Annotated in this window: 198 protein-coding genes and 4 tRNA genes (2 of these 202 cut by a window edge); 104 read left to right on the top strand and 98 right to left on the bottom strand. The window is 55.0% G+C overall.

What is annotated here, in order from left to right; translation table 11 throughout:
- The 5 genes in view from EDB95_RS04280 to EDB95_RS04260 are tightly spaced (at most 48 nt apart) and all read left to right on the top strand, a layout consistent with a single transcriptional unit that may run on beyond the window.
- Window positions 1–241, top strand: the 3' portion of a protein-coding gene (locus EDB95_RS04280) for a response regulator transcription factor (protein ID WP_133990917.1). The gene continues 467 nt to the left of window position 1, outside the view; 241 of the gene's 708 nt are visible here — the last part of the coding sequence; its start codon lies beyond the left edge, outside the window; it ends in the stop codon at window positions 239–241.
- Between the two features lie 48 nt (window positions 242–289).
- The gene (locus EDB95_RS04275; RefSeq protein ID WP_211352043.1) at window positions 290–1,381 is read left to right on the top strand and encodes an efflux RND transporter periplasmic adaptor subunit; all 1,092 of its coding nucleotides are present in this window, start codon (window positions 290–292) and stop codon (window positions 1,379–1,381) included.
- Window positions 1,382–1,387: 6 nt separating this feature from the next.
- Window positions 1,388–4,570: an efflux RND transporter permease subunit gene (locus EDB95_RS04270; protein ID WP_133990913.1), complete on the top strand. Its 3,183-nt coding sequence runs from the start codon at window positions 1,388–1,390 to the stop codon at window positions 4,568–4,570.
- A 6-nt stretch (window positions 4,571–4,576) separates the two neighbouring features.
- Window positions 4,577–5,566: a DUF4421 family protein gene (locus EDB95_RS04265; protein WP_133990911.1), complete on the top strand. Its 990-nt coding sequence runs from the start codon at window positions 4,577–4,579 to the stop codon at window positions 5,564–5,566.
- A gap of 6 nt (window positions 5,567–5,572) precedes the next feature.
- The gene (locus EDB95_RS04260) at window positions 5,573–6,349 is read left to right on the top strand and encodes a DUF1003 domain-containing protein (RefSeq protein WP_133990909.1); all 777 of its coding nucleotides are present in this window, start codon (window positions 5,573–5,575) and stop codon (window positions 6,347–6,349) included.
- On the opposite strand, the gene lysS is transcribed toward EDB95_RS04260, so the two are convergent.
- A complete protein-coding gene (gene lysS, locus EDB95_RS04255; protein WP_133990907.1) occupies window positions 6,249–7,799 on the bottom strand; it encodes a lysine--tRNA ligase in 1,551 nt (516 codons plus the stop codon). The two genes, EDB95_RS04260 and lysS, sit on opposite strands and share 101 nt — an antisense overlap.
- A 40-nt stretch (window positions 7,800–7,839) precedes the next feature.
- On the opposite strand from lysS, the gene EDB95_RS04250 reads away from it, so the two are divergent.
- Window positions 7,840–8,754 (top strand): diacylglycerol/lipid kinase family protein, encoded by a 915-nt coding sequence (locus EDB95_RS04250; RefSeq protein WP_133990905.1) that lies wholly within the window; start codon window positions 7,840–7,842, stop codon window positions 8,752–8,754.
- Here EDB95_RS04250 and EDB95_RS04245 read toward each other — a convergent pair.
- Window positions 8,740–10,974 (bottom strand): hypothetical protein, encoded by a 2,235-nt coding sequence (locus EDB95_RS04245; RefSeq protein ID WP_133990903.1) that lies wholly within the window; start codon window positions 10,972–10,974, stop codon window positions 8,740–8,742. The two genes, EDB95_RS04250 and EDB95_RS04245, sit on opposite strands and share 15 nt — an antisense overlap.
- 14 nt (window positions 10,975–10,988) lie before the next feature.
- A complete protein-coding gene (locus tag EDB95_RS04240; RefSeq protein WP_133990901.1) occupies window positions 10,989–12,062 on the bottom strand; it encodes a COX15/CtaA family protein in 1,074 nt (357 codons plus the stop codon).
- 41 nt (window positions 12,063–12,103) lie between these two features.
- On the opposite strand from EDB95_RS04240, the gene EDB95_RS04235 reads away from it, so the two are divergent.
- Together EDB95_RS04235 and typA are read left to right on the top strand one after the other, a co-directional pair.
- A complete protein-coding gene (locus EDB95_RS04235) occupies window positions 12,104–12,751 on the top strand; it encodes a ribonuclease HII (protein ID WP_133990899.1) in 648 nt (215 codons plus the stop codon).
- A 54-nt stretch (window positions 12,752–12,805) separates the two neighbouring features.
- Complete coding sequence (gene typA / locus EDB95_RS04230) at window positions 12,806–14,617, top strand: translational GTPase TypA (protein ID WP_133990897.1); 1,812 nt, start codon at window positions 12,806–12,808, stop codon at window positions 14,615–14,617.
- 36 nt (window positions 14,618–14,653) lie between these two features.
- On the opposite strand, the gene EDB95_RS04225 is transcribed toward typA, so the two are convergent.
- The 4 genes from EDB95_RS04225 to EDB95_RS04210 are packed head-to-tail and all read right to left on the bottom strand — an operon-like array spanning window position 14,654 to window position 21,061.
- A complete protein-coding gene (locus tag EDB95_RS04225) occupies window positions 14,654–16,252 on the bottom strand; it encodes a hybrid sensor histidine kinase/response regulator (RefSeq protein WP_133990895.1) in 1,599 nt (532 codons plus the stop codon).
- Window positions 16,249–16,827, bottom strand: coding sequence for a chemotaxis protein CheB (locus EDB95_RS04220; protein WP_133990893.1), 579 nt, complete (start codon window positions 16,825–16,827; stop codon window positions 16,249–16,251). Before EDB95_RS04220 ends, EDB95_RS04225 begins: the two co-directional genes overlap by 4 nt.
- An 18-nt stretch (window positions 16,828–16,845) precedes the next feature.
- A complete protein-coding gene (locus tag EDB95_RS04215; RefSeq protein WP_133990891.1) occupies window positions 16,846–17,673 on the bottom strand; it encodes a CheR family methyltransferase in 828 nt (275 codons plus the stop codon).
- A 1-nt stretch (window position 17,674) separates the two neighbouring features.
- Window positions 17,675–21,061: a response regulator gene (locus EDB95_RS04210; RefSeq protein ID WP_162852476.1), complete on the bottom strand. Its 3,387-nt coding sequence runs from the start codon at window positions 21,059–21,061 to the stop codon at window positions 17,675–17,677.
- Window positions 21,062–21,138: 77 nt separating this feature from the next.
- Between EDB95_RS04210 and EDB95_RS04205 the strand changes: the two genes are divergently transcribed.
- Both EDB95_RS04205 and EDB95_RS04200 read left to right on the top strand, forming a co-directional pair.
- Window positions 21,139–21,360 carry a preprotein translocase subunit SecE gene (locus tag EDB95_RS04205; protein WP_133990887.1) on the top strand — a complete coding sequence of 74 codons (222 nt, stop codon included), beginning with the start codon at window positions 21,139–21,141 and terminating at the stop codon, window positions 21,358–21,360.
- Window positions 21,347–22,252 (top strand): glycosyltransferase family 2 protein, encoded by a 906-nt coding sequence (locus tag EDB95_RS04200; protein WP_133990885.1) that lies wholly within the window; start codon window positions 21,347–21,349, stop codon window positions 22,250–22,252. The genes EDB95_RS04205 and EDB95_RS04200 overlap by 14 nt, the downstream gene beginning before the upstream one ends.
- On the opposite strand, the gene EDB95_RS04195 is transcribed toward EDB95_RS04200, so the two are convergent.
- Window positions 22,239–23,009, bottom strand: coding sequence for a glycosyltransferase family 2 protein (locus EDB95_RS04195; protein ID WP_133990883.1), 771 nt, complete (start codon window positions 23,007–23,009; stop codon window positions 22,239–22,241). The two genes, EDB95_RS04200 and EDB95_RS04195, sit on opposite strands and share 14 nt — an antisense overlap.
- A gap of 48 nt (window positions 23,010–23,057) precedes the next feature.
- Here EDB95_RS04195 and EDB95_RS04190 point away from each other — a divergent pair, with 48 nt between their 5' ends.
- Genes EDB95_RS04190 through lptC form a run of 3 tightly spaced genes read left to right on the top strand, consistent with a single transcriptional unit; the run spans window position 23,058 to window position 24,988 of the window.
- Window positions 23,058–23,693 (top strand): LON peptidase substrate-binding domain-containing protein, encoded by a 636-nt coding sequence (locus EDB95_RS04190; RefSeq protein WP_133990881.1) that lies wholly within the window; start codon window positions 23,058–23,060, stop codon window positions 23,691–23,693.
- A 4-nt stretch (window positions 23,694–23,697) separates the two neighbouring features.
- Window positions 23,698–24,426, top strand: coding sequence for a type III pantothenate kinase (locus EDB95_RS04185; protein WP_133990879.1), 729 nt, complete (start codon window positions 23,698–23,700; stop codon window positions 24,424–24,426).
- A 10-nt stretch (window positions 24,427–24,436) separates the two neighbouring features.
- Window positions 24,437–24,988, top strand: coding sequence for an LPS export ABC transporter periplasmic protein LptC (gene lptC, locus EDB95_RS04180; RefSeq protein ID WP_133990877.1), 552 nt, complete (start codon window positions 24,437–24,439; stop codon window positions 24,986–24,988).
- Here lptC and EDB95_RS04175 read toward each other — a convergent pair.
- The gene (locus tag EDB95_RS04175; RefSeq protein WP_133990875.1) at window positions 24,924–25,589 is read right to left on the bottom strand and encodes a sterol desaturase family protein; all 666 of its coding nucleotides are present in this window, start codon (window positions 25,587–25,589) and stop codon (window positions 24,924–24,926) included. The genes lptC and EDB95_RS04175 overlap by 65 nt on opposite strands.
- A 76-nt stretch (window positions 25,590–25,665) precedes the next feature.
- On the opposite strand from EDB95_RS04175, the gene EDB95_RS04170 reads away from it, so the two are divergent.
- Entirely contained in the window at window positions 25,666–26,670 is a 1,005-nt protein-coding gene (locus EDB95_RS04170; RefSeq protein ID WP_133990873.1) for a fumarylacetoacetate hydrolase family protein, read from the top strand.
- A 1-nt stretch (window position 26,671) separates the two neighbouring features.
- Entirely contained in the window at window positions 26,672–27,553 is an 882-nt protein-coding gene (locus EDB95_RS04165) for a flavin reductase family protein (RefSeq protein ID WP_133990871.1), read from the top strand.
- 200 nt (window positions 27,554–27,753) lie between these two features.
- Here the strand turns inward: EDB95_RS04165 and EDB95_RS04160 are convergent, their stop codons facing one another.
- Window positions 27,754–29,109, bottom strand: a complete 1,356-nt coding sequence (locus EDB95_RS04160) for a sensor histidine kinase (protein WP_133990869.1) — start codon at window positions 29,107–29,109, stop codon at window positions 27,754–27,756.
- Window positions 29,110–29,298: 189 nt separating this feature from the next.
- Here EDB95_RS04160 and EDB95_RS04155 point away from each other — a divergent pair, with 189 nt between their 5' ends.
- Window positions 29,299–30,501, top strand: coding sequence for a BamA/TamA family outer membrane protein (locus EDB95_RS04155; protein WP_133990867.1), 1,203 nt, complete (start codon window positions 29,299–29,301; stop codon window positions 30,499–30,501).
- A gap of 87 nt (window positions 30,502–30,588) precedes the next feature.
- Here the strand turns inward: EDB95_RS04155 and EDB95_RS04150 are convergent, their stop codons facing one another.
- Entirely contained in the window at window positions 30,589–31,299 is a 711-nt protein-coding gene (locus EDB95_RS04150; RefSeq protein WP_133990865.1) for a glycosyltransferase family 2 protein, read from the bottom strand.
- A 128-nt stretch (window positions 31,300–31,427) separates the two neighbouring features.
- Here EDB95_RS04150 and EDB95_RS04145 point away from each other — a divergent pair, with 128 nt between their 5' ends.
- Together EDB95_RS04145 and EDB95_RS04140 are read left to right on the top strand one after the other, a co-directional pair.
- A complete protein-coding gene (locus EDB95_RS04145) occupies window positions 31,428–31,811 on the top strand; it encodes a VOC family protein (RefSeq protein ID WP_133990863.1) in 384 nt (127 codons plus the stop codon).
- A 13-nt stretch (window positions 31,812–31,824) separates the two neighbouring features.
- Window positions 31,825–32,448 (top strand): P-loop NTPase family protein, encoded by a 624-nt coding sequence (locus EDB95_RS04140; protein ID WP_133990861.1) that lies wholly within the window; start codon window positions 31,825–31,827, stop codon window positions 32,446–32,448.
- Window positions 32,449–32,531: 83 nt separating this feature from the next.
- Here EDB95_RS04140 and EDB95_RS04135 read toward each other — a convergent pair whose 3' ends face one another.
- From EDB95_RS04135 to recQ (EDB95_RS04120), 4 genes are all read right to left on the bottom strand, one after another.
- Entirely contained in the window at window positions 32,532–33,332 is an 801-nt protein-coding gene (locus EDB95_RS04135; RefSeq protein ID WP_133990859.1) for a DUF2306 domain-containing protein, read from the bottom strand.
- Entirely contained in the window at window positions 33,329–34,597 is a 1,269-nt protein-coding gene (locus EDB95_RS04130) for an ankyrin repeat domain-containing protein (protein ID WP_133990857.1), read from the bottom strand. The genes EDB95_RS04135 and EDB95_RS04130 overlap by 4 nt, the downstream gene beginning before the upstream one ends.
- A gap of 184 nt (window positions 34,598–34,781) precedes the next feature.
- Window positions 34,782–34,854, bottom strand: a tRNA-Phe gene (locus EDB95_RS04125).
- A gap of 30 nt (window positions 34,855–34,884) precedes the next feature.
- Complete coding sequence (gene recQ, locus EDB95_RS04120) at window positions 34,885–37,203, bottom strand: DNA helicase RecQ (RefSeq protein ID WP_133990855.1); 2,319 nt, start codon at window positions 37,201–37,203, stop codon at window positions 34,885–34,887.
- Between the two features lie 193 nt (window positions 37,204–37,396).
- Here recQ (EDB95_RS04120) and EDB95_RS04115 point away from each other — a divergent pair, with 193 nt between their 5' ends.
- Complete coding sequence (locus EDB95_RS04115; protein ID WP_133990854.1) at window positions 37,397–38,365, top strand: KpsF/GutQ family sugar-phosphate isomerase; 969 nt, start codon at window positions 37,397–37,399, stop codon at window positions 38,363–38,365.
- Window positions 38,362–39,459 carry a mannose-1-phosphate guanylyltransferase gene (locus EDB95_RS04110; protein ID WP_246073497.1) on the top strand — a complete coding sequence of 366 codons (1,098 nt, stop codon included), beginning with the start codon at window positions 38,362–38,364 and terminating at the stop codon, window positions 39,457–39,459. The genes EDB95_RS04115 and EDB95_RS04110 overlap by 4 nt, the downstream gene beginning before the upstream one ends.
- On the opposite strand, the gene EDB95_RS04105 is transcribed toward EDB95_RS04110, so the two are convergent.
- Entirely contained in the window at window positions 39,456–39,704 is a 249-nt protein-coding gene (locus EDB95_RS04105; RefSeq protein ID WP_133990852.1) for a hypothetical protein, read from the bottom strand. The two genes, EDB95_RS04110 and EDB95_RS04105, sit on opposite strands and share 4 nt — an antisense overlap.
- Window positions 39,705–39,911: 207 nt before the next feature.
- On the opposite strand from EDB95_RS04105, the gene EDB95_RS04100 reads away from it, so the two are divergent.
- From EDB95_RS04100 to EDB95_RS04090, 3 genes are all read left to right on the top strand, one after another.
- Complete coding sequence (locus tag EDB95_RS04100) at window positions 39,912–40,985, top strand: glycosyltransferase (protein WP_133990850.1); 1,074 nt, start codon at window positions 39,912–39,914, stop codon at window positions 40,983–40,985.
- A 75-nt stretch (window positions 40,986–41,060) separates the two neighbouring features.
- A complete protein-coding gene (locus EDB95_RS04095; RefSeq protein WP_133990848.1) occupies window positions 41,061–44,090 on the top strand; it encodes an amidohydrolase family protein in 3,030 nt (1,009 codons plus the stop codon).
- A 20-nt stretch (window positions 44,091–44,110) separates the two neighbouring features.
- On the top strand, window positions 44,111–45,430 hold the full coding sequence (locus EDB95_RS04090) for an amidohydrolase family protein (RefSeq protein ID WP_133990846.1): 1,320 nt from the start codon (window positions 44,111–44,113) through the stop codon (window positions 45,428–45,430).
- Between the two features lie 236 nt (window positions 45,431–45,666).
- Here the strand turns inward: EDB95_RS04090 and EDB95_RS04085 are convergent, their stop codons facing one another.
- Together EDB95_RS04085 and EDB95_RS04080 are read right to left on the bottom strand one after the other, a co-directional pair.
- On the bottom strand, window positions 45,667–46,158 hold the full coding sequence (locus tag EDB95_RS04085) for a SixA phosphatase family protein (RefSeq protein ID WP_133990844.1): 492 nt from the start codon (window positions 46,156–46,158) through the stop codon (window positions 45,667–45,669).
- Between the two features lie 14 nt (window positions 46,159–46,172).
- Entirely contained in the window at window positions 46,173–48,020 is a 1,848-nt protein-coding gene (locus EDB95_RS04080; RefSeq protein ID WP_133990842.1) for an amidophosphoribosyltransferase, read from the bottom strand.
- Window positions 48,021–48,120: 100 nt separating this feature from the next.
- On the opposite strand from EDB95_RS04080, the gene EDB95_RS04075 reads away from it, so the two are divergent.
- A tRNA-Lys gene (locus tag EDB95_RS04075) sits at window positions 48,121–48,193 on the top strand.
- Window positions 48,194–48,623: 430 nt separating this feature from the next.
- Complete coding sequence (locus EDB95_RS04070) at window positions 48,624–49,091, top strand: MauE/DoxX family redox-associated membrane protein (RefSeq protein ID WP_133990840.1); 468 nt, start codon at window positions 48,624–48,626, stop codon at window positions 49,089–49,091.
- 350 nt (window positions 49,092–49,441) lie between these two features.
- On the opposite strand, the gene EDB95_RS04065 is transcribed toward EDB95_RS04070, so the two are convergent.
- The 4 genes from EDB95_RS04065 to EDB95_RS04050 form a co-directional block, all read right to left on the bottom strand.
- Window positions 49,442–50,812 carry a RagB/SusD family nutrient uptake outer membrane protein gene (locus EDB95_RS04065; RefSeq protein ID WP_133990838.1) on the bottom strand — a complete coding sequence of 457 codons (1,371 nt, stop codon included), beginning with the start codon at window positions 50,810–50,812 and terminating at the stop codon, window positions 49,442–49,444.
- A gap of 17 nt (window positions 50,813–50,829) precedes the next feature.
- Complete coding sequence (locus EDB95_RS04060) at window positions 50,830–54,306, bottom strand: SusC/RagA family TonB-linked outer membrane protein (protein ID WP_133990836.1); 3,477 nt, start codon at window positions 54,304–54,306, stop codon at window positions 50,830–50,832.
- Window positions 54,307–54,339: 33 nt separating this feature from the next.
- Window positions 54,340–55,251: a FecR family protein gene (locus EDB95_RS04055; protein ID WP_133990834.1), complete on the bottom strand. Its 912-nt coding sequence runs from the start codon at window positions 55,249–55,251 to the stop codon at window positions 54,340–54,342.
- Between the two features lie 109 nt (window positions 55,252–55,360).
- On the bottom strand, window positions 55,361–56,455 hold the full coding sequence (locus EDB95_RS04050; RefSeq protein ID WP_133990832.1) for a Gfo/Idh/MocA family protein: 1,095 nt from the start codon (window positions 56,453–56,455) through the stop codon (window positions 55,361–55,363).
- Window positions 56,456–56,589: 134 nt separating this feature from the next.
- Between EDB95_RS04050 and EDB95_RS04045 the strand changes: the two genes are divergently transcribed.
- Window positions 56,590–57,015: a hypothetical protein gene (locus tag EDB95_RS04045; protein ID WP_133990831.1), complete on the top strand. Its 426-nt coding sequence runs from the start codon at window positions 56,590–56,592 to the stop codon at window positions 57,013–57,015.
- Between the two features lie 89 nt (window positions 57,016–57,104).
- Here EDB95_RS04045 and EDB95_RS04040 read toward each other — a convergent pair whose 3' ends face one another.
- The 6 genes from EDB95_RS04040 to EDB95_RS04015 form a co-directional block, all read right to left on the bottom strand.
- Window positions 57,105–58,295, bottom strand: a complete 1,191-nt coding sequence (locus EDB95_RS04040) for an FAD-dependent oxidoreductase (protein ID WP_133990829.1) — start codon at window positions 58,293–58,295, stop codon at window positions 57,105–57,107.
- Window positions 58,296–58,349: 54 nt separating this feature from the next.
- Window positions 58,350–58,736 carry a DUF4260 domain-containing protein gene (locus EDB95_RS04035; RefSeq protein ID WP_133990827.1) on the bottom strand — a complete coding sequence of 129 codons (387 nt, stop codon included), beginning with the start codon at window positions 58,734–58,736 and terminating at the stop codon, window positions 58,350–58,352.
- 18 nt (window positions 58,737–58,754) lie between these two features.
- The gene (locus tag EDB95_RS04030) at window positions 58,755–59,558 is read right to left on the bottom strand and encodes an alpha/beta fold hydrolase (protein ID WP_133990825.1); all 804 of its coding nucleotides are present in this window, start codon (window positions 59,556–59,558) and stop codon (window positions 58,755–58,757) included.
- Between the two features lie 78 nt (window positions 59,559–59,636).
- Entirely contained in the window at window positions 59,637–59,921 is a 285-nt protein-coding gene (locus EDB95_RS04025; RefSeq protein ID WP_133990823.1) for a hypothetical protein, read from the bottom strand.
- Window positions 59,922–59,934: 13 nt separating this feature from the next.
- Window positions 59,935–62,154 carry a TonB-dependent receptor gene (locus EDB95_RS04020; protein ID WP_162852475.1) on the bottom strand — a complete coding sequence of 740 codons (2,220 nt, stop codon included), beginning with the start codon at window positions 62,152–62,154 and terminating at the stop codon, window positions 59,935–59,937.
- Window positions 62,155–62,231: 77 nt separating this feature from the next.
- Window positions 62,232–62,603 carry a hypothetical protein gene (locus EDB95_RS04015; RefSeq protein ID WP_133990819.1) on the bottom strand — a complete coding sequence of 124 codons (372 nt, stop codon included), beginning with the start codon at window positions 62,601–62,603 and terminating at the stop codon, window positions 62,232–62,234.
- 52 nt (window positions 62,604–62,655) lie between these two features.
- Between EDB95_RS04015 and EDB95_RS04010 the strand changes: the two genes are divergently transcribed.
- Window positions 62,656–64,332 carry a M28 family metallopeptidase gene (locus EDB95_RS04010; RefSeq protein ID WP_133990817.1) on the top strand — a complete coding sequence of 559 codons (1,677 nt, stop codon included), beginning with the start codon at window positions 62,656–62,658 and terminating at the stop codon, window positions 64,330–64,332.
- A 210-nt stretch (window positions 64,333–64,542) separates the two neighbouring features.
- Here the strand turns inward: EDB95_RS04010 and EDB95_RS04005 are convergent, their stop codons facing one another.
- The 5 genes from EDB95_RS04005 to EDB95_RS03985 are packed head-to-tail and all read right to left on the bottom strand — an operon-like array spanning window position 64,543 to window position 70,492.
- Entirely contained in the window at window positions 64,543–66,474 is a 1,932-nt protein-coding gene (locus tag EDB95_RS04005) for a M1 family metallopeptidase (RefSeq protein WP_133990815.1), read from the bottom strand.
- Window positions 66,475–66,498: 24 nt separating this feature from the next.
- Complete coding sequence (locus EDB95_RS04000; protein ID WP_133990813.1) at window positions 66,499–67,440, bottom strand: transglutaminase family protein; 942 nt, start codon at window positions 67,438–67,440, stop codon at window positions 66,499–66,501.
- A 7-nt stretch (window positions 67,441–67,447) separates the two neighbouring features.
- On the bottom strand, window positions 67,448–68,389 hold the full coding sequence (locus EDB95_RS03995; protein WP_133990811.1) for an alpha-E domain-containing protein: 942 nt from the start codon (window positions 68,387–68,389) through the stop codon (window positions 67,448–67,450).
- The gene (locus EDB95_RS03990) at window positions 68,382–69,845 is read right to left on the bottom strand and encodes a circularly permuted type 2 ATP-grasp protein (protein ID WP_133990809.1); all 1,464 of its coding nucleotides are present in this window, start codon (window positions 69,843–69,845) and stop codon (window positions 68,382–68,384) included. The genes EDB95_RS03995 and EDB95_RS03990 overlap by 8 nt, the downstream gene beginning before the upstream one ends.
- Window positions 69,846–69,895: 50 nt before the next feature.
- The gene (locus tag EDB95_RS03985) at window positions 69,896–70,492 is read right to left on the bottom strand and encodes a GNAT family N-acetyltransferase (RefSeq protein WP_133990808.1); all 597 of its coding nucleotides are present in this window, start codon (window positions 70,490–70,492) and stop codon (window positions 69,896–69,898) included.
- Between the two features lie 38 nt (window positions 70,493–70,530).
- Between EDB95_RS03985 and EDB95_RS03980 the strand changes: the two genes are divergently transcribed.
- Complete coding sequence (locus EDB95_RS03980) at window positions 70,531–71,430, top strand: SMP-30/gluconolactonase/LRE family protein (RefSeq protein ID WP_133990806.1); 900 nt, start codon at window positions 70,531–70,533, stop codon at window positions 71,428–71,430.
- A gap of 2 nt (window positions 71,431–71,432) precedes the next feature.
- Here the strand turns inward: EDB95_RS03980 and EDB95_RS03975 are convergent, their stop codons facing one another.
- From EDB95_RS03975 to EDB95_RS03960, 4 genes are all read right to left on the bottom strand, one after another.
- Complete coding sequence (locus EDB95_RS03975) at window positions 71,433–72,830, bottom strand: peptidylprolyl isomerase (protein ID WP_133990804.1); 1,398 nt, start codon at window positions 72,828–72,830, stop codon at window positions 71,433–71,435.
- Window positions 72,831–72,939: 109 nt separating this feature from the next.
- Entirely contained in the window at window positions 72,940–76,119 is a 3,180-nt protein-coding gene (infB, locus tag EDB95_RS03970; protein ID WP_133990802.1) for a translation initiation factor IF-2, read from the bottom strand.
- A 92-nt stretch (window positions 76,120–76,211) separates the two neighbouring features.
- Entirely contained in the window at window positions 76,212–77,459 is a 1,248-nt protein-coding gene (nusA, locus tag EDB95_RS03965; RefSeq protein ID WP_133990800.1) for a transcription termination factor NusA, read from the bottom strand.
- 10 nt (window positions 77,460–77,469) lie between these two features.
- A complete protein-coding gene (locus EDB95_RS03960) occupies window positions 77,470–77,940 on the bottom strand; it encodes a ribosome maturation factor RimP (RefSeq protein WP_133990799.1) in 471 nt (156 codons plus the stop codon).
- A 223-nt stretch (window positions 77,941–78,163) separates the two neighbouring features.
- On the opposite strand from EDB95_RS03960, the gene EDB95_RS03955 reads away from it, so the two are divergent.
- The gene (locus tag EDB95_RS03955) at window positions 78,164–78,415 is read left to right on the top strand and encodes a hypothetical protein (protein WP_133990797.1); all 252 of its coding nucleotides are present in this window, start codon (window positions 78,164–78,166) and stop codon (window positions 78,413–78,415) included.
- Window positions 78,416–78,437: 22 nt separating this feature from the next.
- Here EDB95_RS03955 and EDB95_RS03950 read toward each other — a convergent pair whose 3' ends face one another.
- The gene (locus EDB95_RS03950) at window positions 78,438–79,049 is read right to left on the bottom strand and encodes an HAD family hydrolase (RefSeq protein WP_133990795.1); all 612 of its coding nucleotides are present in this window, start codon (window positions 79,047–79,049) and stop codon (window positions 78,438–78,440) included.
- A 74-nt stretch (window positions 79,050–79,123) separates the two neighbouring features.
- Here EDB95_RS03950 and EDB95_RS03945 point away from each other — a divergent pair.
- Together EDB95_RS03945 and EDB95_RS03940 are read left to right on the top strand one after the other, a co-directional pair.
- Window positions 79,124–79,197, top strand: a tRNA-Ile gene (locus tag EDB95_RS03945).
- Window positions 79,198–79,274: 77 nt separating this feature from the next.
- Window positions 79,275–79,715, top strand: a complete 441-nt coding sequence (locus tag EDB95_RS03940) for a hypothetical protein (protein WP_133990793.1) — start codon at window positions 79,275–79,277, stop codon at window positions 79,713–79,715.
- Here the strand turns inward: EDB95_RS03940 and EDB95_RS03935 are convergent.
- The gene (locus tag EDB95_RS03935; RefSeq protein ID WP_133990791.1) at window positions 79,712–81,115 is read right to left on the bottom strand and encodes an RtcB family protein; all 1,404 of its coding nucleotides are present in this window, start codon (window positions 81,113–81,115) and stop codon (window positions 79,712–79,714) included. The genes EDB95_RS03940 and EDB95_RS03935 overlap by 4 nt on opposite strands.
- Window positions 81,116–81,119: 4 nt before the next feature.
- On the opposite strand from EDB95_RS03935, the gene EDB95_RS03930 reads away from it, so the two are divergent.
- Window positions 81,120–81,344 (top strand): hypothetical protein, encoded by a 225-nt coding sequence (locus EDB95_RS03930; protein WP_133990789.1) that lies wholly within the window; start codon window positions 81,120–81,122, stop codon window positions 81,342–81,344.
- Window positions 81,345–81,373: 29 nt separating this feature from the next.
- Here EDB95_RS03930 and EDB95_RS03925 read toward each other — a convergent pair whose 3' ends face one another.
- Window positions 81,374–82,879: a TROVE domain-containing protein gene (locus EDB95_RS03925; RefSeq protein ID WP_133990787.1), complete on the bottom strand. Its 1,506-nt coding sequence runs from the start codon at window positions 82,877–82,879 to the stop codon at window positions 81,374–81,376.
- A 79-nt stretch (window positions 82,880–82,958) separates the two neighbouring features.
- Between EDB95_RS03925 and EDB95_RS03920 the strand changes: the two genes are divergently transcribed.
- Window positions 82,959–84,026 (top strand): helix-turn-helix transcriptional regulator, encoded by a 1,068-nt coding sequence (locus EDB95_RS03920; protein WP_246073496.1) that lies wholly within the window; start codon window positions 82,959–82,961, stop codon window positions 84,024–84,026.
- On the opposite strand, the gene EDB95_RS03915 is transcribed toward EDB95_RS03920, so the two are convergent.
- The 6 genes from EDB95_RS03915 to EDB95_RS03890 all read right to left on the bottom strand — a co-directional run bounded on the left by EDB95_RS03915 (window position 83,977) and on the right by EDB95_RS03890 (window position 87,696).
- Window positions 83,977–84,342, bottom strand: coding sequence for a hypothetical protein (locus tag EDB95_RS03915; RefSeq protein WP_133990785.1), 366 nt, complete (start codon window positions 84,340–84,342; stop codon window positions 83,977–83,979). The two genes, EDB95_RS03920 and EDB95_RS03915, sit on opposite strands and share 50 nt — an antisense overlap.
- A gap of 18 nt (window positions 84,343–84,360) precedes the next feature.
- Window positions 84,361–85,092, bottom strand: a complete 732-nt coding sequence (locus EDB95_RS03910) for an SGNH/GDSL hydrolase family protein (RefSeq protein ID WP_133990784.1) — start codon at window positions 85,090–85,092, stop codon at window positions 84,361–84,363.
- A 300-nt stretch (window positions 85,093–85,392) separates the two neighbouring features.
- The gene (locus EDB95_RS03905; protein ID WP_162852474.1) at window positions 85,393–86,124 is read right to left on the bottom strand and encodes a nucleotidyl transferase AbiEii/AbiGii toxin family protein; all 732 of its coding nucleotides are present in this window, start codon (window positions 86,122–86,124) and stop codon (window positions 85,393–85,395) included.
- Window positions 86,121–86,468 (bottom strand): DUF6922 domain-containing protein, encoded by a 348-nt coding sequence (locus EDB95_RS03900; protein ID WP_211352042.1) that lies wholly within the window; start codon window positions 86,466–86,468, stop codon window positions 86,121–86,123. The genes EDB95_RS03905 and EDB95_RS03900 overlap by 4 nt, the downstream gene beginning before the upstream one ends.
- Before the next feature lie 115 nt (window positions 86,469–86,583).
- Window positions 86,584–87,078 (bottom strand): SRPBCC family protein, encoded by a 495-nt coding sequence (locus EDB95_RS03895; RefSeq protein ID WP_133990780.1) that lies wholly within the window; start codon window positions 87,076–87,078, stop codon window positions 86,584–86,586.
- Window positions 87,079–87,081: 3 nt separating this feature from the next.
- Window positions 87,082–87,696 (bottom strand): L-threonylcarbamoyladenylate synthase, encoded by a 615-nt coding sequence (locus EDB95_RS03890; RefSeq protein ID WP_133990778.1) that lies wholly within the window; start codon window positions 87,694–87,696, stop codon window positions 87,082–87,084.
- A gap of 73 nt (window positions 87,697–87,769) precedes the next feature.
- On the opposite strand from EDB95_RS03890, the gene EDB95_RS03885 reads away from it, so the two are divergent.
- Entirely contained in the window at window positions 87,770–88,645 is an 876-nt protein-coding gene (locus tag EDB95_RS03885) for a cupin-like domain-containing protein (RefSeq protein ID WP_133990776.1), read from the top strand.
- Between the two features lie 242 nt (window positions 88,646–88,887).
- On the opposite strand, the gene EDB95_RS03880 is transcribed toward EDB95_RS03885, so the two are convergent.
- Window positions 88,888–89,931, bottom strand: a complete 1,044-nt coding sequence (locus tag EDB95_RS03880) for a 2-oxoacid:ferredoxin oxidoreductase subunit beta (RefSeq protein WP_133990774.1) — start codon at window positions 89,929–89,931, stop codon at window positions 88,888–88,890.
- A 62-nt stretch (window positions 89,932–89,993) separates the two neighbouring features.
- Between EDB95_RS03880 and gndA the strand changes: the two genes are divergently transcribed.
- From gndA to pgl, 3 genes are read left to right on the top strand one after another with little or no spacing between them, the layout of a single operon-like run.
- Complete coding sequence (gene gndA, locus EDB95_RS03875; protein WP_133990772.1) at window positions 89,994–91,409, top strand: NADP-dependent phosphogluconate dehydrogenase; 1,416 nt, start codon at window positions 89,994–89,996, stop codon at window positions 91,407–91,409.
- Between the two features lie 12 nt (window positions 91,410–91,421).
- Window positions 91,422–92,933 (top strand): glucose-6-phosphate dehydrogenase, encoded by a 1,512-nt coding sequence (zwf, locus tag EDB95_RS03870; protein ID WP_133990770.1) that lies wholly within the window; start codon window positions 91,422–91,424, stop codon window positions 92,931–92,933.
- 49 nt (window positions 92,934–92,982) lie between these two features.
- Complete coding sequence (gene pgl / locus EDB95_RS03865) at window positions 92,983–93,702, top strand: 6-phosphogluconolactonase (protein WP_133990768.1); 720 nt, start codon at window positions 92,983–92,985, stop codon at window positions 93,700–93,702.
- A 312-nt stretch (window positions 93,703–94,014) separates the two neighbouring features.
- On the opposite strand, the gene EDB95_RS03860 is transcribed toward pgl, so the two are convergent.
- Together EDB95_RS03860 and EDB95_RS03855 are read right to left on the bottom strand one after the other, a co-directional pair.
- Window positions 94,015–95,811, bottom strand: coding sequence for an acyl-CoA dehydrogenase family protein (locus EDB95_RS03860; protein ID WP_133990766.1), 1,797 nt, complete (start codon window positions 95,809–95,811; stop codon window positions 94,015–94,017).
- A gap of 9 nt (window positions 95,812–95,820) precedes the next feature.
- Window positions 95,821–96,261 (bottom strand): MarR family winged helix-turn-helix transcriptional regulator, encoded by a 441-nt coding sequence (locus EDB95_RS03855; RefSeq protein WP_133990764.1) that lies wholly within the window; start codon window positions 96,259–96,261, stop codon window positions 95,821–95,823.
- Window positions 96,262–96,326: 65 nt separating this feature from the next.
- On the opposite strand from EDB95_RS03855, the gene EDB95_RS03850 reads away from it, so the two are divergent.
- The 7 genes from EDB95_RS03850 to EDB95_RS03820 all read left to right on the top strand — a co-directional run bounded on the left by EDB95_RS03850 (window position 96,327) and on the right by EDB95_RS03820 (window position 103,675).
- Window positions 96,327–97,352, top strand: a complete 1,026-nt coding sequence (locus EDB95_RS03850; RefSeq protein WP_133990762.1) for a radical SAM/SPASM domain-containing protein — start codon at window positions 96,327–96,329, stop codon at window positions 97,350–97,352.
- Window positions 97,349–97,804 carry a DinB family protein gene (locus EDB95_RS03845; protein ID WP_133990760.1) on the top strand — a complete coding sequence of 152 codons (456 nt, stop codon included), beginning with the start codon at window positions 97,349–97,351 and terminating at the stop codon, window positions 97,802–97,804. Before EDB95_RS03850 ends, EDB95_RS03845 begins: the two co-directional genes overlap by 4 nt.
- Window positions 97,801–98,250, top strand: a complete 450-nt coding sequence (locus tag EDB95_RS03840) for a MarR family winged helix-turn-helix transcriptional regulator (protein WP_133990758.1) — start codon at window positions 97,801–97,803, stop codon at window positions 98,248–98,250. The genes EDB95_RS03845 and EDB95_RS03840 overlap by 4 nt, the downstream gene beginning before the upstream one ends.
- A 1-nt stretch (window position 98,251) precedes the next feature.
- Window positions 98,252–99,808, top strand: coding sequence for a glycoside hydrolase family 10 protein (locus EDB95_RS03835; RefSeq protein WP_133990756.1), 1,557 nt, complete (start codon window positions 98,252–98,254; stop codon window positions 99,806–99,808).
- A 76-nt stretch (window positions 99,809–99,884) separates the two neighbouring features.
- Window positions 99,885–101,105: a DegT/DnrJ/EryC1/StrS family aminotransferase gene (locus EDB95_RS03830; protein ID WP_133990754.1), complete on the top strand. Its 1,221-nt coding sequence runs from the start codon at window positions 99,885–99,887 to the stop codon at window positions 101,103–101,105.
- 468 nt (window positions 101,106–101,573) lie between these two features.
- The gene (rpoN, locus tag EDB95_RS03825; protein WP_133990752.1) at window positions 101,574–103,061 is read left to right on the top strand and encodes an RNA polymerase factor sigma-54; all 1,488 of its coding nucleotides are present in this window, start codon (window positions 101,574–101,576) and stop codon (window positions 103,059–103,061) included.
- Window positions 103,058–103,675 carry a hypothetical protein gene (locus tag EDB95_RS03820; RefSeq protein WP_133990750.1) on the top strand — a complete coding sequence of 206 codons (618 nt, stop codon included), beginning with the start codon at window positions 103,058–103,060 and terminating at the stop codon, window positions 103,673–103,675. Before rpoN ends, EDB95_RS03820 begins: the two co-directional genes overlap by 4 nt.
- 241 nt (window positions 103,676–103,916) lie before the next feature.
- On the opposite strand, the gene EDB95_RS03815 is transcribed toward EDB95_RS03820, so the two are convergent.
- From EDB95_RS03815 to EDB95_RS03805, 3 genes are all read right to left on the bottom strand, one after another.
- Complete coding sequence (locus EDB95_RS03815) at window positions 103,917–104,672, bottom strand: murein L,D-transpeptidase catalytic domain family protein (protein WP_133990748.1); 756 nt, start codon at window positions 104,670–104,672, stop codon at window positions 103,917–103,919.
- A 158-nt stretch (window positions 104,673–104,830) separates the two neighbouring features.
- The gene (locus EDB95_RS03810) at window positions 104,831–105,568 is read right to left on the bottom strand and encodes a murein L,D-transpeptidase catalytic domain family protein (RefSeq protein WP_133990746.1); all 738 of its coding nucleotides are present in this window, start codon (window positions 105,566–105,568) and stop codon (window positions 104,831–104,833) included.
- A 309-nt stretch (window positions 105,569–105,877) separates the two neighbouring features.
- Window positions 105,878–108,643: a TonB-dependent receptor gene (locus EDB95_RS03805; protein ID WP_133990744.1), complete on the bottom strand. Its 2,766-nt coding sequence runs from the start codon at window positions 108,641–108,643 to the stop codon at window positions 105,878–105,880.
- Window positions 108,644–108,787: 144 nt separating this feature from the next.
- Between EDB95_RS03805 and EDB95_RS03800 the strand changes: the two genes are divergently transcribed.
- Entirely contained in the window at window positions 108,788–109,825 is a 1,038-nt protein-coding gene (locus EDB95_RS03800) for a serine hydrolase domain-containing protein (protein ID WP_133990742.1), read from the top strand.
- Here EDB95_RS03800 and EDB95_RS03795 read toward each other — a convergent pair.
- From EDB95_RS03795 to EDB95_RS03785, 3 genes are all read right to left on the bottom strand, one after another.
- A complete protein-coding gene (locus EDB95_RS03795) occupies window positions 109,803–110,576 on the bottom strand; it encodes a PI-PLC domain-containing protein (RefSeq protein ID WP_133990740.1) in 774 nt (257 codons plus the stop codon). The genes EDB95_RS03800 and EDB95_RS03795 overlap by 23 nt on opposite strands.
- Before the next feature lie 21 nt (window positions 110,577–110,597).
- Window positions 110,598–112,004, bottom strand: a complete 1,407-nt coding sequence (locus tag EDB95_RS03790) for a hypothetical protein (protein ID WP_317129032.1) — start codon at window positions 112,002–112,004, stop codon at window positions 110,598–110,600.
- Between the two features lie 461 nt (window positions 112,005–112,465).
- The gene (locus EDB95_RS03785) at window positions 112,466–113,320 is read right to left on the bottom strand and encodes an AraC family transcriptional regulator (RefSeq protein ID WP_133990736.1); all 855 of its coding nucleotides are present in this window, start codon (window positions 113,318–113,320) and stop codon (window positions 112,466–112,468) included.
- Between the two features lie 136 nt (window positions 113,321–113,456).
- On the opposite strand from EDB95_RS03785, the gene EDB95_RS03780 reads away from it, so the two are divergent.
- Genes EDB95_RS03780 through EDB95_RS03740 form a run of 9 tightly spaced genes read left to right on the top strand, consistent with a single transcriptional unit; the run spans window position 113,457 to window position 126,754 of the window.
- Window positions 113,457–114,740, top strand: a complete 1,284-nt coding sequence (locus EDB95_RS03780) for an MFS transporter (RefSeq protein ID WP_133990733.1) — start codon at window positions 113,457–113,459, stop codon at window positions 114,738–114,740.
- A 13-nt stretch (window positions 114,741–114,753) separates the two neighbouring features.
- Entirely contained in the window at window positions 114,754–116,202 is a 1,449-nt protein-coding gene (locus EDB95_RS03775; RefSeq protein WP_133990731.1) for a trehalase family glycosidase, read from the top strand.
- A 10-nt stretch (window positions 116,203–116,212) separates the two neighbouring features.
- A complete protein-coding gene (locus EDB95_RS03770) occupies window positions 116,213–119,290 on the top strand; it encodes a SusC/RagA family TonB-linked outer membrane protein (protein WP_162852473.1) in 3,078 nt (1,025 codons plus the stop codon).
- 7 nt (window positions 119,291–119,297) lie between these two features.
- The gene (locus EDB95_RS03765) at window positions 119,298–120,926 is read left to right on the top strand and encodes a RagB/SusD family nutrient uptake outer membrane protein (protein WP_162852472.1); all 1,629 of its coding nucleotides are present in this window, start codon (window positions 119,298–119,300) and stop codon (window positions 120,924–120,926) included.
- Window positions 120,926–123,031 carry a glycoside hydrolase family 65 protein gene (locus EDB95_RS03760; protein ID WP_133990724.1) on the top strand — a complete coding sequence of 702 codons (2,106 nt, stop codon included), beginning with the start codon at window positions 120,926–120,928 and terminating at the stop codon, window positions 123,029–123,031. Before EDB95_RS03765 ends, EDB95_RS03760 begins: the two co-directional genes overlap by 1 nt.
- A gap of 60 nt (window positions 123,032–123,091) precedes the next feature.
- On the top strand, window positions 123,092–123,421 hold the full coding sequence (locus tag EDB95_RS03755) for a PadR family transcriptional regulator (protein WP_133990722.1): 330 nt from the start codon (window positions 123,092–123,094) through the stop codon (window positions 123,419–123,421).
- Window positions 123,418–124,101 (top strand): hypothetical protein, encoded by a 684-nt coding sequence (locus tag EDB95_RS03750; protein ID WP_133990720.1) that lies wholly within the window; start codon window positions 123,418–123,420, stop codon window positions 124,099–124,101. The genes EDB95_RS03755 and EDB95_RS03750 overlap by 4 nt, the downstream gene beginning before the upstream one ends.
- Before the next feature lie 39 nt (window positions 124,102–124,140).
- Window positions 124,141–125,919 (top strand): VOC family protein, encoded by a 1,779-nt coding sequence (locus tag EDB95_RS03745; RefSeq protein ID WP_133990718.1) that lies wholly within the window; start codon window positions 124,141–124,143, stop codon window positions 125,917–125,919.
- Window positions 125,920–125,923: 4 nt separating this feature from the next.
- On the top strand, window positions 125,924–126,754 hold the full coding sequence (locus EDB95_RS03740; RefSeq protein WP_133990716.1) for a DNA adenine methylase: 831 nt from the start codon (window positions 125,924–125,926) through the stop codon (window positions 126,752–126,754).
- Here the strand turns inward: EDB95_RS03740 and EDB95_RS03735 are convergent.
- Window positions 126,744–127,973 carry an erythromycin esterase family protein gene (locus EDB95_RS03735; RefSeq protein ID WP_133990714.1) on the bottom strand — a complete coding sequence of 410 codons (1,230 nt, stop codon included), beginning with the start codon at window positions 127,971–127,973 and terminating at the stop codon, window positions 126,744–126,746. The genes EDB95_RS03740 and EDB95_RS03735 overlap by 11 nt on opposite strands.
- A gap of 17 nt (window positions 127,974–127,990) precedes the next feature.
- On the opposite strand from EDB95_RS03735, the gene EDB95_RS03730 reads away from it, so the two are divergent.
- The 3 genes from EDB95_RS03730 to EDB95_RS03720 are packed head-to-tail and all read left to right on the top strand — an operon-like array spanning window position 127,991 to window position 130,437.
- Window positions 127,991–128,527: an RNA 2'-phosphotransferase gene (locus EDB95_RS03730; protein ID WP_133990712.1), complete on the top strand. Its 537-nt coding sequence runs from the start codon at window positions 127,991–127,993 to the stop codon at window positions 128,525–128,527.
- Window positions 128,528–128,538: 11 nt separating this feature from the next.
- Window positions 128,539–129,243: a phytanoyl-CoA dioxygenase family protein gene (locus tag EDB95_RS03725; protein WP_133990710.1), complete on the top strand. Its 705-nt coding sequence runs from the start codon at window positions 128,539–128,541 to the stop codon at window positions 129,241–129,243.
- Window positions 129,244–129,261: 18 nt separating this feature from the next.
- A complete protein-coding gene (locus tag EDB95_RS03720) occupies window positions 129,262–130,437 on the top strand; it encodes a DUF418 domain-containing protein (protein WP_133990708.1) in 1,176 nt (391 codons plus the stop codon).
- Between the two features lie 9 nt (window positions 130,438–130,446).
- Here EDB95_RS03720 and EDB95_RS03715 read toward each other — a convergent pair whose 3' ends face one another.
- The 4 genes from EDB95_RS03715 to EDB95_RS03700 all read right to left on the bottom strand — a co-directional run bounded on the left by EDB95_RS03715 (window position 130,447) and on the right by EDB95_RS03700 (window position 131,972).
- A complete protein-coding gene (locus tag EDB95_RS03715; RefSeq protein WP_133990706.1) occupies window positions 130,447–130,647 on the bottom strand; it encodes a hypothetical protein in 201 nt (66 codons plus the stop codon).
- Between the two features lie 74 nt (window positions 130,648–130,721).
- Window positions 130,722–130,949, bottom strand: a complete 228-nt coding sequence (gene yidD / locus EDB95_RS27970; RefSeq protein ID WP_133990704.1) for a membrane protein insertion efficiency factor YidD — start codon at window positions 130,947–130,949, stop codon at window positions 130,722–130,724.
- Window positions 130,950–131,363 carry a hypothetical protein gene (locus tag EDB95_RS03705; RefSeq protein ID WP_133990702.1) on the bottom strand — a complete coding sequence of 138 codons (414 nt, stop codon included), beginning with the start codon at window positions 131,361–131,363 and terminating at the stop codon, window positions 130,950–130,952.
- 306 nt (window positions 131,364–131,669) lie between these two features.
- The gene (locus EDB95_RS03700; RefSeq protein WP_133990700.1) at window positions 131,670–131,972 is read right to left on the bottom strand and encodes a nucleotidyltransferase family protein; all 303 of its coding nucleotides are present in this window, start codon (window positions 131,970–131,972) and stop codon (window positions 131,670–131,672) included.
- 214 nt (window positions 131,973–132,186) lie between these two features.
- Between EDB95_RS03700 and EDB95_RS03695 the strand changes: the two genes are divergently transcribed.
- The 4 genes from EDB95_RS03695 (at window position 132,187) to EDB95_RS03680 (ending at window position 134,942) form a co-directional block, all read left to right on the top strand.
- Complete coding sequence (locus tag EDB95_RS03695) at window positions 132,187–132,396, top strand: 2-oxoisovalerate dehydrogenase (protein ID WP_133990698.1); 210 nt, start codon at window positions 132,187–132,189, stop codon at window positions 132,394–132,396.
- Complete coding sequence (locus EDB95_RS03690; RefSeq protein WP_133990696.1) at window positions 132,393–132,623, top strand: type II toxin-antitoxin system HicA family toxin; 231 nt, start codon at window positions 132,393–132,395, stop codon at window positions 132,621–132,623. The genes EDB95_RS03695 and EDB95_RS03690 overlap by 4 nt, the downstream gene beginning before the upstream one ends.
- Before the next feature lie 129 nt (window positions 132,624–132,752).
- Window positions 132,753–133,589, top strand: coding sequence for a hypothetical protein (locus EDB95_RS03685; protein WP_133990694.1), 837 nt, complete (start codon window positions 132,753–132,755; stop codon window positions 133,587–133,589).
- 3 nt (window positions 133,590–133,592) lie between these two features.
- The gene (locus EDB95_RS03680; RefSeq protein ID WP_133990692.1) at window positions 133,593–134,942 is read left to right on the top strand and encodes a CpXC domain-containing protein; all 1,350 of its coding nucleotides are present in this window, start codon (window positions 133,593–133,595) and stop codon (window positions 134,940–134,942) included.
- 933 nt (window positions 134,943–135,875) lie between these two features.
- Here EDB95_RS03680 and EDB95_RS03675 read toward each other — a convergent pair.
- The 6 genes from EDB95_RS03675 to EDB95_RS03650 all read right to left on the bottom strand — a co-directional run bounded on the left by EDB95_RS03675 (window position 135,876) and on the right by EDB95_RS03650 (window position 138,967).
- Window positions 135,876–136,187, bottom strand: a complete 312-nt coding sequence (locus tag EDB95_RS03675) for a hypothetical protein (protein WP_133990690.1) — start codon at window positions 136,185–136,187, stop codon at window positions 135,876–135,878.
- Between the two features lie 165 nt (window positions 136,188–136,352).
- The gene (locus tag EDB95_RS03670) at window positions 136,353–137,207 is read right to left on the bottom strand and encodes a hypothetical protein (protein WP_133990688.1); all 855 of its coding nucleotides are present in this window, start codon (window positions 137,205–137,207) and stop codon (window positions 136,353–136,355) included.
- 100 nt (window positions 137,208–137,307) lie between these two features.
- The gene (locus EDB95_RS03665) at window positions 137,308–137,688 is read right to left on the bottom strand and encodes a hypothetical protein (protein WP_133990686.1); all 381 of its coding nucleotides are present in this window, start codon (window positions 137,686–137,688) and stop codon (window positions 137,308–137,310) included.
- A gap of 129 nt (window positions 137,689–137,817) precedes the next feature.
- A complete protein-coding gene (locus tag EDB95_RS03660) occupies window positions 137,818–138,075 on the bottom strand; it encodes a hypothetical protein (protein WP_133990684.1) in 258 nt (85 codons plus the stop codon).
- A 13-nt stretch (window positions 138,076–138,088) separates the two neighbouring features.
- Window positions 138,089–138,358, bottom strand: a complete 270-nt coding sequence (locus EDB95_RS03655) for a hypothetical protein (protein ID WP_133990682.1) — start codon at window positions 138,356–138,358, stop codon at window positions 138,089–138,091.
- Between the two features lie 342 nt (window positions 138,359–138,700).
- A complete protein-coding gene (locus EDB95_RS03650; protein ID WP_133990680.1) occupies window positions 138,701–138,967 on the bottom strand; it encodes a hypothetical protein in 267 nt (88 codons plus the stop codon).
- A gap of 414 nt (window positions 138,968–139,381) precedes the next feature.
- On the opposite strand from EDB95_RS03650, the gene EDB95_RS03645 reads away from it, so the two are divergent.
- The 3 genes from EDB95_RS03645 (at window position 139,382) to EDB95_RS03635 (ending at window position 142,477) form a co-directional block, all read left to right on the top strand.
- Window positions 139,382–139,627 carry a helix-turn-helix domain-containing protein gene (locus EDB95_RS03645; protein ID WP_133990679.1) on the top strand — a complete coding sequence of 82 codons (246 nt, stop codon included), beginning with the start codon at window positions 139,382–139,384 and terminating at the stop codon, window positions 139,625–139,627.
- Between the two features lie 195 nt (window positions 139,628–139,822).
- Window positions 139,823–140,674 carry a MerR family transcriptional regulator gene (locus EDB95_RS03640; RefSeq protein ID WP_133990677.1) on the top strand — a complete coding sequence of 284 codons (852 nt, stop codon included), beginning with the start codon at window positions 139,823–139,825 and terminating at the stop codon, window positions 140,672–140,674.
- A gap of 240 nt (window positions 140,675–140,914) precedes the next feature.
- Window positions 140,915–142,477 carry a recombinase family protein gene (locus EDB95_RS03635; RefSeq protein ID WP_133990675.1) on the top strand — a complete coding sequence of 521 codons (1,563 nt, stop codon included), beginning with the start codon at window positions 140,915–140,917 and terminating at the stop codon, window positions 142,475–142,477.
- Here the strand turns inward: EDB95_RS03635 and EDB95_RS03630 are convergent.
- Window positions 142,443–142,516: transfer RNA gene (locus EDB95_RS03630), tRNA-Asn, on the bottom strand. The two genes, EDB95_RS03635 and EDB95_RS03630, sit on opposite strands and share 35 nt — an antisense overlap.
- 138 nt (window positions 142,517–142,654) lie before the next feature.
- On the opposite strand from EDB95_RS03630, the gene EDB95_RS03625 reads away from it, so the two are divergent.
- The gene (locus EDB95_RS03625) at window positions 142,655–142,999 is read left to right on the top strand and encodes an Hpt domain-containing protein (RefSeq protein ID WP_133990673.1); all 345 of its coding nucleotides are present in this window, start codon (window positions 142,655–142,657) and stop codon (window positions 142,997–142,999) included.
- A 22-nt stretch (window positions 143,000–143,021) separates the two neighbouring features.
- Here the strand turns inward: EDB95_RS03625 and EDB95_RS03620 are convergent, their stop codons facing one another.
- The 3 genes from EDB95_RS03620 to EDB95_RS03610 all read right to left on the bottom strand — a co-directional run bounded on the left by EDB95_RS03620 (window position 143,022) and on the right by EDB95_RS03610 (window position 145,357).
- Window positions 143,022–143,366, bottom strand: coding sequence for a Rieske (2Fe-2S) protein (locus EDB95_RS03620; RefSeq protein ID WP_133990671.1), 345 nt, complete (start codon window positions 143,364–143,366; stop codon window positions 143,022–143,024).
- A complete protein-coding gene (hflX, locus tag EDB95_RS03615) occupies window positions 143,366–144,556 on the bottom strand; it encodes a GTPase HflX (protein ID WP_133990669.1) in 1,191 nt (396 codons plus the stop codon). Before hflX ends, EDB95_RS03620 begins: the two co-directional genes overlap by 1 nt.
- A 66-nt stretch (window positions 144,557–144,622) precedes the next feature.
- Window positions 144,623–145,357: an outer membrane beta-barrel protein gene (locus tag EDB95_RS03610; RefSeq protein WP_162852471.1), complete on the bottom strand. Its 735-nt coding sequence runs from the start codon at window positions 145,355–145,357 to the stop codon at window positions 144,623–144,625.
- Between the two features lie 213 nt (window positions 145,358–145,570).
- Between EDB95_RS03610 and EDB95_RS03605 the strand changes: the two genes are divergently transcribed.
- Complete coding sequence (locus EDB95_RS03605) at window positions 145,571–146,572, top strand: alpha/beta hydrolase (protein ID WP_133990665.1); 1,002 nt, start codon at window positions 145,571–145,573, stop codon at window positions 146,570–146,572.
- Window positions 146,573–146,581: 9 nt separating this feature from the next.
- On the top strand, window positions 146,582–147,649 hold the full coding sequence (locus tag EDB95_RS03600; protein WP_133990663.1) for an NADH:flavin oxidoreductase/NADH oxidase: 1,068 nt from the start codon (window positions 146,582–146,584) through the stop codon (window positions 147,647–147,649).
- 1 nt (window position 147,650) lies between these two features.
- On the opposite strand, the gene EDB95_RS03595 is transcribed toward EDB95_RS03600, so the two are convergent.
- Genes EDB95_RS03595 through EDB95_RS03550 form a run of 10 tightly spaced genes read right to left on the bottom strand, consistent with a single transcriptional unit; the run spans window position 147,651 to window position 168,233 of the window.
- The gene (locus EDB95_RS03595) at window positions 147,651–148,319 is read right to left on the bottom strand and encodes an ABC transporter ATP-binding protein (RefSeq protein WP_133990661.1); all 669 of its coding nucleotides are present in this window, start codon (window positions 148,317–148,319) and stop codon (window positions 147,651–147,653) included.
- A 40-nt stretch (window positions 148,320–148,359) separates the two neighbouring features.
- The gene (locus EDB95_RS03590) at window positions 148,360–150,747 is read right to left on the bottom strand and encodes an ABC transporter permease (protein WP_133990660.1); all 2,388 of its coding nucleotides are present in this window, start codon (window positions 150,745–150,747) and stop codon (window positions 148,360–148,362) included.
- 2 nt (window positions 150,748–150,749) lie between these two features.
- The gene (locus EDB95_RS03585) at window positions 150,750–153,149 is read right to left on the bottom strand and encodes an ABC transporter permease (protein WP_133990659.1); all 2,400 of its coding nucleotides are present in this window, start codon (window positions 153,147–153,149) and stop codon (window positions 150,750–150,752) included.
- 10 nt (window positions 153,150–153,159) lie between these two features.
- Window positions 153,160–155,544: an ABC transporter permease gene (locus EDB95_RS03580; protein WP_133990657.1), complete on the bottom strand. Its 2,385-nt coding sequence runs from the start codon at window positions 155,542–155,544 to the stop codon at window positions 153,160–153,162.
- 2 nt (window positions 155,545–155,546) lie between these two features.
- Window positions 155,547–157,910, bottom strand: a complete 2,364-nt coding sequence (locus tag EDB95_RS03575; protein WP_133990655.1) for an ABC transporter permease — start codon at window positions 157,908–157,910, stop codon at window positions 155,547–155,549.
- 2 nt (window positions 157,911–157,912) lie between these two features.
- The gene (locus EDB95_RS03570; protein WP_133990653.1) at window positions 157,913–160,339 is read right to left on the bottom strand and encodes an ABC transporter permease; all 2,427 of its coding nucleotides are present in this window, start codon (window positions 160,337–160,339) and stop codon (window positions 157,913–157,915) included.
- 2 nt (window positions 160,340–160,341) lie between these two features.
- Window positions 160,342–162,783, bottom strand: a complete 2,442-nt coding sequence (locus tag EDB95_RS03565) for an ABC transporter permease (RefSeq protein WP_133990651.1) — start codon at window positions 162,781–162,783, stop codon at window positions 160,342–160,344.
- Between the two features lie 2 nt (window positions 162,784–162,785).
- Window positions 162,786–165,206: an ABC transporter permease gene (locus EDB95_RS03560; protein ID WP_133990649.1), complete on the bottom strand. Its 2,421-nt coding sequence runs from the start codon at window positions 165,204–165,206 to the stop codon at window positions 162,786–162,788.
- Window positions 165,199–167,553 carry an ABC transporter permease gene (locus EDB95_RS03555; protein ID WP_133990647.1) on the bottom strand — a complete coding sequence of 785 codons (2,355 nt, stop codon included), beginning with the start codon at window positions 167,551–167,553 and terminating at the stop codon, window positions 165,199–165,201. Before EDB95_RS03555 ends, EDB95_RS03560 begins: the two co-directional genes overlap by 8 nt.
- Before the next feature lie 5 nt (window positions 167,554–167,558).
- Window positions 167,559–168,233, bottom strand: coding sequence for an ABC transporter ATP-binding protein (locus EDB95_RS03550; RefSeq protein WP_133995062.1), 675 nt, complete (start codon window positions 168,231–168,233; stop codon window positions 167,559–167,561).
- 137 nt (window positions 168,234–168,370) lie between these two features.
- On the opposite strand from EDB95_RS03550, the gene EDB95_RS03545 reads away from it, so the two are divergent.
- Window positions 168,371–169,753: a sigma-54-dependent transcriptional regulator gene (locus EDB95_RS03545; RefSeq protein ID WP_133990645.1), complete on the top strand. Its 1,383-nt coding sequence runs from the start codon at window positions 168,371–168,373 to the stop codon at window positions 169,751–169,753.
- 4 nt (window positions 169,754–169,757) lie between these two features.
- Complete coding sequence (gene recQ / locus EDB95_RS03540; protein WP_133990643.1) at window positions 169,758–171,680, top strand: DNA helicase RecQ; 1,923 nt, start codon at window positions 169,758–169,760, stop codon at window positions 171,678–171,680.
- Here recQ (EDB95_RS03540) and EDB95_RS03535 read toward each other — a convergent pair.
- On the bottom strand, window positions 171,667–172,581 hold the full coding sequence (locus EDB95_RS03535) for a DUF72 domain-containing protein (protein WP_133990641.1): 915 nt from the start codon (window positions 172,579–172,581) through the stop codon (window positions 171,667–171,669). The genes recQ (EDB95_RS03540) and EDB95_RS03535 overlap by 14 nt on opposite strands.
- Before the next feature lie 5 nt (window positions 172,582–172,586).
- Window positions 172,587–173,372: a hypothetical protein gene (locus EDB95_RS03530; RefSeq protein WP_133990639.1), complete on the bottom strand. Its 786-nt coding sequence runs from the start codon at window positions 173,370–173,372 to the stop codon at window positions 172,587–172,589.
- Window positions 173,373–173,475: 103 nt separating this feature from the next.
- Here EDB95_RS03530 and EDB95_RS03525 point away from each other — a divergent pair, with 103 nt between their 5' ends.
- Window positions 173,476–173,958: an RDD family protein gene (locus EDB95_RS03525; RefSeq protein ID WP_133990637.1), complete on the top strand. Its 483-nt coding sequence runs from the start codon at window positions 173,476–173,478 to the stop codon at window positions 173,956–173,958.
- Window positions 173,959–173,960: 2 nt separating this feature from the next.
- Here the strand turns inward: EDB95_RS03525 and mnmG are convergent, their stop codons facing one another.
- On the bottom strand, window positions 173,961–175,829 hold the full coding sequence (mnmG, locus tag EDB95_RS03520) for a tRNA uridine-5-carboxymethylaminomethyl(34) synthesis enzyme MnmG (RefSeq protein WP_133990635.1): 1,869 nt from the start codon (window positions 175,827–175,829) through the stop codon (window positions 173,961–173,963).
- A gap of 122 nt (window positions 175,830–175,951) precedes the next feature.
- Here mnmG and EDB95_RS03515 point away from each other — a divergent pair, with 122 nt between their 5' ends.
- Window positions 175,952–176,599, top strand: a complete 648-nt coding sequence (locus EDB95_RS03515) for a hypothetical protein (RefSeq protein ID WP_133990633.1) — start codon at window positions 175,952–175,954, stop codon at window positions 176,597–176,599.
- Here the strand turns inward: EDB95_RS03515 and ybeY are convergent.
- Window positions 176,594–177,031, bottom strand: a complete 438-nt coding sequence (gene ybeY / locus EDB95_RS03510; RefSeq protein ID WP_133990631.1) for an rRNA maturation RNase YbeY — start codon at window positions 177,029–177,031, stop codon at window positions 176,594–176,596. The genes EDB95_RS03515 and ybeY overlap by 6 nt on opposite strands.
- Before the next feature lie 78 nt (window positions 177,032–177,109).
- Here ybeY and EDB95_RS03505 point away from each other — a divergent pair, with 78 nt between their 5' ends.
- Together EDB95_RS03505 and nadD are read left to right on the top strand one after the other, a co-directional pair.
- Window positions 177,110–177,361 carry a FeoA family protein gene (locus tag EDB95_RS03505; protein ID WP_133990629.1) on the top strand — a complete coding sequence of 84 codons (252 nt, stop codon included), beginning with the start codon at window positions 177,110–177,112 and terminating at the stop codon, window positions 177,359–177,361.
- The gene (nadD, locus tag EDB95_RS03500; RefSeq protein ID WP_133990627.1) at window positions 177,358–177,927 is read left to right on the top strand and encodes a nicotinate (nicotinamide) nucleotide adenylyltransferase; all 570 of its coding nucleotides are present in this window, start codon (window positions 177,358–177,360) and stop codon (window positions 177,925–177,927) included. The genes EDB95_RS03505 and nadD overlap by 4 nt, the downstream gene beginning before the upstream one ends.
- A gap of 33 nt (window positions 177,928–177,960) precedes the next feature.
- On the opposite strand, the gene chrA is transcribed toward nadD, so the two are convergent.
- Genes chrA through asnS form a run of 3 tightly spaced genes read right to left on the bottom strand, consistent with a single transcriptional unit; the run spans window position 177,961 to window position 181,591 of the window.
- Window positions 177,961–179,181 (bottom strand): chromate efflux transporter, encoded by a 1,221-nt coding sequence (gene chrA / locus EDB95_RS03495; protein WP_133990625.1) that lies wholly within the window; start codon window positions 179,179–179,181, stop codon window positions 177,961–177,963.
- A gap of 19 nt (window positions 179,182–179,200) precedes the next feature.
- Entirely contained in the window at window positions 179,201–180,145 is a 945-nt protein-coding gene (locus EDB95_RS03490; RefSeq protein ID WP_133990623.1) for an isopenicillin N synthase family dioxygenase, read from the bottom strand.
- 9 nt (window positions 180,146–180,154) lie between these two features.
- Window positions 180,155–181,591 carry an asparagine--tRNA ligase gene (gene asnS, locus EDB95_RS03485; RefSeq protein ID WP_133990621.1) on the bottom strand — a complete coding sequence of 479 codons (1,437 nt, stop codon included), beginning with the start codon at window positions 181,589–181,591 and terminating at the stop codon, window positions 180,155–180,157.
- A 240-nt stretch (window positions 181,592–181,831) separates the two neighbouring features.
- Between asnS and rho the strand changes: the two genes are divergently transcribed.
- Window positions 181,832–183,787 (top strand): transcription termination factor Rho, encoded by a 1,956-nt coding sequence (gene rho, locus EDB95_RS03480; protein WP_133990619.1) that lies wholly within the window; start codon window positions 181,832–181,834, stop codon window positions 183,785–183,787.
- Window positions 183,788–184,050: 263 nt separating this feature from the next.
- On the opposite strand, the gene EDB95_RS03475 is transcribed toward rho, so the two are convergent.
- Genes EDB95_RS03475 through EDB95_RS03460 form a run of 4 tightly spaced genes read right to left on the bottom strand, consistent with a single transcriptional unit; the run spans window position 184,051 to window position 188,374 of the window.
- Window positions 184,051–186,444: a S9 family peptidase gene (locus EDB95_RS03475; RefSeq protein ID WP_133990617.1), complete on the bottom strand. Its 2,394-nt coding sequence runs from the start codon at window positions 186,442–186,444 to the stop codon at window positions 184,051–184,053.
- Window positions 186,445–186,495: 51 nt separating this feature from the next.
- A complete protein-coding gene (locus tag EDB95_RS03470; protein ID WP_246073495.1) occupies window positions 186,496–186,744 on the bottom strand; it encodes a 4a-hydroxytetrahydrobiopterin dehydratase in 249 nt (82 codons plus the stop codon).
- 2 nt (window positions 186,745–186,746) lie between these two features.
- A complete protein-coding gene (locus tag EDB95_RS03465) occupies window positions 186,747–187,181 on the bottom strand; it encodes an IPExxxVDY family protein (RefSeq protein ID WP_133990613.1) in 435 nt (144 codons plus the stop codon).
- The gene (locus EDB95_RS03460) at window positions 187,178–188,374 is read right to left on the bottom strand and encodes a hypothetical protein (protein WP_133990611.1); all 1,197 of its coding nucleotides are present in this window, start codon (window positions 188,372–188,374) and stop codon (window positions 187,178–187,180) included. The genes EDB95_RS03465 and EDB95_RS03460 overlap by 4 nt, the downstream gene beginning before the upstream one ends.
- Window positions 188,375–188,472: 98 nt before the next feature.
- Between EDB95_RS03460 and feoB the strand changes: the two genes are divergently transcribed.
- Window positions 188,473–190,584, top strand: coding sequence for a ferrous iron transport protein B (gene feoB / locus EDB95_RS03455; RefSeq protein ID WP_246073494.1), 2,112 nt, complete (start codon window positions 188,473–188,475; stop codon window positions 190,582–190,584).
- A gap of 1 nt (window position 190,585) precedes the next feature.
- Here feoB and nadA read toward each other — a convergent pair whose 3' ends face one another.
- The gene (nadA, locus tag EDB95_RS03450; protein ID WP_133990607.1) at window positions 190,586–191,605 is read right to left on the bottom strand and encodes a quinolinate synthase NadA; all 1,020 of its coding nucleotides are present in this window, start codon (window positions 191,603–191,605) and stop codon (window positions 190,586–190,588) included.
- Window positions 191,606–192,189: 584 nt separating this feature from the next.
- Here nadA and EDB95_RS03445 point away from each other — a divergent pair.
- Both EDB95_RS03445 and EDB95_RS03440 read left to right on the top strand, forming a co-directional pair.
- Complete coding sequence (locus tag EDB95_RS03445; protein WP_133990605.1) at window positions 192,190–194,319, top strand: peptidylprolyl isomerase; 2,130 nt, start codon at window positions 192,190–192,192, stop codon at window positions 194,317–194,319.
- A 116-nt stretch (window positions 194,320–194,435) separates the two neighbouring features.
- Window positions 194,436–194,945 (top strand): DUF2480 family protein, encoded by a 510-nt coding sequence (locus EDB95_RS03440; protein ID WP_133990603.1) that lies wholly within the window; start codon window positions 194,436–194,438, stop codon window positions 194,943–194,945.
- Here EDB95_RS03440 and EDB95_RS03435 read toward each other — a convergent pair.
- Both EDB95_RS03435 and EDB95_RS03430 read right to left on the bottom strand, forming a co-directional pair.
- Window positions 194,932–196,023 carry a methionine aminotransferase gene (locus EDB95_RS03435; RefSeq protein WP_246073493.1) on the bottom strand — a complete coding sequence of 364 codons (1,092 nt, stop codon included), beginning with the start codon at window positions 196,021–196,023 and terminating at the stop codon, window positions 194,932–194,934. The genes EDB95_RS03440 and EDB95_RS03435 overlap by 14 nt on opposite strands.
- 50 nt (window positions 196,024–196,073) lie before the next feature.
- Window positions 196,074–197,330, bottom strand: a complete 1,257-nt coding sequence (locus EDB95_RS03430) for a pyridoxal phosphate-dependent aminotransferase (protein ID WP_133990599.1) — start codon at window positions 197,328–197,330, stop codon at window positions 196,074–196,076.
- Window positions 197,331–197,460: 130 nt separating this feature from the next.
- Between EDB95_RS03430 and dnaN the strand changes: the two genes are divergently transcribed.
- From dnaN to EDB95_RS03395, 7 genes are read left to right on the top strand one after another with little or no spacing between them, the layout of a single operon-like run.
- On the top strand, window positions 197,461–198,576 hold the full coding sequence (dnaN, locus tag EDB95_RS03425; protein ID WP_133990597.1) for a DNA polymerase III subunit beta: 1,116 nt from the start codon (window positions 197,461–197,463) through the stop codon (window positions 198,574–198,576).
- Between the two features lie 6 nt (window positions 198,577–198,582).
- Window positions 198,583–198,816, top strand: coding sequence for a putative signal transducing protein (locus tag EDB95_RS03420; RefSeq protein WP_133990595.1), 234 nt, complete (start codon window positions 198,583–198,585; stop codon window positions 198,814–198,816).
- A gap of 26 nt (window positions 198,817–198,842) precedes the next feature.
- A complete protein-coding gene (locus EDB95_RS03415) occupies window positions 198,843–199,658 on the top strand; it encodes a sterol desaturase family protein (RefSeq protein WP_133990593.1) in 816 nt (271 codons plus the stop codon).
- A gap of 46 nt (window positions 199,659–199,704) precedes the next feature.
- Entirely contained in the window at window positions 199,705–200,433 is a 729-nt protein-coding gene (locus EDB95_RS03410; protein ID WP_133990591.1) for a 3-deoxy-manno-octulosonate cytidylyltransferase, read from the top strand.
- A gap of 35 nt (window positions 200,434–200,468) precedes the next feature.
- Window positions 200,469–201,416, top strand: coding sequence for an ROK family protein (locus EDB95_RS03405; RefSeq protein ID WP_133990589.1), 948 nt, complete (start codon window positions 200,469–200,471; stop codon window positions 201,414–201,416).
- A gap of 27 nt (window positions 201,417–201,443) precedes the next feature.
- Entirely contained in the window at window positions 201,444–202,517 is a 1,074-nt protein-coding gene (locus EDB95_RS03400; protein ID WP_133990587.1) for an iron-containing alcohol dehydrogenase family protein, read from the top strand.
- 34 nt (window positions 202,518–202,551) lie between these two features.
- Complete coding sequence (locus tag EDB95_RS03395) at window positions 202,552–202,986, top strand: hypothetical protein (RefSeq protein WP_133990585.1); 435 nt, start codon at window positions 202,552–202,554, stop codon at window positions 202,984–202,986.
- 19 nt (window positions 202,987–203,005) lie between these two features.
- Here the strand turns inward: EDB95_RS03395 and dgt are convergent, their stop codons facing one another.
- A complete protein-coding gene (gene dgt / locus EDB95_RS03390; protein ID WP_133990583.1) occupies window positions 203,006–204,481 on the bottom strand; it encodes a dGTP triphosphohydrolase in 1,476 nt (491 codons plus the stop codon).
- A 268-nt stretch (window positions 204,482–204,749) separates the two neighbouring features.
- Here dgt and EDB95_RS03385 point away from each other — a divergent pair, with 268 nt between their 5' ends.
- The 17 genes from EDB95_RS03385 to EDB95_RS03305 all read left to right on the top strand — a co-directional run bounded on the left by EDB95_RS03385 (window position 204,750) and on the right by EDB95_RS03305 (window position 225,506).
- Window positions 204,750–205,175: a hypothetical protein gene (locus tag EDB95_RS03385; protein ID WP_133990581.1), complete on the top strand. Its 426-nt coding sequence runs from the start codon at window positions 204,750–204,752 to the stop codon at window positions 205,173–205,175.
- A gap of 622 nt (window positions 205,176–205,797) precedes the next feature.
- On the top strand, window positions 205,798–206,148 hold the full coding sequence (locus EDB95_RS03380) for a PadR family transcriptional regulator (protein ID WP_133990579.1): 351 nt from the start codon (window positions 205,798–205,800) through the stop codon (window positions 206,146–206,148).
- 16 nt (window positions 206,149–206,164) lie between these two features.
- Entirely contained in the window at window positions 206,165–208,453 is a 2,289-nt protein-coding gene (locus tag EDB95_RS03375) for a PspC domain-containing protein (RefSeq protein WP_133990577.1), read from the top strand.
- Between the two features lie 33 nt (window positions 208,454–208,486).
- Entirely contained in the window at window positions 208,487–209,560 is a 1,074-nt protein-coding gene (gcvT, locus tag EDB95_RS03370; protein WP_133990575.1) for a glycine cleavage system aminomethyltransferase GcvT, read from the top strand.
- A gap of 39 nt (window positions 209,561–209,599) precedes the next feature.
- The gene (locus EDB95_RS03365; protein ID WP_133990573.1) at window positions 209,600–210,082 is read left to right on the top strand and encodes an SRPBCC family protein; all 483 of its coding nucleotides are present in this window, start codon (window positions 209,600–209,602) and stop codon (window positions 210,080–210,082) included.
- Between the two features lies 1 nt (window position 210,083).
- Window positions 210,084–210,818, top strand: a complete 735-nt coding sequence (locus EDB95_RS03360) for a 2-phosphosulfolactate phosphatase (RefSeq protein ID WP_133990571.1) — start codon at window positions 210,084–210,086, stop codon at window positions 210,816–210,818.
- A 71-nt stretch (window positions 210,819–210,889) separates the two neighbouring features.
- On the top strand, window positions 210,890–214,645 hold the full coding sequence (locus tag EDB95_RS03355) for a DEAD/DEAH box helicase (protein WP_133990569.1): 3,756 nt from the start codon (window positions 210,890–210,892) through the stop codon (window positions 214,643–214,645).
- Window positions 214,646–215,258: 613 nt separating this feature from the next.
- Complete coding sequence (locus EDB95_RS27650; RefSeq protein ID WP_246073488.1) at window positions 215,259–216,119, top strand: GNAT family N-acetyltransferase; 861 nt, start codon at window positions 215,259–215,261, stop codon at window positions 216,117–216,119.
- Between the two features lie 12 nt (window positions 216,120–216,131).
- Entirely contained in the window at window positions 216,132–217,391 is a 1,260-nt protein-coding gene (locus EDB95_RS03345) for an argininosuccinate synthase (RefSeq protein WP_133990567.1), read from the top strand.
- Window positions 217,384–218,403, top strand: coding sequence for an N-acetyl-gamma-glutamyl-phosphate reductase (argC, locus tag EDB95_RS03340; protein ID WP_133990565.1), 1,020 nt, complete (start codon window positions 217,384–217,386; stop codon window positions 218,401–218,403). Before EDB95_RS03345 ends, argC begins: the two co-directional genes overlap by 8 nt.
- Window positions 218,404–218,413: 10 nt before the next feature.
- A complete protein-coding gene (locus EDB95_RS03335) occupies window positions 218,414–219,550 on the top strand; it encodes an aspartate aminotransferase family protein (RefSeq protein ID WP_133990563.1) in 1,137 nt (378 codons plus the stop codon).
- A gap of 1 nt (window position 219,551) precedes the next feature.
- Window positions 219,552–220,505, top strand: a complete 954-nt coding sequence (locus EDB95_RS03330; protein WP_133990561.1) for an N-acetylornithine carbamoyltransferase — start codon at window positions 219,552–219,554, stop codon at window positions 220,503–220,505.
- Complete coding sequence (gene argB / locus EDB95_RS03325; protein ID WP_133990559.1) at window positions 220,502–221,293, top strand: acetylglutamate kinase; 792 nt, start codon at window positions 220,502–220,504, stop codon at window positions 221,291–221,293. The genes EDB95_RS03330 and argB overlap by 4 nt, the downstream gene beginning before the upstream one ends.
- Before the next feature lie 42 nt (window positions 221,294–221,335).
- A complete protein-coding gene (locus tag EDB95_RS03320; RefSeq protein WP_133990557.1) occupies window positions 221,336–222,403 on the top strand; it encodes a M20 family metallo-hydrolase in 1,068 nt (355 codons plus the stop codon).
- A gap of 2 nt (window positions 222,404–222,405) precedes the next feature.
- Window positions 222,406–223,752: an argininosuccinate lyase gene (gene argH / locus EDB95_RS03315; protein ID WP_133990555.1), complete on the top strand. Its 1,347-nt coding sequence runs from the start codon at window positions 222,406–222,408 to the stop codon at window positions 223,750–223,752.
- Window positions 223,753–224,181: 429 nt separating this feature from the next.
- Window positions 224,182–224,697, top strand: a complete 516-nt coding sequence (locus EDB95_RS03310) for an RNA polymerase sigma factor (RefSeq protein ID WP_133990553.1) — start codon at window positions 224,182–224,184, stop codon at window positions 224,695–224,697.
- Between the two features lie 8 nt (window positions 224,698–224,705).
- The gene (locus tag EDB95_RS03305; RefSeq protein ID WP_162852470.1) at window positions 224,706–225,506 is read left to right on the top strand and encodes an anti-sigma factor; all 801 of its coding nucleotides are present in this window, start codon (window positions 224,706–224,708) and stop codon (window positions 225,504–225,506) included.
- Between the two features lie 16 nt (window positions 225,507–225,522).
- Here EDB95_RS03305 and EDB95_RS03300 read toward each other — a convergent pair whose 3' ends face one another.
- On the bottom strand, window positions 225,523–226,005 hold the full coding sequence (locus EDB95_RS03300; protein WP_133990549.1) for a hypothetical protein: 483 nt from the start codon (window positions 226,003–226,005) through the stop codon (window positions 225,523–225,525).
- A gap of 86 nt (window positions 226,006–226,091) precedes the next feature.
- Here EDB95_RS03300 and EDB95_RS03295 point away from each other — a divergent pair, with 86 nt between their 5' ends.
- A complete protein-coding gene (locus EDB95_RS03295) occupies window positions 226,092–227,453 on the top strand; it encodes a GH1 family beta-glucosidase (RefSeq protein ID WP_133990547.1) in 1,362 nt (453 codons plus the stop codon).
- On the opposite strand, the gene EDB95_RS03290 is transcribed toward EDB95_RS03295, so the two are convergent.
- Window positions 227,450–228,169 carry a YqjF family protein gene (locus EDB95_RS03290; protein ID WP_133990545.1) on the bottom strand — a complete coding sequence of 240 codons (720 nt, stop codon included), beginning with the start codon at window positions 228,167–228,169 and terminating at the stop codon, window positions 227,450–227,452. The two genes, EDB95_RS03295 and EDB95_RS03290, sit on opposite strands and share 4 nt — an antisense overlap.
- A 1-nt stretch (window position 228,170) precedes the next feature.
- Complete coding sequence (gene mqnC / locus EDB95_RS03285; protein WP_133990543.1) at window positions 228,171–229,295, bottom strand: cyclic dehypoxanthinyl futalosine synthase; 1,125 nt, start codon at window positions 229,293–229,295, stop codon at window positions 228,171–228,173.
- 111 nt (window positions 229,296–229,406) lie between these two features.
- On the opposite strand from mqnC, the gene EDB95_RS03280 reads away from it, so the two are divergent.
- Together EDB95_RS03280 and EDB95_RS03275 are read left to right on the top strand one after the other, a co-directional pair.
- Window positions 229,407–230,615: an aspartyl protease family protein gene (locus EDB95_RS03280; RefSeq protein ID WP_133990540.1), complete on the top strand. Its 1,209-nt coding sequence runs from the start codon at window positions 229,407–229,409 to the stop codon at window positions 230,613–230,615.
- Window positions 230,616–230,635: 20 nt separating this feature from the next.
- A protein-coding gene (locus EDB95_RS03275; protein WP_133990538.1) for a M16 family metallopeptidase crosses the window boundary here: on the top strand, window positions 230,636–230,686 show its start. It continues 1,185 nt past the right edge of the window; 51 of the gene's 1,236 nt are visible here — the first part of the coding sequence; it begins with the start codon at window positions 230,636–230,638; its stop codon lies off the right edge, out of view.

Raw genomic sequence — 230,686 nt, 5'->3', positions numbered from 1 at the left:
CAACCTGACCCAGAAGGAGGCCGACCTCCTTTTGTTCCTTTGCAAACACCCCAACAAGATCCTCAAACGCGAGGAGGTCCTCCTCAATGTCTGGGGGAAGGACGACTATTTCCTGGGCCGGAGCATGGACGTTTTTATTACAAAACTCCGCAAACACTTTAAAGCGGACCCCCACATCATCCTGGAGACGATCCATGGGATCGGTTTCCGGTTCAACGTTCCGGAAGTCGTACAGGTTTAATACATTAAAAAGGGTTAATTTCGTCCGCCACCCAACATGGCTAAACAGATGAATAAACCATTGGCCCTTTTGTGCGTGATTGCAGTCTTTTTCTCCACCGCCTGCCATCATGAAGATGACAAACCCACCCCTGCCAGCGATTATTATACGCTACCGGACTCCCTCGCCAAAACATTGGATGTAGCGCCGGTCCGTTCCTGCCCCATGGTCAATGCCATTACCCTTACCGGGAAGATTTCGTTTAACAACGACAATGTCGTGAAGATCTATCCCATGGTCAGCGGGAACATGTCCGGGGTGAATGTCGCCCTGGGGGATTATGTACACGCCGGGGAAGACCTGGGGGTCATTCGCAGTTCCGAAATGGCCGGCTACACCCGGGACCTGGTGAATGCCCAGACCAATATCCAGATCACCAAAAGAAACCTGGACGCCGAACAAGACCTCTTCAAGGGCGGACTGGCTTCTCAATCCGATGTGATCGCCGCCGATGCCGCGTACAAACAAGCCCAATCCGAACTCGCCCGCGCCCAACAGGTGCTGGCCATCAACGGAGGCGGCGCCACCCAGGGGCTGATGACCGTCAAGTCGCCGATAGACGGGTTTGTCGTCGAAAAATTCGTGACCAATAACCAGGCCATCCGGGCGGACAACGGGACCAACCTGTTTACCATCTCCGACCTCAATAATGTCTGGATCCTGGCCAACGTCTACGAGTCGAACATACAGAATGTGCACCTCGGGGACAGCGCCACGATCACGACCCTGTCCTATCCCGGAAAGGTTTTCAAGGGGAAGGTGGACAAGATATCGAACGTGCTCGATCCCACCAACAAGGTCATGAGCGTACGCGTGGTCCTGTCCAATCCGGGTTATCTGCTAAAGCCCGAGATGTTTGCCAGCGTGACCATCAGCAATAAGACAAATCAACAATCCCTTTGCGTCCCGTCCAGTGCCCTCATTTTCGACAACAGCCAGTATTTCGTGCTGGTCGTCGGGGATAAGCACCAGGTGCAGATGCATAAAGTAACGGTCATCAACAGCGTGGGCGACCAGACCTATATTTCCTCCGGGGTCAACGAAGGAGACAAGGTCCTGGCTTCCCAGGCATTGCTGATTTATGCTCAGTTGAATAGTTAAGCAACGATGAACAAATTCCTTCGTAAGGTCCTCGCCTTCTCGCTAAAGAATAAGTACTTCATCTTTTTCGCCACGGGCGTCCTGGTGACGTTTGGGATGGTGTGTTTCGTGAACATGCCGATCGAGGCGTTCCCGGACGTGACCAATACGGAAATCAGCGTCATCACCCAATGGCCCGGCCGGAGCGCGGAAGAAGTCGAGAAATTCGTCACCATACCCATAGAGATCGCGCTCAACCCCGTACAGAAAAAGTCCAGCCTTCGGTCTACGTCCATCTTCGGGCTTTCGTATGTCAAGCTGATTTTTGACGACGGGGTGGAAGACTTTTATGCCCGCCAGCAGGTGAATAACCTGCTCCCCAACGCGGACTTACCCGACGGGGTAAACCCCCAGGTCCAGCCGCCCACCGGCCCCACCGGGGAAATCTTCCGGTATACGCTGGAAAGCGACCTCAGGGACGCCCGGGAACTCAAAACCATCCAGGACTGGGTGGTTGACCGTCAGCTCCGGTCGGTGCCGGGGATCGCCGATCTCACCAGCTTCGGGGGGATGGTCAAGGTCTACGAGATCCAGGTCAACCCGGAAAAGCTCAATTCACTGGGCATTACCCCCCTGGACGTGTCCAACGCCGTCAGCCGCAGCAACATCAACATCGGCGGGGACGTCATCGTCCGCAACAACCAGGCCTTTGTGGTCCGGGGCATCGGCCTGATCAACGACATCAAGGAGATCAAGAATATCGTCATCCAGAACAACAACGGCATCCCTGTCCTTGTCAAGGACGTCGCGGACGTACAGATCAGCAACGTTCCCCGCCTGGGCCACGTCGGCCGTTCCGACCGGCTGGACAGCGGGGGTGTCCGGGACGTGGAAGACGCCGTGGAGTGTATCGTACTGATGCGGAAAGGGGAAAACCCCTCCATTGTGATCAACGCCCTAAAGGCCAAGATCCAGAAGCTCAACGACAAAGTGCTCCCGCCCGACGTCAAGATCGTCCCGTACTATAATCGCGAGGACCTCATCCATTTTGCGACGCACACGGTGATGCATAACCTTATAGAAGGTATTCTCCTGGTCACCTTGCTGGTCTCCATCTTTATGTTCAACTGGAGGACCACCCTCATCGTTTCCATCATCATACCCCTTGCCCTTTTGTTCGCTTTTATTTGTTTGAACATGATGGGTATGTCGGCGAACCTGCTGTCGCTGGGCGCCGTCGACTTCGGGATCATCATCGACGGGGCGGTGGTCATGGTGGAAGGCCTTTTTGTGGCCCTGGACCATAAGGCGATGGAGATGGGGATGGAGCGTTTCAACAAGGTCGTCAAACTCGGGTTGATCAAAAACAAAGGCGCGGAACTGGCCAAGGCCATCTTTTTCTCCAAGGTGATCATCATCACCGGCCTGCTGCCCATCTTCTCCTTCCAGAAGGTAGAGGGCAAAATGTTCTCGCCCCTGGCCTATACCCTGGGTTTTGCCCTGCTGGGCGCATTGATCCTGACCCTGACGCTGGTCCCGGTGTTGATCAACCTGCTGCTGCGCAAAAACGTCCGTGAAAAACACAACCCCTTTGTCCACTTCCTGACCCGGATCATGCTCGGGATTTTCACCTGGAACTATAAGCGTTTCCGGAGACCCACGATGCTGATCTCGCTGGCCGTGATCGTTGTCGGGATCTATTCCTTCAAATTCCTGGGGTCCGAATTCCTTCCCGAACTGGACGAAGGCGCCATCTGGCTCCGGGTCCAGATGCCGTACAGTATTTCCCTGGATAGATCGGTACAGGTAGCGGACCAGGTCCGCCACATCCTGATGACCTTCCCGCAGGTGAAGAATGCGGTCAGCCAGACCGGGCGGCCCGACGACGGCACCGACGTAACGGGTTTTTACAACAATGAATTCGACGTTATCCTGTACCCGGAAGGCGATTGGAAACCCCACCTCAGCAAGGAAGAACTCATCGATACCATGACCAAAGCCTTGTCGGTCATCCCGGGAGCCGACCTCAACTTCTCCCAGCCCATCAGCGACAACGTGGAAGAAGCGGTCTCCGGTGTAAAGGGATCGATCTGCGTAAAGATCTTCGGGGATTCCCTGGATTATATGGAGAAAAAGGCCTTTGCCGTCAATGACCAGCTCCGCCAGGTCCGGGGGATTACGGACCTTGGGGTGATCCGGAACATCGGGCAGCCGGAACTGGAGATCAACCTCGACCAGCATAAGATGGCCCTGTATGGCGTCGCCACGGCCGATGCCAACGCGGTCATCGAAATGGCCATCGGGGGTAAAGCCGTATCGCAACTATACGAAGGCATAGAAAAATTCGACATCCGCGTCCGTTTCCCCCAGGAATTCCGGGGTTCCATAGACGACATTGCCAACACCCTCGTCCCCACCCTGAGCGGGTCGAAGGTACCTATCCGGGAAATCGCCGACATCTCGATGAAGGATGGCCCCTGCCTGATCTTCCGGGACGACAACGAGCGCTATGCCGCCGTGAAGTTCTCGGTCCGTGGCCGGGACATGGGGTCTACCATCGCCGAGGCCCAGAAAAAGGTCGACGCCGCCGTCCAGCTCCAAAAGGGCTATACGATGGTCTGGCAGGGTGACTTTGAAAACCAGCAACGGGCCACCAAACGGCTGGAGGAGGTCGTACCGATCAGCCTCTTACTCATCTTTTTGCTGCTCTTTATCATGTTTGGCAATTTCAAGGACGCCGGTCTGGTGTTCCTCAACGTCCCCTTTGCCATCGTGGGTGGCTTGGTGTCCCTGCACCTGACAGGGACCAATTTCAGTATTTCCGCGGGGATAGGGTTTATCGCCTTGTTTGGTATTTGCATACAGGACGGCGTGCTCCTCATCACGGTCTTCAAGCAAAACCTGGAAAAGATCAAAGGACAAAGCAATTCCCTATATACGTCGATCAAACTGGGGGTAAACTCCAGGATAAGACCCGTCATGATGACCGCCCTGATGGCGGCGATCGGCTTGTTCCCGGCCGCCATTTCCACGGGTATCGGGTCTGAGAGCTCCCGGCCGCTGGCCCGGGTCGTGATCGGGGGTATACTATGCGCGATGGTCTTTTCGTTATTGGTCTTCCCGTTGTTTTTCGCCTGGGCCTATCGCAAGGTCGATACCAAGCACAAGGGAGAAATGCGCGAGCCGGGGGCGGACCTGCACCGGCACTAAGGATACATGCGGTGGCTTAGGTTCTATATGATCCTGGCGGCGCTCTTGCCGGGCGCCGCGCTTATGGCCCAGGAGAAGGCCCAGGTACCCCGTTTCCATGATTTTGCCGACAGCAATAACGTCCGTTCGTATATCGGGTTTTACCACACCCGTTTCACCTCCGGCACCGCCAAGGGCGGTCATCAGCCCCGGCTCCAGGCCAATACCAGCGCCTATTTCGGGGCCGCGCTCAACTACAAATGGTTTTCCATTTATTATGCCCTCAACATACCCGAGACCTCGGTCCTGGGCGGGAACAATAAAGAAGTGAAAGCCAGCCAGCTGATCATCAGCCACTGGTGGAACCGCTGGGGACTGGAAGGTTCCTACCAGCACGACCGGGGGCTGGTCGACCAGGACAATCCCGGTCTCCACCTGGTCAATACTGTCTGGCAGTGGCCGGACTACAAATACGTGGGCATCAATGCCGTCTATCTGTTCAACCCTTCCCGGTTCTCCTACCGCGCCGCCGCCAACTTCGCCCGGTTACAGGCCAAAAGCGGCGGCAGTTGGTTTGTCATGCTGACGCCTTCCTATCAGAACTTCTCCCTACGCAAAAACGCCCTTGATACCGCGGTTAAGGACACCACCTTATACAACCTCATCGAGAAGGATGCCAACCACGTCGTCCTCCTGGCCCGGGTGGGTTATTCTTATGCCTTCTCCTGGGGAGAAGGCCGCTGGACCTGCACGCCCTTTTTCTGTATCGGTCCGGGGGCCGGTGTTTATATGGACGAATTCCATACCCGCCAGCAGTTTTTTCCCGACTTAGGTTACCAGGGCCGGCTGACCGCGGGGTATAACGGGGACAAATGGTACGTCTACCTAAACGGTTTTTACGACATGGTCCAGGAGCCCCAAAAAAACCTCGGTTTAAAAACCATCAACGAAAGCGCATCCTTAAGCGTAGGATATCGTTTCCATTCGCTTCGCCGTCGTATATTACACGTACTATAGTAATATATGAATCGTTGTTTTATCACCAATAAACTCTGTTCCCCCGACGAATCCGTCAGCGGCGGCCAGATCCGGAAAACGATCTACGACTTTATCAAAAGCCGTTATCCCGACTTCAATGAGAAAAGCCACCTGTCCACGGAGGCCTTCAATGATATGCGGGCCGACTATGTGGCCGGCCTGATCCAAAACGAGATCGGCGAACTCACCGACATGGAAAAGGAGGTCGTCCAGGCCATCGGCAAAAACCAGATCCTAAGTGAAAACGTGGAAGAAGAAGAGGATCGGGAAGCAACCTTTGGGGAGCGGGTGGCCGACAGGGTAGCCTCCTTCGGGGGCAGCTGGACCTTTTTGATCTCCTTCTTCGTCGTACTGCTGGCCTGGATCGCGCTCAATATCTGGTTCCTCCAGGACAAGGGTTTCGACCCCTATCCCTTTATCCTTTTGAACCTCATCCTGAGTTGTCTGGCCGCCGTACAGGCACCCGTCATCATGATGAGCCAGAACCGCCAGGCCGACAAGGACCGGGCCCGTTCGGAACACGACTACAAGGTCAATCTAAAGGCGGAAGTAGAGATCCGTCTCTTACATGAAAAGGTGGACCACCTGTTGATCCACGAACAGCGGAAATTGCTGGAGATTCAGCAGGTCCAGATCGAACTGATGCAGGGCATCCAAAAGTCTATTGTTGCTGCGGCTCCGGCTCAGCGTCTTGATGGCTCGCCTGCCGCTCCGGCCGCATCTGCGGAAACAAAAGCACATCCTGGATCGACGGCTGGTTGAGCAACAACATGCAAAGACGGTCGATCCCGATACCGATACCGGCGGTGGGGGGCATGCCGTATTCCAGCGCCCGCAGGAAGTCATAATCGATATACATCGCTTCGTCGTCCCCGCGTTCCATCAGCCGCACCTGCTCTTCAAAACGGGCGCGCTGGTCAATAGGGTCGTTGAGCTCGCTGTACGCATTGGCAATCTCCTTACCGTTGATCATCAGCTCGAAACGCTCTACCAGCCCCGTCTTGCTGCGATGGCTTTTGGTCAGCGGGCTCATTTCAACCGGGTAGTCGATGATAAACGTGGGCTGGATATAGTGGTGCTCACACTTTTCCCCGAAAATAGTGTCGATCAGTTTGCCCTTCCCCATGGACGCGTCCGCCTCCAGGTGCAGGCTTTTACAGACCTCCAGGAGGGCCGCTTCGTCCATGTGGCGGATATCAATTCCTGTATGGGTCTGGATGGCGTCGTAAATCGGCACCCGCGCGAAGGGTGCCTTAAAGCTAATGGCACGGTCGCCGACGGTCACGTCGGTCGTGCCGTGCAACTGCTGTGCGCATTCCTCTAGCAACGCCTCCGTCTGGTTCATCATCCAGAAATAGTCCTTGTAAGCGGTATAGAATTCCAGGATGGTAAACTCCGGGTTGTGGGTCCGGTCCATCCCCTCGTTGCGGAAGTCCCGGCTAAACTCATACACCCAGTCAAAACCACCCACGATCAGGCGTTTGAGATACAATTCGTTGGCGATACGCAGATACAACGGTATGTCCAGCGCGTTGTGGTGCGTAATAAAGGGACGCGCGATGGCCCCGCCCGGGATGCTCTGGAGCACGGGGGTATCCACCTCCAGCGCGCCCTGGCGGTCCAGGAAATGGCGGATGGTGCTGATCAACCTGGTGCGTTGCTGGAAGACCTTCCGGACCTCCGGGTTGATCGTCAGGTCCACATACCGCTGGCGGTACCGGAATTCGGGATCGGTGACCGCGTCAAAGGTTTCCCCGTCCTTTTCCCTCACCACCGGAAGCGGTTTAAGGGACTTAGAGAGCAGCGTAAGTTCGCGTACGTGTACGGAGATTTCCCCCGTCCGCGTGATAAACCCGTATCCCTTTACGCCGATGATGTCGCCTATATCCAACAGTTTTTTCCAGACTGTATCATACAGCGTTTTGTCTTCCCCGGGGCATATATCGTCCCGTTTGATGTACAGCTGTATCCTGCCTGTATGGTCCTGGAGCACGGCAAACGAAGCCTTCCCCATGTCCCTTACGCCCATGATCCTACCGGCCAGGGATACTTCGGCATATTGCGCTTTATTTTCTTCCGTATAATGTTCCTTGATGTCGCCCGCCGTATGGGTCACGATAAACTCCGGCGCGGGGTAAGGTTCTATCCCAAGCTCCTTCAATTCGGCCAGTTTCTGCCGGCGGATGATCTCCTGTTCAGATAAATTCGACATGGCGCAAAGGTATTGGATTTTTTCGCGACCTTGCAATGCCATGCGGCATATCGTCTACCTGGTCAATCCCATTTCAGGCACGGGGGGGAAAAAGTCGCTCAAAGCACTCATATCCCGCTTAACGGAGGAACAAAGGATCCACTACAGCATCGTGGATACGCATCCGACGGGGGACTATCATTTTCTCAGGGAAAAGATCAAACACGAGTTCGTCACCGACGTCGTCGTGGCTGCCGGGGACGGAACGGTCCGCCAGGTCGCCAAGGCCATACAGGACATCCCCGTCCCCGTCAGCCTGGGGATCATCCCCCGGGGTTCCGGGAATGGCCTCGCTTTTGCCGCGGGGATTCCCAAAGACCCCCGCCGGGCGCTGGAGGTCATCTTTGCCAACCGGTACGCGCCCGTTGATGCGTTCTATATGAACGAACAATTCTGTTGTATGCTGAGCGGGTTGGGTTTTGACGCTCAGGTCGCCCACGATTTCGCCGCCGCGGGCACCCGCGGGTTCTGGACCTATGTAAAGACGTCTGTCCGTAATTTTTTCCAGGCCAAAACGTACCCCTTCGAGGTCTATGTCGACGGGCAGCAGTTCAACACCGACGCGTACTTTATCAGCATCGCCAACAGCAACCAGTTTGGCAACAACTTTACGATCGCGCCACAGGCCGATTTAGGCGACGGCATGCTCGACATCGTCATCGTGCAAGACATGAGCAAACGCAAACTGGTGGGCTCCATCCTCCGCCAGGTCCGCAGTGGAAAGGTCCAAAAACACTATGGGATCAGCGAAAAGGCGGAGGATATCCTTTATTTCCAGACCCGGTCCCTGGTCATCCGCAACCCAAAGCTGGCGCCCCTCCACATCGACGGGGACCCCTGGCCGGGTAACGACACCTTTACCATACAGGTGATCCCCAAGGCCTTCCGGCTGCTCCGGCCCTTACCGCTTCAGTAACCCTTCCAAACCTCTCAGGGAAGCCTGTACCTCCGGGCTTTGCAGGGAGGAAATGACGCTGAGTTTTTCCCGGGCCGTCAGGTGAAAATTGAGCGGTGCATACGAACTCCCGTTGGCGGGCACGTACGTAAAGGTGATCTTTTTAAAGGGGAAGTGGAAGGCCTCCGCCCCGGCGCTCACCAGCTCTTCCTGCGAATAGTCCTGCAGCTTCGGCCAGTTGTATTGAAGGGTCATGAAAGGCCGGGTAAAGAATTCGGTAAAGTCCGGTGTCGAAGAAAAGTCATCGATCCAGTCGTTCCCCCTCCGGTCTTTGATCTGGACATAGACCACCCCCGACGTATTGTCCCTGATCCACGAATCGAACACCTGCAGAAACCGCATCGTCGTCTCCTGGCCATAGTTGTCCCTCAAACCGGCGTCCATCAGGTCAATCACCGGGGAAGAGGGCAGCCAGACATTGGGCAGTACATACGGGAAGGTGGCGCCCACCCGGAGGGCGCTCAGGATGCGTATATTGTCAGGGTGCTGCCGTTTAAAAAAGGTTGCAAAGTCGACGGCGTCCGGATCGGAGAAGATGCCTTTGTTGTTGTCCCGCGGGGACTCCATCAAAAAGCTCAGGGGCTGGGTGCTCATCATCATCCGCCGGCCGTCCCTGGAAATCGTTCCATTGTAGATGATCAGCGGCAGCATAGCGGCAGACTCTTCCCGGCGGTAGTCCCCGAGACGCTGGTTAAGAACATAGCCCGTGTTGCGGTCCAGTTGCTCCTCAAAGGCATACCCCCTGTCCTTTACATACGTATAGGGATTTACGCGGAACGACTGGGCCGGCGCCAGGATGTCCCGGGTGACAAAGGATGAAAACAGCGGGTTGAGCAGGTCCTTGGAGATATTATCCACATACACGCTGTCCCCCAGTTGAATGGGCAACCCGCTTTGCCGGATCCGGTACAGCTCCCGGAAATACGTCGCCCCCAGCATGCCCCCCGAGGCGCCGGTCATCAGGAAAGTCCGGCGCATCAACTGTCCCCCCGAAAGACTGTCGAGCTTTTGGAGGACGCACATCGTAAAGGTCGCCGACCGGGTCCCGCCCCCACTCACATTGATCAGGAAAAGGGTAGGCCGCGGACTCGCCTGCCGCGCCTTCCAGCGTTCCAGCACGTCGATCATATTCGCCTCGTCCGCCATCATCCGGTCAGGGGTGCACAAGGCACGTATGCTGTCGCGGCTATACACCGGGGCCGGCTGGTCGTGCGTATAGTCGAGGCCGTAGAGTTTATTCCGGGTGTCCAGGATGTTGTAGGTGAACAACAGGTTCAGCCCCACCAGCAACAACCCCGCGACGGGGATGGACCATCCCCCCAGCCAGTAGACAAAGGCCGCCGAGGCCGCGATCAGGAGCGCAAAAAAGATCAGGATACTCGCCGCCGCCGGGATCTGCAGGTAAGGATTGTCCATAAAATAACCCACCGTCATCAGCAAAAGGAAGGCCAGCAGGATCGACAGGATCGCCGCGAAGTGGTGCCGTTTGAACACCCGGTCCAAAAAAGACTCGCTGTAGTGGCTCACGTCCCGTGGCGCTTTTATTTTGATCAGGTTGGTAAAATACCAGTCCACCCGCGTCAGCTCGTGAGAGGGTCTGCCGGAAGGCTGTTTCCACGCCCGGTACTGCTTCCGGAGCCGGTCCGCGTCCGCTTCCGGCGGCCCCAGTTCCCGGAAAATGGTCCGGTTCGCCCCGAAAAAATAGCCAAAGCTAAACACCATCAGGGTGATGAGCCCGATCAGGTACCCCGCCATCATCATCCCGATCTCGAAATGGCTCATCAACTCGCGGTAGCGTTCGAACCGGTAGACCTTTATGAAATAAAAGACCAAAAACCCCAAGGGGATCACCGCGTTGTTCAAACAGTATTTGAGAAAGGGATGGGAGGTCGTCGCCAGAAACTTGAAATACCGGCTGAAAAGGATAAAGGTCGTGATGTACCAGCTCATGATAAAGATCCCGAGCCCCATCCCCACAAAAAGAGCGCTCAGAAAATTGACCTGCCCCCGGTACTCGGGCGCCAGGAACAGGGTGTCCGCTCCGAAGCCGGACATAAACTGCCCCGCCACCGCACTCCCCACAATCCACCAGAAGATGAGCAACACCTGGTACTTGCGGATGTGGAGCAACACCAATTGCACCGGAAAGGACCGGTAGAATCCCAACCAAATTGATCGCATACCGGGATCAAATATCAGGATTTTCTGCTCACGAGATAAAAGACGTATAATACCGACAAAGCCAAAAACATCCCGACCAGTTGGTGGGTCTCCGCCACCCAGTCAAAAAGGCCCCAATGGCCGACCTGGATACCCGGGCTGAAAAGGACGGCGCCGATGCCCAGGAGGACCTGGGTGAGGGTCAGCGCCAGGGGAAGATAGGCGGCACGCGCCGTTTTGGCGCTCGCCGCAGCCCCGGCCGCACGCGTCGCTCTGACGGCGCGCCACGTAAACAGGCACACCGCGATAAGGACGATGTATGCAAGCCCTCTGTGGATAAAGTGGATAGTAATTTTATTGGCGGCCAGGTTCCCCGCCCCCAGCGCGCTGTTCCAAATGCCCGACGGCCAAAACTCGCCGTTGATGGTCGGCCAGGTAGGCGCTGCGGTGGCGGCTTTATTCCCGGCCATGAGCGACCCAAAGGTCAGCTGGACGATGATCAGGGCCAGCAAGGCCAAAGCGCCCCGGGCCAGCCCGCGGTCCTTACACCGCTCTGTTGAAGGGACCAGCAACATAAGCCCGAACCAGAAGGCATACCCGATCAGGACCATGGCAAACATAAAGTGCATCGCCAGCTTGACCGGGTTGACATAGACCGCGTCCCCCGTCAAACCGCTGGCCACCATGATCCAGCCCACCATCCCCTGCAGGGCACCCAACAGGAAAAGGATGACCATCGGGATGACCATGTCCTGCCGGAAACGTTTTTGTAGGAGGAAAATAATAAAAGGGATGAGGAACACCACCCCGATCGACCGGGCCCACAACCGGTGGAACCATTCCCAGAAAAAGATAAACTGGAAATCCTTTAGCGTAAAGTCCGAATTCAGCAGCCGGTATTGCGGGGTAAGCTGGTACTTGTGAAACTCCGCCATCCACTGATCGTGTCCCAGGGGGGGCAACACACCCGTGACGACATCCCATTGGGTGATGGAAAGACCCGAACCGGTCAGACGGGTGATTCCACCCAGCAATACCTGCACCATCAGCATGCCGACCCCCACCATGATCCAGATGGCGACGGGTCTTGAAGAACGTGGACTGTTCATAAACGGTGCAAAGGTAGTCCCAAACCCTTAATTTTGGGGTAGTGCTCCGCGCATACTTTCACAACAAAAAGATCGAGGCCGGTCTGGACGAGGCAGGCAGGGGTTGTCTGGCCGGTCCGGTCTATGCCGCCGCCGTCATCCTCCCCAAGAACTTCGCCCACCCCCTCCTCAACGATTCCAAGCAATTGTCCGAGGCCGTCCGCCTGGAGCTCCGGCCCATCATCGAGGCAGAGGCCCTGGCTTTTGCCGTGGCCCGCGTGGACCATGACGAGATCGACCGGATCAACATCCTGAAGGCGTCCTTCAAAGCCATGCACCTGGCGCTGGATCAATTGTTATTGCGCCCCGAGGCCCTGCTGGTCGACGGCAACCGCTTTACGCCCTACCAGGACATTCCCCACCAATGTATCGTGGAGGGCGACGGCATCTTTGCTTCCATCGCCGCGGCCTCTATCCTGGCCAAGACGTACCGGGACGATTATATGCAGGAGCTTCATAAGGTCCACCCTGAGTATGGCTGGGACCGGAACAAGGCCTATGGTACGGTCGCCCACCGGACGGCCATTGCCCGGTATGGGCTGACGCCCTACCATCGGCGGAGTTTTTCGGCCGCGCCGCCGCCGGGGGTGCTTTTCGGTGAGACGCCGCCTGGCGGCGACACCTGTGAACAGGATGTGAAGATTCCATAAAGTTTGCCCCCCTTCCTTGCCGCCCCGCAGATTTAACGTACCTTTGCGGCCTATATGCAAATTAGGAACATCGCCATCATCGCGCACGTTGACCACGGCAAGACGACCCTGGTGGACAAGATATTACACGCAACCCACGTATTCCGCTCCAACCAGGAAACCGGGGAATTGATCATGGACTCCAACGACCTGGAACGGGAACGGGGGATCACGATCTTCAGTAAAAACGCCTCCGTAACTTATAAAGACGTTAAAATCAACGTCATAGACACCCCGGGCCACGCCGACTTCGGGGGTGAGGTCGAACGCGTCCTGAAAATGGCTGACGGGGTCATCCTGCTGGTCGACGCCTTTGAAGGGCCCATGCCCCAGACCCGGTTCGTTCTTCAGAAAGCCTTGCAGCTCAACCTGAAACCCATCGTCGTCATCAACAAGGTCGACAAACCCAACTGCCGCCCCGACGAAGTCCACGACGCGGTGTTTGAACTCTTCTTCAACCTCGACGCCTCGGAAGAACAGCTCAACTTCCCGACCTTTTACGGTTCGGGTAAGAACGGCTGGTTTAACAGCTCGCTGACGCCCTGCGAGGACATCACCCCGCTGCTCGACGGCATCCTTCAATACGTCCCGGAACCCAAGATTTCCGAAGGCACCCTCCAGATGCAAATCACTTCCCTGGACTACTCGTCCTTCCTCGGCCGTATCGCCGTGGGCAAGGTCACCCGGGGCTCCATAAAGGAAAACGAACCTATTTCCCTCGTCATGGCCGACGGCACCGTCAAGAAGTCCCGCGTCCGTGAATTGTATGTCTTCGAAGGCATGGGCAAAAAGAAGGTCACCGAGGTCCTCTCCGGCGATATTTGCGCCGTAGTCGGTCTGGAAGACTTTAACATCGGCGATACCATCGCCGATTTCGAAAACCCCGAGGCCCTGCCCGTCATCAAGGTGGATGAACCCACCATGAACATGACGTTCGGCATCAACAACTCCCCCTTCTTTGGCAAGGACGGCAAGTTTGTCACCAGCCGCCACCTGAGGGACCGCCTCATCAAAGAAACCGAAAAGAACCTGGCGCTCCGCGTAGAAGATACCGAGAGCGGGGACACTTTCATGGTATACGGCCGGGGCATCCTCCACCTGGGCATCCTTATCGAAACCATGCGCCGGGAAGGTTTCGAGCTTACCGTGGGTCAGCCGCGCGTCATTGTTAAGCTGATCGACGGCAAAAAGGCAGAACCATACGAAAACCTGGTGGTCGACGTTCCCCAGGAATTCGCCTCCAAGGTGATCGACCTGGTCACCCGCCGCAAGGGTGAAATGCACGTGATGGAAACGAAAGGAGACATTCAGCACCTGGAATTCGAGATTCCCTCCCGCGGTCTCATCGGCCTCCGCACGCAAATGCTGACCAACACCCAGGGCGAAGCCGTCATGGCCCACCGCTTCACCGAATACAAAGCCTGGAAGGGCGCTATCCCCGGACGCAACAACGGGGTGTTGCTCGCCAAAGACAACGGCACCACCACGGGTTATTCCCTTGATAAGCTCCAGGATCGCGGGTTCTTTTTTGTCGACCCCGGGGAAGAAGTCTACAAAGGCATGATTATCGGCGAAAACAACAAACCCGGTGACCTTGTAGTCAACTCCAACGAAGGCAAAAAGCTCACCAATATGCGCGCCAGCGGCACCGACGCGGCAACCAACATCGCGCCCAAAACGGTGCTGACCCTCGAAGAGTGTATGGAGTACATCCAGCAAGACGAGTGTATCGAGGTCACCCCGCACTTTATCCGCATGCGTAAATCGATCCTCGATGAAGACGAACGCAAACGCGTTCAGAAGTCGATGAAGGCCGAAGAGGTTTAAAATATCAGGAGGCGCCCTAGCGGCGCCTCCGGCATTTTATGCCCCCAGGGTCTTGAGCAACTCCGCCACCATCACGGGCTTCCTGATGCAAAGGTTCATGCCCGCGCGTATGCACTCGTCGATCTCCTCTTCGGCGCGGGAAGCAGTCAACCCCACGACGGGAACGTTTTGTTTCGCCAGGTCGGGGAGCTTCCGGATGCGGCGCGTGGCCTCGATCCCGCTGATACCAGGGAGGTGCACATCCATAAAGATCATCCCCACGTCGGTTTTCTGGAGCAGATCGATGGCTTCCTCGGCACTATCCGTCACGAGCGCTTTATACCCAAGCCGGCTCAACACTTTTTTGACGACAAGCTGGGCGACCTTGTCGTCCTCGACGACCAGGATCGTTTTCGCTTGCGTCGACACGTCGTTTTTTTCGGCGGCCGCAAGCCCTGTGGAAAAGGGACTGTATTCCCGCCCCCGCGGAAGGTCCGCCTCCATGACGTGTTCCGCCACGGTCACCGGGATCGTAAACCAAAAGGTGGACCCCACGCCCGTCTCGCTTTGTAAATGGATGGCGCCGCCGTGGGCCTGGACGATCTTGGCACAGATAAGCAGACCCAGACCCGTACTTTTCTCTCCCGCGGTAGCGCGAACGGAGGTCGTCTGGAATCCGCTGAATAATTTGTATTGTTCCTCCTTGGGAATGCCCAGGCCCTGGTCCTTTACCGATATCAGCAACTGGTCGTTTTGTTCCTGGGCATGGACGACGACCGTGGTGTTCTTTGGCGAGAACTTGATGGCGTTGGAGACGAGGTTACCGACGACTTGTTCGATCTTGACCGCGTCCAGGTAGAGATAGGCGGTCCGGGTGTCGGCCCTGAGCTCCAGGCGGATGTCTTTTTTCTCCGCGATGAGCCGGTGGATGGACAGGCTGCGGGCCAGGAGAGTATGTACGTCCGTGGGTTGTATGTCCAGAGACATTTTCCCCGATTCGATCTTGGAAACGTCGAGGAGGTCTTCGATGATGTGCAGGATATAATCGCTGGATTCCCGGATGGCGGTGAGAAACTTGGTCTGTTCCTCCGATACGGGCCCTTCGATCCCCGACAGCAACAGCTGGCTGAGCTGGGCGATGGCGCCGATGGGGTTACGGAGGTCGTGGGCCGCCATACCCAGCAGGTAATTCTTCTGCATGTTCAGGTCCTCCAGTTGCTGGTTCATTTGCACAAGCCGCGCGTTGGCTTCCCTGAGGTCCTCCTGGCGATGGAACAGTTGCTCAAAGACCTGAATCTTGGCCCGTGTGATGTCCGGGCTAAGGGGTTTATAGAGATAATCGATAGCCCCGCCCACGTATCCTTTCAGGGCGTATTTCTCGTCCTTGGAAATGGCGGTCATAAAAATAATGGGGATGTCCCGGGTGGCGGGGTTGCCTTTGATCAGGGAGGCTACTTCGAAACCATCCATGTCGGGCATCTGGACGTCGAGCAGGATAAGACCTATAGCTCCTTTGAGGAGGTAGCGGAGCGCTTCCTGGCCGGAAGAAGCGCGCACGAACCGCCGGCCTTCGGCGGCCAGCAATTCTTCGAGTACCAGCAGGTTTTCCGGGCGGTCGTCCACCAGCAGGATGTTCAGTGTTCGTGGTTTGTTCATGCTCGGGTTCTGGATAAAAAAAAGTCTTCTATCTGGTTCAAGGTATAAATACGAGGATGGGCCAGGTGTTGGATGCAGGAAAGAGGCATTGTTTTAAATTCCGCCTCCTCCGGGTCCTGGACCAGGGGGACACCCCCCCGCCGTTCGATGCACTGCATGCCATAAGTACCATCCCCGTTGCTCCCGCTGAGCAGGATGCCCACCACACCCGCTCCATAGACCTGTGCCGCGCTTTCAAAAGTGACGTCTATGGAAGGACGGCTGAAGTATACGGGGTCGGAGCTGTCCAGGCAAAACGTCCGGTCCTCTTCGATCAGCAAATGATAGTTGGCCGGTGCAACGTAGACCCAACCGGGTTTCAGGAATTCTTTTTCCTCCGCTTCCGCGATCTGCGCATTCCCTGTTTTGAATCGAAGGAGGTCGACGACCCGGTTTTCCACATTCCGCATCAGGTGGAACACCACCACCACCGGCGGCATTTCCTTGCCGGAGACGGCCTTGATCAGGTGTGCAAACGGTTCGAAGCTCCCCGCGGAGCCTCCGACCATCACTGCTTCTATGGGTTGCTCTGGCATACAGGCGTTTGTTTGAGCTCAGCGGGTTCTGCGGTACATCTTCCAACGCGCATCCACTTCCTCAAAGTTACGCTGAGGGTCGTTGAAGGCGAGGGATTCCTTGGTGCCCAGACCCAGGTAACCCAGGAGGCAAAGGCTTTGCTGGAAGAGCCGCACGCACCTTTGTTGGAATGTCCGGTCGAAATAGATCATGACATTCCGGCAAAGGATCAGGTTGAACTCATTAAAACTCCCGTCGGAGGCCAGGTTGTGCAGGGCAAAAACCATGTTCTTCTTGAGGGAGGCATCGAAGACGACGTTGTCGTACCTGGCGGTGTAGTAGCCGGAAAAGACCTCCTTCCCCCCGCTGTTGCGATAGTTCCGGGTATATTCCTGCATGTATCTCAGCGGAAATATCCCTTGTTTGGCCTTACCCAGGACGTACGAATTGATGTCCGTTGCGTACAATTTCGTCCTTTCCAGCAGCCCTTCCTCTTGCAAAAGGATGGCCATGGAATAAACTTCTTCCCCAGTGGAGCAACCCGCATGCCAGATTTTTATAAAGGGATAGGACGCCAGTTGGGGGATGATGTTTTCCCTCAAAGCTTTGTAAAAACCGGGATCGCGAAACATTTCCGTCACATTGACCGTGACATATTGTAGAAAACGCGGGAAACAGGTCTCGTCGTTCAGTAAGTGATACTCCAATTCCCCCGCCGTCCGGATACCCGACCGGTTCATAAAACCCGCTACGCGCCGGCGGATCGATGCACGGGCATACCCTGTAAAGTCGTACCCGAAATAACGGTCCGTCACGGTCAGGATCTTGTCCAGCTGTTCGTTGGGCAGGTCAGGCAGGTGTTCCATCTTACAGGCTATTGTACAACCATACGCGCATAAGCGACAGGAGCTGGTCTATGTCGACCGGTTTTGTGATGTAATCCGATGCCCCCGCGGCGATACATTTCTCCCGGTCATCCTTCATGGCCTTTGCGGTCAGGGCGATGATGGGCAGACCCATCAGGGCTTTATCGGACCGGATATGGCGCATGGCTTCGTACCCATCCATCTCCGGCATCATGATGTCCATCAGGACGATCTGGATCCCCGGTTGATCCGCCAGGCGATCCAGCCCTTCGCGCCCATCCCCGGCTACGACGACCTCCAGCCCATGTTCCTGGAGGGTGGCGGAAAGAGCAAACACGTTGCGCATGTCGTCGTCCACGAGCAGGGCTTTTTTCCCTTTCAAGACGTCGTCCCCGGAAGGGATGTTCCAGTGTGGACGGGAAAGCGCGTCCCCGTTTTTCTCTTCCACTTTATGGAGAAACAGCGCCACCTCGTCGAGGAGGCGCTCGTGGGAACGGCCCCCTTTGAGGACGATGGTATTGGTAAAGCGCCGCAGACGCAGGGCATCTTCCTTGTCCAGGTCCTTGCCGGTATGCACGATAATTTTTGTTTTCGACGGAAGGCCGCTGTTTTCCAGGTGTTCCAGGAGGGTGAACCCGCTCATATCGGGGAGGGTGAGGTCGACGATGATACAGTCGAAGATATCTTCCCCCACGCGTTGCAAGGCCTGCCCGCCGTCTGCCGCATGCACGCAAGTGATGTCCCTTTCCTTTTCCCTGAGGATACGGTCCAGGTATTCCCACTGCACGGCGTCGTCCTCCACAATAAGCACTTTTTTGACGGTGGAAGGACCGGACGCCGATATAGCGCTGAAGACCCCGTCCAGGTCGTCTTTACCCAGGGGTTTGTGGATAAAGCTGATGGCGCCCATTTCGATTCCCCGGGCCCGGTCATCAAACCCCGATATGACGTGTACGGGGATGCTCCGGGTCGCGGCGTCCGCCTTTAGCCGTTTGAGGACGGTCCAGCCGTCCACAACCGGGAGCTGTATATCCAGTAAGATGGCAGTGGGCAGATAGGCCTTTGCATATTGCAGGGCGGTGTCTCCCCTTGACGCGAGCACGGTTTCGTAGCCTTTGTCCCGGGCAAAGTCCCGGAGAATATTGGAAAATACGGGATCGTCTTCGACGATCAGGAGAACCTTACCGGCCAGCAAGGGCTCCTCTCCCACAGCCGGAGGGTCAGGTATGGTCCCGGAGTCCTCCAGTTTTGGCGTAAACACTACGGGCAGGAGGAGGCTGAACGTACTGCCTTTGCCCGCAACGCTTTCCACATCGAGCGACCCGCCCAGCATGGCGGCCAGCTGGCGGCTGATCGATAACCCCAGCCCCGTTCCTCCGTATTTGCGGTTGGTAGAACCATCGGCCTGGCGGAAGGCTTCGAAGATGACCTCCTGTTGCCCTTCCGGGATGCCGATCCCGCTGTCGGTCACGCGAAAGGCGACGGTTTGGGGGTTGACCGCAGCGATGTGCAAACGGACCGTTCCGCCCTCATGGGTAAACTTAAAGGCGTTTGACAACAGGTTCCTGAGGATCTGTTCCAGGCGATCCTTATCGGTATATATTTCTTTTGGACAAAGCGGGTCGATGTCGGTCGTGAATTGGATCTGACCCGCCTCGGCCACTTCCCGGAACACCGACACCATGTCGGTACGCAATTGCGTAACCGGGACCGGTGCAAGGGATACCGTGGCTTTGCCCGCCTCTATCTTGGAAAGGTCGAGCACGTCGTTGATCAATGTCAGCAAGTCCTGACCGGATTTGTGGATCACGCCCGCGTATTCGACCTGTTTGTCGGTGAGGTTGGTGTCCTTGTTTTCCGAGAGCAGCTTGGCCAGGATAAGGATGCTGTTGAGCGGCGTCCGGAGCTCGTGACTCATGTTGGCGAGGAACTCGGTTTTGTAGCGGCTGTTCCGCTCCACTTCCTCGGCCTTGTTCATGATCTCCCGCCTGGCGATTTCCAGGGCCTCTACATTCTCCTTGAGCTGTTGCGCCTTTTCCTCCAGTTGCAGGTTGGCTTGCATCAGCTCTTCCTGTTGCACCCGGAGCTCCTCTTCCGAGGCCTGGAGCTGTTCGGACTGACGGGTCAGCTCCTCGTTGGTGGCCTGGAGTTCTTCCTGCTGGAGCTGGAGCTCTTCCGCCTGTCTTTGCAGCCGGTCGTTGAGTTCGTTTAGCCGGGTCCGGGACACCGCCATTTGAATGGCGACGGCAATATCTTTGGATATTAGCCGGAAGTATTCCTCCCTCGAACCGGCCAGCGGCTCCTCCAGACCCAGCTCCACCACCGCGGTGATCCCTTCGTGGTCAACAGGCCATGCTTCTATAAACCGGGGCGCCAGGTCGCCCAAACCGGTCCGGACCCGGAACCGGTCTTTCAAAAGGCCATCCACCGACAAGGGCCGGTTTTCAAACGCCGCCTGGCCCACCAACCCTTCCCTTAATGCAAATTCGGGGGCGGGTCCGGGGGGCAGGGGATAAGCAAAAGACCCCGCCAGCTGGAGGATCTTGGTCTCCTCGTTCATGACATACAACGCCCCTAACTGGGCGCCCACCCGCGTGCAAAGCTCGCTGATGGCCTCCTGGGCCAGGGCCGCCAGGCTCATTTCCCCCCTAAGCCGGGTGTTGAGATCGGAAGCCCCCGTCAGCAGCCAGTTGCGGCGCTGGTTCTCTTCCGACACTTTCTCCAGGGACTCGTTGGATTCCTGGAGACTTGCCCTGACCCGTTCCCGTTCTGCAAAGGTGCGCATGATGTACCACAGCAGGGCGAGGGCCACGGCCAGGCCGACAAGGGTACCCCCGACGTCGGTGAGCAAGGCGCCCAGTTTGCTGGCATCCATCTTTTTGTTCCGCTCTGTCAACAGGAGCTCTTCGTCTTCCCGCATCTCGGTGATGAGGACATCCACCGCCGCCTGGAGCGCCAGCCCATAGTGCATGTCCGTCTGGGCAAGCACGTCCGCGAGCGTCCCCGCCTGGCGGATCTGTATCCTTTTACGGATGAACCCGATACGTTCCGCAAGAAGGGGTCTCAGCGAATCGATCCTCCGCGTCTGGTAGAAGTTATCCATCGTCATTTCCCGGAAGCGGTCTTGCAAAAATTCGATGTGCACGGCCGCGTCGTTGAAAAGGACCAGGAACCGGTCGTCCCCGGACAGAAGATACGCCCTGCCCGTCGCCTCCGTTTCGGTAATCCGGCGGTCCAGCTCGTTGATATTGCTGATCACCTCATGGGTGTGGTTGACCCATCCGGCATTGTCGTCGTATCTCAGGATCGTGAGATAGGAGGTGATCCCTACAAATAAAATGAGGACGATCGAGAGGGAAAAACCAAGCAGGGTTTTGTTAGCGGGCAAAAAATTCATGAAGTCAAGGGATGAGGCGCTAAAGTTAGTATTTTTGCAACATGCCCCGGTTTACCCCCATACGGAAAATGCGTGCTGGACTTGCCCTCCTGCTGCTGATCGTGTGTCTTGGTTTGGCCGCACCCGCCGCCCGGGCGCAGTGTTCTATCTGTACCCGTACCGCCCAGCAACTGGGTGAGAAACCCGCCAAATCCCTCAACGCCGCTATCCTTTACCTCATGGCCATCCCCTTTTGCGTGATGGGCTTTATCGGGTACCGCTGGTGGAAAAATGAATATGGAAATCACTAGTCATATCAGCCCGCGGCTGGTTCAGCGGCCTTCCTCCACCACTCCACTGCTTACCTTACTTATTCCCTCCTGGAATAACCTCGACTATCTCCGGCTGTGTATCGACAGCATCCGCCGGCATTCAATCCTCCCTTTCCAGATCGTCGTACACGTCAACGAAGGCACCGACGGGACCCTACAATGGCTTGACAGTCAGAATGATATAGACTATACCTATAGCCGGTCCAATATTGGTATCTGTTACGCCCTCAACCACGCCCGTACGCTGGCGAAGGGGGAATATATCGTATACATCAACGACGACATGTATGTCTGTCCCGGCTGGGACACCGCCTTGATGGAAGAAGTACGGGCCATCGGGCATCCCTGGTTTTTTTTGTCGGCCACGATGATCGAACCCAGGGCCACCGGAAATCCCAGCGTTCTCGTCGGGGACTTCGGATCCTCCGCGGCGGACTTTCGCGAAGCCGACCTGCTCGCGCATTTTGCCGACACGCCCAAAGAGGATTGGATGGGCGCTACCTGGCCCCCCAATATCGTCCACCGGGATGTCTGGGATCTGGTGGGGGGCTATAGCATCGAGTTTTCCCCGGGGTTGTATTCCGACCCCGATTTTTCCATGAAGCTTTGGACCATGGGTGTCCGTCACTTCAGGGGTGTCGCCCGGAGCCGGGTGTATCACTTCATGAGCAAGTCCCTCGGGCGGATCGTGCCCAACGACGGAGAGAAAACTTTTGTCCAGAAATGGGGGGTTTCTTCCAGTTACCTGACCAAACAAATGCTCCGGAGAGGAAGCGTGTATACGGGACCGGCTCCTGATAGCACACCCGGACCGGGTCTTCGCCTGAAGATGACCTGGAAACGCCTGCGCGCGGCACTCAAGAAGGTTTGACAGGGATTCCTTTGTTGAGTGCGTACAGTTTGTAGTACTTCATAAAGGTGAGGTGGGCCACATTGGCCGCGATGACCAAACCGTGGAATCCGTCCAGGAAACCCGCCCGGAGTACATAGCCCTGAAAGAAAGCCCAGGCTGGATTGAACAGCATCTTACCCCAACCCGCTTTTTTCCCCTCGGCCATGTACGCCTCCGCCGACAGCGTGCTAAACTTGTTGTTTTGGGTGATGTGTTCTTCGAGTGCGTTGTAGGAGTAGTGAAGGATATCGCCCTCCAGGTGTTCCGTTTTCCCGGGTTCCAGCAATTCGACGTTTTCGTGGATGTTCAACCCCGCCCACCGGGCCTTATTCTTGTCAAACAACCGGAGTTTCCGGTCCGGGTACCAACTGCCGTGACGGATAAATTTCCCACAGTAGTTCGTACATCTGTTCATGGTATAACCGGCCGCCCGGGCCCCGGCTTTGACGTCCCGGATGGAGGCCGCCAGCCGTTCGTCTATGACCTCGTCCGCGTCCAGGCTAAGCACCAGGGGGAAGGAAGCCAGGTCCAGGGCTTTGTTTTTTTGCGCGGTATATCCCGCAAATGCCTGCTGGTAGATCACCGCACCCATTTCTCCCGCGATGGCCACCGTCTTATCCGTGGACAACGAATCCAGAATCACCACCTCATCCGCCACGGAGCCCACCGAATCGATACAGCGTCTTATATTATCCTCCTCGTTAAAGGTGATGATCACCACCGATAATTTCTCCATACGCGCCAAGATAGGGTTTTCTCAAAAAAAAGTTCAACTTTGTCTCCTATGACACGGTTTGTTCCCATATTTCCATTATCCATTGTCGTCTTTCCCGGTGAGCATTTGAACCTTCATATATTCGAACCCCGTTACAGACAACTCATCAACGAATGTTTCGAGGAGCAAAAGCCCTTTGGCATTCCTACCGTCATCGGCGACGCGGTGGCGGAATACGGTACTACCGTCACCGTTAAGAACATCGTCAAGGTGTACGACTCGGGGGAAATGGATATCAGGACCGAAGGTATGGAAGTCTTCCGCGTCCTGGAGCTGATCCGCGAAGTCCCCGAGAAACTATACAGCGGCGCCATCGTCAACTATCAGGAGAACCAGGATGACGGAAACAGGGAACTGATGCAGGTGCTCGTACAACGCATCCGGGAGCTGCATGAGTTCCTCCAGGTGCGGAAAACCTTTACCAAGGAAGACCTGCACCTCGTCACCTATGACATCGCCCACCATGTAGGGCTTTCGTTGGAAGAGGAATACGAGTTCCTGCAGCTCCCCCGGGAGATCCAGCGCCAGGAATACATCAAACGGCACCTGGGCAAAGTCCTTCCACTCCTGGCGGAAATGGAAGCCCTCAAGGATAAGATAAAGCTCAACGGGCATTTCAAACAATTGCCCGGTCTCAAATTCTAAGCCCATGGAAACCGTCCTTTGCTTCGACTTCGGCAATACCCGTCTCAAGTGCGGGGTTTTTATCGACGGGCGGCTCACGGAGACCCGGGTGCTCGTTTCCGATGAACCCTCCGTCATCCGGCCGCTCCTCGACGAGTACACACCGGATAAAATGGTGCTCGCCTCCGTGGTACACCACCACCCCGAGCTGGAAACGTTGCTCAGGGCTCATGGCCGGCTCCACGTCCTAAGCCATTTGAGCCGCCTCCCCCTCAGCACACCGGTCGGTAAACCGGAGACCATCGGGGCCGACCGTCTGGCCATGATGACCGCCGCCCTTACCCGCTTTCCCGGGGTCCACCTCCTCGTCATCGGTCTTGGTTCCGCGATTACGTACAACTATGTCGATAAATACGGTGAATTCCTGGGGGGAAGCATTTCACCGGGCATGGAGATGCGTTTCAAATCCCTGCACCATTATACCGCCAAATTGCCCCTTGTGGAAGCCGACTGGAACTATCCGCTGATCGGTTCCGATACCCGGACCAATATTTTGAGCGGGGTGCTTCTGGGCATGGCCAAAGAAGTGGATGGCGTGATCGGGGCCTACCAGGACAGGTACAAGGGGCTGGAGGTGGTCATGACGGGCGGCGACACCCTGTTTTTTTCCACCCACCTGACACAACCGGTCCATATCGACCCCGACCTGGTTTTTAAGGGACTTTATACCATCGGTCAATGGAATATAATGTAAGTTTACGGCGATGGTAACACAACATTGGTGGGTGGGCGTCCTCGGGTTGTTGCTCCTGTGCGCCTGTGAGAACGATATGCAAAAGGTTGCTGCGTTGGGCCGCCGGACCCAGACCCCGGAGGAGGCCCATGGCATCGACGCGTATATGAGCCAGGGGGGTAAGATGAAAGCCCGGCTGCTGGCGCCCTATATGCTCCGCTACCAACAAGATACCCAAAGGATCGTTTTCCCCCGTTCGCTTCACTGCGACTTCTACGACTCTCTCCTCAATATCGAAAGCATTTTAGATGCGCGCTACGGTGTCTATTATGAGAACATGAACAAGGTCTACTTGCGGGACCACGTCAAGATCATCAACCTTGTCAAAAAGGACACCATCTATTGCGAGGATCTTTACTGGGACCAAAACACCGGCTGGTTCTATACCCATCACTACGTGGAGGTCCACCGCGCGACCCAGGCGTACTCCGGGACGGGCATGCGCGCGACCCAGGATTTTAACAATGTTTTTCTGGATTCGGCTTCAGGGCACCTGAAGGTGCAGAATGATCAACTGCCGTAAAGGTGGTGCCGAACACACGGTCCCAAAAGGAAGTGCTGACGCCAAAACCCAGGTCGTCATTTTTGTAATGATGCAGGTGGTGGTTCCGCCACAAAGGCTTCATCCAGGGAAAAGGCGGGTTCCAGGCGTGGATGGCGTAGTGCATACTGCCGTACAAGAGGTACCCTAAAAGAAAGCCGGGGAAAAAGGGGAAGGCATAGTGCCCCAGCAGCAAATATTGGACACTAAAGATCGACGCCGCCAGGATAAGGCTGGGGACCGGGGGCATAAAAAGCCGTTCCTTGTCCCTGGGGAATTCATGATGGTTGCCGTGCATGATGTAGACAAACTTACGGACCCGGGGCCGTTCGCTGACGAAATGGAAGGCGAACCGATGCATGACGTACTCGAACAAGGTCCAGAAAAACATGGCAAAAACAAAGATCCCCACCGTCGCCCCCCAGGAAAACCCGGCCCGGTGGTGGCTAAAATACAACATGAAGACGATCAGCGGAAGGTACATCCCCCAGATGACCAGGGGATGCGTCTTGGTAAGCACCTCCAGGTACTGGTTTTGAAAAAGACGGGCCTGCCCTTTATTATGGATCTTCTCAAACTTCATGCTGGGGAGGTTTTTCTAATAATGACAAAGTTAGGAAGAATATTGTGTTACTTTGGACCTTCAAAAACCGAGCCCCATGCAACTCGTCTCGTATATAAAAGACGGCCACGAACAAGCCGCCCTGTTGGTAGATCAATGGTTGTACGACATGGATGGACTCCACCCCGAGCTTCCCAACACCATGTCCATGCTGTTGCAATATTGGGACGAGTATTTCCCCTTTTTATCGGGGGCCCCGATCATGATCCGGGAGGGCCGGATCAGCCAGCGCAATGCGACCCCCCTGGCGGGCGCCGCGCTGATGGCCCCGGTACCACACCCCACGTCTTGCAGGGACGGCTATGCTTTCCGCCAGCACGTGGAAGCCGCCAGGCGTAACCGGAAGGTACCCATGATCCCGGAATTCGATCAATACCCCGTATTCTATTATACCAACCACAACGCGATCTTCGGACCCGGCGACATCTCCTGTATGCCGGACCATTTTGCCAAGCTCGACTTCGAGCTGGAATGCGCCATCGTGATCTGTAAGGAGGGACGAAATATCCGCGCCGCGGAGGCCGACAATTATATCGGTGGTTTTATGATTATGAATGATATGAGCGCACGGACCCTCCAGATGGAAGAGATGTTGCTCAACCTGGGACCCGCCAAAGGAAAAGATTTCGCCACCGTCCTCGGGCCCTACCTCGTGACCCCCGACGACCTCGACTCCTACCGGGTACCCCCGCCTCCCGGTCATACCGGTCACGCCTACAACCTGGCCATGACCTGCAAGGTCAACGGGGTCGAGCTCAGCCGCGGAAACCTCGCGGACATGGCCTGGACCTTTGCGGAGTTGATCGAGCGCGCCAGTTACGGAGTAACCCTCTACCCCGGTGACGTGATCGGGAGCGGCACCGTCGGTACCGGTTGCCTCCTGGAGCTCAACGGCACGGGAAAACTACAAGACCCGGGATATACCGAACAATGGCTTCAAGAAGGCGACGTGGTAGAAATGGAAATCGAAGGTCTGGGTACCCTGACCAACACGATCGTCCGCGAGGAAGACGACTTTTCCCTCCTGGCCATCAAAAAATAATATGCTCGTCGACCTCCAGTCCATATCCATCCCGCTGCGGCAGCAATACCTCCAGCACGCAATCGCACCCCGCCCCATCTGTTTTGCCAGCACCGTCAACCTTTCCGGTCACGTCAACCTGAGCCCTTTTAGTTTCTTCAATATGTTTTCCACGACGCCCCCCATCGTCGTGTTTTCGCCCTCCCGCCGGGTCCGGGACAACACCACCAAACACACCCTTGAAAACGTCCTGGAGGTCCCCGAAGTCGTCATCAACATCGTCGACTTCGACATGGTCCAGCAGGTAAGCCTTGCCAGCTGCGACTACCCCCGGGGCGTAAACGAATTCCTCAAAGCCGGTTTCACCGAAGAACCCGCTACGCGCGTTAAACCACCGATGGTTCGCGAGAGTAAGGTCCGTCTCGAATGCCGCGTTGTAGAAGTAAAGTCGCTGGGTTCCGAACCCGGCGCCGGCAACCTCGTAATCTGCGAGGTCCTGTGCATGCACATCGCCGACGAGATCCTGGACGACAAAGGAATGATCGACCAGCGCAAACTCCACCACGTCGCCCGCCTCGGCGGCGACTGGTACTCGGCGGTCCGCCCGGACAATCTCATTATCGTGGAGAAACCCAACATACACACCGGTATCGGCGTGGATGCGCTTCCGCCCTCCATCCGGTTAAGCACTGTTCTAACAGGCAATCAACTCGGCCAACTGGCCAACGTCCACGAGTTCCCCCGTATCGATCCTTCCTTCGAGGACGATCGCTTAAAAAACATCATCCTCTATTTCAGCGTCTCCCCCGACGAAATGGAACGCGAACTCCACCGGTACGCCGCTACGCTTCTCTCCGAGGGCCGCGTCGCCGCCGCCTGGCAGGTGCTGCTCGCGGCGCCCTGAGAGTTTATTTGCGGGACGTTGCACCTTGGCGTGCTAGGGTGGTCCGAGGGGGGGTAGGTCCATTTTACTTCTTTTCCGCAGAAGACCCGAACGACGGCGAGCGCTTTTAACCTCTGCGGAAAAGAAGTAAAATGGACCTACCCCCCCCTCGGACCACCCGGGCGTCGTTAGAGGCAAGAGTGGAGGCGACGGGACCGGTTTTAGAAAGACAGTGTGAACCGTGTCTCCTGACCTTCGACGGAGTAAACGTCGAGATTCCCTTTGTGGAGCTTCATGATGTTTCGGGAGATGGAGAGCCCAATCCCGGACCCGTTCGAACGGGTAGTGAAGAACGGGACGAAGATCTTGTCCAGGATCGCGGGCGGTATGCCCTTCCCGTTGTCGATGACGTCGATGAAATAGCGTTCCTCTTCCTTGCGGAGCTGGATCAGGATCCGCGGGTGAGGCCGCTCTTTGGTCGCGTAGATCGCGTTGGTGATCAGGTTGATCAGGACCTGTTCGATGAGCTTCAGGTCGATGAGGAGCTGGTTCCGCCCGGGGAGGGAAACGACTTCCAGGGCGACGCCTTGCTGGTCGGCCAGGGGTTTCATCAGGGTCCGTATACCGGTGAACAGCTCTTCCGCGGTACAGGGTTCCAGTTGGGGTGTGGGCACTTCCGCCACCATCCGGTAGTCTTGTACGAAGTTCATGAGCCCGTCCGACCGCCGTTTGATGGTGCCCGCCGCGAGCCGCATGTCTTCCAGGTCTTCCGCATCCAGGTTCATCCCCTTCGCATCCATCATGTCCTTTACTGTTCCCGCCAGGGTATAGATGGGGGTGATGGAGTTTAGGATCTCGTGGGTCATGACCTCTATGAGTTTGTTCCAGGCCTCCATTTCCTTTTGCTCGACTTCTTCTTTGATGTCCTGGAAGGTGATGATGAGGTATTCCTCCTGTACAAGACGGATGACTTCCGTTTCCAGGGAGAGGAGGACCTTGCTCCCGTTGATGAATTTTTCCGTAAATCGTTTGCCCCCCGAGGTGATGGGCAGGATCTCCTGCACAAAGTCGGGCACGTGGGCAGCCAGCCGGTACCAGTAGTGGTATTCGGGGATCTGCAGGAGGCGATAGGCGGCGGCGTTTATAAAAAGGATGGGGTACTTGCCTTGCGTATCCGTCAGCGCGTTCCTGGCGACGGTGATGACCCCGAAGGGCGCCCGTTCCATGACGCTTTTCAGGAGCTGGAAAACCGACTCCCGTTCGATAGTGATCGTCTTGTGGGCTTGAAGGACGTCATTAAAGGAATGGAAAAGCCGCTGGAAGGGGCCTCCATATTTTTTGGGGCTGAAATAAACCGCGTGGTCCCTGGTCTTGACCGCCTCTATAAAGTGATCGATGTCCCGGCCGAGGCGGCGCATATACAGCTGGATACCATACCCCAGCAGCACGGCGATGAGGAAAAGGGCGGAGGCGGTGAAATACAGCTCCGTATATACAAACAAAAGGACGCTCCCCGCCAGCACGACCGAGATCAGCAGGTACCGCAGGAGGAGTTGAATATGGAAGTTGCGAAACAATATTTGGGGATTTTTTACCAAAAATGCTAAAGGTACGAAGACAGAAAATTTAGAAATTGCACTTTCCGTCAAAAAGGAAAGCCTGCGTCACTAAACCCTTGCGCAGGAACATCGTCCTATATTCCCTACGAAAGCTGGTGTGCGCGAACGCGCGACAAATTAGGAAGAAATAACATATAAACTACCAACTTGAGGACGTATATAATTCTTTGCTTATACCTTCTTCTTTTCCCCTGGCGGAGCTTTGGACAGACGGTGGATTCCCTGAAACACGCTGACACGGTAAATGATCCTCCGCAAAGAGACCTGATCGATGTCTATCATTGGGTCGCCGGAAATTCGGAAACCGTGCGCCGGGACGAGGGCAAATTTCATAATGCCCCTTTTCCCGCCGCAGGCTACACCCTGCAAACAGGTTTTGCCGTCGTGCTGAGCGATAACCTTGCTTTTTCCACCGGCGATTCGCTGGCCAAAATATCCGACATAGCCACCAGCATTACCTATTCCCAATACAACCAGATCATCGCCCCCATCGTCGCCGACATCTGGACAAGGGGCAACAAGTACAACATCATCGCCGACTGGCGGTATATGAAATATCCCTCCACCACCTTTGGCCTGGGAGGGCATACACAATATTCCGACGGGTATACCATTGACTTTTCCTACATAAAATTGCACACCTCGATCCTGAGGGCCGTTGCCAAAAATCTATACGCCGGGCTTGGTTTTTACTACGACTATTTCTGGAACATCGTGGAAGTGGATCCGCCCCAGGGGATTGTCACCAGTTTCCAAAAGTACGGTCTTACAAAAACCGAAACCTCCGTGGGGCCGGCGGCGCGGGTCGTTTTCGATTCCCGGGCGAACCCCGTCAACCCGTACAATGGATTTTATGCCAACGTGGTGTTTCATCCCAGCTTTACGTGGCTGGGCAGCGACGCCAATTTTACGATGATGCAGATCGACCTCCGGAAATATTTTTCCTTGTCCAGGAATCACCGGAACATCCTTGCCCTCTGGAGCTTTAACTGGCTGACGGCCGGCGAGAAGACGCCATACCTGCTTCTTCCTTCCACTGGCTGGGACGACAATTTCAATACTGGCAGGGGGTACATACAAGGCCGCTATCGCGGGAACGACATGACTTACCTGGAGGTGGAAGACCGCCTTACGATTTCCCGGAACGGTCTTTTTGGGATAGTGGTTTTTGGTAATGCGGAGTCCTTCAAACGGAACCTGGCTTCCCGTTACAATACCATCGAGCCCGGATGCGGAGCCGGCATCCGGTTAAAGCTTAATAAACACTCCGGTGCCAATATCTGTGTAGACTATGGAGTCGGCATGGACGGCTCCAGTGGGTTTGCGGTAAACCTGGGCGAAGTCTTTTGAGTTGCGGCGGCGGACTAAGCGGACAATTTAGTCCGCCGCCGCAACACCGCCAATGATGGCCCTTCGGGCAGGGCGCCTGTGGCGCCCTTAGCTGCTCAGCCCATACTTCACGATACAATACAAAGCCCGCAGACCGTCCTTCCAGTTTATTTTTTTCCCTTCCTCATAGGTCCGCCCATAATAGGAGATGCCTACTTCGTATATCCTGATCTTTGGAATCTTCGCGATCTTGGCCGTGACCTCCGGTTCGAACCCGAAGCGCTTTTCCTTGAGGTCGAGCTTTTTCAGGTGTTCCGCTTTGAAGAGCTTGTAGCAAGTCTCCATATCGGTCAGGTTCAGGTTGTTAAACATATTGCTGAGGAAGGTCAGCCAGCCGTTTCCGATGCTGTGCCAAAAGAATAAAATACGATGAGCGTTGCCCCCCATAAAACGGCTGCCGAACACCACATCCGCAAAACCATCGGTAATGGGTTTCAGAAGGATGTTGTATTCCGCAGGGTCGTACTCCAGGTCGGCATCCTGTACAATGATATAATCGCCGGTGGCTTCCCGGATGCCGGTGTGGATCGCCGCGCCTTTGCCCCCATTCTTCTCATGCTTGACATAACGGATGCCGGCAGCCGGATGGGCATTTATATAGGATAGAACCACCCCTTCCGTGCCGTCCTTGGAGCAGTCATTGACCACGATAATTTCTTTACGAATATCCTGGATCAGCGCCACGGAGGCGACCTTCTCCAGGATCGTTGTAATCGTGCGTTCTTCATTGTAGGCCGGAATAATAATGGATAAAAGCATGAGTATGATATGTTTTTGAAGGGTCCTCCGACCCGCGCAAAGGTAAGGTCCACTTTGCTAAAAATATTTACATCAATTGCTAAAATATTTAGTAATTTGGTCCTCCTGTTTCACCTCAAAATACAACTATGGAATCCCTTTCTCCCAACCTGTTTGTACGTGACATGCACGCCACCATCGACTTTTATGAGCGCCTTGGCTTTCAGCTTCAAATGACCGTGCCTGACGCCGGGAAAGGTCCCCTGGTATGGGCCATGATGCGCGCCGGTAGTGTGACATTTATGTTCCAGTCCTTTGAAAGCCTGGCCGACACACTGCCTGCCGTGCGCCGGGAAGACGGCGGGTCCCTTTTGTTCTATATCAATGTCAAAGGCATCCGCGCGCTCTTCGACCGTATTTCACCCCAGGTAACCATCGTCCATGGGTTGCAAAAAACATTCTATGGAGCGACCGAGTTCTCCATCATCGATAACAACAACTATGTCCTCACGTTTGCGGAGGACGAAGGCTGACCGTTGCTAACCTATGAATACACATATCTTGCTCGTGGAAGGGACCAGCGGGACCGGTAAATCCAGCCTGATCCGGCGTTTGCTCGACAGGCACGTGCTCGAAGACGAGCGGCCCCGCACCCTTTTCCACCTGAGCCAGGCACACACCTATTTCCCTTTGGCCTCCCCCGACCTTGACACCGTCCCGGGCAAAAGGGCGTGCCGCGAACACCTGCGACGCCTGCTGCGGGTAATCGATATTTCCGCACCCCCACTCCAGCCACGCCGATGGTTCACCGTCTTTGGACTCATCGACACGCTCCATCTTACCCAGGCTTTTCGCCCGGGCATCCTTAGCTGGGCGGAATTATCCTATATCGATCAATATCTCTCCGGCCGGGAGGTGCGCATGGTCTTTCTCAAGGCGGCGCCGGAGACTTTGTGGCAGCGGCTGATTGTGGATCGTGGGGCGGCGCCGGAATATTTGTCCCACTATCAGCACCGGTACGGGGGCACGGCCGAAGAGGTCCATGCGTACTACGTTCGCGAACAAAGCGAGATGGAAAGGCTTGCTTCACGATCCCGGCTGAGCACACTCATTCTGGATGAAAGACAGGGGATGGAGGAAGAGGTTTACCGGTTTTGGAAGGCGGAATAAAACGGCCCGGGGGTTCCCGGGCCGCTTTTTATTTGGTATCTTTCTGTATGGACTTCCTCCTCTACGCCATCCTTGCCGTATACCTATTCCTGATCGGCTGGGCCTCCTACGCCATCGCCGGTGGGGTACGCCGTACGCTGACCAAATCCGGAAACCGGTATGTGCGCGTATGGCACATCGTGACCATGATCGGCAGTTTTGCGGTGATCTTTGTGGTGTTGTCTTACCTGATTATTTCGAACATGCGTATAGAGCGTTAGCCCTTTAGTCTGGATCAGCAACTCCGCCACCAGCAGGTTGGGCACAAAACCCATCCAGGCGTCCATCATATACAGATGGAGCGGGTCCGGGTGAAAGACGTATCCAAGAATGATCTTCCAGGTCCGCAAGGTAATGGCCGAAAACGTCAGTGCGTAGCTGCGGATCATGTATTGTTTGTGCTCTTTAAACCGTTTATCCCGGGCGGCCAACACGGCCTTAAGGGTAAACCAGAACCAAAGACAATCCAGGATCGTGAAAGCGATCTTCGAAGGCAACAGCCCATTTGCGTAAAACGCCATGACCATGGCGGCAGGGAAGTTGACCACCAAAATGGTGACCACATAGAACCATCCAACGGTCCTGTGCAGCCGCCGGTGATTTTTTAACACATGTTCTGAAAATTGCGTCAAGCCCGCACCCAAGGCCAGGACGGCGCTAAACACATGGGTATAGAACGCCGCGCGCCACAGGGGAATGCCGATGTAGTCTTGTTTGAATTTCAGGAAATGGATATCCGTTTTAAAGGATGCGTAGTCGATCGCCATCCTGATCATCAGGTAGGTGCCCATGCTTATGGCCAGGTAGGATAGAAGCGTGGCTAGAATGTAGGTGGCGGTTTTCATGAAGTGTAAGTTAATGCTTCCTGGTTCACCCATCTCTTTTCCGGGAAACCAGTGGCCCACTCGACCGGCGTCACATTTTTGGCTATGTGCCACCGGGGCTCGTCCACCCAATCAAGGAACTTTCTGAGGCTTGCCCTCACTTGGATATCCGCGCCAAGCGCTAATAACCGGCGAACCATATAAGCATCCCGTTGTCTGCCGTTCGTATACGCCACGCTCACCAAAGCGCTAAATAGCGGCGTATGTCCGCCAAAACCTTCCCCGTCAATAGTAGCCGCAGCATTGACATCCGCCCCCTTCTCCAGCAACCAGTCGAAGATCTCGCGTTCATCAAAATCGATAGAGAGGTGCAGCAAAGTGGTCCCGTCGATCGGCGTACCGTGCAGCCCTGACCGAAGATCGTCCGCACAACCCAATATGGGTGGATAGATTTCGCGATAACCAAATCGACGGTGAACCAGTTGTGAATCGCTTTGCAGGTGCGCTTTGAGCCGGTCCAGGTCACCACAATGGAAAGCCATCACCGGCGTATCCGGCCATTCATAGCCTCTTGCCCTGAATCGTTGTAAAATGGCGTGCTTGCCTTCCGGATGGCGACTGTACGTTTCGAGCACCATGGCAAGCGGGGCCAATCGATCACCCTTCTCATCCGTCAATGGAACGCCCGCATCGTCCAGGAACCCAAAGCCCCGTTCGTTCAGGGTTTCGCAGGAGCCCATGATGATCCCGGGGGTGAGTGTGGCACCCTGTTCAAGTAACCACCGGGCGATGTCAATATCGCCATGCAGCAGTGCGCGGTCAAACGCGTGCTGGAAGTCTTTGGCGCCCAGTGTTGCGATGGTTTTGACCATGTCCAGGCGACCCAGGTTGGCGGCGTGGCTCATGGGGGGGCCCCAGTTGCCGCTTACAACCGGAACATCCAATAGTTCGGGATAAGCGCTCAACAATTGCCTGACGCCCGCGGCATCACCAGCGCGTATCGCTTTGTCGATCAGTTGCGCCGCAGTGTTGCCTGTGATGCGCTGTTTGAGCTGTGTCCAGGAGGAGAAACCGTATTCCCTGGCGATGACCAATTGAGCGTCGCTCAACTTTATACGAGTGCAGATAGCATCATCATCGGCAGGTTGAAAACGAGGATGTCGGCGGCGGACGCGATCAAGGGCATCCGATGATTTTGCCTTGGACTGCGTGAGCAGTTCGCGCGCTTGTTTTTTAGGAACATCCAAATGGGGCTGTGCGGGAAAATCCCGGGAGACTGTAGGCATAACTTTCCTTCTTTTATGATGCCCGTATCCGCATGAAGGCAAGAAGTTAAGTTAGTATATTATGTGTTCGTAAACCACACCGGTGGGCTGGGCCCATTTCCGCGGACGGGGAGCTTCCGGAAAGCGGGATAAAAAAATAAAAAAAAGCGGCTACGACTTTGTATCGTAACCGCTTGATTTTCCGTGGTGTGGGGCGGGATCGAACCGCCGACACAAGGATTTTCAGTCCTTTGCTCTACCGACTGAGCTACCGCACCATTTCCCTGTTAGGGGTGGCAAAGATAGGGTTAATTCCCATATTCGCACAAAAATTTTATCCGCATCAGCTTCAACTGCTCCCAGGTATAGTTGGAATCGGCGAGCTCCTCCTGGGCAACCTGGAGGGAGGAGGTTTCGCAGCCCTTGAAGTAGTCGATGATCTCGTCCTGTTCGTCTTCGTCGAGCATCTCGTCGATGGCGTAGTCGAGCTTGAGCTTGGTGCCGCTGGCGGCGATGGTCTCCATTTCTTCGAGGAGGGCGTCGAGCCGGAGGTCTTTGTTTTTGGCAATGGTTTCCAGGGCGATGCGCTTGTCGGTTTGCTGGATGATGTAGACCTTGTTGTTGTTTTTGTTGACGACGCTTTTGACGATAAAGTCGTCGGGGCGTTCGATACCGTTTTCCTCTACATATTGGGCGATGAGCTGTATAAAGGGTTTGCCGTAGCGGAGCGCTTTCCCCTTGCTGACCCCCTGGATCTTTTCGAGCTCTTCCAGGGTGGTGGGGAACATAATGGCCATGTCCTGGAGGGAGGTTTCAAGGAAAATAACGAACGGCGGGAGGCTTTTCTTTTTGGCTTCCACCAGGCGGATTTCCTTGAGCATGTTGAAGAGCTTTTCGTCGGCCACGGCGGGGGAACCGGAGGTGCCTTCGCTGCCTTCGTCGTCGTCGGCGTTGGCGTCTTCGAAAAGGTTGTTGAGGATGATGGGGAAGGTCGTGGGCTTCTTCAGGAACTGCTCTCCCTTACGGGTGAGTTTGAGCACCCCGTATTCCTCGATGTCTTTGCTGAGGAAGCCTTCGAGCAGGAGCTGCCGGATGAGGGAGTTCCAGTAGGGGGTTTCCTGGTCGTTGCCGATACCGAAAACGGGCAGTTGCTCGTGGCGGTACATAACGACCTGTGGCGTGGCGCGGCCGAGGAGGATATGAAAGACGTAGTCGGCGGCAAAACGCTCGTCGAGGGCCTTGATGACCTGGAGGACTTTGTGGGCGCCGTCCTTGGCCTCGACCTTTTCTTTGGGGTGGAGACAGTTGTCGCACTGTCCGCAATTTTCTTCTTCGTATGCTTCCCCGAAGTAGCTCATCAGGACCCTGCGGCGGCAGACGCCGGCTTCGGCGTAGGCGACGGTTTCGTTGATGAGCTGGGCGCCTACCTCGCGCTCGCTCAGGGGTTTATCCCGCATGAAGTGTTCGAGCTTGGCGACGTCGGCGTGGCTGTAATAAAGAATGCACTTTCCTTCCATACCATCGCGCCCGGCGCGACCGGTTTCCTGGTAGTAGTTCTCTATGGACTTGGGGATATTGTAGTGGATGACATAGCGAATATCGGGCTTGTCGATACCCATCCCAAAAGCAATGGTGGCCACGATGACCTGTACCTCTTCGTTGAGGAACTGGTCCTGGCGATCGGCCCTGAGCTTGGCGTCGAGACCTGCGTGGTAGGCGACGGCCTTGATGCTGTTGGCGACGAGCATGTCGGCAAGTTCTTCGGTGGTCTTGCGGTTGAGGGTGTAGATGATACCGCTTTTGCCCTTATTCTGGGTGATGAACTTGACGATGCTTTTGATGGTTTGTTCCTTTTTGATCTTCGGCTGTATCTCATAATAGAGGTTGGGCCGGTTAAAGGAAGAAACGAACACCGCGGGGTTGCGCAGACCCAGGTTTTTGATGATATCGCTTTGTACTTTTGGCGTAGCCGTGGCCGTCAGGGCGATGACAGGGACCTTTTCGTTGATCCGGTCCATCATTTCGCGCAAACGGCGGTATTCGGGGCGGAAGTCGTGTCCCCATTCGGATATACAGTGGGCCTCGTCGACGGCAAAAAAGGAAATGGGGAGCTCTGCAAAGAAGTCCAGGTTTTCCTGTTTGGTCAGGGTTTCCGGGGCCACGTAGAGCATTTTGGTTTTGCCCTCGGTGAGGTCGCTCATCACTACCTTTTGCTGGGCCTTGCTAAGGGACGAATTGAGAAAGTGGGCCACGTCGTCCTTGGAGCTGTATCCGCGGACCAGGTCGACCTGGTTCTTCATCAGGGCGATGAGGGGGGAAACGATGATCGCCACCCCTTCGCTTAGGAGGGCGGGGAGCTGGTAGCACAGGCTTTTGCCACCCCCGGTCGGTTTGATGACAAATGTATCCTTGCCTGCCAACAGGTTTTCGATGATGGCTTCCTGGTTCCCTTTGAACTGGCTAAATCCAAAATATTCCTGGAGGGCTGTCCTTAAGTGACCGTTGGACGGTTTCGCTTGGATTTTTTTGCCGGTTTCGGAAGGGTTTTTTGCCGCGGGCAGGCTTTTGGCGGTTTTGCTTGTAGTTCTAACGCTGGCGGCCGAGCCCGTTTTTTTTGTTGTTGTCATAGTCTTCCTTCACTTCAATTTTCAAAACAACTTCTCGTCTGGTGTACGGTGGCGGTGCATCCGGTCAGCTAATATTGCTGGTAGTAGAGGCCTACAATCGGGTAAAAGGCGATGCTCCTTTTTAAGGGCCACGAAGTTAATGAAAAAGGGGCAAGTTTCCAGCTGAATATAATATTTTTGTGCCACTTATACAATGAGCAAGGAGTCAATTCGGGGGATTGCAATACGGACGATCGGGCTGGAGGCAGACGCCATCCGGGGCCTTGGCGCCCTCTTGAGCGATGATTTTGAACGAGTGGTAACAGCCCTGCTCCACCTGAAAGGGAGGCTGGTGATCAGCGGCGTGGGTAAAAGCGCGCTGATTGCGCAAAAGATCGTCGCCACCCTGAATTCGACGGGTACGCCCTCCATTTTCCTGCACGCGGCGGACGCCATCCACGGCGACCTCGGTATGGTCCAACCGGATGACATGGTCATGCTGATCAGCAAAAGCGGCCATTCGCCGGAGATCAAATGGCTTGTTCCCCTGATCAAGAACTTTGGTAATACATTGATCGGCATGGTCGGTAACAGGGATTCTTTCCTGGCGGCCCAGTCGGATCTTGTCCTGGACACGACCGTAGACCAGGAAGCCTGTCCGAACAACCTGGCCCCCACCACCAGCACCACGGCCCAGCTGGTAATGGGCGATGCGATCGCGGTTTGCCTCATGGAATTAAGGGGTTTTACCGGCGAGGATTTTGCTAAGTTTCACCCCGGTGGTACGCTCGGGAAAAAATTGTACCTAAGGGTGTCCGACCTGTATGTGCAAAACGAACGTCCTTCCGTGCAACCCGACAGCACGCTCAAGGAAGTCATCCTGGAGATTTCCCACAAACGGCTGGGTGTAACCGCGGTCCTCGGCCCGGAAGGCCTGCTGGCGGGGGTGATCACCGACGGGGACCTGAGAAGGATGTTGGAGAAAACGGTGTCCCTGGAGGGTATCCTTGCCCGGGATATTATGACGGGACAGCCGAAGACTGTAGGGCCTGACGCCCTGGCAGTGGAGGCGCTGGACCGGATGCGGACATACGACATATCCCAGCTGATCGTCACGGACGAAGACGGCCGGTACCTGGGTGTGTTACAATTACACGACCTCGTTAGAGAAGGCTTAATATGAAAAACGTAAAAATGAACAACCAGTACTACGTAGTGATCATGGCCGGTGGAATCGGCAGCCGTTTCTGGCCAAAAAGCCGGACCAGTTACCCGAAGCAGTTCCTGGATATTTTGAATGAGGGCCGCACCTTGATCCAAAGCACCTTTGACCGGTTTGCCCGGTTTATCCCCAAAGAGAACATCTACATCGTTACGACAAAAGAATACGAAGAGATCATCAAACGACAGTTGCCCGAGGCCCGGCACGACAATATCCTGTTCGAGCCGTCGCGGAAAAATACGGCCCCGTGTATCGCCTACGCCTCTTACAAGCTGGCCCTGCAAAACCCGGAAGCCAAACTGATATGCGCCCCTGCGGACCACCTCATCAAGGACGAGGATAATTTCCAACGGGTGTGTCTGCGGGCCCTTGATTTCGTGGACCACCTCAACGCTTTTGTCACCCTGGGGATCAAACCCACCTATCCGAATACCGGTTACGGCTATATCCAACACGACGTCATGGCGGTTGCCGACGAGATCTACAAGGTGAGGACGTTTACGGAGAAACCCAACCTGGACCTGGCCAAAACGTTTCTGGCAAGCGGTGATTTTCTCTGGAACGCGGGCATTTTTGTCTGGAAGACCCGCAACATCCTGACGGCCTTCGAGAAATACCTCCCGGAAATGCACGAACTTTTCCAGTCCGAGATCCACCATTTCAACACACCGGGCGAAGCGGAGGCCATCGAGCGTATTTATCCGCAATGCTCCAGTGTTTCGATCGACTATGGGATCATGGAAAAAGCAGATAACGTCTATGTCATCCCCTCCTCCTTTGGATGGAGCGACCTGGGGACGTGGAACAGCGCTTATGAAAACCTGGAAAAGGACTACCTGGAAAACGCCGTGGTGGGCAACAACGTCGTGATCATCGACTCCACGCATTGTATGGTCCAGGCGGACGACAAGAAATTGGTCCTGTTACAGGGGTTGGAGGACTTTATCGTGGTGGATACCAATGACGTGCTCCTGATCTGTAAAAAGGACAGAGAACAGGAAATCAAGGAATTCGTTGCAGAAGTTAAAAGGAAAAAGGGAGAGAAATACCTCTAGTTCTTAGAGCTGAGGAAAAGAAAAGGCTTGAGCTCCCCACGGTTCATCACCCGGAGAATCTGGTGAGGCTTTTGAAGCATCCTGTACCGGTTCATATCGATCACCTCGTACGCCTGGACAAGACTCTTTTCGTAGGAATGAATGTCATAGAGCATTTCGTACAAACGCTCCAATTCCAGGTCCAGAGAACGTTGGTTCACGTAGTCGTGCTTAAAGAGCAATAGCAAGTCTCTCTTGTGTTTCATAACCTGGATGGATTTAGTATCCCACCATTCCTTTTTTACTCGGACAGCCGCAACTCTTACTGAATCCATTCCTAGTCGAAGAACAACTAACCATAGCCAAACAAACGATTACCAACACACCAGCGAGGATTTTTTGCGACGTCTTCATAATAGGGGTTTGTAAATTAATTATTTTTCCCGATAAACCAAATAAATGTGGAAAAACCCATGCGTATCCTCATAGCACCACTCGACTGGGGTCTCGGCCACGCCACGCGCTGTATTCCACTCATCCGGTTCTTCCTTCATTCCGGTTGCGATGTCTGGATCGCCTCCGAGGGTAAAACCCAACAATTGCTCCGGCAGGAGTTCCCATCGCTCACCCATGTTTCCCTAAAGGGGTACAGGATTCGCTATGCCGCCACCCGGGCCGGTTTGGTATGCAAAATTATAGCACAGATCCCACGCATTTTGCAAACCATTCGTTACGAAAAACGCTGGCTGAGACAGGCTGTGCCGCAATATAAGCTGGATGCCGTGGTCTCAGACAACCGTTTTGGACTTAGCCACCCCGATATCCCCTGTGTCTACCTCACCCACCAACTCCGTATCATGGCGCCTTTGCCGTCCCTCGTCCAACGGCTTCACTACCGCTTTATCAACCGCTTCACTGCCTGCTGGGTACCTGACCTTCCCGGAACGCCCAATCTTTCGGGGCAACTAGGTCACCCTTCTCTTATGCCAAAGGTACCGGTAAAGTACATGGGGCCACTATCCAGGTTTGTTAAAATGGACGTTGAACCGCAGATTTCCCTGCTCATCCTTTTATCCGGCCCTGAACCTCAAAGAACGCTTTTTGAGAAGCAAATATTGCACCAAATAGGTACTATACCGGGGCGTGTCGTTCTTATACGAGGCCTTCCCGGGGCCCCTTTGGAGCCATCCCTGGCCATCCCGGACAATCTGGTTATTTACAACCATCTTCCGGCCGGGGCGTTAAATGACCTCCTGTCGGCGGCCGAATGGGTGGTTTCCCGGACGGGGTACACCACGGTCATGGACCTGGTCCGTTTGCAAAAAAAGAGCATCCTTGTCCCCACCCCCGGGCAGACCGAGCAAGAGTACCTGGGTCGCTACCTCCGGTCGGAAGGGATTGCCTATACGACCGGGCAAAAGGATTTCTCGCTTTCGCGGGCATTGAACGAAGCGTTAGCGTTCCCCTATCGCTTTCCGGATGATCCGGATGATGTTGCGACGATCGCCGGCACCTGGCTGGAGACGATCCGTTTAGGCAAGATTTGACACCCCTCATCAATCTTTAGGAGCCCATCCTGCATTAATCCTTATCTTAAATCCAAGTACTAAAAAAACCGAGACATGAGAAAATTTCTGCTCACGCTGGGAGGTCTGACGGTCCTGTCCATCCTCAGGGCCCAGGAGTCCTTCCCGGTGAACGGGGTGGCAGACAACCGCGACAGGTGTTATGCCTTTACCCACGCCACCCTTGTCCGGGACGGACAAACGACCCTCCAGGATGCGACACTCCTGGTCAAAAAGGGTATGATCGTCGGGACCGGCAAAATATCCATTCCCCCGGATGCGGTGGTCATCGACTGCAGCGGGAAATATATTTATCCTTCCTTTATCGACGCCTATTCCGATTATGGGATTACCGCACCGCAGCGTCCCACGGCCGCGGGTTTCAATTTCCGCGGCCCGTCCCAGATCGAGTCGAACCAAAAGGGCGCCTTTGGCTGGAACCAGGCCATCCGCACCGATATCGATGCTTCGCACCTTTTTACGGTCGACGAAACCAAAGCCAAAGCCCTCCGGGACCAGGGTTTTGGATCCGTGCTGACCCTCCAGAAGGACGGGATTGCCCGTGGCACGGGGGCCGTCGTGACCCTGGCCGAGGAAAAAGAAAACCTCGACATCGTCAAGGGCAAAGCAGCGGCCATTTATTCTTTTTCCAAGGGAGTCTCCACCCAGACCTATCCCAGCAGCCTCATGGGTTCGATCGCCCTTCTCCGGCAGACCTACCTCGACGCCGCCTGGTATAAATCGAATCCCCCCTCGGAAGGGGTCAACCTCAGCCTCCAACACTGGAACGAAGCACAAAACCTGCCGCAGATCTTCGACGCCTCGGACAAATGGAACTGTCTCCGGGCGGACAGGGTGGGGGACGAGTTTGGCGTCCAGTACATCCTCAAAGGGGGAGGCAACGAGTACCAGCGCATGGCAGAGATGAAAGCGACCCACGCCAGCTTTATCCTGCCCCTCGACTTCCCCGAAGCCCCGAATGTGGACGATCCGAACGACGCCCGCTTCGTTTCCCTGGCGGACATGAAGCACTGGGAACTGGCGCCTTCGGAACCAGGCCTTTTTGAAAAGAACGGGATCTCCTTCGCCCTAACGACCGCGGATATGCGGGATGTCAAGACCTTTTGGCCCAACCTGCGCAAGGCCATGGAGTACGGTCTGACGGAGGCTGCGGCGCTGGAGGCGTTAACCAAAGAACCCGCCACGCTGCTCGGCGTGTATGATAAGGTCGGTAGCCTGGATGCCGGTAAGCTCGCCAATTTCATCATCACCAATGGTCCCGTGTTCAATGAAAAGACGACGATCCTGCAAAACTGGGTGCAAGGAATTGCGTACGACGTCAAGATGTCTGATTGGAACAGCATTTCCGGGACCTATACCCTTTCTTTGAAAGACGCCTCCGGTGCCGCTCAATCCTATACACTTTCCGTAAAAAGCACGTCCTCGGCCAGTGTCATCCATGGGGATACGTCCACCGCGAAGTTTTCCTATGGCGGCAAGCTGATCAGCCTCAGCTGGTCCCCCGGACGCCGGGCCCGGACGGGTTTCCGGTTGAGCGGGGTGGCCGCCGACACGGTTTGGTCCGGCAGCGGGACAGATACCGCCGGGAATATCCTCACCTGGACGGCGGTGCTCACCAGTCGCACGATGGCCCCTGATACCACCCATCGCAAACCGCCGCTTCGTTTGGGCAAGATCACCTATCCTATGGACGGTTACGGTTGGGACGAACTCCCCAAACAGGAAACGATCCTGATCAAAAACGCCCGGGTATGGACCAACGAAGCGGAAGGCCGTCTGGACAATACCGACGTCCTTATCCGGAACGGCAAGATCGCCGCCGTCGGCAAGAACCTCAGCGCCGGGGACGCACGCGTCATCGACGGAACAGGGAAGCAATTGACCCCGGGCATCATCGACGAACACTCCCATATCGCGGCCGCCTCCATTAACGAAGGCGCGCAAAGCGTTACCTCGGAAGTGCGGATCGGTGACAACCTTAATCCCGACGACATCAACATCTACCGCCAGCTCGCAGGGGGTGTCACGACCTCCCACATCCTCCACGGCTCCGCCAACAGCATCGGCGGCCAGACACAGCTCATCAAGCTCCGTTGGGGTGTGGACGATACCTCCCTGAAATTTAAGGGTGCGGATCCATTTATCAAGTTTGCCCTTGGAGAAAACGTCAAACGCACCACCTCCCAAAGCAACAACCGTTTTCCCGACACCCGGATGGGGGTCGACCAGGTCTTCGTGGATGCCTTTACCCGCGCGACCGATTATGAAAAAGCACTCAAAGGCGCCGGTGCGGCGCACGTACGGCGCGACCTCGAACTCGACGCCCTCGTCGAGATCCTGAACCATAAACGTTTTATCACCTGTCACAGCTATGTGCAAAGTGAAATAACCGCCCTGATACGCGTCGCCGACCACTACGGGTTTACGGTGAACACGTTTACCCATATCCTGGAAGGCTATAAGGTAGCCGACAAGATGAAGGCCCACGGCGCCAATACCTCCACCTTCTCCGACTGGTGGGCGTATAAGCAGGAGGTCCAGGACGCCATCGCCTACAACGCCTCCCTGATGCACCAGGTCGGTCTTAATGTTTGTATCAACTCCGACGACCCGGAACAAGCCCGGCACCTCAACCAGGAAGCAGCCAAGTCCATCAAATACGGCGGCATGAGCGAAGAAGACGCCTTCAAAATGGTGTCGCTCAATCCCGCCATCGCCCTCCATGTCCAGGACCACGTAGGCTCCATCAAGGTAGGCAAAGACGCCGACGTCGTTCTTTGGAGCGACAATCCCCTGAGCGTATACGCCAAACCCGAAAAGACCATCGTCGACGGTATTGTGTACTATGATGCCGACCACGACCTCCAGCTTCGCCGGGACATCCAGGCCGAAAGGACGCGGCTCATCTCCAAGATCCTCGCGGAAAATGCGCCTGCCGGCGGTACGCCCGGTCCCCGCCGGCCCCGGCCCAGCTACCAGGTCGTACTAAGCTGCGGAGACCACGCCGAGCACAACAACGGGCTCATCACCCTGGACCTCCAGGACGAAGATGTCGCCGGTAATTGATCACGTTTATACGATACAACATGCGCAAATACTATATATCCCTGCTCGCCCTCCTCTATACCGGCACCACCACGGTCCATGCACAAGCGACCATCTACCCTGCCCCGCCGGAAAAAGGGAAGATCATCATCACCGGGGGCACGCTTCACCTCGGCAACGGCCAGGTCATCGAAAACGGCAGTATTGCCATCGACGGCGGCAAGATCGTCCAGGTCGGCACCGGTCTGATCCCAGGGGCCGGGGACAAGGTCATCGATGCCACCGGCAAACAAGTCTATCCCGGTCTTATCCTCCCCGTCACCGACCTCGGCCTCAAGGAAATCGCTGAGGGCGTCCGCGGCAGCAACGACTACGAAGAAATCGGCGACCTCAACCCCGACATCCGCGCCATCGTCGCCTATAACACCGCCTCCAGAATCATCAACGTGGTCCGCTCCAACGGCATCCTGCTTGCGGGCATCACCCCCGAAGGCGGTTCGATCAGCGGCTCCTCCAGCATCGTCCAGCTCGACGCCTGGAATTACGAAGATGCCGCCTATAAGCTTGACCAGGGTATTCACCTGAACATGCCCTCCTTTATCAGCCGTCCCCGCCGTTTTGGCGCCGGCCCCGGCGGTGTCCGGCCCGAAGCAGGTGATGACCCCACCGCAGTATCCCTGCAAAAGGTGGAAGAACTCAAACGCTTCTTCCGGGAAGCCAAAGCCTACTTAGCCGAGGGCTCCCACACCCATACCAATATCAAGTTCGAGACCGTCAAGGGGCTGTTCACCCACCAGCAAAAGCTCTACATACACGCCGAGCAAGTCAAGCAAATGCTCATCGCCATCGACTTCGCCCGCGAGTTCGGTTTTGACGTCGTCCTCGTCGGTGCCAGCGAATCCTGGCAGATCGCCGACCTCCTCGCCCAAAACCACATCGCCGTCATCCTCGACCAGGAACACGAACTCCCCGCCACCGAAGACGACGACATCGATCAACCCTTCAAAACCCCCGCCGTCCTCCAAAAAGCCGGCGTCCTTTTCTGTCTCAACGACCGCCACGAAGAAACCCGCTACCGCAACCTCCCCTTCAACGCCGGTGTAGCCGCCGCCTACGGCCTTGGCAAGGAAGCAGCCCTTCAGGCGATCACGTTGAACGCCGCCCGCATCCTCGGCATCGACTCCGTCACCGGTTCCCTCGAAGTTGGCAAAGACGCCAACATCGTGATCTCCACCGGGGACATCCTCGACATGCGGACCTCCATCGTCACCACGGCCCTCATCCAGGGCCGGGAGATCAACCTCGCCAACGTGGGAACCGAGTTGTATGATCGTTATAAATATAAGTATGGACTAAAATAACCACCATCCCGGTCCTGGTCCTGGTCCTCGGTCCTTGGCCCACAACAGGCCTCGGGTCCTCGACCATAGGCCCGGTCGGCGTGCCCGGAAGGAGGGTGTGTCTTTTTCTTTCTTTTCCGTGGGATTAAAACCGGCAATGCAGGCCTAAGTCCCACGGAAAAGAAAGAAAAAGACACACCCTCCTTCCTTCAAGCGCGGTCGGTCCGATGGCCGGTGAAGGCTAGGGCGCAAGGGGTTTAGAAACTTTTGGGATAATCGAAGAACCAGAATTCCTTGGGCGCGGAGGCGAAATCCGCCCAGTCGGAGGAGGACACGTGTATGGCGAAGACCCCGCAGGTGGGCATGTTGTCGAGGCGGACAGAGGTCAGCCCGCTGACGAAGGCGGTGATGCCGGGGTTGTGGGAGAAGAGGGCTACGGTGTTGGCGGCGGCGGGGAGACCGCTGATCACCTCGTAGAAGGTGGCGACGGCCGCGTGGTAGAGTTCGGTTTTGAAGAGGATGTCGTCCGGGGACATGCCCAGTTCGGCAGCGAAAAGCTCGGCGGTTTTGCGGGCGCGTTTGGCGGGGCTGGAGACCAGGAGGTCGGGGGCGATGGCCCGGGTGAGCAGGCGGCCCGCCATCATGGGGGCATCCCGTTTGCCGCGGTCGTTCAGGGGCCGGTCGAAATCATTCCGGTCTTCCCACTCCCAGCTGCTCTTGGCGTGTCGGATGACCAACAGGGATTTCATACCACGAAGGTAATTTAATAGCCACGGACATTCCTGCCTTCCATATAATTTAAGAAAGCCTTATTGACCACCCGGTTACCCCCGGGCGTTGGGTAGTTCCCCGTAAAGTACCAGTCGCCCAGGTTGGTGGGGCAGGAAGCATGCAGGTCCTCTATTGTTTGGTAGATGACCTGGATGGGAATCTTAATATCCTTGGGGGTGATCAGCTCCGCAATCTTCCCGGAAATTTCCTCGGGCGTAAAGGGTGCATAGATGTTGCGGACCAGGTTGGCCGTGTGCAGGGCGTTGTTGCGTTGCAGCTCTTTACAGGCATTGAAGGTATCGTGGAGGACGTTTTCCATACCCCTTTCCTTGAGCAGGGCGATCGCCGCCCGGAAAGCGATGAAGTCCCCCAGCTTGCTCATGTCTATGCCGTAACAGTCCGGGTAGCGGATTTGGGGAGCGGAAGACACGATGATGATCTTGGTCGGCTCCAGGCGGGACAGCATGCGCACAATACTTTCTTTGAGCGTAGTGCCCCGGACGATCGAATCATCGATAACGACCAGGGCATCCTTTCCACGCTCCACTGTTCCATAGGTAATGTCGTATACGTGCTGGACCATTTCGTTCCGGCCCGCGTCCTCCGTGATAAAGGTCCGCATCTTGACGTCCTTGATGGCGATCTTTTCGACGCGGATACGGCGGTTGACCATTTCCGCCAGCTTCTCTTCGTCGTAATCCTTGCCCCAGGAGAGAATGCGTTCCACCTTGATCTTGTTCAGGTACCCTTCCATCCCTTTGAGCAAGCCATAGAAGGCCACCTCGGCTGTATTGGGAATAAAAGAGAAGACGGTATTCCTGAGGTCGTTGTTGACAGCCTTTAACACGGGCTCGCTCAGGTGACGGCCCAAAGCGATCCTTTCTTTATAAATCTTTTCGTCGTTACCCCGGGAAAAATAAATCCGTTCAAAGCTACAAGCCTTCCGTTCCCTGGGTTCCAAAATCTGCTCGACCGCATACGTCCCGTCGGCGTGTACGATCAGGGCGCAACCCGGCATCAGCTCCTGTACCTCGTTTTCCCCGACGTTAAACGTCGTCCGGATGGCCGCCCGTTCCGATGCACCGACGATGACGTCCTCGTTGACATAATAATAAGCCGGGCGGATGCCGTTGGCGTCCCGCATGACAAAAGCCTCGCCGTTCCCCACCAGGCCGCCAAAGGTAAAACCCCCGTCAAAAAGGGCCGTGGCCTTTTTCAGGATACGGCTGACATCCATTGCGCCCGGGTGTTGCTCGTCCTCCTGGACCAGGAAATAATGGATCGTTTCCAGCATGGCCGCCAGGTCGCTCTGGCGTTGGAAAACCCCCGGATCTATATTGATCAGCGAAAAAAGCTCCTCGGTATTGACCAGGTTAAAGTTCCCCGCCATGACCAGGTTCCGGGACTTTACCGTATGCCGTTTGATAAAGGGGTGGCAAAATTCTACATTGTTCCGGCCCTGGGTACCGTACCGGAGGTGCCCCAGCAGCAGTTCCCCCATCGCCTGGATGTGTCCCTTGACAATGTCCGGGTGTTGGAGAAGGTCCGGCTGGTATTTTTCTAATTCGCTGATTTCCTGGGATATTTGCGAAAAAATATCCGCAATGGCCCGGGGTTCGTTGCTTCGGATACGGTAGAGAAAAGGGTTTCCAGGTTCGGTAGCCAGCTTGACGGAGGCCATCCCGGCCCCATCCTGCCCCCGGTTGTGCTGCTTTTCCATCAACAGGTAAAGCTTGTTCAACCCGTATAAAACTGTGCCGTACTGCTGTTTGTAGTAGGAGAAGGGCTTCCTCAGGCGGATAAACGCCAGACCACACTCGTGTTTAATCTCATCGCTCATGGACCGGAAATGAAGCCGCAAAGTTACGGCATATTTTTAAGATTTCAGTTGGTGGAATTCCTGCAGCTCCTTACCTTTGCACCCCACCAACCGGTGAATTGACTCCGTAGCTCAGTTGGTAGAGCAGCTGACTCTTAATCAGCGGGTCCAGAGTTCGAGTCTCTGCGGGGTCACACAAGGGGTTTTACTACGAGCCTTCGGATCTTCGGATTTGGAGGCTTTTTTCATGGCCCCCTGCGAAGTGTACTAAATCTTCCACAGTATTCTTTCTAGGCAGACTTTAGTAATTGCCCTTTATCCCCCGCACTAACGGTTGTATGTAGCTGAAAAAGTGTTGGTTACGCTAATTTAACACAGCTAATGAATGCCCCTGAAACGCTGCATCAGCTTGAACATTTGATTAACTATGTGTAATTGATCTTCTGCACATAAAGTCCATGGTGCACGAAATGATTTTTACAAGTAATGGGTTGCTCATGATATCTTAAGTTTTTAAATTGTATCAAGTCTACTTTCCTTTAAAGAACACTGAATCGCGCCAAACCCCGCCTGGATCTTTATGACCCCAGGTAGGCCTTGTATTGAACCTTAAAATCTTGTCCGATGAAAAAGCACGTGCTCGCAGAGGTGTTCTCCTGCCTGTTGATCCTGTTATTCGTGTATACGGCCAGCAGCAAGCTCCTCGATTTCTCAACATTCACCGTACAGCTTTCCCATCACGTATTGCTTGAACATGTGTTCCTTTTAGTTGCTATCGGTGTTGTAACATCGGAGCTACTGGTGTCGTTATTGCTCCTCCTGCCAAAAACGAGACGGGCAGGGTTTTGGGGGTCGGCGATCCTTTTGGCCGGTTTTACAATATACCTGACCGTAATGGTCCTGACGCAACAACACCTTCCTTGCGCCTGCGGGGGAGTGATCCGATATATGACCTGGAAACAACACATTTTGTTCAACCTTATGTTCCTCGCGTTTGCCGTCACCGGCATCGCGCTAACGATAAACAGGGGAAGCCGAAAACCTGCTGAACAGAGTAGGCATCAAAATCCATTCACTAAATTTTCAGTATGAAAAAGATTGCCTTTGGTTGTCTGGCAGCCGCAATGGCTGTCGCGGGTTCTGCGTTTACAATGCCCCGCAAGTCCGCTAACCTTGTGTATTGGTTTCCGCTCTACACCGATGGGTCACCTGAATTGATTGGTACGACTCCGCCCACGTCAGACACCTACGCATGTCCGGGTATAGAAACACCATGCGCAGGGGGCTTTCCCGGTTATACCGAGATCACGTCTGGGAGCAATGCAGGCTCGTACGAAGCTACGGGAACCATGATAGGCGGAACGGAAACGTATGTCGACTAGGGTCGAGACACCAACGGTAATTTAAGACTGGTGCTGCCTCCGGGTGGAGGCAGCACCTTCCTAACGCGGGTTTTGTACCCATGTCGGATTAAAGGCCATAACATTGTCTGGGATAGGGTAGACGTACCGTGGGTCCATGGGCGGCAGGTAATATTGATTTTTGTTGACCACCCTGCAGAGCGTATCCACAAAATTGCGTCCCAATCTCCGGAGGTCTATCCAACGAAGACCCCTGAAAAGCAGTTCCTTTCTCCTTTCGGTCAGGACCAGGGTCAGCGGATTGTCGACGCTTCCCGGCACCAACGGTTGAAAAGTCGAATCGATCCTGTTTGCCAGTAATGTATTAAGATCCGCCACAGCGGAATCTTTTTTGCCAAGCCGTGCAAAACATTCGGCCCGGATGAGATACACCTCGTCTGTGGCGATCCCGCCATACAGGTTAACGGAACCATCGTAGCTATAGGCCATGTGAAGCGTACTTACGTCGAACCAGGCCTTTGGCCTGAGGTCGGTCGTGTCATAGAGGCTCAAAAGGGTGCTGTCGATATGCCCGTAAATAAAGGGGTTGGTGCGGATGATCACGCAATTGAACAAATTCTCTGCATTAAAACGGGGGATAGGTGGCTTTTGTGAAAAATTGAGCGTTTTATAATTGATCAGGGTGTTGTACACAGCCAGGCATGCGTTGGCATAGAACAAGGCGTTGACGTAGTCCCCTTGCGTCAGGTAAACCCTTGCCAGGAGTGCATACGCCGCGGGCAGACAGGGCCGGGTGCCATACAATGCCTTCACAGGAAGCAAACCCGTTGAGGTCTTCAGGTCGGTAATGATCTGTTTATACGTTTCCGCAAGGGTACCACGGGTGAGCTTTTCGTTTACATCGGCGGACAACCGCAAAGGGATACCCAACTGTGACGCCGCAGTGGTACTATCGGTATAGATGGGTGCAAAAACCTGCGCCAGGTTAAAAAAGAAAAAGGACCGGTAGAAAAGCGCACTGCCCATCAGGTTATTCCATTCGGATTGGTCCGTCGCGCTGACGTTCATCCCGGAAATCCCACCGATCACTTCATTGGCATAAAGGATGGCCTGGTAGGGTAGGTCCCAATCCGGTACGTCCGCGCCGGGGTAAGGGTATAAGGCCCATATATACTCATTTTCTTCCTGGAAAGACAAGTGGCTTTGGTAATCGGCGTCGGTGACGTAATAGTCGGTGGTGGCGATCTCTCCCAGCGAGGGCACCACCCCCGTATACAACGACCCGTTCATGATATTGTCGTTGTCCAGTATATTTTGAAAATCCTGAAGCGTAGTAGGGACCACAAGGGATTGTTGCGGCTTTTCGTTGAGAAAGTCCGACCTGCTGCAGCCCGATCCCCATCCGGCGAGGATGGCCAGCAAAAGACAACAATATGTCCATCGTATCCACATGGCAGTTCATTTATAGGTCAAAAATCAATCGTAGTCCCCACCGACAAGGCAACCGCCTCCAGGCGGGTGTTGTTGTTGTAATAGGGGTCTATCCCAAAAGCGTTGGCCTTCCAAAGCGGGCCCAGGTTTGAAGCGTATATATAAAGCCTGACGTGCCCAAAAGGCATTTGTCTCCATACCGTTTTGTCTATATCATAGCTTAACCGGATGTCCTCCAACCGTATATTATCAGCCTTGCTCACCAGGACTTTGGAAGCCTCATAAAAATTGTCCCGGTTATGATCAAACTGGGCGGTGGACGGGGCGGACGGCACATGCGTCCTCACTTCATCCCCGGGTTTCATCCAGCGCCGTGCATAGTCTCCGTTGGTCGTATTGTTGTTGAACAATTGAAAATAATCCACGGAAGGCTTACGGAAATAGTAGCCGAATTTATAGCTGATATTAAACGACAAGGAAAGCCGCTTGTACGCCAGGTCATTCCGCAAGGCGCCAAAGAAAACCGGGGTTGCCGGGCCGTTATACACCATACTGTCGAGGGTCGTTTGGCCTACGATCGAGGCAGCGTCTTCGGTGGGCTTCCCGTTGAGATACCCGATAGGGTTACCGTTGTATGGATCGAGCCCGTTCCAACGATAGCTGAAATAAGAAAAAACGGGTTTGCCCAGGACGGGATTGATGCTGCTGGACGCCACGCTGACATAAGTGCTTCCCAGCGCAGGGCTGGGCATATCGAACTTGGTAACCTTAGTGCTGGAATAGCTGAGGATAAATGTGGTATACCATTGCAGAAGGCTCTTCAAGTTGCGGGTCGTGACCCGGAGGTCAATCCCTTTGCCCTTCATGGAGGCGACGTTGCCATAAAAGGAACTCACGCCCAGTGTGGGGTCCACCGGTGCCTGGGCAATGAGGTCCACGTCATTTTTGGTATAAAATTCCAGGGATCCATCTACCACCTGATCCTTTGTCGTGAAATCGATACCCGCGTTAAACATACCTACCTTTTCCCAACGGAGTTTATTGTTGGGCGGGTTGTTGATAACGGCCCGGGTAGCGGCCGTCGTCAGGGCGGGATAGGCCGTGGTGGTGGTGAGTGCCGAGGCCAGCCTGGAAATATTTCCATTGTATCCATAGGTGACCCTTGCCTTTAGAAAAGGCAACCAGTTCCAATCGTAAAACCGTTCTTTGCTGATTGTCCAACCGGCTCCGGAAGACCAAAGCGGGGTCCCCTTTTCATTGGTGTTGACGCCAAAAAGGTTGGCTTCGTCCTTGCGCGCGCTGGCCGAGACTGTCAGCCGTCCATCATAAGTATAGGCCCCGTTGGCATAGTATGAAAGAAAATCGTCCACCCCCTTGGCAATACTTTCGTTATTGGGGATTTGGGCCATAGTAGGCAAGCCGTACTCTTTATACACGGTGCTATAATCTATATTTGGATTGACCAAAACGTCGTTGGGATCATAACCATAGAACTGGTTGGAATTGGCGGTCGTTACAGCCCGCCGGATCTCCCAACCACCCAATACATCGAGTCGGTGTTTGCCCTTCCAGGTATTGCTATAGTTGAGCTGCGCCCTGCCTTGCTGGCTGACGATTTCTGTATTGTATACATAGAGGATGCCACCCATGGGTACGGGATTGCTCAAATCCCCTGTCGTCGGGTTGACTTGGGTATAGGTATTGATCACGTCCCGGGCGTGATAAGAGGAATCATTGAAAAGATCGTTCTGTCCCAGGATCTGGTTCTCAAACTGGTATTTCAGGTCCAGCGAAAGACCCGGTACGATTTTGTATTGTAGTGCCCCGTCGAGCACGTAGTCCCGGATGATGGTCGTGTTGTTTTCGTCGTACATATCCGCCAAAGGCCGGTAGGTCCAATCCAGTAAGCCGGCGGCTTGTGAACTTTGAACAAAATCCTTGTTGTAATTCAGGTAAACCGGCAGTGGGTTTCCCCTGGCATCGGCCAACTGGGCATAGGGGTACAACCGCTGCCCTGAATAGAATCCGACAATATTCGGGGCCTGGTTGTCACCCGCCTGGCTGATATTCTCGACAAAATTCACCCCAACATCCGCCCGGAGCGCCGGGCTAATTTTAAAGGAACTCTTGGACCGTAAAGTAACCCGGTCGTCCTTTTCGGTAACCAGCTCGGACACATCATGATCCCACCCGGCGGAGAAATAATAATTGACATTATCCGTCTTCCCGCTGATGTTGACCGAATGTTGCTGATTGACACTGGTCCGGAAGAAATACTTTTTCATATCGCTCCGGACGTCATGACCAGCGAGGGCCTGCATCCTCGCCTGGGCTTGGGCCGCGGTCAGGTAGCCGTTGTTCACGGAATCCAATATATCCTTGACCGGCGGGGCCGGCAAGTGAAAGGGGTTATTCTGATCGCTGGGATAAAACCCCCAATTGTACAACGAGTCCTCCACCGTTATCGCATCCGCGCTGGAAATGGTGCTGATGTTGTACAGCCCGGGTTTCCCCTGGATGGTCACGCTGCTGTTGACGGACACGGTGGGCTTCTCGGTTTTCCCGCTTTTGGTGGTGATCACGATGACACCGTTGCCCGCCCGGGCGCCCCAGATCGACGCCGAAGCCGCGTCCTTGAGGATGGTGATGCTTTCCACGTCGTTGGGGTTGATGTTGGCGAGGTCGCCGTCATACGGGAAATTATCAACCACCACCAGGGGCGCGGCGTTGGCGTAGATGGTGCTGCGGCCACGAACGAGCAGGGCGTCGGTGGCGGCGGCGTCTCCATGGTTGTACAGGACACCCGGGGTTAGATTTTCCATACGGTCCAGGATGTTGGTGGTTACACTCCGGTTGACCAGGTCTTCCTTTATGAAATCATAGCTTCCGGGGCTTCGATCCCGTGGGATGGTCTGGTAACCGGTGGAGACCTCTATGGAAAGGTCTGTCATGGTTTGTGCTAGCGGCTTTAGGGTAAGGATAACGTCCTTTATTCCATCTATTTTGACGATTTGGCGGCCATAACCGATATGGGTAAATACAAGCGAGGCATTAGAGGGTAAACCGGTCAGCAAAAAGGTACCCCGGTCGTTGGTGAATGTACCCCTGTCGGAGCCATCCACACCAACCGAGACGCCTTCTATAGGGTCTCCCTTCTCATCCATCACCTTTCCGCCTACGTCTCTGAGTACAACGGCCTCCGGAGGAGACGCCGCGGCAACGGGAATCACCTGGACGGTTCTGTCGGCAATTTCCACCCTATATGTCAACGCCTGGCCCTTAAAACATAGTTCCAGGACTTGTTCCAAGGTGGCGTCCCTTGCCGTAAACGTAACCGGACGGGCACTGGCGACATACTTGGAGACATAATTAAAGCGATAACCCGTTTTCTTCTCTACGACCCGAAGCACCTGTTTTAGGGGTGCCCGGACAAAAGAAATGCTGATCGCTTGGGCGTTCCCTTTTTCAGAAATCAGTAGGCAGCAAAAGAAAAAGATTGCGTAAAGCAGTCTCATAATCCATAAACCCGTTTCCTTGAGCGATGCAATCTATGGCATGACGTCGAGCGTCCTGCCCTCCCGCCTGAGGTGCCCTGCCCCCAGCTCATTAATACGACGCAATACACTGTCGAGGGGCAGATTCCTGGGCGTTGTGGATATAACCGTATCCTTAAACACCATCCCTTTCCTGAGGGTGACGTCTACATCATACCAATGCGCGAGTTCCCGCGCGACTTCATCAAGGGTCCCGTTAAAATAGAAAAATCCTTCTTTCCATGCAAGGACCGATGAGGTATCCGGACTATTTTGTCTGGCAAAGGTGTCCGCCCGGGCAAGGACTGTCTGGCCCGGTTGGAGGAGCATATTTTTACTCAAATAATCAACCCGTACGGAGCCCTGCAGGAGGGTGATCGAGACGGATTCGCCCCGGTAAGCCTTGACATCGAACGCGGTACCCAGCACCACCGTTTCCGTACGACCCGCGCTCAGGTGGAAGGGGGCGGTTTTGTCGGGTGCCACCTCGAAATAGGCTTCGCCGTCGAGGGTCGCCTGGCGGGTCACCCCTGTACGGGCCGTGTATGTCAGCCGGCTTCCCGAATTTAACCATACCTGGGAGCCATCGGGTAAAACAACGTGGGTTTGCTGTCCTTTGGCCGCGGTATAGGCCAGGGGAGGCGCCTGCCTGGACGCGTGGAGGAAGAAGTACCCGGTTACGACCAGCAGGACGGCCGCGGCCGCGCCGGATACGTAGTAGTACAAAGGATTGATTTTCCGGGTCGGTGTGAGCCGGATGCGTCTCAAAAGCTCCTCGTACGCCTCCCGGGTTTCCGTCCTGGCCTTTTCGTAGGCATCCAGTTGGGTTTGAAGGAATACGGGGTCCTTCATCCGCTCTTCCAGCGAGGAGGACGGATCGTCGAAAGGGGGGCCTTCGTTCGGGTCTGAATATTGTTTCTCCGACATAAGCAGCTGCGATATTTCTCAGAAACGTACAAATGCAAAAAGCGTTGTACGAGCGGCGGCTATAAATTTTATCTACGTAATTCTCTTACGTACTAATACCGACCCCGTTTCAAGCTTGTAGATCGACCCTTTGGCCGGTCCTGGCCGCTTTGTATATCGCGTCAATGATAGTAAGATCCTTTACCGCTTCCCTTCCGTCCACCGGCACGACCGGTTGCTTGCCTTCCAGGAGGATTTGGGCCATTTCGTCCATCTGTACGGTCTGGTGGGTAACGATGGGCGCCTGGAGCTCGCCCAAATGGGTCCGCCCCTGGATAGGTCCGTACCCGGTGGCGGGCAGAAGCTCGGCAAAACCCTGAGCCCCGTCCAGGAAAAACCGGTCCAGGTTATTGGCGTTGTAGGTGGACAAACAGGAGGCCACCGCCCCGCTGGGAAAACCCAGCTGAAACTGGATGGTTTCGTCGATCCCTTTTATAAACTTGACGGGGTCGGTTTTGGTTTCCTGGGCGGTGACCCATACGGGCTCTTCCCCGGTCATATACCGGGACCCGTTGATGGAATAGATCCCAATGTCCATCATCGCGCCTCCCCCTGATAATGCGGGATTGAGCCGCCATTGGGTGGGGTCCCCGATGATAAAGCCGCTCAGCCCCTGGAAAAACCGGATGGGTCCGAAAGCGCCCTCTTTCCGCATCCGGATTACTTCCAGGGTGTGGGGTTCGAAGTGCATTCGGTAGCCGACGAGCAATTGGACACCGGCGGCCTTGCAGGCATCCACCATCTCCTGTCCCTGACGGGCGTTGACGGCCATGGGTTTCTCACAGATGACGTGTTTGCCCGCTTTGGCGACCCGGATCACTGCATCGTGGTGCAGGGCGTTGGGGGTGATGACGTATACCGCGTCGATATCCCGGTTATTTTTAATTTGGTCGTAGTTCCCATAGTCGTAACAATTCTTTGCGGGTATGCCATATCGCTCCTGCCACACCCTTACTTTGGTCGGCGTGCCGCTGATGACACCCACCAGGCGGGCACGGGTGCACGCACGCATGGCCTCCGCGACCCTTGTGCCATAGCTGCCGAGACCCATGATGGCGACCCGCAGGACGGGGGCGTCGGGGAAGGCCCAGGCTATAGAGGGTAATACAGAAAGGGAAAGCGCAGAAACAGACATTTGTCTGATAAAGGAACGGCGGGTGGTCATGGCGTTGAGGGTTTGCCATGAATATACGGCTTTGTTATAAAAATGTTATAACGCCTTCAGCCATGTTGCTTTTTGCTCCCACGACGTTCTAAGAGTTAAAATGTACGGTTATGAAGAAGCTCGTGATGATGTTAATGGCAGTCGGAATCGTATCGGCAGCTTCCGCACAACACGTTCGCGTGGGAGGAGGCTTCGGATATGGAGGTGGTGTAGTGGTCCATGCGTACGCCCCTGCATACTATGGCTATGGGTACGGTTTTTACCCAGGGTTTTACTGGGGTTTGGGTTATCCCTACTGGACCTATCCTTATGGTTATCCTTATGGACACGTTCCGACCAAATTGGAGTCGCAAGTCTCCAGTATTAAAGCGGATTACGCCGACCGGATCGAATCCGTGAAGGCAGACAATACCCTGTCACGTAAAGACAAAAGGCAGCAAATCCGTAATTTAAAAAATGAACGGGACGAGGCCGTTGCTAACGCCGTTCGCAGTTACTGGAGGACCCCCGCACAAAACGGACCGGCCCCTCAGAACCAGAACGCGCCGAGTCAGCAGTAGCCGGCGTCTTTGAATGCCTGCTCAGAAAACACCGAGAACAGGGTGTCTCCTCCGGGGGGACACCCTGTTCGTTTTTCGGGAGCGCTTCATTAAAATTCCACGGTATAGCTATAGTTCTTATCCAAGCTGCGCTCTCCAAATAATCCGATAAAAAACCGCATCATCCATTCGCCGACCCGGACCTCCAGGGGACTTGTCGCTTTTTTGCGTTCGCGTCTGCGTTTCCCCTCGGCAATGATCTTTTCCACCCGGGGTCTGCGGGCGCGCTCGAACTGGGCAAACACGCTGGCGTACCCCTCCTGCACGTCCCGGAACAACCGCGCGAGGTAGAGGGCGTCTTCAAGGGCAAGAGAAGCGCCCTGGCCGGAGCTGGAGCTGACGGCGTGGGCGGCGTCCCCGATCAGGAGTACTTTACCCGAGTGCCAGGTGGGGAGGCTTTCCAGCGCCATGTCGTTGAGCGCAAAGGCCCGGGTGGTGCCGGCAATCAGTTCGTTTACAGGGGAAGGATAGCCGCAGAAACGGGTCAGCATACGACGCCGTAAGCCTTCGGCGGGAACAGCCCCGGTCTCGTTTTGGTCCAGCGGATGTTCCGAGGGATAATTGCCCCACCACATCATTTGTCCTTCGCCGGCCCCGGTATATCCTACAAATCCTTCCGGACCGGGTATATAGGTAAGGCTGTGCTGATCACTTCCGGAGAGGTGGGGAACGGCGTCCGCCGGGACAAAACCACCCACGCCGATCAAACCCGTAAATTCAGGCTTGGGTGCATCAGGGAAAATCAATTCCCGCACCTTCGAATGGAGACCATCGGCCCCCATCAGCACCGCACCGGTAGCACTCGTGCCATCTTCGAAGTGCGCCACGATCCGCAAGCCTTCGTCGGTCATGTCGCGGAGGCGTTTGTTGTAGTGTATTTCTATGCCCTTGGCATGGATTTCTTCGGTGAGTACTTCGTACACCGCGGCCCGTGACAGGCTGACCCCGGGTTGTTCGTATTTGCCGGGTTTCCCGTTGCGCATGTGCGCGATCACCTTACCCCTGACGCTACGGAACCAATGGTCGTTGACGACGGAACCTTTGGCGATAATCTTGTCTGCCACCCCCAGGGTGCCCAGCACCTTCATGCCGTTGGGGGCGATGTTAAACCCTGCCCCGACACCCTGTTTGTAGTCGAAGGCTTCGTAAACGGCGCAGGGAACGCCGGATTTTTTGAGGGCCAGGGCGAGGGCCAGTCCACCGATACCTCCGCCGATGATCAGAACGTTGTGCTTCTTCATATAGCTCGATTGTGACACAAAACTATCGCCGGACCAGGGTCGGGGCAAGGCACTTTAGGCGGACGCGCCCGACTTGCCGGTGAAGGGCGGGAATTGACCGGTAAGGTGGGTGTGTTTGAAATCATCGGCGAATTTCAACCCAAACCCGAAGATCCGGTCCATCGAGGAGTGTCCGAAAAGGATCAGCCCTGCCGTCTGTAGCCCCGGCTGGTGGCCGTACAGGCCCAACACGAACAACGCGATACCCACACCCTTGTGGTGAAAAAGGTTATAGGTGAAAGCCCCCGCGCGGGGACCCACCAGGTACCCCAGCATGCTGACGTCGGGGCCGATGAGGAGGACGGGATACATCCACCAGCCGGACGGGAGACGGAGGCTATAGACCAGGACAAGGGCGAGCGCCAGCATGGCCGCTTCTTCGAGTTGGAGGAGCTGTTTCATGCTGTAAAGATGCAACCCCTACCGGCCCGTGGTTTTGATATTTGTCAAGAAAGCATCCAGCGCCTCATTAAAAGCCGCCGGGGTTTCCATATTGGGCAGGTGGCCCGCGCCCGGTATACAGACCAGGCGGGCACCGGGGATACGCTTCCGCATCACCTCCATGACGGATTCCGGGGTAAAGAGGTCTTCCGAACCGACCACCAGCAAGGTGGGCACCGCGATGGACCCCAGCGCATCCAGGTGATCGCGCCGCTCGGCCCGTCCCCGGTGCGCCGCTACGGCCGCGGAGACGCGGGTACCCGTCATCATGTCGTATAGATGCCGGTATACGGTTTCGTTCCGCAGGGACGCTGAAGCGATGAACTCGTGTATATGTTCATCGGTATACTGCCGCATGCCCACCCGTTCCATAAAGTCGGCCGACAAGAGCCGCTTTTGACGGCTCTCGGCTGTCTCCCCCTTGGCGTCGGAATCTGCGATCACCAAAGCGCGGACCCTCCCGGGAAACATCCGGTAAAAATCGAGCGCGATCTGTCCTCCCATCGAAAGGCCGCAAAGGACGACCCGGTCTATCCGCAGTTCATCCAGCAGGTGCGCCAGGTCCAACGCCATTTCGTCGAGCATGTTCCTGGTCCCTTCCCCTTCCGATTCCCCATAACCCCTTAGGTCGGGTAGGATCAGCCGGTAGCGGTTTGCAAAAAAAGACACCTGCTCCTTCCACATCGACCGGTTGAAGGGATGTCCATGGATAAACAAGACCGGGTCGCCTGCGCCAACGTCTTCGAATGCGAGACGGGCGCCCCTGATACGTAGGAAAGCCATATTTTTTTGGGTGCAAAATAGGGGGTTTGCGGCGCACAAAACAGATTCAGATCGCTAAGAATACACCATAACAGATTCCTATTTGTAGGTCACCGGATGTCCCTTGGGGTCCTTCAGAAAACCTTCCTTACATTCTTTGGAGCAAAAACCAATCACTTTCCCGTTCAGGTGGATCGTATCCGTCATGCCCGCACCGGCAGGCATCCCGCAAAAGGGATCCTTTGTATTGTCCAACAGGGAGACGGCATACGTCTTTACGGTATCCATGTTGTTGGAGGAAGGGGTCGCGACGGGTTGCTTATCCGGGGTAAAGCAGGAGGCCAGCATAAGGACCAGCGCGCCTGCGGTCAATAGTTGTTTCATGATATAGGCAAAATTAGGGTAAAAACACAGCGAACTTCAGCTTTGCAAAAAACGGCATGCCCGGGGTAAAACTCACGTCATCCACCGGCGCAGGCTCGTTTTTTAACCGGGACACGACCTCGTACTGCGCGTCCCTCCAGGTGGCGTTAAAAAGGTTCTGGATCTCCAGCCCCACCTCGTATTTGCGGCGGGTATAGTTGGCCGTCAGGTCGTTTAGGAAATAGCCCCGGGCGACGAGCGAATTGTCTCCGTTGGCGGGTCGTTGGGGCGTATACCGGGCGCTCCAGCCGCCGTTCCATCCACAGGGCAGTTTGATATACACCCCCCCAGACCCGTAAAAGGGGATGGATAGGGGAAGATAGTTCTGCCCTTTGGGCGCCTGTATGTCCCTGGCCCGGCAATAGATCATGTCCAGATCCGCATACAACCAGCGGGTGAACTCATACCGGGCGGACAAATCCACGCCTTCCCGGCGGGTCTTGTCCCCCGGGCTAAAGGTGCCGTCGTCCCCGTTATAGGTGAATTCCTGCTGAAGATAAAGGAACCATAGCGCCGCATTGAGGTATAGGCGCGGCAGGGGTTTCCAGTTGATCCCCAGGTCGGCTCCGTACGCAGAAGGCAGGTCTTCCAGGCCGCGGTTTTCCGCAACGACCCTGGCGTCGTTCGAATGAAAGCCTTTCCCCAGCCGTAGGTACAACTGGGTGCGGTCGTTTGCCGTGTATTGCACATTCAGCTTTGGACTGGCCACGGTTTTGCCCACGGCGGGTTGGACCGGCGCCAAAAGGTCCTGGTACGAGAAATGTAAGAAGTCCACCCGCACACCGGCGTCAAAAAGCCACTTGCCCATGCGGTATTGTTCATCCAGGTAGGCGTTCGTCGTCCATTCGTGTATACCGCCGTGTTGCAGGTAATCCAGGACGTCGTTATAATCCTTTGTATGGCTGAGTTCGCTTTCGTGGACACGGTTCATCTGGAAGCCCAGACCGGCGCTGGAGGTCAGCTCCGTGTTGTTCCGGAAATACGCATGGCGCGCCAGCTTTCCGTTATACCCGTAGAGGTCCCTCGACTCCCGTTGCCGCAACTGGTCTCCGTTGACGCTGTCCTCCGCAAAAAATGTCTGGTCGTAGTTCAGGTCGAAAAAATAGTGGGCATAATACACCTGGTTTTCCAGCGTCAGGGCGGGCGTAAGCTGTGTCGTCAGCCGGGCGATCGCCGTGGTGCGCGCGGTGTTTCCCCCCTGGGCGCTATCGATATAGCCCCAGCGGCTGATCAGGCCTTCGGACACCGCCCGGGACGGGATCTCCCCGGAGGAACGCCAAAGACTGTTAAAGGTGGATAGGGTAACCTTTAGCTGGGTGCGGGGTGACACCTGGAGGATGTATTTGCCAAAGAGGTTCCCCCGGTTCATCCGCTCGGCGTAATCGTAGGGTCCATCCGTGTAAAAACCTTCCGCGGCGATGTATGCGCCCTGGTTCGGCTGGTGCCCCAACAGGTTTACCGCCGCCACCAAACGGCCTGTATTAAAGGCACCCGCCTCCACCTTCACCTCGCTTCGATCCAGCACATCCGCTGTTTTAAAGGCCAGGTAGCCCGCCGTCGTGAAGTCTCCGTGGTCGGCATAGTAAGGACCCTTACCGTATTCAAGACCGCTCACCAGTTCCGGGATGAGGAAGTGGAGGTCCGAAAAACCCTGGCCGTGCGCGTGAGACACGAGGTTGAGCGGCATGTCGTCCACCGACACACTCACGTCGGTCCCATGATCGGCGTCAAATCCCCGGAAAAAAATATGATCCGCGATACCCCCACCCTGGTGTTGCATCAGTGAAAGCCCCGGCACCAGCCGCATCAGGTCCTGGGCGGAATTGAGGGCGTGCATGTTCACGTCGATGTTACTGATGGTGGAAAAAGTGGCGTTATTGGGCAACCCCTGTATCGTCACCGCCCGCAGGTCGACGTTGCCGTGCACCAGGTGGACCTCTAAAAGTTTGCCCGTTGCTGCCACCTTTTGGGACACATATCCGATAAAGGAAACCGTCACGGAGTCCGCCCCGGGCGCGACATGCAGCTGGAAATGCCCCTGGGGATCGGTGAGGGCGGTTTGCCCGGCGTCCGTACGTACGACCGCATTTTCAAGCGGTTCGCTGGACTTCTCGTCCATGACCCTGCCCTGGAGGATCGATTGACTATAACCGGATGTATAAATTAGAAGGAAAAGTAGGAAAAAGTTTCTCATGATGTATGGTAATAGCGCACGGGTATGACCCGCGTCTTTGAACGAATAATATGTCTTTTGTGAAAGGCGTGGCGCTACTATGCGGGCGGGTGGAAGATCCCTACGGCCCGGTCGATGGGGCCACGGGTGGCAAAGGGCGTATAAGGAATGTCGGCAACATTGCGAAAAGGCGTCTCCAGCCATTCGACTTGCTCCTCTGCGAAGAGTACCTCGTTGCTGTTCTCGGACCGTCTTTCGGGATTGTTGCTTTCCTGGTTTTCCTGGTGCGCGAGCCGTTTGCGAAGCTGACAGCGACCGCAACAATGCATCATCGGCTTGTCGCGGTTTTCGCAAAGGTTTTTGGCGATATAGTCCTGGTTGACATAAAAGTCGGCAACGATCACCACCTTGCTAAAGGTGGAGGCCATAAAGGCCAGCAGCAAAAGAAATACTGTGCCGTTGCGGAGCATTCGCCTTTGAAAATTTGGGCAAAGGTAAGCCCAAAACCAATTACATTAGCGTATGCGACGACTCCCATTTCTTCTCTTCGGTGTCCTGCTCCTGGGTGCCTGCCAGACCACAGACACGTCCTTTGACGCCCCGGCCGGTCTGGATTCTTTCAACAGGGACAGCCTGGTCCGCCACATCCAGGTCCTGGCCTCCGACTCCCTCCAGGGCAGAAAGCCCTTCTCCGCCGCCGAGCCAAAAGTGCTGGATTATATCAGCAGCACCTTTCAACGCCTGGGGTTGGAACCGGGTAACGGCAACAGCTATCTCCAGGATGTCCCCCTGGTGGAGATCACCCCCATGGGCGACCCCACCCTGAAGATCCAATCCGCCAAGGGTTCTTTCGAGTTACACAATATGGACGACTATGTTTTTGCCACCCAAAACACCGACTCCCTGATCACCCTGGACAATACGCCCGTGGTCTTTGCCGGTTTTGGTATCGTCGCCCCCGAATACCACTGGAACGACTACGCCGGTCTGGACGTCAAAGGCAAGGCGGTACTCGTCCTGGTCAACGACCCCGGTTTTTACGATTCCACGCTTTTCAAGGGTCACCGCATGACCTATTACGGCCGCTGGACCTACAAATACGAGGAAGCCGCGCGCCAGGGCGCCAAGGCCTGTATCATCATCCACAACACGGCAGCCGCCTCCTATCCCTTTCACGTCGTCCAAAACAGCCGCGGTTCCTCCAACCTCTACCTCGACAAAAGAGGAACGAGCGACGACCACTGCGCGATCGACGGCTGGGTTACCGGTCCCGCCGCCGCCCGGATGCTCGCCGCCGCCGGCAAGGACACCACCCTGCTGGAAACCGCTCACCATGCGGGTTTCAAAGGTGAACCCCTCGACCTTCGTTTGTCTACAAAGGTCCACGTGAAGTCGGTCTACAATACCTCCAAAAACGTCATCGCGAAGATCACCGGTACCAAGTACCCCGACGAATACATCATTTACACCGCCCACTGGGATCACCTCGGGATTGGAAAACCCGATGAGAAAGGAGACTCCATCTACAACGGCGCCCTCGACAACGCCAGCGGCACCGCCGCCCTCCTGGAAATAGCCCGCGCCTTCAAGGGCCTTAAGAACCCGCCCCAACGGACCATCGTCTTCATTTCCGTTACCGCTGAAGAACAGGGTCTCCTCGGCTCCGCCTACTATGCCCAGCACCCCATCTATCCCCTCAACAAAACGGTGGCCGAAGTCAACATGGACGTGATCAGTCCGCACGAAAAAACAAACGACGTCGTCATCACCGGCGCGGGCCAGTCCGACCTCGAAGACATCCTCGCCGAGGAAGCCAAACGCCAGGGCCGATACGTCGCCCCGGAACCCCGCCCAGAAGCAGGAGGCTATTTCCGCTCGGACCACTTCAACTTTGCCAAGGCAGGCGTACCCGCCCTCGACGCCGCCTCCGGTATCGACGTCGTCGGCAAAGGCAAAGCCTACGGCCAACAACTCGAAGACGAATACACCGCCAAACACTACCACCAACCCTCCGACGAGTACGATCCCAACTGGACCTTCGAAGGCGGTCTCCAACACGTCGCCCTCCTCTTCCAGGTCGGCAAGCGCCTCGCCTACTCCCGCGTGTGGCCCCGCTGGAAGGATGGCTCCGAGTTCCGGGTGATCCGCGAACGTAGTCTCGGGGACTCCACTTCTTCTTCCTCCTCTTCCGGTAAATAACCCTCCTACCGGGCCGCTGACCCCGGCCCCTGAACCCAAGGATGCTAGGATAGACCGAGGGGGGGTAGGTCCATTTTACCTCTTTTCCTCAGGTAACCGAAACGATTGGGCGTCGTTCAAATCACCTGAGGAAAAGAGGTAAAATGGACCTACCCCCCCTCGGTCTATCCGGGAGGCTTAATGACAAACCAGTGCCGGGCAGTTGGTTGCTTAGTTGGGGACTTGGATCGTATTGTTGGAGCGGTCCATGTCCGGGATGACGTGATCAGGGTCTAAGGTGATGGTGGTAAAGGAACCGGGGAGCGTGAGCGTCACCTGGGATTGCTGGACCCAGGTTTCCACCGGGAGGGAGAGGGTGACCGAGGCGCCGGAAGCGCTGGTGGCGACAAGTTTGCAGGGTAGCGCCATGCGACTGAGGTTCACAACGGTGACCGATGTGCCCTTGGCGGCGTCGTAGTGGGCGTCTTTCAAAGACAGGTCGAGGGTCCAGTTGTGGAAGAACCATTCGCGCCAGAACCAGGCCAGGTCTTCGCCCGCGTTGTTTTCCATGGAGCGGAAAAAGTCGTCGGGTTTGGGATGTTTGTAGGCCCAGTGACGGATATATTCCCGGAAGGCATAGTCAAAACGGTCGGGGCCCAGGATCTGTTCGCGGAGCAGGACGAGACCAAAGGCCGGCTTGAAATAGACCATGGAATGCCGGTACTTTTCGGGCACGCCGTCGGCGGTGGTCATGATGACGGGAGCATTGGTGTCCGAGAGGATGGGAAGGATTTCGTCGGCCGGGTTACCGCCGTGTTCGGCGTATTCGGCGTCGCGTTTGGGGGCGTATTCTCCATGGTTAAAATTGTCGGAGGCATAGACGTCGATGAAGGTGTTGAAACCTTCGTCCATCCAGCCGTAGCGACGTTCGTCCGAACCCACGATCATGGGGAACCAGTTGTGCCCGATTTCATGCGCGGTTACCCAGTACAACTCCTTGCCCTTGTCGGTGATCCCGTCAAAAACGATCCCCGGGTATTCCATACCGCCGGCGATACCCGCTTCGTTGACGGCCACGGGGTAAGGATAAACGAACCACTTTTCCGAGAAGTACTCCATGGACTTTTTGAGGTATTCGGTCGCCCTTCCCCAGGCTTGATCACCTTGGCTTTCGACCGGGTAGACGGACATAGCCAGGGATTTTTTGCCCTCGGGCAGGTTGACACGGGCGGCGTCCCAGACATAGGCGCGCGACGCTCCAAAGGCTACGTCGCGGGTATTCTTCATCCGGAACTTCCAGGTCAGGGTCCCGCTACGGACCGGGCGGGAAGCGGGGTCTCCCACTTCGGCCACCGAACGGATCATGACGGTTTTATCGCTGGCGCGGGCGGCAGCCAGGCGGCTCACCTGCGCGGGGGTCAGCACATCGCCGGGGTTGAGCAGCTCACCCGAACCTGCAACGATCATATCCCAGGGAACGGTTATGCTATAGTCGATGTCCCCATATTCGAGATAAAATTCGCCAGGACCTAAGAAGGGCAGGTTGTTCCATCCCCTGGAGTCGTCGTACACACTCATGCGGGGATACCATTGGGCGATCTCGAAAATGGTGCCGTTCTGGGTGACCGTATAGTCCGTCCGGCCCCCGAAGTCACCCGGGATCTGGTAACGGTAGCGGATGTGCAGGCTGATCTTACCCCCTTTGGGTGCCAGGGGTTTTTTCAACCGGATCTGCATGCGCGTATCCGCAACGATATAATCCGCTTTTGCGCCGGTCTGGCCGATGGTCACCTCGTCAAAGGCGTAGCCGGTGGTGTGTTGATCCGGACTGGGATGGAAAGGGGTGGCATAGTTCGACCGGGCGTCGGGCTTGTAGGTATTTTGTTCGAGTTGCAGCCAGACACAATCCAGGGAATCCGGGCTGTTGTTGGTATAGTCGATCGTCTCGGTGCCCGTCAGGGTCTTGGCCGAGGTGTCGATGATGGCGGCGAGGTGGTAGTCCACCCGGTTCTGCCAATAGGCTGGGCCCGGTGCGCCGTTCGCGCTGTGTTGAAGCGTACCCCGCCCGGTATAGAACTCGGGAGCGAAAAGGGCGGAGGGTTTGTATTGTGCATGAGCGCATACTGCCGCGGTCAGCGACAACAGGAGGAGGGATCTTCTCATATTGCCAAAAATAGCGGAAAAATGCTATTGCTGCCCCGCAAAGCTCCCCTCCAGGGTTCCTTCCGGGGGCTCCCCAGAGGTGCTGTGCTGGTGGATATTGTTCAGCTCCTCGGAGACCTTTCCATCCTCATAGCCGATGGATACGAAAACGGATAGTGTCTGGCGGGCGGGGCCCTTGAAGGCGCCGCGGATGGGGCTGCAATCGTCAAAGTTCCTGCCGACCGAGAGTTTGACGTGCTTGTTGGTGACCCAGATATTGTTGGTCGGGTCTATCCCTGCCCAGCCGTGGGCGGGTATCCAGGCTTCGACCCAGGCGTGGGTGGCGCCTTCCCCCCGCATGCCGTTTTTGTTGGGGCAGATATAGCCGCTGACATAGCGGGAGGGGATGCGGCAGGACCTCAGGATCTGGAGCATGAGGTGGGCAAAGTCCTGGCAAACACCCGCGCCCTTTTCGAGGATCTCGTCGACGGTGGTTTCGACGTCGGTGATCCCCTTGATGTATTTGAAGTTTTTGTAGATATACTCGCTACAGGCTTCCACCACGGCGGCTACGCTGCGACCGGGTTGCAAGAGGGTGCGGGCGAGCCCGGCGATGGCACCGGCGGAGGAGAGGAGGTCGGGGTTGGCCAGTTCGAGCAGTTGGAGCTGGTGTTCCATCTCGGCTTCCAACTGTTCAAAAGTAGAGTGGAAATTGAGCGTCAGCTGGGAAGAAGCGGTCGTGCGTACCAGGAGCCGGCTTTCTATGACCAGCAACTGGTGGGGCGGAAGCACGTTGAACACGCCTGTTTTGTTCCCCCAGTAGTCACTGAATACATGGACGTCGGGCTGGGTCGTGATGTGCAGGTCGTGTTGGAGCACTTCCTGGTCGGGGCACGGATAGGGATAGATCCGGATCTCGTTCAAGCTTTCCCTGACCGGTCTGTCGTATTCATATCTCGTAATGTGCACTATCCTGAACGTGGGCATATCGATACTAGCTATAAGAGAAAAAGTGCTGGCTCAATCGTTTGCTGAACTGCAACAGCTCCAACCGGAGCTCTGCAAAGAATTCCTGCAAAATACGACCATTTATATTGTCCATATCCATGTACCGGACCTTGGCGTGTAGTCGCCCGAAATGCCTCAAAAGGGCGTCGCTCTCACCGGAACGGTTTTCCTTTACCACATTTTTGAGGTGGCGTTCCAACCGGGTGAGGGCATACAACAGGGAATGCGGAAATTGCTCGTTAAAGAGCACCTGGTGGAGGACATTGCGTGCATAGTGAGCGCTCCGGTAGTTTTTCAGGTGGAGCTCATACCCGGACAGGGAGAGCAGAAGATAACGCCATTGCATGATGTCCCGGGGATCCTCCAGGTCGTACCCGATGAGCTGGAATTGTTTGTCAGTAAGGGCAAGGGTTTCGAGGCTTCGCTCCAGGTACTTGCCCATATTCATAAAATTCCAGCCCACGCCCCTCGGCATGGTGATATCGGTGATGCCGGTATACAGGACGCAGTGACGGGCGAACTGTTCCATCACATTCAGGGCACCGTAGCTGGTCAATTGGTCCTCCAACCCTTTCCCTTCCGCCAGGTGATAAATGGAATTGACGGCTTCCCATACCTCTTTGGTGATATGGTCCTGGACGCCGCGGGCGTTTTCCCGGGCCCGGGTGACGATGACCCTTAAGGAATTGGAGTTGCCGGTATCCGTCAGGAGCCGTTTGAGGACGCCCTCCGTGTCGTTTTCCAGGCGGACGATCTCCTCACCCGTGGCTTTTGTAAAAAGCTCCAACAGGGGCTGCCAGGTCATCTTGCCGTTCACATCCTTGTCCATCGACAGCGTGTAGTGCACGGAGGCCACGCGCAGAAGGCCGTCGGCCCTTTCCATATAGCGGTTTAACCAGAATAATGCGTCTGCGATTCTACTAAGCATGCGTTCCAAATTGATCCGTTACCCATGTATCCTTGCTGCCACCGCCCTGGGAGCTGTTGACGACGAGCGAGCCTTCCTTCAGGGCCACGCGGGTCAGGCCGCCGGGGACGATCTTCACCCCCTGGGGCCCGTATAACGCATACGGCCTCAGGTCGACGTGGCGGGGCCGGAATTCTCCGTCGATAAAACACGGAACCGTAGAGAGCGGGATGATGGGTTGGGCGATAAAGTTCCGGGATTCCTTTTCGATTTCCAACCGGGCTTTCGCCCATTCCCCGTCTGTTACCTTGTTGCCCATCACCATGCCGTACCCCCCGGACTGGTTTGTCCGCTTGACCACCATCCCCTGGATATGGTCAAAGACATACGCCCTCGCGTCGGGATCGCTGAGCTGATAGGTGGGAACATTGGGCAGGATCGGTTCTTCGTTCAGGTAATACCGGATCATATCCGGAACATAGGCGTACACCGCCTTGTCATCGGCCACCCCGTTCCCAATGGCATTGACAATAGCGACATTCCCCTTCCGGTAGGCACTCATCAGCCCGGGTACGCCCAGGGCACTGTCCGGCCGGAAGACCAGGGGATCCAGGAACTCGTCGTCGATGCGCCGGTAAATGACGTGGACCCTTTCAAGACCGTTGGTGGTCTTCATATAGACCTTGTGGTTGTCGACCGTGAGGTCCCTTCCTTCCACCAGGGAGATCCCCATTTGCCGCGCCAGGAAGGTATGTTCATAGTAAGCGGAGTTGAAAACACCGGGTGTCAGCAGAACGATCGTCGGGTCCGAGACCTGGGTGGGGGCGAGCTGGAGAAGGATTTCGTGGAGGAGCAAGGGATAGTTACTCACCCGGCGGACGTGGCTGTCCGTCAGCAGGTGGGGGAAGATGCGCTTGGTCACTTCCCGGTTTTCGAGCATATAGCTCACCCCGGAGGGCGTCCGAAGGTTGTCTTCGAGGACAAGAAAGCGGCCGTCCTGTCCACGGATCAGGTCGATTCCCGAAATATGAACGTAGATATCGTGGGGCACTTTGATCCCAAAGGCCTCCCGGGTATAGTGCGGACAGGATGCAACGAGCCCTGCCGGAATGATCCGGTCCCGGATAATGTTTTGTTCGTGATAAACGTCTTTTAAAAAAAGGTTGAGGGCTTTTAGCCGTTGCCCGATACCGCTTTCAATATGGTCCCATTCCGAACCGGGGATGATCCGGGGTATGATGTCAAAGGGAAAAATACGTTCGATTCCCTGGTTGTCGCTGTACACGGTAAAGGTGATCCCCTGGTTCATGAAAAGTTCAGCAGCCAGCCGGTCCTTTTGAACCAACGCATTTACGTCCAGCTGCCGAAGCGAAGAAAACACCTTTTGATAGTGCTCCCTTATATGATCGACACCGCACATTTCATCCCAAATCCCATCGGGACATCGATATTCCTGGAGCAAATGATCCAAACTCATGTTTCAGCAGTCAATTTCACATCAATTTAAACAATTAACCGCGTCAAAAATCATATATTTTTCTTCATCAATATATCTTTTTGCGGATCGGTGCCCACGATAAAAATATGCGACCCGAAGGGCGTGAACCCGTGACGCTCGTAAAAACGGATGGCGCTTGTATTATGCTCCCATACGCCGAGCCACACAAGGGTAAAACCCTGCGCCTTCGCGTAGGCGATATTGTGGGCCATCATAAAGCTGCCGGCCTTTTTATCCTGATGCTGTTTTAGCACATAAATGCGCTCTATCTCCAAGGCGCGCAATACGCGGGGATCGGGGGCGTCGCTCGCGCCTGGGGCAGCGGCGGCGGTCGCGCCTGGGGCGGGGCCCAGCTCCGGCGGCTCGTGGCCCGTACGGACTTTGGTGAACCCGATGGGTTCGTCCCCGTGATAGGTTAGGAAAAAGACGGCGTCCGTCTCTTCCATCTCCGCGGCAATCACGCTTTCCCGGAACTGACTGTCCAGGAAAAGGGTCATGTTTTCTTCCGTATTGGCGTCTTTGAATGCTTCGTAGAAAGTCTTCCGGCCCATGGCAGCCAGCAACGGTACGTCATCGGGGGTGGCCCTCCGGATGCGCAAACCAATATCCTTGCCGGGGTATCGCAAAATATAACGACCTTAGAAAATAAATATAGGAATACAGTATGTACCGGACAATAGTTTTTGCAGCCTTGGCTTTGATCGTTTCGTCTTGCAACTCCATTCCCCTCATCCAAAAAGGCCCCAAAGAGGCACACCTCTTTGAGTCCAAAGATTTCACCGCACCCAACCTGTTTACAAACAATATAGAAGGACCCGGAGTCTACCACGACAGCCTGTTTGTCGTCAACCTCGAACACGACGGAACCATTGCTTATGTGGATACCGGGGGCAAAGCCCAGGTCTACCTCAACCTTCCCCAGGGAAGCACCGGGAATTGCATCCGTTTCGACGCCAGGGGGAATATGTACATCGCCGATTTCACGGGACACAATGTCCTTGTGGTGGACCGCGCCAAAAAGGTCAGCGTGTTTTGCCACAACCCCCAGTTCAACCAGCCCAATGATCTCGTGGTCAGCCGGTATGGCTATATCCTGGCTTCCGATCCCAGCTGGAGGGATTCCACCGGCCAGGTTTGGCGGATAGAACCCGACGGGAAATACTACCTCCTCCAACAAAACATGGGCACCACCAACGGGATCTGTCTGAGCCCGGATGAAAAGACGTTATACGTCAACGAAAGCGTCCAGAAAAAGGTGTGGGCGTACGACATCGACACCCTGGGGAACGTGATGAACAAACGGCTTTTCACGTCCTTTAACGACTATGGCCTGGACGGGATGCACTGTGATAAGAAAGGGAACCTCTACATTTCGAGATACGGCAAGGGCGTGATCGCCATCTTCTCCCCGGAAGGCGAGCTCCTCCGGGAGGTGCCGCTCAATGGGAAGAATTGCAGCAACCTCATATTCGGAGGGCCGGACGGGCGTACCGTGTACGTGACCCTTCAGGACCGGAAGGACATGGAACGTTTCCGCACAGATGTAGCAGGCGCGGGCTGGTAACCTTAGTTGGTTCCCTTACTGGCGATCGGCGCCTTGGTCTCCGGGTTGGCGAACTGCGTCCAGATGCTCAGGCTGGAGCACTTTGTGTAGTCCGGATCGATCATGATGTAATAGGAGGGGATCTTCTTGTAGAGCCACTTTACGAACACGTCGTTCTTTTTCTGACCCAGGGCCGCGTCGGCGATACGGTTGTAGTCGTCCGTGAGGTTCATCCGGTGGGGCTCGGTGCGTGACTTGAGCAGGAGGATGCGTACGTTGCGTTTGAGCCGGTCGGTGTACACGATGGGTTGGGAATATTCACCCTGTTTCAACCCCTTGACAACGTCGATCATGTCTTTGTCCAGATCTTCGTATGTGAAGAAGGTGGAACCATCGTTGGGGTTGATCATGAGACCACCGTATTCCTTGGAGTTGTCGTCTTCACTATACAACGCTACCGCCTGGCCGAAGTTGAGCTTGCCCACGATGAGCAGGGCGCGGATACTGTCCAGCCTGGACTTGGCGGAGTTGATCTCGGCGTCGGACACCTGGGGGGCTTTGAGGATATACCGGACCGTGGCATCGTCCCCGGAACGGCTGACCATCTGGATGATGTCATACCCGTCCTTGGCTTTGATGACCGGTGATACCTGGCCTTCCTTCAACCGGAAAGCGGCGTTGAGGAAGATGGCGTCGATGTTCTTGTCGGTGCGGTTGACCTGGAGCAAGCCGCCGCGGTCCTTTGACCCGGGGTCGTCGGAATACAGCTTGGCCATGAGCTCGAAGGAACGTTTGCCCGATTCGATATCGGACTTGTATTGGTTGAGCTCGTCCCGGAGGTATTGGTCCAGTTCCAGGTTGTTCTTGGGGGTGATGACAATCTCACCCACCTGCATCTGGCTTTCGAAGTAAGGCAGGCTGTCTTTGGGGATCTTGTCGTAAAAATCCTTTACTTCCGTGGGGGTAACGGTAACGTCGTCCACCACTTTTTTGCGCTCCCCGCCGGCGAGCAGGTTTTCTTTGATGGCCTGGCGGAAGTTGTCCTTGATCTGGTAGATGGATTCGCCGGCGATTTGTTCGAGGACTTCCTTCCCACCGTACATCTGGATGAAGTTCCGGATCTTCAAGTCGAGCTCGTTCTCCACGTCTTCATCCGACACGGGGATGGAGTCTTTCTCCGCCTGCAGGACGAGGGCTTTGTTGGTGAGCTGGGCCTGCATCTGATAGCAAGGATCGCCCAGTTCAGGATGGGCATCCAGCATATTTTCACGTTTGGCCTGGTCGATCTGGCCGTCGATGTCCGACTTCAGGATGATCTTATCCCCGACGATCCCCACGATCTTATCCGCTACCACTTTTTGGGCGGAAGCGTAGGCGACGGCGCCGATAAGTACACCAAGGGACAAAGCAATTTTCTTCATATGCTGGATTCTGCGGTCAAATTTAGAAAACAGGGGCCATGAAGCCCCCGCCCGAATCAGGTTTAACAAGGTTTTGGGAAGACCCCGCCCTCGGGGCGGGGTCCACACATTATAGCTTTCGTTTAACTTCTTCCTCTTCGTAGGCTTCGATAATATCACCCACCTTCACGTCCGCGAAGTTCTTGATGCTCAAGCCGCATTCCATACCGGACTGGACCTCTTTGGCGTCGTCCTTGAAGCGTTTGAGTGAACCCAGCTCGCCGGTGTGGACGACGATGCCGTCCCGGACCACGCGGATCTTGCTGTTGCGGAAGATCTTGCCGTCCAGGACATAACACCCGGCGACCGTGATCTTGTCGAACTTGTAGGTTTCGCGGACCTCGACGTTGGCAATGACCTTTTCCTGGATCTTGGGTTCCAACATCCCTTCCATGGCGCTCTTGACTTCGTCGATGGCGGTATAGATGATGGAGTAGCCTTTGATCTGGACGCCTTCTTTCTCTGCCAGCTTTGCAGCCTGCATGGAGGGGCGGACCTGGAAACCGACGATGATGGCATCCGAAGCGGTGGCCAGCAGGACGTCGCTCTCGGTGATCTGTCCCACACCTTTGAGGACGACGCGAACCGCGATTTCTTCCGTGGACAGCTTTTGGAGCGAGTCGCTGAGGGCTTCCACGGAACCATCCACGTCGCCTTTGATGATAAGGTTGAGTTCTTTGAAGTTGCCCAGTGCCAGACGCCGTCCGATTTCGTCCAGGGTGATGTGCTTTTTGGCGCGCAGCCCTTGCTCCCGGAGGATCTGGGCGCGGCGGGTGGCGATTTCCTTGGCTTCGGATTCGTCTTCGAAGACCTTGAATTTCTCACCGGCCTGCGGAGCGCCGTTCAGACCCAACATCTGTACCGGCGCGGAGGGCCCTGCGGCTTCCACGCGCTGGTTGCGCTCGTTGAACATCGCTTTGACGCGCCCGTAGTGTTGCCCGACGACGATGATGTCGCCCACACTCAGGGTTCCCGTTTCGACCAGTACGTTGGTGACATACCCGCGACCCTTGTCCAGGGAGGCTTCGATGATGGTCCCTATCGCCAGCCGGTCCGGGTTGGCCTTGAGTTCGAGAAGCTCGGCCTCCAGCAGGATCTTCTCCAGGAGCAGGTCTACGTTCAGACCGGACTTGGCGGAGATTTCCTGGCTTTGGTATTTACCCCCCCAATCTTCCACCAGCAGGTTCATGCCGGCGAGCTGTTCTTTGATTTTTTCGGGGTTGGCACCTTCCTTGTCTATTTTGTTGATGGCAAAGATCATGGGGACGCCCGCGGCCTGGGCGTGGCTGATCGCCTCCCGGGTCTGGGGCATGACCGCATCGTCGGCCGCCACCACGATGACCGCAATATCCGAACCCTTGGCACCACGGGCACGCATGGCCGTAAAGGCCTCGTGACCAGGGGTATCCAGGAAGGTGATCTTCTTATTGCTGCCCGTGACGACTTCGTAGGCACCGATGTGCTGGGTGATCCCCCCGGCTTCACCGGCCACGACGTTGGCGTTGCGGATATAGTCGAGCAACGAGGTCTTACCATGGTCGACGTGACCCATGATGGTCACGATCGGCGCCCTGGGCAACAGGTCTTCGGGATCGTCTTCTTCTTCCTCCGTTTCGAATTCATCCTGTTCTTTCATATCGATGAACTCGACCTCGTAGCCGAACTCGCCGGCCACCAGTTCGATGACCTCCGCGTCCAGACGCTGGTTGATGCTCACCATGATCCCCAGGCTCATACACTTGCTGATAACCTCGGCAAAGCTAACGTCCATCAGGTTGGCAAATTCCGCCACGCTGATGAACTCGGTGACCTGGAGTTTGTTGTCCATGCCCTCGTCGCCGCCCTGGTCGGCCATCTCGTCGCGCTTCGCTTTGCGGTACTTGGCCTTGAGGCTTTTGCCCCTGCCGGAAGCACCGGCCAGTTTGGACTGGGTCTCGCGTATCTTGTCCTGGATCTCTTTGGCATTGATCTCCCGGGGTTCGGCCGGTTTGAACGGCCCTCTGCCACGGTCGGGACGGCCGCCCGGACCCTGACCGGGCCGGTTGCCGCCACCCTGGTGAGGACCACGATTTGGTCCACCACCCTGGTGAGGACCGCGGTTGGGACCACCACCTGGTGTAAAGCCACCACGGTTGGGACCACCACCGCCCTGGTGCGGGCCGCGATTGGGACCACCACCACCGGGCGTAAAGCCGCCACGGTTGGGGCCGCCGCCCTGGGTATTGTTATGCTGGAACGGCGTCTTGGGTCTGTTCGGATCCCCGCCGCCACGGTTGTTGAAGTCCTGGCCGGGCTCGCCTTTTTTGTCGAGAGGTATGCGCTTGCGTTTGCGCTTTTCTTCCTTGGGTTTCGGCCTGGTATCGTTGTTGACCGGGAGGTCGATTTTCCCGAGAATCTTCGGGCCTTCCAGCCTTTCTGCGCGAATATTGGTAATCACTTTTTCCTGTTCCTTATCCGGTTCCGGAGTTTCGGTTTTGGGGGCTGCCGGGGGGGCGGGGGCTACCGGGGCATGGGCTGCCGGAGCGGGCGCTTCTGCGCGAACCGGCTGGGCCGGTTCTGCGGGCGCGGATGCAACGGGCGCGGCGGTCGCAGGGGCCGCCTTTTTCTCTGGTTCCGCTACGGGTGCGGGCGCTTCCTGGCGCGGGCTTTCCGCCGGCTGAGGCTTCGCCACCTCCTTCACTTCTTCCTCTTCTTTGGCTTTGCCGCCCTTGCCTCGTCCACGGTTGGCATCCAGGGCATCCAGGTCGATCTTCGTAATGACCTTCGGTCCTTCCAGCTCGGGCGCATCGATCTTCGTGATCTTTTCCGCCGGGGGCGCAGGGGCCGCAGGAGCGGCTGCCTGGGGTTCGGGCACCGCCACGGGGGGCGGGGCCGGCGCCGGTTCCGGAGCGGGCGGCGGCGGGGGTGGTGGAGCTACGGGCGCTTCTGCACGCGGTTCTTCCTTGGGAAGGGGCGTCTTGAACGCTTCCTTCTTCACCGGGGCTTCTTCCTCTTCCTCCTTCTTCTTCTTCTTGAGCGGATCCACCATAGCTCCCTTGGGGATCTCGATCTGATCGCTTTTGGCCTTCGCTGCCTTGTCCGTCTGGAAGCCCTGTTGCAGCGCACGGTACATATCTTCCGTGAGCTTCGAGGTAGGCTTCAAGTCGTCGCGGCTAAATCCCTTGCCCTCCAAAAAGTCTACCAGCGTGTCTTTGCCGATATTGAACTCTTTGGCGGCGGCCATCAATCGCGGTGTTGTAGCTTCTGACATAAATTTATTCACCGGACGGGAAGGCTCCGGCACCCGGAGACCTGCCCGTCATTTAATTATTTTTACAGCCCAAATGTAGCAATCCTTGTGCTCTATTCAGCCTCAAATTCTTCTTTCAGGATGCGCCTTACGTCTTCTATCGTTTCTTTTTCCAGGTCCGTCCTGCGTTCGAGCTCGGAAACCGTCAGGTCCAATACGCTCCTGGCCGTGTCACAACCGATGCGTTTGAACTCGTCGATCACCCAGGGTTCGATTTCGTCCGCAAATTCATCCAGGTCGATGTCGAACTCTTCCACCTCACCCTCATTGTCCCTGTAGACATCTATGTCCAAAGCCGTCAATTCGCAGGCCAGTTTAATATTGACCCCCTTGCGGCCGATGGCCAGGGAAACCTGGTCCGGCTTCAGGTAAACGTCCGCGTGCTTCCGCTCCAGGTCTACGTCCATGGACGTGATCTTGGCGGGTGTCAGGGAACGCTGGATCAGCAGGTTGATGTTGTTGGTCCAGTTGATGACGTCGATGTTCTCGTTCTTCAGCTCCCGGACGATCCCGTGAATACGGCTACCCTTCATGCCCACACAGGCCCCTACCGGGTCGATCCGGTCGTCGAAGGATTCCACCGCTACCTTGGCCCTTTCGCCCGGCTCGCGTACGATCTTGCGGATCGCGATCAAACCGTCGAAGATTTCCGGCACCTCGATCTCCAGGAGTTTGGCCAGGAAGCTCGGATGCGTACGGCTGAGGATGATCACCGGTGTGTTGTTTTTCAACTCCACCTTTTTCACCACGGCGCGTATATTTTCTCCTTTCTTAAAGTAATCGGATGGGATTTGTTCGCTTTTGGGCAGGATCAGCTCATTGCCTTCTTCGTCAAGCAATAATACTTCTTTCTTCCATACCTGGTATACTTCTCCGGAGACGATTTCGCCCACCCTGTCCGAATATTTCTTTACCAGGACGTTCTTCTTCAGGTCCCCGATGCGGCTCGCCAGCGTTTGTTTGGCGGCCAGGATGGCCCTGCGCCCGAAGTCCAGGATGTCTACTTCTTCATAAAGCTCTTCCCCTACCTCGAAGTCGGGCTCGATCTTCGTGGCGTCGCTGTAGGCGATTTCCGCCAGCGGGTCGTTCACTTCTCCATCCTCCACAATCAGGCGCCGGCGTACGATTTCCAGGTCACCCTTTTCCGTATTGACGATCACGTCAAAATTGTCGTCGGATCCGTATTTTTTACGAAGCAACGTTTTGAACACGTCTTCCAACACTTTCATCAGCGTAGGACGGTCGATATTTTCAGCGTCCTTAAAGTCCTGGAATGACTCGATCAGGTTAATACTTGCCATAACAAACCCGTTAAAACTTAATTTGAATTTTTGTTGTCTTAATATTATTAAAAGGAATCGTGTGTTGTATGATCTCTTTTTTCTTATTTTTTCCCTTCTCTTCAACCACTACCAATCCTTCCGCATCCGCCTTTTCCAATTTCCCCTCGATTTTCGCACCATCCTGGGTAACCACTTCCACATCCCGTCCAATGTTCTTGACGTACTGCCGCTCCTGTTTCAGGGGCTCGTCAAGACCAGGAGAGGAAACTTCAAGGGAATAGTCACCATCCGGGAACAAGGCGCTCGCCTCCAGCAGCTTGTACAGGGCACGGTTGTAGTCTGCACATTGCCGGATCGAAATACCCGAGTCCCCGTCGAGGAAGACCTTTACATTATTCGTCGGCTTAATCTTTACCTCCACCAGGAAGATCGATGGATCACCGGCAATCACCGACGTTATCATCTGGGTGATTGCCTCTTTTTGCGTCTCGTTGATCATAATATTGAAACCCATCGGCCCCGACCTACGGTCCGCCCGTACCGGGCCCTCCGGGAAAACGAGAAGGGAACGATGTCGTTCCCTTCTTTTGTATCCTTGTCCGATGCAAAGGTAGTATAATTTACCTGTAACCTCCAAATGTTCTCCGGGCTTGGATTTAAAAAAACCTTAACACCGGCCTTGCGTAACTTAGCTGTCCGCCCCTTCAACAAGTCGCGGACGTATGACCATGGAATCGCTTTTATATTTTTTCCTGCTTATACTGGGCTTCTTTCTCTTCAGCCTGATCGTCAGGGTAGTATTGCCAGTTATGCGCACCGTACGGCAGGTGCGCCGCCAGTTTGCCCACCAGCAGGCCGCCCATCAACACACCACGGCCACGCCTAAACCCGGACCGTCTTCCCCCGCCGGAACCAAAACCAACCCCAACTGGGACAAGATGGGGGATTACATTGATTTCGAGGAGGTTAAGTAGTTTTCCCCGCTTTTTTTGCGGCTTATAGCCCCAGCCCTTCAAGGGTTGCAGGTGCTTGTAAATGAATCACTTGCATACCAACCTCGCGCGCGCCCGCCAGGTTGGGCAAGGTATCGTCCACAAAAAGCGTTTCCTCCGGTTTCAGTCCTTGTTCGTCCAGGATGGCCTGGTACGGTTCGGGCCCCGGTTTACGCAGCCCGAGCAGGTGGGAGTAATACGCCTTGTCAAAAAAGTCATCCAGGTGCTTCCCGCTCGCCTCCCGGAAGGTCTTCTGGAAGGCTTCATAGTGGATGGCGTTGGTATTGCTTAAAAGGAAAAGCCGGTAGCGCGTCCTCAGGTCTTTTAAAAATTCGATGCGTTCGACCGGGAAATCCAGCAACATCGCATTCCACGCCGCCTTGATCTGGTCATCGGTCAAGTCCAGGCCCAGTTCGCTTTTCAGTGCCCTATAAAAGGCCTCGTTGCTCACCTTTCCGGTTTCCAGGTCGTCAAACAGGGTGGATCCTTTAAATTGGGTATAATGGGCGTCGAAATCCGGGACGCCGTACGCCCTGAAAGCCTGCTTGGTCCGGTTATAGTCCAGGTTCAACAGGACGCCTCCCAAGTCGAGTATAAGGTTTTTTACTGTCGGCATGGCGCAAAGAAATAGGATTTCACCGGGATTTTTCTATTTTTGCAACCTTCTGCGCGGGGTGAGCCCCGCGCGTCGGACCCTTAGCTCAGCAGGTTAGAGCAGCTGACTCATAATCAGCGGGTCGCTGGTTCGAGCCCAGCAGGGTCCACAGGCAATGAAAAGGGTTCCTCTTGGAACCCTTTTCTATTGGTGCAACTGTTTCCCAGACGGCGTTGTCATACGGATATGAAACGCCTGATCCTCCTTGCCGCCATCACCTTCACTGCCTGCCACAAACACGTTGCCCTGGCTCCGCTGTCTTCTACAGGCCAAACCGTGAACGATTCGTCGATCTACGGTGAATGGACATTTTCTTACAGATCCATTCAGGGCTTCTGGAACTTCTGGACGTTCGAGCCGGCGGGTTCGGTGGTCAAGCTGGGGCTGGAGCCGAACGGGATCTACTATACCAAGCTCAACGGAAAGATCGTGGACAGTTCCACGTACAAGGTGACGACGGTGACCTATCCAGCGGTCATCGATACCGACTACCAATTCAACAACGAAGCCCAAACGGGTGATTTCATCACCACGTCCGGGCAGTTGTCTTTTGCGGGGGACACGCTTTACCTGCGGGATGCGTTTATCTCGCCGGAGGGAGAAACCTTTTTTGTGTTTTACCGTTAGTCTTCTTTACTCCCGTCATCCGCCATCCGTACAATCTTCGGCTCGAACATGGCCACCACGTCCACGAGGTCGGTTTGGGCCGCCATCACCTGGTGAATGTTCTTATAGGCCATGGGAGCTTCGTCAAGACCGGCGCCGATCAAGGTGACGTCGTTGGCTTTTAAAAGGGCGCGCATATCCTGTTTTGAGATAGACGCGATCGCCTTGGTACGGCTCATCTGGCGGCCTGCTCCGTGGGAGGCGGACTGGATCGATTGAACATCCCCTTTACCGCGTACAAGGAACCCAGGGGCGGTCATTGATCCAGGAATGATCCCCAGGATTCCTTTGGCCGCGGGTGTGGCGCCCTTGCGGTGTACGATCACGTTCTCACCGTTCCAGGTTTCTTTCCAGGCAAAGTTGTGGTGGTTTTCAATTTTGGCCAGCAGCTGTCCGCCCATAGCCACGGTCATCTTACTATGGATGACTTCGTGGCAGGCAGAGGCGTAGTCGCCGGCCAGGTTCATGGCCATCCAGTATTCTTGTCCGGCTTCACTTTCCAGGCCGAGGTACGCCAGGTTGGCTGCTTCCTGGGGCAGCTTGCAAAGATCCTTTGCCAGCCGGGTATAGTGTCCTGCGATGGTCGCGCCCAGGCCGCGCGAACCGGAGTGGGAAAGCAGCGCCACATAACGGCCCTTCACAACACCCAGCGCCGGATCGTCCTCTGCAAAGCCAATGATGCCCCATTCCACAAAGTGGTTGCCACCCCCGGACGAACCGAGTTGTGCGTGCGCCCGGTCTTGTAGTTGTTTCAACAAGGCGGTCTGCCGGAATTCGGGGCGTTCGAGGACCGCGTGGTCGGCTTTGAACCGGCCCTGGAACCCGGCACCCGCCCCAAAACTTGTCTGCGCGATCAACTCGCGTTGGAAACGGGCACGGTTCTCGGTGAAGAAGGCCTCGGGAATATCGAAGATGGACAGCGCCATCCGGCATCCGATGTCCACGCCGACCCCATAGGGAATTACCGCGTTACGGGTGGCCAATACGCCGCCGATGGGCAGTCCGTATCCCTGGTGGGCGTCGGGCATCAATGCCCCGCCGGCGGTGACAGGCAAACGCATCGCGATATCCATTTGGGAACGGGCACCGGCTTCGATGTTGTCCTCGCCAAAAATTGCGTAGCCATCGCCGGCTTCACGCAGGGAAATCGTCTCGTCCGGGACCTGGTCGTTCATCAATTGGTTAGCAACGGCCGATAAATATTCGTGGCCCAGGAATTGCCCGGGTTGCGCAAGAAGGTCTGTTAGCACGTCGAGCGTGATCCCGGCAGAAGTCTTTGTAGCCTGCAGCGCCAACCCTAGGGCTTTTCCTTCGGTGTAGCCGAGCGACAGCAAGTCGGCGGCGGTGATATTTTTTTCCATAAATATGTCAACGTTAAAAATCATGGGGCAACATGGCGAAAAAGGCAATCTGCTCTACCGGCTGAGCTACCGCCGGTCTGGACAAGGCCAGACCAGCGGACGGGGCTCGAACCCGCGACACGAAGTAGCCCTTATCTACGGCACCCATGAACCGTTTGGTAATATATGCAGGAGCAACAGGCGAAGCAAGTGCCGGGCTGAAGTAGCCCGTTCGACCATAACGAAGTAACCCGCTTCTAACGGCATCCTACAATGTCTTTATAAGTCAATTTGTTTTACCTGGTCCAGCGCCCCGGCACCCTTTTCCATCGACTGTAGCGTCATCCAGACTTTGTCTGACCACCCGGCGATGAGGTAGACGTCGTCGCCGTTCACGCGCAGCGGCGCCTGGCCGTAGCCGGCGAGGTCGAAGAGGTACAACCGCGCCCGGGGTGCGATCTTTTTGTAGGCCGACCATTTCTTAGCCACGGAATCTGTTCCGGTCTGGCTGTTCCAGAGCTGGATGTCCGTGAACATCATGACCTTGTCCGCCACGTATTTCTTAGCGATCAAGTCCTCGATGACAAGATGCCCGTTGGTGGCATAACCCACCGACCCTTCTTGCGCGTACCAGGCGTCCACGTTGGACAGGACGCCCTGGGTCGGCAGGGCCACCGTTTTCCAGGTGTTGCCGAAAATCCCGGAAAGCACGTGGGTGCATTTGGACTGGAGCAACATACCCATCAACAAACCAATGTCATACAACAATACCTTGCTGCGGGCCGATACCGCTTTCTGCATCGAACCGGACACGTCACAGGCGATCACCAAGCGGGTATCGATGTCAAAACCCGGAAGGGAAGCGGTGCTTTGTTGAAGCGCCCGTTCCAGCACATCCATCAAGTACGGTGTAGACCCGGTTTGGATTGACTTTAACTCCCGGTAGGCCGCCAAAAAACGAAACGGCAATTGCTTGGACTGGCGCACGGCTTCCGGGTCTGCCAGATATTCCCCGACTTTTCGGATATGGTTCGCGCTGACACCGGCCTGCAGGATATTCCGCAGGTTCCGGAGCAAAGCCATGTACCCGATCTTTTGGCTGTCGATGAGCGCCTCCCATTGGGCAGCGATGGCGGCGCGACGCGCTTCCGGCGAATCAAAACCCATTTGACCAAGGACGGAAATTTCCGTTTCCCAGGTGTAGGGGGTCGCCAGCTCGCGGCGGGCGATTTTATCGAACAAGGCCTGCTGGGTCTGGTCCTTTGCTTTGGGATGCACCAGGAAAAGCGCGTCGCGGAGCATAACATCCCCGGCCCGGTCGTATTTGGCGAACTGGTATTCGTCAAAGCGGTTGAATGCGGCCGCCAAACCTTTATGCAATTGTTTGGACAGGCTGTATAGTTTTTTCTCACCCTTCCGGCCGTTTGATGATTGGTAATACGCCAGGAGCTCCGTGATTTCATCCGGGCGTTGTACGACTTCCCGGACAACTCGGGCAACCAGGTCGTCCCCTTGGTGTATTTTGGCAAGCTCGATGGTCAGGACGAGCGGGATGGACCGCAGATTCATTTGACGGCGAGCGTAGACGGCCAGCTTTGCCACGAAAACAGGCGACACACGGCGCACCAGCGACTGGATACGGTTCAGCCGTTCGTCCTCGTGCTCGTAAAAGGCGTCGCCAACAAAGGTGGACGCCACTGCCGAAAACAATTCCATTTCCGCGCCCAGGGAAAAAGCTTCTGCTCCTTCATGGTTGACAATCATAGACTTGGCATTGAATTTCATATCCTTTGGTTTGATAGATCAAAGATGCATCCCCTACTACGCAATAGACCTGCGTAGTAAAAAATATTTTTTTACTTTCATGTCCATGTCGATCAACAAGCTCGCCCTCATGCGGTATAAGATCATCGACGACTGTCTAAGAAACCGTCGCCGGAAGTGGACCCTGGAAGACCTGGTGGAAAAGGTCTCCGACGTGTTGTATCAGACAGAGGGTATAGAAGGGGGCGTCAGCAAGCGGACCCTACAGGCTGACATCCAGCTGATGCGCAGCGACAAACTGGGGTACAACGCGCCCATCGTGGTGAACGAACGGAAGTATTATACTTATGACGACGAAGCTTACAGCATCGTCCAGGCCACCATCAAACCGGCGGATGTGGAGAAAATGCAGGATATCGTCCGGTTCCTGCGGCAAATGAAAGGATTTGCCTACTTCGGGGACATGAGCGACCTGATCGCCCGTCTCGAAAACAGCCTTTACCGGTCGGCGCACCAGGGTAGCAATGTCCTCCAGATGGAAGGCAACGAGCAATTGAAGGGGCTCGGGTACATACAGCCCTTGTACCAGGCGATCGTTCGCAAGACGGTATTGCGCATCACCTACAAATCCTTTAAAACCGCCGAAGCGAGGGAGGGGCTCTATTATCCTTACCTCCTAAAGGAGTACCGCAACCGCTGGTTCCTCATCGCGTGTGCCCAACCCACCAGCTCATTACTCACCCTGGCGCTGGATCGTATCGAAGCCTGCACCGGGGAGCCCGGTGTGTCTTACCGGGAGTACCAGGGCGCAGACCTCGATCATTATTATGACAATGTTATTGGGGTAACAAAAACAGAAAAGGACCGAACGCAAAAAGTGGTCCTTTGCTTTGATAAAGCCAATGCACCTTACGTATTGACCAAACCCCTACACCCATCCCAAAAGGTTTTGGAGCATACGATAGAAGGCGTGGTGATCCAGATCGACGTGGTCCTTAACTTCGAGCTGGAACGCGAGATCATCGGGTTCGGCGACGGAGTGAAGGTGCTGGCGCCAAGGTTATTGGTGTCCCATATTCGAAAAAGACTGGCAAGCGCCGCGGCGCAATACGCCTTGGCTAATTCCCCATCCCATGTACCGCCAACCAACTCTTCTCCTCCGCAATAATCTCCGGATTCATACACCCCTTGGCGTATTTGCGGATAACCTCCAGCGCCTGGGCTTTGTGGGCTTCGCCGGGCTGACCGTGCTCCATGATCATGTGGGCCGTCCAGAGGTCGGTGAAGTATTGGGATTCCCTGAGGAACGAGGAGAAATGATCGAGGTCGCCCCGTTCAAAATACGCCTGGGCAACGGTGACCAGGGCTATATGTTGCGGGGTCTGACGGGTTTGCGTATTGGCGGGACGGATTTCGTTAAAAAAATTGGCCCGAACTTGCTCGCGGAATTCTTCTGCCAAAGAGGCCGTGGATGTTTGTTTCATGACTGCAACGATTTGGTTTTATTTGGTCTGCATTTGTAATGCATTTTCAATTGCTTTTTCTGCGAGAGGGCGCATGACCAGGTACCCATCCTTTGTCGGGTGGACCCCGTCGTGGGTGAGTTCCTGTTTCAGACCACCCCGTTCATCCACCATGGTGGAAAAATAGTCCAGGTAGGTCATCCCGTGGGATTCGGCATAGGCCTTCAACAACGCGTTTACCTGTGGGATACGGTGGAGCGGATCCATACCCGGCCGCCAGGGATAGTCATAAGCGGGCAGGATGGACGAGATGACGACCTGTATGCCGTTCGACTTGGCGAGCTCGGCCATGGAAACGATGTTCCCCACGATCGTCTCGTTCGACGTATATCCCGTATTCCCCGCAATGTCGTTGGTCCCGGCAAGGATCACCACGACCTTCGGTTTGAGGTCAACCACATCCGGTCGGAACCGGATCAGCATCTGGGACGTCGTTTGTCCGCTGACACCCCTGTCCAGGTAGGGCTTGCCCTCAAAGAATCCCGGGTCCAGGTTGAGCCAGCCGATTGTAATGGAGTTCCCCATAAAGACCACCCTGTTCTCATCGGGGGCCGGTGGAGGTACCTTGGCGTTGGAATCCGCAAAACACTTCAGACATGCCCAATCCTGCTGGAGCAGCGCCTTTGTCGCAAGGTCCTGTTGGGCGAATACATTCATTTTTAAGGACATGAATAGGCACAATAAGGAGATACCTCCGATTTTGGTGGTCATAACGGGCGCAAATAAGTGAATCCTAAATGTACGGAATTTTGGGGATGTTGCCGCGTGGTTTAAGGCCAGCGTCCCACCCGCCAGGGCTGCTTTCGGGGCAAATCCTCGGGGCGAAGATCAAAGTAATCGCAGACTTTTTGTAGACGTTCCTCGGAGAAACCATTTCTGAATTCCAGAAGGGTGCTGCGTATTCTTTCCCTGCCGAACCTTTCAATCAACCAATTCCAGTCTGTTTGAGGTTCTTGTTCGAGGACGAGGAAGATGATACTGTTGTCATCCATTTGTCATGCCGTTTTTTGTTTACCAACCATATCCATACCCGTATCCCCAACCTTTGGAATTATCCTCGTCCTTGCTTCTTCTAGTTTGATACCGAAATGATTCTTCTTCCCAAATGTCTTGGACCCTACTATCGTCTAAGGTATTCCAATCGAGGTGTGGAGGGTAAATTTTACGAGGATTAATGACAGCGTCATCGAGTCTGTCAGCTATATGATACCAGCGATGTACAGGGCGATGTAAGAGGTCGATTTTATGCACTAATTTGACATCTCTATGATTTAGGAGGCACATTTTTACTATTGCAGCATTCAGCATCTGATACTTTTGTTCATATGCTGTAGTCATTTGATCCAGCGTTCGGTGCTCAAGCAAGGCAAATATGTCTACAAAATCCTTATAACGGGTCCCATTTGTTACAATCGCGCTTAACTTCATCGCTGCAATATCGTCCAAGGATGCTAGCCTGATTTGCTCTTCAACTGTTGGCGGATTGAGCCAGGGATATTGGTGTGATAGAATATCTAACTTCACCTCTCCGATAAAGCAATGCACTACGTTTTTCTCGGACTCAAGACTCTCCGCTTGATAGTCGTTCTCCAGGTGTTTAGCCATCTTATCTGAGTCAAATGAATGCGCACAAAAAAGATCAATGTCAAAGGATTTTCTGTGACCAATTTGTAGCGCTAACGATGCCCCACCGACCAAATAAAATTCTGACAACTGCTGGTCTTCCGAAAGTCGTTTGATCAAAGCCAAAGTCTTGGCCTCGATTGTTTCCGTCTGTAACACCTCAAATCCTCCCGCTCCAGTTTAAAATATGCGCAGACTTTGTCGATGGTATGGTCCATTAAGTAAGTCGACTCATATTTTAAAGCATGAACTACCTCCTCATAGCCATAGTAGCGAATCAATACCTGCCATTCTTCATTCGTGCCGCGTTCGATCACCCTTTCGATGACGGATGCGCAGTCTTTTTGCCAATCAATGTTGTCGTAGTCGAAATCCCAAAATAGGCGCTTGGGAAGCGCCAGGGGTGGACCCTTACCAGCATTTGAGTCTTGAGTGCTCTGGGTCGTAAAATGTTGATGGTCCATAGTATAAAGTTATATAATGAGTGTTATTTTCAAAAGAGCCGCAGCCCCTCCCATATATAGAGTACGTCCCCCAGCATTTTCCATAAAAATTTCGAAAAATATTTTTCTGCTGTGGTCACAAGCGACTATCAACCACGAATAAGTCACCATCCAAAGACTTCCCGCTCTCCGCATATCCCCGGATCACCGCATTCCGCTCCAGCAACAGCTGCCGCATATAGCGCTCCAGGAAGAGCACGTCGGCGGCGCGTCCCAACCAGCCCAAAGGGCTGACATACGTGAACGTATCCTGCATGATGGTGGCTTCGCCGTCAGCAGAGAACCGATGCTCATGATGAATGGAACGAAACGCGCCCCGGACCATCTCGTCCACAAAGAAGACGGGCCGCTCGAACGCGGTGATGCGCGAGGTAAGCCGCTGGCGTACCCCAAAGTGCCTTGCCTCCCAGGTCACGGTCTCACCGAGCCCGATGAGACCGGTGGTGCGCCCGGCGATCGCGCGCTCCCCGCTGGAGGCAGTGGAGATGGTGTGGAGGTCGATGCTCCGGCTGAGATCGAAGCAGCGCTCGGGGGGAGCCTGGATGCGGGTGGTGAGGCGGATGGTAGGCATAGCTTATGGCGTTTCGGGCCACGGCCCCAGGCCCTGCCGCAGGACATGCAATTCATCGCCGGTGCAGTCGACGATGGTGGACGCAATCATGCCGCCGGTGCCGCCGTCGACGACGAGGTCGACGAGGTTTTCGAAATTGGCGTAGATAAGGTCGGGGTCGGTGTACTCTTCTACCATGTCACCGGGGAGGGAGGTGCTGAGAATGGGGTGGTCGAGGGTTTGGACGATGGAGCGGGCGATGGGGTTGTCGGGTATGCGCAAACCTATCGTGTCTTTTTTGCTTTTGAGGATGCGGGGCACTTCTTTGCTGGCGGGCAAAATAAAGGTATATGGCCCGGGCAGGTAGCTTTTGAGCAGACGGTACAAGGGGGTATCGATGCTTTTCGTATAGCGGGCGAGGTCGCTGAGGTCATAGCAAATAAAGGACAGCTGGGCCTTGGCGGGATCGATGTGCTTGATCCGGCAGATTCTTTCGATGGCGTTTTGTTGAAAGATGTCACAGCCGAGACCGTAGATCGTGTCGGTGGGGTAGATGATGACTCCGCCATCCCGAAGACATTCGGCAATGGTTTTAAGGGCACGGGGCTGCGGATTTTCGGGGTGGACGTGGAGGAGCATGGCTACAATTTACATTAAAGGCGTGGGTCACAATTAATATAATGCTAATTTTGAGGTTCCTAAACGAGCATGAATGTTGCTGCAACCTGTTGAAAGAGTGGCCTCGATTGACCCGGATGTTTTCAAAAGCCAATATTATGAACCGTCCAGGCCGTTGGTCATCACTGATCTTTCCAAATCCTGGGTAGCCAGGGACAAGTGGAACTGGGCGTATTTCAAACAATTGGTCGGAGACAAAAAGGTAGGCATCTACAACAATACCAAGAGCGACGCCTTCACACCCATCAACAAGGCCGACGATTACAAAACCTTTGGCGAATACATCGACCTGATCAGCCAGGGGCCGGCCGGCTGGAGAATATTCCTTTTCAACATCTTCGATCACGCCCCCGAGTTGACCCAGGACTTTACCTGGCCGGAAGACCTGATGAAGGGTTTTGTAAAAAAGTACCCGATGCTTTTCGTCGGAGGTGCGACGTCCATAACGCACATGCACTTTGACATCGACCTTTCCCACATCCTTCATACCCAGTTTGTCGGGCGGAAGCGGGTGTTGCTGTTCCCCTACGGAGAGCAATACAAGCTGTACCGGAAACCCTTCGAGACTTTGAGTATGGCAGACTTCAGCCATTATTACGACCATGGGTCGACCCCGGACTACGATGCTTTCCCGGCGCTAAAGCTGGCCAGGGGGTACGAAGTGATCCTGGAACACGGGGATACCTTGTTCATGCCGGCGGGGTATTGGCACCACATGGAGTACCTGGACAGCGGCTTTGCCATGAGCCTGCGGGCCATTAATAACACATTGACGGGCAAGATAAAAGGAGCCTGGAACCTGGTGGGGATGCGGCATATTGACACCTTGATGAAAAAGACGGCTCCCATCTGGTGGTACGAATATAAAAAGGAGCGGCTGCTCCGTGCGGCGGACAGGGTGCTGGGCTGAATATCTAAAAAAAAACTTAAAAGAGACCGTGCGGACAAATTCTGCACGGTTTTTGCTTTTTGGATTGGTACATCACAAGTTCATTTTGTGGTTTCAGAGGTAAGCAAAGAGGCCCCGATTTCTATTGGGGCCAATTTTTTTATATCACTCTGAGAATCAATAAGCGATACCGGCGAGGCGGGGTTGCCAACAAAAAAGCCGGCGCTAGGCCGGCTTATATCGGTGATCGCCCCATACGGGCGCTACGCCAGAATTTCCCATGTTTCCTTCCCCCTCAACAGCTTGTCGAGGTCTCCTTTGCCTCTAAGTGCCTGGGTCTCTTCGATCTGTAGCCGAAGGGCGTCTTCATAACAGGGCCGGTCGGTCTCGTAGAATACCCCAAACGGGCGGGGGAGGTGTCCCTCGATACTCGGGTCGTCGAACATGCGGACGAGGATCTGGGCCTTATAAAAGTCGCGTTCGTCATGGACCCAGCAATCGCCGGTGCTGTATTGACCTCCTTGAAGGTCAACCACCACGGGTCTGAAACCGTCGAGCCGGATGCCCTTTGTTCCACCGGCAAACACCAGGGGTTGGCCTTGTTCCAGGAACAGGGTTTCCGCGGCCTTGGTTCCCTTTTCCGTAAAGACTTCGAAAGCTCCGTCATTGAAAATGTTACAGTTCTGGTAGATTTCCAGGAGGGAAGCGCCCTTATGGCCGTGGCTCCTGAGGAGCATCTGCTGGAGGTGCTTGGGATCGCGGTCCATGCTCCGGGCAATAAAGGTGGCATCGGCACCCATGGCCAGGGCCAATGGGTTGAACGGGTGGTCTATGCTGCCGAAGGGGGTGGACTTGGTGACCTTGTTGGTTTCCGACGTCGGGGAATATTGACCTTTGGTCAAGCCATAGATCTGGTTGTTGAAGAGCATGACGTTGACGTCGAAATTGCGGCGCATCAGGTGAATGGTATGGTTACCCCCGATGCTCAAACCGTCTCCGTCGCCCGTCACGATCCATACGCTCAGCTCCGGACGCGTTGCCTTCAACCCGCTGGCGATCGCAGTGGCGCGGCCATGGATCGAATGCATGCCGTACGTATTCATGTAATACGGGAACCGGCTGGAACAACCGATACCGGAGACAATGACGATGTTTTCCCTGGGGATGCCCAGCGTGGGCATAATCTTTTGTACCTGTGCAAGGATGGAGTAGTCCCCGCACCCGGGGCACCAACGCACTTCCTGATCCGTGGCGAAGTCCTTTGGTGTAAGAGTAGGACCTGCGGCCACTGTAACGCTCTCGCTCATAGAACAAAGATAATGCATTTCGTTACTCATTTTCTCGTAGGTTTGTTCCTCATTTCTACCGCATGGCACAACAATCGTTTCACTTTGGTATGATCGGTCTCGGCGTTATGGGCCGCAACCTCTTGCTCAACATGGCGGATCATGGCTTTTCCGTCATCGGTTTCGACAAGGACCAGGCCAAGGGCCAGGCCCTGGAATCTTCTGCCGCCGAAGGCAGGGTCGTCAAAGGCGTCAGCACGCTGAAAGACATGCTGGACCTGCTGGAGAAGCCTCGCCGGCTGATGATGCTGGTCCCGGCCGGTAAGCCTGTAGATGACGTTCTCGCAGACCTGATTCCATTACTTGACAAAGATGACATAGTAATAGACGGCGGCAATTCCCACTATACGGACACGCAACGCCGTTTGAAATACATGGCTGACAAAGGCTTTCATTTCATGGGTATGGGTGTTTCCGGAGGCGAGCATGGCGCCCGCACCGGACCGTCTATCATGCCCGGTGGGGACAAAGACGCCTACGAAAAAGTAGCGCCCATCCTCACGGCCGTTTCCGCAAAGGTCGGTGGCGAACCTTGCGTGGATTACATGGGCAAAGGGGCTGCGGGACACTATGTTAAAATGGTGCACAATGGAATCGAGTATGCCATCATGCAGCTCATCAGCGAAATATACGCCGTCCTCAAACAAGGCGCGGGGTATACGAACGACCAGTTGCACGATCTGTTCGCCAAATGGGACAAGGGAGATATGAAGTCCTTCCTCGTAGAAATCACCGCCGATGTATTCCTGAAGAAGGACGACGTTACCGGCAACCGTCTTGTCGATATGGTGCTCGACAAGGCCGGCTCGAAGGGAACGGGTAAATGGACCTCCCAGGATGCCCTGGACCTGCCCATACCCATTCCCGTCATCGATACGGCAGTCACCGTGCGGACCATTTCCTCCCTCCGGGATGAACGCGTACTGGCGGCGACACTGTATCCTTCGGAATCCCATAAGCTGGCGGACACGAAGGACCTGGAAACCCTGGCGCATGATGCCCTGAACCTGGGCACCATCATGAGCTATGTGCAAGGTATGGCCCAACTCCAAAAGGCTTCTTCGGAATGGGCCATGGACATACCCCTGGACAAAGTCGTTCGTGTATGGAGGGGTGGATGTATCATCCGTTCCGTCCTCCTGGATCCCCTTTACAAGGCCTATACCGCCAACCCAAAATTGGAGAACCTGTTGCTGGACAAAAATATCGCGGCCCTGGTCAGCCCGCTTATCGGCAACACCCGGAAACTCCTGGCGCTGGCCATCGGCGCGGGTATCCCTGTCGCCGGTCTGACCGCCGCGCTTTCCTATTTCGATGCTTACCGCAGCGCCTGGCTGCCGACCAACCTGATCCAGGCACAACGGGATTACTTTGGTGCGCATACTTATCAACGCATCGACCAGCCCGGCACTTTTCACACAGAATGGCAACCTCAATAAAAAATCGTTTGTATGCAAACCAATAAGCGCCCCCCTGCCAGCCTGATCTTTATCTTCGGTGGCAGCGGTGACCTGAACTTCCGCAAGCTGATTCCCGCCCTTTACAACTTATATATCGATGACTGGATGCCCGAGAAATTTGCCATCGTGGGTATCGGCCGTAAGGACTTTTCGGATGAGTCCTATCGTGACCGCCTCCTGGAAGGCATCCAGCAGTTCTCCCGCCGTAAGGGTGAACAAAATGGCAAATGGGCCGAGTTCTCCAAAAGCGTGCATTACCTGCGCATGGACGCCGAAAAGGATGCTTCCTATACCGGTATCGCCGACAAGGCCCGGGAAATGGAAAAGGCCTGGGGCACCCATCCCAACATCCTTTTTTACCTGGCCGTAGCACCCCAACTGGTCCCCGACATCGCTACAAAGCTTTCCAAAGTAGAGCTTTGCGGAGACAGGAAGTGCACCCGTATCGTGGTGGAAAAGCCTTTTGGACACGACCTCCAGAGCGCCCACGAACTGAATAAACTGCTCACCAGCCTGTTTAGCGAAGAGCAGATCTATCGCATCGACCACTACCTGGGCAAAGAAACGGTCCAGAACCTGCTGGCCCTGCGTTTTGCCAACGCCCTTTTCGAACCCATCTGGAACCGGAACTATATCGAACACGTGCAGATCACCGCCGCCGAAACGGTGGGTGTGGAAGGTCGTGGCGGTTACTATGAAACTTCGGGCGCGCTCCGGGATATGGTGCAGAACCATATCCTCCAGATCTTGTGTATGGTCGCGATGGAAGCCCCGGTTTCTTTCGACGCGAACGAGATCCGGAACAAAAAAGTGGACGTACTCAATGCGATCCGCCGCATCAATCCCGAAGACGTTCATTCGGTCGCGGTACGCGGCCAGTACGGCGAAGGTTGGATGAAGGGAGAAAAAGTGCCCGGGTATCGTCAGGAGGAAAGCGTTGACAAGAATTCCAACACCGAGACCTTTGCCGCGGTGAAGTTCTATATCGACAACTGGCGCTGGCAGGACGTTCCGTTCTATGTCCGGACGGGAAAACGCCTCCGGGAGAAAAACACCGTCATCAGCCTTCACTTCCGCCCGGCGCCGCACTACGCCTTCCCCCCGGAAGCCGCCGAAACCTGGAGGCCGAACCGCCTGACGATCACCGTTTCCCCGGAAATGGACATCCGCATCCGTTTCCAGGCCAAACGCCTGGGTCAGACGATGAGCCTCGACCCTGTCGATATGATCTATAAATACGACAAGGATAGCCAGGGCCACGAACCCGAAGCTTACGAAACCCTCCTCCTGGACGCCATGGAAGGGAACCCGACCTTGTTTATGCGCGCCGACCAGGTAGAGGCGGCCTGGAAGGTGATCACCCCCATCCTGGAGACGTGGCAGACCCGGCCCCCGGTCGACTTCCCCAACTACGTCCCCAATTCCTGGGGACCGGAGGATGCGGAAGCCCTCATCGCCCGGGACGGACACAACTGGGCAACCCTGTCGGTAAATCAGCAATAACCTTATAAAAGGGCGCCGCGTTGCAATGCGGCGCCCTTACTTTAGCTATATGGAAGTACACGTATACAAGACCCCCTCAGAAGTCAGCCAGGAGCTGGCCGAGTGGATCACCAACCACATCGAAGAAACCCTCAAGACCAAAAACATTTACACCTGGTGCCTGACCGGCGGCAACTCTCCCAAGGAACTATATACCCTTTTGGGCTCCGCCCCCTACCGCGACAGGATCGACTGGGGGAAACTCCACCTGTTCTGGGGCGATGAGCGCGCGGTTCCTTTTGCAGACGACCGCAACAACGCCAAGATGACCTTCGCCACCCTGATCGACAAGGTCCCCATCCCGCGGATCAACGTACACGTCATGAATACCGAGCTGGTCCCCGAAAAGGCAGCCGAAGCGTATGCGACCCTCCTGCACCGTTTCTTTACCGCCGAAGGCCAAACCTTCGACCTCGTCCTCAGCGGAATGGGCGAAGACGGTCACACCCTTTCCCTTTTCCCCGGCCAGCCGGTCATCCACGAAACCGCCGCCTGGGTCAAAGCCTACTACCTGGAGCCCCAGAAAATGTACCGCATCACCCTCACCGCCCCGCTGGTCAACCGCGCCGCAAGAGTGGTGTTCCTGACCTTCGGCCCCGGCAAGGCCCACGCGCTAAAAGAGGTTCTCCAGGGTGACCGCAATCCGGACAAATACCCCTCCCAAATCATCCAACCGCTCAACGGCGAGCTCCACTGGTTCGTCGACGAGGCCGCCGCCGCGGAGCTCTAATTTCAATCGGTACACCCCGGAACTCACCCTTCCCAGGGACAACCCGCTGGACCGCGAAGGGGTATGTCCATTTTACTTCTTTTCCTCAGGTGATTCGAACGATGCCAAGTCGTTTCGGTTCCCTGAGGAAAAGAAGTAAAATGGACATACCCCTTCGCTGACACACGCAAGGTGGTTACGGTCGAAAACCAAAAACCGGGAACCAAAAAACGGGACCTTGACCGGTGGTGATAACCGATAAGGTCCCGTGTTATATATAACCCATGTCCAGATGGCGTGAGGGAGGGTACGGCGCGACGAATGCCCAAATTCTTAAAGGGGGTATCGCTTGTCCTCCAGGAGGCGCGCAGCGATCCGCCGGCGGGCGTCTTTCGTGTTGAAGGCCGGAGCCTTTGTGAAGCGCTTGATCCCCAGGAGCATCATGCGTTGTTCATCCCCGTCGGCGAAAGAATTGATGGCGTCCTTTCCCCATTTGTGGAGGGCGTCGGCTGCGTCGGCAAGGTATACTCTTAGGACATCCGTTTCATACGAAACTGCTGCTTCCCCTTTTAAAGATTGTAGCTTCAGCACCCGGAGGAGGGCACTTTCGGCCGTGAAGGTGGCGATGGCCATGTCGGCAATGTTCATCAGGATTTCCTGTTCCTTGTCGAGGGTCATCATGAGCTTTTGAACGGCGGCCCCGGCGGTCATGAGGATGGCCTTTTTGAACTGGGCGACGAGGCGGCGTTCGGCGGCGAGCGGGGCGCTGTCGTCCGAAGACGAAAAGTCGGGGATGGAGAGAAGCTCCTTCTGGACGCCCATCGCAGGGCCCATGAGGTCGAGACGGCCCTTCATGGCGCGTTTGAGGACCATGTCCACGGTCAGGAGGCGGTTGATCTCGTTGGTGCCTTCGTAGATCCGGTTGATCCGGCTGTCGCGATAGGCCTTGGAGATGATGTACTCGTCGCTATAGCCGTTCCCCCCATGGATCTGAACCCCTTCGTCGACGATATAGTCGAGGGCCTCGCTGCCCAGGACCTTGAGGATGGCGCATTCGATGGCGTATTCTTCGGCGGCGCCAAGGACGGCCTCGTTAAAGGGTTTGCCTTCGGCGGCGAGGGCCTTTTCTTTCTCATCGATCCAAAAGGCGGTCCGGTACAGGGCGGTTTCGGAGACCCAGGCCTGGATGGCCATTTCCGCCAGTTTATGCTGGATGGCGCCGAAGTTCGCGATCGGTTGTTTGAATTGTTCGCGGGTGGCGGCGTATTCGATACAGGTGGTGATGGCCCTTTTGCCACCCCCGAGGGCGGCGGCGCACAGCTTTAGCCGTCCGACATTGAGGATATTGAAGGCGATGATGTGTCCCTTGCCAATCTCCCCGAGGACGTTTTCAACGGGGACCTTGCAGTCTTGAAAATAGAGCTGGACCGTAGACGATCCTTTGATCCCCATCTTATGTTCCTCCGGACCCTGGGTAAAGCCTTCGAAACCCCGCTCGACGATAAAACCGGTAAACTGGGTCCCGTCGACCTTGGCGAAGACTGTATAGACGTCGGCAAAACCCCCGTTGGTGATCCAGCACTTTTGGCCGTTGAGGAGATAGTGCTTCCCGTCTTTGGAAAGCGTGGCCGTCGTCTTGGCCCCCAAAGCATCACTGCCGCTGCCCGGCTCGGTCAGCCCATAGGAGCCTTTCCATTCACCGGTGGCGAGCTTGGTGACGTACTTCTCCTTTTGGGCTTCCGTCCCGAAGTACAGGATCGGCAGCGTACCGATCCCGGTATGCGCCGCTACGGCTACGGAAAAAGAAAAGCCACCGCCCAACGCCTCGTTGACGAGCGTCGAGGTGATGAAATCCTTTCCCAATCCACCCAGGTTTTCGGGGATGGCCGTCCCCAACAAACCCTGTTCCCCTGCTTTTTCGAGAAGTGAAGGCATGAGCCCTTTTTCCATGGCATCGATCCGCTGGATGATGGGCAGGATGTCCTGGTCGAGGAAGGCGGCACACATGTCTTTTACCATGTGTTGTTCCTCGTTGAATTCTTCGGGTATAAACGTCTGCTCGGGCTGGCTTTCCCGGATGAGCCATTCGCCTCCCTTAAGGGCTGCCGTCGCTAGAGTGGAGGTATTCATATAAAAGATCTATTTCAGGTTGTCGTAAACGCGTTGAAGCACCGCCTTGCACACTTCTATCTCCTCCGGCGACACACTTTCCAGTGCTTCGTTAAGGGTCTGGTTGGCGAGGTGCATGGACTGATCCTGCAAACGGCGGGCAAATTCCGTGAGGTAGATCAGGTTGATGCGCCTGTCTTCCTTGGAGGGTACCCGGCGGACCAGTTTGAGGCGCTCCAGGTTATCCACCAGCCGCGTGATCGAGGGCTTGTCCCGGAACGTGGCGTTACACAGTTCCTGCTGGCTTTGCCCGTCTTGTTTCCACAGGTGATACAAAACGCTCCATTGTTCGATCGTGATGTCCACCCCCGCCAGTTTAAAATTCTTTTGGAGACGTCTGGCTACCGCTATCGAGGCCTTCCCCGTGATAAAGCTGTAGAGTTCCCCCGGTTTAAATTGGTTGTTAGACATACCGTTAGTTAAACAACTAATTCCAAGGTACATAAAATAGTTGAAAAAAAGTAGTTTTGCCTGATATGCCTACGATCAATTGGACGGATAGCCTCAACTTGTTGTCCAAGCTAACACCGAAGAGGGCCTTAAATGCGGCAAAAGTCTTTTCCAGTTACTATATCAGCAAGTGGACGGGCAAACCCGTGCAGTGGGGGTACCCGATTTCCTTGTCTTTCGAACCCACCACCTCCTGTAACCTTCGTTGCCCGGAATGTCCCAGCGGTCTGAGGGCCTTTACCCGGCCCACCGGGATGCTGAAAAACGATTTTTTCCGCGATACCATCGACCAGGTCCATAAGGAGCTGCTGTACCTCATATTTTATTTCCAGGGAGAACCCTACCTGAACAGGGATTTCCTGGACATGGTCCAGTATGCCTCAGCAAAAGGCATTTATACCGCGACGTCCACCAACGCGCACTACCTCAACGACGAGAACGCCCGTAAAACGGTGGAAAGCGGCCTGGACCGGTTGATCATTTCCATCGACGGGACGACGCAGGACGTGTATGAGCAATATCGCATCGGCGGCCGGCTGGACAAGGTCCTGGAAGGCGCACGCAACATCGTCAAGTGGAAAAAGGAGCTGAAGAGCAAGACGCCCTTTGTCTTTTTCCAATTCCTCGTTGTAAAGCCCAATGAACACCAGATCGAGGACGTCAAACGCCTGGCCGCAGAGGTGGGCGTGGACGAGGTCCGCTTCAAAACAGCCCAGATCTACGACTACGAACACGGCAATGAACTCATCCCCACGTTGGACAAATTCAGCCGGTACCGCCGGAAAACGGATGGCACCTACGCCATTAAAAGCGGTTTGTCCAACCATTGCTGGAAGCTCTGGCATGCCAACGTCATCACCTGGGACGGCCTCGTGGTGCCCTGTTGTTTTGACAAGGACGCCATGCACCAGTTGGGCAACCTGAAGATGCAAAGCTTCAAAGAGGTCTGGAACAACGACAATTACCGGCAGTTTCGCCGGGAGCTTATGCAGAGCCGGAAGAACATAGACATTTGCGCCAATTGCAGCGAGGGTACAAAAGTTTGGGGATGACGACAGCCACGGCCACGCGATTGCAGCACCAGCACGAAGTTTTATACACGCTCCTGGAAGGCCGGGAGAACGTCACGGTGCGCCCTGCTTCCGGCAAATGGAGCCTCCTCGAAAACGTCGCACACCTCTTCGCCTACCAGCAACAGTTCTCCCACAGGGTAGACCGTATTCTTGCAGAGGATAACCCTCTTTTTGAAGCATACATCGGGGACAACGATCCCCTTTTCCTGGAAGCCCGGGAACAAACGCCGTCCGACCTGCTGACCGACCTAAGCGCGGACAGGCTGTACATACACGACCGGATCCTCGCCCTGGATGAAGTGCAGCTCGCCCGGGGCGCCACGCATCCCCGGTATGGATCCCGGACGCTCGTGCTATGGACCGAATTCTTTTTGCTTCACGAAGCGCACCATTTATATACGATGTGGAAACTCCTGGAGGAAATGCGATGAGCTTGGAAAAGGATATACACCAACTGGTGCCGTTTACCAGCGAACACCACAAAGCGGTCGTCAACCTGATCTATACGTACAACTGGACGGTGGAACGCCTGAAGCGCAGCCTGGACGAGGTAGACATCACGCTCCAGCAGTTCAATATCCTCCGCATCCTGAGGGGGAGCAAGGAACCCTTGTCCACCCTCCAGATCCGGGAGCGTATGCTGGACAAAATGAGCGACACCAGCCGCCTGGTCGACCGGCTCATCCGTAAAGGACTCGCCAGGAAAAAAACCGCAGCGTCCGACAAACGCCTGGTCGACGTCACCATTACGGCCAAGGGCCTTCAACTCCTCGCCAAACTCGACAAACGATCAAAGGAGATGGACGATATCCTCTCCGCCCTGACCATATCCGAATGCAAAACCCTGAATAAATTATTGGACAAACTCCGTGGGTAAGATGAAAGGTGTATGCGTGTTTTTGTTTTTGCTGACCGTAACAACGGCCGGTCTGTCACAACCGAAATATGAGCTCCGCGCGGCGTGGATCGCCTCGGTCGAACACATCGACTGGCCCAGCGAAGCCGCGGTCGGCAATGTCGCCCTGCAAAAAAAGGAATTCACCGACCTCCTCGACCTTGACCAGCGTCTTGGTTTGAACGCGGTCGTGGTTCAGATCCGCCCCACGGCCGATGCTTTTTATCCAAATCCGGTCGAGCCCTGGAGCGTCTGGCTCACCGGCAAACAGGGAACGCCCCCGGAGCCGTATTACGATCCCCTGGCGTTTATGATCGAAGAGACCCATAAAAGGGGGATGGAGTTCCACGCTTGGATCAACCCCTACCGGGCACTCTACAACAGCCGCCGGGACGTGGCCTCGCCCACACACATCACGCGCATCCACCCGGAATGGTTCCTGGTGTACGACAACACGACCCTTTTCAATCCGGGTATACCGGAGGTCTGGGACTATGTGACCAACATCGTCCGCTATATTGTCCATAATTATAAAGTGGACGCCATCCACTTCGACGACTACTTTTATCCCTACCGGACAAAAGGCGAATATTTCGCCGACGACGCAGCGTATGCCCGCTACAACCGGGGGCTCGACAAGGAGACGTGGCGGCGGAGCAACGTCGACAGCCTGATCGTCCGGGTTACCCAGGCCATCAAACAGGAAAACCCGTACTGCAAATTCGGGATCAGTCCCTACGGCGTATGGCGGAACCTGTCCAGGGACCCGGAAGGCAGCGACACCCATTCTTCCCAAACGAATTACGACGACCTCTACGCCAACATCCTTCTTTGGCTGCAAAAGGGTTGGATCGACTACGTTTGTCCGCAACTCTATTGGGAAAGGTCCCACCGCATCCTGCCCTACGACCTTTTACTTGACTGGTGGCACGCCCATACCTACGGCCGGCAGCTTTTCATCGGCCTTGGTATCTACAAGGCCGGCACGAACCCGGCCTGGAGAAATCCCCGGGAACTCCCCGAACAGATCAGCCTCGCACGTCTTTCTTCAGACGGGGCCATCTATTTCAGCAACCAGAACTTCATCCACAATCCGCTCGGCTGGAGCGACAGCCTGCGGTATCATTTTTACAAATACCCCGCCCTTGTTCCGCCGATGCGCTGGATCGATTCGGTTCCCCCGCCCCCACCGCTGGTCGCGGAGGCCCGTACCGGTGACAGTGTCCACATCGTCCTGAGCGGGGCCAGTGCCAAGCCGCTCCGGCTTTTTGTCATCTACCGCTACCTGCCGGGGGATACGTCGACGGCGCTCGATCCCGAGCATATCTATAAGATTATCCCCGCCGCCAACCAGCAGGCGGCACTCGCGGTGCCGGCGGAGCCGGGGATGCGGTTGAGCCGCGGGCTGGGGGGCGGGGATGCCCTGCCGGGCGAGGGCAGCAGCGCGGCTCCGGGCGCGACCGGCGACGACGAACGCATCCGCTGGGTCGCGACCGCCGTGAGCATCACGAACCTGGAGAGCCGGCCCGCGGCGCTGTGACGCGGCGCACAGGTGGCGGTGTGGCACCCGCACGGATTTTCCGGCGTGACCCGTACCTTTGCCCAAATCGACTACTATGCCAGGGTTTGAATTATTTGGAGAAGAAGAACGGAAGGAAGTAAACGATGTCCTCGAAACGGGCATCCTGATGCGTTATGGCTTCGACGGCCCCCGGAAGGGGATCTGGAAGGCAAAGGAGCTGGAAAAGGCCCTTTGCGAACGCCTCGGGTGCGCTTATGCCCAACTGACGTCCAGCGGGACAACCGCCCTGACGACCGCCATGGCGGCCTTGGGGATCGGGGCCGGGGACGAGGTCATCATGCCCTCCTTCACCTTTGTGGCCAGCGTCGAGGCCGTGCTCAGCGTGGGCGCCATTCCCGTGATCGCGGACGTGGACGACACCCTTACCTTAAAACCCGAATCGGTTCGCGCGGCGATCACGCCCCGGACCAAATGCGTCATGCCCGTGCACATGTGCGGGAGTATGGCGGACGTAGACGCCCTTCTAAAAATCTGTAAGGAGCACCACCTGGTCCTGCTGGAAGACGCCTGTCAAAGCACCGGCGCTACCTATAAAGGAAAAGCCCTTGGTACGATCGGGGACGCCGGTACCTTGTCCTTCGACTTCGTCAAAACCGTGACCTGTGGAGAAGGTGGCGCCATACTAACCAACAGCGAGCGCACCTACGAAAAATGCGACCATTTCTCCGACCATGGCCACGATCATAAGGGCGTGGACCGGGGCGCGGACGAACACCCCTTCCTTGGCTACAACTTCCGGATCTCCGAGCTCCACGCCGCCGTCGGGCTGGCCCAGCTCCGCAAGCTGGATCAATTCCTGGCGCTGCAACGGGGGCACCAGCAGGCACTCAAAGCCATCCTCTCCCAGGTACCGGAAATCACCTGGAGAACGGTACCGGACCCCGCCGGCGACAGCGGCACTTTCCTAAGCTGGTTCCTGCCGACCCAGGAGATCACCGAAGCGGTTGTCGAAGGTTTCAAAGCTAAAGGTATCCTCGCCGGGAACTTTTACTGGTTCAACAACAACTGGCACTATATCCGCAAATGGCATCACCTCAAGGAAGGGCATTCCTTGTATGCGCTCAACGAGCCTCAACTGCAGGCCCTGGAAGTCATCCGCCAGCAGGACTTTAGTGTGTCCGATACCGTGATGTCGCGGTGTATCTCCACCGCCATCCAGCTCGGTTGGACATCCGAACAAATCGAGGCCAAAGGCCGCGCCATGGTGGAAGTGATACAGTCGGTGCTCTCGAAACACGGAGCGGCGGCGGTATAAACAAACCTTTTCTCATAAAAAGGGCGGCCCATTCGGCCGCCCTTTTTTTATTGCGGCTTTATTGCCCCCGGTTTTTGCTCCAGCCAGTCATTGTCCTGGAGGGATCCCACGCGCACGCGTATCTGAAATGGCCATACCGGGGTCAGTTTGTCGACCTTCATCTCCACCCGGCAGAAAAACGCCTGTTGATGAAGAACATAGTAATCGGTCGGAAGTATCCGCCAATTGTCATTTTTTTGTAAAATTTTGGACTTCGGGGAAAAAGTAGGGCTCTCCGGCCACGCGATGGTCGTGATAACATGCCCGCCAATGTACTGTACCTGGACGGGTGGTTTCGCCTGAAAGTTAGGCGTGTTCAATATTTGAGCCTTAAGAGCGGGAACGAAAAAGGAGAGGGACGAAAAAACGTAGCAAAATTTATTCCACTTTTTCATACCCAATTGAATTTGTATGTAAATTTACCACTGTATGGCACTTAGTCAAAGTTTACAGCAAAAGCTCCTCCAGAAACTTTCTCCTCAGCAGATCCAGCTGATGAAGTTGTTGCAGGTGCCTACGGCGAACCTGGAAGAACGGATAAAGGAGGAGCTCGAAGAGAACCCCGCACTGGAAGTTACGGAAGAAGACCACGAGGATAATTTCGAGGACAATCACCAGGAAGAGTTCGAGGGAGAAGGGGATGAATACGAAAAGGACGGAAGCGAGGACGAATACGGTCAGATCGATATCAGCGAGTACGTCCATGAAGGGGATGACGAGGTAGGCGACTACCGGCTCCGGGACGACAACTATGGGGACAACGAGGAACAAAAGACCATTCCGCACCGCATAGAAAAGACCTTTCACGAACACCTCCTGGACCAGCTGGGGATGCTTCCCCTCAACGATCGCAAACGGCGGATCGCCGAACAGATCATTGGAAGCCTGGACGACGACGGCTACCTGAGGCGGGAGATTTCCGCGATCGTAGACGACCTGGCCTTCCGGCAAGGCGTGGAGGCGACCGAAGAGGAGGTCGAGGACCTCATCCGGCAGATCCAGTTGTTTGATCCCCCGGGTATCTGCGCCCGCAACCTCCAGGAATGTCTTTTGCTCCAGCTGGAACGCCAGAAAGCGGAGGGCAAAAAGGTGGACAAGGCGATCGAGATCATGCAGCGCTACTTCGACGAGTTCACCAAAAAACACTACGAAAAGATCCAGCGCGGCCTGAACCTCAACGACGACGACCTGAGGGACGTGATCGGCCAGATCATACGGCTCAACCCCCGGCCCGGCGGTAGCGTGGGTGAGCTCAACAAAGCGGAAAGCTATGTCATCCCGGACTTTTTCATCCTGAACAATGCGGGGCGGCTGGAACTGACCCTCAACTCCAAAAATGCACCTGACCTCCGGATCAGCGAAGGCTACCGGGAAATGCTCAAGGAATACGACCGGGGAAGCAAAAAGGACAAGCGTCAAAAAGAGGCGGTCCTTTTTATCAAACAGAAGATCGACGCCGCCAAATGGTTTATCGACGCCATCAAGCAGCGCCAGCATACCCTGCTCAGCACCATGCAGGCCATTATGGACTACCAGCACGAGTTTTTCCTCACGGGGGACGAAACCACCCTAAGGCCAATGATCCTCAAGGACATTGCCGAAAGGACCGGGCTGGACATTTCCACCGTCAGCCGCGTGGCCAACAGCAAATTCGTCCAGACGGAGTTCGGGACCTACCGGCTTAAGTTCTTTTTTAGCGAATCCCTCAGCACCGAAAGCGGGGAAGAGGTCTCCACCCGGGAGGTCAAAAAGATCCTAAGCGACCTGGTGGAGGGGGAAAACAAGAAAAAACCCCTCAGCGACGAGCGGCTCACCGAACTTTTACAGGAAAAAGGGTATAATATTGCGCGCCGGACGGTGGCCAAATACCGGGAACAACTCAACATCCCCGTGGCCCGTCTCCGGAAAGAGTTATGAAGAAAATCATCGCGACCGTCGTCAGTTACCTCTTTCATCCCATCTGGCTGGTGCCCCTGATGGCTGCCTACCTGATCTTTGCGGATCCCGTCCTTTATCTCGGCGTCAGCCCCCACATCAAGCTCTTCCGGCTGCTGACGGTGGTGCTCAACAGTGTATTTTTCCCGCTGATTTCCGTGCTGCTGGCCCGCGCCGTGGGTTTTATAAAGTCCATCCAGATGAAGGACGCCTCGGACCGGATCATTCCCTACGTGGCCACCCTGACCTGGTATTTTTGGGACTGGATGGCCATGCGCAACCTCGGCGACACCCCCGCCCCCATGACCGCCATGCTCTTCGGGGTATTCCTTTCCGCCTCCGCCGCCTTGATCTTCAACACCTTCCTAAAGATCAGCATGCACACCATCGGCGTGGGCGGCCTCGTCGCCTTCTTCCTCCTCATCAGCCTCCAGGGTGCCCAAGGCACCGCCCTCCCCCTGGCGATCTCCATTTTAATCGCCGGCCTCGTCTGGTCCGCCCGCCTAATCGTATCCAACCACACCCAACGCGAACTCGTCCTCGGATTCCTCGTCGGGTTCCTCTGCCAGGTGGCCGGAACCTTCTTCTTTCATTAAAATTAAAATATCATACCAGTCCTGTACGCTTACCCCATCGGGCCGGTACGTGTCTCAGCGAAGTGGGATGTACATTTTAGTCACTTTTCCGTGGGGTTACGGCCTGCAATGCATTACCGGTTTTAATCCCACGGAAAAGTGACTAAAATGTACATCCCACTTCGCGGGCAACGCGGTTGCGCCTGGGGGGCAGGACGCGGGGAGCCGGGAAGCGACGGGCCGAGAGCCGGGTGCCGGGGGTTTAGCCCTTTAGGACCCGGGAATGATGTAGGTAGTTGGGATCCGGGTAGTACATAAACACGCAACTCCCGTCTTTGATCGAATCGATGATCTGTTCGTGCTCTTCCATCGGGACCGCGGGGCACCCGAGGCTGCGGCCCATCATCCCGTGGGAGCTGAGGAATTGTTCGTTGACGTACCAGGAACCATGGACCACGACGTTGCGGGCCAGGGCCTTGTCGTTGAAGCCTTTGTCAAGACCTTCCAGACGCAGGGAGTAGCCTTCGCCCCCGTTGTAGGTATTACGGGTGACATAGAAGCCGAGGCTGCTTTTGTTTGAGTGGTTCCGGTCGGAAAAGGAGGTGGCAAACTCGGCGCCGGAGCGGCGGCCGTGGGCCACGTAGGTATTGAACAGGACCTTCATCGCGTTCAGGTCCAACACATAAAAACGTTTGTTTTTGGAAGACTGGCTAAAGTCGATGATCGTCAACAGACCGTCGCGATCGAGGAGCCCCTTGGAGAGGAGGTGCTGGTACCCTCTAACGGCCGTTGTAAAGGCTTCGAGAGAAAGACCGAGTGAATCCAGGTGGAGTTCGTCGTACTCCTCCATCCAGGCGGAAATCCCGCTCATAGGTGCCACGGATATCAGGGGAAGAATACAGCCAAAGGAAGGGCCGGGGCGCTGGGAGGCGGGTAACCGGAAAGACAAATGGGCGAGACAGCAAAGAAGGCAGATAAGGCCGATAACATGTACGCTAAAACGGTTTTTCTTCATCATCTTCTCTTAAAGGGTTTTAAATTAGGATACTGTTTGGATTTTATCCCGTTTTTTTTAAACGGGGGTGTACTGTTAAAATTGCCGGATGACAAATATAAACTTCGTTGTAATATAAACAAAAAATCCACCGTGCGAATCCGGGCGCAAAGATAGTACAATTACGGGAGGGGATTGCCATGCCCATGGACCGGCTCCATCCCATTGATTGTCACCAATTTAGACTTACCCAAATACTGGGCGCTGGGATAGTAGGCGAACACCGCGCTGCCCCCCAGGATGGAGCGTACAATGGGCCCGGTCTGGCTTTTGGGCACCGCCGGACAGCCCTCGCTCCGGCCCATAAATCCCTTCTGCCGGCCGTATCCAACACTGACATAATCCGCCCCGTGTAAGACGATCCCCCGGCGGGTCGCGTTGTCGTTTATACCTTTTTCCATGCCCTTGAGGCGAAGGGCCAGACCGTTCTTGCCCTCGTAGGCATTCATGGTCACATAAAATCCAAGACTGGTCTCCAGAGACTCCAGGGCGTTGGAGAACTTGTGGGCGTATTCCTTCCCGGAGTTCATGCCATGGGCCACGTAGGTGTTATACAGGACCTTACCGCTTTTTACGTCCACCACAAACAAGCGCTTCTGAAGAGAGGACAATGTGTAGTCTATGATCGTAAGTACACGGGTATTCCGAAGCTGGCCAACCTTTCGCAGGTGCTGGTATCCTTTCATGGCCATCTGGTAAGCGTCCGGATTCACACCGGCCGGAGATGGTATAAGTGCGGCTGTAGGAGCGGGAGGAGGCGCTGCGGCTTTCCCGACGATCACGGGGGTGGAGATCGTCTTTTTCCCTGTGTAAAGGGACAGCAATACGATAGCTGGTACGGTCATGCTATACAGCTTCATAGGACGGAATTTTACTAGGGACGTTAAAAATATGCAAAATTTTCCAAAATCGCAAAAACCCTATGCACAAACAATTCTCTATCATATCTTTAATTTCTCTCACATATCCGACCCTAAAAACCAATATGCCATGATGAACCAACGCACCCGTAGTTTCACGATCTATTTGTAAAAGTAAACGCGAAGTATCCTGAAAATTATCCTTCCAACATAGGCATGGGTATTTGCCTGCGCGAAACTCGGCAGCAAGGAAAAAGCATGTGTCGATTTAAAAAAAGCGGATGCGCGCCTGCAATTAAGCGCCCACATTTACATCACGTCTGGCCGCCCCGGGTCGCCCATATTGATCTCCTTGGGGGGAGGGGGCGGAGCCAGGAATTTGTTGATGCGGACGTTCAGGCTGACCAGGACGAAGCGGGTCAGGACGTTGGAGCGGGTATCCTGGATGTAGTTGCTGCCGGTGGTGCGCCAGACGCTGACATTTTGGTTGAGGAGGTCATAGCCTTTGACTTTTAGCCAGATGTCTTTTTTGTTGTCGAAGTACTGGACAAAATCGGCGTTGAGCATATTGACCGAGGTGTTGAAGCCTGCGGACTGACCGGTGGACTGGCGATAGTCGTAGTCGATGTTGACCTCGGTACGGGGGGCGACCTGGAAGGTGATGTTGGGGCTGATGTCCAGGAAGTACGCGACATTGTTGAGGTTGGGTTCTAGGGAATAGTCGCTTTCCTGGCGGGCGAGGCTCATGTCGGTGTGGAGGTCCAGCCATTGGTGGCTGTCGTATGTGAGCCCCATGTATACCCGTGTGTAGTTGCTGGTGTTGACGTTGTCGGTTCCGTTGAGCAGGTTACTGTTTTTCCCACCCTGTGTCCAGAGATTGACGTTCCAGCGGAGCTTGTCTTTTTCTCCGAAGGGAAACGGGCGGAAGTAAGAGAACCAGCCGTTGTAGTTATACGCGCCGTTGAGGTTGACGGGTTGGGTGACCTGGGCGCCGGTGGTATTGTCGACGGTGGTGCTGTTGGAGATATAGTCTACGACGTCGTTAAAGGTAGCGTTGGAATTGAAACCTTCGTCCTTTTTGGGATTATAGAAACTATAGGAATAGTGTACGCTATGGGTTTGGGCATAGTGGAGGTTGGGGTTCCCCAGGACAAGGTAGAGGGGGTTGCTGTTGTTGACCAGGGGGGTCAGCTGGGTAGCCGTGGGGGCCTGGACGCTGAAATTGTAATAGGCGTAGAAGTGGCGGTTTTTGCCGTTGGAATAGAAACTCAGGTTGGGGGCAAAGCCTTTATAGCTTTGCTGGTTGGACGTATCCTTGCCAAAGGACTGGCTGTTGATCACCGCATCCAGCCAGCGGACACCGGCCCCGAAACCATACGTTGCGGTTCCATAGCGGTAATTCAGGGAGACGTTGTTTTGGTAGTTCGTCGCCGCAAAGTGATCGGTCAGGGTGTCGTTGGGCAGGTCGTATTTTTGGGTGACGGTATTATAGTCATACGCCGTCTGCGGGATATCGTTTCGCCCATAATCATAGTTGTAGCTCAGGTTGAGGGAGCTTCTTTGACTGATCGGTTCGGTATAGCTGGCAGCGGCGCCCAGTGCGGTATTGCGGCTGGGGTTGTGCTGGTATTGGTTGACGAACTGCTGGTAGGGCGTCGTATCGGGTGGGGTGTAATTGTCGTAGGTAATGTTGTTCGTCCCGGTGGTCGTGTTGTTGATGTTGTTGCTGAAGTTTAGGAAAAGGCTCCGGTGGGTGCCCTTGAAACGGTGGCTATAGCTGATGTTGCCGTTGACAAAAGGATTGTCGGTGGTGTTCGAATTAAAACGCGTCCCGTTGTTGACCATGGTGGAATCGGCTAAGAGCGTCGTATAGGATGCGTTGGTCTGGCTGGTGCTGTGGGCGTATCCTACGGTTTCGTTAAACCGCATGAAGTTCAGGGTATCGGGTCTGAACTCGAAATAAAGACCGCCATTCCCGTTGCGGTAGGTGGAATGGGTGCTGTTGATTTCGTGGTAGTAGGTAGACGAATCCGTAAATATGTTTTGCCGGTCGATGCGTTGTTCGCGGTCCGTCTTGTATTGATCGTAGCCCGCGTAAAGGCTGTAGTCGAAGCCCTTTCCGATCTTGTTGGCGAAGTTGAGTTTGAGTTGTTTGTAGTCCGTGACGCCGTTCCAGTTATTGTAGGTGGCGTCGGTCGTGCCGCTGGTGCTGTTGGAGTTGTCGCTCCGGCCGTCGTTGTTACCACCGGCAACGATCGTCAGTTTGCGGTTGTTGTTGAACAGGTTGGTGTTGGTTTTTGCTTCATACCTGCCTTCAGTTCCTACGCCCACATAATCATTTCCAAAAATACCCCGCTTGCGGTTTTTCTTCAGGGTAATGTTGATGATCTTGGTGTGCTGTCCGTCTTCTACCCCCGTGGCGAGGGCCTGGTCGCTCTTTTTATCGATGATCTGGACCTTGTCGATCACGTCTGCGGGAAAGTTCTCCATGACGGTTTTCAGGTCGGACCCCATAAACGGTTTCCCGTCCACGTAGATCTGGGTGACCTGTTCCCCCTGGGCCTTGACGGTCCCGCTTTGATCGACCTCCAGACCCGGCACCTTCTTAAACAAATCCTCCGTAGTTCCGTTGGCGCGGACGTGGTAGGCGCCTGCGTTAAATTCGGTGGTATCGTTTTTGACCGCCGCCTGACGACGGGGCACGGTGATCACGATGCCCCCCATCGACTGGAAGGCCGACCCCAGGAAAACGGAGTCCAGCAGGACAACGGGCTTTACGGCGGTCAGGCGGACCGGCTTGTTGGCATCCTGGTAGTTCAGGGCGGTAGCGTGCACGCGATAGGCGCCCAACGGTACGTTGCTAAACACGAACTTTCCGGTGCTGTCGGTCACGACGGTTTGCTTCGTCACCGTTGTATCCCTTGAAAGTTGTAGACTAATCGTGGCACCGCCCAGCCCCTCGCGGGTCGTGGAAAATACCTTGCCGACAATTTTGCCCTGCTGGGCACGGACAGCGGTCCCCAGGAACACACAAAAGAGGATTGTACACAATGCCTTACACGTAGATATCTTCATTATATCCAGGTCTTTTAAATATTGCAGCCGTTTGGAGGTGGAATGGTGCAATATAAAAAGCCGCCCGTTTGTAATGTGTCGTTTTTATACAGCCGGTCGTCGTAAACCTGGAGCGGAAAACGGAATTCCTTTTATCTTTAATTCATGTTGACTACCACCCGTTCCTTTATCCTAGGCTTATGCCTGTTAGCCCCCAGCCTCATTTTTGCCCAAAAACTGGTGATCGCTCCGTCCACCTATAACTTCAAACCCCTGGACCAGGTCCTGGAGGCCAACCAGAAAAACCTCGACAAGAACTTCACCGTCCTGGTAGACAAGAACAACCAGCTTGTATACGGCCGCGAAATGGGAGAAGCCAAAGCAAACCTGCCGGTGCCCGTCGGCAGCATCAGCAAGTGGCTCACCGCCGCCCTGACCCTCGCACTGGTCGACCAGGGCAAGCTCTCCTTAGACGACAAAGTGAGCACCTACCTGCCCATTTTCAAGACGTATGGCAAGGCCTACATCACCGTCCGTCAATGTCTTACGCACTTTACCGGCCTGGCGGGCGCGGGCATCGGCAGCTTTCACCTCGGGAAGTATTCCACCCTCGAAGCCGAAGTAAACGACCTCTGTGCCAAAAGGGAGATCGGAACAAACCCCGGGACCGAGTTCCGTTATACGGACGCCGGTTATGCCATCGCGGGCCGGGTCCTGGAGGTCATCACCAAAAAATCCTTCGCCCAACTGGTCAAAGAGACCCTTTTCCGTCCACTTAATATGCAACGCAGCAGCTTTCCCTTTGGCGTCAGTGCCGTTGACCCCGCCGATGGCGCGCTGTGTTCGCCTTTGGAGCTTTTGAACTTTGCCACCATGATCCTCAATAAAGGGGTCTTTAACGGAAAGCGCGTCCTCTCCGAAGCTTCGGTGGCCGAGCTGCTCAAAGCGGAGACCACCGCCGCCCAGATCAAGTCTTCCCCCATCGGCGTCGATGGCTACACCTACGCGATGGGCGCCTGGATCCAAAGCACAGACGCCTCCGGCCAGCCCTTGATCTGCGCCCCGAGCCTGAAGGGCAGTTGGGCCTTTGTCGACTTTGGGCGTGGGTATGCGGCCGTGGTGCTTGTCAACAAAGAGTTCAGCGAGCCGAAAAAACAGGTGTACGTCGCGATAGAAGGGGCTATCGAGCAGGCCCTGCAGTAGCGGCCAAGTACGCCGATAGGGCCTTTATGTGATCCGTATTGATCCAGTCGGCGCCCAACTCCATCAACTGCTTCCAGGCCGCCGGGCTATCCGGCGCATCCCAGAAACGGACGGGCTTTCCAAGGGCGTGCGCCCTGTCGACGGCGGCCTTCAGGCGCGCGCGATCCGCCGCGGGCAGCGCGATGCGGCCCAGCCACAGCGAATAATTGCGGAAGTCGTCGCTAAAGAGGGCGACCCGCGCAAGGGCGTCGGGCGTATAGGTCTTATCGAATTCCCCGTCAAACCAGATAAAAGAAGGATAGGTCGCAAAGGTCGAGGGATCGGGGCGGTTCCCCGTGATCGTCCAGCGCAAATGGGGGTTGGCGGTCAGGCGTGGGTAATGCGCGAGGATTTTCAGTAGCGCAGCGATGATGGGGACCCCGTCGGTTTTGGGCTCGATGAGCATCTGCAACATCCGGCTGGTATCGGCATAGGGGTAGCCGCCGTGGGCCGCGACACAGGAGTCGAGGGGTTTGATGTACCATTCTTCGAGGGTCCGGTGACGGGCGAGTTCAGGGGTATCGTGGGCGGTGAAAAGCGTGTCGTGGATGAGGTAGACGTCGGCTTCGATGGAACCGAAGGCTTCGCCGTAGGCCCAACGGAAAGGCACGGCTTGTTCGTAGTCGTTGTGGGAATGGGCGTTGGCCACCGTGTAACGCTGGGCCGAGCCCAGAAACGGCGTCAGCAAGAACAGGAAGAGGAATTTTTGCATACCGCAAGATACCCCCGCGCCTCAGGCGCGGTGCTTGCTCTGCATAAACTTTTCTTTAATAATCGTGCTAAGCGGCTTGCGGTAGACCTTGCTTTCCACCCAGGAAATGATATCGAGGTAGGCAAAAGCACGGGTTTCGAAGCGGTTGCCCTCCAGGTGTTTGATCTTGTCGAGGAATTTTTCCAGCTCTGGCCGGAGTTCCCTGGGGGAGACGACAAAGGAGCTGCGCAAAAAGCGGAACATTTCTTCCTCGACGACCGTGAGGTTTTTCATCCGGGCCATAAAGCGGTAAACGGACTTTGTAAGGGACTCCATCAGCTCATAGTTGCCCAATTCGTAGTGGGCCATGAGGTGGAGCAGGCGGGCATAGCATTGGAGGTCTATGCGCAGGTCGGCTTGTCCGGTCATGACCTTTTGGAGGTAGTCGATACAGGTGCTGTAGTCTTCCGCGCCGAAATGGAGGGTGGCGATCTTATAATTGAAAACCATCAGGCGGTGCAAATCCATATAGGGGGCGGAGTCATGCATGGGTTGCTCGATCTGGCGGATGAGCGCCAGGCCTTCATTGAACGAACCCTCCATCAGGTGTTGGTTGATCTTTGCCGCGTTGATATAAATAAACGTATGGATCCGGAAGTTGTCGTGGAGGTTGGCGACGGGGGTCACCGCATAGGCTTCGAAACGTTCGAGCGTCCGGTCGAATTCCCTGTAGTTCCTCAGGTCGAAGTGGGCGTTGAGGAGGTTGTGCATCCCCTTGATATAGTGCCCGGGTTCCACGCCGATCATGACCTCCTTGTTGTGGAAAAGGTCGACCCATTTTTGGGAATACCGGTAGTACTGCAGGAAATCCTGGCGGATAAAGGCAAACCAAGAGTAGCTCTGGTAAAGGTAAAGTAGCTCGTAAAAGTCGGTAATGGCGTGCGCGTCTGCTGGTAGGTGCTTGTAAAAGAAGTCCCTGATACTCTTTTCGTCGGCGACGTTGCGGGCGTGGCCGTTTTTGATATACCAGCGGTAGAGCTGGAGCGCCAGGCTGGACAGCCGGGACACCCGGTCGATGTGGCCGGTGATCTCCCGGGATTCTTCGGCCAGGGCTTCGACCTTTTCCTGGGAGCTGCGGGTGATGTGGAGGGTTTCAATTTTCTTTTCCAGGGAAATGACCTGGGCCAGGAAATTGAACTTGTGGTTGTTTTTGGCCATTTCCTTTGCCTTCTCCAGGATCTTCAGGCTTTGGTGCTTGAGTCCCTTATTGTAGAGCAAACGGGCATAGTCCAACTGTTCACTTAGTTGAAGATCAATGTTTTCCGCTGTCTTTAACAGACGCAGGGAGGCCAGGAGCTGTTTGTAGAGGTGTGTCTTGAGGTTGGCGAGCTGCGGTTTTGTGATGGGGGCCAGTTTTTTGAGCAATAAGCGCTCGTCGTATTCCGGCATTTTGTCCAAAGCATCCAATAACTGGCTGATCCTGAGCTCCTCTTTTCCTGAACTTCTATTGATATATAATTTAAAGTGCCTTTTTTCTGACTTTTCTAACGATTGTACGAGTTGGAATAAGGCATCGGTTAAGCTGTTGGGCGTCATAATGAAAATCTCCTAAAACGCAGTCCTGGCCAGGGTTTTCAGTTTTTATTAACCCTTTTGGCATGAGTAAATCCCAAGCAAGTTGTTTTGTGGAGGCAAAATTAGCGCATTACTTTTACATCGTCATCGGAACAGAACATATGGCAAGACAATCGTAGAGGATGGAAGGCAAAAGTTAGAGGTTCCGATAAAAGGCTGATTTTTTGAACTTTTTCATATGGCAAGCAATCGTTAGAGGCCGTCTGTTTCTACAGGTGGCTTTTTTCTTTTGGGTAGGCGCTAAGATAAGGGGATTTTTTTTACAATGCGCACAATTATCCATCTTTTATTCCTTTCCTGAAGGCGGTGGGGGTTACCCCCAGTAATTGCTTGAAGACCTTGTTGAAATAGGTCACGTTCTTAAACCCGCATTCAAAACAAATTTCCGCCACGGTTTTGTCCTCCTGGAGCTGCAGACAGGCCATTTGCACCCGGTACTGGTTTACAAAGTCGGTAAAAGTTATGTTGGTCGTCTTTTTAAAATAGTTGCAAAAAGACGGTAGCGAGATCGCAGCCAGCTCGGCCGCCTTCCGGATGTCAATCTTTTCATGATAGTGCCGCTCCACGTAGGTGAGGACCTTCTGGAGACGGCTTTTGTGTTTGTCAATCCCCGCGGACTGGAGCGCTTGGCGGTTCAGGAGGGTAATGTCCTGGGACTGGGACAGATATTGAAGGACTTCCAGCAGCCGGACATACCGTTCGAAGGGGGGCAGCCCGGGCATGGTCTCCAGGCGGCGGGTGGCTTCGGCTTTTGTCCGCCCGCTAAACAGGATCCCAAACCTGGACCTTTCGATCAGCCGGAGGATGGCCTTCATTTCCGGAAAATGATCGGTATAGGGCAGGATCACTTCCCTGCGGAACTGCACCACGATCTCCTCGTGCGGGTCGCTGCCCCGCCACCCCAAACCGGAATGAGGCAGGTCGCTACCGATGAGCACGAGGTCTCCCCCCGTATAGTTGCTGAGGTGGTTGCCGATGTGGCGGGTACCTGTGCCATTCAGCACACAGGTCAACTCTATCTCCGGATGATAGTGATACTGCCAGAAAAGGCTGCTGATGGGGACTTTTTGGTGCAGGGTCCTGAAGCAGCTGCCTTCGTCCGGCCGGACGATTTCGTACTCAATCTTCACTCCTTTTGGGGCCTCCAAGACTAATATACCCAAAAAAAGCTTAATAGAGTATAATAAAAAGTGAATACACACCAAAAACCACTTGAACTTTTTGCCCAATTTTACAGGGAAGCTATCCTAACGAATATTGCCTGCTATGCGTACTACCCGTATCAAGATTTCGATCTTCGTCAATTACTTCCTGTTCGGGATCCTCCTCAATAGTGTCGGTACCGTCATCCTTCAGGTGCAGCGTTATTTCAAAGTCCTTCCCGCCAGAGCGTCCCTTTTGGAGGCCTGCAAGGACCTCTCCATCGCCGTGGCGGCATTCCTGGTCACTTCTCTTATTACGCGCGTGGGGTATAAGCGATCCATGCTCGCGGCGCTCGCGCTGATCGCCCTGACATGCTGCACCATCCCGTTGATCCACACTTTTCCTTCGGTGGGTGTATTGTTTATCGTGACGGGGATTTGTTTTGCCCTGGTGCGTGTATCCGTGTACGGCACGATTGGGTTGATCACGTCTTCCGAGAAGGAGCACATCAGTGTGATGAATTTTATCGAATCTTTTTTCTGCGTGGGCATTTTCCTGGGCTACTTTCTTTTCAGCCACTTTATTGACGACCGGGACGCCGGGTCGGAGCGTTGGTTTCAGGTGTATTTCGTGCTCGGCGCGCTGGCGGCGGGGGCGTTTGTTTACCTGTGGCTGGCCCCACTGGACGAGTCGGAGGCGCGGGCCGGAGCCGCGGGCGGAGGGAGGGCCTGGGCGGAGCCCGGCGGCGCGGAGTGGAACGCGATGCTGAAGCTCCTGGCGCTGCCGACAGTCGTTTCTTTCGTGGTTTGCGCGTTCCTATACGTACTAATCGAGCAAAGCACGATGAGCTGGCTCCCCACCTTTAACAATAAAGTCCTGAACCTGCCCTCCACGATCAGCGTGGACATCACGAGCCTGCTGGCGGCGGCGTATGCCGCGGGGCGCCTGCTGGTAGGGCTGGTGATCCGCCGGCTCAATTGGTTCCTGGTCCTGGTCGTGTGCCTGCTGGCTACGGCGGCACTGGTGTTGGTGGCCCTGCCCCTGGTGGAAAGGGTCTCGGGCCTGGCGGTACATTCCTGGGCGCAGGTGCCCCCGGCGGCCTTCCTGTTGCCGTTGATCGGCTTTTTGCTGGCGCCTGTTTTTCCGGTGTTGAATTCCATCATCCTCTCCTCCCTGCCAAAGCACAAGCAAGGATATATGGGCGGACTCATCGGGATATTCGCGGCCCTGGGGGGCACCCTGGGGTCAAGGATCACCGGGTTGATCTTTCAGTACCACAACGGTTTGACCGCATTTTATTTTTCCTTGCTACCCATCACCCTTTTGCTCGCGGGGCTTTTTGTCTTCCGGCAGGTCAGGAGCCGGCCGGCGCGAAAGGCGGCTCCCTTTGTTCAATTCGAGTTCTAATCACCGCTAACCAATGAAAAACAAGACAGTTTTCGTGGAAGACTTTGGGGAGTTGTTTGTCGACATCCAGCTGGGCGAGGTTCTGGATGACCAAAAGACGTTTGTGGACTGCGAACCACGGCTGCCCGCCCGGCAGATCCTGGAGCGCTACAGAAAAGAAAAGCAAAAACCCGGCTTTCAGCTCCGCGCTTTCTTCGATAAGTACTTCGATCTCCCCAACGGCGAAGCGTCCCTCCATTTAGGCAAACTGTCCATCGATGCATACATCGACGTGATGTGGGGGGCGCTGACCCGTCGTTCGACCAATGCCTACAGCACCCTGATCCCGCTCCCCGAGCCTTTTGTAGTACCGGGGGGACGGTTTGGGGAGATCTTTTACTGGGACAGCTTTTTTACTATGCTGGGGTTGAAGGTGGCGGGCAAAACGGAGTTGCTGGCGGGGATGCTAAGGAATTTCGCCTACCTCATCGACGTTTATGGTTTTATCCCGAACGCGAACCGGACCTATTTCCTAAGCCGGTCGCAGCCGCCCTTTTTCTCGTTGATGCTGGAGCTCTGCCCCGGGAGCCTTGCGGTCTATGCGTCCCAGTTGGAAAAAGAATATGCCTTCTGGATGGAAGGGGAAGCGACCGGCGAGGGGACCATCCGGCATGTCGTCCGCATGCCGGGGGGCGAACACCTCAACCGTTATTGGGACGAACGCGACACGCCCCGTCCGGAAGGCTATAAGCACGACCTCGACCTTGCTGCGGGTCATGGCCATCCTGGTTTGTTCCGGCACCTGCGGGCCGGCGGGGAGTCGGGCTGGGACTTTAGCAGCCGGTGGCTGGCAGATGGCCGGTCGCCGCAAAGCATTCGTACGACCGACCTGGTGCCGGTCGACCTGAACTGTCTTTTGCTCCTGCTGGAAAGGGCTTTGGAAAAAGCTTTTAAAGGGGAACGCGCCGCGCACTACCGCCTTCGCGCGCAGCGACGGGAAGGGGCGATTCAACGCTATTTATGGAACCCGGGCACCGGTTGTTTCGGGGATTACGACCTGGTGCAGGCACAACCATGCCCCGCACCCACGGCGGCGATGGTTTTCCCTTTGTTTGCCGGCGTGGCGACCTCCGAACAGGCCATGCGAACGGCGGCCTTGCTCGACCGGCATTTCCTCCGGCCGGGTGGTTTGCTCACGACACTTGCGTATACAGAGATGCAATGGGATGCCCCCAACGGGTGGGCCCCGCTCCAGTGGGTGGCCTGTCAGGGGCTGCAACGCTATGGATTGGAAGGGATGGCCGGCCGGATCAAACGGAACTGGATGTGGGCCGTGGAAACGGTCTATGCGGGGACCGGAAAACTGATGGAGAAATACAACGTCGAGGACCCGATGAACCGCGCGGTGCACGGCGAATACCTCAACCAGGAAGGCTTTGGATGGACAAATGGTGTCTACACCGATTTTAAATATTCACATTAAACTGCTTGTCATGACCAAGATCCGTTTGCTGAAATGGCTCGTCTGGTGTCCATTTCTGCTGCTTTGCAACACCCCGGCCCTTTGGGCCCAAACCAAAAGAGTCACCGGCACCGTCCGGGACGATAAAGGGAGCCCCATAGCCGGGGCCTCCGTTACAGTAAAAAACAGCGCCACCACCGGGACCCTGACGGACACGCTGGGGCAATTTTCGCTGACGATCCCTCCCGACGCCCGCGTGCTGGTCGTCAGCTCGGTGGGGTTTTCTTCCGTGGAGGTGGCCGTGCAGCCTACGCTGGCGGTGTCGCTCAAACCCGAAAGTGCTTCGCTGAGCGACGTCGTCGTCGTGGGGTACGGCACGGCCCGGAAAAAAGACCTGACGGGGGCGGTGTCTGCTATCGCCTCCAAAGATTTCACCAGCGGCAACCTTGCCAACCCGATCCAGCAGATCCAGGGCAAGGTCCCGGGCTTGTCGATCACCGTACCGGGCGGGGACCCCAACCAGCAGGTCTCCATCCGGTTGAGGGGACAAACGTCCCTGACCGGCGGCCAGACGCCACTGGTGGTCCTGGACGGGGTCACGCTGGACGATCCCAACCAGATTGCCAACATACCCGCGGGGGACATCGCGTCCTACGACGTGCTCAAAGACGCGTCGGCCACTGCGATCTACGGGTCGCGCGGTGCCAACGGCGTGATCGTCATCAATACCAAAAGGGGACGGTCGGGTTCGCCCCAGGTGGACTACAGCGGGTACCTGAGCCTGGACCATATCGCCAAGGAATACCCGATGGCCAACGCGTCTGAATGGAAGGAGGGCGCCGCCAAGTTGGGCCTAAGCCCCTCCACCATCGCATCCTTTGACCATGGCGGCAATACCAACTGGCAAAACGCCCTGACGCGGACCGGTTTTACACACAGCCATACGGTGTCCATGTCAGGGGGCGGCGGCGGATTTACCTACCGTGCCTCCGTCAACTACCTCAACCAGCAGGGGATCGTCATCAATACGGGCCGGGAACAGGTGGGGCTTCGTTTCAACGCCCAGCAAAAAGTCTTCCATGACAAGCTGGAGCTCCAGGCGGGGATCGTCAACACCCAGACCAGCCGGAAGTACGCGGACTATAATATTTTCTACGAAGCCTACAGCTCGCCACCCACCTACCCGGTGAAAAATTCCGACGGGAGCTATTTCGGTTATTCCGACTTCGCGCTTCAAAACCCCGTGGAACAGCAGATGGAAGAAACCAATACCGGGAAAGAGTACCTGACGATTACTTATGGAAGCGCCAACTATGAGATCATCCCGGGCTTAAAGGCAGGGGTCACGGGGTCGATTACCCACTTCAACAACCAGATGAGCTTTTACCAGCCGGTTTTCCCCGTGGTCAATAACCTGAACGTCGCGGCGACGGGAGCGGAGAACCGGAATTCATCCAAGGGGGATATGCACCTCAACTATGTGAAGGATTGGGGCAAAAGCAGTTTGTCCGCTACCGGTGTTTACGAATACAATGATTTTATCTACAACAACCAGGCGGCCGTAGGCCAGGACTTCCTGCTGGACCAGAACCAGGCCTATAACCTCCAGGGAGGTGTCCAGTCCTATGACCGGATCTATTCCTACCAGGAAGAATACGAACTGATCTCCTTTCTGGGCAGGGTATCCTATAACTACGCGGGTAAATATTACCTGACGGGATCCATCCGCCGGGACGGGTCTTCGAAGTTCGGGGTCAACAACCGCTGGGGGAATTTCCCTTCCGCTTCAGCCGCGTGGCGGATCAGCCGGGAAGACTTTATGAGCCATGTACGCTGGGTCAATGAGCTAAAGATCAATGCGGGTTTCGGGGTCGTGGGGAACCAGGACGCCATCACACCCTACAATACCCAGCTGACGTATGCCCCCGTGGGGAACTATTACAATGCAGCCACCGGCAGCTATGCCCAGGCGTATGCGCCCAACCAGAACGCCAACCCGAATTTGCAGTGGGAGGAAAGACACGGGGAAAATATAGGGGTGGACTTTTCGCTTTTCCGGAACCGGCTTTCCGGTGAGGTCAATGTCTTCAATGACAAAACCGAAAAGCTCCTGTACACCTACAGCGTCCAGTATCCCAACGCGAGTCCGACCATCGTGTATCCCAGTATCCTGGCCAACGTCGGCACCCTGACCAATAAAGGGGAGGAGTTTAGCCTCACCGGGGTGGTGGTGAAAAACGGGGATTTTTCCTGGACCCTGACCGGCCAGATGAGCTTTATCAAAACACGTGTCACCAGCCTGTCGGGCTCCTATAGCAACGGTTCTCAATCATTTGAGGTCAAGACGGACAATATCCCCGGCGGGGTGGCGGAAGGGCGTGGTTTGAGCGCCAGCCCGATCACCTACCTCAAGGTGGGGTATAGCCCTTATGTGTTCTATATCCCGCACTACGAAGGGCTCAACAGCGCGGGCCAGGAGCTGTATGATTCAGCGGGCGGGCAAACGGCAAGCGTCAACAATGCCACGCTGCACTACATCGACCCTGCCCCCAAGTTCAATTACGGTCTGACGTCTGCGTTTACGTTCCGGGACTGGGACCTCAGCTTTTTCCTCCGGGGCGTATACGGTCAAAAGATCTTTAACAACACCCGCATGGTCCTGGACAATATCAACCGTTTTGCGGGCAACAACGCGACAAAGGACGCCCTCACCAACGGCATCACCAATTCTCCCCAGGTATCCGATCACTGGTTGGAGAAAGCCTCCTACCTGCGCATGGAAAACGTGACGGTGGGCTATACGTTTCACGTGAAAGGGATATCCAGCCTGAGGGCCTACCTGGCGGCCAATAACCTTTTTGTGGTGACGCACTATCGGGGTCTGGATCCCGAGGTCCGGAACACGACCGTGAACGTTCCCTTTCTGGCCAGCTATGTCGCCACCGCTACCGGGAACGCCAACCTCCTTGCGCAAGGCAGCAACAAGGGCACCATCGGCACGAACCCGCCTCCACCCACCGAAGCCTATATCGACGCGTCCTACCAGGGCGATGGATTTTATCCAAAGACCCGGTCCTTCACCTTTGGCGTTAACCTGTCCTTCAAATAATACCGTTATGAAAAAAACAATTATCGTGGTCCTGTTCCTTGCCGGGCTTTGCTCGTGCACCAAGCTGGACCAAAAACTATACAGCGTGGTGTCCCAGAATGAATTTTGGCAAACCCCCGCGCAAATCGCGGCAGGCGTGGCCCCGGCCTACGTCCAGCTCACCAATATCGCCATGGGGAACAACAATGTTTTCCCCATGATGGAAGGCTCGTCGGATGAATTCATTGTCCCCTCCCGGGGCAACGACTGGGCCGACGCCGGTCACTGGGATGCTCTTTGGAAACATACCTGGGCCCCCACCGGCAATTTCCTCGACCCGGCCTGGCAGGATATTTTTACCGGGATCAGCAAGTGCAACTTCATCCTGTCGACCGTCAACAGCCTGAACCCCGCGCCCTCCTCGCTTGCCAGCATCAATGCAGAGGTCCGGACGCTCAGGGCTTTTTACTACTACTATGCCATGGATCTTTGGGGGAATGTTCCCATCGTCTCCAGCGCGCACATCAACCCGGACAGCCTGACCAACAGTCCCCGCGCCCAGGTGTTCAGCTTTATCGAATCGGAGCTCCTGGCCAGCCTGCCCCATCTCTCCGGGACGGTCGATGCCACGACGTATGGCAAGGTCACCAAGTATTTTTCCTACGCCCTTTTGGCGCGGCTTTACCTAAACGCCCAGGTGTTTTCCGGGACAGTGCGCTGGACGGATTGCATCAAATACTGCGACTCCGTGCTGGCCGGGCCGTATACCCTCCAGCCGGACTATTTTGATAATTTCTCGCCCACCAATGACGGGTCGGTGGAAAATATTTTTGTGGTGCCCTTCGACAAGACCAATATCAGTGGCAACAGTTGGGAGCTGTTCACCCTTCACTACCAAAGCCAGGTGACGTTTGGCCTGACAACGTCCCCTTATAACGGTTTCTGCAGCACCTCGGACTTTTACGCGAATTTCGACACCACGTCCACCTATTCCGCGAACGGCGCCAACACCTATCGTACGTTTAACGATATGCGTTCCGGTCAGTACCTGGTGGGCCAGCAGTTTACCACCCAATACCCTTATCCTCCCTATCAAAACGTCCTATACGCCTCTACCAATACCAGCATCGAATCGGTGGATCAGCAAACGGGTCTGTCACTGGCCTTTAACCCCGTCATGACGACTTTTTCCAGCGGGGACGGCGCGTTCCGTCTTGCGGGCGCCCGGAACATCAAATATTTCCCGCAATCCGGCACCGGGGGCAACCAAAGCAACGACATCGTCCTTATCCGCCTGGCGGACGTGATGCTGATGTCTGCGGAGGCGCAACTGCGCGCGGGGGCGGTTACCAATGCGCTCTCCCTGGTGAACAAAGTCCGCGAAAGGGCCTATAGCGGCAGCGTAGCGCACGACTGGACGGCCGCCCAGCTCACCCTCCCGAATATTCTCGCGGAACGCGCCCGGGAGCTGGCCTGGGAAATGGTGCGCAGGGACGACCTGATCCGGTACGAAGTTGCCGGGGGGCCGGCCTATTACAGTGAAGCAAGAACGCCGGATAAAGCGGCGGATGCATCGGACGGGCATTTGTACATCTATCCGATTCCGCAGTTGGAGATTATTGCGAATGCGCAGTTGAAGCAAAATCCGGGGTATTGATGCGGGGGATCCTTTTTTTCGCGGTCGCCGTGCTGCTGGCCGCGCCCGCGGGTTTCGCGGGCCCTTCGGGTGCTGCCGGGCCGGGCGACTTCGCGGCAGCGGCCCACTTTGTCGGCCCCGCTGACTCCGCGGCAGCGGCCCACTTCGCCGGCCCCGCCGACTCCGCGGCCATCTGGACGATCAGGGCGCCCCTTCTTCGCGGGGCGCCCTACTTCGGCGAAACCGTTGCCAACGGCCAGATCGGGATTGTTTCGTCGGCACAACCCTTCCAGGTGAAGGACGTCGTCATGGGCGGCGCGTTCGATTTGTATGGACGTGGTCGCGTCAGTAACATCCTGAAGACCTTCAACCTGGTCAACCTTTCGCTGGACATCGACGGGGTGGGCATTGCCGACCTGAACCAGGTGGAGCACCCGGTCCAGGAGCTGGATATGCGGGGCGCCAGCCTGACAACCACATTTGACGTGCCTGGTAAAGCATCGGTGCGGTATACCTATTATGCTTTACGTCAACTACCGTATACCGTTATGGTGGATGTTTCCATAACAGCATGGCGGGGCATTGGCATAAATGCCGCCAGTGTCATGGAAGCACCGGATATTTTGCGGGACGTACAGAATTATTACAGCCAGGTGGGGGGCATTTCGCTGCTGACGTCGACCGCATCGAGTCCCAGCGGGCGGCTAACCGTCGCGGCATCAGATGCGTTTTTGTTCGATGGCCCGGCACCCGCTTTGGTTCACGAGACCTGGGACGTCAACCGGCACCTGATGCGTTTCACCCGTTCGTTGCGCGCAGGGGAAACCCTTCGCTTTGCCGTTGTCGGATCGACCCTTACGTCGGCCCAGGACCCCGATCCGCTGAATAACGCCGAGCGGCTGACCGTCTTTGCCGCCTTGCAAGGCCGGTCCCGTCTCCTGGAGGCACACCGGCGGGCCTGGGAAGATCTTTGGCAAAGCGACATCCTGATCGACGGGGATGACAGCACCCAGCGCGACGTCCACAGCATGCTTTATCACCTCTATTCATTTGTGCGGGAGGGGAGTGGGAACAGCCTTTCACCCATGGGGCTGAGCGGGCTCGGGTATAACGGGCACGTGTTCTGGGATACGGAATTGTGGATGTTCCCGGCTTTGGTTTTATTGCAACCCCGGATGGCGGCTTCTTTGCTGGACTACCGTTTTCTCCGGCTCTCCGCCGCGCGGGATAACGCCTATGCCCATGGCTACCGGGGCGCGATGTTTCCCTGGGAAAGTGCGGCGACCGGGGGAGAAGAAACCCCGGTCTGGGCCTTGAGCGGTCCCTTTGAACACCACATCAGCGCAGACGTAGGACTGGCGGCGTGGAACTATTACTGCGTCACGGGCGATACCTCCTGGCTTAGGGAAAAGGGGTATCCCTTGTTGTCGGCCACCGCCGATTTCTGGGTCAGCAGGGTAGGGCCCCACGGGGACATTGACAATGTCGTTGCGGCCGATGAATGGGCGGAGAACGTGGACAACGATGCTTTTACAAACGCTGCGGCCCGGGAGAACCTGCGGGATGCCGTTCTGGCTGCCTCCGTTTTACAGCTCCCTTCCGACACCTCCTGGTTGTCTGTTGCGGGGCGCATTCCCATTCTCCATTTTCCGGACGGCGTGACCCGGGAACACGCCACCTATCATGGGGAGTCCATCAAACAAGCCGACGTCAACCTGCTCGCTTTCCCGTTGCACGAGGTGATGGACTCTTTGGCGGTGCTCCGGGACCTTCACTATTACGAACCCCGGGTGGGCGAGGGTCCTGCCATGACCCAGGCTGTTTTTGCCGTGTTGTATGCCCGTCTGGGGCTTCCGACCCGCGCGTATGCCGTATTCAAGGCGGGGTATCTGCCCAATAAACGTCCTCCTTTCGGCGTCCTGGCGGAAACCGCCCATGGAGACAACCCCTATTTTGCCACCGGGGCAGGCGGCCTCTTGCAAGCCATGTTGTATGGCTTCGGCGGGCTGGAGATTACGCCCCGGGGGATCGTCCGGCTCCGTTTGGCCGGGCTGCCTTCCCGATGGAAATCGCTGACCTTAAAGGGTATAGGCCCGGCCCGGAAGACATTCACCATTATACATTGACCACCACGGCACCGAATACATAAATTTCTTATGTATTTGGAAGTTATGTATCTTTGGTGCATGAATAAAAGCGCTTTATATAAAGGTTGCCTGGAACCGATCCTCCTGCAACTGCTCCACGATCATGGCCGGATGTACGGTTACGAAATCACCCAAAAGGTCAGGGAGCGGACAAAAGGAGAACTCGAAATCACGGAAGGCGCCCTGTACCCGTTGCTCCACCGGCTGGAGGATAAAGGTGTTCTCCGGGTGGAAATGGAGCATATCGGGAACCGGGTCCGCAAGTATTATTCGCTGACGCCTTCGGGTCTCCAGGAGAAAAAACAGGCCGAGGGCGAACTCCAGTCTTTTCTGACTACCCTCCAGGTTCTTCTTAAACCCGCACTATGATGACGCTTACCACCGCACAAATCGACCGGCTTTTCGACCTCTGCCGGGAAAAGGGGATCGATTATTATGACATACAGGTCGAGCTGGTGGATCACCTGGCCGCCGCCATAGAGGCCCGGCCGGCTGTACCCTTTGAAACAGCGCTCTCCGAGGCCACCAAGGGTTTTGGCTATCGCGGTTTCGGGACAATGGTAAAGACCCGGCGCAAACAACTGACAGCACAATACCGGCGGATGTTTTGGTCCATGTTCGTGGCCTATTTCAACTGGCCAAAGGTGATGCTGACCCTGTTGCTTCTCACCGTTTTTTATGTATTGCCTTTCTATTTGCCCCTGATCGTGCTCAAGCACGTCAACGCCGCGGCGGCTATTTACCTGATCGCGTTCGAGCTTTTTATCTGGTGGAAACAAAAGCGGCAATGCCCGGCGCCACGACGGCCGCTTTTGATGCTGAAGCTTTACCCCGTATCTTTTACCAGCGCCATCATGCTCAATCTTTACCTAAACGTGTTTAAGGGTTTTCGATGGCTCGACGGGGACGGGTCCTTTACCCTGCTTACGTATCGATTTTTCTGTATTGCCTATGTGCTCATGCTGGCGATCATGCTGGCCTTTTACGATACCAAAGCCAAATTGTCCAGTCTGGCCATCGAGAAGTACCCCGGGGCTTTTACGGTTTAATCGATTATATTTAGGAGCGATTGCCATTGCCTACGCTCCATGAACACCTTTGACATACTTCCCCTGACGCCTGGATACGGCCCCGAACAATTTGCCGCCGAAGCCCGGACGCATGCCACCCCTGACGCGGAGACCCTGGTCGCCCGGTCCTATGGTTTTGGCAGTGCCGACACGTTCCGCATCTTTCTGGATGGGATGACCCAAACCGGGGCGCCGATTGCCGCCTTCGAGGCCGCCGCAGACGCGGTGGTCAAGGGAGAGCTGGGCCTCCTGCAGGAACTGCTACACGCGCATCCACAGCTTGTCTTCACCCGTTCGATGCGCTGGCATGGCGCTACGTTGTTGCACTATACCGGCGCTAATTTAGTCGAGCAATACCGCCAGGTTTCCCCGCCCAATGCCATCCGGGTCGCGGAAGTGCTTTTGAAAGCGGGTGCGGAAGTAGACGCCGTGATGGGTCCCTGCACAACCCTGACGCTGGTCGCGACCAGTATACACCCGCATAAGGCGGGCGTACAAATCGGATTGCTGGAAACGCTTTTGGCGTCCGGCGCTTCTGTCGAAGGTGCTCCGGGGGCGTCCCCCCTGCAGGCGGCATTGGATAATGACCGGCTCCCGGCGGCTTTGTGGCTGGCTACACACGGCGCCAAACTAAGCCTGATGACGGCGGCCGGCATCGGGTCCCTGGAGGATGTGGCGGCTTTTTTGGAAGGCAATTCTGATTTTTTAGCACTTCGGATGGCCCTGGTGTATGCAGGCCGGTACGGGCATACCTCCGTGGTCCGCTACCTGGTAGAGCGGGGCGTCCCGGTCGATGCCCGCGGGGACGACGGGTTCACAGCCCTTCACTGGGCGGCCCATGGCGGGTTTACCGACACGGTACGCTATCTTCTGTCCGTCGATGCACCCCTTGAACTGGAGAACTGTTATGGGGGCACCGTCCTCGGGCAAACGCTTTGGTCTGCGGGGCACGGTCCCCTGGCTTCCCACCCGGAGATCGCGTCCCTGCTGGTCGACGCTGGCGCTCGCGTGCGACCCGGCACTTTGCGGTGGTGGCTTTCTACCGGCGCATCCGATCTTGTCCGCGACGGCATTGAGGCCGTCTTGCGGAAACAGGTGTTTGGATCGGGCATGGGCATCCAGAGTCCCGTTTGCCTCTGTCTCCAGGTGGCGGACCTTCCACGGAGCCTCACGTTTTATCGCGATGTCCTGGGTTTTTCTGCATCGGACAACGACGTTTCGTACGGTCCCGTCCGTTTGTTGTTGTCACACGGACCGGTTGAGCCCGCCGTTGTTTTTATCCAGGTCGCCGACATCGCCGGCGCCTGGGATACCCTCTACGCACGGGGCGCCCAGCCCACCGAGCCCGCCAGGGTCAACTGGATCAAATACCAAGTGGTGGAGGTCCGCGACCCCGATGGGTACAGGCTTTGGTTTGCGGAGTCGTATAACTATCCCGTTACACCCCTTTCGGGTCAGTTGAATAAATCAAATCCGCACCTCCCTTGTACGGATGTCGCTTCGTCTTTAGCTTATTACCGTGACATCCTCGGCTTTCACGTCAACTACGCCCAGGAAGACCTGGCGGTCATGGACCGCGACAAGGTCACGGTCATTCTGGTAAGCCGGAGCCGCATCTATACAGGTGTGGGCGGTTGCTATTGTTTTGTGAGGGACGTCGACGCCCTTTATGACGAACTCACCGCCAAAGGCGCCCGTGTGTTAGGACCTCCTGTCAGCTATCCGTGGGGGCTTCGAAATTTTACCGTCGTCGACCCCGAAGGGAACCAGCTTCATTTCGGTCAATCCTTCGAGTGAACGCATGAAGGTCATTATCCCGCCCTTGAAAAGTCAAGGCATCAAAACCAAGCTGGTCCCCCCTATCCTGGAACTTGTCCGGGAGGCCGCTTCTACCGGCCGCTGGATAGAACCGTTTATGGGTACCGGCGTCGTGGGTTTTAACGCCGGTTTTCCCCGCGCTCTCATGAGCGACGCCAATCCCCACCTCGTTCATTTTTATGCAGGTCTGCTCAACGGTGACATCACACCTTCTTCTGTCCGGTCTTTTTTGGAGTATGAAGGCGCGCTCCTGGCCAAAAGCGGTTACGACCACTACCTCCACGTCCGCGAGCGCTTCAACCGCGACTTCGCGCCCCTCGATTTCCTTTTTCTAAACCGGAGCGGTTTTAACGGGATGATCCGGTTTTCCCGGAAGGGCCTTTGGAATATTCCGTTCTGCAAAAAACCCGACCGTTTCCAACCCGGCTATATCACCAAAATTGTCAACCAGGTCACCCGGGTGCGGGAGGTGATGACCGGCGACTGGTCGTTTACCAATGGCTCGTTTACGTCCACGCTTTTGTCGGCCGTCGCCGGGGACCTTGTTTATTGCGATCCCCCCTACTTCGGCCGGTACGCCGATTACTACAACGGATGGACCGAAGAGGACGAAGCCCGTTTATTTGCCCTTCTCGACCGGACCCCTGCCAAGTTCATTTTGTCCACCTGGTCCCACAATGCCTATCGGCATAACCCCATGATCGACGCCTATTGGTCCAGGTTCCGGATACACCGGATCGAGCACTTTTATTATAGCGGGGGGAAAATGGAGAACAGGAACGCGGTGGTGGAGGCGTTGGTGGTTAATTTTTGAGCGGCCCTGCCGCTTTTGGCCATGGGGCACATCTCCGGTTTTCCCGAATAAAAAACACCCCGTCGAAAATACGACTCCACGCGTTTTTATCTTCTCTATAGTACCAGAAACGCATCCGGAACCGGGTCTTGTCCTTGTAGCCCGACAGGTCCGTAAAGGCGAAGGCCATCGCCGGGTCGACCCAATTTTCAAAACATTCCCCGCTGGGAGGGGGTATTGTATAGGGTTTGGCCCCAAAGCGACCGCCCTCTCCCTGAAAACCGGTAAACCCGATCACATAAGTCTCCTTGTCCAGGTTGGTGTCTTCCGTAAAATACCCGCCCATGGCCGGTTCGTCCCTCAACTTCGCCACGTGCGGGTTGGCTGCCCACACGATCAGCTTTTCGTTCGGATAGACCACGTCCGCAAACCAGGCCAGGTTTTCCGCCATCCGGCGGTCCCTGATTTCGCTCTCCCGTTTCCGGTCGTTGGAAGGCGCGTACACATACATCCTGGCCTCATCCCGGAGGTTGTCTAAGACATGCACCCAAAAATCATCCTTCGATAGTTTGGTCCTGGCCTGGTCTCCGGCCCGTGCAGCCCAGTCCGCCACCGAATCCAGGGTGGCCTTGCCCACCCGGCGATACCATCGGATACTCGGAAGCGAGTCCACCATGGGTAAAAAAATGGTCGTATACCCTTCTTCGTGCGTCACCGGCAAGTCAAGACGCCGCAACACACTGTCCAGCCGATGACGTAAAAACCGGTATCCAAATCCAAAAATCATTTGCAAGTCGACCCCCACGACTTTCAATTCGCGGCTATGGTCCGGGATATACCGCGAGAACAGGTCCGTGCAGCCATCGCAATAAGACCAAATCGGAAATATATTGTGCTTTAGGAAATCTCCCATCTTCTCCGGAGACGTTTCCCCGTAGCCCTGGGTCAGGGAAAAAAAATCCCCTTCGAAAACCACTACATTAAATCCCTTCCGTTCATGCAGGTACTTGATCAGCCGCGTCTTTGCCAGGAACGTGGGCGCGTCCCCATGATCCTGTTCCCCCAGCATGACGATCCTTTTGTCCCCCACGGCCTGCCCGACTACATCCAGGTCCGAAAAATCCAGGGAATCCGGTGAAATCGTCCGGATGGGATGGGTTTCATGCTGGACGTAGTCCTTGATCTGGGACCGGGCAACGGTCCAGGGGAGGAGGAAGAGGGGGAGTAAAAGGAAGCGCATATATTTGTTATAAATATATGATCTCCAAAGAAGAAAATACACGCATCAGCAAAACACTCAGTTATGTCTTGCGGCACAACCCCGGTCATATCGGCCTGGAGCTCGATGAGCAGGGCTGGGGGAGCGTTGACACCTTATGCCGGAAATTGGAACTGAGCCCGGAGGTGTTGAAACACATAGTAGACACCAACGCCAAAAGCCGGTTTAATTTCAACCACGATGGCACGATGGTCCGCGCGAGCCAGGGACACTCCATCGAGGTGGATCTTCAATACACCCCTCAAACCCCGCCCGCTGTTCTTTTTCATGGAACGGCCGAAAAAAATATACCGGGCATTGAGGAAAGCGGTCTGCAGAAGATGAACCGCCATCACGTACATCTGAGTAAAGACCGGGAAACCGCCCTCGCGGTGGGCACGCGTCATGGCAAGCCGGTGGTGCTGGTCGTCGATGCACAGAGGATGCACCAGGACGGGCATGTATTTTTCTTGTCCGACAATGGCGTTTGGTTGACGGAGCGGGTGCCGGTGGCGTATATTGCGCCGCTCATTTAAAAACATATTCGATGAGCCTGGAACAACTGCGCACAAAGGGATATACTATACTTGACGATATATATACCCCGGCGGAAATCCGCGCCCTTGGGGACATTTTGTCGCAGGCGGATTCCTCAAAACCGACCTTCAGAAGAACCAACGACTTGTTTGCCATCCGGCAGTTTCTGAAAGAGATCCAGGAAGCTCATCACCTGATTTTTAATGAGCCGCTGATGGCTGTCGTCCGCCGGTACTTTGGCGAAGACTATTTTGTTGTAAAATCTATTTATTTCGATAAGCCCGAACAGTCGAACTGGTTTGTCGCCTGGCACCAGGACCTTACGATTTCGGTGGACAAGAAAGTGGAATTGCCCGGATTCGGTCCCTGGACGGTTAAACAGGATCAGTTTGCAGTTCAGCCGCCGCTTCAGATTTTGGAAAATATTTTTACCGTCCGTATTCATCTGGACCCTACCGATGAGCATAACGGTGCATTGAGGGTTATTCCGGGATCCCATCTAAAGGGAATTCAGCGGTTTTCCCCCGAGCTTAACAGGGAAGAAAACATCTGCCGGGTGCCAGGCGGAGGTGTTATGTTGATGCGCCCCCTTTTGTTACACGCTTCCCATCGCACTACCAATGCGAAAAGGCGAAGGGTGATCCATATCGAGTTCTGCAACGTCCACCTGCCGAAGGGGATTAAGTGGGCAGAGTCGACCGCTTTATATTTTTAATTTCGTTATATTACCGGGATGAAACCACCGGTCGTACAACCTATCCTGGCCAGCCAACGCATTACCATAATCGATATCCTCCGGGGATGGGCCCTCTTCGGGGTCGTGCTCATGAATTACTATGATGCCTATTTTCTCGGTGATAATTTAAAAATCAGCCATCCGGGAACCTTTACCGTCGTTCTTGAATACATAAGCGCCTATGTTTTTTCCGCTAAATCCTGGACCATGCTTAGCTTCCTGTTCGGTTACGGCTTTGCCGTGCTGATGGAGCGGCTGCACGCCAAGGGCCGGCATCCCGTATGGTTTTTTACCCGGCGGATGTGGTGGCTCCTGGTCCTGGCGTTGATCAATTCCGCGTTTTTCTCCGGCGACATTCTCAAGGACTACGCTATCCTGGGGATGGTCCTGCTGCCCTTCTACAAATGTTCCGCCCGGACGACTTTCATTATAGCCATAGCCATGCTGCTGACGGAACCCGTCCTCACTTCCTTTGTTGTAAAAATCCCCTCACCTCACTGGGATAGAGAACATTGGCCACTCCTGTACGGGAGTCACGACTTGATGGACGTGCTGAAAGCCGGTCTGATCGGAACCTACTATACAGAAATGATCTCTCCCTTTTACGGTATTACCGTGCACTGGGTCATGATGACCTGCTTCCTCTTTGGTTTCTCGGCCCAAAAAATCGGTTTTTTCTCCCACCTCGCCCAACACAAAAAAGTCCTCTGGAGGGTATGGTGGATTACACTGACGTTCGCGTTGATCATCATCGTCCCGAAATATATCAATGCCCGCCTTGCCTGGCCGTTTAAAGAACACTATCCCATCAGTTTCATAGTCGTGCTGGCGATCATGTTCTTTATCATGTCTTCCTTGTGCCTCCTCTACCTGGGCGGTTCCGGTCACCGGTTTTTTAGCACCCTCGAAGTCACGGGCAAGATGACACTCACCAATTACATGGTGCAAAACGTGATCGGTTGCCTGGTATTTTCCGGGTTCGGGCTGGGGCTGATAGGGAGGGAGCCCCTTTATTTCTATCTGGGGCTGGCGGTTGTCGTATATCTCTTGCAGGCGCTCTTTAGTCGCTGGTGGCTTTCCCGGTATAATTATGGGCCGGTGGAGTGGGTGTGGAGGCAGTTGAGTTATGGGACGCGGTTGGCGTTGAAAAGGCCGGCGCTGCAAGCGGTCTGATGCCCGGGGTTACAGACCTGGCTTTTTCGAAGCCTTTCTCCAGAATCGCACTGTCAGAAAGATAAAGAGTATGGTTAACGTATAGCTGATCACGATGAGCCCGATGCGGTTGGGTGCTATGTCGCTTGCGGAGGAAAACGTTATCCTTAAGGCTTCCTTGATAGCGCCGATAGATACTATTCCGAAAATGATGGCCAGGGCTTTGTTCATTGAGTGACGGTTTTTTGTGGTTCCCCCAATATACGAACGTCGAATCTTTTTTGCCGAATAAATCAGTTCGATTATTAAGGGTAGTCTACGTAGGGTCTGTTGGAAAAGGGATGGCAATCCCTATATCGCTTGACTGAGATCCAGACCGCCTTAAAGAAGGAATATTTTCTCAATGCCAATAGCGCGTAATTGGAACAGGACGGAAAATGCAGACATTTAGAATAATGTCTTGTTTTGGTCCGCTGGTATATCTTAACGAGACCAATCCCGATAAGGCTTAAAGGTAACGTCAGGATTTTCACTTATCCATTTTGGCCCAATTCAGTAAAAACTTTCCGGATTTCATAGCATTTTTCTTGTGTAGGAACGGGAATGGAGACTGTACCTCCGGAAGTGCTGATACGCAACTGAAAAACTTTACTCCTGGAGCAACCATTGCTCTGTTGGCCTTCGGTTACTTCCAGAAAAGAAATTTTGTCAAAAGGCAGAATGCCTTCCTTTAGAACAAATACATCCACCCCGGATTTCTTTTCAGATACCTTCGTTTTGTAAAGCACCCTTTTGTCCGTCAAGGCTATCCAATGGTTTTCCTTATGTCCGGACGAACCACAGCCTCCCTTCATGGAGATAAAGGAAAAATAATACACCTTTTCTACAGACATGAGCTGTACGCTTAATTCGCTTGGGAGACCTTCGGTAATTGGAGTCAATGGCATGTAACACGGGTTTTGGATGTGCCGTAAAATACTCAATTACATAAGACCTCTTAAATGGGAAAGGAAAATACCGTTAAAACACCCTTTTTATGGGCCGTTTTTCGTTACCCTATTTTTGCCTTTTTAGCATCTCGGAGTCGAACCAGTTTTGGACTGATTTACAGGAAGTCTATACCCCGAAGTGGTTTTTGGCAGCTTGGGTATCAGTCCTGATTTAACAGCCTTTCGATCTCGCTCTTCAACAAGGGAAGATGCTCTTCAATCTCCTTTATGGCCTTGAGAATGTCGTATAACCAGGTTTTAACCTCAATGTTCATAAACGAGCTGCCGTTTACTATTCACCGCCTGTAGAAAATAGGGGTTCTTTATCGCATTTTCTTCCAAAAGGTCAACGGACCTGTGGAATATATCTTCCAAAGAGAACTTGAGGTCATAGTAGTTGTCCGCGTATTGTTGCAGTTCAACAGGTTCGAAATCGACGATAAAATCCACATCGCTTTTATCGTTGAAATGATCGGTCAAAACGGAGCCAAAAGCATAAAGTTTATGAACCCTATGCTCACGGCAAAGGCGTTCAATCTCGCCCAAATATTTTTGAACTTCCCTCATAGGCCAATCAATACATATTTACTTTAAAAATAATTAAAATATGGCTGATGGACATAGCAAAAAAGGTCGCCTAAGCGACCTTTTTTGCTCCCCCTACCTTACCAATGTCGAACCGGTTTGGGGAGGATTTGAAGGAAATCTATGGATTAAGGCGGGTTTTGCCGGTCCGAGAACGACATTTCCCAAACAACCGGGATTTTTGTAACTTTAATACATGACGGAGATCGTATTTATCGTCGAAGAGTCCCAGGACGGCGGCTATTTTGCCAAAGCTATAGGGGAGGGAATTATCACTCAGGCCGACTCGCTCCCGGAGCTGCGGGAAATGATCAAAGATGCCGTTAAGTGTCACTTTGATAATCCAGACGAAGTTCCCAAAATTGCCCACCTCCACGTCACGAGGGACGAAGTCTTTGCGTTATGAGAATTCCCAGGGATTTGGATGCTTCCGATTTGATAAAAATACTCAAGCGTTTTGGCTATGCACCGACCAGACAAACAGGTAGTCATATTCGCCTGACTACTGATCGAAACGGCCAACACCACATTACAATACCCAACCATACACCAATCAAGGTTGGAACTTTAAATGCTATTTTATCCGAGGTTTCAATGCATTTGGGCATTTCCAAAGAGGCCATTTTATCGTAAAAGCAATAAAATTAAAATCCCTCATTTTTCCGAAATATAAACCTCAATTCGTTGACCATTATTGACTTACAGTCGAAATGAACTTCCTTGCCAAATATTTGAATCGGTTTATGCCCTAAAAAAGCCTCCATGAATCGAATCGCTGATTTCAGTCCTCGAACAAAAGAAATCCTCGCAAAGCGCGTAGGATATATGTGTTCTAATCCCACGTGCAAACGTCCAACTGTCGGTCCCAATAGCGCAATCGAAAAGTCCACCACAATTGGCATCGCAGCTCACATAACGGCGGCCTCACCTGCGGGACCAAGATATAAATCAAATCTTTCCCTGGAAGAGAGAAAGCATATTACTAATGGAATCTGGCTATGTAGTCTTTGCTCCGATCTTATCGACAAAGATGAACGCCATTACACCGTAGAGTTATTGAATGACTGGAAGCGAGAGGCAGAACAAGCTCAGTTAGAAAGATTAAAAGGGGTGAAGTATGGCAGTGGGGTAGTTAAATATACAGGTTCTATTATCATTGATATAGGAAAAGTAAACAATCCAAATCAATATCTGTCTATTGGAGAAGTTAGATTCTCGGTAACCAATGCATCTACAAAGCCAATTAAAATTACATCGCTTGGCCTAAAGATACTTCATAGGGAATTCATTATGAGTACCGTAGCTGCGGTCCCTGCAGCGCCAATTGATGAATATTATTTATATGTAAGAATAGATGAGTCTACAGTTTATTTCGAATTGACAGATAAACATTTTGAGCTATTTCCAGAAAAAACAGAGGGGTTTTTCCTTAAAGTTGATGGAATTGAAGGCCAAAAATATATACTTCAGCTTCAGGCTTCTTGGCATATTATGGGTGAAGATTTTTTATCAAGTGAATTTTCAAATCCTTTCTCTCTCAAATTTAATTCTAGATCGCCTGAAGCGCTTCTCCGACTGCTTGATAGAATAAAAAAATGACTTATGCTCGTTCCGAACCACATAAAGACTAGGAACGGTATAGCTGCTAAAACTATAGCATTAAACTGCAGTACTTGTAACAATATTATAAAATTAGATGCGGTTTTTCTTGTATGTGAAGATGATTGGCCAGAGTTTAGATATCTCCTTCTTAAACGAGATTTGAGTGAGGTATCATGCGAGCATTGCAGCCATGTATATCAAATTAAGTCCCCCCTTCTTTACGAAGTTCCCAAACGGAATCTTCTGATTTTCGCGACGAATGGTGGTGACGACGGTGGAGTCATCCAAGGATTTGAAATTTGGAAAAGCCATGCTAAAAATCTTTTAACGGAGGAAACATTCAGAAGAATAGAGCAACATCAATATACATTCGTACACGGTCTACATGGATTAAATGCACTTTTGGAAGCTTTTGACGACGAAAGTCCGTTCTCTATGTACGTTCCGGCTCCACCCAAAACCGCAGATGGATCACAGGATAAAATTGGTATCACCCATTTAACCGGTTACATTTATGGAAATCTGTTTTTCTATTATCCAGCCCATAAGCCTGTTTCAGATTTATCTTTGATGCTACTGGAATTAGCTTCCATAAATTCTAGTCATTCGAGTATTCGCTGGATTTTTGATCTTTTTGAAACAGTTCTTTTCACACTAGGACAAGGACATCCGTGGCTTATGCAAGAAGCTGGCCGATTGGCCATGCTTTGTGGCAATTTAGTAAAGGCAACAGAATATACCTCTATGGCGTGCAAGCTACAACACAGTTGGATTGCACCCACAGCTTGTTTTTTACATGGAACACCAAGGATTAGGGCAGATGGACCATCCCAAAAAGCATATTTACCCCATTCAGCCAAAACCTCTTTGTTAAACGGCGTTAATCAGCATAGGCACACAGACATAAAAATTTCTCCCAGTATCAAGGATGTCGGTGTTTGGGATTTTCCTCATACTGAAGACCTTGCTTTGTTTAAGGGATATACAAAGAATACACTCTTAAAATCACACGGATATACTTTAGGTAAGATGGAAATGGGAATACGCGGGAAAGATGTACATGTAACGGAGCAATTGATTGCACTATATGCGCACTTAATTTGGAGAAGCATGAATATGCTAAATTCCTATAATGATCCGGAATGTCATAAGGCATTTTGGACTGAATACTTGGATACCCGTTGGAACAGATATAGCCAAAATTTAGCCCTTCTTCGACAGGTTTTAGAATTTAGAATTTGCGAGGCAAGCTTTCAAATAGCGCCTGCGGAAGAAAAATCCTCGAAGATCGACGCAAACAAATGGCAAATACATCTATGGAAAAAGGCAATCGATTTTATAAATGCATAATTCAGAAGAAATCTTTAACAACACCATCATCATTTCCGCAGTTGTCATGAAGAGAATATGACTTCAAAATATTAGCCCTCATAATTGATGGTACCATTCGTGAGATTCATCGAAATCAAATTTATCAAACCGGAAGATGAAGAAGAAATAGTTTAAAGCGGATTAGCTATCAATAACTTATGGAAAAAATAAAGGGGCAGACCAAAAATCTGCCCCAAAGTATTGGAGGGCTCCCCCTAATGTACGAATGTCGAACCACTTTTGGACTGATTTACAGGAAATATATAGCCTGAAGCGGGTTTTACCGGTTACCGAGAGGTTGTTTGGAGGCGGAAAGTGGCAAAAAATGGGGCCTGGATAGACTTATTATCCCCTGCTATACCTCAAATAATGCTATATAATACGTAGTTGAGGGGAACGTACGCGAGCGGTTAGTTAACCGTATAGACCCAGATTTTGAGGTAGCATTTGTACACAAGTACATGAAAAGCCCCATGACTCCGACCAGGGGGGTAGGTCGGCCGGAAGGGTTATAACCCCGGGAGCAGTCATACTAGGGGAATGTAAACGCACATATGGCGTTTTTTGCCCTAGTTGAAGAGGACGATATCTGTACCGTCAAATGGCTTGATGTAGGCCCGATAGTACTCTTGTATGAATGGAAAAATGCGTTTCAAACTCGCAATTCTTTCCATCCATTTGCTTTGCTCGTCGTACTCGACGGCCATAAGTAAGAATTTGCCTGCCTGGTACCCAGAACAAGAAAGTCTTTGGAAACCAATCGCGGGTGGCCCCCCTGATATAACCCCGTCGGCCTTCCAGTGAGATATGTCCATTAGTTGAAGTCGGCTCACCGGCTCCACCTCTTTGGGCTTATACTCCTTCACTATGTCGTTAAGGTCTTTGCACTTGGAATTGTTCATAACCCTAGTTCTAATTCGTTCTGTAAAAACGTGCCCAAGGGAAGTTCAGTCCATCAAAGGAGAATTGCTCTACCAGCTCACCATGCACTATGGATCTGAGTAGGAAATCTGCCAGGATGCCTTGTTCAGGTGTATTCTGACCCTCGGGGAGTAAGCCGTATTCGGAAACTTCGGTCGAAATTTTATCAGGGGCTTGGAAAAGGAATTGACGCGGAAGCCCAATTTCTTCAATGCTCCCGGAAGCCTTTACCTCGAAAACGCTGCCCATCTTCTTTTCAAAGCTCTCAATTTCAACAGTATGACCAAAAATCATATATTCCATCGTAGTTGTTTTAGACTACTAATGTAAGAATTAGTTGTATAAATTTTGGATTATTTGAAATTATTGCTTATGGAAGTTATGCACCTAAAATTCACCAGCCAATCGGGGATTGATCAGAAGCAAAAGGGAGAATTTAGGTTGAGTTAGGCAGCGCCTGAATTAAGGTCACTTATGCGTTATCAATTTCTTTTCGGTTAGGTATTCAAGAACTTGACCCTTTCTATCCGGAAAACATGGTTTACCATCGTTTACGAACGGAACAAATGCCTCCATTTGGTCAATATCGAAACGAGTCCCCTCTACATTTTGGTAATTACCTTTGAAGTATATAAAAATTGTATCGCTGCCTCCAAAAGCCTGAAGATTAATACTAAAATATAAGGTCGAAACTGTCCCTGGACCTTTAACGTCATCGGTCATTTCGGTATGCATCTGTGGATCAACCAAATTTCCCCCTATCGAGGGAACCTCATAAACTTTCAAATTTATGTGGCGGGCCAATGCTTCAAAAGTGCAAACACTGAATTCAACACAATCCTCTCCATTTTCCTTTGCTAGCCGAATAGGTGGGGGGTTACCGACGGTTGCTCTACATAAACCCACAAATGGTTGAGATACAACCTTGTGAGATGAATCGTTTAGTGATTTAACAACCTCTTTTTGAGTTGAATCATAGTGTAACTTATACTTAGCCAGAGCATCTGTGAATGAGGTTATATTTTTATGCGTTTCTATTTCCACCTTTTTGCCATAATCCTTTGATAATGAATCTTCATGGGTGTTAAACAAACTATCGCGTAAATGCTGAAGAGAATCTGCTTGCGCCTGTTTATGAACAAGAAGTCGGTCATTTCGTTTTCCTTGCGAATAAGAAAGAATTAGTACCACTACACTCAATATTGCGACGGCCGCCTCCTTGGGTTTGAGGTTCTTTATAAAAGGCCAATGCTTAATGAAATTGACATCTTTTAGTGATAGAATTGCAATCACCACCGAAATCGACAAAGAAACCAAGTCCATCTACTAGTGCTTAATATGCTGAAATTTAGAGATTTAAAGTGAGAAATTGTACTGTTTAAAACCCATTTTTACCAATTTTTTAAACTTCATTCTTAACGCACTAGTTCAATAGATAATTAGAATAGGGGTCTACAATTTGTTGAGCGTACCCGCTGGCGGTATCGGTCTTAACGATCTTCCCATTGACATATATGATTGCAATAGCGGTGACGGGTACAGAAGGATCCATAGGAGTAAGTACGCTCACCTGGATTTGTAAATACCTCGGGGCAGATACTTGGTTTGTAAAGGTAACAATCCAGTCCGACGAGGTTTGGCCTTGCACCAGGGTAGCGGAATTCGTTGCATCCAGGTAGTTTCCCGTCCAATTTGCTACGCCCGAGGTTTTGACTTCGTATTTGACCTGAGCCGAAGTACTTGACCCTGATGAACCCTTTTTACATGCAACAAATAAAACAGCAACGGCTAGAAAACGCTTCATTGGGGTTTGGTTTTATGATTACGAAATAACCTATGCCTATGCAATATAATAAATGCCCGATTTCGGAAATACCGTTTTTTCACTCGGGAATATTTGCTGATAATCAATTGTTTATGCTCCTTCTTCCGATTAACGCCTCTCAACGTCTCTTATTATAAGCATTAGTACGTCTATGGGTTTTACCCCTACCAAGCCGGATAACCGGAGTATATCGGCTGCGGTGAACCTGGAGGGGTCAAGGAGACGTTTAGAAAGGGTGTTATAATTCAAGCCCATGTCCCTGGTAAGAATTGTAACCGGGACAATATGGGGTATGTCACGAACCCTCCGCAATTCGTCTCCTTCAAAGGCTGCTCTTAAAATGCGGTAGCAGTCCGGTTGTTTCATTTGAAAATGGTTATTAAGCGGGCTGATTAGCCTGAATCGCCAGGGATACCAGCTTTATGAGGTCCATAAATGGAATATCAACCAACGTAGAGAGCTTTTGTATATCCCTGAAAAGGAATTTAGACGGGTTTTCCAGCTTACTAGCTAATCGCTCATAGTTTAGTCCCATATCGGCAGCAACCACGGATCGAGGTATTATGCGAAAGATCATACTGAAGGATGATAAATCCCCTGCTTTCCAGACGGAATGCACATGACTGTAACGATGATCTTTGTCGTCCATTTCTTGTGGGTTTATTTGATCTGTTGGCGGCTTTTCTCCTTTATATCCGCTACAGCCAACCCTATAAGGGCGGAAATTTCTATGCCGGTTAGGCATTGTAATTTAAGAAGGTGGTTTACATTCAATAGATGCGGCCTGTTTAGCTTGTTAACGAAACTATGGTAGTGCATTCCTAGATCGTCCGCAACAACTGATTTGGGGATAATCTCGAACATACGATTTAAAGAGGTTAGCTCACCAGTCCGCCAAACACTGAAAACGTGATTGTAGCGTTTGTCCCGCACCGTGGGGGGGCTAGGCAAAGTGTACTGATACCCCTGATACTTTTCCATGCTCCTATTGTTACCTTTTGTTTCTTTGGTCCTTACTGAGTAAAAAAGCAGCCTCAATAAGCCGGACAACCTCTTTGCCCAAGAACTGAAAATCCGTCCTGGAAAGACCCCTTTGGCCCTCGAAGTGTTCGTCAGGGAGACCTACGGCACTATCGAAAACGAATCCGACAAGTTCCCTGGCTTCATCAAGGGTAAGAGAATGGAAGAATTGGACAATGACCTTACTTGGTACCTCCATTTCCTGCAAGGTGAGGTAGAGAGGGAGGTTTGCGGCCATGATGGCGCTGTTAGTTAGGTCGGTTCTGCTTTTGTTTGGTAGGCGTGTCATAAAAAAGGAAGGCGCGGGCTAATCCCCATGAGTCCTCCGGGCTGCAACACCCTGACCACATAAGGACGCCCACGCCCATGCCTTTGTTATATCTCGCAATATAGACAAAGGAGGTCGTGAGCGGTTATCCCTATCTCCGTGGTCATCTGAAAGTTGCAGTTTGGAGGACCGGCTATAAAGAAAACGCGCTTTATTCTGTTATTTCAATATGTTTTAACTATAATTAGTTGATTTTGTTCAAGTAACGATTTGCCTATGCAAAACTTGCGCACTTTGTAAAGATAATAGAAAGTTTGAAAAAGTATAGTATAACTCAATTTTATTTTTACGAATAACGCGGACCTTGGCTGTCAAACCTTTTGCATGGAGGAATATCCCATTGAGTTGCAGCACATGGGCGCCAGAATCCGCGCAATCCGAAAGCACAGGGGATTGAAGCTACTCGACCTGGAAGACAGTACGGGTATCTTTGATTCCGAGATTAGCCGGATTGAAAGGGGGTTGGTTAAGGTGGAGGTCCAGACCGTCTACCGGATAGCCAAGGCCCTCGGGGTTGAGATCAAAGACATATTCGACTATAACGGTCCACTTCCCACTTCCGAGAAGTGACCTTTTCCTCCATTTTTAGCCTATAGAGTACTAGTCCTTCGATTCCGCGATTGAAAATTAATTTACAAAACATTGATTTTCAAGGCCATTTTATGCTGCTAAAAATTAATTATAGATTTATCTATAATTTCACAATATAATTTATAGCTTTATGTTTAATATATAGATCGAAATTGTAAATAAATACATAATTATATGGCGACTCACACAATTGACCCGAATGAACCCACAGTAGACGACATTCTCCGTCTCCGAATGTTCACCGCAAAGGACGTGACAGGTGTAAGCTATGCTGTATTGAACTATTGGAACGAGAAGGGGTTTCTTTTGGAGACACAGAAGGCGGGAGAGTGGCGTAAATTTAATTTCTACGAATTGGCATGGGTCTATATGCTAAACGAACTACGGGAATTAAATGTCGAGTTGAAAACCCTTATTGACCCGCTTAAAAATGCCTTTAGGCCCCGTTCATTCATCGAAACGGAAGGGGTTGAGGTGCAACACCACGAATTGCCTGCTGAGACAAAGGAAAAGTTGAAGGGGTGGAAGGTCGCTTATGATCCGTCCTACCCACATGGATTTACCTATTCGGTTTGGTTTGCCATAGAAGATAAAAGCCTCTTGACGGTACGAATATATGGAGGCCAGGAGGTCGAAGTACTCACGTCGGACACCCTTGACGAGGATGAATATGCCCTGAAGATGATGGACAACTCCCGGAGTTTTATATCTATATCCCTTTCCGGGATCATTGCTAAGATGCTAGGGGATAAGGACACACCTACACTGCAAAAACTTGGGATACTTTCCGAGAATGAATTAACCCTATTGAAATATCTAAGAAACAATGAGTTACAAAGCGTAAATATCCGATATTCCAAAGGAGAGCCCGTACTCCTGGAACTGAAGTCATGGACAAACCTGGAGGATAAAAACAGGAGGTTATTGGAAGTCCTCCAAAGCCCATACGATGAACTAACCTTTAAGACAAACGGCGGTAAGAACTACGGATTCGTGAGGACCCACAAAATAAAGTTGAAGGAATAGCGGTACCGAAAACATCGGACCATCAGTTAATATCCAGGCTATGCTACCGAAAACATCGGAGCGGTGCTGCAACATTCTAACCAATGTTGTCTACTAATTTGATTTACAAAATCTTAAACAACAAAAGAAAACAATTCGGTGTAAAAGAAACGGAAGAAATTAAGAAAGTCCTTTACCAATTTGCTGAACTAGAATACCAGCAAAGCAAGGTGATGTTATTAACCTCAAAACCCCAAAAAGATGAAAAAGGGAGATAGGGTAATAATCTATACGCGGGTATCGACCAAGGAACAGGCGGAGACAGGGTTCAGCCTACCGTACCAACTAAAGGTGTTGCAAGAGTTTTGCAAAGTAAAAGGGTTAGAAATAGTAGCCCACTTTGAGGAAGACTACTCAGCAAAGACCTTTGACCGGCCCGAGTGGAAAAAGCTAATGGAGTTGGTTAAATCAAAAAGAGGGAAGGTAGACTCCGTCCTCTTTGTTAGATGGGACCGTTTCTCTAGGAACATGACCGAGGCTTGGGCCGTGATGAAGGAACTGCGGGATTACGGCGTCGAAGTCAATGCAATGGAGCAACCATTGGACCTGAGTACGCCCGACAGCAAACTAATGTTGTCGATCTATTTGATCACCCCTGAAATCGAAAACGACAAAAACTCCCAACGAACCAAAAACGGTTCTTATCAGGCGAGGTCGGAAGGAGGCTGGACAGGTACAGCACCATTTGGATATGCTAACTGGCGGACGGAGGATAAAAAACCAAGTTTGGTTATTGACCCTTCGGAAGCGGAAATTGTCCGGTTTGCCTTCGACGCAATGGCAAAGGGCATATACTCCGCCGAGGAGGTGCGGAAGATGGTTAAGGAAATGGGTAAGACCTTCAGCAAGCAAGTATTCTTGAATCTGCTAAGAAATGTAACCTATACAGGAAAGGTTCACTTGGCTGCTTATGGGAAAAATGATGCGATGATTGTGGAGGGACTTCACAAGGCTATTATTGCCGAGGACCAGTTTCACGAAGTCCAAGCTATCCTTTCGGGGAGAACCCGTAGAACGGCCTATAAAAAGGTAAAGCGGACCGACGCCCTTGCCCTTCGTGGATACCTGATTTGTAAGAATTGCGGCCGCAACCTTACCGGAAGCAGGTCCAAAGGCAGGAGTAACAGCTATTTCTACTACCACTGCAATTGCAACACCTGTAAGGAACGATTTAGAGCTGACCAAGCAAATGAAGACTTTCTCCGATACTTGGATCAATACAATTTCAAAGACGAGGTTGTAGACGCTTATTATGCGGTGCTGGAGGACGTGTTCAACACGCATGAAAAAGAACGTTTCGATCAGATCAAACAGCTAGAGATCGAGTATGAACGTTTCGGGTCACTCCAAATACTCGCAATGGATAAGTATTTGGAAGAACTGATAGGTCAAAAAGCCTTCGACGAAGCTACCGAACGGTACGAGCGCAAGCAAAACGAGATAGCCGTGCAGATCATGCAGCTAAAGGGTCAAGAGTCGGAGTACAAGAAGTATTTGCGGTATGGTTTAAGCCTACTTGGCAACCTTCCGCACTACTATAACCACGCGGCTTTGGAGATAAAGCAATCGATGTTGGGCATTATCTTCCCTGAAAAACTGGTGTATGAAAGCGGCGATTATCGAACCGCTAGACTGAACGAAGTACTCTATCTAATGCTATTGACTAACAATGACTTAGAGGGGAATAAAAATGGGGCAGACCAAAAATCTGCCCCAAAGTATTGGAGGGCTCCCCCTTCAGGACTTGAACCTGAGACCCTCTGATTAACAGTCAGATGCTCTAACCAACTGAGCTAAGGAGGAATATGTACGCACCCGAGGGTGGCCCGTTGGCCCGGAGGGTTTCGCCCTCAGGGATTGGGGTTGCAAAAATATGAAAAATTCATTGCTGACAAAGAAATTTTGGAATTTTGAGGGCGAGGCGTGTAATATTGTAGCATTATGCTCGTCAACCTCGAAATTATCGAAGAGTATGCCAGCGGGGACGTGGATACCATGAAGGAAATTATCCGCTTGTTTGTGGACAATACGCCTCCGACGCTGGACTTGTTGGGGGAGGCAATCTCGGTTTGGGCGTGGGAGGACGTGGTCAGGCACGCGCACAAGCTGAAATCGTCTTATGGGATCGTGATGATCGGGAACAGCCTGGACCTGATCCAGGGGATCGAGCAGGCGGGGCGTCAACAGCGGGATAAGGAGCAGATCGTGGCGGACTTTACAGAGGTGCGCCGGATGTACACGGAGGCCACGAAGGAGTTTGACGCGTTTATGGCGAACGGCGCGTAAGCGTCAAGCGCAAGGCCGCCCCCTACCACAACCACTTTTTTTCCTCAAATCCCACATACACCCCATCGGGGCGCACTTCCACCGGATAGGTCCGGAGGAAGTAGCCTTCTCCGGAGGTGTTGCGGCCGGTAGCCAGGCTGAACTTGTAGCGATGCAGGGGGCAGACGATGTTGCCCATGGCGTCGGTGTAGCCTTCGGCGAGGTGGCCGCCGGCGTGGGGGCATTTGTGGGCGCAGGCGTAGACGTGGCCGCCATTAAGGGCGAGGCAGAGGTGTTTACCGCCGGCTTCGAGCTCAGTGAGGCCTTCGGGGCCGAAGGGGAGCTCTTCGACGGTGGAGGCGATGCGGACCCAGCGGACGGTGGACATTAGTAAAAGTATTCGGACTTATAGGGATAACGGACGTGGTAGGCTTCGCGCACCTTGGAAAGGATGTTGGCGCGGAGCTGGTCGATGTTGCGGCGTTCGATGGCGGAGACGAAGACGCTGGCGCCGCCGGTTTCATTTTCCCAGCGTTCGTGGAGCTCGGTGAGGATCTGACGCTTTACGGGTTCTTCGAGCCATTGGTCGAAGTTGCGCTCTTCGTAGAGGTCCATCTTATTGAATATGGTGATGCAGGGTTTGTCGTAGGCGTTGAGCTCCTGGAGGGTTTTGTTGACGACGCGGATGTGGTCTTCGTATTGGGGATGGGCGAGGTCGACCACGTGGAGGAGGATGTCGCTTTCCCGGACTTCGTCAAGGGTGCTTTTGAAGCTTTCGACGAGGTGGTGGGGGAGTTTGCGGATAAACCCGACGGTGTCGCTGAGGAGGAAGGGGGTGTTCTCGAAGACGAGTTTGCGGGTGGTGGTGTCGAGCGTGGCGAAGAGCTTGTTTTCGGCGAAGACGTCGCTTTTGCTGAGGAGGTTCATGAGGGTGGATTTGCCGACGTTGGTATAGCCGACGAGGGCGACCCGGATGAATTCTCCCCTTTCCTTGCGTTGCGTAAAAGACTGCTTGTCGATTTCGGTGAGCCGGCGCCGGAGAAGACTGATCTTCTCCTTGATGATCCGGCGGTCGGTTTCGATTTCGGTTTCACCTGGACCGCGGGTGCCGATGCCACCACCCTGGCGTTCGAGGTGTTTCCACATGCCACGGAGGCGGGGGAGGAGGTATTGGTATTGGGCGAGTTCGACCTGGACCTTGGCCTGGGCGGTCCGGGCGCGGCTGGCAAAAATGTCGAGGATGAGGTCGGAACGGTCGATGACCTTGACGTTGAGTTCGGTCGTGATGTTGTTGATCTGCGAACCGGTGAGCTCGTCGTCGAAGATGACAAGGTCGGCGGGGTGTACGGTGAGGTAGGTGCGGATTTCTTCGAGCTTACCCTTCCCTACAAACGTGCGGCTGTCGGGGTGAGGCAGCCGCTGCATAAAGCGTTTTTGGGTCCGGGCCCCGGCGGTCTCGGCCAGAAAGGCGAGTTCGTCGAGGTATTCGGTTACCTGCTGTTCGGTCTGGTCTTTTTGCATGACGCCAACCAGCACCGCGGTTTCTTCCCTTCTTATATTATTGGTTCTGTCGAGCAAAAGAAAAACAATTAAGGCCGCAAAATTACGGATTTGCGGCCTTTTATAAGGAGGTATCTGGGAACGTTATAACCCGCTGACGGTGATCCCGAGGGTCCAGGGCCGGAGCGTCGGGCCGCTCCCGGACTTAAAGAAGTTGGAAATATCGGTCTGGCCAAAGAGGGAAAGGACCCCATACCCCACCCGGAAGGTGCCGACAAAACGGCCGGGGGTGAATAAGTGGTTGTCTTTGACCTTTGTGGTATAGTTCGTGAGGCCGTTGATGTCACGGATCATCTTGACCTTTGTATGGGCATTGAGCAATAACCCGGCTTTCATCCCAATGGCAAACTTCCACGCGTGGTTGGGGTTGGTGGGGTTGGTGCTGTACCGGAGTTCGGCGGGCAGTTCGAGGTAGGCGAGGGCGAGCTTCGACCGGCGATAGTTGTCGGCGGTATCGGAATAAAAAGTACCCCTGGTCGGGTTGGTGAGGTCTATGCGTTCCTTGTTGAGGTAGTAGTTATCGGTACCAAAACCAAGACCGGCGGCGACGCTGAAACGGGGATCGTTGACGTCGTTGAAGGCCATCATGAAGTACATATTGAAGCTCCGGCCGAATGCTTTGGTGGCAACGCTGTCTTGTTTATGAAAGAAGTCGCTGTACCCGAGCTGGATCAGTAAGTGGTCGTTGGCATGATCTCCTAAAACAAAGCCGCCCTTCTTTTTGGGCTTCACGGTGGCAGTACTGTCGGCGCTGTGTTTTTGCGCCATCGCGTGTACTGCAAACATGCTGACGGCCATGACAATCAATATTCTCTTCATACTTGGCATTAAAAAAACAAATGTATTTGTAAACAGGTTAATGAAAGGTTAAATCAGACGCCCTGAATATCCGCACCGGTGGGGCTTTTGGAGGTCTGAGCGCGTGCAAAAATAGCTTTTCCTGGGGAATGGCAATTTATTCGAGATATATTATTATTTTAATAAATCTAATTCGAACAAAAAACTGCTTAGCTTGCTTCAAAATACGTTCCGATGCGAAAAGGCTGGCTAATCGTCCTGGGTGTGCTGATCGTCTTGGTGTTGGTGTATTGTCTGGGGCCCCATCCCCAAAAACCGGTGTACAATACGCAGTTGCCGGTGGTCCCGGCGGATGCCGCGGGGCTGGAGCAGTACGTAGCGGGCATAGAAGCACGTCACCATCTCAAACCCAACAACGAAGCGCGGATCGTCTGGTCGGATTCCCTTCACCGCAAAACCCCGTTTGTCATCCTGTATCTCCACGGTTTTTCGGCTTGCCAGGAGGAGGGGAACCCGGTCCACCGGGACATGGCCGCGTTATTCGGGTGCAACCTTTATCTGTCGCGGCTCGCAGAGCATGGGGTTGATACGCCCGATGCCATGGTGAACCTGACGGTGGACGGGCTTTGGAACAGCGCCAAGGAGGCGTACGCCATTGCGCGTCAATTGGGGGATAGCGTCATCCTCATGGGTACGTCTACCGGGGGAAGCCTGGCCTTACAACTCGCGGCAACCTACCCGGATGATCCGATCAAAGGGCTGATCCTAATGTCCCCGAACATTGCCATCAACAATCCCGCGGCTTTTTTGCTCGACAAACCCTGGGGGTTGCAGATCGCCCGGATGGTGACGGGGTCAAAGTTTTACCCGGCCAAAAATCCCACGGCGGCAGAGCTCCAGTACTGGAACTCCCCTTACCGCCTGGAAGCGCTGACCCAGCTACAGGAAATGCTGGATACAAAGATGGTCAGGGCCACGTTTGAAAAAGTCGTCCAGCCAACGCTTATGATGTACTTCTACAAGGACGAAACCCACCAGGACTCCACCGTGAAGGTGGCGGCGTCACTCCGGATGATGGACCAGCTGGGCAGCCCTCCGGTGCTCAAACGTTCGGTGGATATACCCGGGGCCGGGCGGCATGTGCTGGGCTGCGGGCTCATTTCCCATGACGTTCCGGCGGTGGAAAGCGCCGTCGATACCTTTGCTATAAAAGTGCTGCGGCTGCAGCCCCGCTAAAATATACCCATGGCGCACCTGTTCTCTCCCTTCCGTCTCCGCTCAGTGGAGCTGAAAAACCGGATCGTCGTTTCCCCCATGTGCGAATATTCCGCGGTAAACGGCTATACCAATGACTGGCATCTTGTTCATTTAGGTTCCCGGGCCGTGGGCGGGGCGGGGGCCGTGATCGTGGAAGCCACGGCAGTAAACCCGCAAGGAAGGATCACGCCGGACGACCTGGGGTTATGGGAAGAGGGGCAGATCGAGGGGCTGGAACGCATCACCCGTTTTATAGCTGCACAGGGCTGTGTCCCGGGCATACAGCTTGCCCACGCGGGGCGTAAGGCCAGCCGCACCAGCCCCTGGAAGGGGGACCGGTTGCTGGACCCCACCGAAGGGGGATGGACCATGGTGTCCGCTTCGGCGTTGTCCTTCAGAGACGGCGAGCGGCTGCCGGTAGCCCTGGACGCGCAGGGCATAGCCAAAATAAAAGAAGACTTTGTCCGCGGGGCGCGCTTCGCACTGGCAGCGGGGTTTAAGCTCCTGGAGGTGCACGCCGCGCACGGTTACCTTTTCCATCAATTCCTGTCGCCCTTGTCCAACCAGCGCACCGACGATTACGGGGGGTCGCTGGACAACCGCATCCGTCTTTTGTGCGAGGTCGTCGAAGCCATACGAGGCGTCTGGCCGGATACGCATCCTCTTTGGGTGCGGCTCTCCGTTACCGACTGGGACCCCACGGGCTGGACGCCGGAGGATTCGGTGTACCTGTCGCAGCGGCTCCGGGGGCTGGGCGTGGACCTGATCGATTGTTCTTCGGGTGGGATCCTCCCGCATATCCGCATCCCGCTGGGCCCGGGCTACCAGGTTCCCCTGGCGGAAACGGTGCGCCGCGAAACGGGGTTGCCCACGGCGGCCGTTGGCTTGATCACCGGGGCTGCGCAGGCGGAAGGGATCCTCGAAGAGGGGAAGGCGGATCTTATTCTCCTCGCCCGGCAAATGCTCCGCGATCCTTATTTCCCGTTGCACGCGGCCCGGGAGCTGGGGGTGGATATTCCCTGGCCGTCGCAGTATGAGCGGGCGAAGCCAAAGTGAATTACTCGTCCATAAACTCCCCATCCATCAATTGCAGGATGCGGTTGCCGTAGGTGGCGTTTTTCTCGGAGTGGGTGACCTGGATGATGGTGACTTTCTCTTCCTGGTTGAGCTTTTGGAAAAGATGCATGATTTCGTCGGCCTGTTTGGACTGGAGGTTCCCGGTGGGCTCGTCGGCGAGGATCAGCTGGGGACGGGCGATGAGCGCACGGGCGATGCCCACGAGCTGTTGCTGGCCGCCGGAAAGCTGTGCAGGGAAGAGGTCTTTTTTGGCGACCATATTAAAGCGGTCGAGGATCTCGGCGACCCGGGCCTTTCGTTCGGAGGCCTTCACATTTTGATACATCAGCGGGGTCTCCAGGTTCTCGTAGATGGTAAGGTCGTCCAGCAGGTGGTACGCCTGGAAGACAAACCCGATATGTGTCCGGTACAGGGCGATGCGCTGTTTTTCCGAAAGGGTGTGGACGGGCGTTTCCATAAAATAGTACTCCCCTGCGGTAGGCTCTTCGAGCATGCCGATAATGTTCAGCAGGGTGCTTTTCCCGGCCCCGGAAGGACCCATGATGCTGACAAAGTCGCCCTTTTTAATATCCGCGGTGATGTACCGCAAGACATAGTTCTTGACGTTCCCGTTACTAAAATACCGTTCGATGTTCTTGAGTTGGATCATGGCTATGGTTGATTTTCACGGGTGAATATACTAAAGTATTTCATTCATACTTAAGGGCCTTGGCCGGGGAGGCCAGGCTGGCCTTCAGGGACTGGAGGGTAACCACCAATACGGTGATGCCCAGGCTGCCCAGGAACGCCAGGACAAAAGGAACCGGTCCCAGGTGGATCCGGTACGCAAAATCCTGAAGCCAGCGGTGTAAGAGCAGCCCTGAAAGAGGGATTGCTAAAATGTTGGCGGTCAGAACCCACCGGACGAAGTCCTTGTTGAGCAAGGCCAGGATCTGGGGGACACTTGCGCCCAAGACCTTCCGGATGGTGATCTCTTTTACCTTTCTTTCGGCGGTATAGGCGGCCAGGGCAACAACACCCATGACGGCCAGCACCAGCGCCATGGTGGAAAATATGCTGACCAGGAAACTAAAGCGTTCCTGGTCGCGCAAGAGGTGGGCAAAGTGGTCGTCCAGGAAGGTATACTGGCAGGGATAGCCGGGTTCTACCGCAGGCCAGACCGTTTCCAGGCGGTCAATCGTGGCCTGGGCTTGCCGGCTGTCGAGCTGTAAGAGGACATAGTTGGGTGTATTGCCCCTCAACAGCTGGAACAAGAGCGGCGTAATGGCGGCTTGCGGACTACCGGCCCTGAAGTCTTTGACGATACCGATGACTTCGATCTTGCGATTCCCCTGGTTCAGGAAATCACCCACCGTAACGCCCGCCTGCCTGGCAAAGGCCTCGTTGACGTAGACCGCGTTAAACGTATCCCGTTGGTGCAGCCCGTCAAATTCGCGCCCCTGGACCAACGGCAGCCCCATGGCGGCACAATAGCCCGCATCCACCGCCAAGAAGTCCACGGAGAACGCCTTGCCATGATAACCGTAGGTGTTGTTCCCCAGGTCTTCTCCCTGTATCTGGCTTGTGCGGCTGACGGCGCTGATCCCCGGTACGGCTTCCAGCCGGCTCCGGATGGAGGCGAAATTGCTGTTGGTGTGTTCATCATGGATTTGTACGGCCAGGACCTGGTTCGCCTGGTAGCCCAAGTCCATGTGCCGCATATAGTCGATCTGCCGGACGATGACAAAGATCCCGCTGATAAAAACGGATGCACAGGTGAACTGGGTGATGAGCAGGATGCGTCTGAGCAGGACGCCCCGCGTGCCGGTCGAAAAACTGCCCTTTAACACCAACGCGGGCAGGTAACCGCTCATGACAAAGGCGGGATAAAGACCCGCCATCAGGGTGGTGATCAGCGTGCTTAGAAAAAGCTGGCCGAGCAGCGGCAAGGTGTCCTGTCCGATCCAGCCACGGATCGTCAAACCTAAGTGGGCATTGATCAGGGGCAGGAACAGTTCGGCCACGACGAGCGCGAGAAACAGCGCCAGCAAACACTGGAAAAAGGTCTCCGCCAGGAATTGGAGCACGAGCTGTCCGCGGGCGGCGCCCACCACCTTGCGAAGGCCGGTTTCTTTTGCCCTTCTGGCGGCATACGCCACGGAAAGGTTGGTGAAATTGATCGCGGCCATGACCATGATGATCAGCACGATCAGGTACAGGGAACGGAGGTAGCCGCCGGTACCGTTGCCGGGCCATTCGTACCGCAGCCGGCTGTCCAGGTGAAGCGGGTCGACGGGTGTAAAAAAGTATTTCCGGGAGGCGATATTTTCCTGTAATTCCGCCATTTCCGCGCTGGAAAGACCATAGTGCAGGCCGGCGGTTTCCAGGGCAAGACTTGCATACGTCCTGTTGAGCAGCGGCTCGTAGGCCAAGGGCTGTGTGTGGGGCTTACACCGGACGTATACGTAGGTATTGTTGCTGGTCCAGTCTTCCACCGGTCTCAGGCCGAGCTGGATGACACAGGAGAAGGGCAGGTGGCTGGGGTAGCGATCCTTGTCGATGACACCGGTCACCTTGCACAACCCGAATTCACCCATGGTGACAGAAAGGCCCACGGGATTGACGCCTTTGCCAAAAAGAAGCTCGCTCAGGGAACGGGTCAACAAGACCGTGTGCGGTTCTTTCAGGGCCTTGGCGGCGTCGCCATACAGCAACGGATATTCGAAAACGTCCAGGAAAGAACTGTCCGCACGGATGGCATTTTTATCGAAAATCTTTTTATCCGCGGTCGTGATGAGCAGTTCGCTTCTCCAATAATCGGTGACGGTGGTGGCGGCCTGGGCAACGGGGAGTTCACGGACGGCAGTGGCAAAGGGGCGCGGGGTCAGGGCGACATCTCCTCCGTCGTCGCGCAGCCCGATACGGTAAACGTTTTCGTGTCCGGGGTTCCAGCGCTCGTAGCGGACCTCACTGTTGCGGTACAACAGGGCCAGCAGGAAAAGCGTCAGCGCAATGCTCAGACCGGCCATATTGATGAGGGTATACCTCCTGTTCTTCCAAAAGTTCCTCCACGCGAGTTTCAGATAGACGTGCATCATAGCTATTCGTATTTGAGGGCATTTGCAGGGTTGGCCCGCGCGGCCTTCATCGCCTGGGTGATCATGGTCAGCAGCGCGATCCCCGCGGCGGCCAGCCCTGCCCCGGCCAGCACCCACCAATAGACCGGGATACGGTAGGCAAAGTCCTGCAGCCAGCGATCCATGACCCACCATGCCAGGGGGCCGGCGATACAGGCGGCAAGAACGACCAACCGGAGCAAGTCCCCCGCAAGCAAAGTCACGATACCCCAATTGCCAGCGCCCAGCACTTTCCGGATCCCGATCTCCTTGACCCGGCGGGAGGCGGAAAAGCTGACCAGGCCGAAAAGACCCAGGCAGGCGAGCAGGACAGCCAGGACGGTAAAGCTCAGGAACACGTACCCCTGGCGGCGCTCGGCGTCGTATTGGCTGGAGAAACTCTGGTCGAGGAAATGATACTCCACGGTACCCGAAGCATCGAAGGTCTTATAGGTGGTCTCCAGGTAGGACAGGGCTTCCGCAATATGCCCCTTGGCCAGGCGGACATACAGGTTATCCTTGTCGTCGGGATCCTGGAGATAATAGATGGCCAGGGGCTGGATGGCGTTTTGGAGGGAATAAATGTTGAAGTCCCTGGTCACCCCCACGACCTTCGCGTCCCGGGTGTCTCCCTGGTCATCGATAAAAAACGACACCCGTTTGCCGATAGGGTCGGTCCAGCCTGCCCGGTGGACAAAGGTTTCGTTGACCAGGACGCCACCCGCGCTGTCGGAAGGGATCCCGGGTGAAAAATTCCTTCCCGCCACCACGGGTATTTGGAGGGTAGGCAAAAAGTGTTCGTCCACCCAGAGGATCTTTCCAAACACGGACCCATGCTTCCGCTGGCCGTCCTTCTCGTAGCGAAAGTTGCGCCCGCCGATGAAGTTGCTGCCGATGGGGTTGCTGGCCCCGGACACGTCTTCGATCAGCGGGTTTTCCAGGAGCTTGTTCCTCAACGCGTCGATCTGCCGGCGCACCGCGGGGTCGTTTACGTGGAACGTTACCGTCTGGTCCTTATTAAACCCGAGGTCCGCCGTTTCCATGTGTCGCAGTTGCAGGTACACCAGGCTGGACGCCGAGATCATGGCAATGGTGATGATAAATTGAAACGTGACCAGTCCCTTGCGCAACACAACGTTGCCGGTTCGCCGGCCCAGTTCGCCCTTAAGAGAGTGCAGGATGCCGAAACCCGACAGGAAAAGCGCCGGATAGATCCCCGCGGCCAGGCCGATCAGGAGCGCGAACAAAAAGACCAGGGCGGCGATATTACCCACGCCCAGTTGCAGAAGGGACAGGTTTTTGCCGGAGAGGTGGTTGAAGACCGGGAGGAAAAGTTCCAGGACCAAAAGGCCAAGAAAGGCCGCCACGAGGGTGATGATGATCGATTCCGCCAGAAAAAGACCCACCAGGGTTCCCCGGGGCGAGCCGATGGCCTTGCGCACGCCCACCTCCCTTACGCGTAGGGCGGAACGCGCGGTGGACAGGTTCATATAGTTGATCACTGCAATCGACAGGATCAACAGGGCCGCAGCGATAAAAATATATACATACCGGATGTCTCCGTTGCGGCCCGTTTCGAATTGCAGGTGCGAGCGGAGATGGATGGAGGTCAGCGGCTGGAGCTCCATGTGGTAGGCTTGGTGGCCACCGGATTTGGCGATGATGAAAGGGGTAAAGGTGCGGGCGATGACGGCTTCCGCCTGCCGGCGGTCCGCCCCCGGTTTGAGGAGCAGGTATGTGTAGACGTTGTAGTTCTGCCAGGTTCCCGTTTCGTCCTGGACGGGCCAGGGCCTGACGGCATCGAATTGCAGGTGGGTCCTCACGGGCACATCCTCCATGACCGCGGTAACCGCGAGCGGAGGCTGGTCCCCCATCCGGATGGTCTTGCCCATGGCTGCCGCGGCGGACCCAAAGAATTTTTCGGCCAGGCTCCGGGTGATGACGATCCCGTTTCGGGGGACGAGCGCCGTCTTTGGGTCACCTTCTACAAAGTGATAAGGGAAAACCGTGAAAAAGGTACTGTCCGCCAGCAGGAGGTTGTCTATATCGAATTGCTTGTCTCCCATCGACACGGTATTGCCACCATCCATGATCACCCGGGTGGTAGCCTGCACCTGGGGCAGGATGGACTTCAGGGCCGCGGCAAAAGGAGGCGAGCTGGTCGCCGTTTCAAGCTTGCCGCCGTCCCAACTCAGATAACTTACGGCCCGGTATACCCTGTCCGCGGTCGGCAGCGAGCGGTCATAACTGTACTCATCCCCTACATACAGGGCGATGGCCCAAAAGGCGGCCAGGCCGATGGCCAGACCGAAAATATTGATCAGCGAGAAGGCCCGGTATTTGACCAGGTTCCGCCAGGCGGTGGTCAGGTAGTGTTTGAACATAAAAAAATGTTTATTCTGTTCGGAGGCTTTGTACCGGGTTGGCGAGCGCGGCCCGGATGGCTTTATATCCCACTGCGAGCCATGCAATAAAAAGGGAGCCGGCGATCGCCAGCCCGAAGGTTACCCATCCCATAGGGGTTCGATAATAAAACCCCTGGAGCCATTGGGTCATGATATAATATCCCAGCGGCGCGGCGATGGCGAAGGCTATACCAATGAGCAGCGTGAATTCCCGGGAGAAAAGATACACAATGCCCTGGATCGAAGCGCCCAGGACCTTCCGGATCCCCACTTCTTTGGTCCGCTGTACGACCATAAAGGACACCAGGCCATAAAGACCCAGGCAGGAGATCAGCAACGCAATCCCTGCAAATACCCTGAAGAGTTTGGAGGTCTGTTCTTCGCCCTCGTAGAACTGCGCCATATCGTCTTCCATAAAAACGGAATGGTAGACGAATTCCGGGTAGGTCCGCTCCCAATCGGCCTGTATCCTTTTGAGCGCAGACCCGATCTGCCCGGGGTCCAGGCGGACGGCCAGCGTACTGAAGGTGCTGGCCGTTGTGGACAGGGCCAAGGGCGACAGTTCGTTTTGAAGGGAGGTGCTGTGAAAGTCACGGACGACACCGACGATAGGGACCATCTTGTGCCCCACGTGGACGACCTTGCCGATAATATCGGCGGGATGAGCAAAGCCGAGTTTGCGCGTCGCCAGTTCGTTGACGACATATTCCCGTGTCGTATCGCTGGGATAGGGCAACCGGCCGGCGAGCAGGGTGATACCAAAGGTCCGGTAATAGTTGGTATCGGCCATCTTCATGCTCAGGGACCAGTTTTCGGGTTTCGGGCGGTTTTCAAACGTAAACCCGTTCTCCCAGATCCAGCCGGAAGATGGGGGCGACGAACAAAGGCTGGCGTCGATTACGCCCGGTTCCTGTAGGACGAGCTGTTTGACGTAGGCCTGTTTGCGAAGGCTCGCGCTATCGCCCGGCATGTCCACCAGGGCGATGAACTTATTGTTGAACCCTAAGGGTATGGTCTTGAAATAGTCCATTTGCTTGAGGACCACCAGGGTCCCGATGACCAGGACCTGGGCGATGGCAAACTGGAAGACGACGAGCACGCGCCGGAGCGACAGGCCTCCCACGGTTTTCGGGGTGATCTTGCTCTTGATCGCCTCCACGGGGTTAAACCCGCTCAATACCAGCCCCGGATAAAAGCCCCCCAGGACGGTGATGACGATCCCCAGCAACGGCAGGAACAACAGCAGGGAGGGCGCATTCATGCCGAGGGGCATGTCCAGCAGCCGTCCCAGCCATTTGGCCCCGATTTCTCCCAGGATACAACCGAGGAGCAACGCAAACATAGTAAGAAGTGCGGTCTCCCCGAGAAACTGGAAGACAAGGGTGGACCGGGTGCTGCCCAGGACTTTGCGGACACCGATCTCCTTGGCCCGGCTCACCGATTGAGCGGTGGCCAGATTGATAAAATTGATACACGCAATCAGGAGCAGGAAAGCGCCGATCAGGGCCAATGCCCACAACCGGGTCGGAGAAATGTTGTACCCGTTGTACGTGCCTACCTGGGTGTTGAAGTGAATGTTCCGGAGCGGCTGAAAATCGATCGACGATTTTTGGGGCCCCTTTTCGTCCTTGAAGTGCAGGGCGTCAAAGGCGGGTATCTGTGTGGCCGCACGGCCAATCGTCTGACCGGGAGCGAGCAACGCATAGCAGGTCGAACTGCTGTTGACATCATGCCATTCCCGCTCCAGGTGCCGTTTAAAAGAAACATACGACAAGGCGATGCTAATGGGGAGGTCCGTATTCCTCGGATGATCCTTCATAACACCCGTTATAACATAACTGTGGACATGGTCCATCACCACGGTCTTACCGATGGCGTCGTGCCAGTCTCCAAACCATTTGGTGGCTATCGACGCTTCGATCGCCATCGTATAGGGTTGGTTGAGGGAGGACGGTTGTCCTGCCAGCCAGGGGAAGTCGAATATGTCGTACAGCGCCGGCTCAACGTACATCACGCCATTGTCCACGACAAACTTCTTGTCTGTTCCCTCCAGGGTATATTGGGCGCCCCAGATGTTCCAGACCGCGGCAACTTTTGAGAACTGCGGGAAGCCTTCCCGGACTGCCGGGACGAGCGGGATGGGTACCCCGGCGTTGCGGTCGGTACCGTTAGGTCCCCCGGTCCACATCGAGAGTACGCGGTAAATCCGGTCCCGCTGAGGGTGCCAGTCGTCGAAGCTGCGTTCGTACCGGATAAGGAGAAACAGGACCAGGCAGGCCCCGACCCCCACGGAAAGACCCAAGACGTTGAGGAAGGTAAAGGTCTTTTTCCTCCAGAGGGCGCGCAGGGCGGTTTTCAAATAATTTTTCTGCATGGCTATTCGTATTGAAGGGCTTTGATGGGATTGGCCAGGGCCGCCCGGACGGCCCGGTAGCCGACGGTCATCCAGGCAAACAGGATCGAGGAGCCGATCACCCAGGCAAAGACGTCCCAACCGATGTGAATCCGGTTATCCATCGACTGGAGCAGCTTGTTCATCAGGATATACCCGATGGGCGCGGCGATCAGGAAGGCCAGGCAGATGAGCAGGGTGAATTCCCGGGAGAAAAGAACAAGGATGCTCCGGACCGTGGCGCCCAGCACCTTCCGTATACCGACTTCTTTTGTCTTTTGGACGACCATAAAGGCCACCAGCCCGTACAGACCGAGACAGGAGACCAGGATCGCGATGCCGGCAAAAACAGCAATGAGCTTTTCCGTGGCGGTCTGCATGGTGAAATACTGGGCGATTTTTTCGTCCAGGAATTCCTGTTCGTAGGCGTCTTGGGGAAAGGTCTCTTCCCAGGTCGCGCGAACCGTTTTCATGACGTCGCCCACCCGGCTTGGATCGAAACGCAAAGCGAGGTACTCGTAGCTGCTAAGCTGCGGTGAAAGAATGAGGGGTGGAATCCGGTTCATCGGGGTTCCGCTGTTATAATCCCGGACGATCCCCACGACCGGGTAGCGGCCACCCATCACGTCGATGGACTGACCGAGGATATCCGCTGCGTGTCTATAACCCAACTCATGCGCGGTCGTTTCGTTGACCAGGTATTCCCGGGGGGTATCGTTGGCAAAGGGCAGACGCCCCGCTGCAAGATCGATATGAAACGTCCGCAAAAAATCCGGGTCCACCCGCCGGATAACGATGTCGAAATCCTGTTGCTTGCCCTTGAAGCTGAAACTGCTGGTCATGGTTCTCCTGGACGAGGGCGGGTCGCTGCAAAGACTGGCGTCAAGTACACCCGGTATGCCGAGGACCCTGTTCTTCAAGTAGGCATAGTGCGCCTTGCTAAGGCTGTCCTGGGGCACACGCACCAGGGCTTCCGCGTCCTTATCGAAACCCAGGGGCATTGTCCTTAGATAATGAAACTGTTGTATGACGATGATCGTACCGATCATGAGCAACTGGGCAATGACAAACTGGGAGACAACCAACAGCCTCCGGAGGAAAAGCCCCTTGGGACTGGCGAGGGTATTTTTAATGGCGCGGACCGGGTCCGTACCGGTGATGACAAAAGCAGGGTAGAGTCCGCCAAGGACCGTCACGGCCAGCCATATTCCCAACAGGAAAAGGGGGACGATACGAAAGGAAATGTCCTCGTGTAGCAGGTTCCGGAAATACGGCAAGGCCAGTTCAGCAATGATACAGGCCAGCAGGAGGGAAAAAAATGCGATCATACCGGTCTCCCCGAGGAATTGCCCGACCAGGCGGATCCGCGGGCTCCCCAGCACTTTCCGGACGCCGATTTCTTTGGCCCGGCTGGCCGACTGGGCCGTGGCCAGGTTGACAAAGTTGATACACGCGATCAGAACCAGGAAGGCGCCGATGATACCCAGCGCCCACAACATGGGGGTAGGCGCTTTTTTCCCCGAATAAGATCCCATGGTGACGTCGGCGTGGATGGCACGCAGGGGCTGGCAATAATACGAGGTCTTTTGCCCAGGACTTTTGTTGTCAAAGTATTTACCGGCAAAGGCAGGCATGGACGCGGCCACCTGGCGGATGTCCTCTCCCTTTTTGAGGAGCGCAAAGCAATTGAACTTGCCATTGGTATTGTGCCAATTGGTATTGGTGGCGTCCGGGTCGGTGGCAAAGGACATAACCATCCGCATGGGCAGATCCGTGTTGCCCGGGGGATCGGTCATGATGCCGGTAATTTTTAAAGGAAGGGCATGGTTTAACAGGATCGTTTTTCCCATGGCGTCCTTCCAGTCCCCAAACCAGGCGGTCGCCACGCTGGCGTCGAGGGCGATGGTATTGGGTTCCGCCAGGGCGGTGGCGGGTTCCCCGGCCAGCCACGGCTGGTCGATGATGTCGAAGATGCCGGCTTCAGCGTAAAAGACGCCCGCGTCGTCCCGGATTTTTTTGTCCCCACCCGGGGCGGGGATGGTGAACTGGGAATTGAGCGCACCATCGACAGCGGCGACTTTTTCGAATTGGGGAAACGCCTGGCGCAGCGAGGCCACCAGGGGAACCGGCACGCCCTGAAAAAACTGGTTCCCGTCCGGGCCTTCCGTATACGCCGTCGTCACCCGGTAGATGCGGTCCAGCTTGGTGTGGTAGGTGTCGTAGCTGCGCTCGTAGCGGATCAGCAGGAAAAGTACCAGGCACGCCCCCATGCCCACCGACAGGCCGAGGATGTTCAGAAAGGTAAATGTTTTTCTCCTCCAAAGGGAGCGCAGGGTCGTTTTGAGCATGGCTATTCGTATTTGAGTGCTTTAACGGGATCGGCCAGGGCGGCTCGGATGGCCCGGTAGCCCACGGTGGCCCAGGCAATCACGATCGACAGAACGATGGCCAGTGCAAAGACCGACCAACCGATGGGGGCGCGGTAATAAAACGCTTCGAGCCACCGGCCCATGAAATAATAGCCGAGCGGCGCCGCGACGACAAAAGCCAGCCCGATCAGCAGGGTGAATTCCCTGGAAAACAGGTAAACGATGCTCTGCACGGAAGCGCCCAGGACCTTCCGGATACCCACCTCCTTTGTCTTTTGGACCGCCATAAAGGATACCAGGCCGTAAAGCCCGAGACAGGAGATGATGATGGCGAGGATCGAAAAGACCTGGAACAGGTGGGCGGCCGCGTCCTGAGCAACGTAATATCCTTTTATATCCTCGTCGAGAAATTGGTAGGTGTACGCCTGGTCGGGGTATATGGTTTCGAAAGCCGTTTTGATCTTGTTTAGGGATTCCTGGACATGACGTGGGTCAAGACTGACGGCCACCAGGCCGTACCGGTTCGCCAGGGGCGCCACCATGACCGCGTCGATGGAGTCCTTGATGGGCCGGTCATGAAACTCCTTTACCACCCCGACGATGGGGTAATAGCGTCCGGGCGTGCCGTCGCCGAAAGTCACGGTCCTGCCCAGCGCCTCTTCTGCATTTTTAAAACCCAACAGACGGACGGCGGTTTCATTCAAGGTGATTTCCTTTAGCGTATCGCTGTTGTCCGGGTACCGTCCCGCGAGAAGGTGCATACCAAACGTCTGGAGGTAGTCCACGTCCCCAAAACGCATCCCCAGGGACCAATCCCTGGCCTTTGTTTCTCCCTTCAGCCGGACCGAGGTAAACCATCCGCCGTTGATCACGGGAGGACGGTCACAAATCGATGCTTGCCTGACCCCCGGTATCTGCAGGATGTCATCCTTCAGTACACGATAGCGCGCTCTTGCCGAGTCCGTTGTTGGGATGTTCACCATGGCAATGGCGTCCTTGGAAAAGCCAAGGGGTTGCTCCCGCATAAATTGCATTTGCCGGACAACGACCAGGGTGCCGATGATCAGGAGTTGTGCGGTGATGAATTGCAGAACCACCAGGGTCCGCCTCAGGGACAGGCCGCCCACCTTTTGGGTGTTGATCTTGTTTTTGATCACTTCCACCGGGTCGAAACGGGAAAGGACGAAGCCGGGATAGGCACCGGACAGAAGGGTCACCGTCATGCCGGTGAGCGCCAGGAAGACCAGGATGGAAGGGTGTTTCCACCAATTGAAGGAAAGACCGGGCTTTTGCTCCAGGTTCCGGAGGGCAGGCAGGCTCAGTTCGGTCAGGATACAGGCCAGGATCAGCGCCACCAGGACCAAGAAGGCAGTTTCCCGGAAAAACTGGGTCAGAAATTGATACCGGCTGCTCCCGAGGACTTTCCGGATACCCACCTCCCGGGAACGGTTGACGGCGTACGCCGTGGAGAGGTTTATAAAATTGATACAAGCCACCCCTAATAAAAAGACGCCGATCAAAGCCATCGCCCAGAGGTCCCTCCTGGAGTGCCCCCCGGGACCAAAGTTCCCCGCTTTTTCGTCGAAATGCACCTCCCGAAGGGGTTGCCATTCTACGGCTGAATGTCCACCCGACGACTGGTTGACGGCCTTGAAATGCCGGTCCCCAAATGCCTTCAGACGGGCCGGCATACCGGCGGGGTCCTGGTCCGCGCGCAGCAGAACATAGCACTCCGAGCTGCTGGTCAGGCCGCCCCATTTGTCATCGGACATCTGGTCGAGGTTCCGGGAATGGAAGTCTTCATAAGACAGTACGACGTGTAAGGGCAGGTCGGTGTTGGCAGGAGGGTCATCCAATACCCCGGTCACCTTAAATGGCCGGTGACTTTCGCCCACCAGGACGGTTTTACCAACCGCATCCTCCCAGTGGCCAAACCACTTCTCCGCGACGCTGCGGCTGACGGCCATTGTGCCGGGGTCTTTCAGGGCAGCCTCCGGCTGACCCGCCAGCCAGGTGTAATCGAACAGGCGGAAAAGCTCAGGTCCCGCAAAAAAAGCGCCGTCGTCTTGTGACATCCGGAACTTTTTATCACTCCCGACGGTGAACTGTACGTCATTCAGTTGCCAGAGGGGCGCGACCGTTTCTATTTGCGGCATCTCCCGGCGCAGGGCGTCCGGTTCAGGCAGCGGCACGGACGCCTTGACGTCCCTGGTGCCGTCCGCCGACCGGTCCGTGGTCAGCATCCGGTAAATCCGGTCCGCTTTGGTATGGTAGGCGTCGAAACTCAGTTCGTGGGTGATCACGAGGTAGATGGCCAGGGCGGCCGCGATACCTAATGCCAGGCCACTGATGTTGAGAAGGGTAAGCGTCTTACGCCTCCAAAAACTCCGGAACGTTGTTTTCCACATGGCTATTCGTATTTGATGGCTTTTACAGGATCCGACAGGGCCGCGCGCAACGCCCGGTACCCTACGGTCGCCCAGGCAATGATCACCGACAAAAGGATCGCGAGGGCAAAAACGCCCCAGCCGATGTCGGTCTGGTAATAAAAACTGCTCAGCCACTGGGTCATGAAATAATAGCCCAGGGGCGCGGCGACCACAAAGGCCACCCCGATGAGCAGGGTGAATTCTTTTGAAAAAAGAATGACAATGCTCTGCACGGAGGCACCCAACACCTTCCGGATACCCACCTCTTTTGTTTTTTGGGCAGCCATAAAAGAAACCAGGCCGTATAACCCCAGGCAGGAAATAAAGATGGCCAGGACGGCAAACAACCGGAACAGCTTACCGGCGGTGGCTTCCGCCCGGTAGTTTTTCATAAGCTCGTCGTCTACGAATCGCGGGTCGAAGACGTGCTCCGGAAAGACCTCGGCATACGTGGAGGACAGGGCATTCAGGACGGCCTGCTGATGGACGGGGTCCAGGTGTACGGCGAGCAGGGTGTAACCCTTTGTCGCCGGCGCCACCACCAGGGGTCTTATCCCCAGGTTGTCGTTGAGCGGGCGGTCGTTAAAATCCTTGATCACGCCCACGATGGTATGGTATTGGCCCAGGGCGCCAAGCTTCACGGTGCGTCCCAGGACCTCTTCGTCCGAATGAAGGCCGAACATCTTTACCGCCGTTTCGTTGACCAGGACTTCCCGGATGGTGTCGGAAGGGTAGGGTTCCCGGCCCGCCGCCAGCGTCATTTTGAAGGTGCGGAGGTAGTCCGTATCTGCATACCGCACCATGATCGATTTGTCCTCCGCCTGGGGACGGGTGTCGAAAAATACGCTGGTGTTCCAGGCGTCGTCCGTGGAGGGAGGGCTGTCCGCCAAGGCCGCCTGGAGCACACCGGGCAGCCGGCTGATTTTGTCCTTAAAATACAGGTATTTCGTGATCCCCAGGCTGTCGGCCGGCAGGTCTATCATGACGATGGCGCTGCGCTCAAAACCCATCGGGCGGTTCCTGTACAACGACATCTGCTTGATGACAACCAGCGTGGCGATGATCAGGAGCTGGGCGATGACAAACTGCAACACGACCAAACCGCGGCGCAGCGAGATGCCACCCTTCCGGGTGGTTTTCATCTTGCTTTTGATTGCATCCACGGGGTCAAAGCCGGAAAGGATCAGCCCGGGATAAAAGCCCGCCAGGAAGGTAACGATCACGCCTATGCCCAGCAGGAACAACAACGCTAGCGGTACCTGGAAAAGACTAAGGGAAAGGTCCCGGTTCAACAACCGGCCGACCAGCGGGAGCGAGAGTTCTGTCAGGATACAGGCAAGGACCATGGCCACCAGGGTCAACAGGGCCGTCTCCAGGAAGAACTGGGTCAACAGCTGGGGCCGGTTGCTCCCCAATACTTTCCGGACGCCGATTTCCTTGGCCCGGTTGGTGGACTGGGCCGTAGACAGGTTGACGAAGTTGATACAAGCCACGAGCACCAGGAAGATCCCGATCAGCGACAACGCCCATAATTCTTTGTGCGACAGGTTGGGGTCGCCGTAACGCTCCCGGTCCTCGTCAAAATGCATATCCTTTACCGGCAGAAACGTATTGGTTGTCTTGGCAGTTCCGCCGACGTCCGACTGGGCATAGTGCGCTTTTGTAAAAGCGGGTAGCCCCGCCTCGATTGTTTGGGGATCCTGCCCCTGGTGAAGGAGCACGAAGCATTCGCTGCTGGAATTCATGGATCCCCACATCCTGGGGTTGTTGAAGTCGATCGCATTGATCCGCCGGAAAGTGGCATAGGACAGTACGATGTTCAGGCTGATGTCGGTATTGGAGGGAGGATCTTCAAGGATACCGGTGACGGATACGGGAAAACCATCATCCCCCAGGCGAACCGTTTGCCCCATGGCTTTATGCCAATCTCCGAACCACTTCTTTGCCACGGAGCGGCTCAGCGCGACGGTAAAGGGTGCCCTCAGCGCCGTGGCGGGATCGCCTTCGAGCCAGGGAATGTCCAGGATGTCAAATAAGCCGGGTTCCACATAATACACCCCCGTTTTCTCCCGGAACAACTGGTCTCCCCCGGGTTTGGGTATGGCAAACTGGGCCTGGTCGATCTGCCAGGTCGCGGCCACCCTTTCCACGGACGGAAAGTCCACGCGAAACGCGTCCGGCAAAAGGATAGACGTCGCCCCGTAGTGATCCACTTCTCCGCTTCTGAGCTTCAGATCGGTGCCCACCCGGTACACCCGGTTCAGCTTGCTGTGGTAGGTGTCATAGCTCATTTCGTGCCGGATAACCAGGAAGACCAGTAAAGCCGACGCCATGCCCACGGCCAGACCCAGGATATTCAGAAAGGCAAAGGTCTTTTTGCGCCAAAGCGAACGAAGTGCGATTTTGATATAGTTGCGGATCATGGCTATTCGTATTTGATGGCTTTTACGGGATCGGCCAGGGCGGCACGGACGGAGCGGTAGCCCACGGTCGCCCAGGCAATGAGGATGGAGGCGACGACCGATAGGGCAAAGACATCCCAGCCGATGTCCGTCCGGAAATAATAATTCTGCAGCCAATGGTGCATCGCGATATAGCCTAGCGGGGCGGCCAGGGCGAAGGCGATGCCCACCAGCAGGGTGAATTCCCTGGAGAAGAGAATGACGATGCTTTTTACGGAAGCCCCCAACACTTTCCGGATGCCGACTTCCTTTGTTTTCTGGACCGCCATGAACGACACCAGGCCGTAAAGACCCAAACAGGAAATAAGGATCGCCAGGCCGGCGAAGACCTTGAAGAGGGTAGCGGTTTGGGCTTCGGCTTGATAGAAGCCGACGATTTTATCGTCTAAGAAATTATTGTCGAAAATGCGCTCCGGAAAAGTCCGGTTGAACACCTCCTCTATGTGGGACATGGCCGGCCCGATCAGGGCGGGGTCCAGCCGTACGGACAGCAGAAAGTATTGGCTATTACCCGTCGTGAGGATCAGGGGTGCAATCCTGTCCTTCATGGAGGTGGTGACAAAGTCCCTGGTGACGCCCACGATGGTGGCCTTGGGACTATTCGCAGTAAGCAATTGGATCGTTTTACCCAGGATTTTGTCTGGGGAACGAACACCCAGTTTGCGCATCAGGGTTTCATTGACCACGATGTCATGGACCGTGTCCGAGGGGAAAAGCGGTCTGCCGGCAAGCATCGGTACCTGGAAGGTAGACAGGTAGTCGGCGTCCGCGAATTTATAGATCGCTTCGAATCCTTCCGGGTGCGGATGGTTGTCGAAAATAAACCCGTTCGACCATATCCCGTCCGTGGCCGGGGTTCCGTTGCAAAGGGTAGCCGACCGGACACCGGGTATACCGAGCACCTGGTTTTTGAAATAGGCGTTTTTGGTGTCGCCCTGCGACAGGCGGATGACCGCTACCGCATCCTTGTCAAAACCCATGGGGCGGCTTTTAAAATAATGCATCTGGCGGAGCACCACGATGGTGCCGATGATCAGGAGCTGGGCAACCAGGAACTGGAAGACGACCAGGGCCCTTCTGAGCGAAAGCCCCCCGAAGGTACGGGCGCTGATTTTGCTTTTGAGGGCGCCGACCGGGTTAAACCCCGAAAGGACCATACCGGGATAAAAACCCGACAGCACCGTCAGGATCACCATGGTGACCAGGAGGAAAACCAGCGCCCCGGGTGACAAAAGCGCGATCCTGTCGATGTCCTTTTGCAACAGGTGGCAGACCGGTCCCAGGGCCAGTTCCGCAAGGATACATCCCAGGAGGGCGCTGCAAACTACGAGGAAGGCCGTTTCCCCCATAAACCGCGCCAGGAGCTGACGCCGGTTGCTCCCCAGGACCTTCCGGACGCCCACCTCCCTGGCCCGGTTGACGGACAGGGCAGTCGCCAGGTTGACAAAATTGATACACGCCACCAGGAGCAGGAAACACCCGATCAGCCCCAGGGACAAAAGCTGGTTGTAATTGATACCGCCGTTGCCGGGAGAGCCAAGCTGGGTATCGAAGTGCATGTCCTTAAACGGCTGGAAAAAGCTGGAATCCCGGCTGTCGGAATGTTCGAAAAGAGGGGTATAGTGTTCCGCCACGAAGTGCGGCAGGTACCGGTTCATGGATGCGATCGTGGCGCCCTTTTTCAAAAGGAAATAGCACTGGACGTTGGAGGAAAAACTGTCCCACGAGGTGGGATCGGTGAATTGGGTGGGGTAATCCCGTCTGAACGTCGCGAAGGAAACGAAAATATGGATCTGCAGATCCGTATTGCCGGGTGGATCGGCCACCACCCCGGTGATCCGGAAAGGCGCCCGGTGATCGCCCATGTACACGATCCGGCCGACGACATCCTGTTCCCCGCCAAACCACCTCCGGGCGATGGTTTTGGAGATGGCCATGGTCTGAAGATCGGTCAATCCTGTCTTTGGATCCCCCTGTATCCAGGGGCGATCGAAGATCTGGAAAAACGAAGGCTCTGCGTAATTGATCGCTTCCTTAAACTTCTTTTCGCTCCCGCCCGGACCCGGTACGATAAACTGAGCCCCGTCCAGGAAGACATCCGTGGCGGCCTCCACTTCCGGGAATTCCTGTCTCAGGGCGTCCACCAGCGGAATGGGGGCGTCCCCATCATAGTCCATCGTCCCGTTCCGGTACGTCTCGGTGCTGACTACCCGGTAGATCCGGTCCCGTTTGCTGTGGTAGGTGTCATAGCTCAGTTCGTTGCGGATCAGCAGGAACAACAGCAGGGCGGAGCCGATGCCGACGCCAAGGCCCAGGACATTCAGGAGGGAGAACTCCTTTTGCCTGCGTAGGGATCTCAGGATAATGGTAACGCTGCTATTCATATTTGAGGGCTTTGACTGGATCAGACATAGCGGCCTTCCAGGCCTGGATGGACACGGTGATCAGGGTACACGCCAGGGTGAGGACCAGGGTCCCGGCAAAAGCGAACCAGGGAAGGGTCACCCGATAGGGGAAGCCTTGCAACCAGCGCTGGCCTAACACATACAAACAGGGGAGTGCGATCGCGTTGGCAAGGAGCACGAGCACCAGGAAGTCCGTGCTCAGCAGGCGCACCACCTCTTGCACCGAAGCGCCCAGCACTTTGCGGATGCCGATCTCCCGGCTCCGCTGGAGGGCGATAAAGGCGCTCAGTACGAAGATGCCGAGGAGCGCGATCCCCAGCGTGAGGGCGGAGAACGCGGTAAACAGGATGTCCATCTGGTGGTACTGGAGGAACATCCGGTCGAATTGCTGGTCCAGGAAATGGTATTCCAGGGGGAAACCCGGTTCGATGTCCAACCAGGCGGTGTTGAGCGCCCGGATGGTTTGGGGAAGACGGCTCGCGTCTATCTTCAGGAGAACGTTGTTGCAGGCGTTGGTGTTGTCCGATTCGATCATATAGGCGGTGGGCTCCACCGGTGTTTCAAAACCCCTTTGGTTGATGTCGCCCACAATACCGACGATGGGCATGTGGTCTATCCAGGGCGTGCCCAGCGCAGGGATGTGGTATTGCCGTGCGGCGGTCTGGTTGAGGACAAGCGAATTGGAGTCCAGCCCGTATGCGCTGTTGAAAAAGCGTCCTTTGTCCAGCCGGATGCCCATGACTTCGAAATAGTCATACCCCACCGTGATCACGTCCAGGTTTTTGACGGGCTCCCCGTTGTATTCCCGGCCGATGACCTGCATGCCTACGTCACCCGGTAGGTAATTGACCTTGCTGACCATGCGTACCCCGGGGAGCGACAGCAACCGCTGCCGGGTAGCGTCCCAGTGTTCCCTTTGCCCGCCCCGGTGAAAATTCACGACCATGACCTGGTCCTTGTGAAAACCCGGGTCCAGGCTTTCCATATATTTTTCCTGGGTATGGATCACCAGGAGGGCCCCCACGGCCAGGGCCGCAAACGCAAACTGGACGACCAGCAATACTTTCCGGAGCAGGGCACCCCGGCCCTTTCCCTGGTATTCGCCCTTGAGGACACGCACGGGGTCCAACCCGCTGATATAATAGGCGACATACCCGCCGCTGGCGCCGATGACCAGCACGCCGATGCAGGCAATACCGGCAAGCTCTTTCCAGGCGCCGCCCATGAAAAGCCCGAGGTCGGCGTTTAGGAGTCTGCCCAGGCCGGGGAGAAACAGCTCCGCCAGGACCAGGCTCAGGAGCAGGCTGATGACCACCTGGACGCTGGTCTCCAGCAGGTAGTACAATGCCAGGCTCAACCGGTGGGCGCCCATGACCTTCCGGACGCCGGTTTCCCTGGAACGGCGGACGCTTTGGGTAATGTTGAAATTGGTGAAGTTGATACAGGCGATGACCAGGAGCAAAAGAGCCACCCCCAGGAGCACCTGGAGGATCCTGGCGTTCCCGTGGAGCGTAAAGTCGTTGCTGATGTCGCTCCGGAAATACATATCCCTGACCGGGACCAATTGTATGTGTGTTTTGACTGCCCCGGTGGAGGTATCCTGGTTGAGGGGCATGCGGTCGAGGGCCTGGTTGATCTTTGTTTCCAGGGCTTTGCCGTCTGTTCCTTCTCCCGCCAGGATGTAAGTATAGAAGTTCGAGTTCCACCAGCCGTCCCCGGTGCTGTTGATCTTGTGAAAGGCATCGGCTTCAAAGTGGGTGGGTGCATCCGGTGTTTTGAACACCCCGGTTACGGTCAGGGATACCCGCTCCTGCCAGCGGATGGTTTTACCCAGGGCCGGCCCGTGCCCGAACAGCCTCCTGGCCACGACGTCGCTGATCACCAGGTTGTATGGTCCGTCCAGTGCGTGCGCCGGATCGCCTTCCACAAAAGTGTAGGGGAACACCTGGAAAAAGGTCGAGTCCACGCCCTGGACGTGATCGATGTAGATGTTCTTGTCCCGGTTCACCGCGAGTTTCCGTCCAATATCGAACACATAGAACCGCGTATATGCGGCGATTTCCGGGATCCGGTCTTTGAGGAGGGGGGCGATTTCGCCCGGGGTTGACGCACCCACCCTGCCGGGGTTGTCGGACGTGGTCTTGGCCACCCGGAAAACACGGCCGGCATTTTTGTTCCAGCGATCATAGCTGTGCTCATGGAACACGTACAACAGGATCAGGATACAACCCGCCAGGCTGATCGAAAGCCCCAGGACGTTCACCAGGGAAAAGCCCTTGTACTTCCAAAGGTTGCGGAGCGCGATGCGGAGGTTTGTCTGGAACATGCGGTTTAGCTGAGTTTTTCGGTAACAATCTGTCCATCCTTCATATAAACGATCCTTTTGGAAAAACTGGCATCATGGGAAGAGTGGGTCACCATGACGATCGTCGTCCCGCCCTCGTTGAGCTCGCACAGGATGTCCATCACCTCATTGCCGTTGGAGCTGTCCAGGTTACCCGTGGGTTCGTCCGCTAAGATGAGGTTAGGCCTGTTGATCAGGGCCCGGCCCACCGCTACACGTTGCTGCTGGCCGCCGGACAGCTGCTGGGGAAAATGGCCGCTGCGATGGGAAAGGTTCATCCGCTGCAACATGGCGGCGACCCTGGTCTTCCGTTCCGGGGCGGCTACACCGGCGTAAATCAGCGGCAGTTCGACATTTTCATACACCGTCAACTCATCGATGAGGTTGAAGCTTTGGAAGACAAACCCGATGTTGTGTTTGCGGAACCTTGACCGTTCCCTTTCCCCAAGACCAAGGAGTTCCGTCCCGTTAAACACATAGCTGCCTTCTTCGGGCTGGTCGAGGAGACCCAGGACGTTCAGCAGGGTACTTTTGCCACAACCCGAGGGGCCCATGATGCTTACAAACTCCCCGGGGGCGACGGAAAACGATACGCCTTGCAGGGCCGTGGTTTCTACTTCTTCGGTGCGGTAGATCTTGGTCAGTTGCTGGATGGAGATCATGAATGTTGTTACTCCAGAGGACATGCCTCAAATTTTTATCGGCCGTATTTGCCTGATAGTCAACGTATGTTTTTGGATGGGGAAAATAAATTGTTCATTACCGGACAGTTTTTTTGTTCAAAATCGGACATTTACTTATGAAAAAGCTCCCCGCCGGCATCCTGATCGTGGACGACGACCTTGACATCCTCGTGTCCGCCCGTATTTTCCTGAAACAGCACTTTCAGCAGGTCAGCATCTGCCAGGACCCCAAAGAGCTGCACGGGATCATCTCTCAGGGCGAGACCGACATCATCATGCTGGACATGAACTACCGCAAGGGGACCAACGACGGCAAGGAAGGTCTTTACTGGTTGAAGTTTCTCCAGGAGACCGATCCCACCCTTATCGTTGTACTGATGACGGCTTACGGGGACGTGGAGCTGGCGGTGGAAAGCCTGAAGTCAGGGGCCACGGATTTCATCCTCAAACCGTGGAACAACGAGAAATTATTGGCGACGCTGAGCGCCGCCTGGAAGCTTCGATCCGCCTCGAAAAAACTGCAAAAGGCCGAACAGGTCCAGGAAAGCCTTCAAAACGACCTCCTGGGACCGCCCACCCCTTTGTCCAACGGGCATAACGTGGCCATGTCGGAAGTCATGAACACCATCCGCAAGGCGGCGCCCACGGACGCCAACTTCCTGATCCTTGGGGAAAACGGGACCGGGAAACAGGTTACGGCCATGGAAATCCACCGGCTTTCCGTCCGCGCCAGGGAAGTTTTTATACACGTGGACCTCGGCGCCCTTCACGCCAACCTTTTTGAAAGCGAGCTTTTCGGACACGCCAAGGGCGCCTTTACCGACGCAAGGGAAGACAAGCCCGGCCGTTTCGAGCTGGCCGAAGGCGGCACCCTTTTCCTGGACGAAATCGGGAACCTCCCCCTGCACCTCCAGTCCAAGCTCCTCCACGCCCTTCAAAACCGGACCATCAGCCGCGTCGGCGAAAACCGCATGCGCCAGGTCAACATACGGCTGATCTGCGCCACCAATATGCCGCTGTACGAAATGGTGCGGGAGGGGACGTTCCGGGAAGACTTACTTTTCCGGATCAACACCGTGGAGCTCACCCTGCCGCCCCTCCGGGAAAGAACGGAAGACATCCAGGCCCTGGCCGACCAGTTCCTCCGCCAGTTCAACACCAAGTACCGCAAGACCTTGGGTCTCCGCAAAGACGCACGGGACGCGCTGTTGCGCTACCCCTGGCCGGGCAATATCCGGGAGCTCCAGCACGTCATCGAACGCGCCGTCATCATGGCCGAAGGAGAAGAGATCCAGGAAAGCGATCTACATTTGTCCAGCCGCAAGGCGGAAGTTCCCGCTGCCACAGGTCCGGCTGCTGCGATGGACCTCTCCAGCATGGAACAACAGCTCATCAAATCAGCGCTCGAAAAGCACAAGGGCAACATCAGCAAGGCTGCGTCCGAGCTGGGTTTGACCCGGGCCGCTTTGTACAGGCGCATGGAAAAATTCGGACTATAACCTCATGGAAGACATCCTCGGCCTGCTCAGGCACCACTTCGGATATACCGGGTTCCGGCACAACCAGCAGGACATCATCGAACACATCCTTTCCGGAAAGGATACCGTGGCCCTGATGCCGACCGGGGGCGGGAAGTCTTTGTGTTACCAAATCCCTGCGCTCGCGCTGGACGGGGTGGCCGTGGTGGTGTCTCCCCTTATCGCCCTGATGAAGGATCAGGTCGACGCGCTCCGGCAGTATGATATACCGTCGGCGTATTTGAATTCTTCTCTTTCCGCCTATGAGCAGCGCCTGGTTTTCGATCAGCTCCGTGCCGGTTCCTTAAAGCTTTTGTATGTGGCCCCCGAACGCCTTGTTGGGGAGGGCGCTTTCCTGGATGTGCTCGCCGGTCTTCGGGTCTCCCTTTTTGCCATCGACGAAGCGCATTGCATCAGCCAGTGGGGACACGATTTCCGGCCGGAATACCTGGCGCTGGGTCAGCTCAAACAGCGTTTTCCACAGGTCCCGCTGGTAGCCCTCACCGCCACCGCCGATGCCCGGACAAAGACGGACATCATAAGCGGTCTCGGGCTGACGGACTACCGGCTTTTTGAGAACTCCTTTAACCGGCCCAACATCCACTATAAGGTCCTTCCCAAAAAGAATTACCTCCCCCAGCTTTTGTCCTATCTGTCCGCACACCAGGAAGACGCCGGGATCATCTATTGTCTGTCCCGGGCGGGGACCGAAGAGCTCGCCACGACGCTGACGACTTCGGGTTTTCCGGCCGCGGCTTATCATGCGGGACTTGATTCATCTATTCGTGCTTCGCGCCAGAACGCCTTTCTCCGGGACGAGACCCGTATCATCGTCGCCACCGTGGCCTTTGGAATGGGCATCAATAAGAGCAACGTCCGTTTTGTCGTCCACGCCGACCTCCCCAAAAACCTCGAAGGCTATTACCAGGAAACCGGTCGGGCCGGCCGGGATGGCCTTCCCAGCGAAGCGGTGCTGTTTTACAGCGCCGGGGACGTCGTCAAGCTCCGGCGCATGATCCAGGTAGAGGGGAACGAAGCCCAGACAAAGATCCTCGACGACAAGCTCCGGAAAATGGCGGACTACTGCGAAACCCAGGGCTGCCGCCGCCAGTTCCTCCTGGCCTATTTCGGCGAATCCTTTACCGCCCCCTGCGACAGCTGCGATGTCTGCCAGGACAACCGGCCCCGGGTCGACGCCACCGAACTCGCCCAAAAGGCCCTCAGCGCCGTCTCCCGTTTGCAGGAGCGGTTTGGGTTTGGCTACGTGATCGACTTTCTCCGGGGGAGCAGCACTACGCGAGCGGTGCACCAGACGCTGCGGACCTACGGCGTCGGGAAAGACCTTTCCAAGGAGGCCTGGAGAAAGGTGTTGAAGGAGCTTATCCAACAGGGCTACTTACGGCAAACCGAGGGAGAGTACCCGGTGCTGGTGTTGACGCCGGAGAGCGATAGGGTGTTGCGGGGGAAGGTGACGGTGATGATGGCGGAGGCGCTAGCGCCCGAGAGCGCCGCTGGCGCGGGGCGCACGGGCGACCGCGGCACAACCGGGCACGGCGGAGCGCGCGGGCGCAGCGCGGCCTGGGCCGGCTCACCTGAGGGCGGGGACCCGTCGGTCCCCGACGTGGGCGAGCCCCCCGACCGCGACGAAGACCTCTTCCAGGAACTCCGCAAGCTCCGCCGCGAGTTCGCCCAGGCGGAAAACATGCCCCCGTATATCATCTTTTCGGACACCACCCTCAACGAACTGGCCACCTTCTTTCCACAGACGCCCCAGGACCTGGAGCGCATCAATGGTTTTGGGGCGGTGAAGCTCCGCAAGTACGGCGAGGCCTTTCTCCAGTGCGTGGTGGACTATTGCGCGTCAACGGGAACACAGGGCCGGATGTATCTGAAGCCTAGAAAAGGCTAGCCTGTTGGGCACCGCCGTTACCGCCGGTGTATTGCGGCCGGGGAAGGTCCAGCCCGCAAACGGCGTTGAGCTTGTCCACGAGGTATAAGGTCAACTCCGGGACCGCCGTCTCGTCGGGCATGTGCGCAAACAAAAATAATTCCTCCAGCCCGCTATCGAGCCACTGACGGAGGCGTTCCGCCCAGGCGTCGATCCGGACAAAGTCCGTGGGGTGCAGGCTGTTCGCCACGAAGCGTATAAATGCCTTAGGTACAGTCAGTTGCATGTGCGCGACGTCTCTCCTGCCGGCGGCATCGGTGAGTACCAGGCCGATTTGCATTTCTCGCAGACGGTGAAAAAGGTCTTCCCTTTCGGCTTTGTCCGAAAACCAGGCGGGGTGCCGGACTTCCAAAAAGAAAGAGAGATCGGTGGGCAGGGACCCGAGATAGTCCAACAACACGGCCTTACGGGCGGGCGTGTATTGATCGCTTACCTGGAGAAATATCGGGCCCAAGTGTTCGCCGAACGTTCTAACCCCGTCTAAAAAGGCTGCCGTCAGGTCTTCTATTCCCTTGAAATCGCTGTAGTGGCTGATCCGCTGCGGGAACTTCGGGCAGAAACGGAAAGCGCGGCCGCGGACCTTGTCCACCCAGCGTTGTATGTCCGCAGGGCTGTAAATTTTGTAGTGGGTGGCGTTTAGCTCTACGGCGTTGTACAACGTTGCATATTGCGCCAGGAAGCCCGCGTCTTTGGTTCCGGGCGCAAAGAGCTTTCCGATCCATTCTTTCCGGCCCCAGGAGGTGCAGCCCACATATACCTTTCCCGGCACGCCTGTCTTTTGCAATACGGCATCGCCTGACCCTGGCGGAAGCGAGAAGTCGACTTTATCCAGTTTGTCGGTGGGGACCTTGCCGAATTCCATAACGGCTACCGGGTTTTGTACGTGGTCATCATCGCCGAGGCGGGAGAGGGGTGACCGGTATCCCAGTCTGCCTTACACTTGACGATATACACGCCCAGGTCCGCGTCCGTCGTTCCCTCCATAAACTCGTAGGAAGGCCGGTATTGTTTGATAAAATTGGGGATCTGGTCGTCGTTCAGGTTCGTCAGTTTTTTGATCAGGGGTTTGCTAAACCGGTGGTCGATGTATTTTTCGTGCTCTTCCCATTCGAAGAACTTCTGGTAACCCTTTTGGCGGTTGTTGTACCGGAAGCGGAAGGAATTGATCAGGTCGTCCAGGTCGAGACCCACCCCGGCGGAACCCGACTCGGGTCCGTTACTCGTTGTCGAGAGTCCGGGTTTGTGGTAATCGAAGATCTTTTCATACTCCCGCCGGTTTTGCAGGGAGTCTTCCCGGTAAGAATTTTTGGTAATATAGATCGGCGGCAGCTCGGGCGCGACCACATTCAGGGATATGTCAAAGGCCCAGGGGTTGGTCAGGTCGGATACCGCAAACCAGGGAGAACGCTTGCCGAGGTAGGAAAAATAAATCGAGTCCCTGTCGTTTACGATGATTTTGTATGTCCCGACCGAGTCCGTTACGGTTTGCGGCCCCGATTTGCTGACCACAGACACGGCGTTCAGGGGTATTTTTTGGGTAACGTCATATACGGTCCCTTTCACCATGGTTTGGGCCGTTCCCTTTTGGGTCATCAGCAAGCCCGACACCAGCAAAGCCAACACAAAAACGAACAAGCGGACAGGAGTTCTCAAGCAAAAATGATTAGGTTGTAAAATACGGAAATGGGGCGTTTTGCCGTTGTCCCCTTGAAAATTTTACTTATCTTTTGGATACACAAAACTTAAAACCGTTCTTATGGAACAACCTGCTTTTTCCTCTGCCGAAGAAAAATCCGCTTTTACGACCGAGCTCGAAAACCTTCTGGAAGAAACGGCCGCTCCCCCCGTCACGACCGGGATCCGTTTTGCCAATTTTATCATCGATTACCTGGTGTATGCGATGATTCTTTACATCATTCGTATGATCACCATCGGGGCACAAGATCAGGTTGCGCGTGTGGATTTCTCTTTCGGGTTTCAGTTTGGGCTTTCTTACCTGGGCAACCTGGGCATATACGCGCTGTACTACACCATTATGGAAGGCACCACTGGCCGGTCGATCGGAAAATTCTGTACCAATACGATAGTCGTAAAAGACACCGGGGCGAAGATCACCATGAAAGACGCATTGTTGCGGAGCCTAAGCCGGATCGTCCCCTTCGAGGTATTCACCGGTTTTGGTACGCCCTGGCACGACTCATGGACGCATACCACCGTTGTTTCCAACAAGAAGCGCTAGCCTTAACGGCCCATATAGACCATCAGGATCTGCACATCGCTGGGGGTCACCCCTGATATCCTGGACGCCTGTCCGAGGGTGCCCGGCCGGATCCGGCCAAACTTCTGCCGTGCTTCCGCCGATAGGGCGTGTACTTTGTCGTAGTTAAAGTTATCCGGGATCGGCAGGTCTTCCATCTGGCTCATCCGGTCGACCAGCTCTCTCTCTTTTTGTATATACACGTCGTATTTGAGCTGTATGTCGGCTTGCTCCAGGGTTTCTTCCGAAAAGCCACCAAAGACAGCGGCGACTTTGGGGACCTGGCGGAACAGATCCGGGAAGGTAATCCCCGGGCGGAGGAGGAGTTGCTGGACCCTTTGTTTTTGGGTCAGGGGTGCGGAATCCCTGGCTTCGAGGAATCCATTGACTTCTTCCGGTTCCAGGGTCAGCTCCGCCGTCATCGTCTTTACTTTTTCTACCCCTGCTTTTTTGTCCAACACCCGGTCCATCCGTTCCTGGCTGGCCAAACCCAGGCGATAGCTCAGCTCCGTCAGCCGAAGATCTGCATTGTCCTGGCGCAGGAGCGTCCTGAATTCCGCCCTGCTGGTAAACATGCGGTACGGTTCTTCGGTTCCCTTGCTGATCAGGTCGTCGATCAATACGCCGATATACGCTTCGCTTCGCTTTAGGATAAGGGGATCCTGCCCGGTGGCTTTGCGGTGGGCATTGATCCCGGCCATCAATCCCTGGCAGGCGGCTTCTTCGTACCCCGTCGTTCCATTGATCTGGCCTGCAAAGAAAAGATTCCCGATCAGCTTTGTCTCCAGGGAATACCGCAGCTGTGTGGGGGGGAAGTAGTCGTATTCGATCGCATACCCCGGACGGAACATGCGGCAGTTTTCAAAGCCTGGCACCATGCGCAAGGCCTCGAACTGTACCGACTCCGGCAGTGAGGTCGAAAAACCGTTTACATAGATCTCCACCGTATTCCACCCCTCCGGTTCGACAAACAGTTGGTGTCGTTCCCGCTCCGCAAAACGGTTGATCTTGTCCTCAATGCTCGGGCAATACCGGGGGCCAACCCCCTGGATACGCCCCTGGTACATAGGGGAACGGTCAAAACCCGTCTTTAGGACCTCGTGTACTTCCGGGCTGGTGTATGTAATCCAACAGCTCCGCTGCGCCTGGGGTTGTACACGCGGGGTAGGGAGGTAGGAAAACCCAACGACCTCGTCGTCTCCCTTTTGTTCGGTCATTTTGGAATAGTCCAGGCTACGTCCGTCGATCCGGGGTGGGGTCCCTGTCTTTAGCCGGTCGCTTTCAAACCCCAAAGACACCAGCTGCTCGGTGATCCCGGTGGCCGCCTTTTCCGCGACACGCCCGCCGCCGAATTGCTTTTCCCCAATATGAATAACCCCATTTAGAAATGTTCCGTTGGTGAGCACCACCGCCTTGGCCTTGATGTCATGCCCCAGACCCGTTTGAACCCCTTCCACCCGGCCGTCTTTTACAAGAAGGCCCTTGACCATATCCTGGTAGAAGTCCACATTCGGGGTTTGCTCCAGCATTTCCCGCCAAACCGCCGCAAACAACATTCGGTCATTCTGGGTCCTTGGGCTCCACATGGCCGGCCCCTTGGACCGGTTCAACATCCGGAACTGGATTGTGCTCCGGTCGCTGACGATCCCCGAATACCCCCCCATGGCGTCGATTTCCCGTACAATCTGGCCCTTGGCGATGCCGCCCATGGCCGGATTGCAACTCATTTGCGCGATGGTCTGCATATTCATCGTCACCAGAAGGACGCGGGAGCCCATATTCGCCGCGGCGGCGGCCGCCTCGCAACCGGCATGGCCGGCGCCTACCACAATTACATCATATTCGGGGAACATGGGGCAAAGGTACGAGATTACCCGGAGGGCGGGGCGCCTAACGCAGGACTCCCCCCAACGTTCCACGGAGAACAGTTTCAGCATGAAACATTTTTCCCGATCTTTAAGCAAAAAACAGAGGTATGAGCAGGAAAAAATGGACCGCAAAAACGGAGGTGACGGACTCCGTTCTGAAAGTCCGCGAGAAACGGAAGTGGCAGATTGCTTTAAGAAGGTACGTCCTTGAACAAAAATGGAGCGCCGCGTATGCCCCTTATTTCGGGTTGGATATCCAACGCTTCCGGGAATGGATCCACCTCCAGTTCGGGGAGGGTATGACCTGGAACAATTTCTCAGAGCGGTGGCAATTCGACCATATTGTCCCGGTGGCCTATTTCGACTTTGGGGTGGAGGAAGAGCTAAGGCTTTGCTGGAACTTTATCAATATACGGGTGCAGGCGCAGGGAGAACCAGAGCAGGTGGACATCCTCGGAGCGCGGACCCACTTCAGGAATCTCTATGAAAAGACGGGTTACCCCGTGTGCCAGGCCATGGCCCAAAAGCTGGAGGCCCTGGAACAAGCCCTACCGGGTCAAACGGGAAAACAGGAGGCCTTCCTGACCAGGAACCGGTCTTACCTTGATATGATTTCCGGCTTCTCAGAATACGAGTTCTCCCAGTTAAACGAGGGAATACCGATGACGGTTATCCTGGAAGGGCGAGACCTGGGGGCCCGGTTTGACAAAGCCGGAGGCGTGTCTGACGGGGCCAAAGGCGACGTTTCATCATGAAACTGTTCTACGTGGAACATCGGCAAGTCGCAGATTCTCATCCTCTTTTGCCCGCATCTGCTTTTGCTGGGCCGGGGTTTTGTCTTTGTATCCGCAAAGGTGCAGGGCTCCGTGGAAGATCACCCTTAGGAGCTCCTGCTGGAAAGGAACCGTGAGGTCGCGGGCGTTCTCCCGGACGCGATCGATGCTGATATAGATCTCCCCTTCAATGACCTCCGGGTCTTCCCCGAGCTCGAACGTAACAATGTCGGTGTAATAGTCATGTTTAAGAAAGTCCCGATTGATCTGAAGTAAATACGGATCGGAACAAAAGACGTATTGTAGCGACCGGAGGGTAAACCCCTCGCGTCGAAAGAGTTCCTGGAGGTGTTCCTTTAGGACTTTTCGGCCCTTTAAGGGGGAATGTATATCAGCGTCGGAAAAACGAATCATAATCAAACCAGGGATTTCCGTAATTCGTAAGTAAGAAGATTTATTACAAAGGTAGCTTTGCGTCGATAAAGGTTGAACATGTTGAAAAAACTCTCCCAGGTCCCTGTTGGACAGAAAGCAGTTATCCGCTCCTTCGAAAAAGACGATATCTTCCTAAAACTAATGGAAATGGGTTGTGTCCCGGGAGAATCTGTCACCATTGACCTGGTTGCCCCCCTGGGAGACCCGATCTCTATTTCCGTTGCCGGGTACAACCTGAGCCTCCGGCTGGAAGAGGCAGACATGATCTGGGTGGAAGTTTTACAGGATGAAGCTATCTTTAATCAATGAACGTTGGCCTCTACTTCGGTTCCTTCAATCCTATCCATACCGGTCACCTCATTATTGCACAACACTTCCTCAACCAAACACCGCTAAAACAAGTTTGGTTTGTCGTGACGCCGCAAAATCCGTTCAAGCCTTCTTCTTCCCTTCTCAACGAATACCACCGTCTTCACCTTGTCCGCCTGGGTATCGGGGACAATCCGGGGCTAAAGGTGTCCGATGCAGAATTTCATCTTCCAAAGCCATCTTATACCAGCGTTACGCTGGCCTATCTGGAAGAAAAATACCCCCAATATCAGTTCACGTTGCTGATGGGGTCCGATAGCTACCGGAACCTTCCAAACTGGCATAATGCGGCGTTCATCATGGAGAACTACCCCGTCTATGTGTACGAACGGCCGGGGTTCCCGCAACCGGAGCGAAGTGAGCATGTGGCAACCTTCTTAAAGGCGCCTTTCCTGGATCTTTCGGCCTCCCATATCCGCCAACTCCTGGCAGAGCACAAACCCATTACCTATCTGGTCCCCCTGGCGGTAGAGTCAGAAATAGAGAAAAATAACTATTACAGGTAGTAGCGCAGCTCGCAAAAGGGCGCGAAGGCGCGGTTACACCGGGACCACCAGCCCCAACAACAAACAAAGCGCCACTATATACGGCGACTTGATCTTCGTAAAGCTTAACAGGGCGAAGGTGCCGCCGATCACCAAAAGGTTGATGTAGCTGACGGTCCGGTTGTCCATAAGGGACACGTCCTTGAGCAGGTAGAAAAACGACGCGATCATGATCCCGACAACGCAAGCCTGAATTCCTTCGAGGGAACGGTATACGGCGGCGTATTTCTTCAGATTATGCCAGACAGGATAGAAAAATAAAACGAGTAAAAGACTGGGAAGGAAAATACCGACCACTCCAATGATACAACCCAGGATCTGCATGGCCGGCCCCCGGTTACGAAGTGCCATCCCCCCTGCGTAGGAACAAACGGAGAAGGTCGGGCCGGGGACACCCTGGACCATACCCGCACCGGTCAGAAGCTCTTCACCGGTCATGTAGTGGCTCTTATCCCGGACGACGAATTGCTCATACATCATCGGCACAAGGACCTGGCTCCCGCCAAAGACGATGCTGCCAAACCGGTAAAAGTTTTCAAAAAGGTTATACGCTCTCCGGTGTTCCCATTGCTGTTTCCGGGCAGTCTCCGAGACAAAACCGGCGGCGATAAATACGAGCAGAAAAAGCCAGATGTTAGACCAGCGGATTTTCTTCCGTTCATGGGGGATCTGGGGGATACGCCGGCTGGAAAAGTTGGTCACGACCCCGCTGAGGATGATCACAATCGGAAATATCCAGGGTGTTTTGAAAAAGGCATAGGTGAGGACAGCGGCCACCACCATGATCACCCGGGTGATGGTGTTTTTGATCGCGACCTTGAATACGCGGGTGGCGGCGTAGGCCAGAAACCCGACAGCCATGGCGTGCAGGAACTGGAAAATATTGCGGTGCATGGCCCTTGCGTCGACGTATTGGACAAGGAAGGAAAACACGCCCATAAACACACACGCGGGGAGCAACCATACGAGGAGCGTAATGATGGCGAGGGGAATGCCGCCACGTTTGTATCCAATGAGGGTCACTGTCTGTGAGGATGAGGCGCCGGGCAGCAATTGGCAAAATGCGCTGTATTCGAGCAACTCCTCTTCCGTTACGTCCCGGCGCTTTTTGACAAAGGTCTTGATCATCATCCCCATGTGCCCCTGGGGACCTCCGAATGCGGTGATGCTATACCAAAATACCGCCCGCAAAAAAGGACCATGTCTACCGAGCATAGCAACCGCGTTTTCAGATTTATTTTTTCAGACCGATCTCCCGGAGACGCTCGTCGAGGTATTCACCGGCGGTAACGTCGGGATATGCCTTCGCATGGGTGGCGTCTACGCAACCGGGCAAACAAGCCAGGGACATATCGCTTTTGGGGTGAAGGAAAAAAGGTATGGAAAACCTGGAGGTGTGCCATAATTCCCTGGGCGGATTGACGACGCGGTGTGTGGTGGACCGGAGTCGGTTATTGGTCAACCGTTGGAGCATATCGCCTACATTGACCACGATTTGGTCGGGCAGTGAGGTTACGGGCAGCCATTCGTCCTGACGCGTCAGGATCTGCAGCCCGTCAGCGGAAGCACCGACGAGGAGCGTAATCAAATTGATGTCTTCGTGTTGTTCCGCCCGTACGGCACTTTTGGGTTCCTGTGTGATGGGGGGATAGTGGATCGCCCGCAGGATGGAATTGCCGTTGTGCACAAACCCATCGAAATACCCCACGTCGAGACCCAGGTAAAGCGAAATAGCCCGCAACAGCGCGGTGCCTGATCCTTCAAAAGCCCTGTAGGCGTTATGAAAAGTTTGATCAAAACCAGGTACTTCCGGTACGAGTACGTTGGCGGGATAGTCATCAGACACTTTTTCCCCATCCTCCACTTCCTGTCCGTACTGATAAAACTCCTTTAGGTCGGGCGCATCAAAACCCTTGGCGTGTTCTTTCCCAAAGGAGGTGTAGCCACGCTGACCGGCCAGTGAGGGCATCTCATAGCTTCTTTTCCTGACGAGTGGAAGCGCAAAAAAATCCTGTACAACCCCGTACATCTTATCGATCAGGGGCTGCGGGATTCCATGATTTTTTACGGCCACAAAACCAACTTCCTCAAAAGCGCTGCCCAACTTTGCCACAAAGTCGGCTTTGTCTTTGGGACCACCGGATGTAAACTGTTGAAGATCAACGCTTGGTATATTCATGGTTGCTTATTAAAATTCACAATTGTTCGGCGTCCGGGGGAAGGCAATGACGTCCCGGATATTGCCCATGCCCGTGACGAATTGGACCATGCGCTCGAAACCAAGACCAAAACCGGCGTGGGGCACGGTTCCAAAACGCCTGGTGTCGAGGTACCAAGACAGTTCTTCGAGGGGCAGGTGGAGCTCTTCCATCCTTTCTACGAGCTTATCCAAACGCTCCTCCCTTTGCGACCCACCGACGATTTCCCCGATACCGGGCGCGAGGATGTCCATGGCGGCCACGGTTTTTCCGTCGTCGTTCTGGCGCATGTAAAATGCCTTGATCTCCTTCGGATAGTTGGTGACGATAACGGGCCGTTTGAAGTGTTTTTCGACCAAGTACCGCTCGTGCTCGCTTTGCATATCAATACCCCAGCTGACGTCGAATTTGAACTTCTTTTTCTTGTATGCAGGGGATTGGAGCAGAATGTCGATGGCCTGCGTATAGGTAATCCGCTCAAACGGATTGTCTACGACAAAATTCAGTTTTTCCAAAAGACCCATACCCGAACGCTCTGCTTCGGGTTTTGTCTTTTCTTCTTCCTCCAGGCGTTTGTCGAGGAATTGCAGGTCTTCCTCGTTGTGCTTCATGACATAGGAAATGATGTACCGGATAAATTCCTCGGCGAGATTCATGTTATCCTCTAGGTCGCAAAAGGCCATTTCCGGTTCAATCATCCAGAATTCCGCCAGGTGCCGGGCCGTGTTGGAGTTTTCCGCCCTAAACGTGGGTCCAAAGGTGTATATCTCACTGAACGCCATAGCGCCCAATTCCCCTTCCAGTTGCCCGCTGACCGTCAGGTTGGTGGGTTTTCCAAAAAAATCCTGTTTAAAATCCACCCGGCCGTCTTCGGTCAACGGCGGATTGGCGGCATCCAGTGTTGTAACACGGAAAAGCTCCCCGGCACCTTCCGCGTCTGAAGCGGTGATAATAGGGGTGTGCAAATACAAAAAACCCCGTTCGTTATAAAACTGGTGTACGGCAAAGGCCAGCGCATGCCGGACCCGGAATACGGCTCCGAACGTATTGGTTCTGAAGCGCAAATGGGCAATTTCCCTCAAAAATTCCAGGCTGTGGCGTTTGGGCTGCAGGGGATAAGCCGAGGCATCGCTGTCCCCAAAGATATCCACATGGTCCACCTTCAATTCTACCCGTTGTCCTTTGCCCTGGGAAGCCACCAGCTCCCCGGATACCTTGACACTCGCACCCGTTGTAATCCTGCGCAACAGCGCGGGGTCCTCCTTTTCAAACTCCAGGACAGCCTGAAGATTGGCATTACAAGACCCGTCGTTTATATCGATAAACCGGTTACTACGGAAATTTCTTACCCAACCCATCACGGTAATGAACGATCCTACAGGCGCCAAAACCAGCGCGTCCTTGATTTTTATTCGCTTTTGTAACATAAAGAAAGCAAACCTAAAACAAAGCGCCCAAAAGCCCAATAATTCGTTAAGTGTGGAAAAATTTTTTTGTTTTCGCCGTTTTATATGTAAAATTGCAACTTAGAAAGCTCACTCACCCCGTGCTTTTTTTCACATTCCGATCAGGTTCATTTCTCAAATCTTTTTTTAACCCCCACTTTTCTCCCCCCACGGATAGTGGAGTTACACAACCGTAGTAAATATTTCAATGCACTTTTGTTTATGTATGACATTCTTCAACTGAACGACATGCTCGTTCCTGAGTTGCACGACATTGCGGACCAGCTAAATATCCCCGGCACTAAGAAACTGGACAAACAAGAACTCATCTATAAAATACTGGATAAGCAGGCAGTAATCGCCAGCGAAACCAAGCCCGAAGCGGGCGATAAAACCAAACGCAAACGCATCGTAAAAGCCACCACCGGCAATACCACCGAAGAGGCTATCGTCGAATCCAACGAACCCGAACCCGCCCCGAAAAAAGACCACAAAAAGGGCGCACGTAAAGATAAGGGCGCCACTGTTGCCCAAGCCGCTTCCCCCGCAGCACCCGTCGCCGCTGCTGCCGCAGCCGCCGCCGCAGAAGCGGGCAAACGGGGCCGTAAACCCGGTAAAAAGAAAGAAGAGGCACAAACCCAACTGGCCCTCGAAGAAACCGCCGCCGCCCCGGCCCCCGAGCGTACTGAACGCAATGAACGCGGACACCGTGAAGGACAGGAAGAGCGCAACCGCGAGGAAAAAGGAGACAGGGCGCACCGCGAAGGACGTTCCAACAGGGACGATCGCTCCGGTCGAGAGGACCGCGGCAACAGAGAGGGCCGCGACGAGCGCGGCAACCGCGAAGATCGCGCAAGCCGCGATGAGCGCGGCAATAGAGAAGGCCGCGAAGACCGCAACCGCGACAAGGGCGAAAACGGCCAGACGCCGGATACCACGCGTCTGCAAAACGACATGCTGAGCCTCGTGGAAGAATCGGACCCTTCCAACCTCGAAGACGCTTCTTCACCCGTCACCCCGCGGCAGTATCCTCAACGCAGGGACACGAATTTCAACATCGAATTCGACGGCGTCGTAGAAGGCGAAGGCGTTCTGGAAATGATGCCCGACGGCTATGGCTTTTTACGATCCAGCGATTACAACTACTTGAGTTCTCCCGACGATATATACGTTTCCCCTTCGCAGATCAAACTGTTTGGTCTCAAAACAGGGGATACGGTCAATGGGACCGTACGTCCTCCGAAAGAAGGCGAGAAATACTTCGCTCTTTTAAAAGTGGAAACGATCAACGGCAAAACCCCGGAAGAAGTCAGGGACCGTGTTCCTTTCGACTACCTGACGCCGTTGTTCCCGTTCGAAAAGCTCAACCTGTCAAACGGCAGCTCCAATTATTCGACGCGTTTAATTGACCTCTTTACGCCGATCGGTAAGGGCCAGCGCGGCTTAATCGTGGCCCAGCCAAAGGTCGGTAAGACGATGCTCCTCAAAGAAGTGGCCAACGCCATCGCAAAGAACCACCCCGAGTGTTACCTGATCGTCCTTCTCATCGACGAACGTCCTGAAGAAGTTACCGATATGGAACGGAGCGTACGCGCCGAAGTCGTTGCTTCTACTTTCGATGAACCCGCCGAAAAACACGTAAAGGTCTCCACCATCATTCTTCAAAAAGCAAAACGTCTTGTAGAGTGCGGTCACGACGTCGTGATCCTGCTGGACTCCCTGACGAGGCTCGCCCGCGCCCACAATACCGTGGCACCCGCGTCCGGTAAAGTACTCAGCGGTGGTGTGGAAGCCAACGCGATGCAAAAGCCCAAACAATTCTTTGGCGCCGCGCGTAAGATCGAAAACGGTGGTTCGCTGACCATCCTTGCAACGGCCCTGGTCGATACCGGATCCAAAATGGACGAAGTTATCTTCGAAGAATTCAAGGGTACCGGTAACATGGAATTGGCACTCGACCGCCGCCTGGCCAACAAGCGCATCTTCCCCGCCATGGACCTCAACGCTTCCTCTACGCGCCGCGAAGACCTCCTCCTCGACCGCGACGTACTGCAACGGATGTACATTCTCCGCAAGTACCTCTCCGACATGAACGCCGAAGAGTCCATGAACGAACTTCTTAAGCGCATGAAGGGCACGAAAGACAACGAAGAGTTCCTCGCGTCCATGAACAGCTAAGTCTCGTTTTATACCATATTTTCAAAGAGCGGTCCCTTCGATCGCTCTTTTTTTTCACTTCCACTAATTGGTATCTCGGACCCTGGTTCCTCGAACCGAAACCCGGTCGCCTTGCCGGCAGAAGGGTATGTCTTTTTTCCACTTTTCCGTAGGGTTTAAACACTCATTGAATGCCTCATCCCTACGGAAAAGTGGAAAAAAGACATACCCTTCTGCCTTAAACGCGGTCGGATCTGTGGTCGGGGAACACAACTCGGCTGGATCTAGGGCCGGGGAGGGCAAAGGTTCGTGTCGAAGAGCTTTAAAATCCGTTTGTACTCATCGGTCCAACTGCTGGGTTCTACGAACCCGTGGTCTTCCATGGGGAAGACGGCGAGTTCCCAATTGTCTTTGCCCAATTCGATCAGGCGTTGTACCAGACGGACGTCGTCCTGGAAGTGGACGTTTTCGTCGACCATGCCGTGACACAGTAGTAGATGGTCCTGGAAGCCGGAGGCGAAAAAGATAGGGGAGGACCTGCGGTAGGCGATACTGTCTGTGTAGGGCTCGTTAAGTATGGCGGCGGTGTAGCCGTGGTTGTAGTGGGCCCAGTCGGTGACGGGGCGTAGGGCGGCGCCGGCTTTAAAGACGCCTGGTTTTGTAAATAACGCCATGAGGGTCATAAAACCGCCGTAGCTGCCGCCGTACATACCGATCCTGGTGGAGTCGACGCCCAGCTCGCGTACGAGGTAGTGGGCGGCATCCACTTCGTCGTCGAGGTCTTTTCCACCCATGTGGCGGTAAATCCCGGTCCTCCAGTCCCTTCCATACCCCGAGCTGGCGCGGTAGTCGATGTCCAGTACGGTGTATCCTTTATCCGCCAGGAGGTTGTTGAACATGTATTCCCTGAAATAAGAACTCCATCCATAGTGCACATTTTGGAGGTATCCCGCTCCGTGTACAAAAATGACGGCGGCCCCGTTCTTTTTGCCGGGTGCGGGGTCATAGATCCGGGCGTATATATTTTTGCCGTCCCGGGCGGGGATGGTAAAGATCCGGGTGTCACGCCAGGGATAGGCGCTGAACTCGGTGCTCATGGATTTGCAGGTGATCTTTACAGGACTTTTTCCAGGCGCGTTTTCCTGTAGATAAAGTTCCCAGGGTTTATTGATATAGCTGTAGAGATAGGCGATCCAGTGTTGGTCCGGGGACAGGGTCACCTCGTATTCACCCGTCATGCCGGTGATCTTTTCCGCCGAACCACCGGTAACGGCGAGGCGGTACCAATTTTGTTTACCGGGGTGTTCCTCGTTGGTTTGGATAAAGAAGTATTTTTTGTCGTTGCTCAGGACGGCGCGCTGGACTTCATAGTTTCCGCTGGTCAATGCTTTGGCGGTATGGCTATGCAGGTCAAACGCATACAAGTGGGAATAACCGGTTGCTTCGCTGTGGTACCAACAGGTGTGGTCGTCGATCCAGCCTACGGAAGCCCTGGCGAGCCAGCCAATGCCGGGGCCTCCGATCCAGGCTTCGTCCCGCTGATGATCCAACGACTGTATCGTTCCATGGGCAGGATCCAGTGCGACGATCCAGCGATCTTTGAAGTCCTGGGTGCGAATATCTATGATCGCCTGTGTGCCGCTCTCATTCCAATAAGGCCCTTCAAAGATAACGGAGCGGTGAAGGTGACGGGGAGCATAGTCTTTCAAATATTCCGGTTCGTCCGTGAAACCGGGCAGGCTATCCGCCTTTACCTCCATAACGGTGTCCCGCTCCCGGTCGTATACGAAAAACGTATACCGGCCCTGGGGTTCACCGACTTTTGTCCGGCCAGGTATATCCGTTGTAAAACCACTTTCGGTAACATAATTGGGGACGATGGTCGCCTTACCCGCCGGGGTAGGGGCCTCGTATAACGAGTAGGTGACAAACCGTCCATCCGGGGACAGCGTCTGTCCGCGAACGGTTTTTTCGCCGGTGTTGATCACCTTCAGCGTATCCGGATTCTTTTCCGCTTTCAAATAAGCATCCCTTGCCTCGCGTTTGTCGTGGCGTTCTTTGACGACTTGCATCCATTCCAGTTGCTCGCGAATGAGCCATTGCTCCTGGGGGTCACCAGCAACGGCAGCACCGCCTGTCCCTCTACGAGGTCCCCGGGCCGCAGGTGCCACCTCCCCTCCGTGTGCAAAATTGGTCAATTGCAGGAGCTCACCCGCCACACGGTCCCATGCGAAAAGGTTTTCCCCGCTCCTGTAGACAATCCAGCCGTCGTGATGTGCAAAAGCCGGGGCAAATTCGGCCTCCGCGGTATGTGTGAGCCGATGGATCCGGCCGTCTTTTATGTCCATGAGGAAAATATCCCCTTCATAGCTGTATACCAGCTCCGTCCTGGCAACGTTGTAACTGCCCTCAGATTGAGCCTGGAGTAATCCAGCCTGAAGAAACGGGATCTTGACGGGCACACGGGCAGGTAAAGCGATGCCAAAGAGCGAATCCGACGCTGCCCCGTCCGGATTCCAGTCGAAAAGAACCTGTTTACCATCGGGGGACCAGAACACACCGGAAGGGGACGTCCCGATCCATTTGGGGTCCCGCATGATCTTTTGAACGGTGAGTTCCTGTGCCCGGGCGGCCACGAAAGTAAAGAGCCCCAGGCAGAGAAGGACTATTTTTCCCATGTCTTCGATTTGTCATAAATCTAACAAATCGACTGCATAAGCACTTACCACCTATCCTTTTACGCCCGGTGGAATGAGCTTGTCGATCGCAGCAGCGAGGTCCCTGTCCTTTGCCGTCACGACGTTGCCCGCACTGTGGGTGCTCAGACGGATTTCTACCGTGTTATACGTATTTGTCCAGCTGGGGTGATGATCCCTTTTTTCTGCTTCGAGGGCGACCCGTGTCATAAAGGCAAACGCTTCGGAGAAATTGGAAAACGTCAGGGTCCTGCGAAGGCTATTGTCGGTTTCCGTCCACATATTTAGAAGATTAAGTGTTGCTTGTTCCGGATGGACGCCGTAGCCAATTCCATCACCAGTTGTACGCCTCCTATCTTGCGGATCTCCTGTTGCAGGCTCGTCCATTCGGCTTCCCTGATGTCGTCTCCCTTTGCCAGCCAAAGAAAATCCAGGTGCTTAAATTCAGGCAACAGGTATTCTCCGTCGAACTGGTTGTTGTAGAGATAGTGTCTTAGGGAACCTATGGGCTCTGCATATTCGAATATGGCAAAGAAATAATTCCTGTCCTTTTTACTCAACTGTATTTCCAGGTCATTGTTGACCCTGAAGTCCAGGCGCAGTGCGTGGTTGAGCTGCCAGCAAAACTGGTAGTCCTTTACGGGCGCGACGATCCCCAGAAGGCGGGCGTCGTCAAAAAAGTCGGACGCCATCTGGCTGATGTCAAGCTTGAACTTCATTTTTTCTCTACCGATGCAAGGCTGTTGAAGATATACCGTAGTGCAAGGGCTTCTCCGTCGTAACCCGGTGCCCCCGGTTTGCCGGTACTAAAAACGATAACACCGGGTATGCCCAGCGTGTCACCGGGGACATCCTGATAGACCACCCGTAAATAGGTTTCCCTCGCCCCTGAAAATGCTTTTTTCCAAATGTCCCTTCCCCTCCACACCCTTACGGTCAATTCCGGCTGACCGGGATCCGGGCTGGCCAACCCATCGACGTCGACGACATAGTCCACTTTCTCCTTTTGCAGACCGGGGTGGTTTGCAAAATAAGCGTTCATCGCCTCCTCCTGCCGCCCGCCGGTATAGGCAAGGACGAGGTAGTTGTGCTTTCTCCAGCCGGCGTGTTTCACCAGGCGGGCGAGTGCCAACAGCGCTGCAGCACCGGCGGTCGTGTCATAGGCCGCCTCCAGGACAACGGTTTTGTCCGCGCCATTATCCACATACGCCTCGACATTGTAAAGGTTATAGGCCTTTTCATCGGTCGCCACGGTAAGGTCTACGTCGACATAGGCGGTCGGATCTTTAAAGACTTTTGCGCTTAGCCGTTTATTGATATACACTACGGGCAGGACATAGCTGCTGTGTTTATCTTTCGCGTCAAACCGGAACCCGTCAGGTAAGGAAGAAGAATTGTACAATAAAAGAGCCGTGGCCCCCCTGGCCTTTGCTTCCGACGCCTTTGCCATCAGGATCTTATGTATGTCAAAGGCAGGATCGCCTTTTCCGCCTTCAAGGTCGTATCGAAGGTCATAAATCCAAGGCAACCCTTTCTCATTCAAAGAGATACCTGTACTTCCCCCGGTATGGGTGTCCGGAGAGCCCACCAGGGGGAAAAAATCCGTACCCGGCACGGCGGTCTTCCCATCGAGGCTTAGCGAACAACGGGAAGCAATCTCCCTCCCCTCGTCGATGTGTACCACCTGTAAAAAGCCACCAGCATCGCCGTTTGCTGTCAAACCGGACCTGGCCAGCTCGGTGGACATAAAGGTGCAGGCGGGGGGTGTTTTATCTTCCAAACCCGAGTCGGGCCGGAGGTTTTGTCCATATAAAGACAGTTCGGTCGCAATGTCCCTGTCCGCCCTTTTTAACTTTTGGGCGAACCCCGGGCAGGAGAGGAGGCAAGCGCCCCAGAAGATTATATTCTTCATCCTGGAGGATCTTTTCATTGGACCATGCAATATTTGTGCAAATGTAGAAATTCCTGATTGCGGAAATTGGAAAGACGGCTTTTGAGTTAATTTTGCGCGTGATCAATATAGCACTCGTAGGAAACCCCAACAGCGGCAAAAGCTCCCTTTTTAACGCCCTTACCGGTCTCCAACAAAAGGTGGGGAACTTCCCCGGGGTCACCGTGGATAAAAAAACGGGGACGTCAACCATAGGCGAACACCTCACCGCCAACATCATAGACTTGCCGGGTACCTATAGTCTCTATCCCAAACGTGCGGACGAGTGGGTAACCTATGAAGTATTGATGAACCCGGACCCCTCCACCCGGCCCGAATTGGTCGTCCTGATCGCCGACGCCAGCAACCTGAAAAGGAACCTTCTTTTTTGCTCCCAAATCATAGACCTCAAGATCCCGCTGGTCATCGGGCTCTCCATGATGGACATCGCCCGTAAAAAGGGGATAGAAATCGACATACCCGGTCTGGAAAGGGACCTGGGGGTCCCCGTCATCCCGATCAACCCCCGCAAGGAAAAGGGCCTCGACAAGCTCCGCAAAGCCATCGAGCAAACGGCCAGGCATCAATACCGGGCGCCGTCCAGGGACTTTATTGCCAATGCCGAGCTGGCGTCCGCACCCATTGCCGAACTGAAACATCAGTTCCCCTCGATCAGCGATTATACCGCCATCCACTACCTGATCAACTACGCCCATATCGACCTGGAGCCCTCTCTAAGGACGGCCGTCGAGTCCGTCCGGACCCAAACACCCTTTAACACCACCAAGGTCCAGGCCGAGGAAATCATGCAGCGCTATGCCCGTATCAAACAGGTCATGGCCAATAGCGTGGTCGAAACGGATCCCCTTCAAAAGGCATTGTTCACCGAACACCTGGATAAGATCCTCCTACACAAACGCTGGGGCTATGTCATTCTGCTGGCGGTCTTATTTCTGCTTTTCCAAAGTATATTCTGGATTGCCCAATACCCGATGGACGCCATCCAGTGGGGTTTTGCCCAACTCACCGGGTGGCTGGGCAATCTTCTGCCCGTTTCCTGGTGGAGCGACCTTTTACTCAACGGCATTCTGGCCGGTCTGAGCGGCATCATGGTCTTTGTCCCGCAAATCATGATCCTTTTTGGCCTGATTACTCTTTTGGAAGATACGGGGTACATGGCCCGCATCAGTTTTCTTACGGACAAACTGATGAGAAAGGTGGGTATGAACGGCAAAAGCGTTATGCCATTGATCAGCGGGTTTGCCTGCGCGGTACCCGCCATCATGAGCACCCGTAACATCGAAAACCGGAAGGAACGGCTGCTCACCATCCTGGTAACCCCCCTGATGAGCTGTTCCGCCCGTTTACCGGTGTATACCATCCTCATCGCCCTGGTCATCCCCCGGCACTATTTACTGGGCTTCCTGAGCCTCCAGGGCCTCGTTATGATGGGTCTTTACCTGCTGGGCGTCGTCTTTGCCCTGACCGTCTCCTTCGTCTTCAAACGCCTCATCAAGATCCGCGAGCGCAGCTTTTTTATCCTCGAACTCCCGGTATACCGCGCACCCCGGTGGAAAAACATGTTTATGACCATGTGGGAAAAGGCGAGGATATTCCTAAAGGACGCCGGCCAGGTGATCATGGTCATATCCCTGATCCTTTGGGCGCTCAGCTCTCTCGGACCCGGTTCCGGCATGGCGCGCATAAAAGACCATTATGCCGCCCTTGAAAAAACGGATACCGCACACGTGGATGACTACGAAAAAAGCAAGAAATCCGACCTCCTCGCCGCCTCCTATGCCGGCCGGCTTGGCAAAGCCATAGAACCCGTCATCCGGCCCCTGGGTTTCGACTGGAAGATCGGGATCGCCTTGATCACGTCTTTTGCCGCCCGGGAGGTATTCGTGGGCACGATGGCTACCCTGTACAGCGTTGGGGAAGACAATTCGGAAAACCAGCTGACCCTCCAGGAAAAAATGGACCAGGCCCGAAAAGAAAACGGTCAAAAAGTCTATACCCTGGGAACGGGTTTGTCCCTCATGATCTTTTACGTCCTTGCCATGCAGTGCATGAGCACGCTGGCCGTCGTCAAAAGGGAGACACGGAGTTGGAAATGGCCCCTCTTCCAGTTCGTTTACATGACTGGTTTGGCGTATTTCATGAGCTTTATCGCCTTCCAGATTTTCGGGTAAGCTACCCGCCGATCAGCCCCGCCTTCCGGCTGATCTCCAGCATCCGCTCGATGGGCTTTTTGGCGGCAAGCCTCAGGTTTTCCTCCATGGTGATTTCCGGGAGCTCGTATTCCATACAGAGGTATACCTTCTCCAGCGTATTCAGCTTCATGTGCGGACAATCGTTACAGGCGCAATTATTGGTCGGCGGTGCGGGTATAAAGGTTTTTAACGGTGATTCTTTCTGCATCTGGTGAAGGATGCCCGTTTCGGTCGCTACGATGTAGGCCTGGGCGCTGTCTTTCTGTGTATATTTCAACAATTGCGTCGTGGAACCGATAAACTCCGCCACCCTTAGAACGGCATCCTCACATTCCGGATGGGCGATCACCTTTGCTTCCGGATGCCTGACCTTTAACCGGGTGATCTTCTCCAGCGAAAAAATCTCATGCACCATACAGGATCCATTCCACAACAGCATGTTGCGACCCGTCTTTTTGTTCAGATACGCCCCCAGGTTTTTATCCGGCGCGAAAATAATGGGTTGATCCGCCGGCACACTCTCGATGATCTTTTCCGCGTTGGAGGACGTACAGATGATGTCGCTCAATGCTTTTATCTCCGCGGTACAGTTGATGTACGAAATCACGACATGGTCCGGGTGGGCCTCCTTGAACTTCCGAAACGGCCCTGCAGGAGCAGAATCGGCCAGGCTACAACCCGCCTTCAGGTCGGGGAGGAGGACTTTCTTGCCGGGGTTGAGGATCTTGGCCGTCTCCGCCATAAAATGCACTCCAGCAAAAACGATCAGGTCCGCTTCGGTCTTGGCGGCCGCCTGCGCCAGCCCGAGACTGTCCCCGATGTAATCCGCCACGTCCTGGATGTCGGGTTCCTGGTAGTAGTGCGCCAGGATGATCGCGTTCTTCTCCCGCTTTAAACGTTCAATCTCCTGGAACAGGTCCTTGCCGGGATCCAAATCGAGGTCAAGATAGCCCACATTTTCCAGATTTTTGCGGGCGGCCGAAAGCACGAAGTTTTCCATAGTATTAATAGTAATTTCTTTATTTATTTAAAAGAACCTATTATTATTAGTCGTGTGGATATGTGGATAACCCACGTTTCAATATTTACAAAGTTAGATGATAACCGGTTATTCACGGCAATCCACATTGGACTAACATACTACATGTTTCTCCATCTTGCGTTTTACTACTTTATTAACAGAAGGGGAAAATTCAGGGTCTGGAAAACTTTGCGGATTGTGCGACTGTGGACAACCGACTGGCCGGTGGGCATAAACCGGGCGTTTTCCCCCGGGTTTTGGGCAACCTATCGTTGAAGCCCAAATTCTTCTCCTTTTATGCACTGACCGGAACGTGGAAAAAGGGGGTTTATCCACATTAATTTAGTGTTACCAACGGGGTGTGGTGCAAATCTTTTGAAGGTTCCACGCGTGGAACCATAAAAGGGTCAGTTTCCTCCAAGATCCGTGATTTTATGGGGATTCATGTGCGTTTTTGGGAGCTTTTCACCGGTTTTCCCCAAAAATTGGGCCCCGGGAAAGGTCCATAACGATTTTTCCTGTAGGTTTGCCCCCTCACCAAAAACGGTGGATACAGTATATATATGTCAATCATTCAGAAAATCAGGGATAAGTACGCCGCGGCAGCCATCGGGGCGATCGCCATTGCCATGGTGGGTTTTATATTGATCGACGCGCTTAGCCAGAGAACAGGAGGGAGTTTGTTTGGAAAGAACACGACGGTAGTGGGGAAAATAGATGGTCAGGAGGTCGAGTACGTCGCCTTTGAAAACCAGGTAAAGAGCGCGGAGCAACGGTACCAGCAGCAAGGCATGCCGGTCACCGATGTGTTGAGGGAAGAGATCAACAACACGCTGTGGCAGCAGATGGTAGAGCAGATGATCCTACAGGGTCAGGCGGATAAGATGGGGTTGACAGTGACCGATAATGAGTTGAAAACGCTGATTTATACAAACCCTACGCAGGAGCTTCGTCAATTGGGGACGGATCCTAAAACCGGGCAGTACGATCCGGCCCGCCTCCAGGAGCAGGTTCAGGCCATCCTTCGGTTACCTGCTACCGACCAGCGTAAACAGGCATTTACGGACTATTTATATAATGTCGTCGCCAAACAGGCGCTGAAAACCAAGTACCTGTACCTCCTTGCAGGGGCCGCATATTATCCCAAATGGCTGGCAGCCAAAGACAACCAGGATAACAGCGCCCAGGCCAACATTTCTTATGTCAATATTCCCTTCGCCTTGATCCCGGATACCAGTCTCCCGGTCACCGATGCGGAAATAGACACCTATATCCAGGACCATAAGGCCGAGTTCAAAACGACCGAGGCATCGAGGAACCTGACGTATGTCGTTTTTGATGGGGACCCTTCTTCGAAAGACAGTGCCAACGCCCTGGGCGACCTGATGAAGCTGGAAACCGGTCTGGCCGATACAAAGGATCCCGGTGCCTATCTGAACCAAAGCGGTTCCGCCATTTCCTATTACGACGGGTTTGTTGCCAAAACGGCCCTGCAGGTACCCAACAAGGATACGATTATGGAACTTCCCGTGGGCGGTATCTTCGGTCCCTACCTGGACCACAGCAACTATGTCCTGGCGAAAATGATCGATAAAAAAGACCTGCCGGATTCCGTACGGGCACGCCATATTCTTATCGCGACCACCGACCCCCGCTCGGGTCAGACGATCCTGGACGACAGCACGGCCAAACACAAGATCGATAGCATCCAGACCCTGATCGAGCACGGCGCGAATTTTGACAGCCTTGCCGTAAAACTGTCGGATGACCAAGGGTCGAAGGAAAAAGGCGGAGACCTCGGTTACTTTACGGCGAACCAAATGGTGCCGGCCTTTTCTGACTTCTGCTTCAACGGCAAAAAAGGGGAGAAGAAAGTGGTGAAGAGTGAATACGGGTATCACTTGATCGAAATCCTGGACCAAAAGAACATTGAACCGCATTATAAGGTAGCCTACCTGGCGAAGGAAATCGTCCCCAGCGACGAAACCACCAACGCCGCCAATGCAGCCGCCACCAGTTTTGCAGCAGATGCCCAGGCCGCTTCCGGCAGTGCTTTTGACGATATTGCCCGTAAACACAAGGTGGTTACCCGCGCCGGGACGGTCAAAGAAACCGACTACCAGGTACAGGGTCTCGGTTCCGCCCGCCAGCTCGTCAAATGGGCATTTGACAACAAGGTAGGTACGGTCAGCGACCCCGAATCTTATGGGAATAACTTTGTCGTGGCCGTGCTCACGGGAATACAGGACGCCGGTCTTCCTTCCGGTTCTTATGCCCGTACACTGGTGGAAAATTCCGTTCGCCGCGATAAAAAAGCAGCACAGATCATCGCCAAACTGGGGACGGTTACAGACCTGAACTCGGCCGCCGCCAAATACGCCGTTACCGTACAAAACCAGGACAGCCTGGGCTTTGGCTCCACCTTTGTCCCCAACCTCGGAAACGAACCGAAGGTCATCGGCTCCGCCTTTAACAAGGCCAACCTCAACAAAGCCTCCGCTCCCTTCAAGGGCAATACGGGTGTCTTCGTCGTGCAGACCAACGGTGTCATCAGCGTCCCTAACCAAAACAACGACTATACCCTGCTCCGCACAAATATGGAAGGGATGATGCGCAACGCCGTCGGTTACAACGCACTCGAAGGGTTACACGAGGCGGCGAACATCAAGGACAATCGTATCAAATTTTATTAAGCCAATACTGAGCGCCACTTGCCGGCGCAGCTTCACCAAAGCTGGCTTAGACCCCCTCGCGAGAGGGGGTTTTTTTTGCGCCCTGCCCGCAATCCCCCATTTCGTATCTTTGGGGTATGTCTGACGTGATCGTGAATAAAGTGGCCGAAAGCGGCCTGGTTAGCCTCGACCTTCAGGATTTTCTTCCTGCGGAAGGCGACCTGGCGGTGCTGGATCTGAAGGACTTTCTCTTCATGGGGTTGATTTTGAAGGAAAAGGATTTTAGGACCGCCCTTCAGAGCTATGACTGGACCACTTTTACGGGCAGGAAGGTGGCGGTGTTTTGTTCCGCAGATGCCATCATTCCCGCCTGGGCGTATATGCTGGTGGCTACGTATCTGGAACCCATCGCCGCGCTGGTTTTTCTGGGTGACCCCGTGGCCCTGCGCAAGCAACTACTGCTGGAAGCCATCGCGGCGCTGCCCGCTGCGGAGTATGCGGACAAACGCGTTGTGGTGAAAGGTTGCGGAGATGCCGAAGTTCCGCCCGATGCCTACCTTGCCATTACCTTAAAGCTCCGGCCCGTGGCGAAAAGCATCATGTACGGGGAACCCTGCAGCACGGTGCCCGTCTTCAAACGGAAGTGAGCCTGCGTGCGGCTTCTTCGAGCGTCTTGTCTTCCTTTGCAAAACAAAACCGGACGACCTTATCGTCTTTGCCATCCTGGTAAAAAACCGACACAGGGATCACCGCTACGCCGTATTCTTTTGTCAGCCGGATCGCAAAATCAGTGTCGGGTTCCTGGCTGAAATGACCGTAGGATCCGAGCACAAAATAACTGCCTTTGCTGTCCAGCCAGCGGAAAGGGCTGTCCTTCATAAGCCCCAGAAAGAGGTCCCGTTTGCGTTGAAAAAACGCGGGCAGGCTTTCGTACGCTTCGCGGTTCTCCAGGTAACGCGCCAGCCCCAGCTGGGCGGGGGTATTGGTGCTAAAACAATTGAACTGGTGCACTTTCCGGAATTCGGTGGTCAGGGCAGGGGGTGCGATACAGTAGCCGATCTTCCAACCGGTACAGTGGTAGGCTTTTCCAAAGGAAAAACAAGCAAAAGCCCGCGCCCGGAGCACAGGGTATTTCAGGATGCTGGGGTGGCGGTACCCGTCAAAGGTGATGTGCTCGTATACTTCATCGCTCATCAGCAGGATGTCCGTGCCTTCCACCAGGGTTTCAAGCATGCGGAAGTCAGCGTCCGTCCACACGCTGCCCGTGGGGTTGTGGGGCGTATTGAGGAGGATCATCCGGGTCCGGGGGGTGATGGCCTTTTTCACCAGGTCCCAGTCGATGGAATAGTGGGGGAATTGTAAAGGGACGCGTACGGCGGTGGCCCCGTTGACTTCTATGGTGGGAATATAGCTGTCATACGCGGGTTCGAAAACGATCACCTCGTCCCCGGGCCGCAGGATACAGGTCAGGGAGGTATAAATAGCGTAGGTCGCCCCGGGTGTGACGGTGATCTCGGTTTGGGGGTCCACCCCGGCGCCGTAGAGGTGGCCGACCTTTCCCGCAATTCGTTCCCTCAGGAGCGGGTGCCCGTTCATGTGGGTATACTGGTTGGCGCCTTCCCGCATGGCCTGGTCGACCGCATCGATCAACCGGGGGTCCATGGCAAAGTCCGGGAAACCCTGGGATAGATTGATGGCCTGGTGTTCCTGGGCCAGGGTGGACATAACGGTAAAAATCGTGGTTCCCACTGAAGGGAGCTTGCTTTGCAGGGCCATCAGCGTAGGCCCTCCAAGGCTTTGCGCACCGCGCCCAGCATATCCGGGATTTCTTCCTTGACACAGGTGCCCACACTGAGCCGGTACCAGGGCGAATTTTTCCCCGCACCAAATGCGGAGAATGGCACAACGGCCAGACCCGCAGCGTCCAGGATGTAGGCGGTGACCTGCTCCTGGTCCTCCAGGACCTTTCCGGCGGGGGTCTTTTTGCCCGTTAGGTCAAAACAGACCGTCAGGTAAAGGGCGGCCTGGGGTTCTACGGAGTCGACAGCAAAACCTTCGGTCTTCAGGGTCCTAAAACCGTCGTATATCCGGTTCAACCGCTCTTCGAGTTCATTTTTGAAGTGCTTTAAATACCGGTCGATGGCTTCGGTTTGTCCCAGGTAGGCCGCCGTGGCCCGTTGCTCGGCCATGGGTGCCCAGGCGCCCATGTGGGAGAGGATGGCCTTCATTTTGGCAATGATTTCCGCGGGTCCCAGGGCCCAACCCACCCGGAGACCGGTAGCGGCGAAGACCTTGCTGATGCCATCGATGAATACAGTATAGTCCTTCAGCTCCGGCCGCAGGGAAACGGGGTTGTAGTGCCGGGTTTTTCCATACGTGAGGGTCCAGTACATCTGGTCGTATAGGAGGAATAGTTTTTTCTTACCTGGTCCGCGACGCGCGTTTTCTTCGACAACGGCATCGCAGATCTTTTGTAGTTCCTCTTTGCTAAAGGCGGTACCCGTAGGATTTTGAGGGGAGCAAAGCGCGAGGAGGGTGGCATCGCCCAAAAGCGGTCGCACCTGGTCGGCCGTTGGCATGAATTGCTGTTCCGGCGTAGTGTCTATCGTGACGTGCTGACCGCCGACAAAATGCACATAGTGGTTGTTGTTCCAGGAAGGAACAGCGTAGATCACTTTTTCTCCCTTGTCCACGATGGCCCGGTATAACGCATAGATTAACGGCCGTCCCCCGGAAGCAATAAGGATCTCTGATGGTGTATAGTGAAGACCTTCCCTGTCCGCAAGAAACCTGCCTACCGATTCGCGAAGCTCAAGGATCCCCTCGGCGGGTGGATAATTCGTGTACCCTTCCCGGTAAGCTTCGATGATGCCTTTTTCCAACTCCTGCGGAATGGGAAAAATCCTGGAATCGAAGTCCCCGATGGTGAAGTTGTATATCCTGTTCCCTTGACGGATTTTGTCCTTGATCTCGTTACCCAGTCGTACGATCTCGGAACCGATGAGGCTTTCGGCCAATTGTGAGAGTTGCATGCGTCAAAGATACGTAGACTAACGGTTATTCGGTTTTCCCCGGTTCGTTCATAAGTTTTAAAAGGCTATTGCTAAAAACTTTATAAATTGACGCCGAAAACCGTAACATTATCAAAAGAACCCAGCACGTATGAAGTTTATCGTTTCCTCTTCGGCCTTATTGAAGCACTTACAGCAGATCAGCGGCGTCATCAACGCCAACACGGTGCTGCCGATCCTGGAGGATTTTCTTTTCGATATCCATAAAAACAAACTCACGGTCATCGCCACCGACCTGGAAACGGTGATGAAGGTCGAACTCGATATTGAAGCAAAAGATAGCGGCAAAGTTTGCATTCCCGCTAAGATTTTGATGGATTCTTTAAAGAATATCCCGGATCAGCCTTTGACGTTTACAATTGAGAAAAATTTTGCGATAGAAATTACGAGCGACAACGGGAAATACAAGGTCATGGGTGAAAACCCCGACAATTTCCCGAAGGAACCCACGGCCGACGACGCTACGACCTTTACCATGACCAGCACCGCCCTGGTCACGGCCATCAATAAAACGCTTTTTTCCGTCTCGAACGACGACCTGAGACCCGCCATGACGGGCGTATACTTCGAGCTGGACAAGGACAGCGTCAATTTTGTGGCAACCGACGCCCACCGCCTCGTGCGCTACAAACGCAAGGAAGTCAAGGCCGGGAAGAGCGACAATTTCATCGTCCCCAAAAAGCCGCTCAACCTGCTCAAAAGCGCGCTGCCCGACAACGACGACGAATTAAAGATTGCCTACAGCGGCAACCACCTTTTTGTCACCCATGGAACGACGCAGCTCACGTGTCGTCTCATCGACGCCCGCTTCCCCGACTACAAGGTGGTGATCCCCGTCGATAATCCCTATACGATGTCGGTCAGCCGTACCGACTTCCAAAATGCGCTTCGGCGGGTCAGCGTCTTTTCCAACAAAAGCACCAACCAGGTGGTCCTGAGCATCACCGGGAGCGAGCTCCAGCTGGCCTCCCAGGACGTGGATTTTAGCTTTGAAGGGAACGAACGCATGCGCTGCCGCTATGAAGGCGAAGACATGCAGATCGCCTTTAACGCCAAATTCCTGATCGAAATGCTCAACGCCACAGACTCGGAAGAGGTAAAGATGGAGCTGTCCACCCCCACGAAAGCCGGGATCATCAAACCGGCCGAACAAGATCAGGACGAGGACCAACTCATGCTGGTCATGCCCCTGATGCTGAATAACTAGGGTGTTGTGTTGGTTGTACTTCGGACATACGGTGACTACATCAGCGCCAACGTCGTGTTGGGCCGGTTGAAGGAGGCTGGGATCCACGCCTTTCTCCAGGATGAATATGGCACCACCACGCTGGCGTATTCGTCCAGCGGGATCAAGCTGGTTGTTCCCGAAGAGGAAGCACGGACGGCCTCCGCCATGCTGGGGATCATGGAGGACGAGGCCTCGGCCGCTACCACGGAAGAGGAATAATTCGTACCTTTTAGGAAACGTTCCACTTGTCCGACTGGTCTCAATACTGGGCGCACATACCTTCGGCCCACCGCACGCTCATCCTGGTTTGCGGTCTCCTTTTCTTCTGGTTGCTGGAAGGGCCCCTGCCCCTCGTGCGCCGGCCCTACCACAAGTTGTCGCACGCCGGCGTCAATCTTTTTTTTACCCTGACCACCATAGTCGTCAATTTTGCTTTTGCCTTCCTGATCGTACGGACGTGTTTCTGGACGGCTGATCACCGGTTTGGGTTGTTGTACCTGGTGCCCTTGCCCCCCTGGCTTTTCTGGTTATTGGGCCTGATGCTGCTGGACCTGATCAGCGCCTGGCTCGTCCACTGGATAGAACACCAGGTCCGGTGGATGTGGCAGTTCCATACCATCCACCACATCGACCGGCACGTAGACACGACGACCGCCAACCGGCACCACCCCGTCGAGAGCGTCCTGCGCGCCCTCTTTACCCTGCTGGCGGTGGCCGTCAGCGGTGCCCCCGTATGGGTCCTGATGATGTACCAGTCGCTATCCGTCGTTTTTGCACAGTTCAACCACGCCAACATCCGGCTGGCGCCGGGGTTGGACCGGGCCATCAGCTGGGTGCTCGTGTCACCCGGCATGCACAAAGTGCACCATCATTTTCAAAGACCATTTACGGACAGCAACTACGGGAATATCTTTTCTTTTTGGGATCGGCTCTTCGGGACTTTCCGGTCGCTGCCGCCGGAAGACCTTCGCTATGGGCTCGATACCCATATTGCCGAAAAGGATGACATCGGGAATTTGCTGCGGGTGCCGTTTCAGAAGTACCGGCCAAGGCCCCGGTGAGGCGTCCCGCGAAAAAATTTCGCATCTTTGCCCGCAAAACTCTTTCATGCGAATAGCGGCGCTCATCCCGGCCCGGTACGCGGCCACCCGTTTTCCCGCCAAGCTCATGCAGCCCCTCGGTTCCAAAACCGTCATACGTCATACGTATGACAATACGGTCGCGACCGGTCTTTTTGACGAGGTCGTGGTGGTGACCGACAGCCCGGTGATTTACGACGAGATCACCGCCGGCGGCGGAACGGCCAAGATGAGCCGACGCGAGCACGAAAGCGGGAGCGACCGTATCGCCGAAGCGGTCGAGGACATGGAGGTGGACATCGTCCTCAATATCCAGGGCGACACCCCGTTTATCAAACGCGACCCTCTCGAAAAACTTCTCGCGGTGTTCAAGGGCGCCGACGGGGCATCGGTGCAGGTAGCCTCGCTGATGCAGGAACTCAAAGATCCGGCCCTCATCGCCGACGAGAACTACGTTAAAGTGGCGATCGACCTCAAAGGAAACGCCCTTTTCTTCTCGCGGAGCGTGATCCCTTACCCCCGGAACAAAGAGCTGGTCATTCCTTATTATGAACACATCGGCGTGTACGCCTTCCGGAAACAAGCCCTCCTGGACTTTACCCGCTGGCCCGTCACACCTTTGGAAAACGCCGAAAAGGTCGAGTGCCTCCGCTACCTGGAGCACGGCGTGCCGCTGCGGATGGTCGTGGTGGATTATATGGGTGTAGAGATAGATACGCCGGATGACCTCGACCGGGCGGCAAAACTCATCGTATAAACGCGCTGCAGGCGCGCAACTCAAACGTTAGGACTATGGAACAATGGTTATGGGGGATTGACCTCGGTGGGACGAAAGTAGAGGGGGTCATTATGCCGGCTGCGCCTGGCGGCTCAGCCTCCGGTACGCGCGGTGCTGCCGCGGCCGGCGACCCGCAGCCCCTGGTGCGGATGCGCCTCGACACCGAAACCCGTCTCGGTTACACACACGTTATCGACCAGATCGCGCGGCTTGTGGACAAAATGAAGGCTGCCTCCGGGCTCACGCCGACTTCCGTTGGATTTGGCACCCCCGGGGTGCTAGACCCCATCCTGGGAACCATGAAAAACGCCAATTCGGTCGTGCTCAACGGTCAGCCGTTACAGCGCGACCTGACGCAGGCCTTGGGCGTACCGGCTATCCTGGCCAACGACGCCAACTGTTTCGCCCTGGCGGAAACCCGCTGGGGTGCCGTCCGGGCGCGATTCCCCGAAGCGAGGGTGGTCTTTGGCGTGATCGCCGGGACCGGCGTGGGCGGGGGGCTTGTCGTAGACGGGCGCGTCTGGGCCGGGAAACACGGCATCGCCGGGGAATGGGGGCACAACTACCTCGATGCCTCCGGTGGTCCTTGCTACTGCGGCAAAACCGGCTGCGTGGAAACCGTGATTTCCGGACCCGCGTTGGAGCGGTTCTATAAAGGAATTTCCGGCAGCGAAAAACGCTTAAAGGATATAGCAGTCTCCACTGAACCGGCTGCCGTAGCGACGATGGAGCGCTTGTATCATTTTTTTGGCAAAGGACTTTCCGTCGTCACCGACATCGTCGACCCCGACGTCATTGTCGTCGGTGGGGGTGTGGGGAATATCCAGGGCCTGTATACCGAAGGCGTCCGGTCCCTGAGCGAACACATTTTTAACAACCGGTTGGACGTACCCGTTATACCCCCCCTCCTCGGAGATAGTGCGGGCGTATTTGGTGCGGCGGCCTTAACTTTGCAGCCCTGACGCCCTCGGGGCTTAAAATTTTTGCCTATGCAATTCCGCAATTTCAAGATGGTCGGCTACGTGGTGTATGGCCGTGGTTCCTTTGATCAATTGGACGAAATCCTCTCGCCCCAGCGCAAAGGGGATGCCCCCATGGTGTTTTTGCTGGATCACTTTTTCAAGGGCAAGGCCCTGGAAGGAAGGATCCCCCTGCGGGGTAAAGACCGCCTGGTCTCCGCAGACGTGACCTACGAGCCGAAAACCACCCAGGTCGACCAGCTGGCAAAAGAATTAAAGGATGCCTATGGAACCGTCAGCGGTGTCATCGGTATCGGCGGGGGTTCTACCATGGACCTCGCCAAGGCCGTCGGCCTCATGATGAACAACCCCGGCTCCTCCGCAGACTACCAGGGCTGGGACCTCGTCAAAAACCCGGGCGTTTATAAAGCCGGTATCCCCACCATCAGCGGCACCGGGGCGGAAGTCAGCCGGACCACGGTGCTCACCGGTCCCACGCGCAAGCTGGGGATGAATTCCGACTTTACGCCCTTCGACCAGATCGTCCTCGACCCCGTCCTGGCCGAAGGCGTCCCTGTCAACCAGCGTTTTTATACGGGCATGGACTGTTATATCCACTGCATCGAAAGCCTGCAAGGGACCTATCTCAACGAATTCAGCAAATCCTACGGCGAGAAAGCCCTGGCCCTTTGCCAGGAAGTCTTTTTGCACAAGGACCACTGGGACGCCCAAAGCGACGACCAGCTGATGATGGCCTCTTATGCCGGCGGGATGAGCATCGCCTATTCCCAGGTCGGGGTGGCCCACGCCGTAAGCTATGGTCTTTCCTACCTCTTAGGCACCAAACACGGTATCGGTAACTGCATCGTTTTCAACCACCTCGAAGAATTTTATCCAGAAGGTGTGCGCGAGTTCAAAAAGATGGTGGACAAAAACAAGATCGACATCCCCCAAGGCATCTGCAAAGGCCTGACCGACGAGCAGTTCGATACCATGATCAACGTCTCCCTGGGCATGAAGCCCCTGTGGGAAAATGCCCTGGGAAAAGACTGGGAAAAACAAATGACCCGCGACCGGCTTCGGGCACTCTACGAGAAGCTCTAAATTCTTATATTAGTAGCTAAACTACTAATCGGTTATGAAAAAGACTCTGACTTCAGCGATTGCTTTCTTACTCTGCCTGTGCCTCGGCGTGGCGCATGCACAGACCACGCCAGCTCCGGCGAAGACCCCGGCCTCGGCAACCGCCAAAGCAAAGACGACCGCCACCAAGGCCAAGACCACGGCGTCGACGACCGCGGCTAACGCGAAAACGACAGCGGCGTCCACGGCGGCCAACACCAAAAGCGCCGCTGCTTCCACCGGCGCCACTGCTGCTGCCGGTGCAAAGACAACGGCCGCCAGCGCGAAGACCACGGCCGCCGGTCCCCTGAAAAAGGACGGCACACCCGACATGCGGTACAAGGCCAACAAACAAGCGCCTGCCGGCCCCCTAAAGAAGGATGGTACGCCCGACATGCGGTATAAGGCTAACAAGCAGGCGGCAGCTGCGGCGGCGAAAAAGAGCAACTAACGCCCGCGTTTTTCGCACCCTATCGATGAATGGGTATGTCGATTCCCTTGAGCTTCCGGTAGAGCTCGGTCGCGTATAGGTCCGTCATCCCGGAGATATAGTCAAGGGCACAACGAACTTTATGGTAGGGGGTATCCCTATCCCCCGTTTCCAGGAATTGATCCGGTATCAGCCGGATCATTTTTTTGTCCCTGGCGTCCGGTTTTTGTTTGAGGAGCGGGGGAACGAATACGTTTAGCAATTCGCTCATGACATGGTAGCCCGCGATTTCGATCTGGATCACCGACTCGTGGTTGTAGATCCGGTCGACAGACAGGCTTTCGATCGCGTCAAGGGCATGACAGGTCTCGTTGATGGTTTTTATCAGTGTGCTCCGGAAGGTCCCGTTCAGGATGGCAGCGCTGTTGGCGATAAAAACGTCGGCGGCCTGCAGGGTGAGGGAGTTGATACACCGGGCCCTCAGGTAGGCGATTTTTTCGTTGGCGTCCCCGATCCCGTCCACCCTTTTGCGGACCCGGTCCATATTGTCCGTGGGACGCCCGATCGCATGCATCAGGTCCAGCAGGAGCGTCCGTGCCTCGTCGAGCTGGACGATCCCCAGGCGGTGCGCGTCTTCCACGTCAATCACCTGGTAACAGATGTCGTCGGCGGCTTCCGTGAGGTAGACGAAGGGGTGGCGGAAGAAGGCGGCGCCCGTGGGTGTGCCGTCCATGTGCGCGGCAGCCCCGGCGGGCGCCGTGGGCGCATAGGCGCCGCCGGGTGCGGCTTCGCCGGGCGGGATGTCCGGGATCATGTGCAGCTCGTGCACCACCTCCAGAAAATTCTCGTGCTCCGTCTGGAAGTATCCATATTTCTTCCGGTGAGCCGCGCCGCCGACGGAAGCGGAATCGCAGGGATATTTAAGGATAGCCGCCAGGGTGGTATAGGTGAGCCCGAAGCCCCCGGGCAGTTTGCCCTTGAACGTGTGGGTCAGGATACGGAAGGCGTTGGCGTTGCCCTCGAAATTGACCAGGTCGGACCATTCGAGGGGGGAAAAATAAGATTGCAGCGTCCGCCCATCGATCTGGCGGCCCGCGTTTTCGGCAAAAAAGGCGGACAGCGCCTTTTCGCCGGAATGGCCAAAGGCGGGGTTGCCGATGTCGTGGGCCAGACAGGCAGCGGCAATGACGTTGGATAGCTCGTAGCGGTAAAATTCCTGGGCTTCGGCCTCGTCGGGACCCAGTCCCAGTTCTTCAGCGGCGATGTGACTGCCCACAATTTTTCCAAGGGACCGGCCCACGCTGGCCACTTCCAGGGAGTGGGTCAGGCGGTTGTGGACAAAGGTGCTGCCCGGAAGGGGGAAGACCTGGGTTTTGTTCTGAAGACGGCGAAACGCGGAAGAAAAGATCAAACGGTCAAAATCTCGTTGAAAACCGGAGCGAACTCCCTGCTCTAATTTTTCCTGCCCCACCCGATTTATTGAGAAAATGTCCTCCCAGCGAAGATTTGAAGCCATGTAATCCTTTGCATTAAAATTTAAAATATATAATGTTTTTTCTTAGATCTTGCAAAATCGAAAATTATTTATATATTTGTACCGGAGACGTAATAGTTCTTTAACGATTCCATTACAGTTTATTTCGAATCAAACCCGAAATTTGCTGCATCAAAAGTACTTAAAGTACGTTCCTCCGATCTTTATTTTATTGTTTGCCCCGCGATTTGCTTGTTCTCATTTGGTTGCTTGTACATTAAGATTTTTTTTAAACTAAAATGTACAAAAAATGAAAAAGCCAACTTTGAACATTCGCCTGGCCCGCACAGTGGCCACTTTGTTCCTTTCCGGTTTGTTTTTCCTGCATGCAGGCGCTACGAAGGCGCAGTCCCACAAGGATACTCCTGCTACTGCCAGCCCTGTTAACGTAACCTACATCGGTTCCCAGGACGGCAACTACATCTTCGACGTTCAGTTTGACAACAACGCCGGTGACACGTACTATGTAGCCGTTGTAGACGACGCGGGCAACACCCTGTACAAAGGCCTGTATTCCGACAAAAAGTTCGACAAGAAGTTCAAGCTGCCTTCCGGCGACGAGATCAACAGCGTTTCCTTCGTGATCCGTAACCTGAAGAGCAAGAACTCCTTTACGTATGCCGTCGCCGCCCAGCAACGCTCGGTCGAAGAAATCACCGTAAAGCAGACCAACTAATCTAACGAATTGCTTCCGAAGGTTTGATGGCTTCCTTCCGGGTGTCCTTCCGGAAAGCCTCCCTTCCTATCCCATCGATTGTATCTGCCTTTGTCATATCCCGTCTGTCGGGTATGCTATGATCGGACCGCCGGGTTTCGCCCGCGCGCTCGTCCTACTTCGCCAATCGACGCACAAGGTCTCGCCCTTTTACCCGGGCGGGGCCTTATTTTTTGCCACTACCCCCTCCCAACCCCTCAACAAACAAACCGGTCCAGGGTTCACCCCCGCCAACGTGTACAGATCACGGGACCGACCGCGCTTAAGGAAGAATGGTTTGTCTTTTTTCTTCTTTTCCGGAGAATTTAGGGATGCAATGCAGGCTTTAACCCTCCGGAAAAGAAGAAAAAAGACAAACCATTCTTCCAGCACGCTGACCGTCCCTTTGGTCGAGGACCCGAGGCGGTTCTATTGATAATCAAAGAGGTATGTCCATAACCCCTTTTTTCCTCAAAAAAATCTACCAGTACTATAAAAAAAATGGTAGTTGGTATTGCATAATACTAAATTATACCATAGATTTGTATCAGAATCCAATTACGGATCCGGAGACATGCGGAAGCCATTCTAAAAAAGAAGCGCTATGAACATTGAAAACACGCAGAGCCAGATGAGAAAGGGGGTGCTGGAATTCTGCATTCTCTCCATTATCAGACACGGGGAGGCTTACCCATCTGATATTATCGAGAAAATGAAGTCGGCCAACCTGCACATCCTGGAAGGAACCTTGTATCCATTGCTGACGAGGTTGAAAAATGCAGACTTCCTGAGCTACCGGTGGGTGGAAAGCAATTCGGGGCCTCCCCGCAAATACTTTAACCTGACGGACAAGGGGTTGACCTTTTACAAGGAGCTGGAAGATACCTGGAATGAACTGGCGGGGGCCGTTAGCGCCCTTACTCAATTGCCCAACAACGGTACAGAACAACCATAACATTCAAAAGATCGTCATGAAAAAAGTGATTAATATAAACTTTCAGGGCCGGGTAATACCGATCGAAGAATCTGCTTTTGAACTTTTGAAGCAGTATATCGAAAGCCTGAGACGCTATTTTGCCAACGAAGAGGGCAGGGAGGAGATCATCAACGACATCCAGGACCGGATCGGGGAATTATTTAATGATTACCTGAAAGGGGGGGCCACCTGTATCACGGACGAAGACCTGGGCAGGATCATCGATAATATGGGCCGGCCGGAGGATTTCGAGGCGGCGGAAAATTCCTTTGCGGAGCAGATGGGGGCGAACCAAGGGGCCGGCGCGGGCAAAACCGGGACTGGCGCGGGCAAAACCGGGACCGGCGCGGGCACGGCGGGCATGGGCTCCACGGAAAAAACGGCCGGTGGCCATTTTACCGGTGGTCAGTATGAACCCCGTGGCCGTTTATACCGCAACGAGTCGGACAAGGTGCTGGGGGGGGTCTGTAGCGGCCTGGCCAACTACCTGAAAATCGACCCGGTGATTATCCGGATCCTCTACGTCATCATGGTTTTCGGAAGTTTCGGGGCGGCGGTCCTGGTCTATTTCGTCCTTTGGATCGCGTTGCCGACGCAAGCCATGGAAGCCAACATCCGCAAGCGTCTTTTTCGTAATCCGGAAGACCGGATGATCGGTGGGGTGTGCGGGGGGATTGCGGCCTATTTCAATATAGAGGTCTGGATCCCGCGGCTGATCTTTGCAGCGCCTTTTTTGCTCGGGGTTGTTGGCGCCATCGGGCGCGTGGCCTTCTGGTGGTGGCACTGGCATGACTTCTCTTATACCGTATTTAACGGGTTTGGTGGTTCCTTGTTATTGGTGTATATCATTCTTTGGGCGGTGTTGCCCGAAGCCCGGACGGCCAGCGAGCGGTTGGAGATGAGGGGTGCGAAGATCGACCTGGAGAGCATCCGGGCCACGGTCCAGCAGGAGTTGCAGGGGATCAAGGAGCGCGCCGTTAAGGCGGGGGGTGAGTTTTCGGAAAGGGCCCAGGCTATGGGAGAAGAACTCAAATCCACCAGCAGGCGTTTCGCGAAGGAAGCGGCGCCGGCCGCGAGGAGAACCGGTTCGGGCGTGTTGCGCGCGATCGGGATGCTTTTCAAGATATTCTTTATGTTCATAGCAGGGATCATTGCTTTTAGCATCCTGGCGAGCCTGATTGCGGTGTTGTTTGGAAGCGTCGGTGCGTATACGCTTTCGGATATTTTCCTGCAGGGTTTTTGGGCGCACTTTTTCTTCTGGGCTACGCTTGTACTTTTCCTTGGTATTCCCGTGGTCGCCATCTTTTATTGGATCATCCGGATGATCACCGGCAGGAAGGCGGACAACTATATCCGGTATGTTTTCGGTTCGCTTTGGTTTTTAGGGTTTGTGAGCGCTTTTTGCCTGGCGGGTATGATCGTCCGGAGCGTGAGGGATGGAAACGCCGTCACGGACCAGGCATCGATCGCGCAGCCATCCCATAACAAGATGATCGTCAGGGTGAAAAACCAATCGTTTGGAAACGACAGCTGGAATTGGGGGGTGCACATGGACGGGTTTATGGAGGCAGGAGACGACAACCTCCTTCATATCTACGACGTGCGGCTAAACCTGGGCCAAAGCCCGGACGGGGACTATCACGTCGCGATCCGGAAACGCAGCAGGGGGAATGACCCGGAGGATGCCCGGAGCAAGGCGGAACAAATCAATTACAGCTTCCAGCAGGAAGACAGTATACTCTACCTGTCCAGGACCTTTACGCTGGGCCAGGACGAGCGTTATCGGGGTCAGGGGGTTTATGTGAATCTTTCGGTCCCGGTGGGCAAGCACATCTTCCTGGACGAGAGCGTGGACCGGCTGAGCGAGTACAAAGTCCGGATCTGGAAAAACAAATGGGACAACAATAACGTGGACATGGACGACGGGGACTACAGCAATGAGGACTGGGAAACGGGGGTAGACTACATCATGACCAAAGACGGGCTGGTTCGGGCCGATGGGAAAAAGATCACCCACGACAGCGACGACGATAACAACGACGACGGCGACAAACCGGAGGCCACCGAAAAGCAGGAGAAGACGGAAAAGCCCGAAAAACCGGATACGGCGAACCCGAACCATGAATACCGGTATCACCCGGCGGCGCCGCAAACGCCAAAAGCCCCGGCAAAATCCAAGGCGGACACGGCTGTCCAGGCCTCCATCAGCCGCAGGGACACCGGATCGCTGCCCGATAACGACAATATTACTTCGCGGTTTTATCATATCAGCTGCGCCCTTTGACTTACATTTGCGCCCAAACCATCGTTAGTATACATGAAGAATACCCCCTTTACCGCGCGGCACCAGGCTTTGGGCGCGAAAATGGCGCCGTTTGCAGGCTACAACATGCCGATCTCTTATACCGGGATCAATGAAGAACACCAGTCGGTCCGTACGAATGCCGGCGTGTTCGATGTGAGCCACATGGGCGAGTTTATCGTAAAGGGGGAAGGTGCACTCGACCTGATCCAGCGGGTGACCTCGAACGATGCGTCCAAGCTGGGCGCAGGGCAGGCACAATACAGCTGTATGCCAAACGAGGAGGGCGGTATAGTGGATGACCTCCTGATCTATTGCCTGGAACCCGGGAAAACCTATATGATCGTGGTCAACGCGGCCAATATCGAAAAGGACTGGAACTGGATCAGCGCCCGGAATACGACCGGGGCCACGCTCCAGGACATTTCCGACCGGACGGCGCTCCTGGCGATCCAGGGACCCAATGCCACCAAGCTCCTCCAGGACCTGACGGAGGGGGATATACTGAACCTGAAATACTACACTTTTGTCAAGGGAACCTTTGCTGGTGTGGACAATGTGCTGATCAGCGCCACGGGATACACCGGGGCCGGCGGCGTGGAGATTTATTTTGAGGGGAAGGAGGAAAACGCCGGGCGGATTTGGGACGCGATCCTGGCCAAGGGGATCAAACCGGTGGGTCTTGGCGCCCGGGATACGCTCCGGCTGGAAATGGGGTATTGTCTGTACGGGAACGATATAGACGATACGACCTCACCCCTGGAGGCCGGTTTGGGGTGGATCACCAAATTCACAAAAGACTTTACTGCCAGGCCCTTTTTGGAAAAGCAAAAGGCGGAAGGCGTCGGACGCAAACTGGTGGGTTTCGAGATGGTGGATAAGGGGATACCCCGTCACGACTACGTAATCGCCGACGAAACGGGTAAAACGATCGGACGGGTCACCTCCGGTACGCAGTCGCCCTCTCTCCAGAAGGCCGTCGGGCTGGGCTACGTGGACGTGGCGCACGCGGCCCTGGATACCCCGATCCGGATCCTCGTCCGGGACAAGGCGCTCGCGGCAAAAGTGGTGAGGGTTCCCTTCTCGTAGGGCACATTTTTTGCTGATAAGCGCCCAAACCAATACCTCATGTCGACCATCCATGTGACCTCATGTATCCACGCACCGGTGGAGAGGATCTTCAATCTTTCCCGGAGCACCAGTTTACACAAGGCTGTACTGCGGTCCTACAAAAAGGGCACCCTGGAAAGCCGGGGAGAGGGCCTGATGAACGTTGGGGATAAAATCAGCTTCCGGCTGAGCTACCTCGGCCGGCAACGGGAGCTGGTGACAAAGATTGACGTGATGGAGGATCCAAAGATGTTTGTCAGTACCTTGGTCCGGGGTTCGTTCCGCAACCTGAGGCACGAACACCATTTCAAACCGATCGAGAACGGGACCCTGCTCATCGACCTGCTGGAATACGAGCCCGCTTATGGCGCGGCGGGCAAGTGGGCGGACGGGTTGCTGATCCGGTCCTTTTTAAAAAAATACCTGGAAGCCAAGAACCGGCTGATCAAACAGTACGCGGAAGGCGAAAAATGGAAGGTGATTCTTCCGGAGAAAAAATGACATGAAACCCAGTTTGCATACCTCGCTTTCCCCTGCTCTTTTGCCTTTGTATGATGTGAGTTCCAGTATTGTCGTCATCATCGACGTGCTTCGGGCGACGTCCACCATCGCCACCGCCCTTTATAATGGGGCCCGGTGCGTCATACCGGTGGACAGCGTCGCCAAGTGTATAGAGATCGGCCGGCAGATCGAGGGGATCACGGCAGGAGAAAGGGATGGAAAGATCGCGGAGGGGCTCGAACACGGCAACTCGCCCTTTGAGTATCCACGGGAATTTATCGAAGGCAAAACCCTGGTCCTGACGACGACCAATGGCACCAAACTCCTTCACATGGCGCTTGAAAAGGGGGCCCAGCGGGTGATCACCGGCGCTTTTTCCAACCTGGACGCGGTCTGTGCCTACCTCTCCAAACAACAACAGTCCGTGGTGCTGGGTTGTTCCGCCTGGAAGGACCGGGTCAATATAGAGGACACCCTTTGCGCCGGGGCCATCATCCACCGGCTGGAGTCCGCTTTCGAGATCAATTGCGATTCCTCCAAAATAGCGCATACCCTTTATCAGGACGCCAAAAAGGACCTGTTTGGATTCATGCGCAAACAAAACGCTTCCCACTATCACCGCCTGAGCGGGTATGGCCTGGAAGAGGACATTCGTTACTGCCTGACACCCAACGTTGCAGGCGTGCTGCCCGTTTATAATGAAGGCAAGTTGACGAGTGATTTAACAATTTCGTGAAGTGGTATCTTCGGATTTTTGAAGGCCGTTTCGGGTATTTTGCTTTACTTTTGTGAATTGCCCTTTTCTGAATGGCCCTCCCTTATCTGACTAAATATGTGTATACCAATGGGACGGATGAAGTAATTCGCCGGGGGAAAAAGATCCACGCCATTGGTTTTGTCGAGCTGGTCGAACACGATGAACTCTCCGGATCCGTCGTATTCCGTGTGAAGGATGACGCGTACAGTACCTTTTACAAGGTGTACGTTCAAAAATACCGGGATGCGAAGACCATGAACCTCCGTTGTGGCTGCCCCTATAACCTGGGGGACATCTGCCGCCACGAATCCGCCGCCCTTTTCCAGCTGCAGGAAATGTTGGATAAGAACCTCCTGGGGGACCAGGAGGTCATCTACAATCAGCGGCATACGATGGTGAAAATGAAGTTCATAGACCTCAAGACCATCCGTTTGCTGACGTCGCCCGCCCTGTTTAACCAGGCCGAGGAGATCATGAGGCACAACCTGGCGAACATCATTTCCGCGAAGGATGAAAGGGTGGAAGCCCGCCTGGAAGACGAGGGCGAGGTATATCCCCTGGTCATCCAAAAGAACGAAGAACGGAATTTCGATACCTCCTGCACCTGTGACGAGCAGACCCACTCCTTGTGCAAACACAAGACCGCTTTGCTGCTCCAGTTGCTAAATGCTTTTGGTCCCCACTATTTCGATACCATCCGGAACTGGGACAAGGAGAAAAACAAGCTCCTCCAGGCCTACGGATACAGCCTGAGCGACGACCTGAAGGGCAAGTTCGAGTTCACGTATAACGACGGCAAACCTTTCCTGAGGGTGCTCGACCCCACCATTAAAAAGATTAACGTGGCCATAGCGCCCGTCAAACCGGTAAAACTGGTGGAAACGGTACCGGAAGAAGTGGCCGCCGAAGTCGTTGAAGACGTCGCGGGTCAGCGCCTGGGAATTGTCGTCAACGCCAATGCGTCGTCCTATCCGGGTTTTTCGATTGACGTCGTCCGGGGGGAAGCCGACGAAGCCGGGGAGAAGTTTGTAGATAAGGTAGAAAAGATCGACCTGGGCAAGTTTGTCAATACCGAGGCGTTCACGGAGGAAGACAAATTGCTGATCCAGCTGCTGAGGCGTTTCCTGCCGTCGGAGCTGAACAAGTTTCTCAACCGGAATTCACCCTTTAGCGGCATCTGGGAAAATATCGTCCATACGGAGGGGGATACCCTGCCGGAGGAGACAAAGGTCTTGATGTTGGACTATCTTTTCCCCAAACTGAAGAAACTGGCCCAGGACCAGACGAACAGCCCGTTTGTGTTCTACCTGCCTGAGAAAAAGGCGTTTAAAACGGAAAACCTCCGGCCGGTGCGGTTTTCGCCGGAAAGCCTGGTGCCCTCCTTTGGGATCGGGCACGGGGACGATGGCTGGAAAGTCCGTTGCCACGTACGGGTGGAGGATGAACAGCTCGAAGTGGGGGAAAATGAATGGAAAAACGCCACCCTTTTTCTTCATGATGGGGTCTTTTACAACTGGGAACGCCAGGATGACATCCTCTTAGGAGAATTTTATATGGAGCACGGGACCAAGGTCATCCCCAATGAACAGTGGCCGTCGCTCCTGCAGCAATACATCCTGCCCCTGACCCGGCAATACAAGGTGACGTTTGCACCGGGCCTGGTCAAGGAAATCAAGGACGTTGTACCGGACATCAGGGTCCAGCTCCAGGAAAAGGGAGACTACCTCGTTTTCAATCCCATATTTTCTTACAAAGGTTTTGAAACCAAATCTGGTGATAAGGGTACCATCACCACCGCCCAGGGAGACCAGATCCTGGTCGTCCACCGGGACCTGGAAGCGGAAAACGCGTTTATACAACGATTGTCGGGTCTGCACTCCGGCTTTATCCGCCCGGACGGTTCGAGCCACCTGGTGTTGAAAGGGAGCGAGGTGCTGAAAAACAACTGGTTTTTCCTTTTTATTGATGCGATGAAGGATATGAAGATCCCGGTCACGGGTTTCGAGGTCCTGAGGAATTTCCGGTTCAATACGGCCCGTCCGTCCACGCACATCCACATCTCCAGCGGGGTCGACTGGTTTGACGCCCGCGTGGACATCCAGTTCGGGGACCAGCACATCGGTATCGCCGCGGTCAAGCAGGCCCTGGCCAGCAAACAATCCTTTGTCCAGCTTCCCGACGGTACCCTGGGTATCCTGCCGGAGGAATGGCTCAAGAAATACAGCCTTCTTTTCAAGGTCGGGGAAAACCGGAACGAACGGCTTCGCCTCTCCAAATTCCATTTCAGCGTCATCGACGAGCTCTACGAAAACCGGGACGAAACGGAACTGGTCATACAGTTGGAGGAAAAATATGAGCGACTCCGGGCTTTCCGCCGGATCGAGGAGATCCCCGCACCGGAAACCCTGGCGGGTATCCTGCGGCCCTACCAGGTGTCCGGTTTCCAATGGCTCAATTACCTCCAGGAGGTCGGCTGGGGCGGTATCCTGGCGGACGATATGGGTCTTGGTAAAACTGTCCAGGCGTTGTCCTACCTGTCCCACTTCCACGCCACCCGTGGCCGGCTGAGGGCCGTCGTGGTTTGTCCGACGACCCTGATGTACAACTGGGAAAATGAAATCCGGAAATTCACCCCGGAGCTGACGTACCTGGTCCACCACGGCGGTGCCCGGGCCAAGGACTCTTCGGTCTTCGAACAATACAACATCATCATCACCACCTACGGGACCCTGCGAAGCGACATCAAATGGCTGATCGGGGTTGGGTTCGACTATGCCGTCCTGGATGAATCCCAGGCCATCAAAAACCCGCACTCCAAGGTCGCCAAGGCGGCCTGTCTGCTCTCGGCCCGAAACCGGCTTTGCCTGAGTGGTACCCCCTTGCAGAACAACACGTTCGACATATACGCCCAGATGAACTTCCTAAATCCCGGCATGCTCGGGAGCGTGGAGTTCTTCCGCAACGAATTCGCCACGCCCATCGACAAATTTGGGGAACAGGAACAAAAAGACCACCTCCGCAGGCTGCTCTATCCCTTCCTGCTCCGCCGGACCAAAGAACAGGTCGCCAAGGACCTCCCCGAAAAGACAGAGTCCATCCTGTTCTGCGAGATGCTGGACGAACAGCGGCACATTTACGAGGCGTACCGCAACGACTACCGCGCCAAGATCCTCGGCTCCATCGACGCCCAGGGGATCGACAAGTCCCAGCTGACCATCCTCCAGGGTCTGATGAAGCTCCGCCAGATCTGCGACTCCCCGGCCATCCTGAACGAACCGGAAAAGTACCCCAACGTCTCCGCCAAGCTGGAAGAGCTGGCCCGGGAAATCAGCGAAAACATCTCCAACCACAAGGCCCTGATATTCTCCCAGTTCCTGGGGATGCTCGCCCTCATCAAGGAAAAGCTCAGGGAACTGGAGATCCCGTTCGAGTACTTCGACGGCAGCACCAGCGCCCCCGACCGCGAAAAGGCCATCCAGCGCTTTCAGAACGACGACACCTGCCGCGTCTTCCTGATCTCGCTCAAAGCCGGTGGCGTGGGTCTCAACCTCACCGCCGCGGACTACGTCTACATCGTCGACCCCTGGTGGAACCCCGCCGTCGAACAACAAGCCATCGACCGCACCCACCGCATCGGCCAGACAAAGGCAATCTTCGCCTACCGCATGATCTGCAAAGACTCGATCGAAGACAAGATCCTCCAGCTCCAGGAGCGCAAGCGGCTCCTCGCCAAGGACCTCATCTCCGATGACCAGGGCTTTGTCAAGTCGCTCTCCCGTGCGGATGTGGAGTACCTGTTCTCGTAGGTTTTGTAGTCTCTTCAATCGGTCCCTGTGGCCCACCCTACATCATCAACCCGGTCCCTGTGGCCCACCCTTGCACCATCGGACCGGTGCGTGTCTCCCACCCTTAGGTCATCGGGCCGGGGCGTGTCTCAGCGAAGTGGGGTGTCTATTTTAACTTCTTTTCCGTGGGGTTAAAACCGGAATTGCATTGCAGGCCGTAACCCCACGGAAAAGAAGTTAAAATAGACACCCCACTTCGCGGGAAACGCGGTTGCGCCTGGGGGGTAGGACGCGGGGAGGCCGAGAGCCAGAGGCCGGGACGGGGAAAGTCATGGAATTGTTAAGTAAGGGCCCCCGGAAAATTTTTGTCCACATTTTTTTAAAAATGGGCTAACTTCGCCCTGCAAAACCCCCTAAAGGTTGGAACACTACCAGGCACATATACATAACCAGGCCTACCATCCCTCGTTGATGGGAACGGTTTTCTATTTGGGTGTGTGTAACTTCTCGTACCTGGTCCGACGACCTCGTATCTGATAGGGAGGTTTCCCTGTCACCGGTGTGATCAGCCCGAGGCGGCTGGTCCCCATTCTTTACCACCGATTTTATTGGATCTTTTAATTCAGAACTGGAATTGGAAAATCACGAAATTATTGTTCGTATAGCGCATAGTGGCGACGGTCATTATGCGGAGACCATCACCGAAGAGATGGCGGCCTCGGCAGCGGCACGGGGTACGGGGATTGCCAAGCGTTCTCCGGAGTATATCCGCACAAAGATGGACGAGGGAAAGGCGGTGATCGCGCTGACTCCGTCCGGTGATTGGGTGGGATTTTGCTATATCGAAGCCTGGAGCCACGGCCAGTTTGTGGCCAATTCCGGTCTGGTGGTCAGCCCGGCGTTCCGGGGTTCGGGCGTGGCTACCCGCATCAAGCAAAAGGTATTCGAGTTGTCGCGTGAAAAATATCCCGACGCCAAGATCTTCGGCCTGACGACGGGTCTGGCAGTGATGAAGATCAATTCGGAGCTGGGGTACAAACCGGTGACGTATTCGGAGCTGACAGACGACAACGAGTTTTGGAAAGGTTGCCAGAGCTGTGTGAATTATGACATCCTGATGAGCAAGAACAGAAAGAACTGCTTGTGCACGGGGATGTTGTATGACCCGGCCTGGGATAAGGAAAAAGCGGCCGACGGCGCTTCGGGGGCCGACGCAACTCCCGCCGCCGCTGGCAACCCTGCCGCCGCCGGCATGGCCGCTCCGACACCCGAAGAGGCCGCGAGCCATCACAAGCACGTCGGCGGTCCGGAACCCCACGACCCGCACTTCGGCCGTCGCCGCCGCATGCACGAGATCCGCGACCACCTGAAGCTCTATGAGCGCTGGTTGCGCTTCAAGAAGTACGCCCTTCTCCACGGCCAGAAAGACGAGCCGGCCAAAAAGGAGGAACAGGGTGCCACGGGTGTAAAAAAATTCTTTCATTTCTTTTTTTAATTGACTTTCGACATGCAAAAGATTGTCCTGGGTTTCAGCGGTGGGCTGGATACGACGTATTGCGTAAAATACCTGAGCGATGAACGGGGATACGAGGTTCACTCGGTGACCGTGAACACCGGCGGTTTTTCCGCCGAAGAACTGAAACAGATCGAGGCCCACGCCTACCGCCTGGGGGTAAAAAGCCATACGACCGTTGACGCGGTAAAGGGATATTATGACCGCATCATCCGCTACCTGGTGTACGGAAATGTGCTGAAGAACAATACCTATCCCCTGAGCGTGAGCGCGGAGCGCCTGAGCCAGGCGATCGCCATCGCGGAGCATGTCAAAAAGATAGGCGCCGTGGCAGTGGCTCACGGAAGCACCGGGGCAGGCAACGACCAGGTCCGGTTCGACATGATTTTTCACATCATGATCCCCGGGGTGGAAATCATCACCCCCATCCGCGACCTGCGGCTGAGCCGGGAGGAAGAGATCGAATACCTGAAGACGAAAGGGGTGGAGATGAACGCGGAAAAGGCGAAATACTCCATCAACAAAGGTCTTTGGGGGACGAGCGTTGGCGGCAAGGAAACGCTGAACTCCAGGGGTTTTCTTCCGGAGGCCGCGTGGCCTACCCAGGTGACCAAAACCGGGGAAGAAGAGGTTAAGCTCACCTTTGTCAAGGGGGAGCTGACGGGGATCAACGACAAGACGTTTGCCCACCCGACCGAAGCCATCCAATACCTGCAAACCCTGGCCGGACCTTATGGGATCGGCCGTGACATACACGTCGGGGACACGATCATCGGGATCAAGGGCCGCGTCGGTTTTGAGGCGGCGGCACCGGTGGTCATCCTGAAAGCCCACCACGCCCTGGAAAAACACGTTTTGACCAAGTGGCAACTGAACTGGAAGGACCAGCTGGCGTTGTTTTATGGGAACTGGCTCCACGAAGGCCAGATCCTGGACCCGGTCATGCGGGACATAGAGGCCTTCTTTACCAGCGCCCAGGACAAAGTCAGCGGGGACGTCTACGTACAGCTCAAGCCCTATCACTTCCAGGTCACGGGGATCGAATCGGTCCATGACCTGATGAACAGCCGCTTTGGGAAATACGGGGAGATGAACAACGGGTGGACCGGCGAGGACGTCCGTGGGTTTTCAAAAATATTCGGCAACCAGACGGTGATCTGGAGCCTTGTCAACGAAGTGGCGGCGCCCGCAACGGGTGGCCCCGCAACGGGCGGCCAGGACGCGGCTGCCGCAAAATCCGGCGGTCATGTCTAGCGGGGCGCAGGCCCGGGGGGGCGCCGCCCCCATCCGGGTGGGCATCGTCGGCGGCGCCGGCTATACCGGTGGCGAACTGATCCGTATTTTACTGAGGCACCCCCACGTCACCCTGACGGCCATCCATAGCCGCAGCAACGCAGGCCAACCCCTGTACAAGGTCCATACGGACCTGCTCGGGGATACCGACCTCGTGTTTACGGACGTCCTCCCAACGGAGGTGGATGTTTTGTTCCTGTGTATGGGACACGGGGAATCGAAGAAATTCATGGAAGCGACGCCGCCTGCGCCGCAGGTCCGGATCATCGACCTGAGCCAGGATTACCGGCTGGATGAAAAAGGGGTGCGGGCCCTCATCGGCGGTAAGCCGATCGTTTACGGCCTGCCGGAATACCAGCGGGAGGCGATCAAAAAAGCCGCGCACGTGGCCAACCCGGGTTGTTTCGCGACGGCCATACAACTGGGTCTTCTGCCCCTGGCAAAGGAAGGCTGGCTGGAAGAGGCCTATACGACCGGTATCACGGGCTCGACGGGTGCGGGCCAGTCGCTCCAGGCGACGACCCAGTTTAGCTGGAGGGCGGACAACGTGTCGGCCTACAAAACGCTGACGCACCAACACCTGCGGGAAGTCCGCCAAACCCTTAAGGCGTTGAATCCCCTGGTAGAGCCGCCGGTACACTTTGTACCCTGGAGGGGGAATTTCACCCGGGGCATCTTTGTCAGCAGCACGGTCACCTGCGCCGCGCCATTAAAGGACATACAGGAGGCGTACCGACGATATTACGAAGGCCACCCCTTTACCCACGTCAGCTCCGAGCCGATCGACCTGAAGCAGGTGATCCAGACCAACAAGTGTCTGATCCAGCTGGAACAGGCGGGCGACAAGCTGGTGGTGCACTCGGCCATCGATAACCTGCTCAAGGGGGCCAGCGGGCAGGCGGTACAGAATATGAACCTGATGTTCGGTCTGGAGGAGAAAGCGGGGCTTGACCTGAAGGCCGGAAGTTTTTAAAAAACCCGACATGCAACTTTTCGACGTATATCCACTCAACGACATAACCATCACCGAAGCCCGGGGTTCCCGGGTCTATGACGACAAAGGACAAGAATACCTGGACCTGTACGGGGGTCACGCGGTCATTTCGATCGGGCATACCCATCCGCACTATATACAACGCCTGACCAGCCAGCTCGGCAAGGTCGGGTTTTATTCCAACTCGGTCCGTATCCCCGGCCAGGTGGAGCTGGCTCGGTTGCTGGGCGAAGTATCGGGTAGGGAAGACTACCAGCTTTTCCTTTGCAACAGCGGGGCGGAGGCGAATGAGAACGCGCTGAAACTGGCGTCGTTTTATAACGGCCGCAAAAAAATCGTGGCTTTCCGCAAGTCGTTCCACGGGCGGACGTCCCTGGCGGTAGCGGCCACGGATAACCCTTCGATCGTGGCGCCTGTCAATGCAACGGCGGACATCGTTTTTCTCCCGTTTAACGACGTGGAGACGCTGGAGACCTTTTTTGCAAAGGAAGGGAGCCAGGTGTCTTCGGTGATCATCGAAGGCATACAAGGGGTGGGGGGCATCAACGTGGCCAGCACCGCTTTTCTCCAGGCCATCCGCCGGCTTTGTGACCAGTACGACGCCATATTTATCGCGGACTCGGTGCAGTGTGGGTATGGCAGGAGCGGGAAGTTCTATTCCCACGACCACAGCGGGGTAAGCGCGGACATCTATTCGATGGCCAAAGGGATGGGGAACGGTTTCCCGGTGGCGGGGATCTCCATCGCGCCAAAGCTGCACCCGAAATACGGGATGCTGGGGACCACCTTCGGGGGGAATCATCTGGCGTGTGCAGCCGCGCTGGCGGTGCTGGAAGTTATCGCGAAAGACGGGCTGATCGCGCACGCGGCAAAGCTGGGGGCGTATTGGATGGAAGAGCTCCGGAAGTTCAAACAGATCAAAGAGGTCAGAGGGGAAGGGTTGATGATCGGGCTTGACCTCGGCGATGAATGGAAGGACCTGAAGAAAAACCTGCTGGCCAAACACCGGATCTTTACAGGGGAATCAAAGCCGAATGTGATCCGGCTGCTGCCCGCGCTCAACCTGGAGCAGGCGGACGCGGACCGGTTCCTGGAGGCGCTGCACACAGAATTCAAAAATTCATAAGATGCAAAACTTCTTGTCTGTGCACGACGTGCCGGATATCAACCGGCTTATCGACAGCGCGCTGGCGTACAAGGCGAACCCCCTCAAGGACAACACCTTAGGCGCGGGGAAGCGGATCGGGCTGCTTTTTCTGAATCCCAGCCTCAGGACCCGTCTGAGCACACAGGTGGCGGCGCGTAACCTGGGGATGGAGGCGATCGTTTTTAACGTGGATAAGGAGGGATGGGCCCTGGAATTCGAGGAAGGAGCCATCATGAGCGGCAGCACGGTGGAACACGTCAAAGACGCAGCCCCGGTATTGGGGCAATACTTCGACGTGTTGTGCATCCGTACTTTTCCTAGCCTAAAGAACCGGGAAGACGATTATAGTGAACTATATATCAAGCAGTTCGTCAAGCACGCCGGGGTTCCGGTGGTGAGCCTGGAGAGCGCAACGCTCCACCCCCTCCAAAGCCTGACGGACCTGATCACCATCAGGGAAGCGTATACCGCGGCGCGGAAACCAAAGATCGTCCTGACCTGGGCGCCCCACGTCAAACCATTGCCCCAGTGTGTCGCCAATTCTTTTGCGCAGTGGGTGAATGCCTGGGGAGAAGCCGACTTTGTCATCACCCACCCGGAGGACTACGAGTTGTCTGAAGAATTCACCAAGGGCGCCCGGATCACGCACGACCAGGACGAGGCGCTGAAAGACGCGGACTTTGTGTATGTAAAGAACTGGAGCACCTTCAACGACTACGGCAAAATCTATAGCAACGACCCGGACTGGATGCTGACCGAGGAAAAGCTGCAATTGACCAACAAGGCGCGGGTGATGCACTGTCTGCCCGTACGCCGCAACGTCGAGCTGAGCGACGAAATCCTGGACAGCCCGGCGAGCCTGGTCACCCGCGAGGCGGGGAACAGGGTTTGGGCGGCGCAGGCGGTCCTGGCGGAAATCTTAAAAGGCGCATGACACAACTCTTTGTCATAAAGATCGGCGGTAATGTGATCGACCATCCGCAGGCCCTGGACGCGTTCCTGGAAGACTTTGCCGGTATCCCCGGCCCCAGGATCCTGGTCCACGGGGGCGGAAAGATCGCCACCCGTCTCGGGGAGCAACTGGGGATCGTTTCTCAATATGTACAGGGCCGGCGGATCACCGACGACGCCACCATCGACCTGGTGACCATGGTCTATGGTGGGCTGGTCAACAAACAGGTCGTGGCGGCCCTGCAGGCCAAAGGCTGCAACGCCATCGGACTGACGGGCGCGGACGCCGGGTGTATCCCCGCGGACAAACGACCGGTGAAGACGATCGACTATGGCTGGGTAGGGGACATTGACCCCGGGAAGGTCAATACGGGCGCCCTGGGAGCCTTGCTGGACGCCGGGCTGGTCCCGGTCATGGCCCCACTGACCCATGACGGGAAGGGGCACATGCTCAATACCAACGCGGATACCATCGCCTCCGCCCTGGCCGTGGCCCTGTCGGGATCTTATGCGGTGCGCCTGATCTATTGTTTTGAGAAAAAAGGGGTCCTCGAAGACCTGCAAAACGAAGACTCGGTGATCCCACTGATCAACCGGGAAAATCATGCACGCCTCCTGGCGGAAGGAAAGCTCGCGGACGGAATCATCCCAAAGATCGACAACGCCTTTGCCGCCATCGACGCGGGCGTAAAGGAGGTTTTGATCGGGGACGCGGCCGATTTGCGCGTCAATGTGACGGGCGCGGTTTCCGGGACATTGATCGTATCTTAGGCGCCGGCGGCGGCGCGTCGCCGCAACACAAAAGATGAGCTAATGCCGCACTTATACGAAGATTGCGTGGAGTTATTGAAGTCCCTGATCCGGACGCCTTCGCTTAGCAGGGAAGAGGACGGGACGGCGACCATACTGGAAAATTTTCTGCGTTCAAAGGGTGTCCCGGTGAACCGTTACCTGAACAACGTATGGGCCGTCAACCGGCACTTCGATCCGGCCAGGCCTACGCTCCTGTTGAATTCGCACCACGATACGGTCAAACCCAATCCGCAATATACCCGGGACCCGTTTGACCCCGCCGTAGAGGACGGGCGCCTGTACGGTCTGGGGAGCAACGATGCGGGGGGCTGCCTGGTGTCTCTGGTAGGCGCCTTTTTGCACTTTTACGAGCGCGGCGGCCTGAAGCATAACCTCGCGGTAGCGATTACTGCGGAAGAAGAGATTTCGGGACGTAACGGGGTGGAGGCTTTGCTGCCGATGCTGCCGCCGATCGAAGCGGGAATCGTGGGGGAGCCTACGAAAATGAACCTGGCGGTAGCGGAAAAGGGGTTGATGGTACTCGACGGGGTGGCCCACGGAAGGGCGGGTCACGCGGCCCGGGAAGAGGGGGAAAACGCGTTGTACAAGGCACTCGACGACATCCAATGGTTCCGGAAGTACCGGTTTGAAAAAGAGTCGGCCTGGCTGGGCCCCGTAAAGATGAGCGTTACCGTCATCGAAACGGAAAACAAAGCCCACAATGTCGTGCCCGCCGTTTGCCGGTTTACCGTGGACGTCCGGGTGACGGATGCCTATACGCACGAGGAAGTGCTGGACATTATCCGGGCACACGTCGCCTCGGAAGTGGTGCCCCGGTCGATGCGGATGCGGGCGACGCGGATCGACGACCGCCACCCGCTCGTGCTGGCGGGGCTGGCGCTGGGACGCTCGCCTTACGGGTCGCCAACCAGCTCCGACAAGGCGCTGATGCCGTTTCCGGCGTTGAAGTGCGGACCGGGGGACAGTGCGCGAAGCCATACGGCGGATGAATACATTCACCTCGCAGAGATAAAGGAGGGATTGGAGGGGTATATCGCCATGCTGGAGCGCGTGGTGCAAAAACATTGATTATGGAAAAACTTTGGCAAAAAGATAAAGTTTCCCTCAAAGAGGTGGAAACCTTTACAGTAGGCAAAGACCGGGAGCTGGACCTCCTGCTGGCGCCGTTTGACGTCTTGGGTTCGATCGCGCATGTCACGATGCTGGGCAGCGTGGGGCTCCTGGAAGACAAAGAGGTGGGCGTGCTGGTGCAAAAACTCCGTGAGATCTTCGCGTTGGTGAGTGAACCCGGGTTTGTCCTGGAGGAGGGGGTGGAAGACATTCATTCCCAGGTGGAGCTGATGTTGACCCGGATGCTCGGGGACGCGGGGAAAAAGATCCATAGCGCACGGAGCCGTAACGACCAGGTGCTGGTGGATGTAAAGCTTTTCCTGAGAGCGGAACTGACAAAACTGATGGCAGAGGTCCGGGAATTCTTCGACCTGCTCCAGGAGAAAAGCGAGGCGTATAAAGAATATCTTTTTCCTGGATATACACACCTCCAGCTCGCGATGCCCTCGTCATTCGGGCTGTGGTTTGGCGCCTATGCGGAGAGCCTGGTGGATGACGCCGTACAGCTCCGGGCGGCGTATACCGTGGTGAACAAGAACCCGCTGGGTTCGGCGGCGGGGTATGGTTCGTCCTTTCCCATCAATCGGACGATGACGACCCAACTGCTGGGTTTTGACGACCTGAATTACAACGTCGTCTACGCGCAGATGGGGCGGGGCAAAGTGGAACGCATCGTGGCCATGGCCCTGGCCGGGGTCGCGGAAACACTCGGGCGGTTGTCCATGGACGCTTGTCTGTACCTGAACCAGAATTTCGATTTTATTAGTTTTCCTGCCGAACTGACGACGGGGTCGAGCATTATGCCGCACAAGAAAAACCCGGACGTTTTCGAACTGATCCGCTCGCATTGTAACCGCATCAAGGCGCTGCCGGGGGAAGTGATGATGATGACGACGAACCTGCCTTCGGGGTATCACCGGGACCTGCAACTCCTGAAGGAGCACCTGTTCCCTGCTTTCCGGACGCTGACGGAATGCCTGCGGATGGCGCAACTGATGTTGAGGAATGTTTCGATCAAAAAGGATATCCTGAAGGACGAGAAATACAAGTACCTGTTTAGCGTGGAGGTGGTAAACCGGCTGGTGTCAGAGGGGGTTCCTTTCAGGGACGCGTACCGCCAGGTCGGCCGGGATATAGAGGCCGGTCATTTTGGATTCGATGGAGAAGTGCGGCATACGCACGAAGGCAGCATAGGGAACCTGTGCAATGACGCCATTCGATCCATGATGGAACAGGTCATGCACAGCTTCCCATTCGCGCGCGTTGGCGCTGCTGAAAATAGTTTGTTGGGGGAAAGTTCATCCTAGAAATTCCTTCAACCGGCGGTAGTTGCGGGTCGAAGGGGATTCAAATTGCTCAAGGAATTTCTTCCACACCATCTTGAGCATTCTCGAAGTCTGGCCGTTAGCGGCGGGGACGTTAGTTTTCATTTTAATTGGATTTTGAAAGGGTAAAAACGGATTTCGAGGTGAATATAGAAAAAAAATCGTATCCAAAAATCTTTTTATAAACATTTTTGGGGCACACGTGGGTAACCGGGCATAATCGAGGGTTTCCCGTAGTCTAAGTGCTTGAAAAGACCGGATTTTTACGGTCTTTTTCCGGGACAAAACCAGTAAAATAAGTTTGACGGAAACCACCGGAAGTCTATTTTCGTAAATAATATTGTTGAACGGCAATCTAAACTCCGCGCTAATAAACGTTTGGAACAAGCGTTAACATTTCAGCAAGAGTTAATGACCCGGCTTAAGGCCAGGGACGAACAGGCTTTTGCCACATTGTACAGGAATTATTCAAATGCTTTCATATCCATCATCAAACAGATCGTTCGTGACGATACAGAGCTTGCAAAAGACATTTTGCAGGACGCCATGGTGAAGATCTGGCACAACATAGATAGCTATGACGCCACGAAAGGGACGCTGTTTACCTGGATGATGAACATCTGTCGTAACGTTGCTATCGATCGGACGAGGTCGAAAGACTTCAAAAATCATAGCAGAAACCAATCTCTTGACGCGTCTCCGGATTCGGGAGACAGTAGAAGTGTGCAACCCACGCCCGAGCTCATCGGTGTCCGAAAGATGCTGGAGGACCTGGAGCCCAACCACCGGGAGGTGGTAGACGTGGTGTACATGCTGGGGTATTCGCACGCCGAAGCCGCAGAGATTTTGAACCTGCCGGTGGGCACGGTCAAGACGCGGTTGAGAAATGCGATCATCGAGCTGAGGAAGCGTTACCAGTATTTATGACCAATGAAATGAACGTACAAGAACTCATATCGTCAGGAAAGCTGGAGCTGTATGTGGCCGGTACCCTCTCCGAAAGAGAGATGGGGGATGTGGCCGCTTCCGCCCTGGAATATCCGGAGATCGCCACCGAGATCGAAAAGATCGAGCGGGCTATGCTGGACTTCCTGAGCCCGGTGGAGTTCAATATGACGGAGCGCGAGAAGGATTCACAGCTGGGATACATTTTTGACCGCATACACGTTCACCCACCTCAAACCGGACCCATCCGGCGCATCAACCGTCTCGGCATTGCCGCCGCCGTGGCCGGCCTTATCCTGACCACCGGTTTGTCGGTGTGGCTGGCGCTCCGGGACAACAATCTTTCCCGGGAAATGGCGGCCCTGCGCGCCGACGAGCAAAGCATGTCGGCGGAAAAGGCGCAATATGAGGATCACGTGGGCAAGATGCAGGAACAGTTCACCCTCATGCGCAATATCCTGACCAGGCGTGTGGAACTGACGGCGGTGGCCGGCAGCAAGATCACGGCCCAGGATAACTACATGCTTCTTTACTGGAATCCCGCGACCAAAAAACTCATGCTGGCCGACGCGCACCTCCCGGCGCTGAGCCCGGATCAGCAATACCAGCTTTGGGCCTTGTACAACGGACAGCCGGTGGACGCGGGTGTGTTCGATTATAAGGACAATACCGTGAGCGTAGGCTTTCAGAAAGACGTGCCCGGTGCCCAGGCCTTTGCCGTGACCGTCGAGCCAAAGGGCGGAAGTAAGACGCCTACGCTCAGCAACCTTTGCATGATGGCCAAGCTGTAGGCGTCATTCCTGAATTTTAGTGTTTATCCTGACCGTAGTGGTGCCCGTTGTCATGGTGCCCATCATGGCGCCATTCCTCGTCGGCTTCCTGCTGGTCATGCCAGTGGTTTTGGTAACGGTCTTCGTGGTTGTCGCGGATAAAGGTCTGTCCATGGGGATCGCCGCGGTATTGGTCGTACATCCGCCGGTGCTCGTCAAAGTGCATGTAGGGTTGGGGCTCGTTCATGACCACTTTGTAGCTATGGAAAAGGTCATAGCCGCGGTAGCGGGGAGGCAGCTCATTGGAAAACATCCAGTGGCGATCTGCGTTGAGGTAGATGAACTGGTGGGAGGGTACGTAGTAATAGCACTGGATGTCGGGTAGATAGTAATACTCGACATGGTCATACCCTGTCGGTCCCCAGGATGGTTGCATCCCGATATTGACCGAAAAACTAATCTGCGCCTGGGCCGCGCCGGTAGCGAAGAGCAGGCCGGCCGCCAAAAGAAGTGTCTTCATGAATAGAAGTATTTGTTGGGCAAAAATAACCAATTCTTAATACCTACCGTCAGCTTGGATCGGGTGCATTCCGCAGTTTTGCTGTCATGGGGAATGATTCGCTGAAGCCCTTGACGGCAAAGGCTTTTGGAAATGATTTCGCCTGGGGTGTGGCCATCGCCGCCGCCCAGAACGAAGGCGCTTATACGGAGGGCGGAAGGGGGCTTTCCATCTGGGACACGTATTCACGCCGGAAAGGAACCATCCGCGGGGGTGCCAAACCCTTTGTCGCCTGTGACTTTTACCATCGCTATAAGGAAGACCTGCTCCTGACAAAGGCCCTTGGCTTTAATAGCTTCCGGTTTTCCGTTTCGTGGTCAAGGGTGCTTCCTGACGGGACCGGACGGGTCAACAAAGAGGGGGTTCGATATTACCACGACGTGATCGACGAGTGTCTCCGGCTGGGACTGGAGCCGTTTCTGACCATTTACCATTGGGATCTTCCCCTGGCCTTGCAAAAGGAGGGGGGATGGACGAGCTTTAAAATGATGCGGTGGTTTGAGCGCTTCACGACCCTTTGCGCCGAAGAGTTTGGGTCAAAGGTGAAGAATTGGATCGTGCTGAACGAACCGGCCGCTTTTACCGCCCTGGGCTATATGCTGGGCCGGCATGCGCCGGGTCTTTCGGGGCTGGACAACTTTTTCCCCGCGGTACACAACGCCGTCCTGGCGCAGTCTCATGGGGGACGGATCCTCCGGGACCTGGTACCGGGCGCACGGATCGGAACGACCTTTTCCTGTTCGGAAGTGATCCCCTATTCGGACCGGCAGGAAGACGTCCAGGCCGCGGGACGGGTGGACGTGCTGCTCAACCGGCTTTTTGTGGAACCGGCCCTGGGAAAGGGCTATCCCTCGGAATCGTTCCGGCTCATCGAACGCCTGGAGTTATACAACAAGTCCTGGAAATATACGGAGCGCATGCCCTTTCACTTCGACTTTATCGGGTTGCAAAATTATTTCCCGGTGGTGGTTCGCTTCAATCGCCTGATCCCCCTGGTCCAGGCGTCCGAGGTTAAACCGTATTACCGCAGGGTCCCCCGGACGGCGATGGGATGGGAGATCAATGGGGACGGTCTGGCCGCCATCCTGAGGCGTTTCTGGAAATACGGCGGGGTAAAGGAAATCATGGTCACCGAAAACGGGGCGGCCTTTAAGGACACGGTCGTGGGGGGCAGGGTAAAGGACGAGGCAAGGGTTGCCTTTTTCAAGGAATACCTGGGGGCGGTCCAGAAGGTACGCCAGGAGGGCGTCAATGTCACGGGTTATTTCGTGTGGACGCTGACGGATAATTTCGAATGGTCGGAGGGGTATAAGGCCCGTTTCGGCCTCGTCTACGTGGATCATGAGACCCAACTGCGCACCATCAAGGATTCCGGGTATTGGTTCCGGGACTTCCTGACACCGGCTTAGGCCTTGATGACTCTTTTCGGCCCGACGCTGATGCCCGAGCCCTCCGCCAGGAGGAGAGAATCCGGTGTGCGGCCTTCGAGGAAAGCAAAAGAAGGACCGTACAGGTCCGAGAAGTCTACTTTAATTTCGAAACCCTGGACGGCATGAATCTTCCAGGTGGGGTGTTCCACCCGGTATTCGCCGGTCCGGCGGCCGTCCATCCGGGTATAGCCAAAATAATGTTCGGTGATAAAGGCGTCCAGACCGGAGGGGTCCTGTTCACGGCTATCGAGGTCGGTCACAAGGCAAAAGGAATTCCAGGTATTGCTTTTCCATTCATATTGTACGGTAAGGGCCTCGTCGGTCTGGTGGACGTCATGGCGCATGGGCATGCTCCGGTAGTGCTCCTGGTAGGCCTGGTTGGCGACAAACGCCAGCGTGGGCAGCGGTACGATTTCACTCAGGAAAACGACGCCCCTTCTCCACGATCCGTCCGGGGCACGGTAGCGGACATACGTCCGGAGGTTGACCTCCTCGAAGTCGCTGTGAAAAGGAATCCGGAACCCCTTAAGCCGGGTATTGCGGAAAAGAAAACCCACCAGGCTCAGGTAGCAACGCCCTTCCCATACGTCCAGCTCGGTGGCCGCGGGCAGGTATGGGGTAAGAAGTTCCGCGTCTACGGCGTAGTTGGCCATCGCCAGCCACCTCCACTCGGCGGTGAGGAATGCAGAGGGCATGCTAGTAGTTGATCACCTGTTCTTCCATGACTTCGGGCATGGTCCGGGCTTCGTACTGTTGGGTCCGGAGCTGGGGTTCGAAACCGGCTTCGCGTATGGCCGCCTGGATACCACGGGCGGTAAAGCGGTGCGGAGCCCCCGCGGCGCTCACGACGTTCTCTTCGATCATGATGCTGCCAAAGTCATTGGCGCCGGCGTGCAGGCACAATTGAGCGGTTTCCTTGCCCACGGTCAGCCAGCTTGCCTGGATATTGTTGATGTTGGGAAGCATGATGCGGCTCATCGCGATCATGCGGATATATTCTTCGGACGTGGTCAGGTTGTGGACGCCCCGGATTCTGGCCAGCAAGGTGTCTACATCCTGGAACGTCCAGGGGATAAAAGCGATAAAACCCTTGGCGCCTTCGGGTTTCCGGGCCTGGACGTCGCGGATCTTGACGAGGTGCTCGAAGCGTTCCCGTACGGTTTCCACATGACCGAACATCATCGTGGCTGTCGTGGTCAGCCCCAGCTTGTGGGCCTCGTGCATGATGTCAAGCCATTCCTGGGACCCGCACTTGCCCTTGGAGATAAGTCTCCGGACACGGTCCACCAGGATTTCCGCCCCCGGTCCGGGCATGCTGTCCATTCCGGCAGCGATCAGCGCCTTCAGGACGTCGGCGGGGTGCATTTTCTCCAGCTTGGCGATGTGAGCGACTTCGGGGGGCCCGAGGGTATGGAGCTTGAGCCGGGGAAACAGTTGTTTCAGTTCCCGGAAAAGACCCGTATAATAAGACAGACCGAGTTCGGGGTGGTGTCCGCCCTGGAGCAGGAGCTGTTCGCCCCCATAGCGGAACGTTTCTTCGATCTTGCGCTTATAGGTCTCGATATCGGTGATGTATGCCTCCGCATGACCGGGTACGCGGTAGAAATTGCAGAATTTGCAATTGGCGATGCACACATTGGTCGTGTTCATGTTGCGGTCGATGATCCAGGTGACCTTCCCATGGGGAACGCGCTCGCGGCGCATGGTGTCGGCCACGGTCATCAGCTCCGCCAGGGGCGCGTGTGTAAAGAGGTATTCGCCTTCGTCTATGGTGAGGAAGCCTCCGTCCAAGGCTTTTTTGTACAAATCGGCTGTCTGCATAGCATGTAATTACGGGGTAAAGGTACGTGTTTCGGCCAACCGTTGAAGGTAGTCAGGTATTCGTGAAATAATCCTTTGAGCGGCGTTAAAAAATATGTAACTTTTAGAGCTATGTCGCCAAGGCTATTGCTCCGTTGCTCCATCTCACTATTGACGATACTTGCAGTCGATCCGTGCGTGGCCCAATCCCGGACAGAAGATGAATTCCCCCCGGCAAAATTCATCACCCGGTTTCCCTACCAGCAGTTTAGCGGGGGGATCATGGTCGTGCGGGCTACCATCGACGACTTCCCGGATACCCTCAATTTCATTATGGATACCGGAAGCGGGGGCATCTCGCTGGATTCGCTGACAGCGGAACGGCACCACCTGAAAACCATTTTGTCGGACAAAACGGTCAAAGGCATTGCCGGCATCAAACCCGTCCGGTATGTCTATCATCAAACCCTCCACCTGCCGGGCCTGACCGTGGACAACATGGACTTCCACACCAACGACTACGAGATCCTGTCCGAGGTGTACGGGGTGCAGATCGACGGGATCATCGGGTACAGCTTTCTGAGGCAGTATATCCTGGAGGTGGACAATGACAGTCTCATGATGAAGGTGTATTCTCCCGGCAGGTTCCGTTATCCCAGGGGCGGTTGGACGCTCCGTCCGGATTTCACGACGCTTCCCATCATACCCCTGGCCATCCGGGACGACCACCGGTGCGAAGATCATTTCTATTTTGATACCGGTGCGGGGCTTTGCTTCCTGATGTCCAAGAATTTTACAGCCGACAGCGCCATCCTGGACCGGAAACACAAACCCGTTCTGACCGAGGCCGAGGGGCTGGGTGGAAAGGCGCTGATGTCCCTGACGGTCATCAAAGCCCTTCACCTGGGACCCTATGTATTTCACCAGGTCCCTACCTATATCCTCGACGATGAGTACAACGTCACGGGTTATCCCGGTCTCGGTGGATTGTTGGGAAACGACCTCCTAAGGCGGTTCAACCTGGTGATCAATTATCCCTTCCGGGAAATCTACATCGTTCCCAACGGACACTATAAGGACTTGTTCGATTACTCTTACACGGGCATGAGCATCTATTTTATCCAGGGACGCGTGATGATCACCGACGTACAAAAGAATTCCCCGGCTTCCCAGGCCGGTATACAGTCGGGGGACGAGTTGTTCGCCGTGGACAATAATTTCTCCCACAATATCCAGGTCTATAAAAACCTTCTCCAGAATGCGGGGAACAAGATCCGGCTGATCGTATTCAGGGACGGACAGCCGCAATTGATCACCTTAAAGATCCGGAAGATCTCCTGAGAAGCGTACCTTTGCGGACTATGATCCACTTCAGCCGCTTCGTTTTGTCCAACGGACTCCGGGTTCTGGTA

It is taken from the genome of Dinghuibacter silviterrae (assembly GCF_004366355.1).
Classification (GTDB): domain Bacteria; phylum Bacteroidota; class Bacteroidia; order Chitinophagales; family Chitinophagaceae; genus Dinghuibacter; species Dinghuibacter silviterrae.
The sequence above is the reverse complement of the archived record's forward strand: the minus strand, read 5'-3'. Positions and strand labels throughout refer to the sequence as shown.

Coding starts and splice junctions, on each gene's coding strand:
- EDB95_RS04275 (WP_211352043.1), top strand. CDS start 290: ATGAATAAACCATTGGCCCTTTTGTGCGTGATTGCAGTCTTTTTCTCC.
- EDB95_RS04270 (WP_133990913.1), top strand. CDS start 1,388: ATGAACAAATTCCTTCGTAAGGTCCTCGCCTTCTCGCTAAAGAATAAG.
- EDB95_RS04265 (WP_133990911.1), top strand. CDS start 4,577: ATGCGGTGGCTTAGGTTCTATATGATCCTGGCGGCGCTCTTGCCGGGC.
- EDB95_RS04260 (WP_133990909.1), top strand. CDS start 5,573: ATGAATCGTTGTTTTATCACCAATAAACTCTGTTCCCCCGACGAATCC.
- lysS (WP_133990907.1), bottom strand. CDS start 7,799: ATGTCGAATTTATCTGAACAGGAGATCATCCGCCGGCAGAAACTGGCC.
- EDB95_RS04250 (WP_133990905.1), top strand. CDS start 7,840: ATGCGGCATATCGTCTACCTGGTCAATCCCATTTCAGGCACGGGGGGG.
- EDB95_RS04245 (WP_133990903.1), bottom strand. CDS start 10,974: ATGCGATCAATTTGGTTGGGATTCTACCGGTCCTTTCCGGTGCAATTG.
- EDB95_RS04240 (WP_133990901.1), bottom strand. CDS start 12,062: ATGAACAGTCCACGTTCTTCAAGACCCGTCGCCATCTGGATCATGGTG.
- typA (WP_133990897.1), top strand. CDS start 12,806: ATGCAAATTAGGAACATCGCCATCATCGCGCACGTTGACCACGGCAAG.
- EDB95_RS04225 (WP_133990895.1), bottom strand. CDS start 16,252: ATGAACAAACCACGAACACTGAACATCCTGCTGGTGGACGACCGCCCG.
- EDB95_RS04220 (WP_133990893.1), bottom strand. CDS start 16,827: ATGCCAGAGCAACCCATAGAAGCAGTGATGGTCGGAGGCTCCGCGGGG.
- EDB95_RS04215 (WP_133990891.1), bottom strand. CDS start 17,673: ATGGAACACCTGCCTGACCTGCCCAACGAACAGCTGGACAAGATCCTG.
- EDB95_RS04205 (WP_133990887.1), top strand. CDS start 21,139: ATGCGTGCTGGACTTGCCCTCCTGCTGCTGATCGTGTGTCTTGGTTTG.
- EDB95_RS04200 (WP_133990885.1), top strand. CDS start 21,347: ATGGAAATCACTAGTCATATCAGCCCGCGGCTGGTTCAGCGGCCTTCC.
- EDB95_RS04195 (WP_133990883.1), bottom strand. CDS start 23,009: ATGGAGAAATTATCGGTGGTGATCATCACCTTTAACGAGGAGGATAAT.
- EDB95_RS04190 (WP_133990881.1), top strand. CDS start 23,058: ATGACACGGTTTGTTCCCATATTTCCATTATCCATTGTCGTCTTTCCC.
- EDB95_RS04185 (WP_133990879.1), top strand. CDS start 23,698: ATGGAAACCGTCCTTTGCTTCGACTTCGGCAATACCCGTCTCAAGTGC.
- lptC (WP_133990877.1), top strand. CDS start 24,437: ATGGTAACACAACATTGGTGGGTGGGCGTCCTCGGGTTGTTGCTCCTG.
- EDB95_RS04175 (WP_133990875.1), bottom strand. CDS start 25,589: ATGAAGTTTGAGAAGATCCATAATAAAGGGCAGGCCCGTCTTTTTCAA.
- EDB95_RS04170 (WP_133990873.1), top strand. CDS start 25,666: ATGCAACTCGTCTCGTATATAAAAGACGGCCACGAACAAGCCGCCCTG.
- EDB95_RS04165 (WP_133990871.1), top strand. CDS start 26,672: ATGCTCGTCGACCTCCAGTCCATATCCATCCCGCTGCGGCAGCAATAC.
- EDB95_RS04150 (WP_133990865.1), bottom strand. CDS start 31,299: ATGCTTTTATCCATTATTATTCCGGCCTACAATGAAGAACGCACGATT.
- EDB95_RS04145 (WP_133990863.1), top strand. CDS start 31,428: ATGGAATCCCTTTCTCCCAACCTGTTTGTACGTGACATGCACGCCACC.
- EDB95_RS04140 (WP_133990861.1), top strand. CDS start 31,825: ATGAATACACATATCTTGCTCGTGGAAGGGACCAGCGGGACCGGTAAA.
- EDB95_RS04135 (WP_133990859.1), bottom strand. CDS start 33,332: ATGAAAACCGCCACCTACATTCTAGCCACGCTTCTATCCTACCTGGCC.
- EDB95_RS04130 (WP_133990857.1), bottom strand. CDS start 34,597: ATGCCTACAGTCTCCCGGGATTTTCCCGCACAGCCCCATTTGGATGTT.
- recQ (WP_133990855.1), bottom strand. CDS start 37,203: ATGACAACAACAAAAAAAACGGGCTCGGCCGCCAGCGTTAGAACTACA.
- EDB95_RS04115 (WP_133990854.1), top strand. CDS start 37,397: ATGAGCAAGGAGTCAATTCGGGGGATTGCAATACGGACGATCGGGCTG.
- EDB95_RS04110 (WP_246073497.1), top strand. CDS start 38,362: ATGAAAAACGTAAAAATGAACAACCAGTACTACGTAGTGATCATGGCC.
- EDB95_RS04105 (WP_133990852.1), bottom strand. CDS start 39,704: ATGAAACACAAGAGAGACTTGCTATTGCTCTTTAAGCACGACTACGTG.
- EDB95_RS04100 (WP_133990850.1), top strand. CDS start 39,912: ATGCGTATCCTCATAGCACCACTCGACTGGGGTCTCGGCCACGCCACG.
- EDB95_RS04095 (WP_133990848.1), top strand. CDS start 41,061: ATGAGAAAATTTCTGCTCACGCTGGGAGGTCTGACGGTCCTGTCCATC.
- EDB95_RS04090 (WP_133990846.1), top strand. CDS start 44,111: ATGCGCAAATACTATATATCCCTGCTCGCCCTCCTCTATACCGGCACC.
- EDB95_RS04085 (WP_133990844.1), bottom strand. CDS start 46,158: ATGAAATCCCTGTTGGTCATCCGACACGCCAAGAGCAGCTGGGAGTGG.
- EDB95_RS04080 (WP_133990842.1), bottom strand. CDS start 48,020: ATGAGCGATGAGATTAAACACGAGTGTGGTCTGGCGTTTATCCGCCTG.
- EDB95_RS04070 (WP_133990840.1), top strand. CDS start 48,624: ATGAAAAAGCACGTGCTCGCAGAGGTGTTCTCCTGCCTGTTGATCCTG.
- EDB95_RS04065 (WP_133990838.1), bottom strand. CDS start 50,812: ATGTGGATACGATGGACATATTGTTGTCTTTTGCTGGCCATCCTCGCC.
- EDB95_RS04060 (WP_133990836.1), bottom strand. CDS start 54,306: ATGAGACTGCTTTACGCAATCTTTTTCTTTTGCTGCCTACTGATTTCT.
- EDB95_RS04055 (WP_133990834.1), bottom strand. CDS start 55,251: ATGTCGGAGAAACAATATTCAGACCCGAACGAAGGCCCCCCTTTCGAC.
- EDB95_RS04050 (WP_133990832.1), bottom strand. CDS start 56,455: ATGACCACCCGCCGTTCCTTTATCAGACAAATGTCTGTTTCTGCGCTT.
- EDB95_RS04045 (WP_133990831.1), top strand. CDS start 56,590: ATGGCAGTCGGAATCGTATCGGCAGCTTCCGCACAACACGTTCGCGTG.
- EDB95_RS04040 (WP_133990829.1), bottom strand. CDS start 58,295: ATGAAGAAGCACAACGTTCTGATCATCGGCGGAGGTATCGGTGGACTG.
- EDB95_RS04035 (WP_133990827.1), bottom strand. CDS start 58,736: ATGAAACAGCTCCTCCAACTCGAAGAAGCGGCCATGCTGGCGCTCGCC.
- EDB95_RS04030 (WP_133990825.1), bottom strand. CDS start 59,558: ATGGCTTTCCTACGTATCAGGGGCGCCCGTCTCGCATTCGAAGACGTT.
- EDB95_RS04025 (WP_133990823.1), bottom strand. CDS start 59,921: ATGAAACAACTATTGACCGCAGGCGCGCTGGTCCTTATGCTGGCCTCC.
- EDB95_RS04020 (WP_162852475.1), bottom strand. CDS start 62,154: ATGAGAAACTTTTTCCTACTTTTCCTTCTAATTTATACATCCGGTTAT.
- EDB95_RS04015 (WP_133990819.1), bottom strand. CDS start 62,603: ATGCTCCGCAACGGCACAGTATTTCTTTTGCTGCTGGCCTTTATGGCC.
- EDB95_RS04010 (WP_133990817.1), top strand. CDS start 62,656: ATGCGACGACTCCCATTTCTTCTCTTCGGTGTCCTGCTCCTGGGTGCC.
- EDB95_RS04005 (WP_133990815.1), bottom strand. CDS start 66,474: ATGAGAAGATCCCTCCTCCTGTTGTCGCTGACCGCGGCAGTATGCGCT.
- EDB95_RS04000 (WP_133990813.1), bottom strand. CDS start 67,440: ATGCCCACGTTCAGGATAGTGCACATTACGAGATATGAATACGACAGA.
- EDB95_RS03995 (WP_133990811.1), bottom strand. CDS start 68,389: ATGCTTAGTAGAATCGCAGACGCATTATTCTGGTTAAACCGCTATATG.
- EDB95_RS03990 (WP_133990809.1), bottom strand. CDS start 69,845: ATGAGTTTGGATCATTTGCTCCAGGAATATCGATGTCCCGATGGGATT.
- EDB95_RS03980 (WP_133990806.1), top strand. CDS start 70,531: ATGTACCGGACAATAGTTTTTGCAGCCTTGGCTTTGATCGTTTCGTCT.
- EDB95_RS03975 (WP_133990804.1), bottom strand. CDS start 72,830: ATGAAGAAAATTGCTTTGTCCCTTGGTGTACTTATCGGCGCCGTCGCC.
- infB (WP_133990802.1), bottom strand. CDS start 76,119: ATGTCAGAAGCTACAACACCGCGATTGATGGCCGCCGCCAAAGAGTTC.
- nusA (WP_133990800.1), bottom strand. CDS start 77,459: ATGGCAAGTATTAACCTGATCGAGTCATTCCAGGACTTTAAGGACGCT.
- EDB95_RS03960 (WP_133990799.1), bottom strand. CDS start 77,940: ATGATCAACGAGACGCAAAAAGAGGCAATCACCCAGATGATAACGTCG.
- EDB95_RS03955 (WP_133990797.1), top strand. CDS start 78,164: ATGACCATGGAATCGCTTTTATATTTTTTCCTGCTTATACTGGGCTTC.
- EDB95_RS03950 (WP_133990795.1), bottom strand. CDS start 79,049: ATGCCGACAGTAAAAAACCTTATACTCGACTTGGGAGGCGTCCTGTTG.
- EDB95_RS03940 (WP_133990793.1), top strand. CDS start 79,275: ATGAAACGCCTGATCCTCCTTGCCGCCATCACCTTCACTGCCTGCCAC.
- EDB95_RS03935 (WP_133990791.1), bottom strand. CDS start 81,115: ATGGAAAAAAATATCACCGCCGCCGACTTGCTGTCGCTCGGCTACACC.
- EDB95_RS03930 (WP_133990789.1), top strand. CDS start 81,120: ATGTCAACGTTAAAAATCATGGGGCAACATGGCGAAAAAGGCAATCTG.
- EDB95_RS03925 (WP_133990787.1), bottom strand. CDS start 82,879: ATGAAATTCAATGCCAAGTCTATGATTGTCAACCATGAAGGAGCAGAA.
- EDB95_RS03920 (WP_246073496.1), top strand. CDS start 82,959: ATGTCCATGTCGATCAACAAGCTCGCCCTCATGCGGTATAAGATCATC.
- EDB95_RS03915 (WP_133990785.1), bottom strand. CDS start 84,342: ATGAAACAAACATCCACGGCCTCTTTGGCAGAAGAATTCCGCGAGCAA.
- EDB95_RS03910 (WP_133990784.1), bottom strand. CDS start 85,092: ATGACCACCAAAATCGGAGGTATCTCCTTATTGTGCCTATTCATGTCC.
- EDB95_RS03900 (WP_211352042.1), bottom strand. CDS start 86,468: ATGGACCATCAACATTTTACGACCCAGAGCACTCAAGACTCAAATGCT.
- EDB95_RS03895 (WP_133990780.1), bottom strand. CDS start 87,078: ATGCCTACCATCCGCCTCACCACCCGCATCCAGGCTCCCCCCGAGCGC.
- EDB95_RS03890 (WP_133990778.1), bottom strand. CDS start 87,696: ATGCTCCTCCACGTCCACCCCGAAAATCCGCAGCCCCGTGCCCTTAAA.
- EDB95_RS03885 (WP_133990776.1), top strand. CDS start 87,770: ATGTTGCTGCAACCTGTTGAAAGAGTGGCCTCGATTGACCCGGATGTT.
- EDB95_RS03880 (WP_133990774.1), bottom strand. CDS start 89,931: ATGAGCGAGAGCGTTACAGTGGCCGCAGGTCCTACTCTTACACCAAAG.
- gndA (WP_133990772.1), top strand. CDS start 89,994: ATGGCACAACAATCGTTTCACTTTGGTATGATCGGTCTCGGCGTTATG.
- zwf (WP_133990770.1), top strand. CDS start 91,422: ATGCAAACCAATAAGCGCCCCCCTGCCAGCCTGATCTTTATCTTCGGT.
- pgl (WP_133990768.1), top strand. CDS start 92,983: ATGGAAGTACACGTATACAAGACCCCCTCAGAAGTCAGCCAGGAGCTG.
- EDB95_RS03860 (WP_133990766.1), bottom strand. CDS start 95,811: ATGAATACCTCCACTCTAGCGACGGCAGCCCTTAAGGGAGGCGAATGG.
- EDB95_RS03855 (WP_133990764.1), bottom strand. CDS start 96,261: ATGTCTAACAACCAATTTAAACCGGGGGAACTCTACAGCTTTATCACG.
- EDB95_RS03850 (WP_133990762.1), top strand. CDS start 96,327: ATGCCTACGATCAATTGGACGGATAGCCTCAACTTGTTGTCCAAGCTA.
- EDB95_RS03845 (WP_133990760.1), top strand. CDS start 97,349: ATGACGACAGCCACGGCCACGCGATTGCAGCACCAGCACGAAGTTTTA.
- EDB95_RS03840 (WP_133990758.1), top strand. CDS start 97,801: ATGAGCTTGGAAAAGGATATACACCAACTGGTGCCGTTTACCAGCGAA.
- EDB95_RS03835 (WP_133990756.1), top strand. CDS start 98,252: ATGAAAGGTGTATGCGTGTTTTTGTTTTTGCTGACCGTAACAACGGCC.
- EDB95_RS03830 (WP_133990754.1), top strand. CDS start 99,885: ATGCCAGGGTTTGAATTATTTGGAGAAGAAGAACGGAAGGAAGTAAAC.
- rpoN (WP_133990752.1), top strand. CDS start 101,574: ATGGCACTTAGTCAAAGTTTACAGCAAAAGCTCCTCCAGAAACTTTCT.
- EDB95_RS03820 (WP_133990750.1), top strand. CDS start 103,058: ATGAAGAAAATCATCGCGACCGTCGTCAGTTACCTCTTTCATCCCATC.
- EDB95_RS03815 (WP_133990748.1), bottom strand. CDS start 104,672: ATGATGAAGAAAAACCGTTTTAGCGTACATGTTATCGGCCTTATCTGC.
- EDB95_RS03810 (WP_133990746.1), bottom strand. CDS start 105,568: ATGAAGCTGTATAGCATGACCGTACCAGCTATCGTATTGCTGTCCCTT.
- EDB95_RS03805 (WP_133990744.1), bottom strand. CDS start 108,643: ATGAAGATATCTACGTGTAAGGCATTGTGTACAATCCTCTTTTGTGTG.
- EDB95_RS03800 (WP_133990742.1), top strand. CDS start 108,788: ATGTTGACTACCACCCGTTCCTTTATCCTAGGCTTATGCCTGTTAGCC.
- EDB95_RS03795 (WP_133990740.1), bottom strand. CDS start 110,576: ATGCAAAAATTCCTCTTCCTGTTCTTGCTGACGCCGTTTCTGGGCTCG.
- EDB95_RS03790 (WP_317129032.1), bottom strand. CDS start 112,004: ATGCCGGAATACGACGAGCGCTTATTGCTCAAAAAACTGGCCCCCATC.
- EDB95_RS03780 (WP_133990733.1), top strand. CDS start 113,457: ATGCGTACTACCCGTATCAAGATTTCGATCTTCGTCAATTACTTCCTG.
- EDB95_RS03775 (WP_133990731.1), top strand. CDS start 114,754: ATGAAAAACAAGACAGTTTTCGTGGAAGACTTTGGGGAGTTGTTTGTC.
- EDB95_RS03770 (WP_162852473.1), top strand. CDS start 116,213: ATGACCAAGATCCGTTTGCTGAAATGGCTCGTCTGGTGTCCATTTCTG.
- EDB95_RS03765 (WP_162852472.1), top strand. CDS start 119,298: ATGAAAAAAACAATTATCGTGGTCCTGTTCCTTGCCGGGCTTTGCTCG.
- EDB95_RS03760 (WP_133990724.1), top strand. CDS start 120,926: ATGCGGGGGATCCTTTTTTTCGCGGTCGCCGTGCTGCTGGCCGCGCCC.
- EDB95_RS03755 (WP_133990722.1), top strand. CDS start 123,092: ATGAATAAAAGCGCTTTATATAAAGGTTGCCTGGAACCGATCCTCCTG.
- EDB95_RS03750 (WP_133990720.1), top strand. CDS start 123,418: ATGATGACGCTTACCACCGCACAAATCGACCGGCTTTTCGACCTCTGC.
- EDB95_RS03745 (WP_133990718.1), top strand. CDS start 124,141: ATGAACACCTTTGACATACTTCCCCTGACGCCTGGATACGGCCCCGAA.
- EDB95_RS03740 (WP_133990716.1), top strand. CDS start 125,924: ATGAAGGTCATTATCCCGCCCTTGAAAAGTCAAGGCATCAAAACCAAG.
- EDB95_RS03735 (WP_133990714.1), bottom strand. CDS start 127,973: ATGCGCTTCCTTTTACTCCCCCTCTTCCTCCTCCCCTGGACCGTTGCC.
- EDB95_RS03730 (WP_133990712.1), top strand. CDS start 127,991: ATGATCTCCAAAGAAGAAAATACACGCATCAGCAAAACACTCAGTTAT.
- EDB95_RS03725 (WP_133990710.1), top strand. CDS start 128,539: ATGAGCCTGGAACAACTGCGCACAAAGGGATATACTATACTTGACGAT.
- EDB95_RS03720 (WP_133990708.1), top strand. CDS start 129,262: ATGAAACCACCGGTCGTACAACCTATCCTGGCCAGCCAACGCATTACC.
- EDB95_RS03715 (WP_133990706.1), bottom strand. CDS start 130,647: ATGAACAAAGCCCTGGCCATCATTTTCGGAATAGTATCTATCGGCGCT.
- EDB95_RS03705 (WP_133990702.1), bottom strand. CDS start 131,363: ATGCCATTGACTCCAATTACCGAAGGTCTCCCAAGCGAATTAAGCGTA.
- EDB95_RS03700 (WP_133990700.1), bottom strand. CDS start 131,972: ATGAGGGAAGTTCAAAAATATTTGGGCGAGATTGAACGCCTTTGCCGT.
- EDB95_RS03695 (WP_133990698.1), top strand. CDS start 132,187: ATGACGGAGATCGTATTTATCGTCGAAGAGTCCCAGGACGGCGGCTAT.
- EDB95_RS03690 (WP_133990696.1), top strand. CDS start 132,393: ATGAGAATTCCCAGGGATTTGGATGCTTCCGATTTGATAAAAATACTC.
- EDB95_RS03685 (WP_133990694.1), top strand. CDS start 132,753: ATGAATCGAATCGCTGATTTCAGTCCTCGAACAAAAGAAATCCTCGCA.
- EDB95_RS03680 (WP_133990692.1), top strand. CDS start 133,593: ATGCTCGTTCCGAACCACATAAAGACTAGGAACGGTATAGCTGCTAAA.
- EDB95_RS03675 (WP_133990690.1), bottom strand. CDS start 136,187: ATGGAATATATGATTTTTGGTCATACTGTTGAAATTGAGAGCTTTGAA.
- EDB95_RS03670 (WP_133990688.1), bottom strand. CDS start 137,207: ATGGACTTGGTTTCTTTGTCGATTTCGGTGGTGATTGCAATTCTATCA.
- EDB95_RS03665 (WP_133990686.1), bottom strand. CDS start 137,688: ATGAAGCGTTTTCTAGCCGTTGCTGTTTTATTTGTTGCATGTAAAAAG.
- EDB95_RS03660 (WP_133990684.1), bottom strand. CDS start 138,075: ATGAAACAACCGGACTGCTACCGCATTTTAAGAGCAGCCTTTGAAGGA.
- EDB95_RS03655 (WP_133990682.1), bottom strand. CDS start 138,358: ATGGACGACAAAGATCATCGTTACAGTCATGTGCATTCCGTCTGGAAA.
- EDB95_RS03650 (WP_133990680.1), bottom strand. CDS start 138,967: ATGGCCGCAAACCTCCCTCTCTACCTCACCTTGCAGGAAATGGAGGTA.
- EDB95_RS03645 (WP_133990679.1), top strand. CDS start 139,382: ATGGAGGAATATCCCATTGAGTTGCAGCACATGGGCGCCAGAATCCGC.
- EDB95_RS03640 (WP_133990677.1), top strand. CDS start 139,823: ATGGCGACTCACACAATTGACCCGAATGAACCCACAGTAGACGACATT.
- EDB95_RS03635 (WP_133990675.1), top strand. CDS start 140,915: ATGAAAAAGGGAGATAGGGTAATAATCTATACGCGGGTATCGACCAAG.
- EDB95_RS03625 (WP_133990673.1), top strand. CDS start 142,655: ATGCTCGTCAACCTCGAAATTATCGAAGAGTATGCCAGCGGGGACGTG.
- EDB95_RS03620 (WP_133990671.1), bottom strand. CDS start 143,366: ATGTCCACCGTCCGCTGGGTCCGCATCGCCTCCACCGTCGAAGAGCTC.
- EDB95_RS03610 (WP_162852471.1), bottom strand. CDS start 145,357: ATGAAGAGAATATTGATTGTCATGGCCGTCAGCATGTTTGCAGTACAC.
- EDB95_RS03605 (WP_133990665.1), top strand. CDS start 145,571: ATGCGAAAAGGCTGGCTAATCGTCCTGGGTGTGCTGATCGTCTTGGTG.
- EDB95_RS03600 (WP_133990663.1), top strand. CDS start 146,582: ATGGCGCACCTGTTCTCTCCCTTCCGTCTCCGCTCAGTGGAGCTGAAA.
- EDB95_RS03595 (WP_133990661.1), bottom strand. CDS start 148,319: ATGATCCAACTCAAGAACATCGAACGGTATTTTAGTAACGGGAACGTC.
- EDB95_RS03590 (WP_133990660.1), bottom strand. CDS start 150,747: ATGATGCACGTCTATCTGAAACTCGCGTGGAGGAACTTTTGGAAGAAC.
- EDB95_RS03585 (WP_133990659.1), bottom strand. CDS start 153,149: ATGTTCAAACACTACCTGACCACCGCCTGGCGGAACCTGGTCAAATAC.
- EDB95_RS03580 (WP_133990657.1), bottom strand. CDS start 155,544: ATGCAGAAAAATTATTTGAAAACCGCCCTGCGCGCCCTCTGGAGGAAA.
- EDB95_RS03575 (WP_133990655.1), bottom strand. CDS start 157,910: ATGCTCAAAACGACCCTGCGCTCCCTTTGGAGGAGAAAAACATTTACC.
- EDB95_RS03570 (WP_133990653.1), bottom strand. CDS start 160,339: ATGTGGAAAACAACGTTCCGGAGTTTTTGGAGGCGTAAGACGCTTACC.
- EDB95_RS03565 (WP_133990651.1), bottom strand. CDS start 162,783: ATGATCCGCAACTATATCAAAATCGCACTTCGTTCGCTTTGGCGCAAA.
- EDB95_RS03560 (WP_133990649.1), bottom strand. CDS start 165,206: ATGAATAGCAGCGTTACCATTATCCTGAGATCCCTACGCAGGCAAAAG.
- EDB95_RS03555 (WP_133990647.1), bottom strand. CDS start 167,553: ATGTTCCAGACAAACCTCCGCATCGCGCTCCGCAACCTTTGGAAGTAC.
- EDB95_RS03550 (WP_133995062.1), bottom strand. CDS start 168,233: ATGATCTCCATCCAGCAACTGACCAAGATCTACCGCACCGAAGAAGTA.
- EDB95_RS03545 (WP_133990645.1), top strand. CDS start 168,371: ATGAAAAAGCTCCCCGCCGGCATCCTGATCGTGGACGACGACCTTGAC.
- recQ (WP_133990643.1), top strand. CDS start 169,758: ATGGAAGACATCCTCGGCCTGCTCAGGCACCACTTCGGATATACCGGG.
- EDB95_RS03535 (WP_133990641.1), bottom strand. CDS start 172,581: ATGGAATTCGGCAAGGTCCCCACCGACAAACTGGATAAAGTCGACTTC.
- EDB95_RS03525 (WP_133990637.1), top strand. CDS start 173,476: ATGGAACAACCTGCTTTTTCCTCTGCCGAAGAAAAATCCGCTTTTACG.
- mnmG (WP_133990635.1), bottom strand. CDS start 175,829: ATGTTCCCCGAATATGATGTAATTGTGGTAGGCGCCGGCCATGCCGGT.
- EDB95_RS03515 (WP_133990633.1), top strand. CDS start 175,952: ATGAGCAGGAAAAAATGGACCGCAAAAACGGAGGTGACGGACTCCGTT.
- ybeY (WP_133990631.1), bottom strand. CDS start 177,031: ATGATTCGTTTTTCCGACGCTGATATACATTCCCCCTTAAAGGGCCGA.
- EDB95_RS03505 (WP_133990629.1), top strand. CDS start 177,110: ATGTTGAAAAAACTCTCCCAGGTCCCTGTTGGACAGAAAGCAGTTATC.
- nadD (WP_133990627.1), top strand. CDS start 177,358: ATGAACGTTGGCCTCTACTTCGGTTCCTTCAATCCTATCCATACCGGT.
- chrA (WP_133990625.1), bottom strand. CDS start 179,181: ATGCTCGGTAGACATGGTCCTTTTTTGCGGGCGGTATTTTGGTATAGC.
- EDB95_RS03490 (WP_133990623.1), bottom strand. CDS start 180,145: ATGAATATACCAAGCGTTGATCTTCAACAGTTTACATCCGGTGGTCCC.
- asnS (WP_133990621.1), bottom strand. CDS start 181,591: ATGTTACAAAAGCGAATAAAAATCAAGGACGCGCTGGTTTTGGCGCCT.
- rho (WP_133990619.1), top strand. CDS start 181,832: ATGTATGACATTCTTCAACTGAACGACATGCTCGTTCCTGAGTTGCAC.
- EDB95_RS03475 (WP_133990617.1), bottom strand. CDS start 186,444: ATGGGAAAAATAGTCCTTCTCTGCCTGGGGCTCTTTACTTTCGTGGCC.
- EDB95_RS03470 (WP_246073495.1), bottom strand. CDS start 186,744: ATGTGGACGGAAACCGACAATAGCCTTCGCAGGACCCTGACGTTTTCC.
- EDB95_RS03465 (WP_133990613.1), bottom strand. CDS start 187,181: ATGAAGTTCAAGCTTGACATCAGCCAGATGGCGTCCGACTTTTTTGAC.
- EDB95_RS03460 (WP_133990611.1), bottom strand. CDS start 188,374: ATGAAGAATATAATCTTCTGGGGCGCTTGCCTCCTCTCCTGCCCGGGG.
- nadA (WP_133990607.1), bottom strand. CDS start 191,605: ATGGAAAACTTCGTGCTTTCGGCCGCCCGCAAAAATCTGGAAAATGTG.
- EDB95_RS03445 (WP_133990605.1), top strand. CDS start 192,190: ATGTCAATCATTCAGAAAATCAGGGATAAGTACGCCGCGGCAGCCATC.
- EDB95_RS03440 (WP_133990603.1), top strand. CDS start 194,436: ATGTCTGACGTGATCGTGAATAAAGTGGCCGAAAGCGGCCTGGTTAGC.
- EDB95_RS03435 (WP_246073493.1), bottom strand. CDS start 196,023: ATGTCCACCCTGGCCCAGGAACACCAGGCCATCAATCTATCCCAGGGT.
- EDB95_RS03430 (WP_133990599.1), bottom strand. CDS start 197,330: ATGCAACTCTCACAATTGGCCGAAAGCCTCATCGGTTCCGAGATCGTA.
- dnaN (WP_133990597.1), top strand. CDS start 197,461: ATGAAGTTTATCGTTTCCTCTTCGGCCTTATTGAAGCACTTACAGCAG.
- EDB95_RS03410 (WP_133990591.1), top strand. CDS start 199,705: ATGCGAATAGCGGCGCTCATCCCGGCCCGGTACGCGGCCACCCGTTTT.
- EDB95_RS03405 (WP_133990589.1), top strand. CDS start 200,469: ATGGAACAATGGTTATGGGGGATTGACCTCGGTGGGACGAAAGTAGAG.
- EDB95_RS03400 (WP_133990587.1), top strand. CDS start 201,444: ATGCAATTCCGCAATTTCAAGATGGTCGGCTACGTGGTGTATGGCCGT.
- EDB95_RS03395 (WP_133990585.1), top strand. CDS start 202,552: ATGAAAAAGACTCTGACTTCAGCGATTGCTTTCTTACTCTGCCTGTGC.
- dgt (WP_133990583.1), bottom strand. CDS start 204,481: ATGGCTTCAAATCTTCGCTGGGAGGACATTTTCTCAATAAATCGGGTG.
- EDB95_RS03385 (WP_133990581.1), top strand. CDS start 204,750: ATGAAAAAGCCAACTTTGAACATTCGCCTGGCCCGCACAGTGGCCACT.
- EDB95_RS03380 (WP_133990579.1), top strand. CDS start 205,798: ATGAACATTGAAAACACGCAGAGCCAGATGAGAAAGGGGGTGCTGGAA.
- EDB95_RS03375 (WP_133990577.1), top strand. CDS start 206,165: ATGAAAAAAGTGATTAATATAAACTTTCAGGGCCGGGTAATACCGATC.
- gcvT (WP_133990575.1), top strand. CDS start 208,487: ATGAAGAATACCCCCTTTACCGCGCGGCACCAGGCTTTGGGCGCGAAA.
- EDB95_RS03365 (WP_133990573.1), top strand. CDS start 209,600: ATGTCGACCATCCATGTGACCTCATGTATCCACGCACCGGTGGAGAGG.
- EDB95_RS03360 (WP_133990571.1), top strand. CDS start 210,084: ATGAAACCCAGTTTGCATACCTCGCTTTCCCCTGCTCTTTTGCCTTTG.
- EDB95_RS03355 (WP_133990569.1), top strand. CDS start 210,890: ATGGCCCTCCCTTATCTGACTAAATATGTGTATACCAATGGGACGGAT.
- EDB95_RS03345 (WP_133990567.1), top strand. CDS start 216,132: ATGCAAAAGATTGTCCTGGGTTTCAGCGGTGGGCTGGATACGACGTAT.
- argC (WP_133990565.1), top strand. CDS start 217,384: ATGTCTAGCGGGGCGCAGGCCCGGGGGGGCGCCGCCCCCATCCGGGTG.
- EDB95_RS03335 (WP_133990563.1), top strand. CDS start 218,414: ATGCAACTTTTCGACGTATATCCACTCAACGACATAACCATCACCGAA.
- EDB95_RS03330 (WP_133990561.1), top strand. CDS start 219,552: ATGCAAAACTTCTTGTCTGTGCACGACGTGCCGGATATCAACCGGCTT.
- argB (WP_133990559.1), top strand. CDS start 220,502: ATGACACAACTCTTTGTCATAAAGATCGGCGGTAATGTGATCGACCAT.
- EDB95_RS03320 (WP_133990557.1), top strand. CDS start 221,336: ATGCCGCACTTATACGAAGATTGCGTGGAGTTATTGAAGTCCCTGATC.
- argH (WP_133990555.1), top strand. CDS start 222,406: ATGGAAAAACTTTGGCAAAAAGATAAAGTTTCCCTCAAAGAGGTGGAA.
- EDB95_RS03310 (WP_133990553.1), top strand. CDS start 224,182: ATGACCCGGCTTAAGGCCAGGGACGAACAGGCTTTTGCCACATTGTAC.
- EDB95_RS03305 (WP_162852470.1), top strand. CDS start 224,706: ATGAACGTACAAGAACTCATATCGTCAGGAAAGCTGGAGCTGTATGTG.
- EDB95_RS03300 (WP_133990549.1), bottom strand. CDS start 226,005: ATGAAGACACTTCTTTTGGCGGCCGGCCTGCTCTTCGCTACCGGCGCG.
- EDB95_RS03295 (WP_133990547.1), top strand. CDS start 226,092: ATGGGGAATGATTCGCTGAAGCCCTTGACGGCAAAGGCTTTTGGAAAT.
- EDB95_RS03290 (WP_133990545.1), bottom strand. CDS start 228,169: ATGCCCTCTGCATTCCTCACCGCCGAGTGGAGGTGGCTGGCGATGGCC.
- mqnC (WP_133990543.1), bottom strand. CDS start 229,295: ATGCAGACAGCCGATTTGTACAAAAAAGCCTTGGACGGAGGCTTCCTC.
- EDB95_RS03280 (WP_133990540.1), top strand. CDS start 229,407: ATGTCGCCAAGGCTATTGCTCCGTTGCTCCATCTCACTATTGACGATA.